Below are 230,686 nucleotides of genomic sequence, written 5' to 3'. Positions count from 1 at the left end.
TTTGGTGTTGATCCTGTTGGTTGTGACCTGGGTGCTGGGTCAGTTCTCGCCGCTGCTGTTGGAGTATCCCGACAGCCAGACAATCACCACGGGCGCGTTCTGGGATAACACCGTCGAGTATCTGAACGTCAACTATTTCGACGTTTTCGAGGCGATCAAGGTCTTCTTCCTCACGTGGTTCATGATCCCGATAAAGACGGTTCTGCTGGGCATCCCGTGGCCGTGGGCCATTGCAATGCTGACCCTGTTGGGCTGGCACGCGGGCGGCTGGCGGCTGGCGCTGCTGTGTGGAGGAATGGCCTCTCTGATCCTTGTGTCGGGCCTGTGGTCCAAGGCGATGGTGACGGTCTATCTGTGCGGAGCCTCGGTGATCCTTGCTACGCTGATCGGGGTGCCTCTCGGGGTACTGGCGGCGTTGAACAAACGCGCCGGAGCGGTGATCAACCTGCTGATCGACACGCTGCAAACCCTGCCCAGCTTTGTTTATCTGATCCCCGTTGTGATGTTGTTCCGGGTAGGAGATTTCACTGCGCTGATCGCAATCGTCCTTTATGCGCTGGCCCCAGCCGTGCGCTATGCGGCACATGGTGTGCGCTCGGTCAGTGAGGAACTGATTGAGGCCGGTTTGGTTTCCGGCTGCACCCGTACGCAATTGCTGCGCCATATCCGCCTGCCCATGGCGCTGCCTGAGATTCTGCTGGGCATCAACCAAACCATCATGTTGGCCCTGTCGATGCTGGTCATCACTGCACTCGTCGGTACGCGCGATCTGGGGCAAGAGGTCTATATCGCCCTGACCAAGGCAGATACGGGCAGGGGTCTGGTCGCGGGTTTGGCCATCGCGTTCATCGCCATCATTGCCGACCGCCTTATCAATGCAGGTGCCCGTCAAGCCCGCATCCGCTTTGGACTGGAGAGTTAAGATGAGCCAATCCGATCTGATGACCCGCATCCGCGCCCTGCCGATCTGGCAAGGTGAGATCAAGACCGCGCCTCTGACCGGCGGTATCACCAATGTGAACTACAGAGTCACCGATAGCAGCGGATCTTATGTGGTGCGTGTGGGGGACGATATCCCGCTGCATCAAGTCATGCGGTTTAACGAACTGGCCGCCAGCAAGGCCGCCCATGCGGCGGGTTTGTCGCCAGCGGTTGTACACTCGTCAGGCGATCTGACGGTGCTAGAGTTCATCGAAAGCCGCACACTGACCGAGGAAGATGTTCGCAACCCGGATATGCTGCCGCGCGTGCTGGAATTGGTTAAGGCGTGCCATACCGAGGTACCGAAGCACCTGCGCGGTCCATCGCTGGTTTTCTGGGTGTTCCACGTCATCCGCGACTATGCCGCGACACTCACTGAACGCGGCAGTGCCCATTCAGCGCTGATCCCTGACCTGATCGACGCAGGCGCTACGTTGGAACGCGAGGCCGGGCCGTATGACATGGTGTTTGGCCATAACGATCTGCTCTGTGGAAACTTTCTGAACGACGGCAATCGCCTTTGGCTGATCGACTTCGACTATGCCGGATTCAATTCGTCGCTTTTCGATTTGGGTGGGTTGGCTTCAAACAATGGTCTTTCCCCCGAACAGGAAGACTGGGTGCTTGAGACCTATTTCCACGCTCCCGTCACCGACGATCTGCGCCACCGTTATACGGCGATGAAATGCGCCTCGCTTCTGCGGGAAACCATGTGGAGCATGGTGTCCGAGATCACCTCGGACATCGAATTCGACTACGCAGCCTATACGGCCGAAAACCTCGCGCGGTTTCGCGCAGCCCTTTCCGATTTCAAAAATACCTGAGGACAGACATGACCGACCTTCCGAAAACAGCCAAAGCCGTCATTATCGGCGGCGGAATCATCGGCTGCTCGACCGCCTACCACCTGGCCAAACTGGGCTGGACCGACACGGTGTTGTTGGAGCGCAAAAAGCTCACCTCGGGCACCACCTTCCACGCGGCAGGACTGGTAGGGCAGCTGCGTTCGAACGCGAATATTACGCAGCTGCTGGGTTACTCGGTTGATCTGTATAACAAGATCGAAGAGGAAACTGGGCTTGGTACCGGCTGGAAGATGAACGGCGGACTGCGTCTGGCCTGTAACGAGGAGCGCTGGACCGAGGTGAAACGTCAGGCCACCACCGCGCATTCCTTTGGTTTGGATATGCAGTTGCTGACGCCGTCTGAGGCGCAGGAACTGTGGCCGCTGATGGACGTCTCGGACGTGATCGGCGCGGCTTATTTGCCAACCGATGGACAGGCGAATCCCTCGGATATCACTCAGGCACTGGCCAAAGGCGCACGTATGGCCGGTGCAAAGATTTTCGAGGACACAAAAGTCACCGATATCGAAATCGAAGACGGCAAGATCCGTGCGGTAATCACGGAACATGGCCGGATCGAATGCGAAAAGGTAATCTGCTGCGCCGGGCAGTGGACCCGCACTTTTGCCGGGCGCTTTGGTGTCAACGTGCCGCTGGTGCCGATGGAGCATCAGTATATGGTCACCGAACCTTTTGATGTACCGTCCCACCTGCCAACCCTGCGCGACCCGGATCGCCTGACCTACTACAAGGAAGAGGTCGGTGGCCTGGTTATGGGCGGCTATGAACCGAACCCAATCCCTTGGGCGACTAAAGGGATTCCGCAAGGGTTCCACTACACCTTGCTCGACAGTAATTTCGACCATTTCGAACAGTTGATGGAGTTAGCGCTGGGACGTGTTCCTGCGCTGGAAAACGCCGGCGTCAAGACGCTGACCAACGGGCCGGAAAGCTTCACGCCAGACGGCAACTTCATCATCGGCGAAGCGCCCGAGTTGAACAACTTCTTCGTTGGCGCAGGCTTCAATGCCTTCGGCATTGCCGCTGGTGGCGGGGCGGGCATGGCGCTGGCTGAATGGGTCCACAAGGGAGAACCCCCCTTTGATCTGTGGTCCGCCGATATCCGCCGCTTTGGCCGCCCGCATTTCGACACCGATTGGGTGCGCACCCGGACCGTCGAAGCCTATGGCAAACATTACACAATGGGCTGGCCGCATGAGGAGCACGACTCGGGTCGCCCCTGCCGCAAGTCACCGCTCTATGACACGCTGAAATCGCAGGGCGCGTGTTTTGGTGAGAAACTGGGTTGGGAACGCCCGAACTGGTACGCGGATGCGTCGCTGGGAGAGACCGCCAAAGATGAATACAGCTTTGGTCGCCAAAATTGGTTCGATGCGGTGGGCCGCGAACATAAGGCCGCGCGTGAGGCGGCGGTGCTGTTTGACCAGACCTCATTTGCCAAATTCGCGCTGAAAGGCCCCGATGCGCTGGCGGCGATGAATTGGATCTGCGCCAATGATGTCGACAAGCCTGTCGGCGCGTTGGTCTATACTCAGATGCTGAACGACAAGGGCGGGATTGAATGTGACCTGACCGTTGGTCGAGTGGCACATGATGAATTCTACATCATCACTGGCACTGGCTTTGCCACCCATGATTTCGACTGGATCAACCGCAATATCCCGGAAGGCATGAACTGCCAGCTGTTCGACATCACCTCATCGAATGCGGTGTTGTCGCTGATGGGACCAAAGGCGCGGGATATTCTGGCGGCGGTGACGCGAGATGATGTTTCGAATGACGGGTTTAAATTTGGAACGATCCGCACAATCGGCATCGCCGGTTGCCCGGTCAAGGCGCTGCGCGTCACCTATGTGGGTGAGCTGGGCTGGGAACTGCATCTGCCAGTGGAATATGCCCAAACCGTTTATGCCGCGCTGATGGAGGCGGGCGCGTCTCATGGTCTGGTGAATGCAGGATACCGCTCTATTGAATCGCTGCGGCTTGAGAAGGGCTACCGCGCATGGGGCTCGGATATCGGGCCGGATCATACACCGTTCGAAAGCGGGCTGGGCTGGGCCGTCAAGCTGCGCAAAGATGTGGACTTCAAAGGCCGTGCCGCATCCGAAAAGCAGAAAGCAGAAGGCGTCGAAAAGATGCTGGCCTGTTTCACGGTTGATCCGGATATCGTTCTGTTGGGTCGGGAAACCATCTATCGCAATGGCGAACGGGTCGGTTGGCTGACCTCGGGCGGGTATGGCTATACCATCGGGAAATCGATTGGATACGGTTATATCCGTAACCCCGAAGGCGTTGATCCAGAATATGTCACGTCCGGAGAGTATGAATTGGACGTAGCCACCAGAAGAGTACCCTGTCAGGTGACTTTGCAGCCACTTTACGACCCTAAGATGGAACGCGTGAAGGTCTGAAGCCCCGAACGTGATCCGTAATCTATGCGGTATGCAAAAGCCAGTGGCGAGGCACATTCGTGCCCCGCTTGGTGATTGGCTGACAGCGGAAAAATGGCGTGAAAACAGCCCGAAAATGACGCCCGGACCGTTTAATGTAGCTGATACTGATCGTGTCATGTTCCCCATTGCAACTGATGAAACCCGTCATCAAAAACAACGCAGAAACATCCGTCTGAAAGGATTGAAATGGTCGTCGCACATACGCTGAAGGAACATGCCATTCAGATGGCTGACATTGCGTCGTCGTCTGCGATGCGGTTTTTCCGAGGATCTCTGGGTGTCGAGTTCAAGCTGGATGAAAGCCCTGTGACGCAAGCTGACAAAGCGGTTGAAGCCGAGGTTCGGTCCTACCTGAACCAGCACTTTCCCGAGCATGGGGTCTTTGGCGAAGAACACGGGCAAGAGGCAGGTGATGGTCGGCACATGTGGGTCATTGACCCAATCGACGGAACCCGGTCATTTCTGTCCGGGCATCCTTTGTTCGGGTTCCTGTTGGCACATCTGGTTGATGGGCAGCCTCAGTTAGGCTTGGTCGGAATGCCCGCTTTGAATGAGGTGTATGTGGGTGTCATTGGTGAAGGGGCCGCTCTGAACGGTGAACCCATACGGACCTCGCAACAAAAGCGTTTGGATCAATCTATTCTATACGTAAACGAGGGGGACAAGATCCATCGCGATCACCTGGACCTATTCAACCGTTTGATGCAGGCCGGGCAGACGCGTCGGTTTGCCTATGACTGTTATCCGCATGCGTTGCTGGCCGCAGGGCATGTGGACGCTGTAGTGGATTATGACCTGCAACCCTATGACTACTTGGCGGTTGCGCCGCTTATTGCGGCAGCTGGTGGTGTGATGACCGATTGGCAGGGCAGGGCGTTGACACTGGAGTCAGATGGCGCGGTCGTATCGGCGGCAACCCCTGATCTGCATGCAGATCTTCTGAAACTTATCAACACATAGTCAGTAAAAAGAAGGCCCGGCACTGTGGCCGGGCCCTTCCGTTTTTTGCTTATTCGGCAGCGATGGCTTGTTCAGAGCCAGCGGGTTTCGCAATCGGGCTCCATTCCAGATCACCTGTGTAACGCCAAGCCAGATCACCATTTTCATCCATTGCGATCAGGTGAAGCCAGCGGTTGTCAAACAGGGCTTTGACATTCGCATGCCGTTTCAGAATGTCGTTCATGGCTTCACGCGGCGCTTCGATTACAACGGACAGGCGCAGAGGATCATGCTGGAACGCTTCGCCATCATGGACCGATTGCCAAGGCAGCCCTGGGCGTAAAGCACCTCCGTTCCCCTCGACAACACCAATCCCGCCGACCACGTTGTGCAGCAGCTTGTTGCCACCGCCAAACAAGCCCGGCGCGACGGACGACCCGTAATACTGCAGGCTGATCCAGCTTGCCACGACCACCGGGGCGGTCATGATCAACTCAAGCACGCCAAACCCATCATCTGAACGCCAGTCATAGCTATGCAGAAAGGACAGTCCGGCCAATCCGGTCCCATCGGTCCGGCTGCGTGGGGCCGCAATAAAGGCCCGGCAACCTGCCAAACCCCATTCAGGCCGAAGTTCGGCCCAATCCTTGGCACGGCGGGCGATATCGTCACCTCCGTTGGCACGAGGCAACCGCGCCGAACGCTCGGCGCGCGCCAGGCGTCCGGCTTCATTCAGCCAGGCTTTCAATTTGGCGATCTGCGGGGCCCACAATCCTGCCGGATGGTCCTGATCAAACAGGGTGACGTCATCCGTCGTCGTATTGTGCAGCGCTGGAAGGAACAGCGTGTCAGCGGGGATGTCGATCCCTTTGCCCCGCAGACCCTCGCGCACCTGGTTGTCGTTCAGGAGGCTGGCCAGAAGCCGGGCGCTGACGTCCCCTGCATGACCACCGCAGGCACCGCACTGCAACGCGCTTTCATGGGGGTTGTTGGTGACGTCCGCCCCATGTCCTGCCAGCATCACGATACGAGCAAAATTCCCCGTCAGAGACATAGCGCCCAGGATGGCCTTAGCGGTATCGATGCGCGTGTTCAGATCCATCGAAGGATCCAGCTTGGGTGCAGGATCAAACTTGGTTTCCTTGCCACTGGCTGCCAGCGAGTCCCGAAGCAATTTACCTGCGTAGATCGGCCCGGTCGCTTCGACAAAGGCAAAGGATGAAACAGCGGCCAGCTTGAAACGCCCCCAAGCACGTTTCGCGCGGGCCGTGTAGCGCCGGTCGAGATCGGACAATGTGTCTTCTGCTGCTTTAGATGTCACATTGGGGTTCAGAAGAACGGGCCCCCGCAGCTCGGTCACGTCTGATCCTGCGCATTTATGCGCGCTGGCCAACCCAAAGAACCCGGCAAAGCCTATGGTTTCAATGCCTGCATCCTGTGTTTCCAGCGCCCTGCGGAAGACCTCGGACCGGACGTCAATACAGAACGCGGCCTGAACCATGGGGCGGCCTTCGGTTTTTCTTGGCTGAGATCCGGACAAAGCCTGCCCCAACTTGCGCTGTTGTGCCCGTTCAGCGGCATCTTGCAGAATGGCGTCAATCACCATGTCACGGGACGGTGTGATCGGCGTTTCGTGCACTGCGATGGTCTCCGACCAACGTGACGTAATCTGATCGCGGTACTGGTGGAACAGCGCCTCTTCAAACACCATCCGAATGGCAAGTAGTTCAGCCGTTGTTGTGTCGGTCTGTCCCTGAAGCTCGGCCTGCCACAACAAGTAGCGCGCATATTGTGCCCAACCGCCCAACGTGATCAGCCAGCGATGAAAGGTTGTTCCGGCCGCCTCTGGCGTCACGCCCAGCGTTTCCGCGGCCCGTCCGATGGCCCGCCATTGAGAACGGTTGGTGGCCGCCACAAATGCGCCAAAGCCCTTCAACCCATTGATTTCCGGCGTAAGGTCGCGCGAGGCGAACTCCCGCCATGCGCTGAATGCACCGCCAGCGCGGCTGGGCTGCCACAGGGCCTGGCCTTCGTCGAAATGACTTGCGGCCCAAGCTCCGATACGTTCTTCGATCAGACCCGGCCAGTCGATGCCCGACACGTCGGCGGCGAGATCCGCAACTGTTGGCAACGGGGCAAGAGGTGCCGCGTCCGTGGTCAAAGCAGCCGTTACATCTTCCAGCCTTGGCGGATCAAAGCGGCTTTCGACATGAGAAATTGCCTCGACCAGATCACCGTCAACCATCTCGCCGGTCTTCAGCTTTTCGGCCATGGCTTGCCGGTCAGGTGTGATGCGTACACCGGCGACACGACCAAGGCGCGCAGCTGTCACGGCTAGGGTGTCTTCAGTCTGTCCCAGGAAGGGGTTTACGGCGACGTTGGCCGCCAGCGGAAACAGAGGAGGGATCTGACGCACAGCGTCATTTGCAATCGCGACCAGTTCCAAAAGCGGAGCAGGATAGCTTTCGTGTTTCATATACATGTCTGATCCCCTTTTCATACAGACCGCCGCGTGGACCATCCGTCCAGCAGCCGATCAAAGATTGCGTTGGCATAAAGCCCGTTGGACAGATGCACCCGGATGCCAGCCGCCGCAGGATGCGAGGCCCAAAGCGGGAAGGTTGACTGAGCCAGTGCCACTGCACCAAAGCTGATGAGCGCCAGTAAGATCAGTGCCCATTCCAATGGTCCCGCAGCGGGTGTGGGTGGCAAAGTTCCGGCGGTCAGATGCTGCGCTGCAATTTGCAGAACGAAGTAGCTGACAGATGTTGCTCCGGCATAGATGACGGTGCGGCGGGTCAGGGCTCCGGGGGCTGCATCGGCAAATCCCTGCGCCAGCAGATAAGCGACGCCGAAGATCAGGATAACGCCCAGTGCGATGGCCTGAACCGATTTCCCATCGATCCCGAATACCGAAGCCACCGCGCCGTAGATCAAAATGCCGGTTGCGAAAGCCAGCAATACGTTGCGTGCGCTTGGCACAGCCACTAGCCCCGGCCGACGGATCGCCGCAACGTTGCGCACGGCTTCGCCGGCGCTTAGGAAGGCATGCGCTTTATAAAGTGAGTGCGCCACGATGTGCAGCAGCGCCAACGGGAACAGTGCCAGCCCGCATTGCATGATCATGAACGCCATCTGAGCGATTGTGGACCATGCCAGAGACGTCTTTACCGCTGGTTGTGTCAGCATCACCAGCCCGCCAAACAGTGCAGTGAACCCGCCCAGCATGACCAGCAATGCCATGATGCCCGGTGCAACCAGCATCACATCAGCAAAGCGGATCAACAGGAACCCACCGGCATTAATCACGCCTGCGTGCAGCAGTGCTGACACCGGTGTCGGTGCTTCCATAACCTCGGTCAGCCAGCCATGAACAGGGAACTGAGCCGACGCCAGCACGGCGGCCACTGCGATCAACAGGGCCGCAACAATTGTCACCACGGTTGGCTGTGCGGATGACAGGATCGTGGCGATATCGGTTGTTCCGTAGCCGATGATCAACAGGACTACGGCCAGCGCAAGTGCGGCCTCGCTAAGCCGCGCCACAACCGCCTTTTTGCGCGCTGCACGCTGTGCCGTAGTGCGTTCCGGGTAGAACAGCAGCAGTTGATGCAGCGCCAGGCTTGTTGCGATCCAGGCTGCAAGAAGTTGAGTGAGGTTGCCGGACATGACCAGCAAAAGAACGGAAGCAAGCGCAACGGACATCCATCCGGTGAAGGCGCCCTGTTTCTGTTCCCCATCCATGTAAGTCGCTGAATAACGCAGGACGATCCAGCCAATAAAGCTGACCAGAACCAGCATCGTGGCGCTTACCGCGTCCAACCGTACTGACAGTCCGACGCCCCAGAACCCGATCAGTGCCGATGTTCCGGATCCATTCGCAATCAGCAACACTGCAGATAGCGCAGACACAGCAAAAGCTGCCAACGCAGCCCATTCTGCGATTTTAGGTAAGTTGCCCGGGCGCATCCCCGGATGACGGCTGCAATAAAAAGCCGACCCTAAAAAGATCAGCGGACTCAGGAGGGGTAGAAGCAAATAGCTCATGCGTGTGTCCCTTGACGTTCGATACTGACTCGAATTGTTCAAGGAGACATATTTCGCGTGCCATCATATGAAAAATACATTGTTTGATTAATTATGTTCGGTTAGATAGAACGATATGCCGCTTAACTATCATCATCTCCGCTATTTCTGGGCGGTTGCCCATGACGGCAATCTGACCAGGACTGCACAACGTTTGAATCTGTCACAGTCCGCCTTGTCCGTGCAGATAAAGGAATTGGAAGATCGCCTTGGCCATCCCCTGTTTGAGCGCAGAGGCCGCAAGCTGCACCTGACCGAAGCCGGACATATCGCGCTGGACCACGCAGATGCGATTTTTGCGACAGGCCAGGAACTTGTGGCAACCTTACAGGATGAAGGAAACACGCGGCAGGCGCTGAGGGTGGGGGCGCAGTCTACCCTGTCGCGGAACTTTCAGATTCGCTTTTTGCGACCCATTTTGGCGCGTGTTGATGTCGAGGTCATCTTGAGGTCTGGCAGTCCAAGTGAGTTGCTGGAAGGGCTGGAAACGTTGAATTTCGACTTGGTCCTCATGAACCACGAACCCGCGAGTGACAGCCTGACCAGCTTTGTCACTCATCATCTGGCCGAACAACCAGTGAGTATCGTTGGAACCCCGGATCGCCTTGATCCGACGCGCCCGATACGGGATCTGTTGGAAGAACAACCTTTCATCCTGCCCACAACCAACAACAGTGTTCGTACTGCGTTTGACGCTATGGCCAGCCGCATGTCGGTACGGCCTCAGGTAGCTGCCGAGGTGGACGATATGGCCATGATGCGGCTTTTGGCGCGCGAGGATATCGGCTTGGCTCTGGTGGCTCCGATCGTTGTTCAGGATGAGCTGAACTCGGGCCGTTTGGTCGAGGCAAATGAGCATCCGAAGATCAAGGAAAACTTCCACGCAATTACGTTCAAGCGCAGGTTCCCTAATCCCTTGGTGCAGGAGCTTTTGTCACACGGACCAGACACGTAGGCCAATATCTGGCGTCAATCACCGCGCGCGGATTTGAACAGATATAGGAACACAAAAAGAGACCCGATCGACGTTGTTACGATACCTACGGGCAGTTCTTGAGGGGCCAAAAGCAGGCGGGACAGAATATCCGACATCGTCAGCAGGATCGCCCCGACGATAGCTGAGGTAATCAACAGGTTTCTGTGCAGCGTGCCGGCAATGCCCCGTGCAATATGAGGGACCATTAACCCGACAAAACCAATAACGCCGGCCACGGAAACAAAGCTCGCCGTCGCCAATGCCGCGACAAAGAACATACTAAATCGCAAGCCCTGAACGGGTATGCCAAGAGAGGACGCCGTGAAATCTCCGGTTAAAAGGGCATCCAGCCAGCGACTGCGGTAAAGAGCATAACTCAGGATCAGAGCCAGTCCGGTCAGAACCAGTGGGAATGTCTCCCACCGTGCAAGGCCCAACCCGCCAAGCATCCAGAAGATGACCGAATGCGCCGCGCGATTGTCGCCGGAAAAAATCAAATAGTTTGTGATGGCCGAGAACAGAAAGGACACGGCCAAACCGGCTAGAATCAGTTTTTCCGGCGCACTTGTGCGCAGGCCCTGAACCAGTGCCAGAACAATGCCCGAAGCAATCAAGCCTCCGCAAAATGCCGCCAAGGGCAGGGTCCAAATGCCCAGTACATCACCCGTGACGGTGATCACCAACACCGCCCCGGCAGCCGCGCCCGAGGACAGGCCAAACAAGAATGGATCGGCAAGATCGTTGCGCGTGGTTGTTTGCAAAACCACACCAACAACCCCCAATCCTGCCCCGATGACCGCGGCAAACAAGGCGCGGGGAAGGCGCAAGTCGAAAACGATCCGGTGAAGCGGGGACATGTCGCCATCGATCAGGCCTGTTCCTAGACCAATCGCGGCGACCACGTCCCGCACAGGAATATTTGTTGTTCCATAAACGATGGACAGCAGCAAAAGGGCGATCAGAACGATCGCCCCCAGCAAGATCGAACGGCCCAAATGGGCCATATCAGTTGGTCTCCGGGTGCATTGCCTTGACCATCTTTTCGATGGCCTCAATGTTTGCCGGGCCGGGTGTCAGCTCTTCGTAGCGCAGGCCGATCCAGCGCTCGTTCTTGACTGCATCGGTTTGAGACATGACGGGATGATCTTTCAGGAACTGGAAGGTATCTTCTGCACCGTTTCCTGTCTGATAGTCCAGCAGAACCAGGAATTCCGGGTTTGCAGCAGCCACGGTTTCCCACGACGTACGACCCCAGCTGGTGTCCATGTCATGGGTCACATTCTCTCCGCCTGCTGCGGCGATCATCGCGTCCGGTATCGCAAACTTACCAGCGGTAAACGGCGCATCTGCCGGCCCGTCCAACAGGAAGACACGTGGTTTGGGCAGATCAGCTGTTTTGGCTTCGATAGCGGCCAGTTGGTCTTTCCAGCCCGAGACAAGCTCTTGCGCCTTGGCTTCGACGCCCATGACCTGACCCAAACGCAGAACGTCGCCAAACAGCAGGTCCATACTGGCCTCTGGGCGATCTTTGCTCAGATGTACGCAGCTTTCGGTCAGAACCATGGTCTTGATGCCAAAGGGCGAAAGGGTGTCCGGAGTAACCTCGCCACCCGGCTGCATACCGTAATACCACCCTGCAAAGAACATGTCGGGTTCTACTGCGATGAGGTTCTCAACAGTAGGGTATTTTGGTGCAAGCTCTGGGATATCACCGCGCTGTGCATCAAAATCAGGGCTCGTCTTGTACCAGCCCGTGATGCCGGTCAGGCCCACGATCTTGTCTTGCAGGCCCAATGCGAACGCCATGTCGGTCATGTTCATGTCGTGGACAACGATCCGTTCGGGCGCGGTTTCAAAAACCAGCGGTTCGCCGCAATTGTCCACTGTGATGGCTTCTGCGACCGCGCCGCTTGCCAGGCCAGTGAACAGAGCCACAGGCCAAAGTTTCTGCATCATTGTAAGCTCCTGTTATGATGACAGTTTTCGTTTTCGAATATCCAGCGCTGGGATTATGCGGCCCTCATGCTGAAAGCACAGATAATCCACACCAAAGGTGTCGCGAACACGTTCTGAGGTCAGCACGTCGCTGACGGGCCCATAACCCGTCAGGCGTGTGGATTTCATCAAGGCCACATGCGTGGCGAATTCCGGGATCATGACCAGATCATGGACGATCATGACCACCGTGACGCCCAGCTCGGCCACCAAGGACAACATGTGCCCCTTGGCGTCTGGATCCAGGTGATTGGTCGGTTCGTCCAGAAACAACAGGGATGGGTTTTGTGCCAAAGCGCGCGCGATGTGAGCGCGCTGTCGCTCGCCACCCGATAGCTGGCTCATCGGCTTGCGGGAAAGATGAGACAATCCGGTTGTTTCCAGAACTCGATCAAGATCTACCTTGTGCTCGGTTGCCGATTTATCCGCCTGAATCGGGATTTGCCCAAGCGCAACATAGTCTCGCAAACGCAACCGACCGTCTGGCATTTCTTGCTGGCCTACGACCGCGATGGTTCGGGCACGCTCATGCGCGGACAAGGTGCGCAAGCTTTTGCCTCTTATAAGCACATCACCCAGTGCAATACGTTCTATTCCGCAAAGCAACTTGAGCAGTGTTGTTTTTCCCGCGCCATTCGGACCCGCAATTGCCAGAATCGAGCCCTCCTCCAAGCCGAAGGACACGTCCTGCAAAAGGACATCGCCGTTCAAAGCGTAATATTCGAGACCCTCGACCGACAGAAAACTCATGACACCCTCTCGGTTGGCAGGGCGGGTATTCGGGACAAGGTCTTGGTGAATAACGCGGGCGGGCGTTCGGTTGCACTTGTCCAGCCATCGGAACTAAGGCGGTATTGTCCGGCGAATTCCACCACTGCGTCCAGATCCAATTCCGTGTCGATGTCTCCAAACAGATACTGCGCCTTGCCCGGTGCCTGAAGGCCAATGGTGGTTGGTCGGGAACAACCTGCCATGCAATCAACTGTTCGAATTGCAAATCCTTCGGGCAATGTTTGCGCCAGTGCGCCAGTCACTTGATCGGTGGACATGGCACCTGTGCAGGTCGCACACACAAGAATGAAATGATCAGCGATTTTCGTCATTGCATGTAGCGCTTACTGCGGGTTGGATTGATATGCAATGTTATAACGTAACGTGGCATTGAATTAACGGCACCGCGGGATGCCTCAGCGCAGTAGGTATTGAAGAAGAGCTTATTTCTGTCAGTCACCTTTAACACTGTCCGCTCCGCTTGAAACCAAGCGCGGACAGAAGGTGCTACCAATGTAAACACGCGAAAAACGTGCCATCAAAGCCTCCTTCCAGGACGCCCCGCCCCGGGTTGGTTGAACATCGGATGGCAGGTCTCCTGACTTGCGGGTCAAGGCTCGGCCCACCTTCCCAACCCTTTCGGGGTCAGTGGCGTAATGGCGTCGCTCTCCGCTTACAGTTGCGGGGGCAGTCACGGACTTGGCAAAAAAACTGTGCCGCACCGTATTCCCATTTTCATCCCTTACGGAACCATCCCGCTCAGCTAGTCTCGTGGTGCTGGACTTGTCAAGCAAGAGAATGAGTGGCGTTTGACGAAATCACTTGGGCTCAGCCCAGTTGTCTGTCGGTTATTGTCAACCCGGTTTACGTCAGTAGTCGGAAACCAATAGGAAATCTGGCGCGGCATCTTCCTCAATCTTTGAAAATCGAGGGATCGGATCTTCGAACACATTATCCGTTCGATCATCATTCACAGTCGAAACCTCGCCGATAAGGCAATCACCGTGCTCGGCCCAGAACGCGTGCCAAACTCCGGGCATCAGGGTTACGCTTTGCCCTGGTTTCAGGCGTAGATGCTCACCTGGTTGCAACGTAACAGGGCAGGCATCGCTGGGCACTGTGACAGGCGTATGCCGGTCGATGCCACCTTCTGGGTCCGATGCATAAATCTCCATCACCAGATCGCCGCCGCCACGGTTGATGATGTCCTCTGCCTTGATGATGTGGCGATGCATCGGAGACAGTTGTTTGTCTTTCGAAATCAGCAATTTTTCTGCGTAAAGCATCCCGCGCCCAGACTGCAAATCATTCACTTCGCCGTTGCGCAGCGTGAAAAGAAACAGGCCCAGTTCATCAAACCGGCCCTGAGCGTAGTCGGTGATGTCCCACCCCAACCCGCGGCTGCGGATCGTTTGCGCCACTGGGCTGCGCATCTGTTCGGGTGACCAGTCTGCAAAAGGCGGCAGTACACCGCCAAAGGACTGGATGAACGCCTGCGCTTCGGATTTGATGCGATTTATGTCAGATCGTTTCATTGTTTTTTCCAAGAATTATAGCTCATGGTCCCAAGGCGGTTCCGCCCCAGCTCGAGATACGGTTACAGCTGCAACTTCGGCGCCCAGTTCCATGGCCGCGCGCAAAGAGTTGGCAGTTAAGTTGCGTACAGCAGGTTTTGTCAGATGCCCGGCGCGGCTGAGACCAGTGAGCACACCTGCATTGAACGTGTCGCCCGCACCGATCGTATCCACGACCTGCACCGGTTTTACCGGCACCGTCACTTGCGATCCATCCGCCAGATACCCGTTTGCGCCATCGCCGCCCCGGGTCACGATCAGCGCTGATGGTCCGGCTTGCAACAGCAAGGCTGCTTTGACTGCTTCGGGTTCCGCACCGGGAATGATCCAGTCCAGATCCTCGTCCGACACTTTCACGATATCGGACTGCGCGATCATGCGGTTCAAACGCGTTCGAAAGCGGGTTTGATCCTGAATAAAACCCGGACGAATGTTGGGATCCAACATGACAGGGCGGTCGTTTCCGTGTTGAGCCAACAAAGATGCATAGGCATCTGCACATGGCTCACACGCCAAGCTTATACCCCCAAGATACAATGCCGAGATGGCAGGGAGTTGGTCTGGCATATCTTCAGGTGCCAACATACGGCCAGCCGTGTTTTCATCAACGAAACTGTAGGTTGCGTGCCCATCTTCAAGTTGTACAAACGCAAGTGTAGTGGGACGATCCGAGACAATTACATGCGAAACGTCAACGTGGCTTGCCTTTAACGCGTTGATCAGCTGTTGACCAAACATATCCGTGGAGACACCGGTCAACATTCCCACGGACTCACCCAAGCGCCCCATGGCAACAGCGGTATTCAGGATCGCGCCACCCGTATGGGGCACAAAGCCGCGTGCGCCGGACACTGTCGGCTCGGCAATCATGTCAATCAGGGCTTCCCCACAGCACAGGATCATTCCAACGTCCTCTCCCAGAGCCTCAAGCGCACAAGTCGTTCATCGCTTTAGTGCGTTTTTGCAAAAATTGTTCGCCCCGATGATGCCGAACTCGGCCTGTTCTGAGACGTAAAGGTTCAAGGATTTACGAAGCTCGCTGAACCGCCCGCCGCCATTGAATGCGTCCTTGAAATCCTGATCAAACAGCCAGCGGTTTTTCTCGGCGACCCCGCCGACAAGAAACACTCCACCAGCAGGCATAAGCGTGACAGCCATATCACCCATAAGCGCGCCCAGATGCGTTGTGAACATCTGCGCAGTTTTGACTGCGATGGGGTCCGAAGCATCGCGGGCTTCGGTCAAAATGTCTTTGGCGGAACGAAAAGACGACCGCCCGGTGCCCGCTGCCAACCCAACGGCCTGATACAGGATAGGAAGGCCAGTTCCGCTCAGAAACATCTCTGCTTCCAAAGCAAGGCTATCGCCAAAGAAACAGTCAGGAGCAATGTGACGGGCGGCTTCAAAGACGTCGACCTCGTCCCGGTGACGCGGGTACAGCCCAACATGCCCACCTTCGCCGGAAACTGTGTGATAGTGACCTTCGGAAAAAAGCAATGCTCCGACGCCAAGTCCGGTGCCGGGGCCAACCACCAAACGCGTGCCTGCTGGTGGTTTCGCCTGACCTTGCAAAACCGAAACTTCGTTCTGTGTGACGTCAGCAACTGACCATGCCGCGGCCGTAAAGTCATTGATAACAAAAGTATGTTCCGCCCCGGTCGCCTGCGCCAGTTCCAACTCGGACAAGTCCAAATTGGCGTTTGTAAGGCGGATGACGCCGTCTCTGACAGGACCAGCCCCGGCGGCAACAACCGCCTGAGGATTTGTGCCAACCTCATCGCGCAAAGCGTGAAATGCGTTCAGCAGATCATCCAGAGTTCCCGTTGGGTGCTTGCGCAGGTCTGTCAGTTCGCCGTTTGTCACAACGCCCAGACGTGTATTTGTTCCACCGATGTCCGCAACCAAATTCCAGTGCTCATGCACAGATCCGGATGGTTGCGCTAACGGCTGAGAGACGTTCTGCCCCTCTGAAAGGGCGGATGTAAGCGCCACGAACGACGCTTTGGGCGTTCTTTCCAGAGTTTCAAAATCCACGTCCACCAGTCCAAACCTTTTCTCGTATCCGAAGGCCCATTCGTAATTGTCCAGCAGAGACCAGACAAAATAGCCTTTAACCGGAACACCTTGTGCCAAAGCGTCCTGCACGGCTGCAAGGTGTGTATCAAGATATTCGATACGGTCCTCATCCCGCACGCGCTCTGCGCTCGCCATTCCGTTTTCGGTGATATAGATTGGTAGCCCGCCCGTATAGTCCTTCTGTGTGCGAACCAGGAAACGGTTTAGGGCAGAAGGGTCTATTTCCCAACCCATTTGCGTTTTTGGCAATGGTCCTGGAACATCCGTCAAGCTGGGCCATGCGGAATCGTTCGAGGCAATCAGCTTTCGCGTGTAGTAGTTCAATCCGCACCAATCGACCGGTGTGCCAATTGTCTCGAAATCATCCTGCCAGCCAGAGGGCAAGTGCGGTTCAAGGCCGTCCAGTACCAATTTAGGATACTCTTTCCTGAATACACCACCAAGAAAGAACCGATTGTAAATCGCGTCATACCGGTCCGCTGCAAGTCGCGCTTCGACGCTCTCATCGGCGGGTTCTGCCCATTCAAGGTTGAACACCGCACCAAGGTTGCTCATGCCAAGGCTGCGCATGGCTTGAATGGCGCGTCCATGAGCAAGCAAAACGTGATGCATTGCGCGGGCCGTGGCGCGAATATCGCGCAAACCGGGCGCATGATGGCCCTCGAAATGGCTGAGCCAACTGACACACCATGGCTCGTTGATTGGGGCCGCACTGAACATCCTGTCACCGATGCGGCCCATGATGATTTCGGTGAAGTCTGCGAACCATCCCGCGATGTCTCGGTTGCACCAGCCCCCCTGATCCGCAAGAGCGGAGGGCAGTTCCCAGTGATACAGCGTCACACACGGGCGGATTCCGCGGGCCAGCAGCGCGTCTGCCAGCCGGTCATAGTAATCCAGCCCGGCTTGATTGATCTGGCCGCGACCTTCCGGCATGACACGCGCCCAGCTGGTTGAGAACCGATAACAGTCAAAACCGGCCTCGCGCACCAGATCAAAATCCTGCTCGAACCGGTTCAGGTGGTCGCAGGCCAGATCGCCGTTTTCCTCACGCACCACATTGCCGGGTGAGGCCGCAAATGTATCCCAGTGCGTTCGCCCGGCACCACCCTGTGCATGCCCTTCGATTTGATAAGCCGAGGTTGCGACCCCGAAAAGGAAATCTTTTGGGAAGTCAGCGCGAGAATGTTTCATGATTACGTCCTGTTGGGCGCAGGGCCAGTCGAGCGGCCAACAACCAGTTCGGCCTCAAGTAATTTGGTATTGGGCGGACCATCTGGAGACTTTATCCGATCAATCAGCATCTCTGCGGCCATTTCCCCGGCTTGGCGGACAGATGATCGAGTCGCTGTGAAAATAGGGATGTCTTGCCCGTTCTTCAGATACGAAAGGTCATCGTCATGTGCGATGACCGAAACGTCGCGCCCCATAACTAAGCCTGCTTCGTCAATCGCGCGTCTGACCCCGATGGCGGAAATCATCGAGGATGCCAAAATAGCTGTTGGAGGGTCATCAAGCTGCAACATGCCGTGCGTTTCCCGATGCCCGAAAACCTCGGTCATCTCGGCACGGCGCATCAGGTCAGGGTCTGCGATTATACCGCCTTGCTCCAGTGCCGCCAGATACCCCGCACGTCTGCGCTGTGCAAAATCCATCTCCTCCAACCCGTTGATAAGGGCGATCCTGCGGTGTCCAAGATCAATCAAAAACCGGGTCGCCCGCAAAAACGAGCTTTTGTTGTTTACATCTATCCAGTCGTAAGGCGTATCCGCGCCCGTTGAACGCCCATGCACGATGAACGGCACTCTCATGCGTTTGAGGACAGCGATCCGAGCTTCGTTCACTTTTGGACCTTGCAGCACAATACCATCAACGGCCCCTCGCTGAAAAAGGCTGCGATAGGCTTCTTCGATCGAGGTATCGTCAGCGTTGGTGAACATCATGTCGTACCCATGTTCGGCATATTTCTTTGCTGCTCCGGCGACAAAATCTCCGAAGATCGGGTTCACCATTTCATGTTGCGACGAACTGGGGATCACATGTCCGATAACCATGGATCGACCTGTTGCCAGCCCTTTTGCTCGGCTGTTGGGACGATACCCATGTTTCTGAGCGGCGGCTTGCACACGTACACGCGTTCCCTCGCTGACCTCGGGATAGCCGTTCAGCGCACGGCTTACCGTTGTTTGCGAAAGACCCAGAATTTCTGAGAGCTGCTTCAGGTTCATTTTGCTATTCAAAGCGCCTTCAATTGTGTGCTCGCACTTGTTGTGTGGGCAATTTAAGCGTCCGTCAACTTGTTTTGCCGCAATTGCCAGATTTATTAATATTGCTGGATCGGGAAAGCGAATTATTGACAGAGAGAAAATGTTAGCGGATAACACATCGCATCCAAAGCGCTTTGAAACTGAGTCTGCAAGCGCGCGAAAACTTGGGAGGAGGATGAGATGAGACACTCGCTTTATGCAGGTGCGGCGGTGTTCGCCCTGATGGCTGGATCTGTTCAGGCGGAAGGTGAATTGATCCACGCCGTAGGTGAGGGCAGCTTTGACTGGGACGGGTTTCAGGCTTTTGCCGATGCAAACGATCTGTCCGGGGAAAGCCTGACCATTTTTGGTCCCTGGCTGGCGGGTGAAGGCAAATCCTTTGAGAACCTTGTTGCGTATTTCGACGAAGCAACAGGCGCGAATTCCAGCTATGTGGGTTCAGATTCGCTTGAGCAGCAAATCCTCATTGACGCGGCAGCAGGCTCGGCGCCGAACCTGACGGTGTTTCCACAGCCCGGTCTGGCCGCAAACCTTGCGAAGCAGGGGTATCTGACACCGCTGGCCGAAGGATCGGCTGACTGGATCAAAGATAACTTTGCCGCAGGTCAGTCCTGGGTCGATCTGGGCACCTTCGAGAACGATCAAGGTGCTGCCGAGTTCTATGGTTTCTTCTTCAACGTGAACGTGAAATCTCTGGTCTGGTACATCCCGGAGAATTTTGAAGATTTCGGGTACGACGTGCCTCAGACCATGGAAGAGTTCAAAGCGCTGATGGACCAGATGGTCGAAGATGGCGAAACTCCGCTATGCGTTGGCCTGGCATCGGGTGGCGCGACCGGTTGGCCTGCAACCGACTGGGTAGAGGACCTGATGCTGCGCACCCAGCCGCCGGAAGTCTATGACCAGTGGGTGTCGAATGAGATGAAGTTTGACGATCCTCGGGTGATCGCCGCAATTGAGGAATATGGCAGCTTTACTCGCAACGATGACTATGTTGTCGGGGATGCTGACGACACCGCCGCGATTGACTTTCGCGACAGCCCCAAGGGTTTGTTCGACAGCCCTCCGGCCTGCATGATGCACCGCCAAGCGTCGTTTATTCCGGCGTACTTCCCTGAGGGCACTGAATTGGGCGTTGATGCCGATTTCTTCTATTTCCCGGCTTATGCAGAAAAGGATCTGGGTACTCCGGTACTTGGGGCGGGCACGCTGTTTACCGTCACCAACCCGAATCCTGCCGCCGAAGCGTTCATGGAGTTCCTCAAGACACCTTTTGCGCATGAGATCATGATGTCTCAAGACGGCTTCCTGACGCCTCACCTGGGTGCTAACCCTGAAAACTATTCCAACGACACCCAGCGTGGGCAGGGTGAAATCCTGACCAATGCCACCACTTTCCGCTTTGACGGGTCTGACCTGATGCCGGGTGCCGTTGGTGCGGGAACGTTCTGGACCGGGATGGTGGATTATTCGTCGGGTGCAAAAGACGCAGCCACCGTGGCCAGCGAAATCCAGTCGTCCTGGGACGCGGCCAAGTAATCAACCGCTGGGGCGGTCTAAGGATCGCCCCACTTGCCAAACGGATGAGCGCACCATGACACCGGCACTTCAAGGCCTGCTGACGATCGCCATCGGCGTGTCGGGTTGTGTGGGCTATTTCTACCTCTCCAACCAGTTTCTGGACAAAGTCCTGTTCCCGCCGCGCGGGCCGAATGCGGGGCGCAACATCAACCGGGCCAACATGATCCGGCCATGGCTGTTTCTGTTCCCTGCGCTGGCTGCGCTGGGGCTGTATCTGGCCTATCCGGTTGTTGAAACCCTGCGCCTGTCACTCACGGAGCGTGTGCCCGGCGGCGGGTACAAGTGGGTCGGTTTGGACAATTACTCGCAAATGGCGGCTGAGCCCAAATTTTGGGAGGCCATGCGCAACAACATGTTCTGGCTGATCGTTGTGCCGGCTATGTCAACGGCCTTTGGTCTGCTTGTTGCGCAACTGACTGACCGCATCCGCTGGGGCAACTTCGCCAAATCTCTGATCTTCATGCCGATGGCGATTTCTTTTGTCGGCGCTTCAGTGATCTGGAAACTGGTCTATGATGCGCGACCTGCAGAACAAGACCAGATTGGCATCCTGAACGCGCTCTATATCTTTTTTGGCGGGGCCGAACCGCAAACCTGGCTGACGGTCCCGTTCTGGAACAGCTTTTTCCTGATGATCGTTTTGGTCTGGATTCAGACCGGTTTTGCCATGGTCATCCTTTCGGCAGCCTTGCGGGGCATCCCCGAAGAAACCATTGAAGCAGCCATTCTGGACGGCGCGAATCCGTTCCAGATCTTCTTCAAGATCAAGGTACCCCAGATCAAGACAACCATCCTTGTGGTTTGGACGACGATCACAATCACCGTGCTCAAGGTCTTTGACATCGTTTTCGCGATGACCAACGGCCAGTGGGAGACACAGGTGCTGGCAAACTACATGTACGACAAGCTTTTCCGGGCCAATGACTGGGGCGTCGGATCAGCCTCGGCCATGGTGATTATGCTGCTGGTTGCTCCGATCCTCGTCTGGAACGTGCGCAATGCCCGCAAGGAGATGGAGTAAGCCATGAGCGATATTGCAGGAACCAAACCGGCGCTCAGATGGGTTGTACACCTTTCGGTCATCTTTCTTGTGGTGTTGTGGGTCATTCCAACTTTGGGTCTGTTGGTCTCGTCCTTTCGGACAGCCGACCAAATCTCATCAAGCGGGTGGTGGCGATCGCTGTTTCCATCCGAGCAGAACCTGACCCTTCGCAGCGCCGCACCTGAAACACAGGTGTTGGAAAACGGCGTATACGTGATTGAAGGCCAATTGTTTGACGCGGGCGAGCAGGCAAAGATTTCGAGCTGGGGCATCAGTGCGCGCGAAGTCGACGCCTTTGCGCCCGGCCAAACGGCTGAACTACGCCGAGGTGGCACGATCACAGTGGACGCTGATGGTTATTACCGGATGGAAAACACCGAAGAGTTCTCCGGAAACCGCGGCGCACGTATCTTTGTGACGGCTGAGTTGCCGCCCGAGTTCACTTTGGACAACTACCAGAAAGTTCTTCTGGATCAAAGCAGTACGGACAGCATGGCCAAGGCGTTCTTCAATACGCTGACCGTGACGATCCCGGCAACAATCATCCCGATTCTGGTTGCCGCCTTTGCGGCCTATGCGCTGGCTTGGATGGATTTTCCCGGTCGGGCGTTGTTAATCGCGGCGGTTGTTGGGCTGTTGGTTGTTCCGCTTCAGCTTGCCCTGATCCCCTTGCTGAAATTCCACCTGAATATCGGCATCGGCAAGGGTTATCTGGGCGTCTGGCTGGCACATACCGGGTTCGGGATGCCTTTGGCGATTTATCTGCTTCGCAACTACATGGCCGGATTGCCGCGTGACCTGATCGAAAATGCCCGCGTCGACGGCGCCACTGAATTCCAGATCTTCACCAAACTGATCCTGCCGCTCAGCTTCCCGGCGCTGGCGTCTTTCGCGATCTTCCAGTTCCTTTGGACATGGAACGACCTTCTGGTTGCGAAGGTCTTCCTGATCGACGCGACAGGCCAGACGACCGTGATGACCAACCGCATCGTCGAGCTTTTGGGGACGCGAGGTGGCAACTGGGAAATTCTTGCGACCGCCGCTTTTGTCTCGATCTTTGTGCCGCTGGTCGTTTTCTTCGCAATGCAAAAATACCTGGTCCGGGGCCTGTTGGCCGGATCTGTAAAATAGAGGCGTCTGATGAACGTGCAGAACAACTTTGAACACAGCAAAGCAACAAAACTGTCTTCGGATTGGTGGCGAGGAGGGGTGATCTATCAGATCTACCCGCGCAGTTTTCAGGACAGCAACGGCGATGGGGTCGGTGACTTGAAAGGCATCACCGCGCGACTGGATTATATCGCGTCGCTCGGCGTTGATGCGATCTGGATCTCACCGTTTTTCAAGTCACCAATGAAAGACTTTGGATACGATGTCAGCGATTATCGCGATGTCGACCCCATGTTCGGAACGCTGGAGGACTTCAAAGAGCTTCTGGATCAGGCGCATGCCAAAGGACTGAAGATCATGATCGATCTGGTTCTGTCGCACACGTCGGACCAGCACCCTTGGTTCAGCGAAAGCCGCAGCAGCCGTGAAAACCCGAAATCCGACTGGTATGTATGGGCTGACCCCAAGCCGGATGGCACACCACCAAACAACTGGCTTTCGATCTTTGGCGGCTCGGCGTGGCAATGGGATTCTCGCCGCCTGCAGTACTATCTGCACAACTTCCTGACATCGCAGCCGGATTTGAACTTCCACTGCCCGGATGTTCAGGATGCTTTGTTGGACGTCGCACGGTTCTGGCTTGATCTTGGTGTAGACGGCTTTCGGTTGGACACAATCAATTTTTACTTCCATGACAAGGAACTGCGCAACAACCCAGCCCTGCCAATGGATCAGCGCAACGCGTCGATTGCACCAGCAGTCAACCCGTACAACCATCAGGACCACCTGTTCTCGAAAAGCCAACCCGAAAATATCGCATTCCTTGAACGGCTGCGCGCGCTGACGGACGCATACGAAGGCCGCGCGTGCCTGGGCGAGGTCGGCGATGCGCAGCGTGGGCTCGAGATCATGGGCGAATACACCTCGGGCGACAAGCGGATGCACATGTGCTATGCGTTTGAGTTTCTCGAGAAACGCGCACTGACGGCAAGTTACACCAAACATGTCTTTGACCAATTGCAGGCCAAGGCAGGGGATGCATGGCCCTGTTGGGCGTTTTCGAACCATGACGTGCAACGCCATGCCTCTCGCTGGAATTTGGATGATACCGCGGCCCGGCAACATGCGGTTCTCATGATGTGCCTACGTGGCTCGGCTTGCCTGTATCAAGGCGAAGAATTGGGCCTGCACGAAGCAGATGTGCCGTTTGAGAAGCTACAAGATCCCTATGGCATCGAGTTCTGGCCCGAATTCAAAGGCCGCGACGGTTGCCGTACGCCAATGGTTTGGCAAGCGCAGGATGAACAGTCCGGCTTCAGCACCGCAGAACCCTGGCTGCCGGTCAGCGTCCAGCAGGCTGAGCACGCGGTAGACCGGGCCGAGGCGGATCCGCAATCGATGCTGAACCACTATCGCCGCGCCATTGCACTGCGTCATGCACACCCGGCTTTGGCATCTGGACGCCTGTCTGAGATGAACGAAATAGGTCCGGTTCTGACTTTCCTGCGTGAGGATAGTTCCGAGCAAGTTTTCTGTGCGTTCAACCTCGGATCAGACACCACAGAGGTGAAGGTACCGGACGGCGATTGGCAGTCCATCGGTCTGGAATTGGGTGGCATTCAAGGCGACAATTCAATCACTTTGGCGGCTTCGCAATTCTGCCTGATGGTTCGGGGAAAGGGATAAGACATGTCTGAACTCAACCTAACGGATGTCGCCAAGTCTTATGGCCCTGTTGACGTTCTGAAGAACATCAATCTCGACATTGAGCAGGGCGAACTGATCGTTTTTGTTGGTCCTTCCGGTTGTGGGAAATCCACTCTGCTTCGGATGATTGCCGGTTTAGAAAAGATTACAGGCGGCACGCTGGAAATCGAAGGGCAGGTCATGAACGATGTGCCGCCCGCACAACGGGGCATCGCGATGGTTTTTCAAAGCTACGCCCTGTATCCCCACATGACCGTGCGCGAAAACATGGCGTTTGCCCTGAAAATCGCCAAGATGCCTACGGCCGAGATTGACGCTGCGGTAGAGCGTGCCGCCAAGATTCTGCAACTGGACCCCTTTCTGGACCGGTTGCCCAAAGCTCTATCCGGCGGTCAGCGACAACGTGTTGCGATCGGGCGCGCGATCGTGCGCGACCCGAAAGTGTATCTGTTTGATGAGCCTCTGTCGAACCTTGACGCAGCCCTCCGGGTCGCCACACGGATCGAAATCGCGCGGCTGAAAGAGGCCATGCCCGACAGCACCATGATCTACGTCACCCACGATCAGGTCGAAGCGATGACATTGGCCAGCCGAATTGTGGTTTTGGCCAACAAGGGCATTGCGCAGGTTGGCACGCCGCTTGAACTTTATGAAACGCCCGACAACGAGTTTGTGGCCCAATTCATTGGCTCGCCTTCAATGAACCTTTTGCCCGGAACGATCACCGGAACGGGGGCGACAACGACTGTCGAGCTTGCCTCGGGCGGCACCGCCGTTTCCGCGATTCCGACCGAGGACAGTGATCAGGGTAAGCAGGTCAAGATCGGGGTGCGCCCTGAAGACTTTGTCATCACAGAAAGCACCGCGATCCTGACTGGAACCGTTGATTTCACCGAGGCTTTGGGTGAAGTCACACTGTTGTACTTTGAAAAAACCGCGGACGCAGAAGCGCCAATTGCCAAACTGCCTGGTGTTCAAAGGAATATGCGCGGACAAACGGTTTCCGTGACCGCAGCCCCTGAAAAAGTACACCTGTTCCACAACGGCGTATCGATGCGAAAGTGATAGCAACTGGCGTTCAACGCGACGCTTGACAACGCGATAGTTCGTATTCCACCATAATTGAAACGTTTCAATGGTGGTGAATGAGAGTTTCAGCCCAGCTTTATACCGTCCGGCAATGTGGCGATCTGTCAGATCAGCTGCGTCTGGTTGCAGCTTGCGGTTTTACTGATGTCGAAACCACTGGCCTGCATGATCTCAGCCCGCGGCAGATGGCACGCATTGTTCATCAATCGGGTTTAAATGTTCGGTCGGCGCATTTTGACTGGGAAGAGTTCGACACCCGTTTCGACGAGGTCGTCGAAGTTCTGGGTCTTTTGGAATGCCAGGTGGCCGTCATGCCTTGGCTGGCGCCCCAGGTGCGGCCCGACACTGCCCGGGGATGGATGGCAGTGTCGGGCCAGTTGTCTGAATGGGCTGATCAGCTTAGTGAACACGGCATCCGCCTTGCCTATCACAATCATGATTTTGATTTGGTGGGAAACCCCGGTGAAACGCCTCTGGATCAAATACTGGCTCAGGGGAAAGTTTATTGGCAGCCGGATGTCGGCTGGCTGCAAGCTGCTGGCCTGAACCCTGCGGCAACACTCACTCTCCACGCGGACCGAATCCTGTCGGTCCATGCAAAAGACATCGATCCGGATGCTGGGACAGGTGACGAATGTTGGCGCGATCTGGGTGAGGGCGTTGTGGACTGGGGTGCCACATTAAATGCCCTCGCGCACAGCAACTGCACCGATCTGTTTGTAGAACATGACGAAAGTTCTAATCACAGACGCACGTTGAACACAGGGCGGATGTTCCTGACCGAACAGCTGATCGGGGCCACCTGATGGCGCGGGCGACGATCAAATCGATTGCCAAGAAGACAGGCTATTCTGTTGGCACAGTCTCGAACGCGTTGCGGGATGCCCCGTCAGTGAAACAAGAAACGCGGGAGGAGGTTCAAAAGGCCGCCGCCGCCTTAGGCTATCGCGTCAACCTGGATGGGCTCAAGCTGCGCACCAACAAATCCTATCGGATCGCGGTATTGGTGAGCGTGTCGGAAGAGTCCGCCGAGGAATGGGAAGGCGTAGAATTCACGCGTATTTTGGCCGGAATTTCAGGCGCGGTTCAGGGGTCGCGCTATCAACTCAGCGTTTTCAGCATCAGCGAAAGCGACACTGAGCTGGAGACCTTGCGCTCAATCGTGCAAGAGGGTTTGGCCGACGGCGTGATCTTCTCGGGCACCCGTGTGAACGACCCGCGCATCGCATATTTGCAGGCCAAAAGATTCCCTTTCGTCACATATGGTATGAGCGACAGTACCCGGCCGCATGCCTATGTAGACCTCGACAGTCAGGCGGCTGCCTTCGATGCGACAGCGCGATTGATCCGCCTGGGTCATCTTCGGATCGCATTGATCAACCCTCCTGATGATCTGATCTATGCGCAACAACGACTTAAGGGTTATGCAGATGCTTTGTCAGAGGCAGGGGTAGGTTTCGACCCGACACTGATAGAAACCGGGCCAACGACAGCAGAGACAGGCCAAGTTTCCTTTTCGGCACTATTGAAACTGCCGAACCCACCAAGCGCTATAATTTGCGCTAACGAGGCGATGACCCTTGGCGCCTTGTCAGCCGCAGCCAAAACAGGAGTGAGGGTAGGGCAGGACGTTGTAGTCATTTCAAACGATGACCTGAAACTCAGCCAGTACTTTGTGCCCCCGCCCAGCACCTATTACCTGCCCATTGGTGAAACGAGCCGCCTGTTGGGAGAGTTCATGCTGAAAGCCTTGGACGGCGCTGACCCGCCAGAGATTCAAAAAAAGATCAGGGCCAAACTGATCGAGCGGCAACCTGACACACCTGCGTCACAAGATGCGCAAGTAACCTAGACCAACAGAGGAGAGACCAAACATGTTCAAACACCTAATTGCCGCGGCGACGCTTGCCGCGATGACAGCGCCCGCAGCGTTTGCCGCTGATCTGGAAGGTCGCGTGCTCAAGATCGGGACGGACGCGACCTATCCGCCGATGGAAACCGTGGATGAAACAACCGGTGAGATTGTGGGCTTTGACGTTGACGTCATGAACGCCATTTGCGAGCGCGTGAACTGCGTTCCAAACTTCGTCAACACGGCGTGGGATGGCATCTTTGCAGCCCTTCAGCAAGGCGAGTTCGATCTGGTGATTTCGGGCGTCTCAATCACGCCGGAGCGGGAAGAAACAATGGATTTCTCCGAGCCATACATCGTTGTCAGCCAGGCGATCCTGCTTCAGGTCGACAACGAGGACATGACGTTGGACGATTTCAAGGCGGGTGGTCAGAAGCTTGCCGCACAAACCGGAACGACCAATGCGCAACTGGCCGAAGAATTGGTGGGCCGTGAGAATGTCAGCCTGTATGACAACTTCTCGGCGGCCATTCTAGCGCTGCAAAACGCAGACGTTCAGGGTGTGATTATCGATGGCACATCTGCATCCGCATACGAGCAGGAATTTGCTGGCGAACTGACGGTCGGGATAACCGGTCTGCAGTCCGACCCGCTGGGTATTGTTTTTCAGGAAGGCGACCCAACCGTCGACGCAATCAACACTGGCCTCGCCGCCATCAAGGAAGACGGCACGCTGGACAAGCTGATGGCCCAATACTGGGGCACCAACTGATCCTCTGAACACCTACAGCCCCGGCGGAGTTTATTCGCCGGGGTTTTGACTTAGCGGAGAACCCCATGTCGCGCCTGAGCTCGATCCGCCCGAGCAACCTTGTGTTGCTCGCTGCCGCGCCGTTCATCATTTACCTGTTTGCCACCTCATCCAAGTATTTGCGATCTCTGGTTGCCATCCTGGGGATCGGCAACAATGCGGGGCCTATCTTTGTCGGGTTTTTGCTGATCCTGACAACGGCGACCCTGGGCTATCTCTGCGCCCGCCACTCTCGTTTCCAGTTGCAGGCGCCAGCCTGGTTGCGTGTCTCAGCAATAGCGGCATTTCCGGTTGCGGTCGGGCTGTCGATCCTTTCCTTTGTTGCGCCTCAGATTCTTTTACCTTTCGCCGAGTCAGTGTTTTTTCATGCACTTAACGAAAACACTTCAACTTTGATTGACCGATCCAGCCAGACCTGGGTTCTGTTCCCCGAAGTGGTAAATCAGGTCCAGACAGGTTTACAGATTTTGCTGGCGATCTACGCGGTTGTCGTCGCGCTGTGCTTTGTGTCGGGTCGTCTGGCCAATCCATTGCGCAGTTTCGTGCAAATTGGGTTTGAGGTTCTGACCGGAGCTTCTTTGTTCTACCTGATGTTCATGGCCCATTGGCAATTCGCCACCGGGGTTGCGATCACGTTCCGCGCAGCGATCTTTGCTTATATCTTCGCCGCTATCCTTGGGCTTATCTGGGTTGGGCTACAGTCATTCAAACCCAAAGCGCGCACAACGATGGTCTATGGTGCGATAAGCTTGGGTCTTTTGGGCGTTTCGACCTTCTTCTTCATGCAGCCACAGGTGAATTATGTCCTTGTTGGCAGCACGGACGCCCGCATTGCCATTGTGCGCGGCACCCCGCAGGCGCAGGCAGACATTATCCGTTTCGGTGAATTCGAAGGTGGCGGAGAACAAAATTATCGCATTCGCAGCGCCACAGACGCAGCGGCGGCGCTTGAGCAAATAGAAACCGTTGACAGCGTGTCGGGGGCATTTGTCCCGGTTGAGGCGCATACTCAGGGTTATCCTGTGCTCTGGCAAACCAGCTTTTTGCCGGACAAGTTTCGCAATCCGGCGCTGGCTTTTGCAGTTTTTGGCTTTCTGCTTTTAACGCTGACCATAGGCGGAGCGCAGCATAAATTGCACCCGCTTGCCGTCGGGGCCGAGTTCTTTGTGGATACCATCCGGGGCATCCCGATGCTGGTGATCATTCTCTACATAGGTTTGCCGCTGGCCGGTGCGGTCAAGGACGCCACAGGGGGCGGCATAGACATGACGAATATGACACGCGGGATCATCGCCATCTCGGTGGGTTATTCCGCCTATATGGCCGAGATCTTCCGATCTGGAATCGAGGCGATCCCTAAAGGACAGTTGGAAGCGGGCAGTTCTCTGGGGCTGTCTCGGTGGCAAACTGCACGGCTGATCGTCCTGCCACAGGCATTGCGGATTGTGACACCGCCTTTGGGTAACGAATTCATTGCGATGATCAAGGACACCTCTTTGCTGTCGATCCTTTCGGTCCGGGACATGACCCAGAGAATGCGAGAGTTTCAAGCCGCCAGTTTCCTGCCGTTCGCCCCATTTAACACAGCGGCCATCCTTTACGTCGTGATTACATTGGGATGCGCCAGCTTCTTGAAGTGGATCGAGCGGCGCACCGCAAAGGACGATAGATGAGCAAGCTGGAACTGGGGGTTTGCTATTACCCCGAGCAATGGGATCCATCCCAATGGCGTGACGACGCCAAACGCATGGTCGAGATGGGGTTGGATTGGGTGCGGATCGCCGAATTCACCTGGGGTCTGATCGAACCCGCGCGCGGGCAATTCCGTTGGGATTGGTTGGATGAGGTGGTCGAAATTTTGGGGGATGCCGGGCTGAAGGTCATGATGTCGACCCCCACGGCCGCCCCGCCAAAGTGGCTGATCGACGAGCACCCCGAAATTCTGCCAGTCGGGCCGGACGGTCGGGTCAGAGGATATGGCGCGCGCAGGCATTACTGCTTTTCCAGCGAAATCTATTTGTCCGAAGCCCAACGGATCGCAACCGAATATGCCCGCAGGTATGGAACAAACCCTCAGGTCCACGCCTGGCAGATCGATAATGAATACAATGACCACGGTACGGTGCTTAGCTATTCAGAAGCGGCACGCATCGGATTTCGGCGCTGGCTGGAACAGCAATACGGAACTATCGACGCGTTGAATCAGACATGGGGAACAGTGTTTTGGGGATCGCTTTATTCTACGTTTGAGCAAATCGAGCTGCCAATCGGCTTGGTTGCTGCCCCGAACCCGACGCAAGCGCTGGACTTCATGCGGTATTCTTCAGACAGGGTACGTCTGTTCAACAAAGCGCAAGTCGACGTTCTGCGGAAATACGCTCCGGGCCGCGAGATCACGCACAACTTCATGGCCGGCAGTTTCGAGTTTGACCACCATGCCGTCGCTGCAGATTTGGATGTTGTCGGATTCGACAGCTATCCGTTGGGGAACCTGATGGGCTCAACCTTATCCGATGACGAAAAGCGTCGTTATCTGCGAACAGGTGCTCCAGATTATCAGGGCTTTCATTGCGATCTGTATCGCAGTCAGGGACGTGGCCGGATGTGGATTCTGGAGCAGCAACCGGGGCCGGTGGATTGGGCGGCTAAGAATCCTGCTCCGGCTGCGGGTATGGTGCGGCTTTGGACTTGGGCGGCTTATGCTCATGGGGCGCAAGCGGTTATGTTCTTTCGCTGGCGGCAAGCAAAACTTGCACAGGAACAATACCACACTGCCTTGCTGCGTTCAGATAACAGCCCGGATCAAGCCGCAACAGAACTGGCTCAGATCGTGAAAGATCGCAACGCGCTGCCCCCCGTTGAACGGTGCAAAGCCAAGGTGGCGATACTGCTGGACTATAGTTCGATCTGGGCGGCGGACATCCTGCCACATGATGAGGACTTTCCGAACGCGCATATTTTCCGAGAATGGTATGCGGGCTTGCGCCAGCTTGGCGCAGACGTCGATTTCCTCGGGCCGGAAGATGACTTGGATGGCTACGCGCTGATCCTTCTTCCTCAGAGCATGATTGTCAGTGCAAACCTTGCCGCCAGAATTTCTGATTCGGGTGCGAAACTGGTGATCGGGGCGCGGTCCGGCAGCAAAACGCCTTGGATGCATACCCCAGAAAACCTCGCACCCGGTGCTTTGGCCGCGCTGACCGGAGTTCGTGTGACCCGTGTCGAGTCTCTTCCACATTTGGCGCAAGAGACTGTGCAACTGGCCGACGGTCAACGGTTTGCTTTCTGTGGATGGCGCGAGATTGTCGAGACCAAGGAATACGTTCTTGCCCGCTTTGACAGCGCCTATTGCGACGGAAGCCCCGCGGTCGTTCGATCAGACCGGGCGATCTATTTGGCCATGATCCCTCGCGACAGATTGCTTTTGTCCATTTTGCGACAGGCAATGGAATGGGCTGGCATAAGCACTTTGGAATGCGATCCTGACATTCGTATGACCCGACGTGGTAACTTGCAATTTGCGTTCAATTTTGGGGACGTTCCGAAACACTTGCCCGATGGAGAGCACCGCACATTTTTGTTGGGCGCTGACCCAGTAGGCGCCAGGGATTTGGCTGTTTGGCAAGAAGATGTGACACCAAAAAGAACAATCTGAACGTGTTCTTGTAAGGAACTGGACTTAAGATTTCTAAAAACTGTCACTTTTGGACTGCCGTACTGACACGGAAAGTCCTATAAACAAAAAATAAAAACAAAACAGTCCATCAATGGGAGAATTCTAATGGCTGATAAATCGACTCTTTCCAGACGCTCGGTGCTAAAAAGCGCGGGCGCAGCTGCTTTGGCGGCACCGCTGTACAGCAAGAGCGCGCTGGCGTCTTCGGGTGAGATTAACATTCTGATGTGGTCGGACTATCTTCCACCCAGCTTTATCGAAGAGTTTCAGACCCTGACCGGCATCAAAGTTAACTACACCGGCATCGGTTCGAACGAAGAAATCATCAACAAGATGAAGGCCACCAAGGGCCAGGGCTTTGACATTGTCTCGCCCACCAACAACCGCTCTTTGCAGTGGGAACCTTTGGAGCTGCTGCAACCCTTTGACATGAACAAGGTTCCGATTGATCTGGTGAACCCGGCAATGGCCAAGATCGGTACTGACGCTTGGAACTTCGGCGGATCAGGCGCGCATTGGCTGCCGCATATCTGGGGCACAGAAGGCATCGCGTATCGCACCGATTTGTGGCTGCCGGAAGGTGATGCGCCGTCTTATGGCGATGTCTGGTCGGAAGAAAACGCGGGCAAGACAATGGGTCGCGCGCATTCGATGATGCTGGGTGCGGGTCTGTTCATGGAGCGTTCTGGCGAAATGGAGCCGGGCTCGGTCTGGGCTGCGTATGGTGACGAAGACACAATGCGCAAGGTCTGGGGTCAGATCACTGACTGGTGCATCGCGCGGAAGGATCGTATCAAATTGATCTGGAATGACGCCGATACGCAGAAGAACGGTCTGCTGAACGAAGGTGTGATCGTTGGCCAAACTTGGGACGGCCCGCCACTGGCGCTGAAGTCCGCCGGCGAGCCAGTGCACTACCAGGCGCCTGTCGAAGGTGCGATGGCCTGGGTTGACGGTATGTCGATTCCAACAGGTGCTGCGAATATCGATCAGATCTACGCATTCATTGACTTTGCCTATCAGGCGAAACCTGCTGGTGTTGCTATCGACAGCCACGGCTACAACTCGCCGGTTCTGGGTGCCGATCAATATTCGGGCGACACTTACAAGAAGAACTTTGCCGAAGCCTATCCGGGGGACTCGCTGGCCAACCTCAACCCGTGGCCGGCCGAAGCGCCTTGGTATGCTGAAACACGGACCGAGTTCGTCAACAAGTTCAAAAGCGCTTAACCGCTTAGAAAAACGGCCCTCCGCAAACCGCGGGGGGCCACAATCTGCGCGCCGTCCCGGCGTGACGGAAAGCAATGTGGTGTGACGACAATGCGCGCCTCAGGGAGATACCTAAAATGAGTGCAGGGGTCGGCGTCGATCTTGAAAACCTGTGGATCCGCTTTGGTGATTTCGTCGCTGTGCGGGACGCGAATGTGAACATCAACGGGGGCGATTTCTTTTCGTTTCTCGGGCCATCGGGCTGTGGCAAAACGACGATCCTGCGCGCCGTTTCAGGTTTTCTGGAGCCCAGTGAAGGCAAAGTGCTGATCGGCGGCAATGACATGCGTGGCATCGGCCCTAACAAGCGACCCACGGCGTTGATCTTTCAGAACCTGGCGTTGTTTCCGCTGATGAAAGTGTGGGAAAACATTACTTTTTCGATGGAAATTAAAGGCGCCAGTGCAGCCGAACGTCGTAAGCGAGCCGATGAGCTTCTGGACATGATCGCGCTGCCGGGACAGGGCGACAAACTGCCCAGCGAACTGTCCGGTGGCCAACGCCAACGTGTGGCCATTGCTCGTGCGCTCTGCGCTGAGCCTGATGTTTTGCTGTTAGATGAGCCGCTGTCGGCACTGGACCTGAAACTGCGTCAGCACATGCGGACCGAGCTGCGTGAGATTCAGCAGCGCGTGGGCATCACCTTTATCTACATCACCCACGATCAGGGTGAGGCGCTCACCATGTCGGACAACATCGCGGTCATGCGTGCAGGCGTGATTGATCAGATTGCGGATGGCAAAACTATTTACAACGACCCGAACACCGCGTTTGCCGCCTCTTTTGTTGGCGAAAACAACGTATTCCGCGGTAAAATTAAACAAGTCATGGGAAATGAGGCGCTGATTGCGACCAACCGATCGGGCGAACTGGTGGCGCGCATTTCAACAGCCAATCAGGGCAAGATGAAAGAAGGCGACGACGCAATGATGTTCGTGCGCCCAGAAGCCTTTACCATCGCTCCGGATGGCAGCACCGGGGACCATTTCGTGACCGCCCGGGTTAAGCACGAGGAGTTCGAAGGAAACGTCTTCAATATCTTCACCGAAGGCGATGGTGGCAAAGAGATCAAAGTGTCTCTGCCAAACCTCGGACAGTCCTTTGAAGACCACACCGGCCAGACTATCACGCTGGAATACGAGACCCGCAATGCGGTTCTGGTGCCAGCGGGTGAACTGGCCGCAGAGTAGGGGTGTAGCAGATGCCCCAGTTTCTAAAAGAATTCTTCAACCGCAATGGCACGGGCATGGGGTTGGCGATCTTGGGTCTGGTTCTGTTTTGGACCATCGGCCTGATTATCCTACCGCAGCTATCGATGCTGGACTTTTCGTTCCGTCCGAACCTTCCGCCGCCCGAGATCGGCGGCCCCAAGGACGTCTATACGCTTGAGAACTACAAGTATCTGATTTACGGCCCGGAAGGTGGCAGTCAGGACTACAACACAGTCGATCTGAGGGTGTTTTTCCGCACCCTTGTCGCAGCAGTTTGTGTGACGATCTTCAACCTGATTATCTGCTATCCAATCGCCTATTACCTTGGGCAATCCGAAGGCAGCCATATCCGCATCTTTGCGATCATGCTGATCATCCCCTACTGGATCAACGAAATCCTGCGGGCTTTTGCCCTGCGGATCATCTTTGGTGAAACCGGAGTGCTGAACACGTTGTTCATGGGCTTGGGAATCTGGGATACGCCGTTTGATTTTATCCGAAACGACATCGCGCTCTATGCCGGTCTGGGTTACGCCTATATCCTTCTGATGGTCTTCCCGATGTATAACGTCATAGAAAGTCTCGATAAAAACCAGATCGAGGCCGCCCGTGACCTGGGTGCGCCGTGGTGGCGGATTCACTGGCGTGTGGTCATTCCTTATGCGAAGCCGGGGATCAGTTCAGGCTGTACCATGGTTTTCATGCTCAGTGCCGGTGCGCTGGCCGCACCTCAGATTCTGGGCGGACCGTCGTCGCTTTGGTTCACGCAGCTGATTTATCAGCAGTTCAACGACAACAATGACTGGCCTCAGGGTGCCGCCTACGCCATCGTTCTGTTGGTGACGTGTATCCTGTTCGTGCTGGCAGTCATGCGCCTGTTCAAGGTGAACATGGGGGATATCGGGAAATGAACAATTCCTTCCTCCGTATAAGCGTCTGGGCATATCTGGCGATCTTCTTCCTGTATCTGCTGGGACCGCTTGTGATCATGTCGATCACCGCGTTCAACTCATCCGGTTTCCCAAGGATGAGCCCATGGGAATGCCTGACCTTCCAGTGGTTTGGTGAGTTGTTTCAGGACCAACGTATCCTGAACGGCATCAAGAACTCGGTGATTGTCGGTCTGGGGACAGTGATCCTGTCGGTAGCAATGGGACTGGCGGGCGCGTTGATGCTGACGCAGATCTGGCCCAAGCTGCGCGCGACCTACTATACTATCGTCATTGCGCCAATCCTGATCCCCGGTGTGGTTCTGGGTATCTCGACTCTGGTGTTCTGGGACCGGATCAACCGGATGCTGGGGTTGGGTGCAGATAGCTTTCTGTCGAACGGTATCTTCCTGACGGTGATCGGCCAGTCCACCTTTATCGCAAGCTATTGCATGCTGGTGCTGGTGGCGCGATTGCAGCGCTACGATATTGCCCTGACCGAAGCAGCATTGGACCTTGGGGCCAGCCACGCACAGGCGTTCCGCAAGATTTTGCTGCCGTTCATGCGCCCGGCGATTGCCTCGGCGGCGGTGCTGGCATTCCTCGCTTCGTTCGAGAACTACAACACCACCACCTTTACGTTTGGTGAATACCCGACGTTGACAATCGAGCTGGCCCAAAAAGTTCGCTATGGTATCACACCCGCGATTTCAGCGCTGGCGTTCATTATTGTGGCATTAACGGTGTTCTTTGCTTTGCTGAATGAAGCGAAACTCAAGCGTCAGGAACTGGTGGCAGCGGCGCGCAAGAACGCAACGGTTGAGGAACTGGCAGGCAAGATCAAATTGCCCAGCTTCTTTGCTGGAAACGCAGCTGCGGTTCTGGTGGTTGTTTTTGCGATTGCAACGATCACGGTTGTCGGCACCGCAACGGCCTACGACCCTGGTCAGTGCATTGCTGACGTACGCGAGCAGAAACAGCTGGAGGCCGAACAGCGCATTCAGCAACTGCGCGAGCAACGCGAAGAGCGCCGCAAGCAGCGCGAAGCCGAAGAAGCCGAACAGGGCGGGGCACAGTCCACGCCGAAGCCGTCGAACAACAGTGGCTTTGGAAACGTGTTTGCCCCCAACTCTCTGGGCGGAGACGAAAGCGACGATGGTTCGTCCGAGGCCGACCCGGCCCCATCGAACAACAGCGGGTTCGGCAACGTCTTCGACCCCAACAGCCTGCAAAACGACGACTAACTTTGCCGGTTGATAGCCAAGGCATCCGCCCGGATCAGGATCAACCCTGTCCGGGCGGATTGCGTTTCAGGATGGCGACATCGCAGCCTTGAACAGTTTGCCCATTCCAGATCACCGGGTTTGCGTTGTAGTTGATCAGAAACACATGATCAGCTGTCTCGCGCATCCTCAGGCCTTGAGGCATGGCCTGCACGCTCAACCCTGTGTGCCTTGCCGCCATCGCAATGACCCGATCCCAAAGCTGTTCGTCAGGAAACCCCGCCAGATACCAAACCCTGTTTTCCCCTTTGAGCGCGGCTGCCCCATCTTCGAAATTCAGCATGTCCGTGGCGGAACCTGACAGTCGATCAACCCAGTGCAACGCCGCGCCACCGCCGTTAACAGGTCGCTCAACCGTCGGAGGAAGCGTTTCGACCAGATCGACGTCACAGTCCAATGCACTCAATCCGGGGCGGCCATTCTCGGGAATTTGGAAATCGCCCGTTATGGCACCACTTCGGGGGCCAAGGATGGCGAGTTTACATGCCGATTGCAGACGGCTCTCCAAATCCTGACCAAGCGTCGCCAGACCCGGCGCAAGGATCAGATCGTATTTTCCTGAGAGGTCATGAGTAGATACGAAATCCACCGACATCCCCACGCGGCGCAGCGCGCGATAGGCCGAGAGGACCAATCGAAAGTAATCAAACCCGGCCCCCTGCGGCTGAGTGGCCCATGCCCAGTCCGATGCATAGTCGAACACGATAGCCACCTTGGCTTGCTCTTGCCGCACTTCACCCAATTCTGACAGTGCATCTGCGGTTTGGCGGGCTTCGGTCAAAGCAGGCGCGGGGCGGTTATTCGGCGTCAACAAGCCTGCGTGCATCTGCTCTTGCGCGAAGGGGGCTTGTCGCCAACGAAAATAGCTCACCACTTCAGCGCCATGAGCAACGGCCTCAAGAGACCACAGCCGTACCATTCCGGGAAGGGGCGCCGGGTTATAAGGCGCCCAGTTTACGGGACCGGGTTGCTGTTCCATCACCCACCAACGTCCGCGTCCGACGGCCCTGTAAAGGTCATGATGAAACGCCTGCATATCCGGATCGCCTTGCTGCAGAAAAGCGACCTTGTGCCCGTCGTCATCTTCCAGCCGATCCGACAAAAACCCAATTGGGTAACTGTCCCAGGTGGCGATATCCAAATCTGCGCCGACCTCGAAGTGATCGAAATCCAGAACGCGGCCCATGTAATTGTGCAGCAGCGGGACGTCGGTCAGCTGCCGCAAGACGTCAACCTGAGCCTTGTTGAACGCCACAACCTGATCCGAGCTGAACCGCCGGAACGCCAAAACGTGGGCCGGGTTCGGTTCGGTCACGGTTTGATTGGGCAGGTCGATCTCATCGAAGCTGGCGTATTCCATCGACCAAAACACATTGCCCCATGCAGTGTTGAGCGCTTCGATCGACCCGTATTGTTTCGCAAGCCATTGTCGGAACGCGTGCAGAGCAGGGGCACTGTAGCTGACCGTCGTGTCATGGCACCCATATTCGTTGTCGATCTGCCATGCGGCCACGTGTGGGTTGTGGCCATATCGCTCGCCCATGATACGGGCAATGCGTGAGCATTCATCGACATAGCCTTGATGGCTAAAGCAATAATGCCGCCGCGACCCAAACTTGCGTGGGTGCCCCTGTTCATCCACGGCAAGCATATCCGGGTGTTTATCCACCATCCAGCGGGGCGGTGTCGCCGTTGGCGTGCCCAGCACGACCTTCAAGCCAGCGGAACCAAGTGTTTCGATCGCACGGTCCAGCCAATCGAGTTGCAAATGTCCCGGCTGAGGTTCCATACGGCTCCATGCAAACTCACCGATCCGAACCCAGGTCAGGCCGGTGCCGATCATGCGTGCGGCGTCCTCCGCCCACATCGCCTCGGGCCAATGTTCGGGATAATAGCAAACGCCAAGTTCCGGCTTCATAAAATGACCCTGTGTTCTGCCCGACCCCGCCCGGCATTCAGCGCGGCAAAGGTCTTTCCGTTGTTTGGTTGCGCTTCGATTTCGTCAGCGCTCAACCCCTGACGTGCTGTTGTGCAGAAAAGGGTGCTCAGATCACTGCCGCCAAAAGCCGGGCAGGAAGTGTGCGCTGCGTCCATTGCCACAGCGCTTAGGAATTGTGCATCAGGAGTGTAGCACGCAACCCGGCTGGCACCCCATTGGGCAATCCAGACGTTGCCAGCGGCATCAACCACAGCACCGTCGGGGTTCAACCCTTCGGCCCGAAGGTCCAGAAAGACCGTATGATCCCCTTCAGGCCAACCGGTTTCCGCGTCCAGCTTCCAACGCCGAACCTGCCCTGTCACGGTATCGCAAAAATATGCAACCGACCGATCCGGAGCAAAACAGATTGCGTTTGAGATTGTCACATCCGCAACCAAACACCTCAACGCGCCTTTCCAGAACCGATAGATCGATCCTGCCCCGGGTTCGGCTTCCTTCCCCATCGTTCCGATCCAGAAGCCACCCCAAGGATCAGCGCGGCCATCATTTGAGCGGGTCACATGATTGTCTGCCTCCAATGGCGTGATCAGGCTGCGGTCCGTAGTGTTGAGGTCAAAACGCCAAAGCCCCGTTTCCGACGCCAGAACCAGCGTATCGCGGTCTACCCACCCGGCGGCCGAGACATGTTCATCAAATGCCCAGCTATGCGGTTCTTGCCCGTCACGGGTCATCAGGCGTTTGCCGATGATGTCAAACCAATACAACTGTTGCCGCTCGGGGTGCCACAAAGGGCCTTCGCCCAGTTCGCAGGGGCGATCATCGAAAACAGTGCTCATCCCGCCGCCTTGTCATAGGCGGCAACGATCTGGTGGGCGCGATCAGCGATCTCGGTCACGTCCATCCCAGGTTTATACAGCGCCGATCCGATCCCGAACCCATCCGCACCGGCCTTGATCCACTGATCGAAATTCTCAGGTCCCGCACCACCTACGGCAAAGACCAGCGCACCGTCAGGCAAAACCGGGCGTAATGCGGCCAGTCCGGCAGGGCCTGCCATCACTCCGGGAAACAGCTTCAATCCTGTGGCCCCGGCCTTAAGGGCCCCGAATGCTTCGGTCGGGGTGTAGATACCCGGCCAGCTTTGCAGCCCCAAGGCAACCGAACGTCCGATCACGTCAGCATCATAGTTTGGGGACACGATCAGTTTGCCCCCGGCAGCGGAAACAGCTTCAACCTGATCGACTGACATTACAGTGCCAGCGCCAATCAAAGCCTGATCCCCGAATGACCCGGCCAGAATGGCGATGCTGTCTAATGGGTTGGGCGAGTTGAGCGGTACTTCGATCCGGTCAATCCCTGCGTCAAGTATCGCGTGCCCAACGGCTTCGGCCTCTGACGGATTAAGCCCTCGAAGAATGGCGATGATGGGACGGCTCATGAATTCACCTTGTCTTTGGCCAGCGCAAGCCCTGCCAGCGTTGCCGCAGTGGCATTTTCAGTTTCGACAAACGCGCCCTGCAATTTCAGCGCAGTTGCATAAATCTGCGATACACCGTCGGCACCAATGACAGCCAATTGTTGCCCCAACCAATAGGGTCGGGTGGCGGCCAGCTCGGCACCGATCAGCAACCCCGAAAGCTGCGCGCGCGCGGTGCCTTTGTCCTGTCCTTGCAATAAGTCTGCGGCGCGTAGACCGAATAAGCGTGCTGCCAGTTGTTCGGGCTTGGACAGTGTATCTGCAACGGCGTCCACAAATGCCTTATTATCCCAACCTTCGCAAACCGAGTGCCGGAGCACCGATTGCCCTGACAACAGGTCGAACATCTCTCCCGTCATAAACGTCCGAAAGCTGACAACTTCGCCCGCGCTGACTTGAACCCATTTCGTATGGGTTCCAGGCAAGCAGATCACCCCATCCCAATTCTGACGAGTGGCAAGAAATCCTGCGATCTGCGTTTCTTCGCCCCGCATAACGTCCGGTGGTGTTACCTGTTTCAACCCTGGCACGACAAAAGCGCGGATGCGCCGATCAGTGTCTGGAACTTGAACCGGCGCACCAGGCAGAGGTTGGGTTGGAACAGCGCCATAAGGTGCTTCGACCCAGCCTTGCCGTGCTCCGACCATACCGCAGGCAATCACATCGATGCGTGTATCTGTAAGCCACGTTTCAATGAGATCCAGCAATGCCGCTTGAAATCCACCTTTGCCAACATGAGCCATACCAGCACCGGACTGCGCCTGATCCAGAACCTCAGTCCCCTGCATAGCCCAAGCCCGCAGATGAGAGGTGCCCCAATCAACAGCGATCCAATCTGCTTTCATCCCATCACCCCGTTACAACAACGCCACCGTCAATGACCATGCATTGACCGGTCATCGCGCGGCTGGCCTTAGACGCGAGAAACAAGGTGGGTGCAATCATATCGTCAGGTGTCAGATGCTCTTTCAGGCATTGCCGATCCAGATGTGCAGCCAAATCCTCGGGCGTGGCCCACATGTCCAATTGTTTCTGCGTCAGGACCCAGCCGGGGGCCAGCGCGTTGACCCGGATGTTCTGCGGCCCAAGTTCGCGCGCCAAGGAGCGTGTCATACCGGTAATTCCGGCATTTGATGTCGTGTAGATTGGATAACCTGCGTTGCCCATCATGTAGCTGATCGAGCTGAAATTTATAATCGCTCCGCCTTCTTTCATCTGCCGGGCCGCTTCCTGACAGGCGAAGTAATACGCTTTCAAGTTGACTTCGATCATCCAGTCCCAGAACTCTGGCGTTGTTTCGTCCAAGGCGTGCCGCTGATCGTTGGCCGCGTTGTTGACCAACACGTTCAAGGGTCCATGCGCCTCAGCTGCTTTTTGCATAGTAGCGTGCAGCAGTTCGGTGTCAGTCATGTCACCCTGCATGAACAGGGGGGCGCGGCCATGTTTGTCGCGCATCTCTTCGACAAACGCATTGGCATCCGAGCGACCGATGAAGGCCACGTTAGCACCCTGAGTCATGAAACCATCGGTTAGCGTCGCGCCGACGCCTGAGCCACCGCCTGTGATGTAAACGGACGCCCCGTTCAGGTCGTGAAATGTTGCTGGTTGTGGCATCAGTGGCTCTCTCTGGTCACAAGGCGTGTGTCTTTGCCCACAAGGAAATCAAGGTCGGCCCCCTGATCGGCTTGCAGAACGTGGTCGATATAAAGTTTCGCATAACCGCGGGTATAGTGAGGTTCGTCCGGTTGCCACGCGGTGCGGCGCGCGTCCAGTTCCACTGCATCAACCAGCAATTCCATCTCACCCTTGCTGGCCGAGATACGAATGCGGTCGCCGGTTTTCACCAGTGCCAATGTACCACCGGCTTGCGCCTCCGGGCTGACATGCAGAATGACGGTGCCATAGGCGGTTCCGGACATGCGCGCGTCCGAGATGCGGATCATGTCACGCACACCTTCTTTCACCAGCTTGGCCGGGATCGGCATGTTGCCAACTTCGGGCATTCCGGGATACCCTTTGGGGCCGCAGCCCTTCAGAACCAGAATAGTTTCGGGTGTGACGGGCAAGTCATCCCGGTCGATATTGGCTTTCAGGTCCTCAATATTTTCAAAAACATAAGCCTCGGCTTCCGTTTCCAGAAGTTCATCTGTCGCCGCCGAAGGCTTCACGATGGCCCCGTTGGGCGCCAAGTTGCCTCGCAAGACGCGCAGACCGGCGGCAGGTTTCACCGGATCGTTGAAAGGGCGGATGACGTCCGTGTTGAAGCACTCGGCCCCTTCGTAATGGGCTGAAATGTCCTTGTTCAACACGGTTTTTGCCGGGCGAAGGAAGGGTTTAAGCTCGTTCAACACGACGGGAACCCCGCCTGCGTAGCAGAAGTCCTCCATCAGGTATTTGCCCGAAGGCATACAGTTCACCAACAGGGGAATTTCCGATCCGATCTCAAAATCCTTGAGTGTCAGATCAACGCCTACACGGCCTGCCAGAGCCAACAGATGAACGACGGCGTTGGTAGACCCACCCACGGCGGCATTGGCCAGAATGGCGTTTTCAAAAGCTTCTTTGGTCAGAATGTCTGAGGGTTTCAGGTCTTCGTCCACCATCTCGACGATCCTTTTGCCGGTCAGATGCGCCAGCGCCATACGGCGGGCATCCACGGCAGGCAGGGCAGCATTGGTAGGCAGGGACATACCCATCGCCTCAACCAGCGATGCCATAGTGGAGGCTGTTCCCATTGTCATGCAAACGCCTGCACTGCGAGACATGCCGGATTCGGCGTTCATGAAGTCCTGCAGGGTCATTTCTCCAGCACGGACGGCTTCCGAGAATTTCCAAACATCTGTGCCCGAGCCGATATCCTGCCCGCGGTACTTGCCGTTCAGCATCGGGCCAGAGCTGACCACGATTGACGGCAAATCGACCGAGGCCGCGCCCATCAACTGCCCCGGTGTTGTCTTGTCACAACCACCCAGAAGGACAACGCCGTCGATGCCGTAAGCACGAATGCTTTCTTCGACGTCCATCGCCAACAGATTGCGGAACAGCATGGCGGTCGGCTTCATCTGTGTCTCGCCCAGTGACATAACGGGGAATTCGACCGGAAAGCCACCTGCCTCCCACACGCCACGTTTGACCCCTTCGGCCAGATCGCGCAGGCCCGAATTGCAGGGGGTCAATTCCGACCACGTGTTGCAGATTCCAATGATAGGTCGCCCGTCGAAAGCGTGATCGGGAAAGCCCTGGTTTTTCATCCAGGAGCGATGAATGAACCCGTCCTTGTCGAGCTTTCCGTACCAATGCTGTGAGCGGCGTTTTGTCATTTTTGCGTTGCTTTTCTTGGCTGTGGTTGGAATTGAGTATTTCAAAAAAAGATGAAGATCAGGCGGCCCGAGCGGGGCGGCACCAATCGGGCAGCCAGTCGGCATGGGCTGTTAGCAGGTCACTCACCAGATTGCGGATTTGGCGCAGGTCGAGTTCGGCCGCGGTATGCGGATCCATCATGGCGGCGTGATAGATGTATTCGGGGTTCTGATCTATCAGAGCCCGAACGGTCAGTTCCTGCACGTTGATCTGAGTGCGCATTAAGGCAATCAGTTGCGGCGGGATATCGGTGACGACCGAAGGCTGCACACCGTTGCTGTCGACTAGGCAGGGCGTTTCAACCGCTGCGCCCGGTGGAAGTTGGGGAATTTGGCCGGTGTTGGGCAAGTTGCCATAGGCTGTGTATGGCGTATCCGTGACGACGGCGTTCATCAAGTCGGCCGCAAATTCGTGGCTGCGGATGACTTCAATGTCACGACCGTCGGTCAATGTCTTGGCCTGTTCTTTCCAGTTGGCCACCTGTTCAACACAGCGGGTCGGGTACTCGTCCAGCGGGATCGAGAATTGCTCGATCAGGTCCTGACGTCCGTCCTTGATGAACCACGGGACGTATTCCGCCAGATGTTCCGAGCTTTCAGTGCAAAAATAGCCAAGGTGATCCATGACTTCATACCGCACTTTGTTGGGGCAGCGTGGCATCAGCAGCGGGGCCTTGGGAATTTGGCCACTGGCATAACCTTGCCGCAGCGCGGGGTAGAGGTCGCGCCCCTGATGTTCGAGTTTAAGGAAAAAGGCGACGTGATTTACACCGGCAACCTTGTAGCGGAACTCGTCTTTGGGCAGGTCAAGATCGTGGGCCAGTTCTTCGACCGTATTTTGAACCGAATGGCACAAGCCAACCTGTTTCAGCGCCGGGAATTGCTCAGCCAGCGCCCAGGTGTTGATTGCCATCGGGTTCACGTATTGCAACAGTGTTGCGTTCGGGCATAGCTGCATCATGTCACGTGCGACGTCCCACAACACCGGAACCGTGCGCAACCCACGCATGATGCCGCCGACGCCCAGTGTGTCGGCAATGGTTTGGCGCAGGCCATATTGCTTGGGGATTTCGAAATCGGTGACCGTGCAGGGCTCATACCCACCGATCTGAAAGGCAGTGATGACAAAATCCGCGCCGTCCAATGCGGCGCGTCGGTCTGTATGCGTGGTAACTGTCGCACCCGTGCCGACCGAGCGGATCATGGCGCGCGCCACAGCTTCGCTTTCGGCAAGCCGCTCGGGATCAATATCCATCAGCGCAAAGTGGCTGTTTGCCAGTGCAGGGGTCAGCAGGGTGTCACCAACGATATTCTGCATGAAAATCGTGGAACCTGCACCGATAAAGGTGATCTTTGTCATCTTACAAACTCTTGGTTTGACGTTATTTTACTGCACCGAGGGTCAGGCCCGCGATGAAGTGTTTCTGCATCAGGAAGAACATGGCAACAGGCGGCAGGGCTGCGACGATCGAGCCTGCACTCATCAATTGGTAAGCAGCTCTGAACTGGGCGTTAAAACTGGTGATCCCCGCCGTAACAGGCTGGCTTTCTGCGCCTTGGGTTAGAACAACGGCCCAGAAATAGTCGTTCCAGATAAAGGTAAAGATCAGCACGCTGAGCGCAGCGATTGCAGGCTTCATCAAGGGCAAAACGACATACCAGAAGATACGGATTTCGCTGATACCCTCGACCCGCGCAGCTTCGATCAACTCGAAGGGCAGGGCGCGAATGAAGTTCCGCATGAACAGGGTGCAGAACCCTGTCTGGAACGCGATGTGGAACAGGACAAGGCCAGTTTTGGTGTTGTAGAGACCGAGTTCAAGCGTGAGATCACGGACAGGCACCATCAGAATCTGGAAGGGTACGAAGTTGCCCGCAACGAACATGAAAAAGATCCAGAGGTTCGATTTGAACTTGTAGATCCCAAGCGCAAAGCCAGTCATGCAGCTTAGCGCGACAGCTCCGATCACCGTCGGGACGGTGATCATAAACGAGTTCAACAAATAGCGCGGCATGTCCGAGTTGAAGAACACCTGCCCATAGTTGAACGCACCTTCAAAGCTTGATGGCAATCCCCAGTAATTGGCGTTTGTGAAGTCTGCGGCGGGCTTGACCGAAAACAGGGCAACCGCCAGCAATGGACCAAGCCACAGCAACAGGGCCAGTGGCAGCATGGCCTGATAGGTGATCTGCGCCGCGCGAGGTTGTTTTTCGATGGGTTTGGGAAACATTTCAGTGCCCCTTTTCTTCGCGGTACATCGACCACAGGAAGTAGGCGATGAAGCAGAGCATGATGAGGAAGAGGATCACTGCGATCGCGGCGCCATATCCCATGCGGAAGCCGTATTCAGACAGGGCAACCTCGAACATGTAGTAGGCCAGCACCCGAGATGATCCGAAGGGCCCGCCTTGGGTCATGATCGAGATTAGGTCGAAGCTGCGCAACGCGCCGATGATTGTAACTACGAAAGCGATGAAGGTGGCGGGGCGCAATTGTGGCAGGATGATATGCCACAGCATTCTCCACCCTTTTGCGCCATCCAATCGCCCGGCCTCGATCTGTTCTGGATCCACTGCGTTCAAGCCCGTCAGATACAGGATCATGCAATATGCGGTTTGCGGCCAAAGACCGGCGAAGATGATGCCATAGGTTACGAACCGTTCGTCGCCCAGCACATTCAGCGGGCCAAGGCCGAAGAAACCAAGGAATTCGTTCAAGAGCCCGAAGGTCGGGTCATAAAACCATGTAAATACAAGGCCGACGACCACCTGAGAGATCACGAACGGGAAGAAAAACAGGGACTTGTACAGGCGGATGCCCCAAACCGTCTGGTTCAGGAATAATGCAATGAACAGGCCCGCCGGAATCGCCAGAAGATAAAGGACCAGCCAGATCAGGTTGTTTTTCAGCGAGATGAAAAAAGCATCCCGATCCACCCATTCCCAATACAGGTCTTCGTAATTCCGGAACCCGACATATTCGGCTGCGCCCAAACCGTCCCATTCGTAAAGGGACAGGTTGAAGGATTGGAATACCGGGATGATCACATAGACCATGAAGAACAGCAGGCCCGGTGCCAGAAACAACCACGGCGCAATTCGCTGCTGGTTGCGGTGAAACCAGCTTTCTTGTTCTGGGATGTCGGCGGCAACGGTCATGATGGTGTTCCGGGCGATAAGGGGTGGCGGACTGAAGCCCGTCCTATATTTCAGGGGATAGGTAGGCCGGGCAATTAGCCCGGCCCGATCCGCTTAGTTGTCGTAGATGCGCTGACGGGCGCGTTCCAGTTTCGCCAGAATACGATCAGCATTGTCCGGCTTGACCATGAATTCCTGGAAGCCTTCCATCGACACTTTGGCCATTTCAGCCGGAGCATCGCGATCCCAGAACTGAGCGACACCGCCCGGACTGTTGGATGACAACATTTGGAAGCCCTGCTGCAGGAACTTGTCGTCATCCACCGAAGACTGCGCGTTCACAGGCAGCTGACCAAGGTTTGCACCATTGTTGATCTCGGTCTGCTCGTCTGCCGAAACCACAAAGCGCAGGAACTCACGTGCGGCTTCTTTGTTGGACGCATTGGCCGGGATGTGGAACGTGTCTGTCGGAGCGTCTTCGGCCAATTCGACGTCGGGATTGATGGAAACGAACTGGTAGAAGTCCAGTTGATCATCCGTCAGCCCCGCATCACGCAACGGCGCAACGGCGAAGTTGCCCATCAGGTAAGCAGCGGCTTCGCCATTGACCATGAAGGGCAGGGCCTCTTGCCAGCTATAGGTCTGGTGGTTGTCGATGAACGCACCCATGTCGATCAGCTGTTTCCAGTTGGCGAAGGTCTGTTTGACTCGATCATCTTCCCAGCTGATTTCGCCATTGGCGAGCTGGTTGTGGAAGTCAAACCCGTTGGTGCGCATGTTCAGGTAGTCGAACCAGCCACCGGCGGTCCACAGGAACTTGGTGCCGATGGTATAGCAGGCGCGACCTGAATCGACGATCTTCTGGCAGTTGGCCAGTTCTTCTTCCCAGGTCGTCGGCTCGCTCAAGCCCAGCTCATCAAAGATGTCTTTGCGGTAATAAACACCCCACTGATAGTAGGTGTATGGCACACCCCACTGCTTGCCATCGATGGTCATCGCGCCTTTGGTCGAAGCCAGGTTCTCGGCAATTTCAGGCTCGGCCCACAGGTCTGATACGTCTTCAAACAGGCCAGCCTCAACATACGGCTTCATGCGATTGGCGGCGTACCAAGTGGCCACGTCCGGAGTGTCGGCCGTAAGGAAATTGCGGATCTGCGTTTTATAAGCTTCGCGGTCGATCACGGTGGTTTCGATTTCCAAACCTGGATGCTGTTCCGCAAACCGCTCGATCATCGCTTCCATCGTCGCACGCGGCGCCGGGTTAGACGTGTCCAGGAAAATGCGCAGCTCTCCGGTCAGTTCCGCAGCTGCTGGCGCCGCCATTGCGACGCCAAGCGCCAGCGCAGCCGTTGTGCGCTTGAAAGTGGAATACATGGTCTCCTCCCTGTTGCTCCCATGTGAGGTTCCAAATATTGAAACCAAGTTTTATATATTGAAAACTACACATCGACTCGGTTAGTCTTGTCAAGACCCATCGAGAGGAAGCGATGGAAAGCGGAGGAGAACACAGGCCCGTGTCAGGTGATGGAACCATAGGCAAAGCATGTGACGTGTTGGATCACGTCGCGGCTTTTCAACGCCCTGTGCGGTTTTCTGAACTGCTGGACAGCAGTGCCTTTCCCAAGGCAACGCTCTACCGATTCCTTCAATCCCTGACGAATCAGGGAATGTTGTCTTACGACCCGGACAGACAAACCTATGCGCCTGGAATGAGGTTGGTTCGGCTGGCCCATGCCGCATGGACACAAAGTTCTCTGGCGCCGATTGCTCGCCCGTTTCTTGATGGGCTGAGCCGGGAAACCGGGGAAACCGTGCACCTGGCACAGCTCGATTCGGGGCAAGTCCTGTATGTCGACAAACGCAATGCGGCGCAGCCCATAGAAATGTATTCGCAAGCTGGCAAAGTCGGCCCAGCTTACTGCACCGGGGTCGGCAAGGCGATGATGGCGTTTTTAGAGGAAGACGCGCTGAACAGGGTGATTTCTCAGCAAAGCTATCACCGTTTCACCGAAAAAACCCTGACTTCCGAACAAGCGCTGCGCGAAGATCTTGATAGGATAAGAACCCGGGGATTTGCGGTAGACGACGAAGAACACGAACCCGGCATCATATGTATCGCCTGCCCGGTATTGACGTCGAACAATCGAATGCTGGGCGCGATTTCCGTGACAGGCTCGACGGAACGGATGAATTTCAAACAACTCGAAGCCTGGGTGCCGCGTCTACGCCGCGTGGCTGAACAGATCGGGGCCGAAGCGCAGGCATGGCGCTTTCCCGAAACAGGTCCAAACCATAGCAATGACAGGATGCAAGTGACATGACAGGAGTAACTCTGAACCAGGCGATCAAGCGGTATGGTCAGACGCAGGTCATTCACGGGATCGACCTGCAGATCGACGATGGTGAGTTCTGCGTTTTTGTTGGCCCCTCGGGATGCGGCAAGTCCACTTTGTTGCGCATGATTGCGGGGCTTGAAGAGACCTCGGAAGGTCAGATTCACATCGGTGCGCGGGACGTCACGCATATGGACCCTGCAAAACGTGGGGTCGCGATGGTGTTTCAAACTTATGCGCTTTACCCGCACATGACGGTTGCCGAAAACATGGGGTTCGGCCTGCGTATGAACGGTGTCGCAAAACCCGAGATTGATAAGAAGGTTCAGGAAGCTTCGAACATTCTGAAACTGGATCAATACCTCAAGCGTAAACCCAAGGCTCTGTCAGGGGGTCAACGGCAGAGGGTTGCAATCGGTCGGGCCATTGTTCGCGGACCAGAGGTTTTTCTGTTTGATGAACCCTTGTCGAACCTGGACGCCGAGTTGCGGGTCGAGATGCGGGTCGAGATCGCGCGTCTACATCAGGAAATCGGCGCTACCATGATTTACGTGACACACGACCAGGTAGAAGCGATGACTATGGCCGACAAAATCGTAGTCCTGCGCGATGGTCGTATCGAGCAGGTGGGTGCCCCAATGGACCTCTACCGAGATCCCGACAACCGCTTTGTTGCCGGCTTTATTGGCTCACCCGCGATGAACTTCCTGGAATGTGAGTATGCCGATGGGCACGTTACCCATCCTGCCCTGGCTCAGCCATTGCCGATCACTGCAACGGTTCCTGCCGGACAGAGCAAAGTAACTTTGGGGATGCGCCCGGAACATATCCAGATCGACCGGTCGGCGGAGATCTGCACAGTGGATCTAACCGAGGCATTAGGGGGCGTTTCCTATTCCTATCTGCTGACACCAAATGGCGACAAACTGATTGTCGAGGAGCGGGACGATCAACGCAGCAAAACGGGTGACCGGATCGGCATTTCAATCCTGCCCGAACGCGCCATGGTGTTCGACCCCGAGACAGGGCAAAGGTTTCGGTAGCGTTTTAACGTTTGGCTGATCCGCAACGCTTGTTTGCTGCCTTCAAAGCAACTACCTATGGTAGAAACGTATTTGTTTTGAGGATACTATGCGCGTTCGCCTTGCCGCGTTGATCGTCGTTTTCTCGACATTGTTACTGGCGTTCAACGCGCCTTCGAAAGCGGAAAGGGACTACGCCAAACTGCGCGCCGCCTGTGGAATGAGCGGTGGATCAGAAATGGCTATTCCGGCCTGCACTGCGCTGCTTGACCTGAATGACGAACCGTTGGAGGCGCGTCAGGACTACAACGCCAAACGGGCGCAGGCTTTGCACTGTTACGGGCACTATCAGCGGGCAATTGAAGACGCGGATCGCGCGTTGTCCTTGAATTCTGAAGATGCGGTTACACTCATCTGGCGCGGCTATTCCAAGAACGCGCTGGAGAACAAAGCCGGTGCCCGGGCCGATTTTGAACAGGCACAAAAGATCCGACCCAATAGCACATGTGTTTTGTTCATCGTGGCAAAGCAGATGCAAGCATGGGGTGAAGTTTCTCTTGCGCTGGAAGGTTATGAAAAGGTGTTGGAGATAGATCCTGGCTATGAAGATGTCGGCGTCCGGTATTTGAATCTTCTATACGAGGCTATGCCCGCCGAGGACTTTGAGTCCCAGTTGACGAAAGCTGAAACGAAATGGCCGGATCAACCATGGGCACACGGCGTCCGCGTCACGTATGAACTTCGTCATGGCTATGATTTGGGCAAAGCCTTGTATGCGGCTGAATCAAGAATAGCGCTTACCCCGAATCCGAAAGCAGAGAACAAAATCGACTGGGGCGAAAAAGGATCGGTCCTGAGAACGATGGATCTTTTGCTTGGATACATAGTCCATGGGCAGAGTACTGAGTGGGTAACGCGAAGCCATTCCTTTGCTGCTTTGGGTGCAACAGATCTCGCTCGTGCAGAGTATCAGCAATTCTTGGCAAAAGGCGGTCCGTACTCTTTGGGGCTTCTTATGGACATTATTGAGGGCGCTGACGTCCCCGTCGACCCGCAAGCCCGACAGGGTGCAGTTGAACATATCAACAAGGCAATTGATGATCACATCCGCCGATTGGAACAGAAAGTCGGGTTCGCGTCACTTGGCCCCCAAGCCAAATGAGGGCAGGGCTGCAAGTAGTTTTCCCGACCCGTGGCAAAACGCGCGCATGTAGGCAATTGATTCCAAGTCAAACCTGATTTAAGGGAAGCCCTGTCAAAACAGAGTCACCCAGGGGCGGTATCGTGATCGCGCCCCTCCCGCGCCGCGCTATTGCGGCCCTTAACTCTTAGATCGCACGCCCCGAAAGGCTTAAAAAAGGTAAAAGAATATGGCAGATAAATCGAACTTCGACATATTGTATACCATTGTAGACGAAGCGCCCGAGCTGGCCAGCGCCTCGTTCCTGCCCATCATCCGCAAGTTCGCATCTGCTGCGGGCGTCAGCGTTGGAACCAAGGATATTTCACTGGCTGGGCGCATTCTGGCAACCTTCCCCGAGAAGTTGACAGATGCACAGCGCATCACCGACGATCTGGCCGCTTTGGGGGATCTGGTAAAAACACCCGACGCCAATGTTATCAAGCTGCCGAATATCTCGGCCTCGGTTCCGCAGTTGGTTGCCGCCATCGAAGAGCTTCAGTCGCAAGGCTATGACATTCCTGCCTACCCTGAAGAACCGGCCACAGAAGAAGAAAAAGCAATCCGAGCGCGGTATGACGCGATCAAGGGCTCGGCCGTGAACCCGGTTCTGCGAGAGGGCAACAGCGACCGTCGAGCGGCGCGTGCGGTTAAGAACTATGCCCAGAAGAACCCCCATTCGATGGGTGAATGGGCTTCGGACAGCAAAACCAAAGTGTCGTCCATGACCGGCAACGACTTTTATGCCAACGAAAAGTCAGCGACCATTAGCGCCGCTCAGGCCGGTAACGCAAAGATCGAATTCGTTGGTAAAGACGGCGGCGTAACCGTCCTGAAAGACGCCTGGCCGCTGGAAGAAGGCACTGTGGCCGACGCTACCTTCATGTCGGTCAAGGCCCTGTCTTCTTTCTTGGCCGACGCTGTCGAGGACACCAAGAAAGACGGCACCATGTTCTCGCTGCACATGAAGGCGACGATGATGAAGGTCAGCGACCCGATCATCTTCGGCTATGCCGTCAAAGCGTGGCTGGCCCCGGTGTTTGAGCAATTCGGTGCCGAATTGGACGCACTGGGTGTGAACCCGAATTCGGGCCTGGGTGACGTGTTGGATCGTGTGAAAGACAACGCCGTTATCATGGCCGCCATCGATGCGATCAAAGGTGATCGTCCGTCGATGTACATGGTTGATTCAGATCGCGGTATCACCAACCTGCACGTGCCCTCAGACGTGATCATCGACGCCTCTATGCCTGCCGTGATCCGTGCAGGCGGCAAGGGTTGGGATGAGACAGGCGCCAAGGGTGACACCAATTGTGTGATCCCTGACCGCTGCTACGCGCCGGTCTATGACGAAACCATCAAGTTCTTCAAAGCCAACGGCGCGTTAAACCCAGCGACCGCAGGTGCAGTCGCCAACGTCGGCCTGATGGCACAGAAGGCCGAAGAATATGGCTCGCACCCGACCACGTTCCAAGCCCCTGCCGATGGTACGATCCGCATCGTTCTTGCGAATGGTGAAACGTTGCATAGCCACGAGGTCGAGGCTGGCGACATCTGGCGCGCCTGCACCGTCAAGAAAGCACCGATCGAGAACTGGATCCAACTGGCGATGGACCGTCAGCGCCTGACCGGGTCCGAGGCGATTTTCTGGCTGGACGCAAACCGCGCCCATGATGCCGAACTGATCAAATACGTCAAACCGGCGCTCGAGGCCGCTGGCGTTGCCGACAAGTTCCTGATCATGGCCCCGCGCGAAGCCACCCGCCAGTCGCTGGAAACCATCACGGCGGGCAACGACTCGATTGCCATCACCGGCAACGTGCTGCGGGACTATCTGACCGATCTGTTCCCGATCCTCGAACTGGGCACTTCTGCCAAGATGCTGTCGATTGTGAAACTGATGAATGGCGGCGGATTGTTTGAAACCGGGGCAGGAGGGTCCGCTCCGAAGCACGTTCAGCAGTTGGTTGAGGAAAACCACCTGCGCTGGGACTCGATGGGAGAGTTCTGTGCTCTTGGTGAATCTCTGAACTTCCTTGCTGACAGCAAAGGCAACGCCAAGGCAGGTGTTCTGGGTGCTGCTGCCGAAGCTGCAACGCAGGGCATCTTGGACAACAACCGTTCGCCAAGCCGTAAAGTGGGTCAGCCGGACAACCGCGACAGCCACTATTGGTTCGCACGCTACTGGGCAGAAGCTTTGGCAGCCCAATCCGATGACGGCGAACTCGCAGCCGAATTCGCGCCCTTAGCAGACGAACTGGCAGGGAAGGAAGAGCAAATTCTGTCTGAACTGGCTGCTGCTCAGGGTGCTGCTGCGGATTTGGGAGGGTACTATCACACAGACCCGGCCAAGACGGCCGCTGTGATGCGCCCCAGTGCAACACTGAACGCGATTATCGGCTAATCAAAATAACAGCAGGTGCTTAGGCATTTGCCTTGTATGCCACCAGGGGCCAGCACACAGTGCGGCCCCTATTTTTTGGGCTCGGTCAGCCCAAAGTTATGGTGTCACAAAAAATTGGAGCTTTCTCTAGGTCTCGGGTGCTCGTTTGAAACTCACAGAAGTCCGAGAACACAGGTGGAATAAAATTAGCAAATCTTTTCAATACGATGGAGTGAAACTGCACTGACCTACGGGATTCCCCCAATAGCTGCGACCATCACACTACGTTAAATGTGTGGTAACAGAGAATTTCACTGGTGAGGCCTTAGGGCTATATCACTCACTCAGAAAATGACCAGCATTTGGGGTGCTGGTCATTTTGCTTTTTGAAGCCCGAGATCGTGAAAAGTCCGTAACAACCGACACGGAGATACAGAGCACGCAAACGCTGTTGGGTGGAGTAAACCAATTTTTGAAAATACGCTGCCCGTCAGGCGAATTTGCGTGACTTGGCTTTTGCAAGGGAAGTTTGCATCCGGTTCACCCCTGAGGCAGCGACACCTTCATACTGAAGGTAGGACATGCGGCGCGCCTCTCGCCGTGCGAGGGCAAGAGATTGCAGGATAAGTGCGCATACAATCGACAGCATCGAAGCAACAAACCCCGATACGGCAACGACCAGTGATGGAATCCGGTCAACCAGCCCTGTATCCAGAAACTCGCGGAAAACCGAAATAAAGACCAACAGCGAAGGTACGAAAGCCAACACGGCCAAGGACAAGAAGAACGAGATGGGTTTTTCGTCTTTGATCAGAAGGCCGATCATCTTCAAAATACGCCAACCATCCGAAAAAGTGGCCAGTTTGGAGTTCGAATCCGGCAGTCGTGAAAAGTAGCGGGTTTCTACTTCGCCAATTGGCATACGCATCTGCATCGCATGTACGGTGAGTTCGGTTTCAATCTCGAACCCGTTGGATACAGCCGGGAAGCTTTTGACAAAACGTCTGCTGAAAACCCGATAACCGGACAGCAGATCGTTGATTTTGCTTTTGAAAAAGAACTTCACGAGCCCGCTGAACAGGGCATTCCCGAATTTGTGTCCGCGACGGTAAGCGTCCGTTTGATCATTCACGCGCGCGCCATTGACCATGTCCAGGTTCTGCGAAACCAACAGGTTGATTAAGTCCGGAGCAGCCGAGCTGTCATACGTCGCATCTCCGTCCGCCATGACGTAGACATCAGCATCTACATCGGCAAACATTCTGCGCACAACGTTGCCTTTGCCCTGATAAGGCTCAGAGAAGACCAGCGCACCAGCCTCTTCCGCGATCTTGACCGAGTCGTCTGTGGAATTGTTGTCAAATACGTAAATGACTGCCTCAGGCAGGGCGGCACGAAACTGTTTTACGGTTTCACCAATGGCAATCGCTTCATTGTAGCACGGTAAGATCACGGCAATATCCAGGTCCGGCCTGTTCACAGGCGTGACCGATTTTTTCCTAAGATCCAAGGCACCTTGTATCATGCGTCACTCATGCTTTTGCGGTCCCGCAAGGGGAATGATGATTGCGCTTCAGGCTCAGAATGCTGTGCCTATGAGGCGGTTATGCAGCAGATAAACGGCCAAAATTTGTCTTCCGAAGAAATTGGACGCTTCCTGAAAGAAAAAAGGGCCGGTTCAAAGACCGGCCCGTAGTTTCAGCTGAACCGAGGGATCAGTTCGAAGCTGCGTTCAGTTTTGCATTTTGTTCACGTAGCGAGTCTGAAATAATCGCGTACCATTCGCCGGACTCGCGCATTTCGTTCAGGCCTTTGTTCATCATCGCAATATACTCACGCGCGAACGGGTTTGTACGATGCGCAAGGAAACTCATCGATGACAGCGTCGAAACATAGGGGTTTTCAATGATGTCAGACGAGGTCAAACCCATGTCGTTCATTGTGGATGCGAATAGATCAACCTCGAACGCGGCCACATCGGCCGTGCCGGTCAAAACCGCATCCAGGCATTCACGCGCGGAATTCGGCTGGACAACAGTTGTATTCTCACGGTTCAAGCCGACTTCTTCCAGGACAACCATGCTCCAACCTGCCATCCGGCAGATGGTGGATCCTTCAAAATCCTTGAAATCCGTAGCGTTAGCATACTGGCTTTCTGGCAGGGTGAAGAAGCCACCAACGATGTCGTAAACTGGAACCGAAGCAACAAACTGGGTACAGCGCGCGGTTGTTTCAGCTGACCATTCGTATGTGCGGTTCGTACAATCTGGGATAGTCCAAGCGATGGAGATGTCAAACGCACCAAGTGGCAACAGGGTATCAAGGTGCGAGCTCCAGTCATCAACGAAACTGACCGAATAATCGCGTTGGTTACCCGCGCGCTGAAGGCTGGTCGTCGCCAGACGAGTCATGATGCCGCCACCGCTAAGGTTCTCGGTTGTAAACGGCTCCCAGCCGTTACCGGCAACCATCTTGATGGGAGGCGCATAGACGTTGGAACGCTTGACACTCGCCGCGCGCTCTTCTTCTTCTGCGATGATTTCTTGAGCAGTCCGACCGTTGGGCAGGCTCCCGTCTTCACAAGGCAGCGCCAGTACCAGGCCCGGCTCCAGAGCGTTCGGGTTGATGATCTCGTTGCGGTTCGCGTTGAAGATCGGCTGATAGTTCGAGGTGCCATAGGCTGCGATTGCGATAGTCGCCATCGTGTCGCCGTCCTGAACGGTGTAGTTGGTACAAGCTTCCTGCGCTGCGGCTGCACCAGCAGTCAGTGCTGTAACGGCGGTGGCCGACAGGGCTACTTTTTTAAGGTTGAATTCAAACATGTCCACGTCCTCCAGACTTTAGTTTTGCCAGGCCAGTTGGGGCCTTATCCATTTTCCATTTGATGCCGCAGAGCGGTCGACACGATGTCGCGCCACTCTCCGGATTGCTGCATGATTGCCAGACCCTGATTAAGCGTCTCAAGGATCGCCTCCCCATCAGGATTATCTTTGTGGGTCATGACGTTAAGCGACTTAATCGCCGCTAGGTTGGGGTTTTCGATGATGCGGTGTTCGTATCCCAGGCGTTGGATTGCTTCGACCGCCAGATGGGCTTCGATTGCGACAATATCCGCGCGGCCTTCGATCACCGCATGAAAGCAATCGTCGGGCGAAACCGGACGCAACAAAGTGATGATCGGCTCGTAAAGGCTGACGGCGTCCATGTGAGAGGTCGACCAACCTTCGGGACGGCAAATCGTTGTGCCTGCAAAGTCGGCATAGCTCAGCGCCTCTTCATACCCCGAGCCTTCGAAGGCAAAGAAGGTGTCCACAACTTCGTAGAACGGGTTCGAAAAGTTGTAGGTTTCACAGCGCGAGCGATCGCTTTCCGACAGGGCTTCAGGCTCTTCGCAGTTTGGGCGCGACCAAGGGAAGGTTCCGTCAAATGCTAGTGTTGGCATCAACAGATCCAGATGAGATGACCAGTCGTTCACAAACTGGATCTTGTAGGACTGTTCCGGTGCAGCGCGCAGCATGGCCGTTTCAACAAGGTTGGTATACAACCCACGGTTTGGTAGCGCTTCGTCAGTAAAGGGGGCATAGTTCCCGCCGGTGATCAACAAAAGCTGCCGGTCCCGAATTTCCGGACGCTCTCCTGCATCGGCATTCCGGATCAACGCAGCGGCTTCTGATCGGGCGGCCTCAATTTCTTCTTTGGCTGCGGCCCGTGCTTCGACGACTGCCTCTTCACTGGCTTTCTTTGCTTCCGCTTCGGCTGCTGCCACACGGGCTTCGGCCTCAGCCACAGCTTTTGCGGCGCGTTCCTCGGCGGCTTTTACCAGTTCTGCTGCCATTTCCGCAGCAAGACGTTCTGCTTCGGTATCGGCAAGGGCCGGAGCTCGGCCGACATCTTCCAGACACGGCAACTCCAGAACATCGCCAACACGGATTATGTTTGGATTCGACCCAATGACGTCACGGTTGGCGTCGAAGATAATGCGGAAGTCTTCGGTCGAGTATACTTCAATCGCCAATTCTCTGAGGCTGTCACCACGTTGGATTTCGTAGCTGGTACAAGCCTCTTGCGCTGACGCTGCGCCGGTGGCGGCAGCAAGAGCAAGGCTGGAAATGATGAGGTGCTTTTTCATGGGTCCTGTTGCTTTGCCTGATTATGTTCTTGTGAATTTCGCGACAGCGATGGACAGATTGTCTTGATCCGGATCGTCTTTGGTCTGAACCGCCAACAGCAACGCCTCGGCGATATCCTGAGCCAGAGAGTGTTGGTGCTTGCTCAGAACCGATTGAATTTCGGCGTCGCTGAGATACTGCAGGCCATCACTGCCAAGGATCAGAATATCCGCTGGTGTCACCTGCATGGGACGTTCGGGGCAATCTACTTTGGGAATACCGCCACCCATGATCACGGATGTCAGTTGGTTACGGTCCAAATCGCGCGCGTCAGCCTCTGTGATCTCTCCCGCGCTTAGTTTCGCATCGATCACGGGCGCCATTGAGTGATCTTCATTGATCTGCGTCAACGTGTTGTCGCGGAACAGAAACAAAGGGCTGTCCCCGATGGAAATCCAGAAAACGCGCTGCCCCAGAAGCAAGACACCCAACAAGGTCGAGCCCATGTTAAAGCCCTGTCCCTGCGCCTCGTTATGATTGGCGATCGCTGCATTTGCCTGCATGGCCGCCAATGGAAGGGCATCAATCGCGGATCCTTCGTTCAGCGTTTTGGCCTCAAGTTCTGCGTCCAACGCGTCACGCCAGGCTGAAATCACCATTTCTGACGCGACTTCACCGGCGTCGTGACCGCCCATACCATCGGCAATCACGACATAGCCCGCATCTGACGCGTCGAACATGCGCGCCGCGATGGCGTCTTCCTGCGTCTCTCGCTGACCCTGGTTCAGGATCAGCGCAACATCATATGCCGGAGTTGCCAGCATCTATCAGGAATCCCGCCAATCAAAACCTTCGTCGCAGAAGGCTGTAAATCGGATGGAGGTTTCGCTGATACGGATCAAATCACCGCTGGACAAGGCCACGGTGCTCAGCACGGGCTTGCCGTTCAGACGTACAAGGTTGGCCTTGCCGCCATGACCCAGGTAACACTTTCGATCTTCAGGGTCATAGGCAATGACGGCATGGTTCGAACGAGAGATACCGGTGTCGCCAAAGTCGAGTTGGATTGCCTGGTCATCATTTCGGCCAATCTGCATCAGGCCTTCGGTCAATGTGATGCTGGCACCGCGACCGGGCCCGAACGTAACGACCAGCCAGCCAACGGGGAAGGTCTCTTGTGCGGCTTCAGTCTTGGCGACGGGTTCCGAGGTTTCGATCAACTCTTGCACGTGCGTATCTGCACGCTCAAAACCCAGGAAGGTTGTTTTGACGCGCGAACGGCGGTCTTCCGTCGGAGCGGGGGCAGCGACAGGGGGCGTAGGCTGGACTGCCTCAGCAACCGGTTCAACGGTCTGTTCCGGCTCTTGCAGCGGGGCCTCTGCAGCTTCGGTAACCACCTCCTGCGCGGCTTCCTCAGCTTCCGGTTCCACCGTTTCAACCACAGTGCTTGCTGAGGTCACTTCTACAGGGGTCATCGCCGGGTCATCGGCAATATGCAAGGTGATGATCTGTTCGTCTTCGACCGCTTCCTCTTCTTCAGCGATCTCAGCGGTCAGGATTTCTTCCGGTGCGTCATCCTCGCTTGCCGTGTGTTCGGCGAAAATGGACTCTTCGACGTTTTCAGCGACCTCGGCCTCAGCCTCGTCGAATTCGGGCATTTTCTCTTCCGGGATCAGTTCATCCGTTTCCTCGTAGGACTCGGACGTCATGTTCCCACCAGCCAGCGCCGCCCGCAGAGCGTTAAAGTCCGCAATGGGCTCTTGATTTTCGCCTTCAGCCGCAGGGGTTTCTACCGCGTCTGTGGTTTCCGAAGTATCTTCTTCTTTGGATTTGCCGGCACCTTCTAGAAGCCGGCTCAGAGGGCTTTTGTATTTGAACATGGTGTCGACACCTTTGATTTGGCGGCACGAATTTCCTGTGCCGTAGGCTGCTACTTATCCCGCACACTCAAGCGCGGAGACACTCATCGGGTACTCAAGGGAACTGGTACTCTCTGCGGCGGGCCGGTCCCCGCCGGGGTGACAAAACTGGCTGCCACCCTCAGCAAACACACACTGGCAGATCACAAACGAACCGGTCAGATCACTCCTGTGCAAGCTGCATGGTTGCAGCGGCTTCTGCACCATTGCGCAGGACGGTTAGATTAGCTTCCGGCTGACCCTCAGCGACCAGCTCTACAAGCATCGCGTCCAGGCTTTCCGATCCATCCAGGTTCATGCGGGATTGGCTTTCGCTCAGCAGGACGTCACCTCTTTGCAGGCCGCCTGCGGCGTCGGACGGAACTGATTCCACCACAGTTTTCCAGCCCTCATCATCCGAACTGCTGACGGTAAAGGTGTAACCGTTCTCGAGCCCGACCGAGCGCACCACTGGCAGGGCAAGCAGCCCATTTTGTGCCCGGGTTTGTCCAAGCGGACGATAGCGGGCGGCCACACGGGTATAGCCGTCTGGGTCGATGCTCAACTTGTCCAATACCTGAGCAGCAAAAGTGGCGTCCTCGCGGATGGGCTTTCCGTTTAATGTGAAGATCACTGCGCCGCGCTGCACCCAATCGCCAATCACACTCATGTCTTGATTTGGATTGAGGCCGGTCACAGCGATGGTAGGCCCTGTCGAACCGCGACGGCGAGACGTCTGGAAAGGAATTTCTACATCCCAATGGGCAAAAGATACCTGCTGTTCCGCTGGAGTAGCACCAGATGCAGCGACCTCTGGTTCCGCCTCTGCGACGGTAGCGACCTGAGCCTCGGTTTCCGACGTGTCAGGGGTTACGGGCGCTGTTTCTGTGACAACTGTCTCCGCAGTCTCGGCTTGTGCCTGCTCGACAGGCTCTTCTGCTAGAGGTGCAGTTTCTGGCTCTGGCTCTGGCACTGCTGCGATTTCAGCTTCGGGCTCTTCTGTTACTGTGCTGGTGACCTCACTTGCTGACGCTGCAGCTCCGGCTGTCTGCACTTCGTCGGTAGCTTGTGCAGCCGGTGCCTCAATCTGTGCTTCAGGTTTATCACCAGACATCGCAAAATAACCGCCAGCCGCCAGAGCAACTGCAACCACTGCCACACCAGCGATCAGTTTGCCGCTGCCGCCAGAACCGCTTTGAACCACAGTATCGACAGCGACAGGCGTTTCTTCTTTCACGGTGAGTTTTGCCAGATCCTCATTCTTCTTGTCGTCGTTGCCAACAACGATATCGGAGTTTCCAGCCAGCAGCGCAGTCACGACGGCTTCGGCGTTTTCACTTTCCGCCTTGATCCGCGCCTTTTCTTCTTCTTTGTCTTTCCGGTCCATGCCCACGATCACCGAGACCGGGCGATAGGCAAAGGTATCAAACATAACACCCGGGCCGCGGAACATGCGCAACCAATCCAGCGCTGTCTGCAAGCGATCTGTCGTGTGAACTTCCATCGCCTTGTCAATCGCTTCAAGGAATCCGTCGGGATACCCTTCGAAACGACCCGCAAGGGGGGTATAGGGATCGTCCTGTCCGTTGTTAAAGGCGTTCAAGCGGCTCTGACCATCGACCGGGCGTTCACCACTGATGGCATGGTACAGCGTTGCAGCCAGTACATACAGGTCGCTGCTCGGGCCCTGTTCGGCGCCCCGTACATAGAATTCGTGCGGAGAATAACCGTCTTTGATGACACGAAGGGTGAGCAAAGCCGCGGATTTGTTTGCAGCCTGCTCCCGCGCCGCGCCAAAGTCGATCAGGACCGGATCGCTGTTCTCATCGATCAGGATGTTGTCCGGTGAAATGTCGCGGTGCAACATGCCGCTTTGGTGAATGAACGAAACGGCAGACAGCATCTTCTCCGTGACTTGCACGATGAAATCGGGGCCTGCATCGTTTTCCGGGTTTTCAACATAATCCAGCAGATCGCAGCCGCGGATCAGATCCATCGCGATGTATGCGGTGTCATTGTCTTCAAACACCTGATGCACATCGACGATGTTGGGATGCACAAGGCGTGCGTGATTGCGGGCTTCCTGAATAAACAGGTCAATTATCGCGCGCAGGTCTTCTTTGTAAGAGGGGTCGTTTGGTTCGACCAGATCACCGTTGCGCCGACACAAAGCACCAGGGAAACACTCTTTGATCACCACGTCGCGCTCCAGGCTGTCGCGCGCAAGATAGGTGATCCCAAATCCCCCGTTGCTCAGAAAGCGGAGGATCTCATACTGACCGCGCAGCAATTTTGCGCCCGGTTGCAATCCTTCAATTTTTGGTTCGTCGTGCGTCGCACCGACAGCCTGGTTGTGGCTCATTTCAATCCGCCCGTTCTACTCGTTTTGCGGCTAAATCTAACAGGGCCAACAGCCCACGAACTCACAACCAAAAACAACCGCAGGACACTTAAGAACGGTTAGACGTTTCAAATTTGACTTTATTGGGGCCGCCTGATGGCTTCACTATGGATCGTTTTACGATCTATGGCATATATAGTTATTTGAGGGTCAAAATATCTATATATTGATAAATGGGGCGACGGCATTGAAAACGTACACCCCAAATTTAGCAGTTTGGTCTACGAATTCGAAACAATAAAGGGCCGATTCCTCGGCCCTTCGAATCGCTTTGTCGCGCTCAATCTTAACGGGAGATTATCAGGTTCCGGTTTTGGACTGCGCTGCGGCAACCGTGCTACCGGCCCATGCCAGGTTGTCTCCCAACTGTGCAAGTATGCTGATTGCATCCTTTAATGGCGCATCGCCGCTTTCGAACTGCAACAACAAAAGCAAGTCGGTCGCCTTTTCAAACTCAGCAGGAATCCAATCCGCATCCGGGTCAATTTCGCCCCCTTGCTCCAGCCGCTCCGCAAAGTCTTCGACAATCTCCTGACAGCTTTGCAAGAAGGCGGCAGGGTCAATATCCGAGGACTCGCGCAGATCTTCGTAAATGCTTGCAATCGCAGCTAGCCAGTCTTCAAGAATGGGGTTGTTCAAGGGGGGCAGGGCGGAGCCTAACGCGGATTGCATTGTTGCATTGTCCGAAAGAGCCGGTTCCGGTTCGGGTCCCTGTAGCTCTTGAAGATACGGCAGGAATTCATCCTGCAAGTCTTTCCGAGCGGCCTCCAGGTCGCTGCGACGCCGGTTCGAAGCTACGTCCAGAACTTGTTCGGCAAGATTCTGTCCACCGCACGTCTCCCATAGAGCGAAGTCGGGTTCCGGCTCTTGGGCCATTGCCTTCACCGCCACCGGAGTGCCAATCGGAACGACCTCGCGGAACATCCCTTCCTTTTCCTTGTTAAGTCGAGCCAAAACGCGGTCCAGTGATCCCTGTACCGGCGGCAAGTCTGCGTGCGTCACAGCAAGCAGGCTATTCGAGCGTAGTTCAGGTGGCACTTTCGACCACAAGTGGCGCTCGGTCTCTCGCCACGCGTTTGTACCGTTTGTGCACCAGATGGCGCAGTCGACAAATTTCAGCAGATCCAGCGTATTCTTATAGGTGTCATCCAAAGCACCCGAACCAGGAAGATCAAACAGGGAAATTTCCTTAAGCGCAGGCGTATTGATCCCCACCGAGATGAAATCAGGCTCGTCCGCCGCCGCTTTTTCAAGGGCGATACCGGAATATGTCTTCGGCTCTTTGTTCCACCAGCCTACAGTTGTTTCAGGCGTTTCGGCGTAAGCTACAATCACCAGCGGCAGTTTCAGATGTTGCGGACCGGTGGGCAGAATATCTGCACCGGCCAGCATGTTTGCGAGGCTCGACTTGCCCGCACCAAATTCCCCGGCAAACCCGATATTGACCGCGTTGGACAGCCGTTCAGCGTGGGCCAGAGCCCTTGCGCGCATATCCTCCAAAGTCTCGTCCGACGACAGTTTTTCAGTCGCGGTCAGAAAGCGCTCCAGCTGGTGCACTTCCTGTTCGGTTCCGGGAAATTCAATCATTCCGCAGCCTCTGCTTGTCGTTCGTCCGCATTGCCAGCTCCAAAGACGCTCTCCAGATCCGAAGCAATTCGGCGTGCTCTGTCGAATGCAGCTTGTGCTTCGGCCTGAGCATTCAATTCACCGGCACCAGAACGGTGTTCAAAATGGCCCGCCAACAGCGCGACATAGTGATCCAAAACTGTGTTCAGCCGTTCCAGCAAGTTGTCTCGTGTGGTGTCGATCAAATCGTCTCCGATCAGTTCGAACTCTTGCACAATCATTCGTTCGGCCCGCGTAACGACACTGTTGCGCGAGATCAGGCGCGACAACCAGTTTACACGCAATTCAACCGTAATTCCACGGGTGAGGGCAGTGGTGTCTGGCCTGAACCAGCGAACTGCGCTGGTGTTCATGCGATTGTCGACGGGCTCTTGCCAACCCGGCAATGCGCGTAAAGCAGCGTTGCATTGCATGTCGATCGCATAGAGTTCGCTTAGCATACGCTGGCGGACCACTTGCGATGCACCTTGCACCAGTTCCCGCATGTGTTCGCGCAACGGGGTAAAGTTCAGCTCAGTTGCACCCCCCTTGGCCAGCAGAGGTGATTGACCATTTGGTCCACGCACCACGGCCGAGACGGATTCAGCAACCGTGTCATCCATCACACCACGCAGATTGGACAGGACATCATCCATGTCACGCGTGATGTCCTGGGTCTTATCGGCAACCAACTTGCGCAATTCGCCAAGCGTCTTGTCACTGTCTTCAGTGTTGCGCGTACCCGAGCTGTTTTCGTCCTTCAACGCACGCAAATGAACCTGTGATCGCTCAAGCTCGCCCCTTGCGAAACTGTCAAGGTGTTGCCATGCCATACGAAGCTGTTCGTCAATTGGCCCGTCAGTGAGGGCTTTGGTGACGTGCCGGCGCAGATCAGGCAGACCAGAGGCGATCATTGCTGCAAAGCGCAATACAGCCTCTCGACTGATCGGACCTGGGCCTTGTTTAATTTCGGCCACGCCGTTTAGGTATTGTTTCATCTGTTCCGGATGCGCCCGCAGCCACGCCAGAACATGATCATGGTTCACACCGGTCTCATCGCCGGTCAAAGCATAGTGCGCCCATTGAGCACTGCCCATCAGCACATCGATATCAGAATTGCCGAGCGCTTTTTCCAACCCGTCCAGAACATCAAAACGGACCTTGGCCGCATCCTCGGGGCCGTCGCCCAGTTCATCAACTCGGTTGATGAACACAACAATCTGGCCAAGCTCCAAAGCCTGCATAAGACGGAATAGTTTCAGGTCTGCGCGCGACAAAGCCTGATGTGCGGACAGAACCACCACAAAGAAATCAGATTCCTTGAGGTATTGGCGCGAAATCTCTTCACGGATCAGCAGGGGGTCATTGACCCCCGGAGTATCCGTTACAGATAAGGGAAACGGGAAATGCCCGATGTCAAAATAGACTTCGGCCTTCCGGGTGATGTCACTGTAAAGTCCCCGATCACTGCCTGGGTCAACGCTGCCATCCTCAGCAGGATCATCGCCCGCGCAGACGTAACGCGCCAGGTCGTCTGAGTTCAGTTCATCCAGATCGTGGTGTTGCCCCAACAACTGCTCATAGCTGTCACCCAGACGCAGGCGCGCCCGGGTCTTCATGGCTTCGACCTGTTCTTCGATCATCTCGCGCTTATAGCTGTCCTCGTCATCGGGGAACATGTTACGCAGTTCTTCACCTTCGGCGATCAGGGATTGCCATTGGTGGTTGTCGAAGAAATGAAATTCAGCCCCATCGGTGCGACCGGATGGATGCCCGAAATGCATATCGGTGATCACGGTGGTCCATGGATTGACGTCCGATGGCAGGTACTCTGCCTGCCCCGTGAACCCGTTGATCAGACGGGATTTACCAGCCTTGATCTGACCGACAAAGGCGATTGACGGCTTCAGACTTCCCAGATCTCCGATGATACGCGAAATGAAATGACGCGTTTCATCATTGCTGGTTTCGTTCATGTCTTCTGCGATGCGGATAAGCTCGCGGCGATGTGTTTCACTCATTACTCACTACCTTGGTCACACAAAATCGGATTGAATTAATCGAAAATTTGAATGCTCGGAGGGAAGTCATTCCTTGTCCCCCTGCAAAGACGTCCACAGACTGACGACCGCCCCCAGTTTGCGCGCGTCGTGGATGGCAACGGCGATTTGCCCGGTGTCGCTGAGCGCTGCAATTCCAGCACCCTTACCTCCAGATGGGCGCATGACGATAAGGTGGGGGCCGTCAAACTCGTCCCGAGTGTCGTTATCCCAGCCTGCAAGATCCGCAGCAAAACAAGCTACAACGTTCTGGTCGGGATGCATATCTTCGGAAGGCTGACAAGAGTCCGCACAGGACAGGGCGGTTTTTTCCACACTGTCGATCAAAACACGGCCAGATGCAAAACGCCTGGCACCGTCAAAAAACTTTTGTGCCAGAAGTGTTTCTGTATCTTCCATCTGAGCTGGCAGAGGCTCGTCCTCCGTGAGCATCTCCACATCCGGCACCACCGAAACAATCGGTTCAGCAGACAGTTCGATGGCAGCGCAGGCCCCTTCGATTTCACTGTAGGTCAAGCCAACGTCGTCTGCCTCAAGATCTGAATCCGGTTTGCCGGACATCATTTCAAGCGGGGCAGGGGCGTTCGCGATGTCAGACACAAGTTGAGCCAGTTTTTCGACCAACTCACCGCGCCCTTCGGTTTCGAAGTCAGGCTTCGGTCCAGACGGCACCTGGAAAACATCTGTGACACGTGAACTGTTCACCTCGATGGCCAGACACGCACCATTAGAAGCCGTGAATTCCAGCCGACGAGGTAGAACAGTACCACGAATAGCGTGCAAAACAGCGCTACGCCTCGCTGCAGCGGACTCGCCCGCGATCGTTACCGCTGGTGACAGCCGCGCAACCGAGGACCGCCCGATGTCTTCAAGCATGTCCAGAATGTCAGTGTCCATCATACCGTGACCCCCTCTGGTCCCGTTCAAACTGCGGCCGCGACCGGCCCCAGACTGAGATGTGATTTTGTAAGCGCCAACCCGACATTTGCGCTGTTGCGGCAGATATAGCAGACCACGTGATCAGGATATTCCTTGGTCCGCAGGAAAATATTAAGGCGATCTTTTGAAAACACTGCGATTTCCCCAAACCCTGCGTTTTCCGACTCTTCGACCCCGGCCTGACGCAAAAGCGCCTCGAACGCAGCCACACCGCGTCCTTGAAACAGGTTGGCCACAGCGATTGCCAACGTATCCAGAGATTCCGTGCTGTCTGGCTCCGAAACGCAACTGCCCAGCAACATCCCGGTTTCCATATCGATATACCCGGCTGCGATGCAGTCGGGTATTGTTTCGATCGCTGTGCTCAAGGCGTCCCGAATAGACATTTAAGTCCTTGTTTTTATTAAAGTGTTTCTGTTAAATCGATTCGGCTTCCATTACAATACGTGCCACTCTGCTGCGCTGTTCTCTTTGGCTTTTGGAATGGGTTGCAATGCGTCCTTTGTCTGCTTTTCGCTGTGTTCGATCGCGATTTGGTCGAACTCTGCCAAAAACGCTTGGAACACGTTTCTGAGCCCATCTGCATCCTTGGGCAGATCCGCGCTGTTCGCAATCTCACGCCACATGTCCGATGCGCTCAGGGGTGAGCCAACCGCGACCTCTGGCAATTCCCCAAGCACTGCAATATTCGCGTCCACCTGATCCGGCAAGGCAGCTTCAATCAGCCCGCTGGTTTCGGGCTCCGGTTCATAATCGTCGGCATTGTTTCCGGGTTGGGCTGCCATCAAAGCAGCAATAGACGAAACCGAGACTTCAATCCCACGATCTTCAGGTTCTTCGACGTCTCGGATGTGATCCACCGCAGCGTCCTCATCCAACGTTTCGTGTTGCAAGGTTGTGTTCAACGAAGCCAGAACATTCTCAGATTTATCTTCCTCGTCAGCCGCAGCGCTGACGTCTTCGATGTCGGTGCTCTCGTCAAGAAGATTGTCAGTTTCATCGTCGAAATCGGTACCGCCCGACAAGTCGAATTCATCGACGGTGTCATCCAACCCGGCTACACTGGTCAGTTCCAGCGGATCATTCGATGTGTCCTTAAAAAAGGCACGTAGATCATCGCTTGTATCTGGTTCTTCCAGCGTCGGCGGCTCGGGTTCCGAGACCATTTCGGCCCGCAAACGCTCGGCCTCTTCCGCGTTGATACGCACGCGTTCGGCTTCGTCCGTGCGTCGTTCCACTCTGGCGGGGCGAACGGGAAAGCTTGTGACGACCGCAGCATCATCCTGTTCTGACTGAGCTACCGAGTCCACTGGGTTGACCAACCGCAACGGTGCGGCTTCTGACTGTACCTCTCCGTCCGATTTCCGCGCTGGCCGCACGGGTTGCACTTTCGGCGCATCCGGTTGACTCTTGTCGATCTGATACCGGGCCAGTTGGTCGGCGCGGTTTTCCATGATCTGCTCTGTGATCTCAAGGAAGCTGTCGATCATCTTTCCGCCGCCGCTACGCGACCACATTTCGGCGTCACCGGTTTTGTCGCGGGCGACGATCGCATCGCGAGCAGAAAACAGAATGGACCGATTGAACAAGTGGCCCGCTTCACGGTTCACGCGGCGCAGAACTTTTTGACGGTCTTTGATGTTCAGCGCATCCGCCCGTGTGATCAAAAGCAGCGAGTTGTGCTGTAGGCGTTCGGGCAAGGAAACCCAAGTCGCTCGCTCGGTCTCGCGCCAGGCTTGGGTCGCATGGGTGCACCACAAGACGCCATTTGCCTGGCCAACGGCGCGTTGCCAAACATCAGTTGAGATTTTTGGATCCGAGATACCGGGGGTGTCGATAAGGTCGACCGCCTCAAGAATGTCGGCTTCAAGAAACACACGTATGAATTGTGCATCGTTGACGCCAACGCTCTCAAGGTCGTCCAGCTCAATGACTTCAATGCTTCCATCGTGACGTTTGACGTAAGGAGCGCGATTGCCCCAGCTAAACCAGACCGGCGGCAATTGGGTCGCGGTGACCTGCGTCGGCAAGGTCTGCGTTCGCAGCAGAAAGTTCATCAACGTGGACTTGCCGGCGCTGAATTCGCCCATCAGGGCAAAAACCGGCTTGCGGCGGGACCAATGCTCGATACGTTCCCATGCCTTCGGCGAAACAAAGCGTGTTTGTGAATCTTTTGCCATTTTTCTACTTATGCCGCTTCGTTGCTTAGATCTTTTAGGATGTCACCCAGAATCTCATCTTTGGATTTCTGAGGCTGCAAACCCGCCATCGCCGCTGCAGTTTGGCCTGCATTTTTGTCAGCCGATGCCGAAATGCTCAGCAGTGTTTCTTTCTGCTCGCGCATGAAGTCCGTCAGAGTCGCGCGGACGTTTTCAAGCACCGCGGCAATCTGGTTTTCTTCAATGTCCTTGGTGATTGAGTTGGCTTCGGACGCGATCAGACGTGTGTAGTCTGCAGCATAAGCCTCGAACCCTTTGCGTCTTTGCCACCATCGACGCCACCAGGTGCTTTGCAAGTCCAGCGCGATGGTCCGGCCAATGCCCAGCGGAGGTGGAACACGGGGTACGATGGGTGCTTCGATGCTGAATTCACCCAGATGATTGCCCAGAATCTTGTGATACAACGCTTCGACATCCGCAGCTGCGGTGGCATATAGCGCCCCGGCGTCTTTGCGCATCGCGCGGGCAAAGCTGAAATAGGCTGCCTTTTGCAGCGTCCGCAATCCCGCAGGGTCGTATTGCCACGTACCTTGTTCGCCGTTTTTCTCAAGATGGGCGATCAAAGAGTCTGTTGCGCGTTTGACAAAGCTGGATTCAGCCGAGTTCAAACGTTCCAGCACTTTGTCGCGCAGGGCATTTGTCAGTTCTGCCGCTTTCTTTTCATATTCCGCCGACACGGTGTTGATTGCGTCTTCTGGTGACACGCCGTCCAGGTCTCTGGTAACACCTTCACCTTCGGACAGGTTTTTCGCCACTGCTGTGGCTCGGATTTGGCTTGCGATATTGCGTGCACGGTGACGCACGCGGTCCATCAGCCGTGTTCCTGCGCCTTCGGCTATACGCTCATTGATAGCCAAAAGCAGATCGGGCAGGCCGGACAGGGCCCAAATCTTGTCCAACGATGCAGCTTGATCACCGAAACCTGCGGCCAAATAGAATGTGTTCAGGGCTTCGCGCGACTCTTCGGTCAGAATGTCCGGGTTTCCGGTCAAGGCTGCCTCGGCCCACAAAGCACTGCCAAACACGACGCTTGTATTGGTGTCGATATTGTTTTGCTTCAGTGTATCCTGAATGCGATCGCGGATTTCTGGAACTTGGTTGACGGGATCAGAAAGCTCGTCAATCCGGTTGACGAACAGAACAATCTGTCGATTTTCGAACTGCGCAATAATGCGCATCAGAGCCATATCCATTGTGGTCAGCGCCTGGCTTGCAGCCAGGACGACTACACAAACCTCAGACCCGCGCAGACTGCGCAGCGTAATCTGTTCGCGCACCATGAATGTATCGTTGACACCCGGTGTGTCACACAGCTTCAGCGCGATGGGATATTGCGGAATATCCATGTAAAGCTCAGCCGATTTTGTGACGTCGGCAAATCGACCGGTTTTCGGATCAATATCCGGATCATCTTCGTCGCCCAGGCACACATAGCGTTGGATCAGTTCTTCGTCGAAGTGATCGTACTGATGGCTCTGACCCAGGATCAGGTCAAAATGCTTGCCAAGGCGTTCTTCTGATTTGGCTTTCATCTCGCCAATCTGACGGCGGATGTCATCCATTTCGTCATCTGCGCCAGCCCGGTTCGCCAGTTCGCCTAAACGACCGCCGCCGACCATCAGGTTGTCCCATTCCTCCTGCTCAAAGAATGTGAACTTGGCTTTGGTGTCGCCCGGCGGGCGTGTGTTGATGTTCAGGGTCGTGACCACAGATGTCCACGGGTTGACGTCCGACGGCAGCAGGGCAGGGCGCCCGGCCAGAATATTCACGATGGATGACTTGCCTGCTTTGACCTGTCCCACCATTGTGATGCTGGCGGTGAAATTTTCCATCCGCGTCTTGAGGGTCGCCAGACGTGCCGAGGAGCGCGCATCAGCCACCTCAGTCAGTTGATCGATCTGCGCCGTCAGCGACGTCATGGCAGAGGTCATCGGTGCCAGTGCTTCGTTGCCGACAGACAAAAGGTGATCGTTGCGCGCCATGCTTAACCTCCGGTTCCCGTAGCAGCAATCTGGGGTTCATGCGACACGCGCCCCGCAGGGATGCTTGTCAGAGTGTCGATGCGCGCGATCAAATCCAGGGCATTGCCCAGAATCTCGGCCTCGGCACGCGGGGAAATGGTTTCGTAAGCTTTGGAATCCGCCAAGACTTCGATCGAGCTGAACCGGTCACCGTTCTCAAGGCACGCGACACGACGTCCAGTGGGAAACCCATGTGACTTCGCGACAGGTAATGGCATTCTGGCATTCGCCAAAAGATAATGTTCACCCGAGTGGGTGCGCAGCGAAATGCCAAAGCCAGTATTGGGATGATCTCGGTTCAGTGTCTTGAGCTCGCCAAGAAAGCTCTCGCGAGCAAAGAAGACAGCGTCTTGCTCGGCGGCAACGGTAGGGTTTAGATCGGTCACAGCAGAAAACCTTGTACTGGAGTTGAGCAGAAAACTCGTACCGATGCCAAAGTGGCGAAAAAGACTCATTAACTCCTTTCAACCAAAAAGACCCTTCAAGGCGGTCTTATTTTGACGCGAATAAGATTTTTTGGCGGTTGAAATGTGGCGGCTTCATGGCGAGCCTCGCAAAAGAATACCTCAACCCATACGAGCATAGCAATTTTCTTCTCTTACCGTGCCTGCTGTCGGCAACTATGTAGAGCCTTTGAGTATGTTGTGTGGTGCGTAGATTGCTAAATCATTGACTAGTATACATTAATTTGGATGGAATGCTGTTCAGGAACTGTGTTGAGAGTTATTTGTCAGCCTCGCAAGAATGAATTGCGCCTCACCGCTGAAACCAAAGTAGGAAACACTCTCTTTGATCGCTCAACGTAAACGCGTCAGCGAGGATGGCGAAAAACTGCGGCTTTCGAATGGATCCCGCGAAGAATAAGCATGGAAGAAACGGCTCAAGGCGACCAGAAATTTCCGTGAACTTAGTTCATGTCGCTTTGTGGGGTTTCAAATCGACCTTGTTTACTTGTGCTCCAAGTCAGAGCGACAGGCATGGTACAATCTAGGCAACAAAGTTCACATTTAGCCCAATTTACCTCTCGCACTCGGACGCAAGCTTTGTTATCAGCGCCCCAGTCTGGCGCTACGGCGCTTGGTTGCGGGTGTGGCGAAATTGGTAGACGCACCAGATTTAGGTTCTGGCGCCGCAAGGCGTGGGGGTTCAAGTCCCTCCACCCGCACCATATTGGTTTTAAACGATAAAATCAATCTACGGTAAACCTCTTCTCCTTTGAGCATATCTCAGTTTCCCACTTTGTTTCCCAGATTCACGTTCTGGCCTTGTTCTGTTCTAAGGAGGACAGCTCTGGTTTAACCCCTAATCCTTCGGTATTGAACTGCCCGGCCCATGTGGTCGGGCTTTTTTGTTTTTAGGGTCCATATTGTTGCATCATTTTTCGAGGCCGCTTTTGTGAATCCCCAAATCAGAGCAAACGTCGCCCGGCCTGTTTGGTCGGGCGACGTTTCGCCCACTTTAGGTTCCGGAGAGAATTCCAGTGCGGATCACAACGAACGCTGCGATTGCCGCGATTGCGACTAGCGCTACTACGCCCAGGCCATTAACCACGATTGATTTATCGCCAATTGTCACCCGCAAATAGCTCATCAAAAGTACTTGGTTGATGTCTATGCGCCTTTTTGCGACATTCTCTACAGCGCGGGCGCGCTTGATATCATCTGGCATACTGCTCTCGCTTTCTTAGTTGTTGTTAAGACTAAGTATTTCCATGTCCCGGGTTGGTGAGGTTCCAATTCGATCCGTCCCGGGACTTACATCTTGAATGCGGAATAGCGGTTGAAACAGCAACTTCCGGACCTAACCCAAACAGATAATAGTCAATAATCCGCCGATCACTCGATTTTGGCCCCGCGAGAATTGGCGATTATCCGCCCAAAAAATTCTGTGAATTTTTTAGTTTTTATTATTCAAAGAGTTACGAATTTCTTCGAAAATGTCTCTTGCCTGTTGAAATTTTCATTGTTTCGACACTTCGCGGTGGCGAATCGGACTCGCTTCGTCCACAGCGACATTCAGTTACACTGATCGCTTGCCTCGATGGTATTTTTTGCATCCCGATCCCCCGCTCTGTCAGTGATGCGCGATGCGTGCCCCGGTGTCCTTTTATCAGATACTCCGACATACGAAGTGATCGTTCACAAGAAACGCTAGTGAATTGAAAAACCTAAACAATAGCTGGGCATTGGTAGCGGCCCATGATGGTTGCGCCAAGCAACAAAATAGTACCTCCATCCGCCAAAGCGCATACAGGGGCGCGCAAATCCCTCGGCAACTACTTCTCTTTGGACATCAATACGGTTTCCGCTTTCATCAACAAAATAGCAGCGCCCAACACGTCTACCGAAAGACCGTTCGTGGGTCAGATCACACACCGTGCGCTCCGAAGCTCGAAGTAAGCGCCCAACATAGTCTTTCGCATTAGCAAATGTTGGGTGACCACGCTCAGGAGCCGCAATTCCTTTTAGTCGGATTAAAGTACTACCAATAGCCAAAGTGTCTGCATCTACCACGCGAACGTTGCCGGAATTGAATTCGACAGTTTCAGCATATCGTGCAGGAGAGAAAAGCACGCTTCCTATAAGCAATGCCATGATCGCTAAGAAAACGAGATATGGTTTTCGAAAGCGAGGTATCCACATGTTTCGTTTGGCCTTCTGAGGACGAATTGAAACAACGTTCGTGCCCCTTGTGGTTTCTTGGATTTTATCGGCTCTCTTTCGTTTGGCGTAACTTAGGCCTGACCCTACAATTGACATTGCAAGGACGACCACGGCAAGCACACCGAGTACGACGATCGGTTGGTTCAACCAGTTCAATTCTGAGATCCCAGTTTCGTGGATGGTTCGGGTACAGCATTTCGACGTGCCTGTCGTGTCGAAACCTGCCAAGTCCTTTTGAGTTTCGGTCAATTCGCCATAAATGTCGAATAGGTAGCGAAAACTGGGCAACGCCAAACTGGTTGGTTCGCTTTCTAAGCAAGCCGTTTTTCGAGTATGTTCCACACCACTGATAGACCCGCGCTGCAAGCAAGCTAGAGGGGACAAGAGCAACGCGGGCCCCCCGAAGGGTGGTAGTGTGAGAGATCTAGCGTTGTGGCCTGTAGCGGCACCGTGTCGTAGCGCCGCAGTCAAGAAAAAACCCGCACTGCTGAGGGATAGGAGCAAGCGCGGGTAAAGTATTCGGGGTAATATGTGTACGCCGCTCACTGCCGGTCGGATTGATACTTTAGTAACTAGCGTACGTGTCGTTGACTCATTGATAAATACGAGCTCCGCCTGGCAAACGTTCAGGTTGCCAGTTGTGCCCATGAAAGCCATTGCGACCCGGGGCGTGACCTTCGAAGAGCCCGGCCATGAGCCGAGAACTTGCCCAACCGACGAAAGCATTCGAGATCTGCGCAAGCTTGAGCCAGTTGGCGTCAAGGTGGAAAAGAGGGAAGGCCGGGGCGCTAAGCCTGTCTGGCCGGTTCCGACCGCTCAACAGGTCGAAACCATAGTATCACTATGGCATACACCAGAAATGAAGCGCAGCGCCGTGGTTGATCGGGTGCGCGAGATAGTAGGTGCAGATGTGCCAGACCATTGGGTGCGCGATCAGGTTATAAAGGCGACCGGACCAGGTGCGCGTACGCCGAAGGAAAGTCAGGGTGATTGACTGCCAGAAACGTAGACGACAAAAAAGCGCATTTAGCGAGGAAAACGAATGAACGCACAGGACTATTTTCTGAATGTGGTAACGCCTCTGCATTCAGCTTTCACAGAAAACAATTCTATTGCCAATTTTTATGCAGCTTTGACGACGACGTATCACATGGTTGACTACATCGCGAATGATCTCCGGCCCGATACAAAAGTGAACAGAAGGCACATTGAAGCCACGAGAGATGAGATCATTCGGCTATGTCCTGATTTTCACCCGATCTATTGCGTCGCTTTAGCTCAAAAGCACGCTGAAGTTACCAACGTGCACGCTGAACCTGGGCTGAAGGCAGGGGATATACAAAAACCGAAGGCAACATTCATCACGGTTAATGACAAACCCTTGATAGTGAATGGACAGCTGCTCACTGTCACAACGGGTTTCATTGCAATGATCGGGGGAGAGAAGGTTCGCTTAGAACATTCTCTAAACGCATCTGTGGAGTTGTTCGCGTCATCGTTGGATCAATTAGCGGTTTCTGTCGAGCGGGCGTTCGTTGAACGTAATTTGTAGATCACAAAAAGGAGAAACTTAAGTGTTTAATTTACTTTACATTTTTTGGGTGGCCGCGTTTGTTAGCCTGCTCGCGCTAACATTCATCGCGTTTTTTGGTTCAGCTGTCCCTGAAGCGTACAGGTTGCCAGCAATGGGTTTGGTTGGGTGTTTGTGGGCTATGCTGCTGCGCTGGTTCTTTCAAAAAAACTAAAGGAGCAACTGAAAGTTGGGACACGACGTTCGCAACTCATTGCCGCCGGAGGGTCAGGAAATTTTCGACTCTCTGTCGGGCGGGGCTCGTGCGCTTTTCTCACTTGCGGGTGAATATGTTTTTGAAAATCTAGATGATCCTGCAGTTTCAACGCTACCAGTTTCAGACTGTAAAAAAATCCTCAAACTTAGAGAGATCTACAATAAATCAAAAAACCAACGGTCGACACAACCAACGCCACCATTTTGGCTCAGTGCTATTATTCTGACTTTCATGGCGCTTGCTTTGTATTGGTTCTTCGGTAGTTCACAATAAGGAGCAGGACGTTTGGTGATCCCGGAACTGTACCCAGACGATCTTGATGGGATGACCTTCGAGGCCGCCCGCAAAGTCGCGCGTCGCTGGTGTTATCTAGGCTTCTGGTATCGGGACGTCCCCTACTACACAGTCAACAAATAGGAGGCCGGTGAAGGCGTGTGCCTGACGGATAAGAAAATAGGAAAATCTACAGAAATTGAGGTATTATGTGAGGATTGGCTTTAGGACTTTGGGAGAAGTAAATTGAACAAATCTCACGACAATTCAGAACAGCATCCCTCAATTACGGCAGCGCGCATCGGAGTGCGGGGATCGATTTTTGTGGCCGTCATTGGTGCAATTGCATCAGTACTGGTGGTGGTGGCAGATCGTTTAGTCAGCCCTCCAATCACAACTGAAGACGTGCAGCAACAGATTGACGATAGCTTGCCTAGCTTCAAGTTCTTTCCTCAGGAACGAACAAACCAATCAAATGAAGTCGCACTGGAAGGTGAGTGGCAAATTTGCACACTAGCTACCGCTGGTACCGTGCACCATACTCAGGCTTGTACCTGCTCTGTTTCTACAGAAGATGAAGTACATTGGACATTAGAAACTATCCTAGATGACAGTGTAACTGACGGTTTCTGCCGATGTGAAGCGGCATGCTTCAACTTCGCAACTCGATCTGACTCCTGAATTTTTGATTGCGATAAAAGAGTTCACAATGGGGAGAAGTTGCGTGAACCGAACCGATGCAATTAATGCCGCGAAGCGTAAACTAGGCCGCGACGCATCAGATTTGGATATCACTTTAGAGGCACTCACTCAGATGGGTATCGACGTTGAAAAACCTGTCACGGGATACACGACATCCGAGGCAAAGGTCATTTCCGCATTCGTGTGTGATTGGTTCGAAGGGGAAAAGGGATATTCTAATACGACGCCCATGGGCTTCTTGAAATCCCATGCAGTGACAGCAAGAGAGTCCGTTGAATCACGTGGACCACACGTCACGCCATTGGGCGGCGTGCGCAGATAATCCTCGGTGGTATCAAGACAGGATCAATCAGATTGTAGACGACAGATAAGAGCGAGGTCCGGGGCATGCCCAAAGAGAAGATGGCGGTTGTTCTGTTTTCAGTTTTGTTTTTGGTTATTGGTTCCTGGGGACTGTCGTACGTTTGGCCCCCCGGATGGGGTGCCGGAGACATTATTGGTGATTTAATTGGTGACAAAATTTTGGATTCAATGACGCTAGAGGACGTCGAAAGGTTCGAACAGTTTTCTGAGATTGCTCTAATCATCCTAGGGATGTTCGTTTCTGGTATTGGACTGATCGTGACAATTCTAGTCAGTTTAGGAAAAAGCAAGCGAGAAAGAGAACGCCACAAACTTGAGATTAGGAAGTTGCGCCTTCAGATCGAGCAACTTCAAAGTTCACAATAAGGAGTGGAGTTGTGGCAGCAAGAGATAGATACACGGTTGCTCTAGAGTGCAACAATTGCGGTCAAAAGGGGGCACTGAGCGTATCAGAAAACGACTATCCGTTCATGAAGCGTCTGGATTTTTCAGTCGATGAAATCGAGGGTTGTTTCAGCGTTTCCGGCGAGATGATGAACCTTGGCACGACGTCAGTTGAGTGCGGTTTGTGCGGAACGAAAGTGCGGTAGAGAAAGTACACAAAAAGGAGTTTTGGTGTGCCTAGCGTAGAACAGATTTTTCAAGAAACCGATTTTGATCAGCCGCAAAGCGTCAGTGAAGCTCTGACAAAGATGCGAAGCGTTCCAGACTACGAGTTGCATTTGTTAACGGTAAAGCGAGACACCGTAGTTAAGGCGCTTCCAGACACTCGAAGGAAAATGGCGCTGGCCCAATTTGAGCTAGATCGCCGAGCCACGGTCGCCACCGAAAATCTTGCGAAAGCGACAACGACCCGATCCGGCATTATAGGTATAGCTGGCGTTGTCATAGGGGCTGTTATTGGCGCTGCTTTGCAGTGGTGGCTAGCAAATGGAAGTCCACAATAAGGAGGATTGGTATGGAAGTTGGTCTGCCGCTGATCCTTTTGTTGATTGGTGTTTTGCTGTTCTGTCTGATTTTTTGGGCAGTTGGAGAGATGGCCAAGGATCGGGGCCACAGCCCTTGGCCGTGGTGGATCGTATCGGTTTTCTGGTCACCGTTCGGCTCTATGGTCGTGCTGTGGCTCTTCTTTGATATTTTAGACGACAAATAGGAGAAATGATTGAATCGCTTATTGTGGGCAGGCTCGATTGCGGTGTTGCTGGTTTTTGGGCCCGGGATACTGTCATTTTTACTGTGGTCGGTTTTTGATTTTGGTGAGTGGCTATTTTACCGAAAGGCAGAAAGTTTCGAAGTTATCGACGACCCATGGACAATGTACGACTTCTTCAATTTTGTTATTCGATCAAGTGTCTATATCATTTGCTTGGCTGCCGTTGGGCTTCCGGCGCTCATCTTGGGTATCATAGAATTTTTAATCATGTCGGTTTTGGCAGGAGCCTTGAATTTGATCGGGCTGGACTGCAGTGCTGAACTTAAGACTGTTCATGAGCACGATCTATTTTCTCTAAGTTGCAGATAACAAATGGGAGTCTTTGCATGAAATTTAGACTACGGCACGCATTGCCTTGGTTGCTTACGGTTGGTTTGATCGGTTGCGCGGAACCGGCTCCAATGGTCATTGGCTTCAATGGTGACAGCGTTGAAATCCAACAGTCGACCCTTTTTGATGAACCAGATGCTAGTCTGCCAGAAATACGAAGTGAGGCAGCTCGCATCTGTGGGACAGCTGGAAAGGTGCCGGAATACGCAAGTTCGAGACCGGACTACGACAACGGCACAACGATACACTTGTTTCTTTGCCTGTAGGTAAGAAGGGAGCTGGCTGGTGGTAGAAAATCGAAGCTTACCCAACCGATCGAATTGGCCGGAAGGCGTTCGCAGCATTACCATGGACGATCTAGACTCGATCGGGCTGGACGACGACGGAAACCTGTACTGGCGCGGACGGAGGGTAGTGACCCAGCAAATTCAACGGCTGGCAGGCGTTGAACGCTTCTTCGGCATTCTCGCCGTAGGGGCTGCGGTTATTGGCGTGGCGGTGCAAGTGTGGTCCTGGGGATGTGATCTTCGATGGTCTGCGATTGGATGGTGCCCTCCAATGGAGCATCAAGTTTCTCGGGAAGCACCACTGCCGGAAACTCAACAATAAGGAGCGACCATGAATCCGTTAGCATTGGCAAATCTTGAAAGACAGGTCGCTTTGATCGAGCGCCTAAAGTTGTGCGAGCTGATGGAGGAAATACGTGCCAGTGGGCACAGGGGTTAGATTGAAATGGCAAAAAACAAGACCTATCGTTTTTGCTTCGGCTCGCCAAAAAAGCCGTTGACCCCGATTTGGCGCGTGGTGGTCAGCAGAAAAAAAGGTGATGTGATGCTAATGCCCCATAAGGAACTTGGGAACGATTTTCACATTTCTTTTCACGTCTCTGGACAGTGCCATTTTCGCGATCCCTCGGGTGAAAGGACTAATCTGAGCCCTCCAAGATTAATACAAGACAGATTCATAGCTTTCAGGTTCTTTTTCCGTAAGCTAAACAATCCCCTTCCTCCGATAGTTGAAGAGTCGCCACGAAAACTCTCCGAAATAAAGTGGATAGAAGCTCCAGCTCCAGATATGAAAACTGTCGTGGAGTTCTCCTACCGTCTTCCCGGTCAGAAACTTCACATGCCTCACCATGCTAAAATCCACTATTCGGACATACCCGCTGTTATGTTCAAGAAAAGCATGCTTTTTGCAGTAGCTTCTGCTCAAGAAAAACTAACCCCAAAGGAAAAACTTGACCTTGCGATTACAGGGCCGCTGAAACTAGGTCTCCCAAAGGACTATCCCGGAAAAGCATACTTTACTCGGATAAGTCGCACACCCGAAGACGGAGTCGGAGCGCTTCTTTACGAGGAATTCTCGTTAGGCCATTCTTAGAGTAGTCTAGTGTCACGTTGGACAACGATCAGGAGGCTTACGATGCGTTTCGCTGTACTAATGTTACCAGAGGCGGTTGCGCGCGCTTTTCCTGAGGGAGCTAGGGAGGCCGTTAAAGAGTGGCGCGAATTCCATTCGAAACACACGGATTCACTTATCTTGGAATGGATCGACCACGCGGCTCTGGATATCAATAAGGACGCCGTAACTACAAGAAATATGAAGATCTATCAGTACGACGAAGAACGTGACCATTGGTTCTCAGAAATTGAAGAGGGCTTCATATCAGTGTTGTCAGAAAACCAGTGAAAAAGACTTACAGTATGGAGGCTTGCCGCCTCGGCTTGCCTGCCTCATATCTGTGCGATGCACGTCGTCTATCTCACATGTCCGTTTTGCGACCACACAGGATTAACCCGTGATCCACGCGCTATTGAGGCGCACAAGAAAGCACGCCGGTATCCAGTGAAGTGTTCAAAATGCGGGGCAGGGGGAAGGTCAGACCAGTTCAAGCCCAGCCTGTCGTTTTACAAGGATGTGAACCCTTATCGGCAGTCAGAGGGGGTGGACGGCTAACTACCAAGACGGTCGGTCTTCGCCACCGTTAGAAGGGTCTGGGTAGCGGTCAGCCAATTCATCCGCGATGAGCCGTAATCTAGTTGCCATAGCTGGCATATATGCACTGGACTCCAATAGCGCTGCCTCGAACCTTTCAACGGCAGCGTCAAACTCTTCTGCGGGCTTTGAAATTCTATCTACTGGCAATGCTTCCATCCTGTTTACTCCTGTTTCCCAGTTTCTGGTTTTGTTCACGCTATGTCTTGGGAAATTTCCCAGCTAAGCCCCTGATTTTTAAAGATCCGCGTGAAATTTAGGTTCTGGCGCCGCAAGGCGTGGGGGTTCAAGTCCCTCCACCCGCACCAAAGAATTGAATAAATTTAATACATATTAGATACTTAGTTGAAACCAGTTGTTGTCGGCCCCACTAACAGGCCAACCTTAGTCTCGCCGTAGTCTGCGGATTGTCGGTAAAATCAGCAATGAGCCCTGGAGTGAGCTGCTCACAAGTCTTCGAGAACTCCATCAGGGTGTAACGGTAGTTGTTTGCACTTCACCGAATGGTGAAATTTGGATTAGTCACTAACTATTACTCTGGAATGGCGCATGTTGCCGCCTGCCAACGGATGTACGAGGCGCCAAAGCGGATATTAGGAAATACCAGGTTTAAGTCCTGCGTTATGGACATTCGCGGCGACCTGCTTGAACGTCTCCTTTGCGGACCAAACTGCCGTCCATCGCTTGCTCTTTTATGCTGCAAACGAGGGATGACCAAATTGCGTATTGAAGAACCTCAAGAAGTTGCCGAACTGGTTAACACTGAGGAGATCCCAGCAGCCTCAAGGTGTCGTGACTTAGCATGCGGAAACCTAAGCCACGATTTCAGACGATTCGGCCAGCGCGACACGCGCGGTTCCAGCTTCGCCTGCCTTGTCATCCCGCAGTGGTAGTGACAAGGTTCACGGCGGTACCTTCGGTGTAAGACGGCTCAGATCGCAATTAACTTGCGGGTGTGAGCGGTTGCCACAACATCAAGAGTCACTAACCATCAATAAGACGAGGGAAGATCCCAAATGCAACCTGCACTTTTTCTTCACATCCAGAAGACTGCCGGAACATCGGTTCAGGAGATGGCGCGCGCCGTGTACGGGAACGACGCGGTCTGTAGTCATGGCGACTTCCTGACAATCGGGCGTGCCGGCTGCGAGGCTTACGATTTTGTTTCCGGCCATTTTGGTGTCGCCTTCGCCAAGCCGCTTCTGGAAGGCAGGTATACCTTTACGTTTCTACGCGACCCAGTTTCGCGGATTGTGTCACTTTATTCATTCTTGTCAAAGCAGGATGCCGATAAAAGCAAGCTTGCGGAAGTTGCGAAAAGCCATGATCTGAAGGGTTTCGTTACGCGGGCGAAGGAGCCCGAATTTGCACCGCATATCTGGAACCACCAAGTCTGGCAGCTTTATCACGGCTGGGTCTCGTACGACATGGGACAGGACAAGGACGGAAAGTACATTACCAATTTCATCGATCAAGACGAAGACAGCCTGCTTGAGGGTGCGCGGGCCAATCTCGCCCTGTTCGATTATGTCGGATTCGCCGATAGTTTCGACAGCGATATCCGAAAGATCTTCAGGGACCTAGGTGCAGGCGAGATCGAGGTGCCGCATTCGAACGCCTCGTCTTCGACCGCAATGGTTCTGGACGGGGAAACGCGGGCGGCAATCGAAGAGATGACGGCATTGGACCGGCAGCTTTATGAGGGCGCTCGGGCGGTTAAGGCCTACGGTTGATTGGTGGCTCGAGGTTTCCTGCTCACTGCCCGCGAGGCCATTGAGGACAGCCGCAAACCATTCAATTCAATGGCACGAAACGTGACTTCCACAATCGCCATGAGGCAGATCATGACTGTCAAACTTGTCACAAGGAATGCGGGAGAACCGAGTCGAGACACGAAGAAATCGTGGATCATGTAAATCTGGTCGCGGAAATAGAACAGGAAGACTGGATGACAAAGATAGATACTGAAACTGCGATCGCCGAGATATCTCATTAGGCCGTTCGAAAGAAGCCAGCTGGGACGCAGATATTGCCAAGCGGTTAAAATCGCGAAAATGATGCCAAACACCAACAGGTCTGGCCGCACGATCCGCCAATCGGGAACAAAACGAAGGGCTTCGGAAACCCATAGCAGTATCGCGATCGAGATACCCGCAAAGATTGAGACGGTTCGGTGAGCAATTGTCTCTAGTTGGGTGTGCCAGTTGATAAAGAAGAACGTGACCATTCCAAGCGCAAAAAACCAAAGGTTTGACTGGAAGGAGAAATAAGCCCAAGGGGGAGAACGCCCAGTATCAAGATCGATGTTTCCAATAATGATTCGGGATACGAGGCTAACGGCCAATGCCACGATAAGTAGCAATATTGCCCGGTTAGTTCCTGTCAAGGCGATCAGCAGAAATGGAAAAACTGCATAGAATAGCATCTCAACCCCAACCGTCCATCCAGCCCAAACCATCGACGCGTGCGGAACCAACCCGAAGGTGAAAGTAATGTTGGCAAAGATTTGCCAGTCGGGTGAGATAATGCGACCAGCGCTCAGATACTGCCTTAGCAATTCCGAAGCCAGAACCGCATAGAACAGTGGGGCGATCCGGAAAAGCGTTTGATCGCATACTGAACCAGCCAATTCGGTTGCCCGATCCGCCGAACATTGGTGTAGGAAAGAGAGAACGCGCTAAGAACGAAGAAGAGAAACACACCGTGTCCGAAATGGGTTGTTACAAACCAGAGCCAGTCGGGCACGTCGATCTTGATTTGCCGGTTTATGTGAAACAGTACAACCGAAACGGCTGCCAAACCCCTTAGCCCCAGAAGCGCCGGCATTGTGCCGCCTGCCGCTGGGTTAGAAGGTGTGGGGCGGTCGTCGCCAAGCGTGTTAAAGAGGTTTATTTTTGGCAATCGACTCAAGATCTTTCTCTCTGACGGGGTCCGTGCACTAACAACCAAGAAGGCCTTGTCTAGTCAAGTTGGTTAATTGGGCAAATCGCGCGGTTGGGTACTTGGGTCGTGGCACCCATCAGGGCCAGCGGTCGCATACACCGCGCGAACAGGCCGGACACAAGACCGCTTCTGACAAATGCCAATCACCCCAAAAGTTCTTGCTTTTCAGGAGCCATCCATACGGGACAAAGCTGACGCCGACGACTTTCAAGCCTTTAGTAGCCTGCAGCCAAACACCGGCATTGGTTATTTTCGCAGTGGTTGGCTGTCGGAAGGCTACTGGGCTATAGGCATGAAAGCTGAACAAACGAACTGGGTATCCTTACAACTAGGGTTTGCAGTACATGTGCGCGACGAGACAAAGTGTTCAGTAGGGCGATGAGTATCTTGCTTGCATCAACTTCCTTGCATCCTCGACTATCACGTGATCCAAAGCCGTAATTTCTTTAATGAGCGCCAATGATTTGCTATCAACTTCATTCTCAACTGGTGGGGATGCGTTGCTATAGGGCACAGTAATATTTGGTGCACCCAGATCAGAAAAAACTGCCTGGATGTTATTTTCAAAACTTTCAACAAAACCGATGTGATTGAACTCTTTAAGGTTTTGTCGGGCTCCCTCCAGAAGATTGTCGGGATTTATTACTCTTGGATCTTTGACAATATGGTTTCCTGGATCCTAAAGCATTTCACAACTAGGCCATCCAGAATGAAGTTCCCAAGTTTGCGTATTCCACAGTCGCTGAGCAAACTCTAGATCATCAACATAATTCAAGAATTCCTTGATGTCGTGATTTCTGGCTATAGGAACGAGCTTGTTGCTCTCATCCTGTTGTCTCGAGAGAAACCGGTCCATTGAAATGATCCTGTCCACAGGGTCTCTTAGGAATGTAAAGCTGTATCTCTCCCTCATCAAAGGACGTGCAAATTGAATGCCGAAGTGGCCCGAGACGAAATTGAACTTTGCACACCCGGCATGGCCTAACGTCAAGTAATCACCATGACTACAGACATGATCATTTCCATAGTGAAGCCGCGCTATTTCCTGCACCGAAGTGCCTGACTCGCATATTGGTCCAACTTTTAGTCCCACTTCTATATCTTGTATTTAACAGAGTACTTTGGAACAAACTGGAAAGTTAAATATATATTTTTACAATGTTTTATCCCTTTTATTAAACACGCCGGAACAGCAAAGAACGTATCGGAAAAGGAATTCAAGTCCCTCCACCCGCACCATATTTAACATAATCTTGATTATACCGTTGAGTTCGTGAATTCGATCCTAATTGTTCTGAGGTCTTCGCCACGGGATTCCAACCGCGGCTCACAATCCAGACCTCACCCTTGTAAGCCGAAGCAAATCGGTAAAACGTCGTGCTACCAGTGGCTTGTCTTGGACAACGGCTCCGATGCGAAGACTAAGAGGTTTCGCACCAACCTAGGGAAATTCCTATATTCTTCGACTTTGTCGATTGCGCGATTTTAATACCAGCATTCAATCCAATGCGTGGCGGCACCTAAGTGCAAGGTTTCGCGTAACAAATCGAAAGGAGACCAAGCTTCATGGAAGCTTTTAATGTGTTATTGGTTATTGCCTTTGTATTGGGCTCAATTTTCATACTGATGAACCAAGCCAAAAAAGCCAGGGAAATCTACGGCTTCAACATGGTTTTTAATTGGACATTTGTTTTGGTTGTCCTCAGCCTTGGAACATTGTTGTTTGGCGCTTTGATGAGCAACCCGAACTCCGAAACTTATGATCCTACAAATGCATTGGTTCTGAAGATTGCTACTGTTGCGCTGGTTGCCGGGGCTGGCTTTATCAACGTTCGGCGATCAACTGTAGGCTTTGGAATTTGGTTCACATTTTTACAGTATGTCGCCGCGATTGGTATCATTGTACCGATATTCGTCATCTTTAGCCAAATCCGCTCAAAAGGCGTGTTGTCAAACATGACGCGCTAAATGCAGCCCTGCCCTGCCAAAACAGTGCAGCGCCAGGATTTTGGAACTTGCATACCGATAGTTCCCGGTTTCTAGGGCACTGCTTCAGGCAGTAGCATCAAGGAGCAACATAGTGGACAGCTATAGGAACAGGAGCCTGTGCCAAGTGTTTGGCGTTCGGACAAAAATCGGTTTCGCCGTACTCTTTTCATTCATTTTTTTGGCGGCCTGCAAGCCCAAAGAAATCTCGTTGCGCCATATTGGTTCGGTGAAAAGCAGCAGCTCTTTATTTGGTATGAGCCTCGAGAATTGCGCTGTGCGATTTGAGCTGGAAAACGGCAATTCAGAAATCATTCACCACCTGGGCTTTGAGGTCACTGTAATGGACCCTCTGGCGGCACAGGAACCTAAGTACGATATATTCAGGGATAAATGGACAGGTGGTCCGCGTAACGCCTACTCAAGATCCGACCATGTGCGCTATGTCGACCTGCCCAGCGGGAAAAGCACCTTGTTTGTGGAGTTCCCGAAACAAGCTTGCGAAGCCTCATTCGAGGTTCACTTAACGGACATAAGCTGTCGCATCGGCGAAGAAGACTGTGCAGAAGCCGTTGTTTATGAGAACTGAGACTTTGGATTTAAGAACGCTTGGACAAGCGAGGATAACTATGAAGATCGTTAGGTTTATGGCCATCCCATCTGTGGCTCTAGTGCTTGCCGGGTGTTGGGGAGACCGAGACAAGTCTGCATTTGTTGATTTTTGCCTAAAAATGGGGGCAAGCTCGAAGGGGTATTGTACATGTCAATACGAACTGGCCAAAACCGATCTTGATGAGGAAGTTTTTGCCATTGTCATGGCTGGTGCAAAAGGAGACCAGGTCGAAGCCGAAAGGCTTCGAAAAGAGGCTGGATTTGAAGGGTTTCTCGATATGGCGGCCTTATCTATGATTTTGCTGAACTTTGAAAGCAAGACAAAGAAACAGTGCGGCAGTTGACATTCTGCCAGCCTTTGAAAAATTTACGTAGTTTTGCAATCTTCGCCTTTTGTCAGCGGGTACAGCAAATCGAAGCGCCACTTGGCTGCGCATTGTTATCATTTTGCGCGAACGTGTGTGTGCAACTTCGGCGATTTCCCTTTGATCTAAATAACTTGACGGACTGATCATTTCGACGCCAAGATAAACGGCATTGGTGAGTGGTATTTGTTAAGTGCGAAATGAAAAGAATTACTTATATCGACAAAGAAAGAACAAGTAATCTTCTTGAGTTTTCTGAAAAGCTGTCAAATGCAGCAACCGTTGATCTTGCTTGGTCACACTATTCCGACACTTTGTCTCAACTCGGAGTAAAGAGCGCAGTTTATGGCTTTTTCCCAAAGACTGTTGGCCGTTCGATTGCTTCCGAGGTTGTCGCGATGTCGTCTCATGTTGAAGAGTTCAACAAGCTGTACCTTGACGAGGGCTACATTGATCACGACCCATTTGCTCAATATGCGTTGACCGAAGATTACCGACCGATCTCGTGGCGAGACCCCCGCGCAAAAAAGTACCAGACTGAAAAATCGGATTTCTTTCTGAATTCTATGAAAGAGTTTGGAATGGCCTACGGAATTACTGTTCCCGTTCGGGATGCATCGAACTGGAAACTGGGCGGGACAGGCGTGTGTTTTGACGCTGAAAACGACAAAGAAGGGGACAAGATTGTTGCGCGCGCAACGCCGCTGATTGAAAGCATCGCCATGCTGTTTCATTCCCGAGTGCAAGAGGGCGATATGATGCGGCAGTTTTTTCCGCTCTCTTCCCGCGAAAAAGAGTGTTTGCTGTGGGTTGCCGCTGGTCTGACCAACAAGGAAATCGCTTTCAAGCTGTCCGTTGCGGACAAAACAATCGAACTGCACATAAAGAATGCGGCTAAACGCTTGAATGCGCGCAACAGAGCGCATGCAGTGTCGCGCGCGTTAATCTATGGTGTCATCGAGCCGTAAGTTGAAACTAAGAACCTCGCTTCCTTTGGGCATCCCGAACAAGTGCCGCGAGACGATAGAACCCATGCGCCATTTTGGTGTATGGTGTCAGCAGGAAGAACGCCAGAACCGAACCCAGATGGATCGCGAGCAGCTGGGGCATTAGAGTCGTTGAGCCAAGGGCGTATAGAACCAATCCGCTAAATCCTACGAAGCCAAGCAGCAGGATGAAGGCGATATCGCCGCCCCATGCCGACGGGTCGCCAAGATTTCGGTCAGATTTTCGCTTGAGAAGCACCATTGCGCCACACCCGAGTGTCAGAAGAATCCCACCGGAAATCCCGAACAACTTGGGCAAAGACCAGAAACTGTAGGGTGCGTGCAGACCAAAGCCGTAATGCATGACCGTCGCCACCGAGGTCGACGCAAAGCACAGCAGGAACCCATACATGATGGCGTGGTGAATGTGCCGTCGGCCCTGGCTGAACCGGTCTTCATCCTCGAAATTGCAGCCCTCACCATGGCCTGCAGCCAAATCCTGCATCTTGCCTGCGCGTTTGAAAGCAGTTGTCAGGTCAGAGATTTGAATCGGTTTGCCGCCAACCTCGGCCCAATAGCGCCTGAGGCTGATGGCTATGCTGAACAGAGGCAGCAGGAAAGCGGGCGCAAAGATTGCGACCATCGCATTGTGGGACAGGACGGCGTAAAACCCCTCGCCTCCGCTGGACCCGATGGCGCGGATAGCCCAGAACAACAGGGCAAATCCAATCACAAGCGCCAAGGCGATAACTCCGCCTTGCGTATGGAACCGGCGCGCCAGCGGCTGCGGCCATGCAAAGCTTTCCCAACTGTCCCTCCGCACCTCGGCCAAGGCTTTGGGCAGGTTCAGGTCGAACTCGTGTGGGGCTGTGTACTGGCAGGCATAGTAGCAACCGCGGCAATTGTGGCAAAGGTTGGCAAGTTGGGTAATGTTCCCGTCCGAGAAAGCGCGTTCCGCGTGGAGTGACGGGAAGACCGAACAATACCCTTCGCAATACCGGCAAGCATTACAAATCTCGGCCTGTCTGCGGGCTTCCTGTATCAATTCAGTTTGCATAAGTGGCGGCCTCACGTCCTGCGATGCGTCCGAAAACGGTTCCGATGGTCATCCCAAACCCTGCCAGATACCCCTGCCCCAAAATCGACCCGGCCATGGTTTCCCCAGCCGCCCAAAGGTTCTTGATTTTGCCGTTCGGGGTCGAACACTGCGCTGTATCGTCGACTTTCAGCCCGAGATAGGTGAAGGTCACGCCAGTTCGCAGTGAGTAGCCATAAAACGGAGGCTCCGTGATCGGGCGCGCCCAGTTGGTCTTGGGTGGGGTCAAGCCCGAGGTCGCGACGCCGTCCAATTCGGTTGGATGGAAGCCGCTGGTGTCGCCGCAGGCTGCGTTGAACTCGGCAACTGTTGCTGTCAGCTTATCTGCCGGAAGGCTCATCTTCGCGGCTAATTCTTCCAACGTGTCCGCCTTCAGCGGCGGAAAAACGGACGGCATGAATAAGTTCAGCGATTTTGCGTCAATGATAACGAAGCCAACCTGGTCCGCTTGCGCCGCCACCAGACGACCCCAGATCGCGTACCGTTTGGGCCAAACATCCTCACCTTCATCATAAAACCGTTCGGCGTTCTTATTCACAACGATGGAAAACGGAACGCAGTCCAGACGGGTCACGATACCCCCGTCGAATTTCGGCGCACGCCCATCAATGGCGACGGCGTGGCACTGTGTGGGGTCCCCGACACTTTCAACACCTTGATCCAGAAGATCGGCCAAAACAACGCCTCGGTTATATGGGGTCCCTCTGATCAGGAAGTTCTTCGCGGGCTCTCCCCATGCGCGGGTCAGCCAATCGGTGTCGGCCTGGAATCCACCTGAGGCAACGATGACAGCCTTTGGAGTGATGCGATGAGACTGGCCTTCATAGGTATAGTCCACCCATTCGATCTGATCGCCATTCAGCTCTAAATGCGTCACAGCGGCCTCATACAGCGCATCGACGCCCAGACCCGCCACTGTCCTGTAATACGCATTCACCAAAGACTTGCCGCCGCCCATGAAAAACGCGTTTGTCCGCGCAAGCGAGAGTGTTCCTGACAAAGACGGTTGAAAGCGAACCCCCCTCTCCTCCATCCACGGCAGGCATTCCTCTGACGTTCGTATGGCCAGCCGGGCCAGATGTTCGTCGGTTTTCCCATAAGTGACCTTGAGCAGGTCCGAAAGGTATTCGTCCTCGCTGTAGGCGTCGACCAAAGGGCCCAAAGGCCCATGATGCATACAACGAAAATTACGCGTGTGGCGCGAGTTCCCCCCGCGATAAGGTTTTGGAGCCGTCTCAAGGATCAGAACACGGGCACCGGCCTCGGCCGCCGTCATTGCCGCACACAGAGCCGCGTTTCCTCCGCCAATCACGGCAATATCGTAAGCTTCGGTTTGGGTTGCCATGATCTATCTGCCTACTGATTTTCGTCGATTGAACGGTCGCGTTCCTGCAACGCACGAATCCGCATTCGCTGTGCAGCCTGAATATGTGCGCGCATTTCGGTTTCAGCCGAAGCACCATCACGGGCTTTCAGTGCGGCCATGATGCGCCGATGCTCGGTCACCGCTGCCGCTGCTCTCTCGCTGTCCAACAATTGCGAAGGCCCCAGGATCAGAAGCGCCTTTTGTAAAGACAACATTGACTTGGCCAAAAACCGATTCTTGGCGGCATCCAGAAGCGTGGCGTGAAAAACCCTGTTGATCTGAGCTGCGTCAGGACCCGTGCCCGCCTCGGCAAGCCGGTCATTCAATATGTCCAACTCATCCAGCTCTATGTCCGACGCCGAACGGGCCGCCAGTCGTGCCGCAGTGCCCTCCAGCACCGCGCGCATTTCGTACAATTCCATCACTTCGGCATAGTCCAGACTGCGCACAGTCGCGCCCTGTCGTGGGACATGCGTGACCAATCCGTCCGCCTCTAACTGTCGGATCGCCTCGCGCACGGGGGTTCGGCTGACACCCAGACGCTCGGACAGTTCAATCTCGCGCAGGCGGTCGCCGGGCAAAAGCGCTCCATCGCGAATCTCTTCCAGCAGACGTTGGTACGTGGAATTGCCTTGTGGACCGGGCTGTAAGGCGGCGTCCTGGATCGTCATCACGAGCTCTCTTGCTTCTTTGCGTGCACTTGTATACACTTGGATACATAGCGTGTCAACGACGTCGGAACCTGAATCTTGCGTATCCTGTCAAACCAACCTTCTCTCATGACCAAGCGGGCCGTGACGTTCGGCCTTGCGGTTTTGGGCACGGGATTGTTCTGGATGTTGAACCTACCCCTGCCCTTTTTGTTTGGCCCGATGAGTGCGTGTCTCATTGCAGCTCTGGCGCATGCCCCCATGGAAGGGTTTGGGCAGATTTCGGTGGCCGCAAGAACGATACTGGGTGTTGCGGTTGGGGCGTCAATTACACCCGCCTTGTTTGCACAACTGCCCAAAATGGCTTCATCGATACTACTGGTCCCATTCTTTATCTTGCTAATCGCGTTGGTTGGTGTTCCGTTTTTTCGCAAGTTTTGGGGGTTTGACGCGAAAACCGCGTTCTACGCGGCGATGCCTGGCGGGCTTCAGGACATGATCATCTTCGGCACCGAAGCTGGCGCCAACCCTCGTACGCTGTCGCTGATCCACGGAACGCGTGTCCTGATCATTGTAACCCTCGCCCCAATAATATTGACGGTGTTCTACGATGCAGATCTGACCAACCCGATCGGGCAACCCGCGCGTGACCTTCCGGTGCATGAACTAATACTCATGGTGGTCGCAGCGCTGGTCGGCTGGAAAGGTGGTGAGCGGATTGGCCTGTTCGGCGCATCGATCTTGGGGCCCATGATTTTGACGGCGGCGTTATCCTTGGGTGATTTCATTCATACCCGGCCACCACGAGAAGCCATATTAGCCGCGCAGTTCTTCATTGGCTGTGCAATCGGAGTTAAATTTGTTGGGGTCACATGGACCGAACTACGCCGTGTTGTGGCGGCGGGCGTAACTTACGTGTTCGTTCTTGCCATTCTGGCGGCAGCGTTCACAGCAATAGTCACTACGCTGGGGCTGGGGCACCCTGTCGAAGCCTTTCTGGCTTTCGCTCCGGGCGGTCAGGCCGAAATGACTGTTCTGGCAATCGTGTCAGGTGCCGATCTGGGCTTTGTTATTACCCACCACCTTACGCGGATCGTATTGGTCATCATAGGGGCACCCATTGCCGCCAATCTCATTTTGAAATGGACAAAACCCGGAGCATGACTCAGCGCAACACCCTTGAACCTTAGAATTGCGCGACTCAGGTCACTTCATTCGGTACGCCGACCTCATTACGGCACAGGGCTACTTAGCGTAAATTTCGTACAATGGCTGAAAGGTGCTGTTTTTACCCTCGCGCGTGCGGTTTCTTGCTCAAAAAAACATGTGCAAACTTGGCAAGGCTGAACTAGTTTTTTAAATGCGCGATGCTTGCTGGATTGATGGGGATCGAAAACAGTGAAATCTGAACACCGCCTATCCGCACCTCCGCGCCATGAACTGCGCAATGTGCGGAATCAAGGCGTCGCGTTTCTGGGGCTGGCGTTTCTGTTCAGCATCTTCGTTAATTTGCTGATGCTGACAGGCCCGTTGTTCATGCTACAGGTTTATGACCGGGTTTTGGGCTCGCGAGCGGTCGAGACTTTGACTGCGCTTTTCTTGCTGGTTGCCATGCTTTACGCACTTATGGCGATGCTCGATTTTGCGCGCGGCCGTATCGTCGCGCGGTTTGGTGCGCGGTTCCAATCGCAACTGGACGAGCGTGTGTTCGAAGCGACGATGCGTCGGTCCCTTGTTCCGCAGGTGCGTTCTGCCCCGGCGACGGCACTACGCGATCTGGAGTCCATTCGAAATCTATGCTCGTCGCCCGTGCTTTTGGCCGTTATGGATATTCCGTGGACGCCAGTCTTTTTGGGTGCGATCTTCCTGTTTCATCCACTGCTTGGATGGCTGGCCGTCGGCAGCGGTGTCTTGCTTGTTGTAATCGCGTTGCTCAATCAGGCGATGACCAGCCGAAAAGTGGCCGAGGCCCAATCTGCAACTGCGCGGGCCAACGCTTTTTCTGAACATGCCAGGCAAGCAGCCGAGGTTGTGCGTTCGCAAGGAATGCAAGCAGACGTCACAAAACGATGGTTGAGCCAGCGTTCAGACGCCCTGCGTCAGTCAATTTCTGCTAGCGACTGGACTGGAAGTTTTACGTCTCTTACCAAATCACTACGGCTGTTTCTCCAATCAGCCATGTTGGCTTTGGGCGCCTGGTTGGTGCTGCAGAACGAAATGACCCCAGGCGCGATGATTGCGGGTTCGATCCTTCTGGGGCGTGCCCTGGCCCCTGTTGAGCAGGCCGTTGGTCAGTGGGGGGCTGTCGAGCGTGCCCGAACAGCGTGGGTCTCATTGAACCAATTCCTTGATCATACCCCACCGGAAGAAGAACGCATTCGACTGCCGGTGCCAAAAGCGCAGCTTGAGGCCAAATCTCTGACTGTCATCCCACCGGGCGCTTCAACGCCGACATTGCGGAATGTGAACCTGAAGCTCGAGCCCGGCAAAGCCCTGGGCGTCATTGGGAAAAGCGGGTCGGGAAAGACGACATTGGCCAAGGCATTATTGGGTCTTTGGCAACCTGCCGCAGGTGAAATCCGGTTGGGCGGTGCCACATTGGATCAATATGACCCCAACGATCTAGGCAGCCACATAGGGTATTTGCCGCAGCAGGTGACCCTGTTTAACGGAACAGTTGCTGAAAACATTGCACGTATGTCGGAAAACCCGGATTCCGACGCAGTTGTGGCAGCGGCGAAGAAAGCCAACGCACATGAACTGATCCTGTCGCTGGAGAAAGGGTACGGCACCTTCCTGGAGGGCAATGACAGCCAATTATCTGGCGGTCAGAAACAACGGATCGCTCTGGCGCGCGCACTTTACGGAAACCCCGTTCTTCTCATTCTGGATGAGCCGAACTCGGCCTTGGATGCAGATGGGACCGATGCGCTGAACGCGGCGGTACGGGGTCTTAAGGCTGCGGGCAAGTCGACAATCATCATGACGCATCGGCCACAAGCCATTTCTGAATGCGATGATCTGGCGGTTGTTGAAAAAGGGCAGGTGGTCAAGTCGGGCAGCCGAGATGAAGTCCTGAGCGCGATGGTGCAGAACGCTGGCGCAATCAAACGCAAGCTCAGCCCCGTAGGTGAATGATGGCTAAAAAATCCATTAAAAATCCAGCGCAGGTCTGGAACATGAGAGTACCTGCGTTTGTCGGATTCTTGGCGCTTGCCCTGCTGGTCGGCGGTTTGGGGTATTGGGCCGTCGAGACACGTTTGGCCGGGGCCATTGTGTCTTCGGGCGTGATCGAGGTGCAAAGCAATCGTCAGGTTGTCGAGCACCCTGACGGCGGTGTCGTCGGTGAGATATTCGTGCGCGACGGTGATGTGGTTGCGTCTGGCGATATGCTGTTGCGCCTGGATGATACTTTCCTGTCTTCCGAACAAACTATCGTCGAGGCACAGCTATTCGAGCTTTTGGTCCGGCGCGCCCGGTTGGAGGCAGAGCGGGACGGTCTGACTACCGCTGAACTTGCGGCCCTGTTGAGCAAAGTTCAACATGAATACGATATTGATGCCGATCTGATTTCAGGGCAGCAAAACCTATTCGACGCCAGACTAGAGACGCTGTCCCGGCAGGACGAACAACTCCGCAAACAAGTCGTGCAAATCGAAAGCGAGATCGAAGGCACGCAAGCCCAATTGGTGTCACTGCGGCGCCAGGTTGAACTGATCGAAGATGAACTTGAAGATCAGCAAAGCCTGCTGAATCGCGGACTGACACAAACCAGCCGTGTGCTTGCCTTGCAACGTGAAGAAGCCAGCCTGAACGGCGAAATTGGCCGGTTAGAGGCCGCTGTTGCGCGACTGCGAGGACAGATCGCCTCGACCGAGATCCAGATCGTTGAACTGACCGCAACCCGGCGCGAAGAAGCGATTACCACATTGCGTGATGTGCAAGCACAGGTCGCGGAATTGTCCGAACGCAGATTGTCCTTGTCTGAGCGCCTGACCCGCCTGGACATTCGCGCCCCGGTTACCGGAAGAGTGTACGGAAGTCAGGTATTTGCGCTGCAGTCGGTCGTACAACCGGGCGAGCCAATGATGTATGTGGTACCTCAGGATACGCCTTTGCTGGTGGCCGCACGCGTGGACGCGATCCATGTGGATCAGCTCCATGTTGGCCAGCCTGTGGCGCTGCGTTTCCCTGCGTTCAATCAGCGCGAAACGCCCGAATTGGACGGGCAGGTGTACAATGTTTCGGCTGATACATTCACCGACGAACAATCAGGGTTTACGTTCTATCGCGCCGAAGTCGAACTGAACGACGGCCAGATTGATCGGTTGAATGGACAAGAACTTTTGCCCGGCATGCCGGTGGAGGCGTTGATCAAAACTGACGAGCGTACACCGTTGTCCTATCTGGTCAAACCAATGGCTGACTATTTCAATCGCGCCTTCCGCGAATAAGGAAAGCCTTGCTAATTCTGGATCACTGCGCTTTCCCACTCCGCTAGGAATCTGCGACGCTTCAACCTGTCCAGAAACGTTAGCAGCGCGGGGTCCAAGCCGATTGCTTCACGCTCGGTCTCAGTGTCATAGGGCGCCAAAGGCGGTAGTGAAGAAGCGCCGGTACCTCGGCCAGACTGGTTTTCAACAAGGTGGCGCACAAATGATGAAGCGGCTTCGATCTCTGGAGTGCTTTCCAAAACCAATGCCGTACGCATCATGATGGTTTGAAAATCTGACGGTTGGATGATCTCAAGAACATCCTTACCGCCCGCTCTGGCAGAGACGTAGCTGCCCAGTACGTTATAGGCTACGGCAATCTCTCCGCTGACAAGGTCATCAATCATGTCGGCAGAACAGCAATACAGGCGAACATCCAGCCCGCCCATAACCTCCATCAGACGCCAGTAGGTTTCTGACGCGCGCGCATCCTGCGTGGCGAACAAATAGCCCAGACCGGATTGCCGGATGTCATAGGTCCCTACCCGCCCAAAGAAATCTTCCGGTCGGGCACGCAAGATTTCGATAAGCTGCTGGCGGGTCTCGGGTAAAGGGCCATCTTCGAAAGCGGCCCGATTGATCACGATTGTTGCGGGTTCGAACGTAAAGGCAAACAGGCTTTGGTGCCATTGCGCCCATGCCGGCAACTGAATGCCTTCAATGGCCCGGCCAAATCCGTCATTTGCCAGTTTCAGCTGCAAGTCCATTGCACTGGAAATAACGATATCAAATTCATCAGGGGCCGCTCGGACAATTCGGTCAATATCAGCTGTACCTGTCACCATGTAATCGACCGAGATACTGGGGTTGTCCGCGACAAACGCGGCAATCAACGGCTCGAACAGAAAGGTATCCGTGCTCGAGATCACGCGCAGAGGTGTTTGACCCTCTTCTGCATTGAAAACCTGTCGGTCCTCCCAAGCTTGAGCCAACGCAACCGTTGGCAAGACGCACAAAATCAAAGCGATAATGTAACGCATGCGCCGCCCCCTTGCCGATTGGCCAGTTCAAGCGTGCCGCCATGTGCCGTTGCAACATCCTGCACGATGGTCAGGCCCAAGCCGGACCCAATGGTGCCGCTTGCGTTTTTGCCGCGCTCGAACCGGCGCGTCAGCGTATCGATTTCGTTTGGCGGGAATCCGGGTCCACGGTCTTTGACACATATCTGAATGTGCGGGACTGACGAAACTTCGATGCGGACTGCACTGTCAGGCGGTGCGTATTTCAGGGCATTGTCGATCATGTTTCGCGCGGCGTTCTGAATGAGGATGGGATCACCCGAGTACAAAACCTGAGGATCGCCGTCCAAGGACAGCGTCAGGTCCTTCATTTCGGCGATTGGTGTCAAACGTTGCACCAAATCGTTGATCAGGGCGACGAGGTCGATTTCTTCCCGTTCCAGATGATCGGCGCGAAATGTGATCATCGCGTGATCCAGCAACTGCCCCGCGGCCCGAGAGCTTTCGTCAATGGCGCGCACCATCGAGCGCAAAGCCTCGCGGTTCTCTTCTTTTTCCACCCTTTGTAACGTCGCATCAGCATAAGACCTGACCGTAGCCAACGGGGTCCGCACGCGATGGGCCGCCTCGGCGATGAAGTCTTCGGATTGGCTAAGGGATTGATCAAGCCGACCCATCAAAGAGTTCAGTGAAGCCACCAATGGCGCCATTTCCCGAGGCACCGGTTTCCTGAAGGGGCTAAGGTCCTGCGGCCCCCGGCGGGTGACAGAGGTCGTCAACCTGTTCAACTGACCAATGGTCGAAGACGTGGCCCAAAAGGACAAGGCGGCCGCAAGAGCGAAAAACCCAATCCCAAGGACCGCCGCATTGCGAGAGATCTGGTCCAGAGTTTCTGCCAGTGCATCCTGCGTTTGCCCCAGTACGATTTCGATTACAGTCTGATTTTCTAACCCAACTAAAGTGCGGCTAGCGCTGACCTGGCGGATGGTTTCACCGCGAATTGTACTGGATTGAAACTGCCATCGGCTTTCACGCTGCCCTGTCAACGGTGACAGGTCTTCGTATCCAGAAAGGAATTCACCGTCTTGAAATATTGCATAAAAAACTCGATCGTCCGCCGGCGTGCTGAGCATTGCAAAAGCGCCGTATGGAATATCAACCTCAAGCTCGCCTTCACGCAGGGCCGCCGTATCCAGAATAGAGGTCACCGAAGCACCCAGAATATTGTCCTGCCCTTGTTGCGCGACCTGGGCCGCATAGTTGCGGACAGCAACAAACAGCAAAAACGCAAGAAGAGCAGCACCCCCGATGAGTGTCAGAACCAATCTGTTCCGCAGTGATCCTGAGACATTTGACTCAAGTGGCATGATCCAACCTGTACCCCAGACCGCGAAGTGTCGTGATCTTCAGTTCAGATGGCTCAAGATGTTTGCGTAGACGGGCCACGTAAACCTCGATCGCGTTGTCCGACACCATGTCGTCATAAGAAAACAGTCGATCTGTCAGTTTTTGCTTGGAAAATACCTGACCCGGCGCATTGATGAACAACTCCAGCAGCCGCAGTTCACGGTTGCGCAGAGAAACCGTCTGGTCGCCGACAGTCAGGTGGCCTGCCAGCGGATCGAACACGATGCCCCCCACTTCGATCCGTGTTCTTGCGTTCCCAGATTTTCGCCGCAATACGGCCCGGCAGCGGGCTTCAAGTTCGGCATGGTCGAAGGGCTTTGTCACATAGTCATCCGCCCCCAGATCCAGCGATCCGATTCGATCCGATACCTGACTGCGGGCCGTCAGAACAATGACAGGGGTGTCCCGATTGCCCGCGCGGTGTCGTTTCAGAAAGTCACGCCCATCCCCGTCTGGCAGCATGATGTCCAGCAGGATCAGGTCATAGTCCTGGGTTTCTACAAAACCCGTCGCATCATCCAAATTTGCCGCATGATCAACAACATGTCCGTCCAACCTCATCCGAGAACAGATCGCGTTAGCAAGGTCTGGGTTGTCTTCAACAAGCAAGAATTTCATGAGGCCTTGGTACTATTTTCAGGCGTGACAGGTTGATGTCAGGTTGATGTGATTTTGTTCCATCCAATCTGAGCCGCGACGCGGCCGGTTGTCAAATGGGAGGACATCATGACGACATTCACACTGGGCCGCCGCGCCCTGATTGCAGCTGTGGCCGCAATTGGCCTGACTGGGCCGGCGTTAGCTGACGGCCATCAGGTTGTGGACAGCATCCACTTTCTGATTCCCGGTGGTGCTGGCGGCGGCTGGGATGGTACCGCACGTGGTACGGGCGAGGCCCTGACAAATGCAGGTTTGGTGGGTACGGCATCTTACGAAAACATGTCAGGTGGTGGTGGCGGCAAAGCCATCGGCTATCTGATTGAAAACGCCGACAGCAACCATGGAACGCTGATGGTGAACTCAACACCGATCGTGATCCGTTCACTGACCGGCGTGTTCCCGCATAACTTCCGCGACCTGACTCTGGTCTCGGGCACCATCGGTGACTATGCCGCAATCGTTGTGGGCAAAGACAGCCCCATCAACTCGATGGATGATCTGCTTGCCGCCTTTGACGCCGATCCGGGTGGGACTGCGATCGGTGGTGGTTCGGTGCCTGGCGGTATGGACCACTTGGTGGCCGCGATGGTGATGGAAGCCGCGGGTAAGGATGCACTCGGGGTGAAATACATCCCGTATGACGCGGGCGGCAAAGCCATGGCAGCCCTGCTTTCGGGCGAGATCGCGGCGCTGTCCACTGGTTTCTCAGAAGCCGTTGATCTGGCGAACGCAGGCGAGGTCAAAATCATCGGCGTGACGTCGGAAGAGCGCGTTGATGCCGCTCCGGATGCGATGACCATGAAGGAACAAGGCATCGACACCACCTTTGTGAACTGGCGTGGCTTCTTTGCAGCCCCCGGACTGCCCGAAGATAAGCTGGCCGCCTATCAGGCCGCGATTGCCAAGATGTATGACACCCCGGAATGGGAAGAAGTTCGCGCACGTAACGGTTGGGTGAATATCCACAACTCGGGCGACGACTTCCAGTCATTCCTGGAGCAGCAGGAACAGCAGATCGGCGATCTGATGAAAAAGCTGGGCTTCCTCTGATACCACAATTGGCAGAGCGGGCCGCCGCTCTGCCATTCCCAAAGACAAAAAAAGGGAGGGGGCCTTATGGCGCTGGACCGCTGGATCGCGCTCATTCTTCTGGGTGTGTGTTTAACATATGGCTACGCTGCCTGGTTCACGATGGATAGCAGCCTGCCCCCTTTCATGCAGAGAAACCCCATCTGGCCCAGCACCTTCCCAAAAGTGCTGTCGGTTCTGGGTATCATCACCACCACGATCATTCTGCTGGGTTTTGAAAAGGCCGAGCCCAAAGAGGCTGATATCGACTACAGAAGGTTGGGTGAGTACCACCTTGATCAAGCGCTCATGCTCCTCGCTCTGATGGTGATCTACGCGCTTTGTTTGCGCCCTGTTGGGTTTCTGATCTCGACCTCGGCTTTCCTGATCCTGGGATCGTTCATTCTGGGCGAACGTAAGTGGCACATCATGCTTCCTGTCGCTTTCATCGCGACAGGTGCCGTCTGGTATCTGGTGCAGGAAGTTCTTGGCATCTACATGCGCCCCCTGCCGGGCATTTTCGGAGGCTGACATGCTTGAAGGACTTCTGATCGGCCTGCAAACGGCATTCTCAATTCAGAACCTGCTGATGGTCATCGCAGGATGTCTGATCGGTACATTCATCGGAATGCTGCCGGGCCTGGGCCCGATGTCAATCATCGCCATCATGATCCCGGTTGCAATTTCCATGGGTGACCCTTCAGCCGCGCTGATCCTGTTGGCCGGGGTTTATTATGGCGCCATCTTTGGCGGCTCGACTTCTTCAATCCTGCTTAACGCGCCGGGGGTCGCGGGTACGGTGGCCTCCAGCTTTGACGGCTATCCAATGGCCCGACAAGGCAAAGCAGGAAAAGCCCTGACCATCGCGGCCATCGCAAGTTTCGCGGGCGGCACTTTGGGCGCGGTCCTTTTGATGGTCTTTGCCCCTGCCCTGTCATCCGTGGCCTTGCTCTTTCACTCGGCAGAGTATTTTGCCTTGATGGTGGTTGGCTTGTCAGCCATTGCCGCCTTTGCGGGCACAGGTCAGGTGGCGAAAGCTGTCATCATGACGGTTTTGGGCCTGATCATGGCCACTGTCGGCGAAGGTGCGCTGTTCAACCTGCCGCGTTTCACCATGGGCATTATGGATTTGCAATCAGGCTTTGGCTTCATCACGCTTGCTATGGCCATGTTCGCTTTGCCCGAAGCACTTTTTCTGGTCCTCAAACCAAAGGACCTGAAAGGCGACGATGGTGAAATCAAGGACCTGCGGATCACCAAGGCCGAAGCGAAAGCCATCGCGCCTGTGGTCGGCCGTCAATCTGTTCAAGGGTTCTTCATCGGCGTTCTGCCAGGTGCAGGCGCTACTATTGCCAGCTTTCTGGGTTATGCGGTCGAGCGCAACATCGCCCCGAAAGAGGAACAGGAAGAATTCGGAAAAGGATCAATCAAAGGTCTGGCCGCACCCGAAACAGCGAACAACGCCGCGTGTACCGGTTCATTCGTGCCCCTACTGACGCTGGGCATTCCCGGCTCTGGCACGACGGCGATCCTGCTTGGCGCTTTGATCGCCTTGAACGTCACGCCCGGCCCGCGTCTGATGCTGGATGAGCCGCAGATTTTCTGGGCCGTGATCATGTCGATGTTCATCGGCAACCTCGTTCTGCTGGTGCTGAACCTGCCGCTGATCCCTTACATCGCCAAGGTTCTCTCGGTTCCGCGCAACTACCTGATCCCTTTCATTTTGTTCTTCACGCTGATGGGGGCCTATATCGGGCAGAACAACGCAACCGAGCTTTTGATACTTGTTGGCTTCGGTGTTTGCGCCACGGCGTTGAAATTCGCTGATTACCCGCTTGCTCCACTGCTGATCGGTTTCATCCTTGGTGGGATGATGGAGGACAACTTTGCCCGCTCGATGCAGCTCTATGATGGCATCGCCTTTATCTGGGAACGCCCGATGACTCTGGGTTTGCTGGTCATCGCAGCACTGCTTGTGCTTCTGCCCAGCTATCGCGCGCGTCGTGCACGGGCGCGGGCGGCTGGGGTTGCAGAAGGTGACTGAACCTCTGGCAGGAATACGGGTTCTAGATCTGACAAATGTCCTTGCGGGTCCGTATTGCTGCTATCAACTGGCGCTGATGGGTGCCGAAGTGATCAAGGTCGAACGCCCCGGTGGCGGCGACCTTGCCCGCGTTCTGGGCGCTGATCCCAACAGAAACAAAGCGGGCATGGGGATCAGCTTTCTGGCGCAAAATGCTGATAAGAAATCGGTAACGCTCGATATGAAATCGGAAAAAGGCAAGGCGTTGCTGAAACGCCTTGTCCAAACCGCCGATGTTCTGGTCGAAAACTTCCGACCCGGTGTGATGGATCGGCTTGGTCTGGGTTACGACGAATTGCGTGAGGTCAATCCAAACCTGATTTACTGCGCCATCAGCGGGTTCGGTCAGGATGGCCCGCGGCGGGACGATCCGGCTTATGATCAGATCGTTCAGGGCATCAGTGGCGTGATGTCCATCACCGGGGAACCAGACACTGCACCCTACCGCGTTGGCTACCCTTTGGCAGATACGGTCGGCGGGATGACGGCCGCTTTTGCCGTGTCTGCTGCACTGAACGCGAACCCGCGAGGAACTTTTCTGGATATTGCGATGTCCGAGGCTGTTATTTCCACTATGGGTTGGGTCGTGTCGAATTTTCTGGTTGGTGGTGTTACACCCGCAGCGCATGGAAATGAAAACACAACGTCTGCCCCATCGGGTACGTTTGCGACGCTCGACAGCCCAATAAACATCGCTGCAAACCGAGATGAACAGTGGCAGGCCCTTGCAAGACATCTGGGGCGGGACGATCTGCTAAACAACCCCGACTACGCAACCCGCGAGGACCGCAAACAAAACCGTCATGCCTTACGTGAAGCGCTAGAGCAAACTCTTCGAACCAGACCGGCAACCGACTGGGTTCGAGAACTTAATGCCATCGGCGTACCAACCGGGCAGGTTCTGACCGTTCCCGAAGCTCTTGCCGATGAACAACTTTCTGGGCGTGGCCTGATTGGCTCTGTGCGGGTTCAAAGCGAAGATATGAAGCTTGCGGGAAGTCCCGTTGTCGTGGACGGCACGCGGCGCATGCCACAAAGCGCGCCACCTGAACTGGGGGCTGACAACAATGCGATCTGGTCTGAAATCGGACTGTCCAACGCAGAAATTGAAGCGTTGAACAAGGAGGGGGTCATATGAGCGATGTTTCCGATTGGTGGACGACATCCATCATCGACATGGAGCCCGGCCGGATCGATCTGCGCGGTGAACCAATCCAGAACCTGATCGGAAACGTCAGTTTCTCGGAGATGATCTGGTTCATGGTGCGCGGGGATCGTCCTTCGGACGCGCAGGCCCGATTGTTCGAGGCCGCGTTGGTCGCGGCAGTAGACCACGGCCCACAGGCCCCATCAATCGCCACGGCCCGCATGGCCGTGACCTGTGGTCTGCCCCTCAACAACGCGATGGCAAGTGCCGTAAACATGTTGGGCGACATTCACGGCGGCGCTGGTGAGCAAGCCGTTACTCTCTACCACTTCGTGGCGGAACATCCTGGTGGTTTGGAGCAGGCTCTGGACGACTGGATAAAAAGTGAAGGAAAAATACTACCGGGTTTTGGCCACCGGTTTCACACCCCAACGGATCCGCGCGCGCCGCGTTTGATGGCAATGGTGTCAAACGCGGTACAGGACCAAGCGTGTGATGGTCGGTTCATGCGGATTGGACAGGCGATCGAGGTGGAATTGGCTAAACGGAAAGGAAAGCCCGTTCCGATGAACATAGATGGCGCAACCGCTGTTATCTACGCCGAACTTGGTTTTGCGCCCCCGCTGGCGCGTGGTCTGTTCTGCCTGTCCCGATCTGTTGGAATTTTAGCCCATGCGTGGGAACAGATGCAGCAAGGAGGCCGGAACAAGGGCCCGACCCCACCCGCCTATCGCTGGACCTATAAGCCTACATGAACTGCCGCTAAGCGGTTTTCAGATGCGGGCGGCGAGCCAACAGGTCCGCTGCAGCGCGGGCAATCATCAGTTCTTCATTCGTCGGGATCGCCATGACTACAACCCGGGACAGATCGGTTGAGATGATCAGGTCGTTATCCGCATTCGCATCCGGGTTCAGCTCGATCCCCAGCCACCCCATTCCGGAACACACCCGGTCACGTACCAGGCGAGAGTTCTCTCCGATCCCTCCGGTGAACACCAAGGCATCGATACCGCCCAAAATGGCCGCCATGGCCCCAAGTTCCCGCCGAATACGGAATGTGAAATAGCTGATCGCTTGACGGCTTTCGGGCGTGTCTGCCTTTTCCAAGGTGCGCATATCATTCGATAGCCCCGAAAGGCCCAGCAACCCCGATTTCCGGAACAGAAGGTCGGAGATTTCGTCGGCGCTTAACCCTTCCTGATCCATCAGGTACAGCACCACACCGGGATCAAGCTGGCCACAACGCGAGCCCATCGGCAGCCCATCCAAAGCCGAAAACCCCATGGTCGAACCGACAGATCGGCCCCCGATCATTGCACACATAGATGCACCGTTGCCCAGATGGGCAACGACCACTCGCCCTTCATGCAAAAGTGGTGCTGTCTTTGCCATATGATCCGAGATGTACTCATAGCTCAGCCCGTGAAAGCCATAGCGACGGACGCCCTTGTCGTAGTACTCACGCGGTAGGGCAAAGACGTCATTCTCCCAAGGATGATTGCGGTGAAAAGCTGTGTCGAAACAGGCGATCTGAACGGCATCAGGAAAACGTTCCATCGCCGCCTTCGCCCCGGCCAGATTGTGCGGTTGGTGCAAGGGTGCGAACGGAGACAGCTTGTCCAGCGCTTCTATGGCAGCTTCGGTAAGAGGCAGCGGCGCATCGATATTCGGCCCACCGTGGACAACACGATGCCCAAATGCAGTCACCTCGCTGTTTGGAAATGAACGCGCCAGCAGATTCAGCACCCAATCCAGGGCCGCAGCGTGATCATGGATTTCGCCGGCAGTGCCGGTTGCAAGAACACTACCATCTGAAGATTTCGCCTTAACCAGCGGATCGCCCTCGCCAATCCGTTCAACTGCTCCGGTGCAAACCATAATCGGATCGTCATTGGTCAACTCGAACAGACCAAATTTCATCGAAGACGATCCAGCGTTCAGTGTCACGACATGCGTCATGCGTGTGCTCCGGTTTGCGACATAGTAAATGCATCGTGCAGGGCGGCTACTGCGCAGGATGCCAGCCGCGCCTTGTCGTCATCAGCCCGGCTGGTCAGAATGATGGGCGCTTTGGCCCCCATCACCACCCCTGCCCCTTCGGCATTGGCGATATAGGTCAGTTGCTTGGCCATCATGTTTCCGGCATCCAGATTGGGCACCACCAGAATATCTGTTTTGCCCGCAACGTCCGAGACTATTCCTTTAGATCGCGCAGCGGCGAGGCTGACGGCATTGTCCATGGCCAGGGGGCCATCAACCAACCCACCTGTGATCTGACCGCGTTCTGCCATTTTCGACAGCAAGGCCGCATCCACCGAGGAACGGATCGCCGGGTTGACGGTTTCGATGGCCGACAGAATTCCGGCTCTGGGATTCTCAATCCCCAGCGACCGGGCCAGATCGATAGCGTTTTGGACAATGTCAATCTTGGTTTCCAGATCCGGTTCGATGTTGATCGCCGCATCCGTCACCAAAAGCGGTCTGGGCTGTCCGGGCACGTCCATTACAAAGACATGGGTGAAACGGCGACCCGTGCGTAGGCCATTCTCGCGTCGCAGCGCAGCCTTCAGCAATTCGTCCGTATGCAAGTGCCCTTTCATCAAGGCTTTTGCGCGACCCGCAGCCACAAGATTGACTGCAGTGTTGGCCGCACTGAAATGATTGCGCTCTGGCACAATCTCAAACCCGTCCAGTGAAGCCCCGATTTCAGCGGCGGCAGCGTGAATTTTGTCCGGGTCTCCGATCAAAATGGGGGTAATGATTGTTTCATGCGCCGCCAGCAACGCCCCACCCAGGGAATTCGGCTCTTCCGGGGCTACGATGGCCGTGGGCATGGGGGGAAGCGGGCGGACCTTGTCCAGCATCTCGTCAAAGTGGCGATGGCGTTTGACCACAAGCCCGGGCAATTCCAGTTCCGCAAACACCAGCTTTTTGTCCGGCGCGACCACGACAGCCTGCCCACTGACTATTACGGCACCATCGGACGGGCGTGACACGATTGTATCAAAGACAACTTCGCGGTTTGGCCGCTTTTCAACAACCGTGACTTTCGAGACCAGTTCATCCCCAGTATGCGCCCGTTCCACAAAGTCAAAGCTCTGCGATTTGTAGAGCGTCCCGGCCCCCGGCAGTACGTTCCCCAAAACAGCCGAGATCAAAGCCCCCACGAACATGGCAGGCGCAACCGCTTCGTTGATATGGTCGCCGTTACCATCTTCACTGGCCAGATGCAGCGGATTGTGGTTGCCGGAATTGTTGGCGAAGACATAAAAATCGTCGACCGAGCAGGTGCGAACCAGCTCGGCAGTATCGCCGACCTGAAGCTTGTCATAGGGTTTGTTGTGATACTGCATGAACTTTCGTTTCTGTTTCGGCACTTGGGGCGGCGCAGTGAACTCTCTTGCTGATACTCAGTTCAGCGTTCAATGAAAACAAAGCAATATGGCCGCCCGTGTTGGTCGATACATTATGTCCGGTATGCAACGGCTTCGTGTCGTTGCGCCCGGAAACTGAGCACATTGCTGATCAGGCGCGCCTCTTTCCACCGCCACCCTGTTTTCGCATCGTCAAACCGATCCGTTTTCTGGGCACATCCACCTCAACAACCCGGACCTTTACAACCTGCCCGGTTTTAACGACCTCATGCGGGTCTTTGACAAAGCGGTCCGCCAACTGGCTGACATGAACCAGCCCGTCCTGATGTACACCCACATCCACAAAAGCGCCAAACGCGGCCACGTTTGTCACGGTGCCTTCCAATACCATTCCGGGCTTCAGGTCAGTGATCTCTTCGACGCCATCGGCAAAGGAGGCGGTGACGAAACTTGGGCGGGGATCGCGCCCGGGTTTTTCCAGCTCGGCAAAGATATCCCGAACTGTCGGCAGACCGAATTCTTCAGTCACGAACTGCTCGGCCCGCAACCCCTTCAAAGCGCCATCGTGACCCATGATGCGTCGGATATCGCGCCCACAAGCCGCGACAACGCGTCGGGCGACGTCATATGCCTCGGGATGAACCGAGGACGCATCCAGCGGTTCCGCACCGTCCCGGATACGCAGGAATCCGGCGCATTGTTCAAATGCACGCGGGCCCAGCCGTGCAACGGACAACAGATCCTTGCGAGATTGAAATGGTCCATTCAGATCACGATGGGTGACGATGGCTTCGGCCTGAGAGGCGCCAAGACCAGAAACACGCGACAACAAAGGGGCAGAGGCGGTATTCAGATCGACCCCAACCGCGTTCACCACATCTTCAATCGCGGAATCCAGTGACTGGGAAAGCCGGTGTTGATCTACGTCATGCTGATATTGCCCAACGCCGATGGATTTGGGCTCGATTTTGACCAGCTCCGCCAATGGGTCCTGCAACCGCCGCGCAATGGACACTGCCCCGCGCAGCGAAACATCCAGATCCGGAAACTCGCGCGCAGCCAGTTCCGAAGCGGAATAGACCGAAGCCCCGGCCTCGGACACCACCACCTTTGTCGGCGCATTCACCGTCTTCGGCAGCAGCGAAAGTGTGTCTGCGACCAGTCGCTCGGTCTCGCGGCTGGCGGTTCCGTTCCCGATGGCGATCAGTTCGATCTGGTGGGTCGAGATCAGGTTGAGAATGGCCGCCTGCGCCCCTCGCAGATCATTCTTTGGCTGAAACGGATAAAGCGTATCGGTGGCCACCACTTTCCCGGTTGCATCAACAACGGCTGCCTTCACACCCGTACGAATACCCGGATCAAGGCCCAAAGTCGCCTTGGCCCCCGCCGGAGCGGCAAAGAGTAAATCCTTGAGATTGCGCGAAAAGACCTGAATAGCCTCGTCCTGCGCACGACCGCGCAGATCCCCCATAAGCTCGACCATCATGGATAGCGAAAGCTTGACCCGCCATGTCCAACCGGCGACCTTGCGCAGCCATGCATCCCCCGGCCCCTTGCCGCGCGTCTGCAGATGTGCGGCGACAATTGTTTCGGCACGCGCCGCGCCGAATTCCGGTTCAGGAGCGATGTCCAACGTGACAATCCCTTCTTTTGACGCGCGCAGCATCGCCAACGCCCGATGCGACGGTACATCGGCCCAAAGCTCGGAATGGTCGAAGTAATCGCTGAATTTTGCACCTTCCTTTTCCTTGCCGTCGATAACCTTGGCACTCAGCATGGCTTCGCGCTGCATGAAGGCCCGCAGTTCCCCCAACAGGACAGCGTTTTCCGTCAATCGCTCGGTCAGAATATCCCGAGCTCCGTTCAACGCGTCGCGCTGGGTCGGCACGGCCTCGGAAAGATATGCCTCGGCAAGCATCTCGGGCTCTGCATTGCGGTCGGCCAGAATAGCATCCGCCAAAGGCTCCAGCCCGTTTTCGCGCGCAATCATCGCCTTGGTGCGCCGCTTGGGTTTGTACGGCAGGTAGATGTCTTCCAATTGCGCTTTGGTCTCGGCCCGCGCGATGGATTTGCTCAGATCCTCGGTCAGCTTCCCCTGATCTCGGATCGAGTTCAGGATGGTTTCGCGTCGCGCCTCAAGTTCGCGCAGATAGGTCAGCCGATCAGAAAGTAAGCGCAATTGCGTATCGTCCAACCCGCCGGTGGCTTCTTTCCGGTAACGGGCGACAAACGGCACGGTAGAGCCATCGTCCAGCAGTTTAATCGCGGCCCCGACCTGTTCGGAACGGGCGTTGATCTCGGTAGCAATTGTGTGGGCGATACGGTCCAAGGGGGCCTCCTGAAAGGACGGTGGAAGGGTTTCTTAACCACCCGTTTCAACAAGTGAAAGACCCCAGACCTTTCAAGATCGCAATAATTCGGGCGGTTACTCGCGTCGCAAAACCGAAGCTTCCAAAGTCGCCTTCAGCAATTGCGCGTCAATGGGTTTGTAAAGCAATGGAAGGTCAGCCCGTGCGCAGTAATCGACAATATCCGGGGACCTGTTGGCCGAGATGATGCACCCCGGTAGCGGGCCAAACGCACGGACCAAAGCGTTTACAGCATCGATTCCGGTTTCATCGTTGTTCAACTGATAGTCGGCAACAATGACATCGGGCAGAATACCTATTTCGTGCAATAGTTGGACTGCACCCTCGCCACTTTCGGCTTCCAGAACCTCAACGCCCCAGGCCTCAATGGTCATGCGCAAGGCACTGCGCAAGTTCTCGTCGTTTTCAATCAGCAAGGTGACTGTGTTGCACGGCAAACTGGGATTTGGTGTTTGACGTGCAGATGGAACGCGGGCCCCTGCCGGTTTTGTCTTTGCCAGAGGGATTTCAACCGAAAAACCGGTGCCTTTCCCAACCTCTGACCGCAAGTTGATCGGGTGGTGCAACAGACCGCAGGCCCGTTCGACGATCGCAAGACCCAAACCCATACCTTCCGCTGCGCTGGCATCTGAGTGTAAACGCCGGAACTCCTGAAAAACGGTGTCTCTGTGATCAGGCGCGATCCCAATACCGGTATCCCAAACTTCAAGAGACACAGTTTTCTTGCGCCGCCTGACACCGACCAGAACCTTTCCCGTTTCAGTATAACGGATCGCATTCGACAACAGGTTTTGCAGGATGCGTCGCAGATAGCTGGCATCGCTGGTCACAACGGCGCTTGTGTCCACAAAGCGCAAATCCAAACCTTTGGCCTGCGCAATCGGGCGAAATGCATCCTCGATTTGAGAAAACATCTGCCCTAGTGAAACCGGCGACAAATGTACACGGGCCCGTCCCGAGTCCAGTTTCGAGATGTCCAGCAAAGCCTCAAGAATGTGTTCCACGCTGTTCAAGGCGCTCTCTGCTTTTGCGGCAACCGTCTGAGCATCCACTTGGTTCAATCCACTGCCCAGTGAAGCGACGTAAAGTTTTGCAGCCGACAAAGGTTGCAGCAAATCGTGGCTGGCGGCGGCCACAAATCGCGACTTTGATGCGTTTGCTCGTTCGGCCTCGTTTAGTGCATCCGCCAGCTCCATCGTGCGCGAAGCCACGCGCTGTTCCAGCAGTTCCTTTGCCTCATAAAGCGCCTCGGCTGATTTTCGTTCCGCCGTCACGTCGGTGAATGAGATCACGAACCCTCGATCCGGCATTTCCTGAGCAAAAACAGACAGGATTTTGGAACGACCCCGATGCATTTGAAACTGCAACGGGCGTCGTGAGGTTCTTCGGCGAACCCAATTCAGCAAATCCTGTTCATTTATTCCCTTTTGAAAGGAAATATTCGCGCTAAGGCGTTGAGACAGCGTGTCAAAACGTGTTCCCATCTGAAACTGGGTCATTGGAATGGCCAGCAACTCGCTCGCACGATTGTTCCAACCGATCAGGCGGTGTTTGTTGTCAAAAATACAAACGCCCTGTTCGATGTGTTCCAAGGTTGCCCGGATTAGCCGGGCCTTGTCATCCAGAATCCGATCCCTCTCCTGCCGTTCGATGCGCATAATGTCGGTCACATCGGTTTGCAGGATCACAGTTCCACCATCCGGGGTGCGGTGTTCGGACACCTGCACCCAGCGATTGCCAACCAGCCGGACGTTGAAGACCACATGATCTTCGCTGTGCCGGTCCAGACGGGCTTGACCCCAATCATCTGGGGTTACCCCTTCCGGCAATGACAAGAATTTGGACTGGCTTAACAGCTGGACATAGTCAGCAAAACCGAGCCCCGGGTTCAGCCATTTTTGAATGTCAGGCATGTGCGACCCGAAACGGCTATTGCAAAGCACCAGTTGCTCATCCCGATTGAACAGGGCAAACCCTTCCTGCACCGTTTCGATTGCATTGGCGAGGTCGGCCCGCGCGGCTTCGGTTTCCTTGTTGGCTTGTGCCAACCTCGCGTTGGAGTCGTTCAACAGCTCAAGCGCACGCTCAAGATCATCCGTTCGGGCGCGGACCTCTTGTTCCAGAACTGCCGCACGTTGGAACTGCGCATAAGCGGCCCCAGATGCATCGGTGGACTCTTCAACGCGCCGCATCAACGCCTCGACGATTTTGCGGAGCTTCTCATTCTGACGCTCCAAGGAGTCCGTGGGATCCGTAAGATGCTCGATCATGGGTTACTCTTTCTCGGGCGGATAGATCGCAACACCTGTAAGGGTCTGGTTCACGTGGATCGAATTGTATTGTTCACCGTAGGTCGAGAACCCAAACACATGATTGCGCGCCAGAATATCCGAGATGTCCCGCGTTTTCTGTTTTTCCTGCGCCTCCAATCGGCGCAGGATACAGTCGCAGCCCAGAATCGTGTCGGGTTGTTGCCTTTCAGACAGCGCCCCGATTTCCTCCTCCAGATGTTCAACCATGTCCCGTGGCTCTGCCAGTGTCAGAACGAGACCTTCATCGATGGCCGAGAAAAACACCAAATCCCCATTACCCGCCACTTGCTGAATCGCGCGCACATGGTGCTGCCCACCGATTTGGACGACCACAGGATGGGCGGCAAATGTAAAGGTTGTCAGTTGCTCTGGGTCTTTGCCCAGTATGCGTGCATATTCGCGGGCGGCCGGCTCGGCGTTGATCTCTTGCACAATCCGCTTGCCCGGATCAGCCTTGGTCACCACCATACGCCGCTGGGCTGGTACAAGGTGATCGGTTTTGAACACCCTGATCGGACAGCGCGTACGGACCTGGGTCAGAATGGCAGCATTGCTTCGCGCGCGGCCCTTGTGCAGCACATAAGTTTGCCCAAACCGCGTGCCATCACCGGCCGAACCACCAAACAGTGGGACAGGCCCTAAACCAACGGCAAGCTCAGAAGTCAGCGCATCCTCTTTGGTCGATAATCCATCAATCATCAGGAATGTGAACTCATGTGGCCAGTCGGGCGAGGACTCCATCATGGAATGACGGTTGTTGATCATCTTGTTGATGATGTTCTCTGCATCGAAATCGTCCAGGTCGGGAACCAGGACGGTGCGGGTTTCAAAGTGGCTCTTTGGCATGGCAATTGCGACGATCTTGCCTTCACTATAGCCATCATCGGCTAGCTCTCCGGCGGTGGTGCAACCCACGACGGGTGTTGGAGCAAAAACCTCCTCAGCCTCTGATATGACGGCAGACGCATCCGCATTTGAGCTCACGAAAAGAATGACAAGCGCAAAAGGCCCGTCACCCAGGTTACGTTCAAGCGTTTTGATTGCCTGAGCGCTGTGGTATTGGACGAAAGCCGTTTTGACGATGCCTGGCGCACGGGCCGGGGCCTCTGCCCACCCGAAAGCTTGGTCCATCGTGCCTCCTCCCTCAAAGCGCGACGATGGGGCGAGACTATGACGCTTAGCCCTGCTCTTGCAAGACACTGGCAAAAGACGCTTTCTTGGAAATCAAAACCGCTTGCGTGCGGCTTTGCACACCCAGTTTCCGCATAATTGCAGTCACATGCGCCTTTACTGTGGTCTCAGCAATTGAAAGATCATAGGCGATTTGTTTGTTCAGCTTACCTTCGCAGATCAATTGCAGAATACGCGATTGCTGATTTGTCAGCGTTGCCAAACGGTTGACCGCATCGCTGTGTTCATCGTCGTCTTCCGCTTCGATCAGCACGCAACCTTCAGGTACAAAGATATTGCCGGATTGCACCGTCTCGATTGCGGTACGAAACACATCGCGTTGACTGTGCTTGGGCACATAGCCTGATGCCCCGGCCTGTATCACCTGACTGACGACGCGGCTGTCCGTCAGCGAAGATACGACAATAACCGGAACACTCGCGGCCGCTTTCAGGCGGACCAGCCCGTCCAGCCCATCCACGTCCGGCAGGTTAAGGTCCAGCATGACGGCATCCGGCTTCAACCCTTGCGCCAATAGCTCCATGGCCCCTTCCAGCCTGTCTGCTGTGTGGATGTCGCCGATCTGCGCAACAGTTTGCAACGTCATCGAAAGCGCGTCGCAGAACAGGGGATGGTCATCAACAATCAGTACGTTCTTGAAATCTGCCCGGCGGGCGGAATCGGCAAGCATGTGGTATCGCCTTTTGTAGTCGGGTTGGCTCCAGCCTAAACAATCCTAACACTCAATGAAAACCACCCCTACTGGGCGAAGGTCGTAGATGACAAATGCGTTGCCTGCGGCGCAATGGGGCGTCAGAGTGGTTAACATTGCCCTCGCGCACGGCGGTGACTACGCCCAAGGTCTTATAGGCAGGGCAGCCAACGCCGCGTAGCGTAACAGAAAATGTTCGGAGACGTTTAATGGAACTCAGTGACAGTCGCGTCATAGCCGCGCCACGATCCAAGGTCTGGGATGCGCTCTTGTCGGCAGACGTTCTGAAGGAATGTGTGCCGGGGTGTCAGGAAATGACTGGCTCGGTAGAAGAAGGTTTCGAAGCGACAGTCGTGCAGAAGGTGGGGCCTGTCAAAGCGACCTTCAAAGGGGCCGTTACCCTTTCTGATCTCGTGGCGCTTGAAAGCGTGAAGCTCTCGGGTGAAGGTAAGGGCGGAGCAGCAGGGTTCGCCAAAGGGTCTGCAGAGGTCAATCTGGCAGACGCCCCCGAAGGTACTTTGCTGACATACAACGTCGACGCGCGTGTTGGCGGAAAGCTGGCCCAGTTGGGAGGACGGGTCATCGACGGCGTTGCCAGAAAACTGGCTGATCAGTTTTTTGAGAACTTTCAGAACGCTGTCGAACCTCAACCAGAGCCCGAGGCGGAAACTTCGGATGGCGGTGAGGAAAAGGAAGAAAAGAAAGGCTGGTTCAAACGCGTATTGGGCGATTGAACCATAAGAATTCAGGGAGGAGAAATTCATGAAGATTTCAATGACCGTGAACGGCAAAGCCGTAAGCGGAGACGTCGAAGGGCGGACTTTGCTGTCCGGTTTTCTGCGCGAGCATCTGTCTTTGACAGGCACCCACGTGGGTTGCGACACCGCGCAATGCGGTGCCTGCGTGGTGCATGTGAACGGCGAGGCTGTGAAGTCTTGCAACATGCTTGCGGCTGAAGCCGACGGAGCCGACGTAGGAACGATCGAAGGTCAGGCCAATGCGGATGGGTCGTTGAACGTGATCCAGCAGGCGTTTCAGGACCATCATGGACTTCAATGCGGGTTCTGCACTCCGGGGATGGTAATGAGCGCGGCCGCGCTGTTGAAGGACAACCCGCGTCCCACCGAGGCTGAAATCCGGAAATATCTGGAAGGCAACCTGTGCCGCTGCACCGGCTACCACAACATTGTCAAAGCGATCATGGCCGCATCCGGTCAGGACGTTTCCAGCATCGCCGCCGAGTGAGGCGGGCAAGAGTTTTCGACGAAAATTCTTTTCCAGGGAGGAGAACAAGCAATGCCCAAAGACAGTGGCATCGGAGCCAGTTCCAAGCGGCGTGAGGACGTACGCTTTCTGACCGGAGCAGGTAACTATACCGACGATATCAACGTACATGGTCAGGCCTATGTACATTTTCTGCGGTCCGACATTGCGCATGGTCGGATCAAATCAATAGACACCTCTGCCGCCGCAGCCATGCCCGGTGTGGTAAAGGTATTCACCGGCAAGGATTTCGAAGGCGTGGGCGGGATGCCCTGCGGCTGGGAGGTGACCGACAAGCACGGCGCACCCATGCAAGAGCCTCCGCACCCCATTCTGGCACAAGGCAAAGTGCGCCATGTGGGCGATCCGATTGCCGCAGTTGTGGCCGACAGCCTTGAACAGGCGCGTGACGCTGCCGAAGCTATCGATCTGGACATCGAAGAACTGCCCGCTGTGATCGACATGAAGGCTGCAGCGCAGGATGGCGCAACGCTGGTTCATGACGATCTGAAGAACAACATCTGTTACGATTGGCAGTTGGGTGAAACTGACGACGCCAAGGTCGATGAAGTCTTTGCCAATGCCGCGCATGTGACAACGCTGGATCTGGTCAACAACCGTCTGGTCGCGAACCCGATGGAACCGCGCGTCGCCGTTGGTGAATACAAGCGTGGAACGGACGAATATACGCTCTATACCACGTCGCAAAACCCGCATGTGATCCGCTTGTTGATGTGCGCTTTTGTTCTGGGCCTGCCCGAGCATAAGGTGCGCGTTGTAGCCCCTGATGTAGGCGGTGGTTTTGGCACGAAGATCTTTCATTATGCGGAAGAAGCGTTTTGCACCTTTGCTGCCAAGGCCTGTGGTCGTCCGGTCAAATGGACCTCCAGCCGGTCCGAAGCGTTCATGTCAGATGCCCATGGCCGTGACCATGTCAGCACTATCGAACTGGCGCTGGATGCAGATAACAATTTCATCGGTCTGCGAACCAACACCTTTGCCAATTTGGGTGCGTATCTGTCGACCTTCTCAAGCTCGGTTCCAACCTGGCTGCATGGGACACTGATGGCGGGCAACTACAAGACGCCGGTCATTCAGGTGAATGTGAAAGCAATGTTCACCAACACAGTGCCCGTGGATGCCTATCGTGGTGCAGGTCGCCCCGAAGCGACGTTCCAGTTGGAGCGCGTAGTGGATAAGGCGGCGCGCGAGTTGGGCGTCGACCCGATAGCGCTGCGTCGTCAGAACTTTGTCACTCAGTTCCCCTATGACACACCAGTAGCGCTGACCTATGACACCGGGGACTATAACGGGACGATGGACAAGCTTGAGGCCGCTGCAGATCTGGCAGGCTTTGCCGCGCGTCGCTCGCAAAGCGAAGCCAACGGCAAACTGCGGGGCTTGGGCATCAACTGCTACATCGAAGCGTGTGGCATTGCGCCATCCAACATTGTTGGGATGCTCGGGGCCCGTGCGGGTCTTTATGATGCAGCCACTGTTCGCGTGAACGCCACCGGTTCAATCAGCGTCATGGTAGGGGCACACAGCCACGGACAAGGGCACGAGACCGCCTTCCCGCAGGTTGTGGCCGACATGATCGGCATCGATGAATCGATGGTCGAAATCGTACATGGCGATACGTCGAAGATTCCGTTTGGCATGGGCACATACGGCTCACGATCGTTGGCTGTCTGCGGCTCGGCTATGGTCAAGGCAACTGAGAAGGTGATCGAAAAAGCCAAAAAGATCGCCGCACACCTGTTGGAAGCGTCCGAGGCCGATATCGAGCTGAAAAACGGTCAATTCAGTGTGGCAGGCACCGACAAGTCAGTGGCCTGGGGTGACGTGACCCTGACAGCGTACGTCCCGCATAACTTCCCGCTGGAAGTCGAACCAGGACTAGAAGAAACTGCCTTCTATGATCCGGCCAATTTCACCTTCCCGGCTGGTGCTTATGCCTGTGAGGTTGAGGTCGATCCGGAAACCGGTCAGGTCAGCATCGAAAAGTTCACGGCAGCCGATGATTTCGGCAACATCATCAACCCGATGATTGTTGACGGTCAGGTACATGGAGGCATCGGCCAGGGTATCGGTCAGGCCCTGCTTGAGAATTGCGCCTATGATGAGAACGGCCAACTGCTCAGTGCGTCCTATATGGATTATGCGATGCCACGCGCGGATGATGTACCGTTTTATGGTGTCGACCATTCCAGCCAAACGCCCTGCACGCACAATCCACTTGGGGTGAAGGGTTGCGGTGAAGCTGGTGCAATTGGCTCGCCACCTGCGGTGGTCAATGCGGTACTGGATGCGTTGAACTCGGGCGGCAAGGCGGTGGATCACATCGATATGCCAATGAGCCCGTCTCGCGTCTGGTCGGCGATGAACAGCTGAGGTGTTGGGGAGCGAGGGGCCAGCCCCTCGCGCTCCCCGGAGTATTTCCAAAAAGATGAAGGCCAAAGAGCGCCTTTCGGAAAGGAAAACGAAATGTACAATTTCGAGTTTGAAAAACCCTCGACCATTGCCGACGCCGTGGCTGCGTTGGGGGCTGAGGACGCGCAAGCGTTGGGAGGTGGGCAGACTCTGATCCCGACGCTGAAGCAACGGCTGGCCGCACCGTCCAAGCTGGTGTCGATGAGTGGCATTGCCGAGATGCAGGGTGTCTGCGTTGAAGATGACGGGTCTGTCTCGATCGGTGGGGCAACGACACACGCCACTGTGGCGCGCGAGGCCGCGGGGACTTATCCCGCGCTTGCGGCGTTGGCCGGGCAGATCGGTGATCCTGCGGTGCGTAACCGCGGTACCGTCGGTGGGTCGGTGGCCAACAACGATCCGGCGGCCTGTTATCCGGCCGGGGTTCTTGGGTCTGCGGCAACCATTGTGACCAACACGCGTCAGATCGCGGCGGATGCGTTCTTTGAGGGCATGTTCAGCACCGCACTTGAGGAAGGTGAAATCATCACCTCGATCCGGTTCCCTGTGCCGCAGGCTGCAAGCTATCAAAAGTTCCTGCAACCTGCGTCTCGGTTTGCGCTGGTCGGCGTTTACCTCGCCCGCTTTTCGGACAGCGTTCGGGTGGCCGTCACTGGCGCAAGTGAGGATGGCGTGTTCCGTTGGTCCGAGGCCGAAGACGCTTTAGGTAAGGAATTCCGCCCGGATGCGTTGATGGATCTTAGGATCAATCCAGCCAACATGATCTCGGACTTGCATGGTAGCAAAACGTATCGCGCGCATCTTGTATCTGTGATGACTAAACGCGCCGTTGAAGCCTGCATGTAAGTCTTTACACCTAAACCCGAAAGGCCCCGGTTCTGCCGGGGCTTTTTTCATGCCAGGCTTAAAACCTATCACCTTCGTTCTTACAAACTATCAGGCCGCCCGCTTGGACGGCCTGACAAATCTCAAGAAAACTGGCGTGACTATTCAGCCGCCTGCGTGCTCACTGATCCGTGTTTGTCACGCTGGCTGTCGCGGAACAGGGCTTTACCCAATGCAAGGCACATAAGACCCATCACCATGGTAAACGGCAGCGCGCCGATGATCATGGCGTTGCGCAATGCGTCCAGCGGGTTGTTAGCACCGGCTGCCAGGATCAGTGCACCGATCACTGCAGTCAGGATCACGCCCCAGATTATCCGATGCTTTACGCCGGTTTCCTGGCTGCCACCAGACATAATGGTGTTCATCACCAAAATGCCTGAGTCAGCTGAAGTGACCAGAAAGGTCAGGATCAGGATCACGCACATCACGTTCAGCATAGACAGGAGCCCACCGTCGATCATGTAAGACAGCGTCACGAACAGTTTGTTGGTGTTCGATGCACCGATGATCGCACCTTCGGCCGCGCCAGCCAATTCAAGGTCAATTGCCGTGCCACCCAGAACAGTCATCCAGGCAAAGCAGACAAGCGCAGGGGCGAACACACAGCCTAAGATAAACTCACGCACGGACCGGCCTTTGGAGATACGCGCAAGGAACAGACCCACAAAGGGCGAGAACGCGATCCACCAGGCCCAGTAGAACGTGGTCCAACCGGCCTGCCAACCAAACTGACGCCCTTGTTCACCTGCAGCGTATGCCGCCTCAAGGGTTGCTTCGTCCAACTGCGCGGCAGCGCCTTCCAAGCCACTTTTGAAGCCGTCAAAGCTGCCCCAAGCGTTGGTCGCACCACCCATGAGGTCTTTTGCGTGAGCCTGCGCTTCGGCAGGCAAAGCTGCTGCAAAGGCTTCCGCCGATAGCGGGCCATAAGCGTTAAAGCTAAGCGACAGGAAGTGCAGGATGTAATCGACCATTGCCGACCCATAGGTGGTCATGGCGAAAACGAACGAGCCAAATACGATGAACGTACCCAGCAAGATGACCGAGAGGACAAGGTTCAGGTTTGACAGGTATTTGACGCCACGTCCAACGCCCGACACAGCAGACAGGATCGACAAGGTCATAATCACGACAAGCCCCGTGATCAGACCCACTTTGCTTGGGGTTGGCACCTCACCACTCAGGTCCATGATCCAATCCATACCAGTGATGGCATACAGACCGTCAATGAATTGGCTGACGCCGTATCCAATGGTGACGGACACACCAAGGATCGTAGCAACAACGCCCAGAACATCGACAACATGACCGAAAAAGCCGTTGACGAAACGACCGAACAGCGGGGTCAGGGCCGAGCGAATAGTCAGTGGCATATCACGGGTGTAAGCGTAATAAGCCAGCGACAAGCCGGTCACGACGTAGATTGCCCAGGCATGGAAGCCATAGTGCAGGTAAGTGAAGCGGTAGGCCGATTGCAGAGCTTCGGGCGAGTTGCCTTCAACCGCGCCGGATACCACCACCGGATTCGACCCCCATAGTCCGAGAGGTTCGGCCGTGGCAAATACCATAAGCCCCACGCCCAGACCTGCGCCAAACATCATGGAAAACCAAGAAAAGTTTGAAAACTCGGGCTTTTCACCCGGCGTTCCCATAATCCGACGCCCCGTTGCCGGAATAATTGCGACGATGGCGAGAAAAAAGAAAAACAGGCCTACAATGATAACGTAGAAACTGTTGAAAATTTCAAGCAGCTTTCCATTCAAACTGCCCAGAGTGCTGTTTGCATTGGCAGGGAAAACCAAGGCCCACAAAACCAGGCCGACCATGATCGCCTTGCTGAGCAGGGCAATCGGGACGCTGTAGTTCTCATAGAAACCGGCATTCGCCGTTTCTATTTCAACGTCCGTAAAGGGTTCAGGTATCGACATGTTGCTTGCTCCTCCTTGCATATGCCGTTTTTTTTGGTGTGCGAAACTGAACTGAGAGGCGGCGGGGCACAGAGCAAAACGCTTTGTTGCACCAACCATACCATTAACGGGCTCTGCCCACTTTGGCTTGAGCTACGGTAATTTCACCACGTCTCCCGGCATGGTGTACCGTTGGATTCCTCCCGCTTTTTTCACCACTTGCGATGCCTCCGGTTCTTTTAGGCAGACTAAAAAGCCGCCGTACCAGCACTTAAAGCTGCAAGAGATTTTGCGTGTTTCGATTGGAGGACCCTATAAACGAGGTGGGAACAGGTCATTCAAAAAACCGACGCTTACGTCGAGCGAAGCGACCAACACATTCACACACCTTAGTGTTAGCGTAACCAAATGGGATTGGAGCACACCGAGGTTCGGAACCGACTGAAGCGGCCGGTCTGTCGCCGGGGAGGACGCGTCTTGTTCAGCCTATGCTGGCCGCGGGTCAGTTAACGGTACATGGCACATTCAGCGTATCCACCCCGAAGAGTTTTCCTTGTCGGACCGTGCCGCGCTTAAGTACGACCCGAACAGCCTCAGGCGCTTGGTGACCGAGCCTCATAAGCCCTTTGCTACTTCTGTCAACGCATGGTGAACCGAGATCGCGTAGCTGCGCGGTGCATAAACAGAAAAGGCCGCCCCCGCCTGGTTGCAGCGCAGCAGGCATCCCACATGGTGAATTGCGGTTCGGGTGAACGCGCCCGCCGACATCTCTTCAACATCAAGGACGGTAAGGCGTTGAAACAGGTCGACAACACCTTGTCCGGACACATCAATCCGAACAAAAGCATCCGTCTGATCCGTGATTGACGCGATGCCTGCCAGTGCATCCGCAAGGCGACGGGCTAAAACCAACGGGCCAGAAAACGCCTCTTCACACAGATATTGATCTGCGCCAAGCCAGTGCAAACTGTTGGCTGTACCGTTTTCGCTGCATCCAGGCGCGGGGATTGCGACAGAGCACAGGCTGGCCAACTTGGCTTTCAGCGCCTCCTCCTGACCCAAACGGGCTGAGATCGACGCCAAAGCGATGTCGTCACGCTCTTGAAAGGTCAGCGCTCCAATCACGTCCTTCCGAGGTTCGGTACCGCCCAAGGCGGCCTTGGCAACAAAATCACGCACGGAGCCTGTCTCCTTCAGGGTCAACGAAGTGAGCGCTGACAAGGGTTGCTTGGATGTTCACGTTGTCCACCGGGCTCACGATCTGAACCGTCTCGCCCAGACGTTCGGCGCCGCGCTGGACAAACGCAAGGCCGATGCTGCTGGACAAGTGTGGCGAATAGCCGGCCGAAGTGACATAGCCCTGATCGTTCTGCGGCAGATGCGACGCGCCTTCCGCAAAGACATGCGACCCGGCCAACACAGTATCTGAGGTATCAACGGGTTGGATGCCGACCAAAGCCAAGCCATCAGGATCAACCAAGGCCTCTCGTGCACTGAGCGGTGCGCCGATACTGTCTTTTTTTGTCGAAACCATACGGCCCATACCCAAGTTATGAGCGCTGACAGTTCCGTTGAGCTCATTCCCTGTCACATGACCTTTCTCGATCCGCAACACACCCAGCGCTTCCATCCCGTATGGGGTGACCCCCAAGGGTTGACCAAGCTCCATCAGGTGCCGGATCAACGCATCGCCGTACCGTGTGGGCACCGCAAGTTCAAAAGCCAACTCACCCGAGAACGAGATGCGGAACAACCGCGCCGGGATGCCGCCTGCAATGGTGATTTCGGCGCACCCCATGAAGGGAAAGGCGTCGTTGCTGATGTCAAAATCTCGATCAACGACCTGCTGCAACAGCTCACGAGATTTCGGGCCGGCAACGGCAAACTGCGCCCAGGCGTCGGTGGCCGAAATCAGCTGCACGTCCATGTCCGGGAACAGGCATTGATGTACAAATTCCATATGACGATAGACGCCCACCGCGTTGGCTGTGGTTGTGGTGACCACAAAGTGATCCTCGGCCAGACGCGCTGCAGTGCCGTCATCCATGACAAGACCGTCTTCTCGCAGCATCAGCCCATAGCGGGTTTTGCCCACCGGCAGCTTGGCAAAACCGTTGCAATAGACCTTGTTCAGGAACGCGGCAGCATCGGCACCCTGAACGTCGATCTTACCCAATGTGGTGACGTCGCAGACACCCACACTGCTGCGCACGGCCAGGACCTCGCGGTCCACCGATTGACGCCAATGGGTTTCACCGGGCTGGGGGAACCATTGCGCACGCAGCCACGGGCCAACTTCGACAAACACAGCGCCCTGTTCTTCAGCCCATTGGTGGCTGGGTGTCAGACGGGTGGGTTTGAAATCTTTCCCGACCGACCGTCCTGCCCATGCGCCCATCGACACCGGCGAATACGGCGGTCTGAAGATGGTGGTGCCTGTTTCAGGTATGCTCTTGCCCGTGATCTCGGCCATAACGGCCAGCGCGCCTACGTTTGCTGTCTTGCCCTGATCGGTCGCCATACCCAGCGTGGTATAGCGTTTCAGGTGCTCGACACTTCGGAACCCTTCCTGCTCTGCCAGCTTGACATCCTTGACCGTCACATCGTTCTGAAAATCCAGCCAGGCGCGGCCCTTACCAGGCACATGCCAGAGCGGAGATATTTGGTATTCTTCGTCTTTGCTTTCCGGCAAATCGATCCGTTTGGCTTTGATCCCCAAATCTTTCAAGGCAGCAAGCGCCGCATCTTTACCGGATGCAAGCGCGCCGGAATTGGTAAGCTCGCCTGCCGCGGCCCCTGCAACACACATACCCGTTGGCAGATCTGCCGACGGCACGAAAGCTGCAAGCGTGTCTGACCATTGCGGACGACCGCGTTGGTGACACGTCAGTTGCACATTCGGGTTCCACCCACCCGAGACACCCAGCCCGCTTACCTCAATCGGTCGGGTCTGACCGTCGGACAATTTAACAGTGATCATTTTCAACCCTAGACGACCCTGCGCATCCGTGACCTGCGCGCCCGCCAGCAATTCACACTCGGCAATGCGTTGCACGTCATGACGAGGGTCGATCACAGCGACAACTTTTACCCCTGCGCGGATCAAGTCTTGCGCGGCAAAGTGGCCTTCGTCGTTGTTGGTGAAGATCGCAACGCGCTGACCCGGTGTCACCGCCCAACGGTTTGCATATTCGCGCATCGCACCTGCCAGCATGATGCCCGGTCGATCATTGTTGGCGAAGGCGATGGGCCGTTCCGTCGCCCCGGCACACAATACCGAACGCTTCGCGTAAACGCGCCACAGAATCTGCCGCGGCTTGCCCGCTTCGGGCACCGCGAGGTGATCTGACACGCGCTCGAGCGCACCAAAAATGCCATGATCGTACACGCCAAACACAGTCGTACGCGTCAGCAGGCGGACATTGTCCATCGACGCTAGCTCGCCCAACGTCTGGGCAACCCAATCGGCATTCGATACACCCTCGAACCGGTCACTGTCGGCCAACAAGCGACCGCCCATCTGGCTGTCTTCGTCCGCCAGAATGACTCGTGCCCCGGACCGGGCTGCCGTCAATGCGGCGATCAATCCCGATGGACCCGCCCCGATCACAAGCACATCGCAATGCAGGTAACCTTTGTCGTAGATGTCCGGATCGTCTTCTTGTGACAGACTGCCCAAACCCGCGGCCTTGCGGATCATTGGCTCGTACAGCTTTTCCCAGAACGCTTTGGGCCACATAAAGGTCTTGTAATAGAACCCTGCCGTCAGAAACGGCGACAACCGGTCGTTGATCGACATCGCATCAAACGCCAATGAGGGCCAGCGGTTCTGCGATTTCGCCTCAAGCCCGTCAAACAGTTCGATCGTCGTCGCGCGCGTGTTCGGTTCCTGCCTGTTGCCCGTCCGCAATTCGACAAGCGCGTTGGGTTCTTCCGAACCCGCAGCCAGAACGCCGCGCGGACGGTGATACTTGAAGGAACGGCCAACCAGCCGCACGTCATTGGCAAGAAGAGCCGAGGCCAGCGTGTCGCCCTGATAGCCTTCGTATGACTTCCCATCGAAGGTAAAACGCAGCTTTTTCGAGCGGTCGACCAAGCCCCCTTGCAAGCGATTTTTCTGAGTCATTTCCCGCGCCCCATCTTGCGGGCAACGTCCCGCGCCAGTTCCGTTGCCAGAATTTCATGCGTCAATGTATTGCGGGTAACCACCAGCCAGGACCGGTCCCCCTGTTCATGAAACCAAAGCTCGCGATGCGTGCCCGCAGGGTTGTCCCGCAGGTAGACATAGTCGTGAAATTCGTCTTGCGCCGTTTCTGACTGCCAATCTGGCCGATCGATCAACGAGGCGTCGCCCAGATAGGTGAACTCGGATGCATCACGCGGGCCAAGCAATGGGTGATTGATAATCATGTCCTGGCTTCCTCAGTGCAGATTCGGTTGCGCGCCCGCGCCTCTTTCGTCAATCATCCGACCGGTTTTGAAGCGGTCGAGGCGATATCCGGTGGCGACCTCATGCGGGCGATCAGTGGCCATCAGATGCGCAAAGCAAAAGCCCGAAGCGGGGGTCGCCTTGAAGCCGCCGTAGCACCATCCCCCATTGAAATAGAGGCCCTCGATGCCCGTGTGATCGATAAAGGGTGATCCGTCCATCGACATGTCCATCACACCGCCCCACATCCGAAGCAGGCGCGTTCGGCCAATCATCGGCATGACAGCCATGCCCCCTTCAACAACATCCTCTACCACCGGCAAATTGCCCCTTTGGGCATAGGTGTTGTAGCCGTCGATATCGCCACCAAACACCAGCCCGCCTTTGTCGGACTGGCTGATGTAAAAATGCCCGGCCCCATAGGTGATTACACCGTCCAAAACAGGCTTTAGACCTTCAGACACAAAAGCCTGCAAAACATGACTTTCGATAGGCAGACGCATTCCCGCCTGCCCCATCACGCGACCAGACGAACCTGCAACAGCAACGCCCACCTTTTTGGCTCCGATGTAACCTCGGGTGGTTTCAACACCCAGAACTTTGCCGTTTTCGATACGAAACCCGGTGACTTCACAGTTCTGAATGATGTCGACGCCCCGCTGGTCCGCCGCGCGTGCATAGCCCCAGGCCACCCCGTCATGTCGCGCCGTGCCACCACGCCGATGCAGCAAACCGCCAAGGATCGGGAACCGCGCGTTGTCAAAATTCAGGAAGGGATACATCGCGCGCACGCCCTCTGCATCCAGGAGTTCGGCGCCGGAGTCAGTGAACATCATCGCGTTGCCCCGACGACGGTAAGCGTCGCGCTGCGAATCCGTGTGACAAAGGTTAAGAATACCGCGTTGGCTGACCATAGCGTTATAGTTCAGGTCCTGTTCAAGGTTTTCCCATAGCTTGAGTGAGAGCTCATAAAACGGCTGGTTGCCGTCCAGCAGATAGTTGGCCCGGATGATCGTTGTGTTCCGACCGACGTTACCACCACCGATCCAACCTTTTTCCAGGACTGCGATTCTGGCTGCACCATGCTCTTTCGCCAAATAGTAGGCAGTTGCCAGACCGTGACCGCCACCGCCGATAACGATGAAATCATAGTCTGATTGCGGCTCGGGATCTCGCCACGCGGGGCCCCAACCCCTGTGACCATTCAGAACCTGTCGCAAAATAGCGAGAGCCGAATACCGCATCTGGATGTGTTCCTAACTGTCTGTGCACCGGCGCATATTGAGGCAGGCGAATGGCCGCGTCAGTGCTTATTCCGTCATGCACTTTAACAAGAGCGACAAATTGCAGACGAGTATGTGACTGTTCTGATGAGATGTGAATGCAAGAAGCCTTTTGTTTTTCTCAGAAGCGGGAAACTATCGAGTTGAAAATCTACCAAACCGTTCATGCCCCAGATAACGCTTAGCGGATCGTTTGCCTGACCGGCTTTACGATTCAAACTCCGGATTTCCGCACGTTTGCGGCGAAACAGTATCCGATTCCATGAACCGTCTTGATAAAAGTCGGCTGGGTCGGGTCGGGTTCGATTTTTTTGCGAAGCCGTAATACGTGGACGTCAATTGTGCGGTCGCCGACTACGGTCTCGCGCCCCCGCGCCTTGTCCAGCAACTGATCGCGTGAAAAAACCATATGCGGGCTTGTGACAAAAGCTTGCAATACGTCAAACTCAGTCGTTGTCAGGGGCGTTTGCTGTCCACTATCTTTGGAGGTCAGCGTCCGTTCATGAGGGTTCAAAACCCAATTACCGAATGTGATTAGCGCAGATTCAGACCCGTTTTCAGAGGTTGCGCTCTCTTCAGTTCGGCTTCTGCGCAGTACGGTTCTGATACGCGCCAGAACCTCACGTGCTTCAAAGGGTTTGGTGATGTAATCGTCGGCCCCGAATTCCAGGCCGACAACCCGATCAAATATGTCATCGCGGCCCGACAAAACGATAATCGGGATATTGGATTCAACGCGAAGCTCACGCGTAATGTCAAAGCCATTGCGCCCCGGCAAGCCGATATCCAGCAGGATCAGATCCACGCCCCCATGGGCCAGAACCGCATCCATTGCAGTGCCGTCCGCCGCGCATGTGACCTGGCAACCCTGTTTCTCAAGATACCTCTGCAAGAACGAGGTGATCTGTGGATCATCATCAACAACAAGAATATGTTCTTTGACCATAAGGGTTTCCGGGCGGGCGTTACTGGCTGGCGCAGACCTGTTGTAACCGCGCGCGCTTGGATCGTGCAAGCCGCGAGCGGTAACAGTTTTCAGCATAACGTGCGACATCAGAACCTTAGAAAGCCCAGCCCCTGCCCTGGGGACATTGTTTCGGTTTCGGCCGGGATGACCGCCAAGCCGTCGGCCTGCGCCAGCAACGCGACCCGCCCGCTATAGGACGGGGCCATCAGCCGCAGGCGCGGCGCGCCATCTGCCGAAAAGCCTTCGATCTGGACCGGTCGGTATTCTTGCCGGCCAGCGCGGCGTTGCAGCGGTTCCGCCAGAACCGCTTGTTCCGGCACTTGAGGTGCGCGATGCAATCCGGCTCGTCTTGCCATCATTTGCGATCCGATAATTTGCCAGGTCACATAGGCCGACACTGGATTGCCTGGCAACCCGACATAAAGAGCATCCCCGCGCCGTCCGAACATGATCGGTTTGCCGGGCTTCATCGCAACCTTCATCACTTCGGTCCGGCCGCCGATCGCCTCAAACAAGCGTGGCATGTGGTCTTCATCCCCAACCGAAACACCGCCGGTCGTGATGATCAGATCAGATGTCTCACACGCATCACGCAAAACCTGCTCCAACAAGGCCGGGTCATCTTCGACCGGGCCCTTATCGGTCAAATCGATCCAGGGCTTGTCCAACAACGCCCGTAGCATATAGCGGTTCGAGTTGTAGATCTGACCAGGCCCGAGATCGTCACCCGGCTGTTTCAACTCGCTTCCCGTTGAAAAGATCGTAACCTTCAGCTTGCGCACCACATTCACCGCACCATACCCGGCAGAGGCCAGGGCTGCGGCTTCTCGTGCAGTAATCTCGCATCCCCGACGCAGGATCGGGGCGCCTGCCTTCAGATCTTCGCCCACCCTGCGGATATGCTGCCCCGGTTTCGGCCGGCGGGCGAACCGGATGCCGTTCTCTGTGACGTCGCAATCTTCCTGCATCAACACCGCGTCGAAATCGCTTGGAACCGGCGCGCCGGTGAAGATACGCAGGGCACTGCCCAGCGGGGCCGAATGCGCACCGCTGTCTCCCGCTGCAATGCGCCCGCCAACCGGCAAATCGAACAGCGGACCGTCGCCCAGATCATGAGTCCGAACCGCATAGCCGTCCATTGCCGAATTATCGAAGGCTGGCATGTCGACCTTGCTGGTGCAGTCCTCTGCCAGCACCCGTCCGATCGCTTGGATCAACGGTAATGTTTCCGTGTCGGTCAACGGATCAGAGACGGCCAAGCCGCGATTCAGTGCCTGCTCGACGGACAGGTACATATGAGCGTGGCGGTCACAAGCGCATCCATCAGCCATTTTGGTTCTCCAATTGTTCGAACAGCGCTTCAAATCCAGCCTGCTCAGCCTCACCGAGCTTGGGCAGATAGGCGCGCGCTTCTTCCAGGTTCGAGTTGGGATCGCCAACAACCAGCAGCATCACCATTCCGTGTCGGCCATGCACGCGGCAGCGAATACCATAGACGCCCTCTTTCTCGAAGGTCAGGTCCATCTCGGGCTTGCCCCTGATCTCGAAACTACGGGCTCCGACGGGGATCATTCGGATAATCGACGTTACCGTGTGACGCCCGGTCGACCCCTTGAAACGCACGGTTGCACCGGCGGGTACACGCAACAGGTTCGGCTCAAACCGAAAGGTATGCGCCGGGGTATCGGCGTTCAAATCGATGATCTGATGCACAACGGCAACCTCGGGAACATCCTCGGCCTGCGCGACAGGAGCAAATGCCAATGCCAATATCGCTGCACATGGTTTCAGCGAAAGTGTCATCTGTCCCTCCGGGTTCAGGCCGCCCGTGAAGGTTCCCCCAACAAATCGGCCAGCGCGCTTATCATCACCGGCCATTCGGCGCGGTGGTCTTCGTCGCGCAACTCGGTCAGCAATTGGCGACCAATGGACATCACCGCAGGGGCGTCGTCTTTGACATAGGTCAGGATTCGCTGCTCGGGGTTGGCCAGAAGGAACGGCACAATGGCAGCGCCTGCCTGATCCGGTGCTGTCACCGACAAAAGACGCATCGCTGCTTGCCGTACCGGGGCCGAGATGTCATCCAGCAGGCTACGCGCCACGTCCGGGGTGCCATCCCATTGGGTTAGGACGTGCATGGCGTCGATACGAAAGGCAGTATCTCCGGTTTTTATCATCGCCCGCAACTTACCTCTCAGCGCGTCTTGCGGTGGCAGATCGGCCTTTTGCAGCAATTTCAACGCTTGCAGTGAAAGGGTGGAATCTGTGTGCGAAAGCCCCTGAGTGATCAGGTCGACCAGTTGCGCTTCGCCCAGCTCTAGCCCGTTGCGCACAATTGAAACGCCAAGCGCTGCAAAGGCGTGTTGTGCTATGTCGGTTTCGGGGTCCTTGGCAATCTGAGCAAGCATGATCTGCATCCCGCGAATTTCGCCCAACAGGCGGATGGCAGACATGCGAGTTTCCCTTTCTAACGCCTCGGCATCGTCGTCCAACGCCACGCGACGGCGTTTGGGATGACGGGTCGCCTTGGCCAACAGAGCTTGTTCGCGCGGGCTAAGCGGCTGGACGTCGTCTTCCGCGGCCTCTTGTGTCATTTCAGCAGCAATAGCATCATGACCCAAGATCGCACCGAGGCTGGATGTCGGGCCATTCTCACCGCCTTCTGACACATCAAGACCCGCGTCTTGCAACGCGGCGATGTCGGTTAGCGGAGCGTCTTTTTCTTCCTCTTCTATTGCAACCGGCATAGGCGCCAATGCGTAGGACAACAGCAACTCGCGTCCCTGTTGTTGATTTACATGCGGGCGATCCATGTCAGTAACGATCAAGGCAAGAGACGCCACAGCCTTGAGCCGAACGGACCGGAAGGGCGAGCGACATGCACGCTGCAACCATTCAGCCGCTTCGCGCAGGGGCGAAGTCGCAAGAGCATCCACGATAGCCCATTGCAGGCGCTCAGCCTTGAGGTCATCGCTTTCAACAGAAAAAAGCGCATTCAGGCGATCCGCCACCAAAGTCGGCGCCAAAGCTGACAACAGGCCCAACGCCTGCGCCGAGACCTCGGGCTGTTGACCGGTGGCAAGGAAGTCCAGCACTTGCCAGCGCAAGTCTTCCTGATCCGCGATAGGCTGGCTACGATCCAGTCGATCGATCAGCGCCATTTGAACCTTGGCGCCGGGGTCACGCATCATACGATCCAGCAGTTCGGGTTCCGACAAACCGGACTGATTGAGCGCGGCAATCCGAATTTCTTCCACAGAGTCCGTCAATGCCTGCTCGACCAGAACCGGATCGTTGGGCATCAGTGCCTCATAGGCAATCAGACGAACAGCGCCATCCTTATCATTCAAAGCCTTGCGCAGAAGACCTTCGGCTTCTTCACCACCAATCGTCGCCAGGGTACGTAGGGCGCGGTGGCGCAAGCGGCGGTTTGAAGACTGTGTGAAAACGCCCAGAGTTGGCACGGCTGGTACGCCAATCCGTCCCAAAGCCTCGCAGGCAACATCGCCCAACTCCTGCCCATCTTCGTCCATCAAGGCTACGACAATGGGTTCAATCGCGGCTGCATCCCCCATCTGGCCCAACGCCTTGATGGCTGCGATTTGGGTGTCCAGCCAGTCGTCCCACTCATCCTGATGCAGCTCGTCTTCGTCCCACGTGATCTCGTCGCCTCGTCCGGTTACGAGTGTACGCAGATAGGGCGCGGCATCCGCTGCCTTCAACTCGGCCAGAGCGGTAACGCAGGCCAGTTTGACCTCACCACACGGGTCGTGGATCAGGTTTTCAAGCAATTGCGGGGCTGCTTCTTTCACACCCAATGCCCCTAAGGCTTGGGCGGCGTCCTGTCGGACGTCCTCATCGTCGTCCAGCAGCGCTTCGATCAGGGCCAGGCTGTTGCTGGCGCCTATGGTGGTCAGGGCCTGAATCGCGCGCAGGCGAATAACGTCATATTCGGATTTTGCATATTCGGAAAACAGGCCGGTGGCCTCGTCTCTCAGGGCGGTATTGGTCTGAATGTTCATATCAAGCTGCCATGTTTGTGTTGGGAAGGTTGGGAAGTGGAAGGCAGGTTTCCCAACCGATACCTGCCTTCCAGGTGGTCCCTTCTGCAGTGGGACCGAACCAGAGGGGCGGCATGGTGTCCGCCCCCCGGTATGCTGTCATCAGGCGATGTCACGCGGTGCAAAGGACATCGTGCGGAACGACGTTTTGTAGGGGCTGGGCCCCAGTTTGCGGACTTTGGCAACACCCATCTTGTAGTTGTAGTTGCCGCTGATCCAGTCGACGATCCGGCCCTCAAGCGCGTTTGCGGGCTGCTGCATGTGCAGGAAGTCCATGTAGACCACGCTTTTCTTGATGGCGGGCGTGACCATGGCCACGGCGGTGATCGCCGCTTTGGTCAGTTCGATATGCCCGTTCTCCATCAGCTTCGAGAACTGGAAGTCATCGCCTTCCACACCCAGCAGCGTGTGTTTATTGCCCGGAACCCGTTCCGAATACACCATCACATAGTCGCCGCTTTCGATGCCGCGCTCAGCCGCATCGTCGGGATGGATTTCGACCCAGTTTTCCGGCCAGCGCTGCACGATATACGGGCGACGGCGGTCGTCAAAACCGGATTGCCAACGCTCGTTGATCCGACCGGAGGTGGCCCAAAGCTCGCCTTCTTCCTTGTTCGGGCTGAGCCATTCCCAATAGTCCGAGAACAGGTTCCAGGGCGATTTCTGGATGTTGCACTTGCCGGTCTGGCTGTTGAAATGCGTCAGCTTTTTGTTGAACACATCCGCACCTGCCGCTCCGGTATCGGGCAACGTGCGGGTTGTGTCGTGCAAGCGCTTGGTTTCAATCAGCGTGACGCCATCGGCATCCAGCATGACCGGGCATTGTACACCATCGGTGCCGAACTCACGGACCTTCTGGTGCAGGCCTTTGCCTTCTTTCTTGGCCAAACGGTAAACAGCGTGGAAGTCCTTGCGCGACCCACGGGTAAAGCGCACGGCCTCTTCCGCGACCTCGTTCGAGTTCTGCCAATCGAACCCGTCAAAGCCCATCCGCTGCGCCAGTTGCCCAACAATCCACCAGTCAGGTTTCGCTGAACCGGGCGCATCATAGAACTTTTGATACAGACGCAGACGGCGCTCGCCGTTTGCACGCAGGAAGTCCTCTTCACCCCAGGTCGCTGCGGGGAACACGATGTCGGCATAGCGGTTGCCGATCGGGTCCTGCAGATAGATGTCCTGGTTGATCACCACCATGCCACCGCTGTCGGCGCGGGCCTTCAACGTGTCGATCATCTCTTGCTTGTCGAAAGAGGCGATCTGGTGCGGGTTGCGAACGGTGAGTTCTTCGAACTTGTCTGCCAGCTGCTGGCTACCGCACATGGATTGGATCCAGGTGGTGCCGATCACGTGGGCCATACGGGTATGGCCTGCGATCAGATACCGGTCAGTATCCATGGCACGGCGACGACGACCCGGCAGTTTCTCAGGCGATTTGTTGCGCGGGTATTTCCCGCCCTTCACGCCGCCCCGCTGGTGGCCACCGGCCCGGCCAATGACCTGACCCGGACGTCCGCCACACCCACAGATGATGCCCAGGGCAGAAATTGCCTGCGTGTTGCCGGTATTGTTGGACCAATAGAACCCTTTTTCGATCATGATCGATGTTTTCGGGCGCGAACCGTCATCCTTGGGTTTAGCAAGCCATTCGGCGGCCGTGTAAATCTTCTGCACGTCGATCTCGGCCATGGCCGCAGCGGTCTCAGGCGCGAATTCGTCCTGCGACAGAAGCCACTCTTTCCAGTCTTCAAAGCCCTTGGTCTGGAACTTGCCCCAGGTTGTCCGCCACTGCCATGGCGTGTTCCGGGTGCCCTGACCAAAGCCGGATGAGCTTTCCCATTTGTTGTTGACCCATTTCTTGATCCAGTCGCTGTCTTCCCAGCCATTTTCCACGATGACACGGGCAATGGCGTTGACGACCAGCAAGTCGGTACCGGGCAGAACGTCGATATGCAGACCACCCATCTTGACCGCATGGGCCACACCAGCCGAGCTGCGCGGGATCAGATAGATCTCTTTCTGACCGTTCTGCATCCCCTTCATCATCCACTGGGTATAGAGGATAGTCTTGGTCTCATATGGATCAGTGCCGCAGACCAGCAGGGTTTCCGCATCGCGCCAGTCCTCATAGGAGGGGCCAAAGTTGTCAAAGCCCGCATCCCTGAAACCGGGGGTCGAGGTCACATCAGACGGCGTGTCGTGGAAAGTGAAGTTGGCGGTGTTGATATGGCGCAGCGCGTATTTCGAGATCGCATAGGTGTTCTCGATATACTGATAGCTGAAGGTTTTCACGCCATATGCGTTGGTGCCGTGTTTGGCGATGACGTGGTTGCCCACCTCAGCCGCCACATCCAGCGCCAGATCCCACGGAACCGGCATCAATGTGCCATAGATTCGCATCAGCGGGGTCTTCAGACGGTCCCGCGTCGGTGTCTGCGGGTTATAGCATTTCTGCGCGATACACCCGCCCCGCAAGGAACTGTCGCCGTCGGTGTTGACGTATTGCGTGTCCTTGTCAGGAATGATCACCACGTGGTGCGGCTGACCTTTGTGCAGCACGATATTGTGCTGGTTCGGCGCGACCCAGGCACCCAAGGGTGCAACCGGGAAATCTTCGCCAAATGCGTTCTCGTCCGCAGTGGGGCCACCGGGCTTGGCCGTCACGGGCCAGCGGTAGACTTTGTAACCACAGGCCACGATGCAGTAATCGCAGGCGGTCGAGATGACCTCGGCACCTTTGGGCGGCAGCGGAACGTTGGTTTCGGGTACGTAATACGGGGTTGCCATGATACCGTTTCCCCTTATGCAATCAGGTTGTCGTAGCGGCCGTAGATCAGGCCGAACATGCCAACGGCGTAGATGTCATCACCGTCCAGTTCCAAAAGAACCTGAGGCAAAGACTGGTAGGCTTGCCCCGAAACGAGGATGCCGTGCCGTGTCACGTCATAGGTGGACAGGTGCAGCGGGCATGGGCCCAGCACCTTATGTTCCGGTTTGTAGCTGTCGTACATCGACCCGCCCTGGTGGGTGCAGGTGAGGTTGAAAGCCACAACGTCCTTTTGCGGACCGATGCCACCGCCGCTTTCCACGCCGGTCTTGACCAGGATCGAGTCCGAATAATCGCCCTCATCCGGGTAGTAGAATTCGACCGGAACATCCTGTTCCAGCTCGGACAGTTTGCCGATCAGCTTGCGCGGATAGGTGGATACAAGGGCGGGAACCTGTTCGGCCTGGCCGTGACGGGTGGGCATGGCCACCATCACGGCAAAGGTCGTGGCCCCCGAGGCGAACAGGAATTGGCGGCGGTTCACGGTGCAGGCCTTTTTGGCCTCGCCCGAACAGCTGCATCCGGTTGCGTTATGATCTGTCATGACGCTTACTCCTCTGCTGCCGCTGGAAGCGGCTGGTAATCCGGCAGATCAGGTTCTTCGACCAAGATCTCGTCACCGGACAGGGATTTCAGGAAGGCCACCAGATCCGCCTTTTCCTGATCATTCAGGCCAAGGGGTTGGATCAGCTGGGTTTTGTTGGCCGAGAACTCATTCTCGCCGCCGCCCTGGTTGTAGAATTCGACCACATCCTCAAGCGTCTCTAACATGCCATTGTGCATGTAAGGTTCGGTATAGAGGGTGTAGCGCAGGCTTGGCGTGCGGAACTTGCCCTTGTCAGCCTTTTCCTTGGTGCGGAAATAGAAGCCGGGGTCGTCCTTGGTGTGGCGATACATCTCTTCGGTCGAGCCTTTGGCATACAGCTCATACCGGAAGGTGACTTGGGCCAGGCCGTCATCTTGCCAACCGTCATAGGCGGGTACGCCGGTGTTGTAGTATTTCTCATCCGACAGCAGCGCACCGTTGTGGCATTCGGAACATTGCGCCTTGCCAGTGAACAACTCCAACCCGCGCTTTTGCTCGTCCGTCAGTGCCGCATCATCCCCGCGCAGATAATTGTCGAAGGGCGTGTCGGTCTGAACAATGGTGCGCTCAAACGCGGCGATGGCGCGCCATGCGTTCGAGATACGCGGCCATTGATCGCCGAAGACATCGTTGAACCGTTCGACATATTCGGGAACGAAGGCCAAACGCGCCTCCATCATGTCCGCCTCGCCATTGCCGGCGACTGCACCGCCTGCGGCGGATTTCGCTTGGCTCTCAAGGCTCTTGGACGAACCCGCCCAGAACAGTTTCCCATAGTAAGCCGAGTTCACAACGGTCTGGCTGTTGCGCCAGTGGGTTGTGCCGGGATAGCCAAACGAGATCGGTGCCTCGACGTCCCAGCCCACTTCGGGCAGGTGACAGGCCGAACACGGGGTCGACGGGTTACCGCCCAAACGCGGGTCGAAGAACAGCATTTTGCCCAGTTCGATCTTGGCGTCGGTCTGGGGGTTGTCCAGCGGGATGGGTGGTTCACCCAGCGCTACCAGTGGCGCATCAGGGTCGGGGTCTGCCCCGCCGATACCGGCCTCAATCTCCATACTGGTTTCCGCGATGGCCTGCGACCCAAGGACGGCAAACAGGGCAGCGGTGGCTATTGTGCCTGAAAGGTAAGACTTAAGGTCTTTCATGGGTCCACTCCTCAGTTTGTTGCGTCTTGCCAGTTTTCGATCGGCGCATAGTCCGTATCGATCTCTTCGGCGACGAATTCGGGGCCAGTCAGTGGCTCGCCAGACAAAGCCTCGAGGAAGGCCACCAGCTGTGCTTGCTCGGTCTCGTTCAGGTTCAGCGGTTTGATGCGCGGATCCTTGTTTTCGTCGTCACCGCCACCGGCGTTATAGAAGGCGACCACATCCTCAAGCGTCGCGATTGAGCCGTTATGCATATACGGTGCCGTATAGGTCAGCTCGCGCAGCGTTGGGGTCATGAAGGTGCCGAACGTGTCAGCGGTGTGGGTGCGGATATACGCGCCGGGATCGTCGCGCAGATTCATGTAGTTCTCGACGCCGAGGAACTTCATCATGGTCACGAAAGTGATGTGACGTTCCGGAGTTGCCCAGATGTCAGGATTGTCGCCAACGCCGATATTGTGCGGCAGGTCATCGGTGAACCGCTCACCCGAGTGGCACGAGTTACAGCCGCTTGCGTTGAACAACTCGTACCCCGCTTTGGCCTCATCCGACATCTCACCCGAGTCGAAAGGTGCCCCGCGCGAAATCAGCGTTTTCAGGTATTCCGGGATCGCGTTGCGAACACCGCCGTTCGAAGGCTCGCCAAATCCGGCGGCTTCGAACATCTCGACGTAGACCGGGTCCTGCTTGATGCGTTCCTGCATGAGACGCATGTCCATATTCATCGAGTATGTCTCGGTGATGCTTTCGCGGGTCACGTCGTTGAGGTTGGTGCCTATGCGACCGTCGTGGAACCACGCTGCGCGCTTGGCGCTGTTGATCAGCGTCGGCACGTTGCGGAAATGCAGGCTGCCCGCATATGCGTCTGACAGCGCTTGTCCGTCGGTGAACCCGTTTTCCGGCTGGTGGCAGCTAGCACAAGACAGCTCGGTGTCGCCAGACAGTCGCGGATCAAAAAACAGTCGCTTGCCAAGGGCCGCCTTGGCTGGGTCGAACTCTATGGCTTCTACCGGGCCCGGCTCATCCGCCTGGGCCTGGTGAACCGGGAACGCGACGCCCATCGTCAGCAGCGAAACTGTCGATAGCGCCGAGAACCATGTTCTGGCTTTGGTCATCATCTAAAAGCCCCTTTTTCGCTATTCCGATCTCTCGGCGTGGCCAAGGACCGGCTAAGCAAATACTAAGGAGCAGTTGTTTCGTGAGAATTTGAGCTTTGTTAAACTATGAGAAGAGATGTTAAATTATGTTACAAGCTCAGGTCATTTGAGATCGGATGATCCGGGCAAGCGACTGAACTTCCAGTGGTTTTTGAACCATGATGGGCGAGGCTCCGGCAACCGTTACCTCGGCATCGTCGAAATAACTGCTGATCAAAATCGCAGGCAAATCAGACCGCACTGCGCGTACGGATTCGATCAGATCTGTACCCCGAAGGCCAGGCATCATCAGGTCGCTGATCAGGATGTCATAGCCGTCGGGGTTCTCGCGAAACGCATCACGCGCTTTTAGCGGATCGGAATACGCCTCGACCCGATAGCCATATCTCGTCAGCAATCGACGGGTCACGTAAAGGATGTTCTCATCATCGTCGACCAACAGGACATGTTCGTCACCGGCCACGGCCTCGACCTCGGCCTGATCTTCAAGGCTGAGCGCAGGCATCAACGGATAGTACAGGCTGAAACAAGTGCCTTTGCCAGGCTCAGAATGAAGTTCAACACGACCATGGCATTCCTCAACCGTGTTGTGCACGATGGTCAGGCCCAAGCCGGTGCCTTTGCCAACAGGCTTCGTGGAAAAGAAGGGTTGGAATACCTGCTCCTGCAGGTCCTGGGCAATCCCCGGGCCGGTGTCACTGACATCCAGACGGATCACGCCGATCGCGCCGTCTGGCAGGTCATCCAGCGCATCCTTTTCGGCCAAGCCTATGCGCAACACAACTTCGCCGGGCTGATCGCCGATAGCTTCAAACGCATTGTGGCACAGGTTCAAAAGAGTCTGGAAGAACAGGGTGCCATCAAAATCGGAAAAAGCAGTTTCGATCTCTACATCAAAGCGTGTTTGGACACTGGGTGGTGCAGACACCCGAATAAGGTCCAGTGCTTCCTGGGTGGCTTTGACCATATCGCCACGGCGCGGGTTACGTGGTCTTTGCCGGGCGAAGGTCAACATCTTGCGGACCAACGCTTGCGCGCGGCGCGCAGCGATTCGAATATGGTTGACCGAGGTCTGGATGTCGTCATTCCCTTCCGCATCCAGTTCGATCAAATCGGCATTCCCGGTGATACTCATCAACACGTTGTTGAAATCATGCGCAACCGAGCCTGCCAGAATGCCCACTGCTTCCATCTTCTGCACTTGGGCAAATTGCTCATGCGTGCGCCGGGTTTCGGTGATGTCTTCGCCAATCCCAATGTAGTGGGTAACTTTGCCGTTTTGATCGACCAAAGGAAAAATTGCGGTCGACACCCAGAAATGATTGCCGTCTTTGCTGAGGTTCCGAAATATGCCGTACCAGCTTTGCCCGCGTTGCAGTTTCTGCCTTAGGTCGGTGTAAACCCCCTGCCCTGAATGTCCTGATTGCAGCATTTTGGGGGTGCGCCCATAGATCTCGTCGGCTTCGTATCCGCTGAGATCAAAGAACTTGCGATTGGCATATTCGATCTTCAGTTCGGTGTCCGTAATTATGATCGAGGCCGGGCTTTGCTCGACTGCCCTTGCAAGTTTGCGCTCGGCCAGTTCCACCTGTTCACGCAACTCCAATTCGGCTTTCAGACGACGATTGGTACGTAGGATGTTGGCGATAAGCAACGTGGTCAGGATCGCGATCACGCCGACAACAACAATCAAGCCAATCAGCAGGACAGAAAAGCGCCGCACCAGCTGTTCCCCTTCCGAGAACGCCTGAACCATATCTGATAAGCTTTGATCCCGCTCGGTGATCCAAAGCGCCTCGAGCTGGGACAGCGCTTCTAGTGCGTCGCTGTCATCGACCCGCACCAGAGCATCTATTTCTTCGGCACGCAGGCCGTCGGCTATGCCTGCTTCGATCTTGGGAATATTCCCGATATACTCGCGCGCCACCTTTTCAATCCGCTGCAACGCATCCAGTTCGATCTGCGAAGGGGCAGCATTTCGATAGGTCTCAATCGTTGTAAGCAGGTTCTGCGACTGCGTTTGCAAGATCGGACTGTATTCGGCGTCAAGCCGCAAGACGTAGTTCTTGAAGTTGTGGATCAGCCCGCCATACCCAAAATATCCCCGGATTTCCGAAATCCAATATCCGCGCGGGGTCGTCTCGACAGAATAACCCTGCCAAACCTTTCGCATCTCGCCGATACGGTCCGTTGTTTCTCGGGACATGTACAAAAATACCGAGAGTATAAATGCTAGCGCGACACCCATCGCGATGGCCACACCAAGCGGTGCGGTCAAAGATTTTTCTGGTGGGGCACCTTTGGTTGTCGCGGGTTGGCTCTTTGTGAACACCATTGTTCCTCCGACCTGATCCTTGCCGTTTGGACTTACCCTTGGTACCCGGACGACACACTTTTTGCGAAGCGCTTTAAGCGCGGCAAATCGTGCCTTCTTTGGGATATGCGGATTTGCTCAGACAATCTTGGCTGAGTGCCAGACGTTTTTGACCGTCATGTAATTCTCAAGCCCTTCGGTTCCGCCCTCACGACCGGACCCGCTGGACTTGACCCCTCCGAAGGGTGTTTCCGGCATCGACGCTTCAAGAGTGTTGATCGACAGGTTGCCAACCTCAACCTCATCGACAAGTCGGTCGATGTAGTCTGCCCTGTTGGTAAAGGCGTATCCGGCCAGGCCATAGGGAACAGAATTTGCCTGTTCGATTGCTTCGTCCAACGACGATACAGGGTTGATGACGGCCACCGGACCAAATGGTTCTTCCTGCATGACCCGCGCAGTCTCAGGAACGTTCAACAAGACCGTAGGTTGGAAGAAGTAACCTTGGTTTCCCAAAGGCGCGCCTCCTGTGGCGACAATCGCGCCTTTGGCGCGCGCGTCTTCGACCAATTCACTCAGCGCGCGCACGCGTCGGTCGTTGGCAAGTGGGCCCATTTCGACCTCAGCATCCAAACCGTTACCAACAACGGTGTCAGCAGCCCGCTGCACAAAATCACGAGCATATGACTCAAAAATGCTTTGATGCACAAAGAAACGAGTGGGCGAGGTACAGACCTGCCCCGCGTTGCGCATCTTGCGCACCGCGCCAGAGATGGCCGCAGCTTGTACGTCGGTGTCTTCGCACACAATGACCGGTGCATGCCCGCCCAACTCCATCAGAACGCGTGTGTCACTTTGCGCTGCCAGAGCGGTCAGGTGTCGCCCAACGGTTGTAGATCCGGTAAAAGCCACAAGGCGTACCGGATCCTGAGGGATCAGATGCCCGGAAATTTCCGCCGGTTCCCCAAATACCAAATTCAGAACACCCGGCGGTAACCCGGCATCTTCAAACGCCTTGGCGATATGTAAGGCCCCTGCGGGGGTTTCTTCTGCGGCTTTCAAAATCACCGAACACCCCGAAGCCAATGCACCGGCGATTTTCCGGGCCGGTTGGCTCATGGGAAAATTCCACGGTGAAAACGCGGCGACAACGCCAATTGGCTGGTGATGTACGGCGAATTTGTGACCCCAAGCCGCCGGAATGATACGCCCATAGGTTCGCATGGCCTCGCCCGCGTCCCATTCAAAGAACTCAGCGCCTCGGATCACTTCAAGTCGGGCTTGCTTGAAGGGTTTGCCATGCTCCAGGGTCATTGAATGCGCAATCACGTCGATGCGTTCGCGCATCAGGGCCGCAGCACGCAGGATTGTATCCGCGCGTTCGCGAGGAGACGTGCGGCTCCAGACGCGGAAGCCTTTGACAGCAGCTTCCAGCGCATCGTCCAGGTCCTTGACCGACGCGCAGGGCAGCCGTCCAAGCTCTTCTTCGGTCGCCGGGTTAATCACCGGGATGTCACGCCCGGTCTTTCGCCACGCGCCATCTATGTACAGTTTGAGCTCTGGATACATGAAGCTGACACCTCTTCTTGCCTTGTTTTCAAATCGCGCGACGCCTCGTATTACATCAAGTGAATTGAACAAATACGGGTATCACTTTGGCGAATAGCTGATCGGTTTACCCTGCGCCGCCCTGTGCAATGCTGTCTTAAAGGCCCGGCCGGCGGGCGACAGATCATCGTCTGCTCGGAAAGACACACCAATCGGCCCCTGCCCGAACGGAACCGCCCAGGCCAGCTGGGCAAGGTGCCCGTTTTCGACATCCTGAGCGACGACTTCTGCGGGCATAAGGCCGATCAAGTCGCGTGATTGCAACAGCGCACGGTTCGTCAGATATGACACCGACTCGATCAAAACTGGCGGCACATATTGCTGCTGGCCAACAAAGAAATGATCGACCTGACGCCGCAACGTGGTCTCTTGCGGGGGAAGTATCCAGCTGAATGGTTTGGTTTGGGCAAATGTCACGTCGTCCCAAGCGGCCAGCGGGTGCTGCGGACCAACAATGGCCAATATTCGATCCTCAAACAGTTTTTCCTGCCGGATCTTGTCGCGATGCCGATGTGAGGGCAGACGGCCCACAACCATGTCGATCTCGCCCGACAGCAGCCGGGGCATAAGGACCTCGTTGGTGCCTTCGCTGATCTTGACCGCCACATTCGGGCGGTCTTCCAGCAGCAGTTCAATGGCCGCAGGCAAAAGACTGGTCGACGCTGCAAGCAACGTGCCAACCACAACGCGACCCGAATTCCCTTCGTTTAGGTCATCAAGTTCCTGCGCAGCGTTCGAAACCTGGGCAAAGATCAGCTTCCCATGACGGATCAGGGTCTCTCCGAAAACAGTTGGGACCACCCCACGATTGGTGCGCGTGAACAGTTTAACTTCGAAGTCCAGCTCAAGATCCTGAATCATCTTGGTGGCAGCGGGTTGAGAGATCCCCAACTCGCGCGCAGCATTCTGGATGTTTCCATGCGCACCCACCGCGACCAGCAGACGCAGTTGGCGCAGCTTCAGCCGGGTCAACGCACGATCCACGATGCGGGAATGACGCCCAACCATGGCTAGAGAACAATCGGTTTGCAAAGCTGATCCAGCTTGGACAGCACGCTCATCGCCGCAAGCGCCGAGCTTCGCGGATTGTCGGGCAGAGCTGTGCCACTGATCCGAAACTGAAAGGTGCCAAAGTCGCCTTCGGCCTCGACCTCGTGAATGTTCTTCTGAATTGTCGGATCGGCGATCAACCGAACTTGTGTTTTGTCAAATCCAACACCCGCCAATGCAACAGCAGCCGCGACATTGGCATTCTTGGGATAGGCCAGCGCTGCTTCTCGGGCGGAACCCTGAAAATGCGTTTCGGCCTTGCTGATATTGCCTAAATCAAGGGATTGCTCAGCAAGCGACCCTTTCCACCCCGCAGGTGGTTTGCGCCCCACATAGGTAACGGACTTAAGCGGACCAACTGCAGCAGCGCTGAGGCAGTCCAACCCGCCAATGGCACCACTAGCCAAATGCAAGCGGCCCCCACCTTGTCGCGCGGCCCTGTCCAACCGGTCGGCAACCTGCTGATCCGCCAGCGCCCCGACCGAGACACTGATTATATCGGTGCCCCGCGCCAGAATGTCTGGCCCCAAACCGGCCAAAGCCTCGTGCCCTGCGCAGTCGAGAACCATATCAACACCATCCGGCAGATCCTCAACCGAGCCGACGGACAGGGGCGATTTTGAATCGACACGATGCGGCCTGACCATAATGGCCGCCAACTCGTGCCCATGTTCTGGCAAGGCGTGCTGCACATATTGCGCTATTGCGCCGGTTCCGATGACTGCAATTTTCATGCCTGAACCCTAGACCAGCAATGAAAAAATCTGAATTGGTAAGTTTTTGATATAAATAATTCCGATAGCCATTTCCCTGAAATTGCTCTGGATCGACTGTCGCGTTGTGCTTTTCATATGCTCAAAGCCACTGGGACTGCGCTAAAAATGAAATACTCAAAACACGACGCCAAAGCCTACGCTCGCGAAAACATGACGGGGATCTGGGCCGCGGCGTTGAATCCATTCAACGAAGACCTGACGCTGGACGAGGATGGACTGCGCGCCAACATTCGCCATTGGATCGACGATCTGGACATTCAGGGCCTGTTCATTGCCGGAAAACAGGGCGAGTTCTTTTCGATGAGTCTTGAGGAACGCAAGCGGAACTTCGAAATTGCCGTCGAAGAATGCGCGGGCAAGGCCGGCGTGATTGTCTCGGTCTCAGATCAGAACATGAATACGGCGTTGGAGCTGGCGCATCACGCGCAGAATTGCGGAGCCGACTACATCGTGCTGCACGCGCCGGTTCTGAGCTTTGTGCAGGATCGCGGTGAGGTTTTGTATCAGTATTACAAACGCTTTTGTGACGAACTGGATATTGGCATCGCCATGTGGAGCCATCCGGACAGCGGTTATCTGATGCAGCCCGAAGAATGCGCGCGCATAGCGGATCTGCCGAACATTGTGGCCATCAAATATTCGGTCCCGCGCGAGATGTATGTGAAGCTGACCCATATGGTGGGCGACAAGATCCATGTCTCGACCTCGGCCGAGCATGAATGGCTGGATAATATCCTGGAACTCGACTGGAAACTCTATCTTTGTTCCTCCCCGCCTTATCAGTTGCAAAGCAAGGTTGATCAGCGGATGAACGAATACACGCAACTGGCCTTTGCCGGAAAGGCGGATGAAGCGCGACGTGTGTTTGACAGCCTGAACCCGGTTCGGGATGCCATGAAACGCACGCGACCTGCAGGTAAACCCACGGCATTTGGAAAGTTTTGGCAGGAGTTACTGGGTCAGGTCGGTGGCCATGTGCGTCCACCTATGCTGGAACTAACCGAGGCTGAAAAGACGATCATTCGCAAAGCCTTCGACGAATGCGGCCTGCGCGTCTAAAACGGTTACGCGCTGAGCTTTATAAAGAAATCTGATAGCTAGATGCTGATAATTTCTTTGCTGTTATGGAAAAACGCGCCAAACTTTCGGGGATAGGGAGTGGGACATGTCAAAACTGAAAGCATTCAACTTCAAAGCCTGGATCGACGAACACCGCCATCTGCTCAAGCCACCTGTAGGCAACCGACAGGTCTGGGAAGATGCCGATCTGATGGTCACGGTTGTTGGTGGGCCGAACAAGCGGACCGATTATCATGACGATCCTGTGGAAGAGTTTTTCTATCAGCTGGAAGGCGACATGGTTCTGAAAATCTTTGACGGCGAGGAATTCTATGACGTTCCGATCCGCGAAGGTGAAGTGTTCCTGCTGCCACCGCATGTGCGCCATTCTCCGCAACGCCCACAGGAAGGCTCGATTGGGCTTGTGATCGAACCAAAACGCCAGACGGGTGAGCTGGATGCAATAGAATGGTACTGCTTCGAATGCGGATCACTGGTGCATCGCGCAGAAATGCAGCTAAAGTCCATCGTTGATGACCTGCCTCCGGTTTATCAGAAGTTCTATGCCTCGGAAGAAGATCGTACTTGCCCGAACTGTCAGGCGGTGCATCCGGGCAAGGAACCGCCCGAGGGCTGGGTTACATTGTGAAATAAGATCAAAACAGGGGAAGTCATGAAACATATCGCAAAAATTGCCGCCTCTGCGGCTGTGCTGGCAATGTCATCCGTCGCCGCTCAGGCCGAAGAATTCCGGTTGGGCCTGATCACACCTCCACCGCACATTTGGACCAAAGCTGCTGAGGCGTTTGGGGCTGAATTGAATGAGGCCAGTGGCGGCGCGCATTCGGTGTCGGTTTTCCCGGCGCGCCAGCTGGGGAACGAAGCTGAAATGTTGCAGCAATTGCAAACCGGTGCGTTGGACATGGCCTTCATGACGGTGGCCGAGGTTTCTAACCGCGCGCCCGAGTTAGGGGCTTTTTACGCTCCCTATCTGGCAGATGACATTGGTCACGCGGGTCGCATCCTGCGATCCGACACGGCTAAATCCATGCTGGAACCGCTGCCAGGACAAGTTGGCGTCGTGGGCTTGGGATATGGTATGGCCGGGCTGCGCCAGATCGTCAGCCGCGGCGATGTTTCATCCGCCGAAGATCTGTCAGGCCTCAAGCTGCGGATCACGCCATTCACGCCGATCCTCGACTTCTACAACGCGGTAGGTGCCGCGCCCACGCCGATGCCCTTGCCAGCGGTCTATGATGCACTGGCCAACGGCCAGGTCGACGCCATCGACATGGATGCCGAGCTGATCTGGGTTCTGAAGTATTATGAACACGCTGACACCATCGTGCAGTCGGATCATATGATGTTCCCGATGGTTGGTCTGGTATCGGCCAAGGTCTGGGCTGGTTTGTCCGAAGAAGACCGAGCGATGATTTCTGAACTGATGGCCAAACATGTCGACAGCACCATCGACGCCTATGTCGAAAACGATTCTAAATGGCTGGAGCAGATCGAAGGCACGGGCAAAGCCTACAAGAAGGTTGACGCCGCGTTCTTTGGCGACGCGATTGAAGAGTGGAACGGGATCTGGTCCGAGAAGACCTCCTCCCTTGACGCTTTGCGGCAGACTGCGGCAGAAACAAAATAACGAAAACGGCATGACGAAAAGGGCGCAGGTCGAACCTGCGCCCTTTCTTACGGGAGAACAGCGATGCTGTATCGGCTGTCGGCTGGCTTGGCGCGGGTCGAATTGTGGTGCGCTGCCTTTCTGGCGGTCTGCATAACCGTTCTGATTTTGCTGAATGTCGTGACACGTACAGCGGGCAACGCGCTGTTCTGGGTCGATGAACTGGCAATTTATGCCATGGTTTGGATGACGTTTTTGGGGGCATCTGCAGCGTTGCATCATCGCAGTTCGGTGTCGATTTCCATCCTCACCGACAATGTGCCAGATCACGCTAAACGGGTAATCCGCAAGACGGTCGATGTGGTTGTGTTTGCCTTCTCCGTTGCGATGCTGTGGTTCTGTTGGCGCTGGTTTCTGCCGCTGGACATAGCGCGCAGCGGCTTTGACACAGTGGCTTTTCAAGGACAGACGTTCAATTTCATTTATGCCGAGCCGACACTGACCCTGGGCCTGCCAAAATACCTGTTCTGGCTTGTCATGTGGCTGTTTGCACTTGGTGCAACTTTGCATTCCACCATGCACTTGCTGAGCGCCCCTACGAAGGGAACGCAAACATGAGTCCCATCGTCTTTCTGGCCACCCTTCTACTGTCTGTTCCTGTGGCGATCGTACTGGCCATCACGGCCATCTGGTACATTTGGGAAAGCGGAAACACGATACTTTATGACAGCTTCGCGCAGAAAATGTTCGGGGGTCTTGAGAACTATGGCCTTCTGGCCATACCCCTTTTCATGCTGACAGGGGAGTTGATGAACGAAGGCGGCATGACCCGACGCCTTGTTGCGCTGGCGCGGGTGTTTGTTGGCGGATTTCGTGGCGGGTTGGCTTATATCAACCTTCTGGCCAATATGTTCATGGCGGCGATCATCGGCTCTGCCACAGCACAGATCGCGGTGATGTCGCGCGCCATGGTCCCTGCGATGGATGAAGAAGGTTATGACAAAGGCTTTGCCGCCGCGACCACAGCCGCTGGTGGCCTATTGGCCCCGGTCATTCCGCCATCGATGATGTTTGTGATCTTTGGTGTGCTGGCCCAGATCCCCATAGGTGATATGTTCATTGCGGGTATTTTGCCGGGCTTAATTCTGGCTGGTGCTTTCGCGCTGGTCATCACTTTGATTGGTTGGCAGCAACAATTTCCCAAAGGCCGCTGGATGACGCGGGCCGAGGCTATACGGTCCCTGATCAGCGCAGCTCCGGCCCTGCTGATCCCGCTTTCGATCATCGGCGGCATCCTGTTCGGGATCGCCACCCCGACAGAGTCCGCCGCGGTTGCCTCCTTGATCGCCTTTCTTGTGGGCTGGCTGGTTTATGGCGACCTGAAGCCGCAAAACCTGGCCGAGATGTTCAAACGCACCGCTGCTAATGCCTCGATGATCCTGTTCATGATTGCGGCCGCCAGTGTGTTTGGTTGGGTCATCATCTACGAAGAGATACCGCAGCATCTGGCCGGGTTGATCACATCCGTCACCTCGAACCCCTTTGTATTTCTGCTGATTGTAAATCTGGCTTTGTTGCTGGTTGGAATGGTGATTGATGGCATTGCAGCGATTATCCTGATCACGCCTATCCTGCTGCCCATTGCAACCGGGTCCTATGACATCAGCCCGTATCAATTCGGCATCGTCGCCTGCCTGAACCTTGTGCTTGGTTTGCTGACCCCGCCTGTAGGGATCGGATTGTACATCGCCTCATCCATGAGTGGCACATCACCCGGTTCAATCCTCAGATCGCTGTGGCCTTTCCTGATCGCGGTTGCTTTGGTTCTGCTTTTGCTTAGCTATTTCCCCAGCCTGTCGACGGTGTTGATCTAAGGTTGATCCCAAAAGCCCACCAACCCAAGCAAATTGACAGGAAACATCCTGTCCTCGCACCGCGCTCTTGACCCGCCCTGTCCTGTCGTTCTTGATGAGATCAAATACTCTTGTCGGCTCGCAAGCCGAGCTTAAGGGTTAAACGAAAAAGCGGAGAGCGTGGCACCGCATCGACGATGTCACGCACAAGGTCAAATGGCTGATATTGCAAACTGGCTGAGCAAACATGGCTTGTCCAAATATGCAGATGCCTTTGCCAGGCATGAGATCGAGTTGGGTGATCTCTCGGAACTCAGCGATGATGACCTTGTAACCATTGGCCTGCCCCTTGGGCCAAGACGCCGTTTCCTGAAAGCTGTTCGCCAAGGTGCTCAAGGTCGATCCGGCACAGAGGCCAATATCATTGCTGAACGCAGACAGCTGACAGTGATGTTTATTGACCTCGTGGGCTCTACACCGCTGTCGCAACAGCTAGACCCCGAAGATCTGGCCGAAGTTCTGAGATTGTTCAAAGAAACTTGCGCAGCAGCCGTCGCAGCCTATGACGGCCACATCGCCAGCTATTATGGCGATGGCATCATGGTGTTTTTTGGATTTCCGCACGCGCACGAAGATGATCCCGAACGCGCCATTCACGCAGGTCTACGAATTATTCGCGAAATCCCTGCCTTGCGAACGCATGCCCAGCTTCAGGTTCGTATTGGCATCGCAACCGGACTGGTCGTTGTGGGCGATTTGCGTGGCGAAAAGATGTTCGAGGATGGCACGGCAATGGGGGAAACTCCCAACCTTGCCGCGCGGCTGCAGTCCATGGCGGATCCGGGCACGCTTATTGTCGCGCCTACAACCCACGAACTTGCGGGTGACACGTTTGAATACGTGCGTCGTGGGACGTTTCAACTGAAAGGCTTCGCCAAGGAAGTCGAAGCTTGGCAAGTCACCGGAACGCGCCAAACCCTGAGTCGGTTCATGGCGTCCGGTGACATCGCGATGAACTCTCTTGTCGGTAGAACGCTAGAGTTCAAAACACTGCACAGCAAATGGGATTTGGCCCGCCAGGGGCATGGTCAGGTGGCGCTGGTGTCAGGTGAGGCGGGTATCGGTAAATCGCGTCTGATTGAAGAGCTGAGCCGTACGATCCCCGAAGCCTCTTTCCGGCACATCCGTTTCCAATGCTCACCTTACCATGATGCAAGTGCGTTATATCCCGTTATTCGCCAACTTGAGACCGCCGCAGAGTTGAGAGCGGACGACAGTGCGACCCAGAAATTGGACAAGCTAAAACGCGTTTTGGGCGCACAGTCCGATAGTGTGCTGAAATTGGCCGCGTCGCTTCTGTCGGTTCCGTTCGAGGATCAGTTGGGACCGCTGGATCTGACGCCTGAGCAGCTCATGAAACAGACCCTGGATATGTTGGTGGACCATCTGGTCACAATGTCCAGGAAGGCCCCGATTTTGGTGCTTTTTGAAGACGCGCATTGGGTCGACCCGACGACAAAGACGCTGCTGGATCTTTTTGTCGATCAGATCGGCGACGCATCAGTTCTTATGGTGATGAGTTATCGCACAGGTTTTGACCCGGACTGGTCATTTACCTCAAATCTCACTCATGTTGATTTGAAGCAATTGAGCTTTGCAGAGATCAAGGAGATTGTAAACGAAGTCGCCGCTGGGACAGCCGTTCCAAACGCAGCCTATGACCTGATCGCGGCGCGCTCGAATGGGGTTCCGCTTTATGTTGAAGAAGTCACCAAGGATCTGCTGGAAGCCAGTTTCCGGCCAGATAGCCCGGATGACTTTATGCCTGACCAAACCTCAGCGTCGTCATCAGTTCCGAAAACTCTTCATGACGCCTTAATGGCCCGACTCGATCGATTGAGCTCGGCCAAGGAGGTCGCCCAGATCGGAGCGGTCATTGGCCCGCAATTCTCGTACCCCTTGATCGCGCAGGTTTCGCGTTTTGATGAAACGGCCTTGCGGGCAGGTCTGGATTTGTTGGTGGACGCAGGGATCATGACGCTGTCGGGAACAGAATACGAAGAAACCTTCAGTTATCGGCACGCGCTGATCCGCGACACAGCGTACAATAGCCTTTTAAAGCGAGAGCGCCGAACGCTGCACGCCCGCGTGGTTGAAACACTGAACGAGGCGGAACACCAAGACACCGCTGTTGGACCTGAAATTCTGGCCCATCACTACACGATGGCGGAAATGCCAGAACAGGCGATCGATCACTGGTATCTGGCGGGTCAACGCGCTGTGGAACGATCAGCTGGGGTGGAAGCAGTGACACAGCTGGGCAGAGCTATCTCTTTACTGGAAAAGCTGGATGAATCCGTTGACAGGGATCGCAAAGAAACGCGGATACAAATTTTGCAGGCTGGCGTTCTTCGTTCAACCGCAGGCATAGCGGCGGATGAAACAGGGGCGGCTTACGCACGAATTCGCGACCTGTGCAACCGGCTAGGTGAAACCGAGCAGCTGTTTCCAGTACTAAATGGCCTTTACGCGTATCACCTTGTAAGAGGCGAGTACAATTTGGCCAGGGACACGGCTTCACAATTGCTGGACCTGGCACAGCTGACCAAGGAAACGCACCATATCATGATCGCCCATCGGGCCATGGGTGCGGTCTTGCTGCACATCGGGGATTTGGAACCGGCCTGCGATCACCTGAAACAGGCGCTGGAGTTATATGAACCGGAACAACACGGCCGCCTTGCTTATGTGTATGGCACCGATCACGCAGCCATCACATCGTGTTTTCTGAGCATCGCAGTCTGGATGCGCGGCCAGCCGGATCATGCGCTCGAGATTCAACAGCAGGCAGTTTCGGCGGCTCAAAAGTTGAACCATGCGCACAGCCTGGCGCAGTCTTTGACCTATCTTTGCATGCTTCACCTGCTCCGGCGCGAGCCTGAACAGGTCTTTGATGTTGTGGCGTGGTTGGAAGCTCTGGCCATAAAGCACGCTTTTCCGTTCATGACGTTGACGGCAAATGTCTGGCGCAGCTGGGCGGATGCGTTGCTTCATCCGGACCAGAAAACTTTCGGCGCATTCCGCAACGCTGCCGAAGCGTGGTGGGCCAGTGGGGCGGGAAACTACAAACCCCTGTTCCTGACTGCATTGGCCGAGGTCTCATTGAACGCAGAGGATGTAAAAACAGCGCAAGATCTTCTGGGCGAGGCACGCATGCAGCAAGATTTGACCAACGAAGGATGGGCGCAGGCTGAAACTGATCGAGTTGAGGCAATGGTGCAGTCCTCGGATCAACCGGCCGACGCCCTTTTTGCGCGCGCCCTGAAAACAGCGCGCGAACAGCAAGCCAGAATGTTGGAACTGCGAACTGCGGTGGAGTATTTGCGGACCTGCGAGCGCTGCGATTTTGCACCACAGTTTCCACCAGACGTGGACGGCATTCTAAGCACGATCACGGGGGGGGCACAGAACCGAGATATCGCAGACGCTTTGGCCGTGCTCGAACATGCGAAAACGTCGTAAGTGTATTTTCAAGCTGGAGGGTAAGTGGACCAGTTCAAAGTCTTCCAGGCTGAATTTTACCGTTCAATTTGTCTATACGTGACTTCGACTTACGACTCTCAGAGGTTACCTCTCGCTCGGGTCGCTTTCCGCGTAGTCGCGCAAAACATCGATGTCCGCGATATCGGCATGGTTTCTGTTAATTTTGACACCCACAGATTTCAAACGTGAAAACGCGCGGCTGAGGCTTTCGGGCTTCATTCCCAGACGGCCAGCAATCAACATCTTGTCGTAGGGCAGCTCTACTTCGCACGCGCCGCTTTCGATTTCACATAGATTCAGCAGGAACTCTGCAACGCGCTGCGCGCCCGTTTGCGCCTTGAGCTGCTCAAGCTGCGCAACAAGAGAATGCAGGTGCGTAAAGGTAGACGCCAGGATCGATACACCTATTTCCGCGTCTTCCCGCATTAGCGCCAACAGTACGGGGCTGGGAATGTGCATCACTTCGCAAGGTGACACTGCTTCGGCCGAGACTGGGTAAGGTACATCCCGAAGGGCCACGGCCTCACCAAAACTATCGCCTCGCGTGAAAACACTGACGACCGCTTCCGCACCCGTAGGTGTAACCCGGAACAGCTTGACCCAACCGGCCAGAACGACGTGAACGGCTTTAGCTTCTTCCTCTTGAAGAAAAATCGTCTCGCCCCGGTCATATTTTCGCCAGACGGCCTGACGCAACAAAGTATCGACATGCTGCTCGGGCAAGCTGCGCAATAGCAGTGATTGGCGTGCGATTGCCTTTTGTGCCTCATGCGACATGCAGGCATCCCCCTGTTAGTCCGTTCCGGGCCGACCCCGGGTTATCATCCCTGGGCAAAGCTATGCCAAAGCACGCTTAGTGTTGCCAGCCCTATTCTTGCGCCGAAACTTGACAATTGTCATGTCACGACCAAGTCGACTGCCTTAAATTCAGCTCAAAGCCAGTTATCCGGGGAGTACGTCAGATGGACTTCGAGCGTTTTTTTAGCCAGAGCCTCGACACTTTGAAAGATGAAGGCAATTATCGCGTTTTCATCGATTTGCAACGACGTTGTGGGGCGTTTCCGAACGCGCGGCAGACGGATGGACCGGTTCAGCGAGACGTTCGAATCTGGTGTTCGAACGATTATCTGGGCATGGGTCAACACCCCTCGGTGATCGCCGCCATGCACGATGCGCTGGATCGCTGCGGAGCTGGCGCAGGCGGAACCCGCAACATTTCAGGCACCACCCATGACCATGTGGTACTTGAGGCTGAGCTGGCTGATCTGCATGGCAAAGAAGCGGCGCTACTGTTTACCTCGGGTTATGTTTCAAATTGGGCCGCGTTGGGGACGCTGGCTGCGAAGATTCCGGGTCTGATAGTTTTCTCTGATGCGTTGAACCATGCCTCGATGATCGAAGGCATCCGCCACTCACGGGCGCAGAAGGTGATCTGGAAACACAACGACCTTGCGGATCTGGAAGCCAAACTGGCCGCTGCTGACCCCAACGCTCCCAAGATGATCGCATTCGAGTCTGTCTATTCGATGGATGGCGACATTGCTCCGATCAAAGAGATTTGCGATCTGGCCGACAAATTCGGCGCAATGACCTATCTGGACGAAGTCCACGCCGTCGGTCTTTACGGCCCACGCGGAGGCGGTATTGCCGAACGCGAAGGGCTTATGGATCGTTTGACCGTTATTGAAGGTACGCTGGGTAAGGCTTTTGGTGTGGTGGGTGGGTATATCGCTGCCTCTGTCGCACTGTGCGATTTCGTGCGCAGCTTTGCCAGCGGGTTTATCTTCACCACCGCATTACCGCCATCCATCGCGGCAGGCGCTGCGGCCTCAATCCAGCATTTGAAGCAATCGACCACGGAACGTGACTTGCAAAAACAACGGGTAGCACAGGTTCGGGCCCGGCTGGACGCCGAAGGCATTCCGCATTTGCACAACCCCAGCCACATCATCCCGGTGATGGTTGGCGATCCGGTGAAATGCAAGTTCATCTCGGACACCCTGCTGGAAGAATTCGGCATCTACATCCAGCCCATCAACTATCCCACCGTTCCCAAAGGCACCGAGCGGTTGCGGATCACGCCGTCTCCGGTTCATACCGACGAGGATATCGATCAACTCGTCGGTGCGCTGTCAGCTCTATGGCAGCGCTGTCAGATCGCGCGCATGCCAATGGCCGCACAATAGTTCAAAGCACCCCTTTGCTTGAAAAACTGCCGCCCTTCGGGGCGGCACATTTTTGTTCAGAGCAGATAGAGGACGAATACGATCAGTGCAAAGCCTGTCAGCGCAACGGAAAACCCTCGCAGCCAGGCCGGGCTGGTTGCAAGGTCGAGATACTGCGCCAGGATGATGCGGCACTTGAGAAGCGCAAGAGCCAGAATACCTGCACCAACGATTGTAGGTCCAAGCGGTAACAGGGTCAGCAGCGCCGACGTTATGCTGAGCGCCAACAGGTTGAACCACGCGCGTGTAAGTGCGTTCGGGAGCCTCCGGCGGGAGTATTTGTGAAAAGATGAAGACGCGGGCATCTTTTTATCCCAACTGGTAGATCACGGGGAACAACATGATCCAGACCAGATCGATCATGTGCCAGAAATGCGCGCCTGCCTCGATGTTGCGCGGGTCGTCGCGCCAGGCCACCAGGAGAAGGAGTCCGACCCCGGCCAAGACATGGGCGGCGTGGAAGCCAGTCAAAAGGTAATAGAACAGAAAGAAGGGATGGGTTTCATACGTGATGCCTTGTTCAGCCTTTCCAGCGTATTCCGCGCCTTTGATAACAAGGAATACAACCCCTAGCGCAGCCGCAAACACAAGTGCAAACCGTGCTTTGAACCGTTCCGCAGCGCGGCGCCAGTGCAGAGCTTGCGCGGCAAGGTAACCTGACGTAACCAGCACCGCAGTGTTGAAGGCAGCTCCGGTGCGGTAGAGATGCGATTGCGCCTCGGCAAAGCCCACAGGATCGGTCAGCCGCACGCCCATAAAGGCAATAAGGCCCGCACCGAAGACCAGCAGTTCCGAGATGATCAGAACCCACATCAGCAACTCGCCAGGAAGCTCGTCAATCAGAGAGGCGTTGCTCATGCCCCGACCAGTTGGCGGTAGATCTGTGGCAGGGCCATGGTCAGGCGGTGTGGATCGGGGATGACGGTGAAACCGCCCTGACCAAACATGCGTGGGAACCAGCTTTTGCCAGTTTTGTCGATGGTGACGCCAAAAACCGATTGCCCGGCACGGCGCGCCTCACGTACCGCCATGCAGGTGTCTTCAATACCGTGGCGACCTTCGTAATGGTCGAGGTCGTTGGGCTTGCCGTCTGTAATAACCAGCAGCAAACGGCGCTTGCGGGATTGGCTGGCCAGGTCGGCAGAGCAATGGCGGATCGCCGAGCCGAGCCGGGTGTAGTGACCGGGTCGCAGTGAGGCAATGCGTTGCTCGACCTTAGCCCCCATTGGTTCATCGAACCGCTTACAGCGCTGCACATAGACACGTTGACGTTTCAGAGAACTGAACGCGTGGATGGAGAAATCGTCGCCACAGGCGTTCAGACCCCAGGCAAGCGCGGCCAAAGCCTCGCGTTCGATGTCAATCACGGCGCGGCCTGTGACCGCGCTTTCGGTCGAGCGGCTGACATCCAACAGAATCGACACCGCCAGATCACGGGCTTCGGGGCGCGATTGCATCCAGATGCGTTCGTTTGCTTCGCCGCTCGCCTTTCGCTCGGTCTCGGCGCGTACCGCAGCCTCGATGTCCAGCTGGTCTCCGTCCAGATGGCCTCGTGTCATCACTCTACCAGGGCGCAGAGCCTCGAACTGGCGTTTCACAGCACGGATACGACGCGCTGTGGCGGGATCCTTGCCAAACTCGGCCGCGTCTTCGCGGATGTCGGCATCTGAAAGCAGGACATTGACGTGATCCGGCAGGTATTGCCCGGTGCGCACGTCCCATTCAGGATAGAGAATCCGACCTGACAAGCGCTCGCGATTGACATCCTCGGGCGCCAGGTCCAGATGCAATTTCAGTTTGGTTGGCGGCGCTTTTGAGATCTGACCCAAACCGATCTCTTCCTGATCGTCAGCGGCTTTCTTGGCGTTGTCAGGATCGTCGTCATCGACGCGGCGGTTGATATTCAGGAACTCGGCCCAACTGAGGACCGCTTCGAATTTGTGCAGGATGAAACTGTCGCTGCGCTCGGCCTGATCGGATTTTCGGCGGCGGGCCCGATGGGTTTTCTCACCAGATTCTTCAGGTTCGCCCTCAGTCTCGGGGTTTTCCACCTCGTTATGTTCTGAAAACCCAACCGCCCGCAATTCGGGCCACAGGGGAACCGGTCGGAAATGTTGATAGCCCCGCGGCGCAGCCATATCGTCATCTACCAGAGACAGAAGTTGCTCGGCTCTTGAAGACAGAGAGGCAGGATCGCCCAGCCTATGACGGACAAGCTCTTCTACTGCTGCCTCATCGGGCGGCAGGTCGGGAACGTTACGGTGATGCAGAACGCCCTTGCACAGCTCGGTATAAAGCGGACGGAGCCCGGGGGCGTTATCTAATGTTGCATCGACCATATGTTGAGCAGCGATCAGAGCGCGCAGGTCAGCGCGTAATGGGTCATCTTCGTCGATGCGGGTTCCGGCATGAGCCGCAGCCGCGGCCAGCCAGACATAAAGTGCGCCATTTGCTTCACGCGCAGGGAATACAGCCAGGCGATCCGGTAGCCGAAGCACTTCACCGTCAAACGATGCGCGGGGCATTAGTTCGGCCTCAGTCGCCAATCGGCGGCGCCAACTTAAACGGTGGCGCGAAACCTCGGGTGAGACCGGGCGTAATTCTACGCCCGGGCTACCCCCAAGTCCTCGAAAGAGGACAGCCAGCCGCCCCGCGACCTGAGACAGGTCAACCGCGGCTCCTTCATGCACCTGGGGTGCATCGAGGCGGCTGGCAAGGGTGTGCCACAGTTTCCCGATCGTTTCTTCGGGTTCCCATGGCTCAAAGTCGATCTTGACCATCGGCCGGCCTCACCCAAAGACAGCCGTGACAAGATCGAGGAGCCCGCGTTTGATGTCCTCGTCATCTGTCAGAGGTTCAACCATAGCGGTGAGGATGGCGCGGTCGGTGGACATGCCTTGCGCGATCAGCGTCGCGGCATAAACGACCAGACGGGTGGAAACGCCTTCCTCAAGGTCCTGACCCTTGAGCCCGCGCAGCTTGTTCGCCAGTCGCACCAGTGGTTTGCAGCGTTCCAGCGGCAAACCACTTTCCTGAGCGACGACTTGCGCTTCCATTTCAGGCGAAGGGAAGTCGAACTCGAGAGAGATAAACCTCTGACGGGTCGAGGGTTTCAGGGTTTTCAGGATATTCTGGTATCCGGGGTTATATGAAGCCACCAGCATGAAGCCGGGCGCGGCCTCAAGCTCTTCACCTGTGCGGTCAATCGGCAGGATGCGCCGGTCGTCGGTCAGCGGGTGTAGGACGACGGTGACGTCCTTACGGGCCTCGACCACCTCATCAAGATAGCAGATCGCGCCTTCGCGCACCGCCCGGGTCAGGGGGCCATCGACCCAGACGGTTTCGCCACCTTTCAGCAAGTAGCGCCCGATCAGGTCGGCTGCGGCCAAATCATCATGACAGGCCACGGTGTAAAGCGGGCGGCCGAGTTTAGCCGCCATGTGGGCCACAAAGCGGGTCTTTCCGCAGCCTGTCGGACCTTTCAGCAGAACCGGCAGGTCGTTGTTATACGCGGCGCAGAACACATCGCATTCATCGCCTTGGGGCAGGTAGAAGGGGGCGTTTGCCGCCCCCTCATTCAGTTTCATGGAGCCGTCCATATCCATCACTCCGCAGGGGTTTCGGCTGCGCCGGGTTCAATGACCTCTTTCCGGGGCACCCAGATCGAGTAGATGAACAGCAGTGCACCAAGAACAACAACCACACCGGAACCAAGACGCATCCAGTAGAAGACTGCGATTTGATCCTGCACATCCATGAAATAGTCACCAACCACGCGCTGCATGTGCGTTTGCACGGTACCACCGAAGGTCAGCACGAAGGTCATGAAGACCATGCCGCTGGTCATCAGCCAGAACGAGCCCATGTTCAGCACCTGGTTATACGGATCCCGGTTTTTAAGGATTGGCATCGCGTAGGTGAAGATCGCCAGGTTGAGGCAGACATAAGCACCATAGAAGGCCAGATGGCCGTGTGCGGCAGTGATCTGCGTGCCGTGGGTATAGTAGTTCACCCCGTGCAGCGTGTGCAGGAAGCCCCAGACACCGGCGCCAAAGAAGGCAAGCGTGGCACAGCCCAGCGACCACAGCAGCGCGGCCTTATTCGGGTGATCACGGCGGCCTTTCCAGACCATGACGAAGGCAAAGGCCATCATTGCAAAGAACGGGATCACCTCAAGGCTCGAGAAGATCGACCCGATCCACTGCCAGTATGCAGGCGTACCGATCCAGTAATAGTGGTGCCCTGTGCCAAGGATGCCCGAGAACAGCGCGGCGGCGACGATGACATACAGCCATTTTTCGACAATCTCACGGTCCACACCGGTCAGCTTCAGCATCAGGTAGGCCAGGATCGAAGCCATGATAAGCTCCCAGACGCCTTCCACCCACAGGTGGACAACATACCACCAGTACTGTTTGTCCAGGGACAGGTTGCCGGGGTTGTAGAAAGCAAACAGGAACAGCAAAGCCAGCCCCCAAAGGCCCAACAGAAGGATGTTGGAGATGGCCGTCTTTTTGCCCTTCAAAACGGTCATCGACACGTTGTAGAGGAACATCAGCGCGGCCACGACGATGCCCGCCTTGACCCATTTGGGTTGTTCAAGGAACTCGCGCCCCTCTTTGCCCAGAAGCCAGTTGCCTTCAAACAGGTTGAAGACATAAGTTACGACCACACCTAATGTACCGACCACAAGAATGATCAGCTGAAGGTAGGCCAGCGTTGGCGAATGGATTTCGCGCTCGGTCTCTTCCGGGATCAGGAAGTACGCCGCACCGAAGAAGCCCAGCAACAACCAGACGATCAGAGAGTTGGTGTGCAGCATCCGAACGATGTTGAATGGCAGAAGCTCACTCAGGAAGTTTGGGAATACATAGATGAAACCGGCCAGCAGGCCGCCGATCACCTGTATTGCGAACAAGGCCATGGCTACCGCAAAGTAGGCATAGGCGATTTTTTGGGATTCGTATTTCATTGCTCCGTTCCCTTTCTCAGCCTGCCTCGTTGGGCGGCCAGTCCTGAGCGTCGATATTGTCCGTCCAGATCAGGAAATTGGTCAGGTCGCGGATCTCTTCGTCGCTGAGATTGAAGTTGGGCATCTGCCGGCGACCGGGAATGCCGGTCGGTTGTGCTTCCATCCAACCCTTGAGGGATTCAAAGGCTGATTCCGGGTCATCCAGCACACCCCAGCGGGTCATCACATTGCCCACTTCGGGGGCATAGTAAGCCCCTTCCCCAAGGATCGTATGGCAGTTGATACAGGCGTGTTTTTCCCAGACATGCTTGCCGCGGATCACGCTTTCATCAAGTTTGGCGGCGTTTTCCGAATTAACGATATACAGGTGCGAATGGGCCGACAGGGCCAGAAAGATGAGGATGAAGAACAGTGACCCGCCATAGAATATGTTGCGAGCCATGCTCTTTGTCATGACTTCTCGCATCGCGCTCTCCTTTGCGCAGATTAGCTAGTGTTGTCAGCATGGCGGGCGGCGCGCATCCATGCCTTAACGAAAGTCAAGACATTGGATGTGACGCGATGATGTCTCTAAAGTTCTTTATGAGCACCCAAATCGCGCCCAGAAATTGACTTAAAATCACACGATGTTAACTGATATCGCGTGAGAGTAGCCGGAGAGTGTGCCAACACTTCGGATCAGCAGTAAAATAGTGACGGGTTAATCGATGGCGAACTATTCATATATCGGCTATGTGCCGGGGGTTATTTCACTAAACTTCACTGGGTTTAACACCGGCAATATCACGCTTTCGGGGACTTACGATGCCGCGACAGATCGACGGGTCTTTGATGTAACTGACGCGGCCGGGGGTACGCTGGTCAATGGCGCCCCCGACAATGGGACAGACTTTAACGGCGATCGGTTCAATAACGAATTTGGCGATGACCTGACCCAGACCGGTGTTGTGACCAACCTTGATGGTTCTGTCACGATCGACTCAGGTGCGATCTATCTCGAGGAATCGTACAGCCTCAGCAAGCCGGGTGGCGGCACCATAGACGTATTCCGTGTCGAGGTTGAAGGTAATCTGGTCGGATACATCACCTCAGAACCTCTGGTGGCAGGAACGACTTATTCCTTTGTCAGGTCAAACGTAACACCGACCAACGCACCTGACACAACAGACCCTACCGCAATTATCGATGTTCCCTGCTTCGTGGCCGGAACACGGATCACGACACCTGAAGGCCCTGTTTCCATAGAAGATCTGCGTGTTGGGGATTTTGTTGTAACAGCCGATAACGGGCCGCAAGAAATACGCTGGATTGGTTCGCGTGTGTTGGATGCGACCGATTTGGCCGCGCGCCCAAAACTTCTGCCCATTCGGATAGCAGCTGGAAGCCTTGGCAAAGGCCTGCCGGAACGGGACCTCTTGGTCTCGCCACAACATCGGATGATGCTTCGTTCACCCATCGCCGTTCGTATGTTCGACAGCGCAGAAGTTCTGGTCCCGGCGCACAAACTGGTTGGCGTTCCGGGCATAAATGTGGACGTGATGACGCAAGACGTCGTCTATTTTCATATTCTGTTCGACCAGCACGAGATCATCTATTCCGAAGGCGCCCCATCCGAGAGCCTGTTCACCGGTGCCCAGGCCATGGCCAGTATCCACTCGGACGCGCGCGCTGAAATCCTCGAACTATTTCCAGAGCTTGCGCAACCAAACTACATCCCACAGCCAGCAAGACAAATCCCGGATAAGGGCAGGCGCGCACGCGCTCTAGTCTCTCGGCATATCAAGAATGAGCGCCCGCTGATTTCCGAATGCTAGGTCTCGGAGAGCCAGTTGGGCTCAAAGCGCCTTTGCCACCCGAGGTCCTGTCAAAGCAGGCCACATTGCGAAGACATACAGCCCAACCGCTGCAATCCAAAGGCCGTCAGCCATCAACATGGCGGTCATATAGCCGCCTGTCAGCTCTGACCCCAACCAACGCACCAAAGCCGCAGCGGCCATCAACCCATAAGCAATCACCATCGGAGACGGTGCAACAAGCGGGCGGCCACTGTGACCCAGAGCAGCGCGGCTCATGACCGCGAGGGTCATGCCGCCCACGCAACCGATCCCTAGCAGGTGAATCGCGCCAACCTCGTTGCCAAACCCAATAGCTGCCAGCCCCCAAAGAATCAGTCCAAGAGCCAACATTCCGAGACCTAAAAACAAAGCCAGAAGGATTGGCTGGCGCATAGCCCATCGTGCTCTCCAACGGGCCATGCGCGATAGTTGCACGCAGCCCAACACCAGAGCAACAACACCTGCCACTGGACTTGTTTGCAGCGTCAGCACAAGCAAAGGCAGAAGCAGCGCCAGAAACATCGCCGCCTTGTCTAGCTGCGGCACCGAAACAGGCCAGGACGCCTCTGGCTGACCCGCGCGTTTCATTGCATTGCGGGTAAAAGCTGGTGTGATCCGGCCGCCCAGAATCGCGATCATCGAGCAAAGAGCAAGCAACCCTGCCCGGACCCCTGTGTTCAAGGTATCAGTGGTTGCTCCGATCCATTCCAGATGGACCATCAGGTTGGCGATCCAGATCAAACCCAGAAGATACACAAACACGATGTTTTGCGGCTTGGGTCGACGGATCAACTGACTCGCAACTTTTAGTGCCAGAATTGGCACAAAAATCAAATCCAAAAAGGCCACGAGCAAGGGCGACAATGAACCTGAAAACCAGACGGCCACCCGCCCGGCAATCCAGAGAAACGCGACAACAGTAATAAAGCGTGCCCGCGCCTCGGGGGCACCGGTCCAATTTGGAACAGCGGTCAGGAAAAACCCACCCAAGGCCGCTGTCGCATAGCCAAATATCATTTCATGGGCGTGCCACATAACCGGTGGCATGGCATAGCTTTGATCCCAAAATGGCAACAGACCGTCCAGCGAAGCCAACCATGCGCCCCAAGCTAACCCTGCGAACACACCATAAAGACCCGCCAAGAGGAAAAAGACACGAAATCCCTCACTGAAAACGCGTTTTATCACAGATGCCATGACCGCTCTCCATAGCCTCACCAGTGGTTACGCAAGCTCTATCGCGGCGGGTCTTACGCGGCCTTAACCGAAATCAAGCCTCGCTTAAACATGTGCGAAATTCTCAAGTTTTATTGGTGTTTCAACAGTTGAATTATTGCCTTTAAGTCTCAGTTTGCGCCCCTGCCGTTGACTTTGGTCAAGGATGACATCTCCGTGATGGCTCAGTCTCTGCCTTGCCTCACCACGCAAATGGAGAGTGATCATGTCACTTGGAATCAGCTACAACAAAACTGGCCGCGCATTGGGGGTCGGATTGGCAATGTTGTTGGGCAGCGTCGCTGCTCCAACCTTCGCCGAAGAGCCAACTCTCAGCAAGGAAGCCTTTGAATCATCCAAACAACTGTACTTTGAACGCTGCGCCGGCTGTCACGGCGTGCTGCGCAAAGGGGCGACAGGTAAAAGCCTTGAGCCATTGGTGGAAACCAAAAACGCCGACGGTACCGTAACCGAATCCGGCACCCTGAAACTGGGTCAGGAACGGCTTGAAAAGATCATCGCCTGGGGGACCGAAGGCGGGATGAACAACTTCTCGGACGTTATGTCCGAAGAAGAAATCCGCGATATGGCGACCTACATCCAGATGGAGCCGCCCCAGCCACCGGAAATGTCGCTTGAACAGATGATGGCGACACGCAAGGTCTATGTCGAACCCGAGGACTACCCGACCGAGCCACTACATGGTCGCAACTGGGAAAACTTCTTCGTGGTCATCGAGCGTGACGTGGGCAAAGTGGCTGTGATCGACGGTGACACAAAGGAAGTTCTGGCGCACATCCCGACGGGTTACGCCGTGCACGTTCTGAAAGCCTCCGAACATCATAAACTGGAAGAACCCGAAAACCCGGGCCGCTTCTGGTACACGATGGGTCGCGACGGCAAGATGACCAAGATCGACCTGTGGCAGAACCCCGAGAACATGTTGGTGGCCGAAGTGACCATTGGCTATGACGCCCGCGATGTGGCCGTTTCGGGCGACGGTAAATACGTGATCGGTGGGGCCTATTGGCCGCCGCACTTCGCCATTGTCGACGCTGAAACCATGGAGCCTAAGAAGGTTGTCTCGACCCGCGGCTACAACGTCGATGGGGACTATGTGGAAGAGGCCCGCGTGGCTGCGATCTACACCACTCCAAACGAACCCACCTGGATCGTTGCCGTGAAAGAACTGGGTCAGTTGTGGCAGGTCGATTATACCGATCTGGAAAACCTGCGGATCGACAAGATCGACAGCGCCAAGTTCCTGCATGACGGGTTCTTTGACCCGACCGGCCGTTACTTCCAGATCGCCGCAAACGCGTCGAACAAGATGGTTGTGGTCGATACCGAAACCCACAAGCTGGAAGCTCTGATCGACACCGCGCCGCTGCCGCACCCTGGCCCTGGCGCTAACTGGGATGATCCGAACTGCGGCCCTGTTGCCGGCACAACCCACCTGGGCGAAGGCACCGTGACCGTTTGGAGCAACGACCCCGAAGGCCGTCCGGATGATGCCTGGAAGGTCTGCTACGAAGTCGAAACCGACGGACCCGGTCTGTTCATCCGGACACACCCGGAATCAGACTACATCTGGGCTGACCAGACCAAGCACCCCGAGCCTGAGATCCAGCAATCGGTGCAGGTCATCGACAAGGCAACCGGTGAGATCGTGAAAACGATCCAGATCACTGAAGAGGAAGGCAACGTCGCCGTCCACTTCGAGTTCAACCAGGATGGGTCCGAGGTCTGGGTTTCCAAGTGGAACCGCTCGACCTCGAAAGAACCAAACGGTGAGATTGTGATCTTCGACGCCAAGACGCTGGAAGAGATCGGTCGCGTGAAGGGACTGTTTGCGCCCACCGGCAAGTTCAACGTCTACAACCGGTCGAACCACGTCACCTGACGGGTTTACACATGAAACAGAAAGGGCGGGCCCCTCGCCCGCCCTTTCTTCGTTTTCCCCATCAGCTAATCGCGCCGGCCTGACACGCCGCGCCAGTCAAGACAGCCAAGACGGAGCCCGGAAATGACCTCCGAACCTGATAAAAAACCACCGATCTGGCGCCGGTATTTCCTATGGGGGATGCCCGTGGCCGGCATTGCCGCAGCCTTTGCTGCCGGTATCATCTTCTGGGGCGGGTTCAACACCGCCATGGAAGCCACCAACACCAAGGAATTCTGCGTCTCGTGTCACGAGATGCGCGATTTCGTCTACGAGGAATACACCGGCACGATCCATGATGTGAACCGGTCCGGCGTAGGGGCTGTCTGTTCAGACTGCCACGTGCCCAAGGACTGGACCCACAAGATGATCCGCAAGATAAAGGCGTCCAGAGAGCTGTACGGCAAGATGGTCGGATCCATCAACACCCGCGAGAAGTTCGAGGCCAAACGCGTTCATCTGGCCATGAACGAATGGGAACGGATGAAAGCCACCGACTCGCGCGAATGCCGCAACTGTCACGATTTTGAATCGATGATGCCCGAATTCCAGAAACCCCGCGCGCGTCAGCAGCACCTGAACGCAATGACGGTCGGTCAAACCTGCATCGACTGTCACAAGGGGATTGCGCATTCGGACGCCCGTGATCGGGCTGACGAGGAATATTTGGAAGAGCTTGAAGCCCCAAACCCAGCGTTCATTCGCGAGATCCCCGCCGAGTATCTGGCAAGCCTAGAGAAGATTGAAGCCCAGGAAGCTGCAGAAGCCGAAGCAGAAAAAGCTGCCAAAAAAGTACAGCAAGAGGCCGTTCAGGCGCAGATCGCAGCCGCTGTCGACGCTGCTGTCGCAGAAGAACGAGCTAAAGCAGCTGGAGAAGAAGCCGCGACCCCTTCAGGCGGTGGTGGAGATGTCGCAACCAACATCGACTGGAACGCGGTTGCCAGTGCAGATCTGAAACTGTTCTACCCCGGTCAGGCTTCGTTTGAGTGGGTGCAGAACGGCAAGTTCCACGGTGGAGCACGGCCCCTGACCAAAGGTGGCGATCAGTGCACCACATGCCACGCCAAGGAACTGGACACGATCGGCAACAAGATCGTTGCAGGCGGCGAGCTTGAACCAACACCGATCCCCGGAAAACGCGGTGTGATCGACGCAACTGTTCAGGCGGCGCATGACGACGAAAACCTGTATATCCGCCTGCAATGGCCGGATGCGGGCCACAACCCTGCCCCGTTTGTCGACGGCGGCAAGATGGATCCCGACAACCAGATCAAGGTAGCCATGATGATCACCGGCACAGGTATCGAGTTGGGCGAACAAGTGGGCTGCTGGGCGTCTTGCCACGCGGACAACTCGTATATGCCGTTTGATCCCGGTGCCGAGGCAATCGCCGCCAATGGTGACGTAGCTGGCCGTCTAAATACGCAGGACACTGTGACCAAATACATCAGCGAAAGCCGCACGGATGTCGAAATCAAAGGTCGACGTGGCAAGGCACTGGGCGGTTGGGACAAGCTGCAGGCTGCGGAACAGATCGAGCAGTATCTGGCCGATGGCACCTATCTTGACCTGATGCGCGTCTATGCAGATGGCAGCGCCACTAACGGCTATCTGCTGGAACAGCGCGTGGTCAATGACGGTGAAATCGCCGCGTCGGCTGAATTGTCCGGCGGTATGTGGACGGTGGTCTTCACTCGCCCGCTTAACTCTGGCGCGCCCGGTGATGTACCGCTGGAAGCAGGCCAGACTTATACCGTTGGCTTTGCGATCCACGACGACTTCAGCGCTGCCCGGTTCCACCATGTGACGCTGAACACCAGTCTCGCGCTGGACGATGACAGTGCATTCATCAACGTGGTCAAACAATAACGGATTGGGGCCGGGTCATCCGGCCCCCGTCACTTTGGAAGGGAGACATGGACTATGAAACCCCAACGCCTTCTTCCCGCGCTGCTGTTTCTGGCCGCGCCCGCCTGGGCGGATGAAACCGCCGAACTGTGTGCCGAGGCGGAAGACCGTTATGTCGAGCTGTTTGGTCAGCCTTCATCCGCCGTCGAGGATGCCGAAGTGGTGCTGATGTATAAATATAATTTCTGCCCGTTTGAGCTGACCGTGAAGGCAGGCACAACTGTCCGCTGGGTGAATGTCGACAAACGCACCAGCCATTCGGTTCTTTTGAAAAACGGCAGCGAACCCGAAAGCGACCGTTTGTTCCCTGAGGAAACAGTCGACCTGACGTTTCTCACACCCGGCCCGCAGGAATATTTGTGCGGCCCGCATTGGGAAACACAGAACATGATCGGAATGATCACCGTCGAACCCTAAAGCAATAAAATACAGGCAAGAAAACAGGAGCGCGGGCGCAAATCCCGCGCTCCTTAACTTATGTCAAGGAGGTCGGTTTGCGATTGCGCCACCTTGCTCTCATGACACGCCCGGCAGGCCCAGCGACGTCCCGTTTACGCAAGGCTGATCCGGGTTTCGATGACATTCAGACCAAGCGAGTTTGCACATGAGCGGTAAGGTTTTTCTGATTGGCGCAGGCCCTGGCGATCCCGAGCTGATGACCCTGCGCGCATTGCGGATGCTGCAAGAAGCAGATGTAGTGGTCTATGATCGGCTGGTGTCTGCCGACATTCTAAATTTGCACACCGAGGGGGCACGGCTGATCCCGGTTGGCAAAGCACCTAAATGCCACACGGTTCCACAAGACCGCATCAACGAAATTCTGCTGGAAGAGGCCAGTGCGGGTCACACGGTTGCCCGTCTCAAAGGCGGCGATCCGATGATATTTGGCCGCGGCTCAGAGGAGGCCGCTTATCTGATGGCCCACGGTGTCGCTGTCGAATATGCGCCGGGCATTACGGCGGCACAGGGTGCGTCCGCTTCAACCGGCGTTCCGCTGACCCATCGCGGGTTGGCGACCTCGGTGCAGTATGTCACTGGGCACCGCCAGGCCGACAAGGTGCTGGACCTCGACTGGAAACGTCTAGCCGATCCGGACTCGACGCTGGTGGTCTATATGGGTGTCGCCAACATAGGCCAGATCGCCATGGGTCTGATGACGGAAAATCTGCCGGGGTCTACCCCGGTTCTTGCCGTCGGCAAAGCGACCACACCGGATGAAAGCCGCATGGTATCTCGGTTGGACCAATTAGCCACTGACGTGCGCGAGGCCGGGTTAAAAGCACCCACGCTCTTTATAATTGGCAAGGTCGTATCGCTTTATGCCGAACGGCCCGTGGCCGAGCTTTTGGAGCAAGCCAATGGCTAAGCTGGGACGCAGAACAGTTGCGGCAGGATGTAGCGCGCAGCGCCCTGTCGCGCGACGGCATTCGATGCCGTCGGTGTTGCTGACAACGGCTGTGCTCATCGCAACATCCGCCTTCGCCGCTGACACCCTCGACCCCAACGCCCTGAAACGCCTTGTCCATCAGGATTGCGGATCTTGCCACGGTTTGTCGCTTAAAGGCGGTCTCGGCCCCGATCTGCGCAGCGAGACGTTGAAACATTATGATGCGGACGTCCTGACCGGCGTCATCCTTGATGGCATCCCAGACACCGCGATGCCCCCATGGCGACCTCTGATCAGCGAGGAAGAGGCCGAATGGATTGCCCGCTACCTGCTGGAACAGGAGGCACAATGAAACACCTCATACTCGGCCTTGCAGCCTCATTGATGTTGACCACCGCACACGCCGAACCCACAGCGACCGGCGATCTTGGTCTTGTGATCGAACGTGCCAAGGGATCGGTCCTGTTGGTCGATCAATCGGACCGGGCAGCTCTGGCTCGTATCGAAGGTTTGGGCGATTTGTCCCATGCCTCGCTGGTCTATTCGCCCGATGAACGCTTTGCCTATGTCTTTGGCCGTGACGGCGGGCTGACCAAGGTTGACATCGTCACCCGCCAGATCGTGAACCGCGTTGTTCAAGCGGGGAACGCCATTGGTGGTGCTATCTCGGATGACGGTACACTTGTTGCCGTGTCGAACTACGAACCCGGTGGTGTGCGTGTGTTTGATGCTGACACGTTGGAAATGATTGCGGACATCCCCACCGACAGCAAAACCATCGGTCTTGTGGACGCGCCGGGACGTCGGTTTGTCTTCACAATGTGGGATACAGGCGAGACCTGGATTGCCAACTTCGCCAAGGGCGAGCCCGCGATCACCAAGATACCTGACATGGGCAAGAACCCCTATGACGCGCTGATCACCGCCAATGGCCGCACCTATATCACGGGCCTGTTTGGCGAAGACGGTCTGACCGCGCTTGATTTATGGGCCGACACTCCGGAGCCCATCCGTGTGCTGCCCAACTATGGGCGCGGGCAAGAAGAAATGCCGGTCTACAAGATGCCCCATCTGGAAGGCTGGGCGCTGACGGGGCGCGAATTCGTGCTGCCCGCGGTGGGTCATCACGAGGTGCTCTGGGTCGATGCCGACACTTTGTCCGAAACCGGGCGCACCAAAACGCACGGCCAGCCGGTTTTTGCCATGGCGCGCCCAGACGGGCGGCAGGTCTGGGTCAATTTCGCCCACCCGTTGAACGATACCATTCAAGTGATCGACAGTGTCAGCAAAGAGATCACTCACGAATTCAAGCCCGGCCCTGCGGTACTGCATATGGAATTCACACCACGCGGGCATGAAGTCTGGATCAGCGTGCGCGACGCCAACAAGGTGATGGTCTACGACACGCAAACGTTTGAGAAATTGCGCGAAATCGACGCCGACAGCCCTTCGGGCATCTTCTTCACGGCCCGCGCGCACAAAACGGGGCTTTGATGGATGCAGCATATCACCGACCCGATTGATTGCCGCCTGTTGGACGACTTTCAGCGCGATTTCCCGATCACAGAGCGCCCTTTTCAAGTGCTGGGAGACGCACTGGGGCTGGACGAAACCGAAGTACTTGACCGTCTGACCCGGATGCGTGCCACCGGCCGCATCACGCGGGTTGGCGCAACCATCACGCCCGGCGCAGTCACAGCGAGCACTTTGGCGGCTGTATCCGCACCGGAAAGTCGGTTGGAAGAAGTTGCCGCCCTGATCGATGCCGAACCCGGGGTGAACCACAATTATCAGCGTGAAGATGCCTGGAACCTCTGGTTTGTCGCAACAGGCCCGGACCGCGAACATGTCAACGAGACACTGGCCCGGATCAGCCGGACCTCGGGGTTGCGGGTGCTGGATCTGCGCCTGGTCCGACCGTTCAACGTGGACCTTGGGTTTCGCATGACTGCTGGCGCCAAGAACGTTCCTAGTGCGCGCAAAGTAGACGCATCAGCCATGCGCGATGGGGATCGTTGTTTGCTGCAGACACTCAGTTCGGGCCTTTCACTGGTCGCAGAGCCCTATGAGGCTCTGGCTCGTTCATTGAACCGGAACGTGGATGATGTGATGGCCCGGATCGTCGCCTTGCACGCCGCCGGTATCATTTCACGGTTCGGCGTTATCGTGCGCCACCGGGCACTGGGGTGGTCCGCCAACGCGATGGTTGTTTGGGACTTGCCTGCGGAACAAATTGACACTGCCGGTCCGGCGCTGGCCGCCTATCCCGGTGTCACGCTGTGCTATGAGCGCAATCCGGTTGAAGATGTTTGGCCCTATCGCCTCTATTCGATGATCCACGCCCGAACCCGGAACGAGGCTTTGGACGTGCTGGCCGGTGCAATGGAACTGACCGAACTGGCTGGCGCGCGGAATAAGGTGTTGTTTTCGACCCGCTGTTTCAAGCAGACCGGAGCGTTGATTCAAGCGCGGGAGGTTGCCGCATGACTCTGGACGACAAAGACCGCGCGATCCTGAACCGGATGCAGGACGATCTGCCGCTCACCTCTCATCCTTTTGCGGCAGTGGCCGACGAGCTTGGCCTGTCCGAAACCGAGCTGCTGGAGCGTCTGACACGGCTGAAGAAAGACCGCGTTATCACGCGCTTTGGCCCGTTTTTCGACGCAGCCGCCATGGGCGGGGCCTTCTGCTTGTGCGCCATGGCTGTACCGACTGAAAATTTCGAAACCGTCCTGACCAAAGTCAATGCGCACCCTGAGGTCGCCCATAATTATGAACGTACCCACCGGCTGAACATGTGGTTCGTGCTGGCCACCGAAACACCTGAGGGGATCGAGGCCGCCGCCGATGCCATCGAACGGGAAACTGGGATCGATGTTCTCCGTTTCCCCAAACTCCAGGAATTTTTCATTGGCTTCCGGGTGGCAGCATGATCGATGCAACCGACAGACAGATTATCGAGGCGTTGCAAGGGGGCTTACCCTTGTCGCCGACCCCGTATGCGCAGGTTGCCAAGGATCTTGGGCTACAGGAAACCGATCTGCTTGAACGGCTGACAGCCCTGAAAGCACGCGGTGTGATCCGTCGCATTGCTGCGGCCCCAAATCACTACAAACTTGGCATGACATCGAACGGCATGACCGTTTGGGATGTGGACGATGCCAGCACCACCAAGTTGGGTGCACAGATCGGCGCCCTGCCCTTTGTGACCCATTGTTATGAACGGCCCCGCGCCCTGCCCGACTGGCCCTATAACTTGTTTGCCATGGTGCATGGTGCCAACCCTGATGAGGTTGAACAAAAGCGCGCCGAAATCGCTGCAATTCTGGGCGATGCCTGCCGGGCCAAGGACATCCTCTATTCCACGCGCATCCTGAAAAAGACCGGTCTGCGCCTGAAAAAGAAAGGCTGAGACATGTTCCGCCTGACAGAATACATGCACCAACTCGTCACCCCGACTCCGGTGCGCAAACGCCGCCCCAGCCCAGTGAAACCTGTGGTGATCTGGAACCTGACGCGACGCTGCAACCTGAAATGCCGCCATTGCTATACCGTCTCGGCGGATGTGGCGTTCCCCGGTGAGCTCAGCCATGAGCAAGCCATGGTAACCCTTGAGGATCTTGGCCAGTTTCGCGTCCCGGCCTTGATCCTCTCGGGTGGGGAGCCGCTGGACCGGTTCGATTTCTTTGACATCGCCAAACGCGCCCGTGATCTGGTGCCGATGCTGGCTTTGTCGACCAACGGCACGCGGATTTACGAGGAAACCGCCGACGTGATTGCCGATGTGGGATTCAACTATGTGGGCATCTCGCTGGATGGAATTGGAGCGACGAATGACTGGTTTCGCGGTGTCGAGGGGGCTTTTGCGGACGCCCTGCGCGGCGTGCGAGAGTGTAAAAAGCGCGGCATCAAGGTCGGCCTGCGGTTCTGCCTGACCGAAGGCACGCAGCATCACTTGCCTGACTTGCTGAAGCTCTGTGATGACGAAGGGGTCGATAAGTTCTACTTGTCTCACCTCGTCTATGCCGGGCGGGGCGACAAGAACCGAGGCGAAGACGCCGAACACCAGCGCACACGCAAGGGATTGGACCTACTGTTGGAGCGCGCTTGGGGGGCCGCGTCAGGCGGGCGACCGTTGGATATCGTGACCGGCAACAATGACGCCGATGCGGGGTACTTCCTGAACTGGATCCGCGCGCATTTCGATGCCGAGAAGGCTGCCCATGTCCACGAGCATCTGGCCGCATGGGGCGGCAATTCCAGCGGTTTGGGCGTCGCCAATATCGACAATCTGGGCCGGGTTCATCCCGACACATATTGGTCCGATTACACAATCGGCAACGTGAAAACCAAACCGTTTTCTGAACTTTGGACCAGCGATGACCCGATGCTGGCCATGCTACGCACCCGTCCTCGTCTACTGAAAGGCCGATGCGGTGCATGTGAACTGAAGGACGTCTGCGGCGGCAATACGCGTATTCGCGCCTTGCAACTGACCGGCGATCCCTGGGCCGAAGATCCGGCCTGTTACCTGTCAAATGAAGAAATTGGCGTGGATGACGCAGGAGAGCGCCTGCAGGTCACACCGTTCCGGGGGAAAAGCCATGATCCGGCGCATCAGTTTTTTTGATAACCCGTCCCTGTTCCGGCAAGTAGTGCCATCTGTGAAACCTGCAGGAGCCTCCGGCGGGAGTATTTGGAAAAAGATGAAGATCGGACTGATGTGTTCCGTTCTGACGGTCGGTTCGGCATGGGCCGACGCGCCAGCGGATTACGCTGAGCACTGCGCGTCATGCCATGGCGAGAACCGCTTGGGCGGCGTTGGGCCAGCTTTGATCCCCGAGACGTTAAAGCGAATGCGGGGGCCGCGGGTTGCAGCGGTGATCGCCGAGGGCCGCACCGCGACACAGATGCCTGCGTTTTCACATGAGCTCGACGCGTTGCAGATCGAAGAACTGGCGGGGTGGCTAAAATCTCCGCTCGAGAGCGATCCGGAATGGGGTGAAGCTGACATCATGGCCAGCCGTATTCTGGACGAGGATTACACCCCGGTCGAAGCACCCGTGTGGGATAGTGACCCTATGAACATCACGCTGGCGGTAGAGACCGGCGATCATCACGTCAGCGTTCTGGATGGCGACACGTTTGAAGTGCTGGACCGGTTCGAGACCCCTTTTGCCGTTCATGGCGGGCCAAAATTCAGCCCAGATGGCCGATACGTTTTCATCATGTCCCGCGATGGCTGGGTCCAGAAGTACGATATCTGGGCATTGAAACAGGTGGGGCGCGTTCGCGCGGGCCTCAACAGTCGCAACATCGCCATGTCAGGCGACGGAAAATGGGTGGCCGTTGCAAATTACTTGCCCAACAGCCTGACCCTGCTGTCGACCGAGGATCTTTCGGTTACCACTGTCATTGAAGTCAAAAGCAAGAAGGGCGTGCCCAGCAGGGTGTCTGCCGTCTATCAGGCCCCACCGCGGGAGAGCTTTGTTTTGGCCCTGAAGGACGTGCCCGAAATTTGGGAGGTGTTCTACGGGGCCAACCCGCCACAATTTGGTATCGGGCATGATTTCCGCATTGAAGGTCAGTTCAAGAATCCCAACCCCTTCCCCGTGCGCAAGATCACCACGCCCGACTATCTGGACGATTTCTTTTTCGACCAGAGCTATGAGTTTGTCATGGGGGCGTCACGTGATGGCAAAGGCGGTCAGGTGATTGATCTGGTGATCGGTCACAAGGTGGCCGATCTTGACCTGCCGGGGATGCCGCATCTTGGGTCCGGTATTACATGGAAGCATGGCGATACGACCGTGATGGCCACCCCTCATCTGACCGATGGCACCGTATCCGTGATCGATATGGAAAGCTGGGAAACCGTCAAGCGGATCAAGACGGAAGGACCGGGGTTCTTCATGCGCAGTCATGAAAATTCACCTTATGTCTGGGCCGATGTGTTCTTTGGCCCGAACAAGGATGCGATGCATGTGATCGACAAACAAAGCCTTGAAATCGTGAAAACTTTGCGCCCCGCGCCAGGTAAAACCGTGGCTCACGTGGAATTCACAAAAGATGGCAGCCATGCGCTGGTTTCGATCTGGGAAGATGATGGCGCGGTGATCGTCTATGACGCGCAGACGCTGGAAGAGGTCCGCCGCCTGCCGATGCGCAAACCGTCTGGAAAGTACAATGTCTGGAACAAAATCACCTTCTCGGAAGGCACCAGCCACTGACGGCAAATGGCCGGTTTGGAAGCTGGCCATTCTGCTTTATCCCGCCACGGCGCTTACCGTGGCTATCAATCTGTTTTTGCTGGGTTTAATTTTACACAGCGCCGGGTTTGGAGCAATTGAACCTGTTCCCGCACTTCTGTGGTCCGTCCCTTTGGGCATTCCAGCGACATGGCTGGCTGGGCGCTGGGTACGCGGATTGATGGACGAGGCAGACGGGTAAGCAAAGAATCTGTCTGCCTAACCAAAGTCAAGTATCGGCAAGTCGGAATCCCATACGGTTCAGGAAAGACTTCCGAGTTGGATTCTCCATGTCCGCCTTACACTTTCTCCACATCCTCCCTGACCGCGTCTTGCGTGCGGCATGTGGAGTGGCGGGCATCCTTCTTCTGTTGTTGCAAATGCTTGCTCCGGCGCTGGCGAGTCCCGGACAAAGCATGTGGGTGGAGATCTGCTCGGAGGCAGGCGCGGTTTGGGTTGAGGTGGACCTTGAGGAGGAAAACACCGATCCAACCGTGCCCTGCCCGAAATGCGCCGACTGTGCGCTATGCGCTGTAACGACGGCAGGACCTGTGCCAGACACTCCGCTGCTGGTCGCGGACCGCACCCTGCAAATTGCACGCCCTGGGATTGGTGATCCGTGTATTTACTATAACTCGAAACGACTGTGGCCCGAAACCCGAGGCCCCCCGTTTGCGACCGAAGAAGAATCTGAACGCGCCCTGCGCGCGTCCATGGCGTCCACCCAAATAATCGGAGGTGCGCCGTGGTCGTAAGTCGCGCAATCCATTTTCTGCTGGCTTTCTCCCTGTCCTGCCTGATGGCGATCAGCGCCCATGCCGACAGTCTGGCCAGTTTCCTGCCCGAGATTGAACCCGCCGATCTGGCCCCCGGTGCCGATGCATTTGGTCCGGTGCACGATGACATTCCGGTCGCGCCGATCACGAAGGATGGCGAGACCATTGCCTGGGCATTCCTGACGTCTGATTTTGTGGGCACGACGGGATATTCCGGCAAACCCATCCATGTGGTTGTCGGAATCGATGAGAATGCGGTGCTGACGGGCGTGCAACTGGTCAAGCATTCGGAACCCATCGTTCTGATCGGGATCCCCAATTCCCGCATGGTCGAGTTGACCGAAGGCTATGCCGGTCTGGACCTGAAGATCGAGGCCGAAACCGGTGGCGAGGGGCATGACCTCGACATCATCTCGGGCGCGACGGTCACGATCATGGTCATCGACGACAGCCTTGTGCGCGGCGGCATTAAGGTGGCGCGCGCGCTGGGGTTGGGCGGGCTGTCTCCGCTACAAGCTGATGGGCCGAAACGCGAAGTCGATATGGCACAGGACGAGGTCTTTGACTGGACCACCCTTTCCGGGGACGGATCGGTACGGCGGTTGACGCTGGATATCGGGCAGGTCAACGCAGCGTTTGAAGCAACCGGCGATCAACGGGCGATCAAACGCCCAGAACCGGGCGAACCCGATGACACCTTCATCGACATGCATATGGCGCTGGTTTCGGTCCCATCGATCGGCAAGTCGCTGCTGGGTGCGGCAGAATACCAGAACCTTGTAAACTGGTTGGAAGAAGGCGAGCAGGCCATTCTGGTGCTGGGTCGCGGAGCTTACAGCTTCAAGGGTTCAGGCTATGTGCGGGGCGGTATATTTGACCGAATCCAGCTGATCCAGGGCGACAGCTCGGTTCGGTTCTTTGACAAGCAACAGCGCCGTTTGGGCACAGTTGCCGCGTCGGATGCGCCGAGTTTCACGGAATTGGACATCTTCAAAATCCCTGCTGATGCCGAGTTTGATCCGGCTGAGCCGTTCCGCCTTCAACTGCTGGTACAGCGCGCGATTGGTGCTGTCGAAAAGACGTTCTTAACCTTTGACCTGGGCTACAAGCTGCCGGAACAGTACCTGCTGCCGGTCGCCGCGCCCGTGGTGGTCGATGACGCCAGCGGCGAAGCTGCCGCCAAAGCTGCCCTGTGGCAGCGCATCTGGAAGGACCGCACAGTCGAGATCGCGGTTCTGGGTGCAATGCTTCTGGTGCTGACTGCGACCTTCTTCTTCCAGTTCCACGCCACTATGAACGCGCGCGTCTTCTACTGGTTCCGCATCGGATACCTGACTATGACCCTGTTCTTCATCGGCTGGTACGCCAATGCGCAGCTGAGCGTGGTGAACCTGATGGCGCTGGCGGGCAGCCTGCGCACAGGATTCTCTTGGGACGCCTTCCTACTCGACCCGCTGGTGTTCATCCAATGGTTCGCCGTGGCCGCAGCGCTGCTGTTTTGGGGGCGCGGGGCCTATTGCGGCTGGCTGTGCCCGTTCGGCGCGCTGCAGGAACTGACCAACAAGGTCGCGCGGGCGTTAAAGGTCCCGCAATGGACCCTGCCCTGGGGCCTGAACGAACGGTTGTGGCCCGCGAAATACATGATCTTCCTTGGCCTCTTTGGCCTAAGCTTTGTGTCGATCCCGCTGGCAGAAACCTATGCCGAGATTGAACCGTTCAAGACCGCGATCATTCTGAAATTCATGCGCGACTGGCCATTTGTGGTCTTTGCGCTGGCTCTGCTTGGGATCGGGCTGTTCATAGAACGGTTCTTTTGCCGCTATCTCTGCCCGCTGGGCGGAGCTCTGGCGATCCCCGCCCGTATCCGCATGTTCGACTGGCTGCGCCGCTACCCCGATTGCGGCAGCCCCTGTCAGACCTGCGCCAACGAATGCCCCGTTCAGGCAATCCACCCCACCGGTGAGATCAATCCGAACGAGTGCGTCACCTGCCTGCATTGTCAGGTGCTCTACCAGTCCGAGGACAAATGTCCCGTCGTTATCCGCCAGTTGAAACGGCGGGCCAAGACAGGGTCGGTCACACCTAAGACCCCCCTCGGGCAACCACCGGCGAACCATCCGAACGCCAAACCGCAATCCGTTTCCTAAAAGGAGGAACGATCATGTCGGAACACGATAAGAAACTGAACATCACACGCCGCGGGATGCTGGGGGCAACCGCCACCGGCGCGGTGATCGCGGGAACGGGTCTGGGTTCAACCCTGATGACTGCGCGCGAAGCCAGCGCCGCCGCTAACGCTCATCTGGAACCCGGCGAGTTGGACGAATATTACGGCTTCTGGTCCTCGGGCCAAACCGGCGAGCTGCGCATTCTGGGTGTGCCCTCGATGCGTGAGCTGATGCGGGTGCCAGTATTCAACCGCTGTTCGGCCACCGGCTGGGGTCAGACCAATGAGTCGCTGAAAATTCTGACCGAAGGCCTGCTGCCCGAAACCAAAGAGTTCCTGGCCGCGAACGGCAAGGTCACCTATGACAACGGTGACCTGCACCACCCGCACATGTCATTCACCGATGGCACCTATGACGGTCGCTATTTGTTCATGAACGACAAGGCCAACACCCGCGTAGCTCGCGTGCGCTGCGATGTAATGAAATGCGACAAGATCATCGAGATCCCGAACGCACATGACATCCATGGTCTGCGACCGCAGAAATACCCGCGCACCGGCTACATCTTCGCTAACGGTGAGCACGAGGCACCGCTGGTTAATGACGGCCAGGTTCTCGACGATCCGTCGCAATACGTGAACATCTTTACCGCCATTGACGGCGACACGATGGAGATCGCATGGCAGGTGATGGTCTCTGGTAACCTCGACAACACCGACTGCGACTATCAGGGCAAATACGCCTTCTCGACCTCGTACAACTCAGAGATGGGTATGAACTTGGCCGAGATGACCGAGAACGAGCTGGACCACGTGGTCGTGTTCAACCTCAAGGCCATTGAAGATGCGGTTGCAGCGGGCAACTATCAGGAACTGAACGGCGTCAAAGTCGTGGACGGGCGCAAAGAGGCTGGCGGCAACCTGACCCGCTATATCCCGATCCCGAACTCGCCACACGGTGTGAATGCTGCACCCGACAAGAAACACATCATGATCAACGGTAAGCTGTCGCCGACCGTTTCGGTGATTGATGTGGAAAAAGTCGATGCGCTGTTTGCCGACAACGCCGATCCGCGTTCCGCCATAGTGGCCGAACCGCAGCTGGGTCTTGGCCCGCTTCACACTGCGTTCGACGGGAAGGGCAATGCCTTTACCACCCTGTTCCTGGACAGCCAGGTGGTGAAATGGGACATCGCCAAGGCCATCGAAGCCTACGCAGGTGCGGATGTTGATCCGATCCTCGACAAGGTGGACGTGCAGTATCAGCCGGGTCACAACTCGACCTCGATGGGTGAGACCGCAGAGGCGGACGGCAAATGGCTGATTTCGATGAACAAGTTCTCGAAGGACCGTTTCCTGAACGTAGGTCCGCTGAAGCCGGAAAACGAGCAGTTGATCGACATCTCGGGTGACAAGATGAAGGTGGTCCATGACGGCCCAACCTTCGCGGAACCGCACGACTCGATCCTTGTGCACCGGTCCAAGGTGAACCCGGTCAATGTCTGGGATCGAAATGATCCGATGTGGGAAGATGCCCGCAAACAGGCCGAGGCAGATGGTGTCGATCTGGACGAAGGTGCCGAAGAACCTATCCGGGACGGCAACAAGGTTCGCGTCTATATGACCTCGACGGCGCCTGTCTTCAGCATGGAGAAGTTCACCGTCAAACAGGGTGACGAGGTTACGATCTATGTCACCAACCTGGATGATGTGGACGACGTGACTCACGGGCTGTGCCTGTCGAACTTTGGCATCGCGATGGAGATCGGGCCGCAGGCCACCGCCTCGGTCACCTTCATCGCCGACCGTCCCGGCGTGCACTGGTATTATTGCCAGTGGTTCTGCCACGCGCTGCATATGGAAATGCGCGGCCGGATGTTTGTTGAACCCCGGAGTGCATAAAATGCGTTGGTCCCTGCTCATACCGCTCCTGCTCGGCTCGCCTCTTTGGGCGGCGGATTGGGATGTGCCCAACCGGGCGGGGGCCATCAACGAGATACTGGCGCAGGCGGCGGATGGAGATACCCTCCGCCTGCGCCCCGGTGTCTACACTGAAACGCTGGTTCTGGACCGGCCCGTTACCCTTGACGGGCTGGGACAAGCCACCATTGACGGTCAAGGCGAAGGCAGCGTCATCACCGTGACCGGGCCTGGCGTGACAGTGCGCGGACTGACAGTGATCGGATCGGGCTCGAACCATGACGGGATCGACAGCGGCATCCAATTGACCAAGACAGCCCACGCGCCGGTGGTTGAAGATAATGTGCTGCTGGGCAATCTCTATGGCATCGACATCCACGGTGCGAAAGACAGCATCGTGCGGCGTAACCGGATCGAAGGACGGCAAGACCAGCGTATGAACGACCGCGGCAACGGGGTTTATGTCTGGAATGCGCCCGGTGCGCGGGTCGAAGACAATGACATCCGGTACGGTCGCGACGGGATCTTTGTGAACTCGTCCAAGAAGAACATCTTCACCGGCAACCTGTTCCGCGGTCTGCGTTTTGCAGTGCATTACATGTATGCCGACAATTCGGTGGTCAGTGACAATGTCTCGATCGGCAACGATCTGGGCTACGCGGTGATGTTCACGACCAATGTCACAGTGGCCAACAACGTCTCCATCGGGGACCGCGAACATGGTGTGATGCTAAACTATGCCAACAAGAGCGTCATCACCGGCAACGTTGTGAAAGGCGCGAAAGAGAAATGCACCTTCTTGTATAACTCGAACAAGAACGAATTCACCGACAACTGGTTCCAGGGATGCGGCATCGGCATTCATTTCACCGCTGGCAGCGAGCGCAACCGCATCGTTGGCAATTCTTTCATCGGAAACCGGACGCAGGTAAAATACGTCTCGACCAAATGGGTCGAGTGGTCTGAAGACGGACGCGGAAATTACTGGTCCGATTTCGCTGCCTATGATGTGGATGGCAACGGCATTGCCGATGCCCCTTATCGCCCCAATGACTCGATGGACCATGTGCTGTGGACCCAACCCGCAGCCAAACTGCTGCTCGGCTCCCCTGCCGTGCAGCTGGTGCGCTGGTCGCAATCAGCCTTCCCGGCACTGCTGCCGGGGGGTGTGATGGACAGCAATCCACTGATGCAAGCCCCTGAACCCCCAGCTATGAAAAAGGTGCCTCATGACGGATAAGGCCCTGACGATTGATCATGTTCTCAAGGATCGAGGGAAAACCCGCGTTCTTGACGATATCACCCTGTCTCTTGCCCCCGGACAGCGCGTTGCGCTGCTCGGCCACAACGGCGCGGGCAAGTCGACGCTGATCAAATCCATCCTCGGCCTGACGCCGATCCACGGCGGCGCCATCCGGATCGGGGACGCCACCCCCGGCAGCGCCCAAGCGCGGCGCGAGACGGCGTATCTGCCCGAGGCTGTGTCGTTTCACCCTGCCCTGACGGGCCGCGAGCAACTGACTCTGTTTGCGAAACTGTCCGGCGCAAAAGCTGATGTGCCCGGCCTTCTGGAACGCGTCGGCCTGAGCGATGCTCTGGACCGCCGGATTGGTGCTTATTCCAAGGGGATGCGGCAACGTCTGGGCCTGGCGCAGGTTCTGCTGGGCCAGCCGAAAGTGGCGCTGCTGGATGAGCCGACAAGCGGCTTGGACCCGATCTCACGACAGGATCTTTATGCCATCATTGACGAGCTGGCGGCACAAGGCACCGCCGTGTTGATCGCATCCCATGCACTGACCGAGGTCGAGGCCCGCACGGATCGCATCGCCATCATGCGCAAAGGCCGGATGGTGGTTGACGACACGCTGAACAACCTTTCGGCGCTGGCTGGTCTTCCGATCCGCCTGAAGGTTCGTGCCAGTGCCAATGCCGATGCTTTGGCCGCCGAATTGGGCGGCAACCGGATCAATGGCGCGTCGGTGGAACTGCTCTGTACCCCGGCTGACAAGATGGAAGCCCTGCGCCGCATCGCCGGCATGGGCGACGCGGTGGCGGACGTCGAGATGACTCCGCCGAAACTGGAAGACCTCTATCGTCACTACGCACAGGAGGAACTGCAATGACCCGTTTCCTCGCCATCACCCGCACCGAGATGCTGATCCTGCGCCGCAACCGCTGGCTGCTGGTCGCCACACTGATCATGGTGCTGTTCGCTTTGGCGCTGACTTTCGCAGGCAGCGCTCCAACCGGAACACTGGGCGTTGACATGCTGACCGTCTCGGTCGCGTCTATGACTACGCTGTCGGTCTATCTTGCCCCCTTGCTGGCGCTGATGATCTCGTTCGACGCCATTGCGGGCGACGTGGACCGGGGCAGCCTGTCGCTGCTTTTGTCCTACCCGGCAGGACGCGGAGAAATCCTGTTGGGTAAGTTCACAGCACATCTGGCCGCATTGTCCTTTGCCATGGCCGTAGGCTTCGGCACCGCTGGCGCCGTAGCCGCGTTTTTTGGGGGCGCTGGGCCAGACAGCCTATTGGCTCTGGCGCGTCTGATCCTCACATCCATCCTGCTGGGCGCTGTCTTTCTGGCGCTGGGATACCTGCTGTCCGCCCTGGCAAAGGGGGCCACGGCGGCGGCGGGTCTGTCGGCCGGGCTCTGGCTGGTTTTTGTCGTCCTCTATGATCTGGGCCTGTTGGGGGCTGTCGTCATGGACAAGGGCAGCAGCTTCACCCAATCCGTCTTTCCATGGGTGATGGTGGCCAACCCGGCCGACGCATTCCGGCTGTGGAACATCGCCACGACCGAAGGCGTGGCCATGGCATCCGGCATGACCGGGGCTGCGCAGGCCCTTCCCGTCTGGGCAGCACCTGCGTCACTGCTGATCTGGCCCGTGGTGGCCTTCGCCCTTGCGCGGCTTGCATTTCGGAGGGTTGAACCATGAAACACCTCGCCCTAATCGCGTTGGTCGCGCTGGCGGCTTGCAAGGAAGAGGTTGCGAAAGCCCCCAATCCGGTTGATCTGACCCCAGACGCGCTGAGCTTTTTCTGCCAGATGAATATTGCCGAGCATGGCGGTCCTAAAGGTCAGATCCATCTGGAAGGCTACCCCGCCCCACTGTTTTTTGCGCAGGTGCGTGATATGGTGGCATACCTCAAAAGCCCCGAACGTGATGCAGATATAACGGCTGTATACGTCAGCGACATGGGCGTCGCGCCAAGCTGGCGTCAGCCCGGAATTTCGAACTGGATCGCTGCAGATGGTGCGACCTTTGTTGTCGGCGCCAATGTCGCTGGCGGCATGGGTGCGCGAGAGGTGGTGCCGTTTGCCCGTCCTACAGACGCCGAATCTTTCATCACTATTTACGGCGGCGCGGCAATGAGCCTGCCAGACATCCCGGATGCCGAAGTGCTTGGTCCTGTTGATCTTGATCTACCGCTGGAGACACCCGCATGACTGCCCTGACTCGCCGCCGGTTTTTGTTCATCTCAGCTGCCTGCTCTTTGTCCGGTCCGGCGTTGGCGTCGGATGCACGGTGGAACGGAGCTGCACTTGGTGCCGCGGCAAGTCTGCGATTGGTCGGACTGTCGGATACCGACGCTGCGCCAATCATCAACGCCGTTGAATCCGAGATGGCGCGGTTAGAGGAAATCTTTAGCCTCTATCGTCCTGACTCGCAGATCTGCAAGTTAAACAGGTATGGTACACTGAGCGCACCTGCTCCTGAGTTGTTGAGGGTACTGGGCTTATGCGCAGCTTTGCATCAGGCTTCGGAAGGGGCGTTTGATCCAAGCGTACAACCTCTGTGGTCGGCAATGTCGACGCAGCCCCCTTCTGAAAATCTGGATGAAGTTCGGCAGATAATCGGTTGGGAAAAGGTCTTTTTCGACACTTCAGTAGTGCGCCTGCCTGTGCCCGGTCAATCAGCGCTGACGCTGAACGGCATTGCACAGGGCGCAATTACAGATCGGATCGCAGCACTTCTGCGTGGATTTGGTTTGCGCGATGTTTTGGTTAACATGGGAGAGGTCGCCGCTTTGGGCACGCGAAGCGATGGCACACCCTGGAACGTTGGTATCGCCGCACCGGATCAAAGAGTGTTGAAACGCATTTCGTTGCAGAACCGCGCAGTTGCCACATCGTCATCCTTAGGCTCGGAACTGGGCCCTGGGCTTGGCCACATCATCACCCCAAACGGGCCAGCGCGCGACAACCGGACGGTTTCGATTTCTGCCCCGGACGCCAGTCTGGCGGATGGTCTATCGACCGCACTTTGTGCCGCTCCATACCGGCAAGCGAACGAAATCGCGCGGCAGTTTCCAGGCGCCCGGATCGAATTAGACGCATGAAAATCACCCTTCAAGTCTCAAAGTGATCAATAAAATTTCTGAACAAATATGACTTAGGTCAAATCGCGACCACGACGGGGCGGTTATGAAAACAAACACGCGAACGAAATTATCCAACTTCGAGTCACCAGCAATGAGCCAGATGACGAGTAGACGCGCTTTCCTCAGCGCGCGCATCCTTCGGGAAGATCGCAACGCGATCCGACCGCCGGGCGCTGCCATGTCGGACTTTGCGGAACTGTGCACACGGTGTGAGGATTGCGCCGGAGCCTGCCCCGAAGACGTCATCACTTTCGACGACAGTGGTTTTCCGGTTCTGGATCTTTCCGCAGGCGGCTGCACCCTGTGTGGTGAATGCGCTGACGCATGCCCGACACCGGCGCTTTTGCCAGAGCTTGTCGCCGAGTGGCCTTGGCGCGCGCAGATTGAGGCCGCAAATTGCCTATCCATGAACGGGGTAAGCTGCCGTCTGTGCCAGGACAATTGCGAGCAAGACGCCATCCGCTTTCGCCTGCAACTGGGCGGACGTGCGGAACCCGCGCTTGATACCGAAGTCTGTATCGGTTGCGGCAGCTGTTCCGCCGCATGTCCCGCCGGGGCCATAGCGCTTCACCGTCCCACCCCACAACACCCGGAGGTGACCCAATGAACATCTGTGGCTGTCTCGTCCACATTGCCCCCGATCATACCGACGCCGCGCGCGCGGCCATGACCGGCACCCAAGGCGTCGAGGTTCATGCCGAAGCCGAAGATGGCCGGTTTGTGGTGGTTGTCGAGGATACCGCCGACCGGCTGGCCTCGGAAACCATCATGGATCTGCATCAGATTCCCGGCGTGATCTCACTGTCGCTGACCTATCACCATTTCGAAGATCTCGCGGAGGCATCTCCGCAATCCAATGCCCAAAGCCAACCGACCAGCAGGAGGCCCATGCAATGACTGTTTCTGAATCCCGCCGCACTTTCCTGAAGGCATCTGCCGCTGCCGCAACGGCATCGGCTGCCGGTATTCCCATGGCGGCCGGCCAGGCCAATGCTCAGACCGGTGCACCCGACATCCGCTGGGACAAGGCCGCCTGCCGGTTCTGTGGCACAGGCTGCTCGGTTCTGGTTGGCACCAAAGACGGTCGCGTGGTTGCCACGCAAGGGGACCCGGACGCGCCGGTGAACCGGGGTCTGAACTGTATCAAAGGATACTTCCTCTCCAAGATCATGTACGGCAAGGATCGCCTGACCACCCCACTGCTGCGCAAAACCAACGGCGAATACGACAAGAACGGTGAATTCGAGTCCGTAAGTTGGGATGAAGCCTTTGATGTCATGGCCGCCAAGTGGAAAGAGGCCCTAGCCAAGAAAGGCCCGACCAGCGTCGGCATGTTCGGCTCGGGTCAGTGGACGGTGTGGGAAGGCTATGCTGCCGCCAAGATGATGAAGGCGGGCTTCCGTTCGAACAACATCGACCCCAACGCACGTCACTGCATGGCCTCGGCCGTTGTGGGTTTCATGCGCACATTCGGCATCGACGAGCCAATGGGGTGCTATGACGATTTGGAACACGCCGATACCTTTGTGCTGTGGGGTTCGAACATGGCTGAGATGCACCCGATCCTGTGGTCGCGCCTGACGGATACGCGCCTGACCAAGCCGGGATGCGAGGTGCATGTGCTGTCGACCTTCGAACATCGCTCGTTCGAATTGGCCGACAATGGCATGGTGTTCGAACCACAGACAGACCTGGCAATCCTGAATTATATCGCCAACTACATCATTCAGAATGGCGCGGTGAACGAATACTTCGTGCGTAACCACGTCAATATCACCAAAACCGCAACGGATATCGGTTATGGCCTGCGTGAAACCAATGCGTTGCAGCAGGAAGCCGCGAACCCGAACTCGGGCAAGCTGGAAACCATCAGTTTCGAGGAATATGCCGAGGCTGTCGCGCCCTACACGCTGGAATACACTTCTGAATTGTCAGGTGTCCCTGCCGACAAGCTGGAGAAACTGGCGCAGCAATATGCAGACCCAACCCGCAAGGTCATGAGCCTGTGGACCATGGGCTTCAACCAGCACACACGCGGGTCCTGGGTGAACTCGCTAATGTACAACGTGCACCTGCTGGTGGGTAAGATATCGGAACCCGGCAATTCGCCCTTCTCGCTGACTGGTCAGCCTTCGGCTTGTGGTACCGCGCGCGAGGTCGGCACCTTTGCCCATCGCCTGCCCGCCGACATGGTCGTCGCAAATGATGAGCACCGGAAGATTTGCGAGACTGCTTGGAGCATCCCGGAAGGGACCATTCCGCCCAAGCCCGGCTTCCACGCCGTGCTGCAGCACCGCAAGCTAAAAGATGGTGAGCTGAACGCTTACTGGGTTCAGTGCAACAACAACATGCAAGCCGCACCCAACATCAACGAAGAAGGTTATCCCGGTTACCGCAACCCGGAAAACTTCATCACCGTGTCTGATCCCTATCCGACAGTTACAGCGGTGTCCGCCGACCTGATCTTGCCCACCGCGATGTGGGTCGAGAAGGAAGGCGCGTATGGCAATGCAGAACGCCGCACACAGTTCTGGCGGCAACAAGTACCAGCACCGGGTGAGGCCAAATCAGACCTGTGGCAGTTGATGGAGTTTTCGAAACGCTTCACCGTCGAAGAGGTTTGGGGCGAAGAGCTGTTGGCCAAGATGCCCGAACATCGCGGCAAGACCATGTATGACGTGCTGTTCGCCAATGGCAAGGTTGACCAATTCCCGCTGTCCGAAACCGCGGAAGGCTTCGACAACGACGATGCCGAGCATTTCGGTTACTACGTCCAGAAAGGCTTGTTCGAGGAATATGCCGATTTCGGACGTGGCCACGCGCACGATTTGGCTCCGTTCGACATGTACCATCAGGCGCGCGGCATGCGTTGGCCGGTCGTGGACGGTAAGGAAACGCTCTATCGCTTCCGCGAAGGCTATGACCCCTACGTACCCGAAGGCGCGGATGTGAAGTTCTACGGTCACAAAGACGGCAAGGCCAAGATCATCTTTGCACCGTACGAACCTGCCGCCGAAGTGCCCGATGAGGAGTACGATCTGTGGCTGTCAACGGGTCGCGTTTTGGAGCATTGGCACTCGGGCTCGATGACACGCCGGGTTCCCGAACTGCACCGCGCTTATCCGTCGGCTGTGGTGTATATGCACCCTGAAGACGCCAAGGATCGCGGTTTGCGCCGTGGGCAAGAAATTGTTCTGTCTACCCGCCGAGGCGAGGTCACCAGCCGCGTTGAAACACGGGGTCGGAACAAAGTGCCGCGTGGTCTGGTGTTCATGCCCTGGTTCGATGAACACCAGCTGACCAACAAGCTGACGCTGGACGCGACCTGCCCGCTGTCGAAAGAGACCGACTTCAAGAAGTGCGCCTGCAAGGTCGAGCGTGCGTAACCAGCAAGGATTGTACGGGTAATTCCCATGCCTCTTGTCGACACACCCCTTTCGCCGCAACGGCGCCGGTTCCTGCAGGACTCGGCCCGCGCGGCGGGCGGCTGCGTTGTCGCCGGGTCGGTGCTGGCCTATCTGGCCCGCGACGCCCGCGCGCTGCCAGCCGAGGCTTTGCGCCCGCCCGGCGCATTGCCGGAAAAGGAGTTTCTGTCGGCCTGCATCCGCTGCGGTCTGTGTGTGCGGGATTGCCCCTACGACACCCTGAAACTGGCCGAGCTTGGATCGGATGCGGTAGCAACCGGGACGCCGTTTTTCACCGCGCGGGATATTCCCTGCGAAATGTGCGACGACATTCCTTGCGTCGCCGCATGCCCAACAGGGGCATTGGACCCCGGGTTGGACAATATCGACGATGCCAAAATGGGCGTCGCGGTGCTGGTCGATCAGGAGAACTGCCTGAACTTCCTCGGCCTGCGTTGCGATGTCTGTTACCGCGTTTGTCCAGTGATTGATGAGGCGATCACGCTCGAGACCGAGCATAATACTCGATCCGGTCATCACGCGCTGTTCATTCCGACCGTCCATTCCGATCGCTGCACTGGCTGCGGCATGTGCGAAAAAAGCTGCGTTCTACCCGAAGCCGCCATAAAGGTTCTGCCTACGCGCCTGGCGCGTGGTCGTTCGGCAGAACACTACCGCAAAGGCTGGGAAGAAAAGGCTACCAAGGGCGCGCCGGTGGTCGAAGGGATCATCGATCTGCCCGACCGCTTGCCAGGACCCGGTACCGACAACTTAGTCGCTCCGGGCGGGTTTGCACCCGGCTATGATTTGCCCGGGGTCGGGCAATGAGTACCCGTACACATATGCCTGTCGGTCAGGAGGCTGTCGACAGCAAAGGCTGGATCGGCGCACATCGCTATCTGTTATTGCGCCGCGCAAGTCAGCTGTTCTTTCTGATCCTATTTCTGCTGGGCCCATGGTTTGGCATCTGGATCGTGGAAGGAAACCTGGCGGGATCACTGACGCTGGGCGTGTTACCTCTGACTGACCCATTCATCCTGTTACAAAGCTTCATTGCGAGTCATTGGCCCGAGATGACTGCGTTGATTGGCGGGCTGATCGTCCTGGCCATTTATGGGCTGATTGGTGGCAGGGTCTATTGTTCCTGGGTCTGCCCTATCAACCCTGTGACCGATGCCGCGAACTGGCTGCATCGAAAGCTGGACCTGCCCAAAGGTTGGCAGCCCAAGCGCAGCACGCGCCTGTGGATCCTTGCGACTGTCCTGCTTGTGTCGGGCCTGAGCGGTGTGATCGCGTGGGAGCTGGTAAACCCAATCACCATGCTCCATCGCGGGCTGGTTTTCGGCATGGGCTTTGTTTGGGCCATGATTGCCGCGATCTTTATCTTTGACGTGATTGTCTCACGTCATGGCTGGTGTGGTCATCTTTGCCCAGTCGGTGCGTTCTATGGCCTGATCGGGTCAAAAAGCCTGCTACGTGTCAGCGCCACCAATCGCGCCGCCTGTGACGACTGCATGGATTGCTATGCGGTCTGTCCGGAAAATCAGGTGATCTCACCGGCGCTGAAGGGCAAGCCCGGAAGTACGCCAGTAATCCTATCGCCCGACTGCACAAACTGCGGACGCTGCATCGATGTCTGCGCAGTCGACGTCTTTAACTTTACTCACCGGTTCGACGACCACCTCGTCCAACCTTCCGATCCAGTTGCCGCGCCTGAGACGCGCGCTGCCAGACCTATCTAGGGGAGTGCCAAGATGAAAAGATCAATCGTTACAGGCGGAATTGCCCTTCTACCCGTATTGTTGCTAAGCGGATGGGCCCTTGCCCAATCCGCTCAGGTCGAAACCCTGCGAGGTGCGGAAGTCGATGAGCCAATCCCGCTGGATCAAATACACAAAACTGTGGAAGGGCGCATGCAGCGCAACTATCGTCAGCAGCCGCCTTTGATTCCGCATTCGATCGAGCAATATCAGATCGATGTGCGAACCAATCAATGCCTGTCCTGCCATGACTGGTCCAAGGCGGGTGAGCGTAACGCGCCTACACTTTCGATGACCCATTATCTGGATCGCGAAGGGCGCGAATTGGATCGTATCGCCGGGACCCGTTACTTCTGCAACCAATGCCACGTCCCACAAGCTGACGCGCCACCGCTGGTCGAAAACGTGTTCCAGCCCTCCACCGGCAACTGATCCAAAGCAAGACTGAAAGGAGCACCAACATGGCAGACTCCCCTGAAAAACGCGGCATGCTGGGTCGCCTGTGGAACGCGATTTGGACACCGGCAGTTATGTTCAGCTCAGGTTTTCTGATCCTGGCCGGCTTTCTGGCCGGTATCCTGTTCTGGGGTGGATTTCACTGGACGCTGGAACTGACCAACACTGAAGAGTTCTGTGTCTCGTGCCACACGATGGAAACCAACTTGGGCGAATACCGCGAAACGATCCACTACAACAATCACTCCGGTGTGCGCGCGATCTGTTCCGATTGCCACGTTCCCGATGAGTGGAACCACAAGATCAAAGCCAAGATCATGGCCGTGAAAGACGTTTATCACGAGCTGGCTGGCACCATCAGCACGCCCGAGAAATACGAGGATCACCGTCTGGCAATGGCCTCTGCCGTGTGGAAAAAGATGAAGGCGTCCGACAGCCGCGAATGCCGGAACTGTCACAACTTCGACTATATGGACTTTACTATTCAGGAAACCCGCGCTGCATCAGAACACCAGCGTGCTATTGACACAGGCATGACCTGCATCGATTGCCATCAGGGCATCGCGCACAGCCTGCCGCCGAACTACCTGGAAACATACGAGAATGTGACCGCGGGACTTGAAGGCGAAGTTCTGGAAGAACATGCGAATGCATCGGGTGACGATATCCGCGACTTCCTGAACAACAGCTCGAATTGATGGGGGAGCGGATATGCTAGAAATACTGGGAACCATTGGCGGCAACATCTTGAGCCTGCCCGGCATTCTGGGGCTGGCCCTTGGTATGATGACCCGCAAGTTGTGGCTTGGGGCGGCATTGGGCGGTGCGGTTGGCGTGTTTGAAACGCTGGTTTTTGCTGGCTTTCAATTCGCGCACGTCGAAGCGTTGGAACTGATGATCGCTATTGTGGTCGGCCTCTGCGCAGGCAGTTTGGGCACAGCCATTCGTCTCAAGGGAGCTACGGCCTGACACAGGTCCGGTTCCGCCACCCTGGCGGGACCGACACACGCAAGGTTCAATCAGGTTTCAATGCAAAGAAGTTAAAAAGGTCGGGGAACGGAAAATCCTGCCTGTCGGTATCTGCCCCAAAAGCAAGAATGCCGGATTGGCGGTCCGCAAAAGTACCGTCTGAAAAGTAGGGCAAGCTTTTGTCGTACCTGGACAGGGTGTTTTCTGAAATGCCATGCGTTCTTTTCATGTAATGCGTCAGGCGTTTCTTCGGATAATTCTCGACCGACATCGCATTGTGTACATCTTCAAGTCCGAAATGCTTTAGAAAGGCCAAAAGGGGCAGGGTATAGATCTCTTCTATTTCGCGGGTCGTGTTAGCCCAAGGTTTGACCGGTCCCGTAAAGTGGACATAACGAGGGTTCAGTAAGGCTATGATCTTGCCCGGCAGGTATGAGTGCTGCCAATTCCACGATGGTGACAACTCCAGCCAGTTTCCGTCCACAGCAATGTTAAGCGCGCTTTGATCGGCCAAAGGCAAAGGATCAGACGCATCTGTTAACGCTTCAAGTGCATTTTCAAAGGTGTTTTCCGCGATCAAAGCCCTGCTGTTGACGAACAACATACCGGCATTGAAATACTTTTGCTGCGCGCCTGCAGGTAACACGTTGAAATCCGCGTTTTTCCAGAATCTACCCTGCGTCCAGCGTGTGTTATCGGCCACGGCCGCAATGGGCTGTTCGAAACCCTGCAACCGCATCAGATCAGCCGGCGACCCCCAGCGCTGCACAATGTCGTTGTCGAGATACAGCACAAATTCGTGCAATTGAGACAGATCGCCCAGTGCTTTCAGCCAGAGCAAAGTCGCCTTGGACACATAACCATGCGATCGGAATTTTTCGGGCGGGACAATGTCGTCCAGACAATAGACGATCTTGAAACATCTTGAAAACAGGACGTCCAACCGCGGATCTACCTGAGCCGAGACATAAAGGTAATGCTGAATCTCGTTGGTCGTGTCGAGCAAGAATGATCGCATCAACGCATAGGCCGCCTGCCAAATCTGGTTTTCGTCCGCGCACAACACCACGGCCATTTTTTTATAGCTGATCATCGGGAACAATCCCGTGGGCCACAACTTGAATGTACAATCGGGCCGGACACTACCGCAAGCGGTGGGTTATCAATCATGCTGGCCAAGAACTTTTTGCATCGCCAGGATTTTGGGAGCACCGCGTCGCTTGAACTTGTCGGGGAAGACGAACGCAAACCCAATTTCATCCGCAAGGGCGTTCAGATCGCGCTCGATCTCCTGATCCGAGTGCGCAAACCGGCGGTTGCGTTGGAAGTCATGGAACAGATCTCCCGTCTTGGGAAAATCCGGGTTCTCGAACGTGCCCGGTTGCCAGTGGGGGTCCTAGATAATGTAAACCCCACCATCCTTGAGTTTTGACCACATCTCCAATAGCGCGAATTGCTGATGATGCGAGGCGTGCGAAGCGTCGTCGATGATCACGTCAAAGGGCTGTTCAAACTGAGCGGCCGCAGCTTGGATGTTTTCACGTTTGTCCATATCGCATTGGACGAACTCAAACCTAGGACCTCTGCGCCAGGAAAAGTCCGAGATATCCAGACCCGTGATATGCGAATGTTCAAAATACTCCAGCCACATATCGACCGATGGAACGCGATCCGTTTGACGGTCCGCCTGCCTTCCACGCACCTCTGGGCCACCGCGCAACAACCCCATTTCCAAAAGCCGAATTGGTTTATCCCGAAGCGGGTGAAATAGAAGCTCGTATAGCCGTGTGTAACCATGAGCCAGATCTGTCAGCCCTTTGTCAGTACCGTGTTTTTTGGCCAGTTGGGTGAGATTGCGCATTTTGGAGCCGCGCTCCGTGAATTCAGACTTGCGATCATCCCTACCGCATTGAGCGAGGGTTATGAAATTGTCAATTGGCGAAACTGCTGGTTTTGAACGCAGTTAAGGTGGATCATCAACAGCGACGGGTAGAGTGCGCATGCAGCCTTCTTTCCGTGCAATCAGGCAGGATGAGTTCATTTCTTAATCTGAGCGCATTTAGGAAGCCACGAAGTTAAAACTGGATAGAAGAAAGTGAAATGAACCGCGAAAGATCACATTGAAACTTAAATTCAGGGTTTCTACGCAAAGCAGACCAAAGAGTATTGAAATCTCAAAAGGAATTCTTCAAACAAGGTAACACGTTAACGAATGCACCCTCGCGTAAGATGGATTCCAAAAAAATTCCTCTCTATTTTTGCCTATACAAATACAATATATACGTGTGGAGCGATGAGGGGAAAAATATGAGCAGGATCGCAGAACAATGACGCGGGTCCTTGAGGCAAAACGTATATCCAAAATACTTAATCTGGCTGGCCTGAAGGATCATCTTTCGATGTTCCGGCAAGAAGGTGTCGACGACCTGCTTCTGGACGAATTGACAGACCCGGAACTGCGCGACCTTGGGTTAAGTGTTGGGGAAAGAAAACGGTTTCGCAAAGCGCAAGCGGAACTAAGAAGCAAAGACACTTCGAATAAAGATGGTGTTCGGTCCGAGGCTGAACGCAGGCAACTGACGCTGGTGTTTTGTGATCTCGTAGGTTCCACCCAGCTGGCCCAGCGGTACGACCCCGAAGACCTGATGCAGATTATGAACCTGTATCTGGACACGGCGATCGGCACATTGAAACAGCATGGCTGTCATTTGGCCTATCGCCAGGGCGATGGAATCATGGTGTATTTTGGTTATCCGAAGGCCATGGAAGATGATGCAGAACGCGCCGTGCGTGCAGTTCTGGAGACGATCGAGGCAGTTCAGAACCTCGAGAATAAGTTCGGCGAAAAGTTAAATCTGCGCGCGGGAATCGCAACCGGCATGGTTGTTGTGGGGGTCGTATCCTCGAAAAGTCTCGGGTCAGAGGAATTCCTGGTCGGCGAGACGGCAAATCTGGCGTCCCGGCTACAAGGGTTGGCCGAACCCGGCGAGGTAATTGTATCCTCAGAAACCATGCGCCTTACGCAAGGCACATTCGAGTTCGAACCGCGTGGCAGCCACGACCTTAAAGGTTTCGAAAATCAGCGCAAAGTTTATTGCGTGTTAAAGGAAACTGTATCCACCAGCCGTTTTGACGCCCGGGCAGGGCGATCTGCTGTCAAGCTTGTAGCCCGGAACGACGATCTGTCGGCCCTGAGGCAGCTCTGGACTGAAGCACAGGACGGGTCAGGCCGAATGGCCCTTGTCGGCGGCGCAGCGGGTATAGGCAAGTCGCGGCTCATCAAGTCGTTGTCGGAAGCAATTGGGGTCAGGCCCCTGACACTGCAATGCACACCGCATCTGGCCAGCCTTCCTCTGCACCCCGTGGTCAGTGAACTAAGGCGCGTGTCTGGGGACCAGACGGACGACAATATCCGAGCTGCTATATTTGGTTTTGTTCAGTCCGCCCCTCGAGTCAACGAAACGGACTTGCCTGTCCTGCTGGATCTGGCGGGCATCGACTCGGGTGCTCCTGCCGAACCGGATCCTCTTAAAAAAGCACGCAAATCCATGGACGTGCTGCTGCGCAGCCTCGGCAGCATTTGCGACAGGCGTGGCACATTGCTGTTGGTGGTCGAGGATCTACACTGGGCCGATGCAACCACTCTGGATCTGCTGGACGCGCTTGCGAACAATCTGGTTGGCTTCCCCGTTCTAGTGGTTCTGTCACATCGACCAGAATACGAGCCGCCCGAGCATTTTCAGGACAAGGCGACAAGCGTTGATCTTTCACCGCTAGCACGCACCGAAGCGTCCGAACTGGTTCGCCGCGTGGCCGAACCCTATAGCCTGCCGGTTATTCTGATCCGTCAGATCATCGAAAAAGCGGATGGGGTGCCTCTGTATATCGAAGAAATGACCAAAGCGGTTCTAGACCAATTGCCCGCCGACGCACCTATCAATGCCGAGGTTCTGGACGCACTCAGCGTGCCATCCACCCTTCAGGATTCGTTGATGTCGCGCCTTGACCGGATGGAAAACGCCAAACCGGTTGCGCAGCTGGGTTCCGTCATCGGGCGCAGCTTTTCCGCCCATATGATCAAGGCGGTCGCGCAGGCTGACATGGATGTCGAGCGCGCCTTGCTGCAATTGATTGCGGCCGGTGTTTTGTTAGCCACCAGCGATGAAGGATCGGCCACCTATACGTTCAACCACGCTCTGGTTCAGGACACAGCCTATAACTCGTTGCTGCGGGAAGACCGGCAAAAACTGCATCTGAAAATTGCCAAGGCTCTGCTGGATGGGAACAAGGCCTTTGGCAGCCCTGCCCCTGATACCATCGCGCATCACTGCGATTTGGGAGGGCTAAAGAACGAGGCCGTCACCCACTGGTTCACGGCTGGAGAACTGGCCCTGTCCCGACTGGCAAACCTTCCTGCGATATCGGCATTTCGGGCGGCACTGCGTAATCTCGGAACAATGCCCGCAACTGCCGAACGTGATGGATTCGAATTGCGGGTTCAGATGAACATTCTACCCGCCTATATGGCGATTTATGGCTGGTCTGCGGATCAGGTCGGGGAAACAGCCGCCCGTGCGATGGAACTTGCCCAGGCTCTGGGCGATGGAGAGACGCTTTTTGCGGCTACCTTCTGTCGCTGGACCAACTTCTTTGTCGGCGGTCATATGAACCATGCCATGGAGATGGGACAAGCGCTAAATGTAATGGCCGGAATGACCGAAGATCCGGTCGCCAACGTTCTGACGGCCCGAGCCCTTAGCTTTACTCACTACTTCCGAGGTGAATTCGCAGATTGTGAACACCAGATCGACCGCGCCTTTGCCCTCATCACGCCCGAACTTGATATGGCGATGATGCCGATGACCCAGTCCTCGACCTTGGCCTCATTGCTGGCAATCCAGGGTTGCCTGTTGTGGCAGCAAGGCAAGTTCGACGACGCCGAAGCCGCACGCCTTCAGTCTATCGAGGTAAGCAAAGCGCTGAACCATGCGCCTAACCTTGTCTATATTATGGGGGCTTGTTGTATGTTCCTGCCCTATGCGGGTGAATGGGACAGAATGGACGCCACAATGAAGGAAGCCCGCAAAATCGCGGATGAAGAAGGGTTCCTGTATCTGCATGCCATGCAGGACATCTATATGGGCCTTGCACAGGCCGGAAAAGGTAACCTTGCTGGCGTTCCGGAACAAATCGAAGCGCGCATGAACCTGATCTCCAAATCGGGCGGTAACTTCACATTCCCGCAGAATCAGATCGTGCTGTCGGAAATCATGATCGACCATAGTGACATCGATAAAGCTCTGGACCGTCTTGAGGCGGTCTGCACCCCGGGCTGGGAACGCGGAGAAACACTGAACAAACCGGAATATCACCGAGTGCGAGCCAAAGCCTTTGCCGCACGCGGAGAATTAGGCGCCGCCCGGGATGAAGCAGAATTGGCGCTGAAGCTGGCCAACAGCATCGGCGCTGTTGTCCAAGAAGATCGGGCCAAGCGACTTCTGGATCGACTGAACGAAGCAAATTGAACAAAAACCAAGTGCCTCACCGATGAAGGCAGCACAACCAAGAGGGATTTGAAATGACCGACGCATTGGACTGGGGCGACGACCAGTGGAACGCTGTAAACAAAGCCGTCCATGATGAAGCGCTGCGTGCTCGGGTGGCCGCAAGTTTTCTGCCACTGTACGGGCCGTTGCCGGCTGACACGCAATCTGTCCCGCTGAATCGGCTTGAGTTGATCGACAACGAAAACGGCACCGCAAAACGTCTTGGTGTCAACGACTTTGACACCACGCGCCTGACCACAGTTTCAGTAAACGTCTACTTGAAAAGTGCGCAAATGGCCGACCCCGAATTGTCGGCAGCCATGATCATGTTCCGCCGTGCTGCCGCAATTGTGGCCCGGGTCGAAGATGACATCATTTTCAACGGTCAACCCGGTACAGGAGAAGGTCCCAAACCCGCCACTGGCGCGCCAGCCTCGTTGCCGCCGATTTACACCGTCACCGGAGGCGGCAAATATGAAGGCTTGCTGGAAGCAGGCGAGAAATCTTCTGGGTCGTCGTCTTCCAAGAAGAAAACCTGCACCGGACCTGAAGTATTCGAAGCCGTGGTTGCGGGTATCAACGAATTGGAATCGCGCGGGTATCTAGGCCCATACGCTTGTGTGATGGGCAATGGCCTGTTCCAGGCTGTTACAACGCCGATGGACAACTCGATGGTCCTGCCACGCGACAGCATTCTGCCGTTTCTGGATGGTCCATTGCTGCGTTCGGGTACATTACCCGCAAACAAAGCGGCGCTTGTGTCACTGCAAGGGGCGCCGGTTGAAATCGTTGTGCCGTCCGAAATCTCGGTCAAGTATCTGCAAACGTCGGCCGAAGGCGAGCATGTCTTCCGCGTGCAACAAAAATTCCGCCTGCGGATCAAGGAAGAACAGGCAATCCACACCCTCACCTGCTGACCGAGGATTTGGTCGTGCGCGAGTTTACAGACCGCGGTGTCACCCTGCGCTGGTCAGAAACGATCAGTGCGGCCGGAGACAAACGCGCCTTGATCGAGGCCGGACCATCCGTATCGCCTCATGACACTGTGCGGCTGATCTGTTCGCAAGCTGGCGGCCCCGAGCGGGCCATTCGCGGCTGGCCTCTGCACCGCGATCCCCAAACAGGTCTTCAGCACTTTATGGCTGCCTTGCCGACCTTGATGCACGACAAGTCGCTCAGTTGGCGTCCGGTTTTGACGTCCGGGGGCCGCGAATATGACCCGGGACCTGACACGGCTCCGAGTGCGGCACCTGCGCAACAGCCAAAGCCAGCGCAGCAGTCACCGGTTCTGGAGCATATCGCCAAATTCACTGTGCCCTTCACCGGCGACTTTCATATCTCGGGCGAGACACCAGACGGTATCTGGCTGCATTTTGCAATCAAAGAAGGCGGAACAGTCGAAGGCCCGCACCTAAAAGGGGTGATTGAACCGGTTGGAGGCGATTGGATGCGCGTGCGCCCTGACGGCGTGGGACTGCTACATGCCAGAGCGTTGATCAAGCCAACCGAAGGGGGTGCGCCGATCCTGTTTGAAGATACCGGCGTGTGTGAATTTGGTCCCGACGGTTACGCCGCAGTTTTGAAGGGTAAGCTGCCCGCCACGGCCCCTGTGCGGCTCGCGCCGCGTTACCTGACATCGAACCCGAATTATAGCTGGATTAACCGGGTGCAGGGTTTTGGCATCGGCGAAGCCAGCCTGTCGGACATCACCTTGCGCTTTGACGTCTATTCCGCGAAAGGAACATCAGATGGCTGAAAAAGTTGTCATTCTTGGCGGTGGCGTGGCCGGCATGAGCGCCGCGCACGAACTGATTGAACGCGGGTTCGAGGTTGAGATCCACGAACGTCAAATGATCCCCGGCGGCAAGGCACGCAGCATTCCGGTGATGAAGGGTGAAGGCGATCACGGCTCGAAGGCGAAGCACATCAAGGCGCTGGAAAAATGGGCCGAGATGGACGGGGCCAGCTATCCTCCCGGCGTAAAACGCCCATGGTTGCCCGGCGAGCACGGGTTCCGGTTCTTCCCAAACTTCTATCGGCACATCACCGACACGATGGCCCGCACGCCTTATTACGACAAAGGCACGTGCTTTGATAATCTGGTGCCGACCACTCAGGTTCTGGTCAGTCAGTTCGACAAGCCCGGCATCATCGTACCCGAGCGATTTCCTCGCACTCTCAAGGACGTTGCAGATGCGTTCAAGACAATTGCCTTCGCGCTCTCGCCAAGGGACCAGATCGCATATGAGGATGTCGAGCACTTCGTTGCCTGCATGTGGCGAATAGCGACATCCTGCAAAGAACGACGGTTCGACGAATACGAACGGATCGGATGGTGGGATTTCATCGGGGCGGAAGACCGCTCGGAAGCTTATCAGAAGTTTCTTGCCATTGGCCTGACCCGGTCTTTGGTAGCTGCCAAAGCCACAACTGCCAGCACCAAGACCGTGGGCGACATTGCTGTACAGTTGCAGTTGGGCATCGCCACCCCCGAACCGCAGTGCAACAGGTTGCTGAACGGGCCGACAAACCTTGTCTGGATTCAACCCTGGCTGGATTACCTCAAAAGCAGGGGTGTGGTTTACAAGTTCGACTCAAAGGTGACAGGCATCGAATGCCAAAACGGGCGGATCACCGGTGCGACGGTCGAACTGGATGGCAAAAAGCAGAAAGTCACAGGCGACTGGTTCATCAGCGCCATGCCGATCGAACGTATCGCGCCACTTCTGACGCCCGAGATGATGGCGGCCGATCCGGCGCTTGCCAAACTGCCGCTTCTTGCGAACGACGTGCAGTGGATGAACGGCATTCAGTTTTATTTGACCAAAGAGGTCACGCTGACCAACGGCCACGTCATCTTCATTGATAGCCCGTGGGCTTTGACCGCCGTGTCGCAAAAACAGTTCTGGCCGGGGATCAACTTTGACAACTGGGCTGAAGGCAAAACCAAGGGTCTGCTTTCAATTGACATTTCGGAATGGGACAAGCCGGGTCTAAACGGCAAGACCGCGCGCAATTGCACCCGGGAAGAGATTGCAAAAGAGGTTTGGGAGCAGCTCAAGCGCAGCCTCAATGTAGATGGCGAGACTGTGCTGCGGGATGAGGATATGCACTATTGGTTCCTCGACCCCGACATCGTGCAGGACCCCGAAGATCCCAAACGACAAAGCAATGTGGAACCTCTGCTGGTCAACCGAATCAACAGTTGGCGGCTGCGGCCAGATGCGGCCACATTGATCCCGAACTTCTTTCTGGCCTCCGATTATGTGCGCACCTTCACTGACCTTGCCACAATGGAAGGAGCGAATGAGGCCGCGCGCCGGGCGGTCAACGCGATCCTGCAACGCAGCGGGTCGGATGCCGAGCCCTGCCAGATCTGGGACCTGCACGAGCCTGATATCCTGAAACCGCTGCGCGCCTATGACTACGCGCGTTACCAAGCGGGTCTGCCTTGGGACAACAGGTTCGCGGTTGCGGTTGAGGCTGCACTCAAAATGGGTCAGGACACGACAGGGGTTGATCGCGGCGGCGACGGACCTTTGGCGGTCATTGGGGAACAGACTGCTGAATACTCCAAGCCCGGCGGGATCATCGAAGACCCGGCCATCGCCGAAGCGCTGCGCATGATTTGCCCGCCTAAAGAACTGTTTGATCTGATGGCCAGCTATGAGCCCACCGCTGATCTTCCGATCCCCGGAGATGAGGTGGCCGAAGATCTAGCCTATGATCTGGGACGCGACAGCGGTCAGTCTGATGTTCTGTCCAGGGCTCTGCCAATGACGGATGCCCCCTTCGCCTCCGACCGTGCGCAGAACAGCAAACCCCGCGTGATCATCACGCAGAAGAGTTAAACATTGAAACCCGGAACCGCGCATCTGGACCCTGCGGCACAGCAGGAGTTTCTGAAACAGCTGACCTCTTACGGGGATCGCGCGCGTGAAACTCTGTTGGGGCTTTTGCCAAGGGGTGAACCCCAGGCTTATCTGTATGGTCCGATACGGGATTATATCGAAACATCAGGCAAAGGACTACGGCCCGCGCTATTGCTGGCCACCTGCGAAGCCTTTGGGGGCAACACCGAGGAAGCACGGGTGTCCGCAGCTGTGCTGGAGCTTTTGCATAATGCCTTTTTGATCCACGATGACATCGAAGATCAAAGCGATTTCAGGCGTGGGCGCGCGTGCATGCACCAGCGGCTTGGAGTCCCTTTGGCCATAAATACAGGCGACGGGATGCAGGCGCTGGCCCTGCGGCTGTTGCGGCAAAATCTTGGGTCGCTTGGGCTGGAAACCGGAATGCGTGTCGTGGATGAGTTCGACCATCTGCTACAGCAATCCATTGAAGGTCAGGCGTTGGAGCTGGGTTGGATACGGGACAACCGACTGAACGTGGACGCCTCGGACTATTTGCGGATGTGTCTTAAAAAGACCTGTTGGTACAGTTTCATTCACCCCATGCGGATCGGGGCATTGATTGCGCGGCCGCAGGATGTAGCGTTGGGCGCGTTAAATCTGGATGATTTCAACGCGTTCGGCTTTTTTCTGGGCGCAGCTTTTCAAATTCAGGACGACGTTCTGAACCTTGTTGGTTCGCAGGACAAATATGGCAAGGAAATTGGCGGCGACATCTATGAGGGCAAACGCACGCTGATGTTGGGTCAGCTTAGCCTGCACGCCGATGAACCGGAACAGAAGCGATTGGCCGAGATGCTGTCAAACCCGCGTGAAAACCGGTCAAATCAGGATGTTGAATGGGTGCTTGAGCGTATGGGCCACTATGGCAGCATCCGATTTGCGCAAGATGCGGCCAACGATCTGCTTGTATCTGCCCGTCAGGAATTTGCGCAGGTATTTGCAGGCACCCAAGACGCCCCGCGTGCGTTTCTGGCGCAGTTCATGGATTACCTCGTGACCCGTCAGGTCTGAGCGCCCGCAACCTCAAACACCACAACGATCGAAGTTTGCTCGGTCCCGGTGCAGGCGATCCGGCCATGATAAGCGCCCGGTTCCGTCAAATCCGGCACGGTGACTACAATCGCTACATCTGTGGTCTCTCCGGCAGCCAGTTGGATTTGGGGTGGAACAACGTTTACGCGGTTTGCAGGCAGAATATCCCCATTCGGATTGGTCAGATCACCGGGTTCGAACTGCATTTCAACCGGCTCGTCACCATCAGCCGCAGCAAAGGACAACAAGATTGTGGCCGTACCGCCGGGATGGCAGATCTTGCGACAGGTAAAAGGCCCTTCAAGATGTTTTTGGTTGCCGCGCTCTGTCTCAAGCACGCGACGCGCGATATCCGAAATCGGTTGAGTGTCTGGCTGCGATGCAACAGAGCTAATTACGCGTGACGGGTTTTCGTAGGGTTTACGCTCGAAATAAGGCATAACTTATTGTGCACCCGCAGCGTGGATCAGTAAATGGCAAATCCACCTACTGATCGCTGGGTTTGTTTATTTCCCTTTCCAAACCGGATCGCGTTTTTCGGCAAAGGCGCGGGCACCTTCCAGTTGATCTTCACTGGCATAGAGTACGTCAACAGTGCGCAGCTGACGTTTGGTGATATGGTTCATCGCATCCTGGAATTTGGTATCCTCGGCGTCGCGCACGATCTCCTTGATTGCCGCATAAACCAAAGGCGGCCCCGAGGCCAGAAGGCGGGCAAGTTCCCAGGCACGGTCCATGAGTTGATCGGCAGCGACGATCTCATTCACCAGCCCCCAACGATTGGCTTCTTCCGCATCGAACCAACGCCCGGTCAGCAGCAGTTCCATGGCAATGTGATATGGAATGCGTTTGGGCAGCTTGACGCTGGCAGCATCTGCCACAGTGCCCGAGCGGATTTCCGGTAGGGCAAAAGTGGCGTGATCAGCGGCAAAGATCATGTCCGCTGAAAGGGCAAGCTCAAGCCCGCCCCCACAGGCGATGCCGTTCACGGCTGCGATCACGGGCTTGTTCAGGTCGCGCAGCTCTTGCAGACCTCCAAACCCGCCAACACCATAATCCCCGTCCACCGCGTCACCATCGGCGGCAGCTTTCAGGTCCCAGCCGGGGCAAAAGAATTTATCGCCCGCGCCGGTCAGAATGGCTACGCGAAGCTCTGGGTCGTCGCGAAATGCGGCAAAGACCTCGCCCATGATTCTGCTGGTGGCAAGGTCAATGGCATTGGCCTTGGGGCGGTCCAGCGTCACCTCGAGGATCGTTCCGTCGCGGCGGGTTTTGATTGGGTCCATTTTTCAGGCCTTCCTTATAAGTGCATCCACCGCAACCGCGTCGTCCCGCGTGCAGAGGAGAGGGTTAATCTCGACCTCGCCGAGCGTGTCGGCGTTTTGCAAAACATAAGCCTGAACAGCATCGACTGCGGCAATGATCGAATCCATATCAGCCCCCGGTTGGCCGCGATAGCCTGCAAGCAGAGGTGCGATTTTCAGCTGGTCAAGAGCCGTGCGGATGTCTTCGGGCACGCTGGGCACCAGCAGAGAAACTGTGTCACGCATGACTTCGGTCAGTACGCCCCCTGCCCCAATGGTCAATACAAACCCATGCGCCGGATCACGAACAACACCAACCAAAAGTTCCGCAACGGTCCCCGTGATCATCTCTTCTATCAGAATGGCTTCGGTGCCGATTTCGGCCGCTACATCGGCCACGTCTTCGGCCTGGATGCCCAGCCGAACGGCGGCGTATTCTGATTTGTGCGCAAGCCCTACGCCTTTCACCGCAAAAGGGGCGCGCATATCCTGCACCGCTTTGCTGATTTCTTCTGCGCCACTGACTGTGCGGTTTTGAGGGATGCGCAAACCGCATTCTGCCAGCGCCTGTTTGGACACCCCCTCGGTAAGGGTTCCGGACGCCTCGACGCTGCCTGGCAGCAAAACGGGCTGCAAACAGGGGGCACGGACCTGACCCGCCGCGCGCGTGGCGGCAAGCGCTTCACGGATACCCATAAAAGGCACGACGCCGCCTGTCATCAGGTCTTTCGCCACATCTTCAGGCAGTAACTCTGGCAGGGTCGCGACAATGGCAAACCGTGCCCCAGTGTCCGCACGAACTTGCAAGGCCGCCCGCGTTGCACAGGTCCAATCTGTGGCGTCGGTGGTCGGATAATCGACGATAGAAAACGTCAGGTCGATATCCTCACCCGTCATACCGGACCATGCCTGCGACATCGCGCGTTCATCGCGCCAGATATAGGTGTGATAATCCAGCGGATTGTTCAGCGCCACCATAGGACCTAGCGCATTGCGTAGATGGGTCTTTTTATCATCACTTAGCGGTGGGAAGGTCAAACCGGTGCCGACCGCCATGTCTGCAATCAGGCTCGCCTCGCCCCCCGAACAGCTGATCGAGGCTATGTTACCGCTGGGTAATGGACCGTAGCAGTGCAGCAGTTTCAACGTTTCGAGGAAATCCGGTAGCGACGAAAGACGCGGGATACCAAGCCGGTCCAACAACGCCTGCGCGCCCGCATCACTTCCTGCCAGAGACGCTGTATGAGACACCGTCGCTGCCTGCGCCTGTTCCGAAGCGCCGACCTTTAGGGCGGCCAGCGGAATGCCCTTTGCATGGGCCTTTGCGGCCAGCGCCTCCCACTCGCGGATGTCCTTGAAACCTTCGACGTGCAAACCCAGGGCTGTCACGCGCGGATCATCAAGCAAGGCCGCAGCGATCTGCGCTTGACTGGTTTGCGCCATGTTTCCGCAAGCCACCATATAGGCAATCGGCAAGCCGCGTTTCTGCATGGTCAGGTTGATCGAGATATTCGAACTTTGAGTCAGGATCGCGACGCCTTTGTCCACCGGCGTCGCCCCGTGCTGGTCCGGCCACAACAGCGCACCGTCCAGCGCGTTGATGTAGCCATAACAATTCGGGCCAAGAATGGGCATGTCACCGGCTGCGGCGATCAGCTGCGCCTGCAAGTCCCCGCCGGTGTCGTCTTCAGCGACGGCTTCGGAAAAACCCGAGGCAAAACAGACCGCCCCGCCCGCGCTCATGCTGGAAAGGACCTGAACCGCCTCAATAGTGGCGTGGCGGTTGATGCCAATGAACACCGCATCCGGGGCTTCAGGCAGGTCTTCGATCTGGCCATAAACCTTGTGTCCCGCGATTTCGTTGGCTTTGGGATGAACTGGCCAGATTTGCCCGGCATAGCCCATACGTTCGGATTGCAGAATAACCTGCTGACACCAGACACCACCGCCAATGACAGCGATAGTTTTCGGGCGCAAAAGCCGGGTCAGGTCTTTGTTCATGGTCAGGCGCCCAGTGGACGCAGAAGATCACGGCTGATGATGTGGCGCTGAATTTCACTGGTGCCGTCCCAGATGCGTTCAACGCGTGCATCGCGCCAGAAACGCTCGATCGGGAAGTCGTCCATCAGACCCATACCACCATAGATTTGCAGCGTCGCATCCGTCACTCGCGCCAACGTTTCAGAAGCATAAAGCTTGGCCGAGGCAATCTCACGGTTCGAAGGCAGGTTTTGGTCCAGACGCCAGGCGGCGGCAAGGGTCAGCCAGTCGGCGGCGTCGATCTCGGTGATCATGTCTGCGATCTGGAAGCCGACGCCCTGAAACTTGCCAATAGGCTGGCCGAACTGCTTGCGCTCGGCCGCATAGTTCAGCGCATAGTCAAAGCAGCGCCGCGCGCGCCCAACCGAGAACGCCGCAACCGTCAAGCGAGTTGCGTAGAGCCATTCGTTCATAACGGCAAAACCACCATCGACTTCGCCCAGAACCTGCGCATCCGGCAGACGGCAATTGTCGAAATAAAGGATATAATTCTTGTAGCCCTTGTGGCTGACCGAATTGTACCCTTCGCGCACTTCAAAGCCCGGGGTGCCGCGATCCACCAGGAAAGTGGTGATGCGCTTTTTGGGGCCTTTGGGGGTTTCGTCCACGCCGGTTGCGATAAAGACAATGAAGAAATCCGCGTGTTCCGCACCAGAAATGAAGTGTTTCGAGCCGTTGACTACCCAGTCACCCCCATCGCGCACTGCCTGACATTTCATGCCGCGCACGTCCGACCCGGCATCCGGTTCGGTCATCGCCAAAGCATCCATCTTTTCACCGCGTACGGAAGGCAGCAGATAACGTTCGCGTTGCTCATCATTGCAGGCCATCAGGATGTTTTGCGGGCGTCCAAAGAAATGCGTCAGCGCCATCGATCCGCGGCCAAGCTCGCGCTCAACAAGAGTGAAATCCAGATGGGACAAGCCCGCGCCACCGACCTCTTCGGGGAAGTTACAAGCATAAAATCCCAGATCGATGCATTTCTGCTTGATCTCGTTGCCCAACTCGAGCGGGACGGTACCACTGCGCTCGACCACCTCTTCATGCGGGTAGATTTCGTTTTCAACAAAGCTGCGGACCGTCGAGACGATCATTTCTTGTTCTTCGGACAAACCGAATTGCATGGCGCGTATCCCTTGGATCAGTAGTTGACCCAAAGAACGTCATCCCTCAAATTCTCGACATGCAGTTTTAGGCGTATATCATGCAGAATTCGAAATTTTTGCCACGGCGATACAACATTCTGCTCTTCAACGGGTTTTCGAACCATTGCCTAGCAAACATGGTCGAACCGCTGCGAGCGGCGAACAACATGTCACATCAATCGCTCTATGTGTGGAGGTTCTGCACACTGGACGGAACACCGGTCCAAAGCTCGAGCGGGCTGAGTGTCACCCCGGACGGAGCGATTGGGGATCAAAGGGGCGATGTCCTTGTGGTCATGCCGTCTTATGGTTTTCTGAAACTCGATACACGGGCAACCATTCGGGTCGTGCTGGCAGCGGCAAAACGGCATACGAAGATCGCAGGGTTGGATACCGGCAGTTGGCTTTTGGCGCGCGCGGGTTTGCTGGATGAGCATCGGGCAACCATTCACTGGGACGAGTTATCTCGGTTCGAAGAACAGTTTCCGGCGGTTGAAACCGTGCGTGAACGCTTTGTCATCGATGGCAATCGGCTGACCTGTTCCGGGGCGATGGCGGCGTTCGATCTCGCCTCAGCACTTATTCGGCAGGATCACGGCCCGCTATTGTCTCTGGAGGTGGCGCAATTACTGATGGGGCGAAACGGGCGCGATCCCTATTCTTTGCCATTGAAATCCGAAGACAAACTGGTCAATCGGGCGTTGGACGTGATGCAGGCAAATATTGAAACCCCGTTGTCAATCACACAGATCGCGCGGCGCATCGGATGTTCGCAAAAACGGATCGAAACCCGCATACGTGCCGAACTGAAAACCACCCCGCAGGCACTTTATCGGCGTTTGCGACTGACGCTAGCGCGTAATCTGGCAGAGGAAACAGAACAATCCATCGCCGAGATCGCTGGGCGTTGCGGGTACGAAAACGCCAGCGCGATGACCCGCGCGTTCAAAGCAGAATTCGGTCAGGCCCCGACCGCGTTTCGGTCAAGCTGACCCTGTATCCGATGGCTCACCCTCAGACCCGCGCGTCACGCTTTTCCTGTTCGATCCGGCGGCGAATATGGATGTAGTCGATGATGCCATAGACCAAAATCAAAACTGATAAAGGTAGAACAGCCATTCCAACCCAGACAAAAACCGAATCCGCATCCGCAAACTGCATTAATCCAAATCCTGCAATCGCCACCCCCAAGGCGGTTTTTACATAGGCCAGCAAGGTGCGCCGGTTGGCCAACTCGGTTCGTAGAAAGGCCAACACCGTATTGTCCAGTGCACGTCGGGACTTGAGATCGGAAGGAGGGGTTGGGTCAGCCATGCCTTATGGATGCGAAATTCGCAGCCGGACTCAAGTGAAAACCTCACCACATCGCTTGAAGGCCGAACCAGAACGCAATCCAGCACAAAGCTACACTCAGCAAAATGTTCCCTGCTGCCATCAGGATGGTACGCTCGCGGTGGAGTTGCAGGGACTGATAGGCAAAGCTGGAAAACGTGGTGAAGCCTCCGCAGAAACCAAAGACCAAACGGCGTTCCTCCTCGGGCATTAAGTGGGGTTCACCCAGATAACCCGCCCACAAACCCAGCAACAGGCAACCCACCACATTCACGATGAGTGTCGAAAGCGGCAGTTCATGCGTGATCATACGGTTGAGCATATGCCGAGCGACCGCGCCCAGACCGCCGCCCAAAGCAAATGCTGCGTGTAAATAGAGATCACTCATCCGGGTGCTCTCCTGCGTGGTACTTGCGCCCGATCGCTTCACCCAGGATGGCGGCGGCAAGACCAAAAACAATTTCAAGGGCCAGAGCTGCGACCATATAGGCGATATCTGCTTGGGACAGCCGGTCGAGCTCGGCTACGAATGAGGAAAAGGTCGACAACCCTCCGCAAAACCCAACCGCGCCTAGATGGATGACATGGGCGTGAACCCTGTGCCGCACCGCGTAGAGCCAGCCGATGAACAGACAGGCGGCAATATTGATCCCGAAGGTTGCAGTCACGAAGGGCACGCCGGGTATTTCAAGCGACAGCATTTCGCGCAGCACCGACCCAAGCGCGCCGCCGACAAAGACGGCGAGGTACATGAGTGTTCGCTGCAAGTCCTTGGCCCCCTGATCAGAATCGCATTCTTCGATCTATGTCCATACAGGCTTGGGGATTAAACGCCAATGATCGACCCTTCAGTGCGTCAGAACCGTTGGGCCGATGCACGCTCCCAATCGCTTGCAAATCCCGCAGGGACACTGTCTGACAGCAACCCACCTTCGGGAAGCCGTTCATAAAGGTCCGCATATGTGAACTCTTTTTCGTCTGTTGAGCGGCGCAGAATATCCGACGGGTGCAAGTCCGTGACCTTTTCGTAGCCCATTGCACCCAGAATTTCGCGGAAGCTTTCCAGCGTGGCATCATGATAGCGATTCACCCGCTGACGTTTTTGCGGCACATACACAGCCTTCGCGCGTTCCTGATCCTGAGTGGCGATGCCCGTGGGACAGCGGTTGGTATTACAATGCAGCGACTGGATACAGCCCACGGCAAACAGCATCGCGCGGGCCGAATTGCACATATCTGCGCCCAAGGCGAGTTTTTCGATCATGTCATAGCCTGTTGCGACCTTACCGGAACAGATGACGCGGACCTTGTCGCGCACACCGATGCCACGCAAGCAGTTATCGACAAAGATCAACCCTTCGTTCAACGGCATCCCCAACCTGTTGGAGTATTCCACGGGCGCAGCGCCGGTGCCGCCTTCGGCCCCGTCGACTGTGACAAAATCGGGCAAAATCCCGGTATCCAGCATTGCCTTGCAGATACTCATGAATTCGGACCGTTTACCGATGCACAGCTTGAAACCCACTGGCTTGCCGTCCGACATCTCACGCAGATGCTGCACAAACTCCATCAGCCCGGTGGGGGTATCGAAGGCCGAATGTGCCGGGGGTGAAATTACATCCTTATGGGGTTCAACACCGCGAATTTCTGCGATTTCCTCGTCGACTTTGACCGCAGGTAGAACCCCGCCATGGGCAGGTTTCGCACCCTGGCTCAGCTTGATCTCAATGGCTTTGACCACGTCCTTTTGGGCTTTCTCTGCAAACTTGTCCTTGTCAAACCCACCTTCGGGGGTGCGGCAGCCGAAATAGCCCGTGCCAATCTGCCAAATGAGATCACCGCCTTCCGCCAAATGATGCGGGCTAATACCACCCTCTCCTGTGTTATGGGCAAACCCACCGTCTTTGGCGCCACCATTCAACGCCCGGATCGCGGTATGGCTCAGCGCTCCGAAGCTCATCGCTGAAACGTTCAAGCGCGACGCATCGTAAGGCTTGGAACATTGCGGGCCGCCCAGCGTCGCCCGCTCTTCGCTTTTTTCCACTTCTTTCGGCGACAGAGAATGGTTGGTGCGGTGATAGCCTACCTGCGTGATGTCGTACTGGGTGCCAAACGCCTGTGTATCCTGTTGGCCTTTGGCACGAGCATAGACCAGACTGCGCGTGATCCGGTTGAAGGGCCGTCCGCTTTCGTTGGTTTCAACAAAGTACTGGCGTATTTCTGGGCTGACGAATTCCAGCATGTAACGAAAATGGCCCAGAACCGGATAGTTATTAAGCACATTGTGCTTGGTCGTCATCAGGTCATAAGCCCCGATTGCGATATAGGGCAGCACGATCACCAACAGCCACAGCGCTGGGGTCCAAAACCAGCCAAGCAGCAAAGTCAGGGGCAGGCCGAAAAAGGCCACCGCGTAGTATATGTTGCGTACAATCATGCGTCCGATCTCCGGTTTCTAAATTGGATTGGCACCCGCGTTACAGCTGCGCCTTGAGCTCTTTGACCCAATTGTCCCACTGGGCGTGGTCGCCCTTCGCCAGCAGGATTCCTTCTTTCAGTTTGGACATACCAAAGCCCCAGGCCATCTTGGTGTCCACATGTGGGGGCATCACCAGCTCACCCGGCGTGACCATGGCGTCGATGATGAACGGCTTGGTGCTGGCTTTGGCCTGCGCGATGGCATCTTTGATGTCAGCGGCATGTTCCACACGCACACCATCCCCACCACAGACCTTTGCGTATTCGGCGAAATCCGGGTTCACCAGATCCGTGGCCATCGGGTTCACGGCATAGCCCGCAACCTCCATCTCCATCTTCACAAAGCCCAGCGTTTGGTTGTTGAACACAATCACCTTGATCGGCCAGTCGTAGCGCACCGCGGTCACGAAATCCTGCATGGACATACCAAAGCCGCCGTCGCCGCAGAACGTCCAGACCTCACGCGAGGGATCGAGCGCCGCTGCTCCAAGCGCCGAAGGCAAGCCAGAGCCCAGAGAGGAATGGTTGAATGAACCCACCATTCGCCGCCCACCCTTCATTCGGGTCTGCCGCGCCACCCAGACGGTGCATTCACCAATATCCATGGCAAAAACCGCATCCTCTGCGGCCTGATTGGAAATCTCGCGGGCGAATAACTGCGGGTGCAGCGGTTCGCTGGCACGTTCGAGGCTGGCCTCTTTGTCCTGTTGCGCCAGCCACTTGTTGCAGAGTTTAACCTGGTGATCGGCGAAGTTTCGGTCTTCTTTCTCGGCTATTTGAGGCAGCAGCCGGTCCAGCGTCGCTCCGACATCCCCCAACAGGCCCGATGCGATAGGCGCACGGCGACCCAGATTTTCGACGCTGCGGTCGATCTGCACGATCTTGGCCGTCTCTGGCAGGAACCATTCATAGGGAAAGTCGGTGCCCAGCATCACAAGCACATCGCAATCGCGTACCGCGTGATAGCCGCCGGGGTTGCCGATGAGACCAGTCATGCCAACCACATTCGGGTCGTCGTAGTCGAAGATATCCTTGCCCTTCAACGTATGCGCAAGCGGAGCGTTGAGCTTTTGCGACAGGGCCAACACCTGATCCTTGGCCTCGCGGCAACCTACACCGGCAAAAAGCGCCACCTTCTTGCCTGCGTTTATGATCTGCGCAGCACGGGCAATCTCATCTTCGGGTGGGATCAGGGTAGAGGGCTGTTTCAAAAGCGGGTGGAACTGGTGCAGGCTGGGCACCTTTTGTTCGGATACATCGATGGGCAGTTCAATCCGCACCACCTCGCGGTTGATGAGCGCACGTTGCACGGCGATCTGGGCAAGACGCGGCATCTGATCCGGCGTGTGGATCACCGCCTGATAGTCGCACACATCATCAAAGGCTTTTTCCAGGTTCACTTCCTGATGATAACCGGTTCCGCGTTCCCGGTGGGCGACCTGGCCAGTGATCGCTACGACACCGGCGCCTTCGCGTTTGGCGTTGTAGAGCCCGTTAATCAGATGCAACGCTCCGGGTCCAACCGTGCCGGCACAAATCCCGATACCGCCTGTCAGATGTGACTGCGCATAAGCCGCATAAGCTGCGTTTTCTTCGTGCCGCAGCCCTTTCCACTCAAACCGGTCATCCCCGCGCATGGCTTCGAGGAAAGGGTTCAGCGCGTCGCCAACCACGCCAAAGATCTGACGACCACCTGCATCCGCCAATATGTCCAGCAGGACTTCACACACGTTTTTCGCCATGTCTCTCTTCTCTCGTTTCGAGCAAATTCAACAAGATGTAGCCAACATCGTGTCTGCCTTTAATTCAATAGCCATCCTAAAAATCAAAGTCGCTTCACCGACTTTTCAAATCACACAAGGGTCAATTGGATGTGACGGACACAAACACAGTATGGTCCTGTAGGCCCATAAAGTGCCACAAGTTCAAAGTGTTTTTGACAGTTAGCCAGGCGATGCAGGCGAAAGGTGGAACAAAGCTGCACATATATTCAAAAAAGAACGCGTTGTGGTTCTGGAATCGACACCGCAACGCGTGCTTGAAAAACTATTGGCAGTGTATAGGACTATTCCCGACCCACAGCTTGACCATCTCCATCGAAAAAATGCAGCTTGCTGGTCGGAAAATGCAAACCGATATGTGCGCCCGGTTTGAGGTCCGTGTCTCCATTCAAACGCACAGTGACGTTTTCTTCAGCACCGACATCGACAATTAGGAACGTATCGGCACCCAGGTATTCGATCACCTCGATCACGCCGTCGGTCTGGCCCTCGCCCGCCGTAACCACTTCGATGTGTTCAGGGCGCACACCCAATCGGTTGGCTTCGCCGGAAAACGCAAATTGGCCCCCTCTGCCATGTGCCAACGTATAACTGCCGCCTTGAGCGGAACAGCGCAACACGTTCATTTTTGGGCTTCCAATGAACTGGGCCACAAACAGATTGGCCGGACGTTCATAGAGCTCGCGGGGCGTACCGACCTGCGCGATCTTGCCGTATTCCAGAACCACGATCCGGTCGGCCAGCGTCATGGCTTCGACCTGATCATGGGTCACATAGATCATCGTCCGCTTGAGGCTTTGGTGCAGCTTGGCGATCTCGTACCGCATCTCGACCCGCAGGGCCGCATCGAGGTTCGAAAGCGGCTCGTCGAACAAAAAGGCGGTGGGATCACGCACAATGGATCGGCCGATGGCAACGCGCTGGCGCTGTCCACCTGACAAGTCTTTTGGCCGGCGTTCCAAAAACGGTCCAAGCTTCAAAACCTCTGCCGCTGTATTGACCTGCTCTGCGATCTCAGCCTTTGGCACTCCGGCCACTTTCAGCGAGAACCCCATGTTTTCGGCAACCGTAAGATGCGGGTAAAGCGCATAAGATTGGAACACCATCGTCAACCCGCGTTTCGAGGGCGGATGATCGGTGACGTCAGTGTCATTGATCAGAAGTGACCCACGCGAGATATCCTCGAGCCCACCAATCATGCGCAACAAGGTGGATTTGCCACAGCCTGAGGGGCCGACAAAAACAATGAATTCGCCCTCTTCGATTTTGAGGTCCACGCCTTTGATGACCTGGGCTGACCCAAACCATTTTTCGACGGACTTTAGTTCAATGCTGCCCATTAGCTTCTCCCTGCCCAGTGAAGCCAGACTGCGGCTGTCCAGGTGAACGCAGTGCCACCGGCTGGGCTTCCGGTTTTTGGATCAAAATACTCAGCAAATCCGTAGTTCGAGATCAGCTTTGCCGTTTTCTGACGCAGATCTTCTGCCTGTTGCCTGTAGCCCATGTCTTCCAGCCCAAATCCGATCATCATATTCATGATGGCCCAGGTCGGACCGCGCCAATACCGGCGCGCATCAAAGTTCGGCATCGATGTATCGTAGCTTGGAACTGGATAGGGAACGGTCTCCAAAACTGAATTCAAACGCCCCAACATCTTTTCTGAATCGATACCTGCATACCAGCACATGTACGACGCGTTTGAGATGCTGCCCGCCCACTCACCTGTATGCGCGTCACGGGAATCAAAGCTGCCCAGGTCTTCATTCCACAAAGACCGTGCACCGTTTTCGAGCCGATCGGCATCCGCACGCAATCCTTCGGCCTCAAGGTCAAGTGCTTCGCTGATCTCCAAAAGATCTCTTGCCGCGCGCAACGCCGAGAATGTCATCGTTGGGTCGGCAACCCGAAATGGGTTCTTTTCCAGCAGGATCTGCTGATCCCATTCGGCCTCACGACCAATCTGAACCAGTTTGATGTACCGGTCATAGTCAAACTTGGTAGGCCGGTCGTCGCTGTTTACATGAGTGGTGTCTCGGCGCTGATACTCACCTACATCTGAAGCGTCCATGCGCGCCATCGATTTGTCCCAGTCGGGAGCGTTATCGCGGCCGGCTTCCCATGGATGCGTCGTGCAGACCGCATCCCTATCATCCAAACGCCACTTCATTATCCATCGATGCCAGGCCAGTAACTTTGGAAACAGATCGCGCAAGCGTTGCTCGCCAGCGACGCGGTCCTGCTCCCAAATCTTGCGGACCATTGTCGCCGCAATGGGGGGTTGAATTATCCCCGACGACAAAATCGGGCCGTTGCACCCCCAAACGTCCGGGCCAGGGAAATATCCGTCATCCTGCTGGTGGAACAGGATGTGCGGCACCATGCCGTCCGTCCATTGGCCTGAGAACAGCGTTTCGACCTCGGTCCAGGCGCGGTCAATGTCGAATTCCGCAAATCCCAGGGCAGCAATCGCGCTGTCCCAGTTCCATTGATAAGGGTACAGCCCCTCGGTCGGGATCGTGTAACCACCGCGATCATTGGCAATCAGAATATTGCGCGCTTCGCGGTCCGGGTTTGTATGTTGGTTCATCTCAGTCATCCTTTGACGGACCCCGCAGTCAGGCCCTTGGTCATGAAACGTTCAAGTCCCAGAAACAACGCCATGATCGGTAAGGTGGCGATCACCGCACCAGCCATCAGATGTTGTCGGGGAATTTCCGAGGAATTCAGCATTGTAACGCCTCGGGTCAGTGTGAATTTCGACGGATCGTCCAGCAGCATGAAAGCAAGCAGGAACTCGTTCCACGCAATCATGAAAACATAGAGCGATACCGAGGCCAGCGCAGGCAGGCTGAGCGGCAGGGTGATCTTCCAAATCACAGCCAAACGCGACAGACCATCCATCAGACCAGCCTCTTCAACTTCAGTCGGAAGACCTCGAAAGTAACCCTGCAGCATGTAAAGCGCGACGGGGATCGTCGTGACCGGGTAGATCATGACAATGCCAAGGATCGAGTTCCGCAGACCAGTCAGCGAAAACGCGATATAAATCGGCAGCGCCAGAACGATCATCGGAACCATGTAGATCAGCAGGATCGACCGCGAAAACGCCTTTTGCCCTTTGAACCGGAACCGCGCCACCGCATAGGCACCGGGGACACTGAACAGCAACGTGATGAACACAGTCAGGACCGAGACATAGAAGGACGTCCAGAGATAAGTGCCGAAATTGAAGTCGCGGAACAGCTCGGTATAGCTGCGTAACAATGCAGTGCCCTGGCTCAGGTCTACTGAGAAATCCAACGGGTTCTGCAATAGAGCCTGCTGAGATTTCAGGCTGGTCATCACCATCACATAGAATGGGATGACGACAATGGCCGTGAAAAAGATATACCCGAATCCGGTGCAAAAGCGGATCACCGCCTCTTCGAATTCATGGCGTGTCAGTTCGGTGAAGGGCAGTTCCTTAAGGATCTCGGCCAATGACAGGTGCATCACAACCGCAACCGCGATGACAGTGATTAGGCTTGCCTGCAGCGTCGTATCCAGACCAATCAGGACGGGGCCCAAACCGCTTAGACAAGACAAACCCAATAGCACAGAGATCGCCAAACGCGCCGGAGCATGGCGCGCCGGAAACGCAACATAAGTAAGACCTGCCACCGCGCCCCAGATCAGGCTCAACCCCACCTGCGGGCGAAACGCTGCGCCCGTGGCGAAGGACATGGTGACGGCGACGGTGCTGGCAATGATGACCAACCAGAGTGCGCCCAGAACCGGGCTAGTGATGAAACCTTTGCGCATCACAGACCCTCCTCACGGCTGATGAAGCGGAAGAAGACAAAGCTGAAGGCGATCAGGCACAGCAGGATAACCACGGCCACCGCCGCTCCTGCCCCGATGTTTGAGATCGCAAACGCCTGCTCATAGACATTCACAGTCAGTGTGCGGGTACCCGCATTACCACCGGTCAGCAGGAAAATGTCGTCGAACTTGTTGAACGTCCAGATAAAGCGCAGAAGGAACAGTACCGACAGGATGCCCAACAATTGCGGGATGCTCAGCAACCAGAACTTCTGGAAGGGCGACGCTCCATCCATATCAGCAGCTTCATACATGCTGCTATCAATGGATTGCATCCGCGCCAGGATGAACAGGAAGGACAGCGGGAAATAGCGCCAGATTTCGAACACCGTGACCATGATCAGCGCCAAAGGGCGTTCGCCGAAGAAATTGATCGGTGCACTGGTCAGACCCATCTGGATCAAAAGCGCATTGGCAGAACCCGAAAACGGATCAAACAGCGTGACCCAGGTAAAGGCCACCGCAATGACAGGAGCGACATAGGGAAACAGGTAAAGGCCCCGGATGAACCCCTGCCCTTTGAAGCTTTTATTCAGCAAAAGCGCTGCAAACAGGCCCATGACCAAGGCGCCAATGGTTCCGAACACCGTGTAAAACAGCGTGACCCAAAGCACGCCCCAGAACTCAGCTCCGTCAAAGACGCGAGCATAGTTGTCGAGGCTGAATTCAAAGTTGGTCAGAACGTTCGGCCCGCTTCCGGTCACACGCGGTTCTGACGCTTCGACCACGTCTTCAAAGGCATCGGGGTCGCCGTCCACGTCAACGGGAATGCGGATACGCTCACGCTGGCCCCCTTCAAGAGTGCCGAAGTCACAAAACAGGTCCTGCCCGTCCAAAACGCAGGGGGCGGCAACGTCCCCCGCAACGACACCGTCGGGCAGAACGTCGCTAAGGGTGACGCCGTCGATTGCGATCTCCTGACTGGAGTTGCGCAGACGGTATTCAATCCGCAGATCGTCGCCCGATCCGCGCAGGCTTTCACGCACAACCGGTGCGGGTGGGCGCAGATCGGACAGGGTAAACGGCTTGAAGCTGATCCAGAAGATTGCCAGCAAAGGCAAGATCACCACAAGCGATACACTGATCACGGTCGGAGCCAGCAGCGTCCAGGCCAGACGCGCCTCGCGTTTGGCTAACGCCCCGGTTCCGGTCGGTGGGGTGGCCGAAGTCATGGGGTACCTCGAAGGGTTGGGTGCAGCGGCGCGCACGCCGCTGCAGTTGCCACTAGATTACTGAACCTTCGCCAGCTCTTCGTTCATGGCTGCAACCGCTGCGGCTGCGTCGATCTCGTCATCAATGTACTGGCGTACAACACGATTGATGGCCTGAGAGTTGATCATTTTCGACGCCAGCGCCAATTGACCTTCGGCTACGCCCCAGCGCTGCGCCACGTCCAGACCACCAACAATCTCGTCGATCATGGCCTGTTCATACAGCTCGCCCAGAGGGGCCTTGCGATCGACACCGACGGGCAGTTCCGCCCAGGCTTCAGAGAACGCGGTCGGATTGTCTGCATTACCACGGCGCACGGGGAACTTACCCTCAGGCGCAATAGCCAGCGTCTGGGTATAACCGTCATCCATGGCAAACTTTACGAATTCCATCGCCGCGTCGGTGTCTGCATCGTTGGTGATACCGAAATACCGCACATCACCCCAGGCCGCGCCATCGGGGTTCGACGGGCCGGACAGTTTGGTAACGATACCAGTCTTGCTGGCCAGATCGCGCGAGGTCGGGTCGTCGTTGATGGTCGGCGGGGCACTGTCGCGCAGACCAGCCAATTCGTCCAGAATAAATGGCGACCATATGATCATGGCGGCTTTACCATCAAAATACAGCTCGCGCGATTGCTTCCAGAACAGCTCACCGGGAGGCGAAGCTTTGGAAATAGCCTTGTAGAAATCCAGAACTTCGGTGGTCTTGGCCTCATCAAGCGGCTGGAACCCATCGGGGCCAACAGGGCTGACACCGTTTGCCAGGAAAACATGCTCCAGCACCTGGCTCATGAAGTTCTCGTCAACTTTGGTGGCCGAAACAAAACCATACATTTCTGGCGGGTTATGCAGCGCCTCAAGTGCGGCCTGAATATCAGCAAAACTGTCAGGCGCCTCCAAGCCGGCCTCTTCGAACAGGTCCTTGCGATAGACAACCATTTGCGTCCAGCCATCCACCGGAACCGAGGCGGTCTCACCATTGAACGCCGCCATGCCCAAGGCACCCGGAGCGAAAGTATCAGCGCCCAGTTCTTCGATCACTTCGGTCGCAGCTTCGGTGTCCAGAATGCCAGCTTCGGCCCACGGCAGGGCGTACTGCAACGGGTGGTAGACAACATCTGGCAAGTCACCTGCGGCAAAGGCTGCGGTTGCGCGGGTGCCCAAATCTGTTTCTGTGACAGGTATCACCTCGACGGTTGTTCCGGTCTCAGCCTTAAACTGGTCAGCCATTTCCTGCTGTTTCGCCAGACGCTCGGGCTGCTCTTCGGTCGTCCAGAAACGGATCGTGTCCGCCTGTACCGACATGGCCGTCAGCGCCAGTGCCAACGAAGAGCCGAGCATCAGCCTGGCTGCTTTTGGTGTAAGTTTCATGGTCGGTTTCCTCCCCGATTGTCTTCCATGGATCGTTTGATTTTTTTCGCCAACTCGTTCGAGGTCAGCAGTGGCGGCCCGTCAGAGTCGCGTTCAATCAGCACCGCCTGGCTGAGCTCGCGCAAAGTTGCGGGCTCTTCCCCTCGGGTCTGACGTATAAGCATCGTTGCAAGGCGTTCGCCTGCCCGTTTGGAGTCGACGCTGAACGTCGTCAGCCCGGGGCTGGCGTATTGGCATTCCGGGACCCCGTCATATCCAAGAACCGAGACATCGCGCCCGATCTCAAGGCCAAATTCTGCGCAGACAGAGTAGCTTCCCAGTGCAGCCTGATCCGTCGCAAATACAATCGCGGTCGGCGGGACAGGAAGACGCAATAAAGCGCGCGCTTCAGCGGCCCCTTCCTCGCGGGTGCGCGCGCCTTCTCGGATCAATTCGGGATCGACTGGCAATCCTGCAGCCCTAAGCCCGTCGACATAGCCATCCCGACGCAGGTGGCTGTAGTTGAACTTGGGATCACTGCCGACAAACCCGATACGGCTGTGACCAAAACGGACCAGACGTTCGACCGCGTCGCTCATGGCTATTTCGCCGGAAATATCAAACCACGACGTATCGTCCTGATAGCCGGTTCGGCCATATCCTGTCCGACCATAAAGGATGAAAGGCACCTGCAGGTCGCTGAGGTACCCAACTCGCGCGTCATCTACTTCGGTACGCGGCAGGATAAATCCATCGGCCTTTCGTTCTTCGACCAAACGGCCCAAAACATTTAACATGTCCTGCTTCGACTTCGCGGTCGAGATTGTCATCGTCCAGTCAGACGCACTTGCAGCTTCACAAGCCCCTGCCAGAAAGTCCTGAAAAAACGGATTGTGCCGGTCCGGTTCTTCACTGTTGATGACCATGGCAATGGCACGCACGCGCCCCGTTCGAATAGCCTGAGCATGGCTGAGCGGGCGATACCCCATCTTGCGCGCCGTCACCTCAACACGCTTTCGCGTTGATTCTGAGATGTCGGAATACCCGTTCAATGCACGCGACACGGTGCTTTTCGAAAGGCCAAGGTGATGTGCCAATTCGTCAAGCTTCACCCGCCCACCGGACGCGGCGCGCTGGGACCGGATTTGTCGCTGTTGCAATTCGGGATTCGCCATCATTCTTTCATTTAACTGTTCCGAAACCGGTTTCGGCAATCAAAAAATTAATTCCAGCAACCCGCTACGGACAATCCCCGCAATCAACGAACAGGTCACAACACCAACACTTAGACATCACCGCAGCCGATGAGTTTAAAGCGGAACACCTCCGGAATTCGCAGATGACCCTTCCAATGCCGCAATCGGGAGTTGACCGTGCTCAAGTTTTTCTGTCATCAACGCGCCATGTTCGGTTCCGGGGAGTCACCCGGAGGCAATAGGGAATGCAGTGCGGCACATTCTTGGCCAATTCTGCAACTGCCCCCGCAACTGTAAGCGGCGAGCGAGACTGATTACGCCACTGGGTCACACCCGGGAAGGCCAGTTAAGCGTTTAGACCCGCAAGTCAGGAGACCTGCCGAACATGCGCCCTCGGAAAGGGTGCTCATCATCGGCGACGGGGTGTGCGCCGGATCTGTTTGCCCGATGGGGCAAATAGTTTCGCATTCACCCATGTCAAAAACCAATGCGTGCCGGGGAAGGCGCGACGTGAGAAGGACGTATTTGTGAAACACTTTTTGTTGGCCGCGGCCGCTACTGCGGCGCTGCCCGCGCTGGCTCAGGCTCATTTCTTGCTGGAATACACCGAGGATACCATGATCGAGCGTCCGGGCGACGTTCCTGTCAAGTTGGTCTTCTGGCATCCGTTTGAAGCCGGGCACGTGATGACCCTGGAAAAGCCAGAAGAATTCTATGTGATCCACAATGGTGAAAAGACCGATCTGCTGGGTACATTGGAAGAAACCACATTCGAAGGCCCCGAAAACAGCGCCAAGGCATTTCTTGGTTCGGTCCCGGTTAAGCGGTCCGGCGACTATGTGCTGGTGACGGTACCTGCGCCTTACTACGAAGAATCCGAGGATATCTATATCCAGCAGATCACTAAGGCTTACCTGAACCGCAATGAACTGCCCACCGACTGGAATCAACCGCAAGGGCTGGCGACCGAAATTCTGCCGTTGAACAAGCCCTATAACGTCATTGCAGGTTCCACCTTCACCGGCCGTGTACTGAGCGAAGGCGAGCCGGTTGCCGGTGCTGAAATCGAAATCGAATACATGGCAGCTGAGCCCGATCTGGCGGGAAACGGTGCGAAAGATGCCACGGCATCCCCACTACCGGGCGGCGCATTGGTCGCGATTTCAGATGAGAACGGCTATTTCACCTTTGGCGTACCGAAAGCGGGTTACTGGGGTTTTGCCGCTTTGGGTGCGGGCCCAAAAACCGAACATGAAGGCAAAGAACTGAGCCAGGATGCTGTGATCTGGATCCGCGCCTGGGATCTGGAGTAACCCCTATGCACATCGTGGACGGAGCCCTTTCGAACCCAGTTGTGATCGGCGGCGCAATCGCAGCGGCTGGCGGCATTGCCATAGGGCTGAAATCGCTGGACCTGGACCGCATTCCCACGGCGGGCGTGCTGTCGGCCAGCTTTTTTGTAGCCTCGCTGATCCATGTGCCGATCGGCCCGTCCTCTGTGCATTTGATACTGAACGGTCTAGCTGGGCTTTTGCTTGGCTGGGCCGCTTTTCCTGCGCTGTTTGTTGGCTTGCTGCTTCAAGCCGTGTTTTTTGGTTTTGGCGGTTTGACTGTGCTTGGGATTAACACGGTCAACATCGCACTTCCGGCGGTGCTGACATGGATGATCTTTGGCCGTCTGATCGCACGCGGCTCTCCGCTGCAGGGCGCTGTTTGGGGCGGCATCAGCGGAGCATTTTCGATTGCAGCCACTACGGCCCTTGTCGCTGTCTCTCTGGCTCTGTCTGGTGACGAATTCCTACCAGCCGCGAAACTGGTCTTTTTTGCACATATTCCCGTTATGGCAATCGAAGCGGTACTTACCGGTTTTGCTATTCTATTGGCCCGCAAGGTCAAGCCTGAACTCTTTCTTATAGGCGCCCCCGAATGAGACATCTGATTTTTGCAGTTGCGGTATGGCTTACCCCACTTCCTGCGCTGGCCCATAAAGTTATCACAGGGGTCTTTCCCGCAGGCGACGCGATTGAAGGGGAATTGGGCTTTTCCAACGGCGACATGGCTGAAAACCAGGAAGTTGTTGTTTACGGCCCCGATGGCGCTGAACTGGGGCGAACAGTCACAAATACCGATGGATTCTTCCTCTACACCCCCACCGAACCTGTCGCGCACACGTTCAAAGCAGATCTGGGCGCTGGTCATCTAGCCGAGGTCACCATGCCCGCCGAGGAAGTGGCTGAGATTTTGGGCGTGGATGCCGAGCTTGTAAAACCTGCTACGCAGGTTGAAAACGCAAACGATGCCGCGACGACTGTTGCGTCATTAACCGACGAGGAGCGCGCGGCCATTGCCCAAGCGGTACGAGACGAAACCCGCCCTCTGCGCCGTGAGATTGCAGCCTATCGCGAACACAACGACTTGCAGACCGTTCTGGGTGGGATCGGCTACATTATCGGTCTGTTCGGCATCGGCTTTTATGTCGCTGCACGCCGGAAAATGGCCGCCTGATGGCTCACGCTCTGGAACCCCAGGCAAAGACGCTGGCCGAGGCTGATGCCAGCGCACCCTTCGGGGTGATCGGAGAGTTGGACCCTCGGATGCGGATCGTGATGGCGTGCTTTTTCGCTGTTGTAACGGTTTCGCTATCCAGCATCCCCGCGTTGATTGTGGCTCTGGCAATCTCTATCGGCCTGCTTTTGATGTCTCGCCTACCCGTGCGCCGCACACTTAAACGCATGGCCATGATGGACAGCTTTATCATCTTCATGTTGATACTTTTGCCCTTTTCCATGCCCGGTGACGCGATGTTCACCCTGTTTGGGTATCCGGCCAGTTGGCAGGGACTGTGGAAAGCCATTGAGATTGCTCTGACAGCCAACGCCGTGGTCCTGACCCTGATGGTTCTGGTCGGTACGTTGGAACCCGTCACTCTGGGTCATGCTTTGCACAAACTGCGCTGCCCAGATGCTCTTGTGCATTTGCTGATGTTCACCATCAGATATATCGAAGTCTTGCGCGAAGAATATCTGCGCCTTCGCGGGGCCATGAAAGTTCGTGGTTTCCGCCCCGGCACCAACTGGCACACTTATCGCAGCTTTGGCTATCTGGTTGGCATGATGCTGGTGCGTGCCATCGAACGGTCAGAACGCATACTTAGCGCCATGAAATGCCGCGGGTTTTCTGGGCGGCTACTTTTGCTGCAGGATTTTCATCTGACCCTGCGCGACTGCTTGTTCGCTGTGACCCTGGGTTCGATCTGCCTCGGTCTTCTTTGTCTGGATTTCCTATGACGATCCTTAAACTCGAAGATATCCATTTCGCCTATCCCGGGCAGGCATACGTGCTGGACGGTGCATCGCTTTCACTTGATCCGGGGCAACGCCTGTCAATAGCAGGGCCCAATGGCGCGGGAAAATCTACGCTGTTTCGCATTGCCCTTGGGTTGCAGAAACCAACTGCAGGACGCGTGATTGCCCTTGGCAAGGACCGACGGGCCGAAGCAGATTTCCACGAGGTACGCCGAGAGATCGGGCTGGTGTTTCAAGACCCCGACGACCAACTGTTTTGCCCCACCGTCGCAGAAGACATCGCGTTCGGACCGCTCAATCTGGGCCGCAGCAAGGCCGAAGCGCTTGCCATCGTTGACAAGGTTCTGTCCGATCTGGGCTTGATGCACCTGCGGGACCGCATCACGCATAAATTGTCCGGGGGCGAAAAACGGCTTGTAACCCTTGCCGCCGTGCTGGCAATGGAGCCGCAAGCGCTGTTATTGGACGAACCGACCAATGCGCTCGACACCAAGAACGAGGCCCGTCTGCTGGAGATCCTAAAGGATCTGCCACAGGCCATTTTGCTGGTCAGCCATGCCCCATCCTTCCGCCAGGCATTGGCGCCGGACACGCTTGAGCTGAGAAATGGAAAGCTTGTTTCGGCTGGATTTTGACCTGCAAGACACCAGTTTCAGCTGGCTAATACATTGCACCAAGATCCTGCCGATCTGCCCTATTTCCGGCCACGTTTCCTATCATTTGAAGTGGTTCGTTGGACCAGAGCTCAGGCCTGAACTGCAATATCGGCGGATGCCGTCTCAGCTTCAATGGCAGTGTCCAGCGCCTTGCGGAACAGTTTGGCCCCCTTGTCCAAGCCAAGATCGATATGAGGTGTCTTGGCGTGCTTCATGCCAAGATGCACCTCCTCCAACACCTCTTTGTCCTCAAGAAAGGCCATACGCGCGCCGTCATTCATGAACTTTGACACTTCAGCATTGTCTGGATCTGTATTGCGATGCTGGAACCAGAAATAGCGGGTGCGGTCTTCGTCAATCGGCGTCATGAAATTGTACGAGATATTGACATAGGTCTTGTCGACCGGGGGTTTGCCATAGCCGCCGGTGCCAACGGGCGTGTAAACGGACTTGTTCAGCGCGATGGCAGGCAGGCACATCTCGTAGTGCTGCAGCCGATCACAGTCGCCCTCGAACGCGACCAGATTTGCGTAGTACGGTGAAGGCGGTTTGTTTTCGATCCAGCGTGACACGATCACACCGCGATCGGTTTTCTCAACATCCAGCGGTTCTTCATCCGTGCCCGCGCCCGCAAAAGACGTGACATGGACCCAGGCCACATGGCTGGGGTCCAGTAGGTTGTCGCAGACCCACAGGTAATGGCAGTCGATATCCATCACACCACCATCGGTTTTACCCCAGCTGGGGTCATCAAAGTTCTCAATCGGAAAAATCTTGTCCGGATCCGCAAGGGCAGGATCACCCATCCAAATCCAAAGATACCTGTACCGATCCACCACCGGATAGGATTTTACGACCGCCCGGCGCGGGGTCATTCCGCGCTGGGTTGGGCTATCAGTACATTTGCCTGAGCAATCGAATTTTAAGCCGTGATAACCGCATTCGACAACATCGCCGATCAGGTTGCCCTTTGAAAGGGGTAGTTTACGGTGGGGACAAGCATCTTCTAGCGCGACCGGGGTACCGTCCAGTTGTCGATAGAGCACGATGTTTTCACCCAGAAACGTCTCGGCCTTCAGCTCGCGCCCGACGTCCTTGCTCCAGGCGGCGACATACCAACAGTTTCTCAAAAACATTCAGCTCTCCAATGTTCAAGGTGCCTTTTGCCAGTGTGAGTGGCTGAACGCTCATATACCATGCCAGAGTTTTAATGGCTTATATAAGCTTGGCTAATTTCAAAAAGATGCAGACTGCGGGATTTCGGGTTGCGTGGCAACTTCGGAGTGAATCCATGTCAGAAACTCGGACACTTTGGCGCTGTCTTTGGTTTCATGCGGTCGCACCAGCCAATAAGACAGCGGGGATTGGGTCATTTCTTTGAAGGGTCGGACCAAGCGGTCGTCGCTCATCATATCAATGACCAACGGTTCCCGCCCTAATGCCACGCCTAAACCTTCGATTGCCGCCTGCACAACCATATTGGACTGTCCCAATCGGCGTGTTCGAAGCGCGTTTGGCAGAGTCAGACCACAGCGCCGCGCCCAGAATTCCCATGTGGGGCTGGCGGCCCCGTGATGCAGGTTCTCATCCACCAGCATCGTGTGTCTGGCGAGGTCTTCAACGTTTCGCAGATCGGGCAACAGCGACGGCGCGCAGACCGGGAACAATTGCTCATTCATAAGCAAATCGACCTGATAGCCAGGGTAATCGCCCAACCCGTACCGAATTCCGATATCGGCATCCGCACCAGAAAATGGAAATTGCCCTGTGTCAGTCGCAATAGAAATCGACAGGTCCGGATGTGCCATATCAAAGCGTAAAAGGCGTGGAAACAACCAGTTGAAGGCAAAACCTGGCAGGCAAGAAATCACAATTGTCCTGTCCGAACGGGTTTTGTCCCTGAGTTGCGCGCACACATCTGAAATGCGACCTAACCCTTCTGAGATCGCAAGTGCGAGTAGCTCGCCTTCGCGGGTCGGGCGTGACTGGCGTGCACCCCGAACCAGCAACTCGCGCCCCAACCATTCCTCAAGGCTGCGCACATGCTGGCTGACTGCACTTTGGCTGACGCCCAATTCCGTCGCCGCAGGCGAAAACCCCGAGTGGCGGACAACGGCCTCGAACGCTCTTAGTGCGGAATAGGGTAAGTTCAAGATCATATTAGTAACTCTAATGTCACTCATAATCACTTTCAAATAGATAGGTGACGTCGCCGGTTGGTAATCTCTACAAACCCAAACCCTCAGGAGACGCGAATGTCGGACATTACGCCCGAGCGCGGAGCGCGAAACCTTTTGACAAACTGTGCGCACGCAACCGCAGGTGACCGGCTGCTGATCGCGTACGAGCCGCCAGAATTTGGGTATTTCGACGCGGATAGCGTGAAAATTGTTTCCGGGGTGGCCCAGTCCATGGGCTTGTTGGTGGAAACGGTTGATGTGGGCTTCAACCCTGAAAAACCGCATTTGCCCCCAGAGCTGCTGACCCGGTTCGAGACTGCTGACATCATCCTGTTTTTGGCGCGTCTTGGGGATCAGTTGCGCTTTTCGCAGATGCCAAAAGGCAAAAAGATCATTGTCAGTTTTGCCCTAAGCCGGGAACAATTCGGATCCGGTTTTTCAAATGGCCATCATGACGCCTTCATGGAGCTCAAGGCCGGGATCAATGAAGTCTTGAACACCGCGCAGGACGTACGGTTCACCTGTCCTCTGGGCACCGATGTGCGTGGAAAACCTGAAATGAACCTCGACCCGTCGGGCGATACTTCAGTCCTGCGCTTCCCTATGTCAGTTTTCACACCGGTACCGGCGCACAGCTTTTCAGGCCGTGTTGCGCTGACGTTTCTAACGGGGACGGGCTCGAAATATTATGATGACTACACTATCGAATTCACTCACCCGGTTCTCGCCCACCTCGATCAGGGTCGCCTGACGGGGTTCGAAGGGCATCCGACGGATGTGGCACGGGCCGAAGCGCATTATGATCGGGTGTCCGAACAGTTCGGCATTGAGCGAAACTTCGTTCATTCCTGGCACGCAGGCATCCATCCCGGATGCGGCTATCCTTGGGACATGCGCCAGAACTACGAACGTTGGGGCGGGGCTGCCTTCGGCAATCCCCGTATCCTGCATTTTCACACATGCGGCACCTACGCGCCGGGTGAAATCAGCTGGAACGTTATCGATCCCAGCATCGTCATCGATGGCACTACCTATTGGGAAGACGGGCGTTTCTATGCCGATCGTCTTCCGGGTGGCACCGAAATTCTAAGCCGGTATCCATGCGCTGCGGGGCTGTTTGCCCATCCGGACATGGATATCGGGCTTCGAAAAGCTGGCTAACCTGCCTGACTTAGTAGCACCATCCGAGATACGGGCACGGTGCAGCGCCGCACCAGGCTCAATCTGGTTGCTTAGCAGGCAGTGCACGTTCATAGATCGGCGGAACAATGCTCTGTCCTGCCGCAAACACAGCTCTCATGACTAAGGAAAGGGAACCGTTTCATGTCTGCCTGGATACGGATGATTTCTGACGAAGATGCCGATGCACCTCTGGAGGCGGTGCTAGACCTTGCCCGGACACCGCACGGTACCGTGGACAATGTCATGCGGGTGCACTCCCTGCGCCCCAACACCATGAAAGGGCACGTGGTGCTGTATCGCGCGTGCTTGCACGACGACAGCAACACGATCCCCATGTGGTTTCAGGAAGTTATCAGCTCTTATGTTTCGACATTGAATACGTGTCCTTACTCTTATGCCAATCATTGGGCCAATGCCCGACACCTGATCGGCGATGAGGCGCGTGCGGACAAGATCGAGGCCGCGCTGAAAGCCCACAAACCGCAGGACGCCTTCGACGGCGCGCATCTGGAGGCTTTGATCTACGCCGAGAAGTTGACAGTGGCCCCGGCCAAAATGGTCGAGTCCGACGTCGCTGCTCTTAGACAAGCAGGTTGGGACGACGGCGAGATCCTCGAAATCAACCAGATCGTCGGCTATTTCAACTACGCCAATCGATTGCTGAACGGTTTGGGCGTAACAACAGATGGCGATGTGGTTGGCTATTACACCAGTGAGTGAACCCAAGAGCTTTTCTGCCAGACCAACCTTGCGTTCTTTTGAGACCAGCCCGTGCGGTGGCAGCGCTGGATGCAACTGATGCGTGTCGCCTGTTTCTTTAAATCCTGAAACATTTTGCGGAAGTCTCGGTGCAATTCTCACTTTTACCTTTTCTGGGGCCACGGGTGTTATGCTGCCGCAGCGGCACAATCTTTGGCGCGCAAGTTGGTCTGGTCGACTGACGCTAACGTTCTAGCTCCGCGTTTATGAATGAAACGCGCCCCAAACTAATTGTCATCCTTGGTGATCAGCTGTCCACCCAGATGGCTGCGCTGCGCCAAGGTGTAACTGCGTGCGACGTCGTGCTTATGGCAGAGGTTCGGGACGAGACACGTTATGTTCCGCACCATCCGAAGAAAATTGCCTTTGTTCTGTCTGCTATGCGTCACTTTGCACAGGAGCTTGAACAGGAGGGCTGGCGCGTCCGATACGTAAAGTTGGATGATCCAGACAACACCGGCAGCCTTGTGGGTGAAGTCGACCGCGCCCGAAAAGCCTTGGGATTGAAAACGGCCGTCGTCACCGAACCCGGCGAATACCGCCTGTGCCAAGCCTTTTCCGAATGCGGCGACCTGGAAGTCTTGCCCGATGACCGTTTCATCGCTGATCATGCCGAGTTTCGCCAATGGGCCGAGGGGCGCAAACAGCTGCGGATGGAATTTTTCTATCGCGAAATGCGCCGCAAAACCGGGCTTTTGATGAACGGCGACGCGCCCGAGGGCGGCAAATGGAACTTTGATACAGAGAACCGCAAACCCGCAAAGTCAGATTTCTTCATGCCGCAGCCTGTGCAGGTCGAACCGGATGAAATCACCACCGAAGTTCTGGACCTGGTCGACGCTCGATTCAGCACCCACTTCGGGACGCTGCGCCCGTTCTGGTTTGCTGTAACTCGGGACAAAGCCCTGCAAGCGCTGGAACACTTTGTGGAAACCGCCTTACCGCATTTCGGCGACTATCAGGACGCGATGTTGACGGATGAGCCTTTCCTGTATCACTCGGTTCTCGCACAGTATTTGAACGCCGGGCTACTATTGCCGCTGGAAATCTGCCTCCGGGTCGAGCGCGCCTATTATGAAGGCCAAGCCCCCTTAAACGCAGTCGAGGGCTATATTCGCCAGATCATCGGCTGGCGCGAGTTTGTGCGCGGCATCTATTGGATGCAAATGCCGGGCTATACGCAGCAGAATTTCCTGAATGCCACACGCCCCCTTCCCGCGTTTTACTGGACTGCGGATACGGACATGGCCTGTATGAAACAGGCAATCTTGCAGACACGGGATGAAGCTTATGCCCACCACATTCAACGTCTGATGGTCACGGGCAATTTCGCCATGTTGGCCGGAATTGACCCGGCACAAGTGCATGAGTGGTATCTGGCTGTTTATGCCGACGCATATGAATGGGTTGAAGCCCCCAATGTCATCGGCATGAGCCAATTTGCCGATGGAGGGTTACTGGGGTCGAAACCTTATGCAGCCAGCGGCAACTACATCAACAAGATGTCGGATCATTGCGGCACATGCCGCTATGATGTGAAGCAAAAAACCGGCCCGAACGCTTGCCCGTTCAACCCTCTCTATTGGGATTTTCTGGTACGCAATGCGGAAAAACTGCGCGACAATCCCCGGTTAGGCCATGCCTACAGAACGTGGGGCCGAATGGCCCCTGACAAACAGCAAGACTATCTTGAAAGCGCGAAGATGATGTTGGACCAGCTTTAGCTTAACCGCACCACCTTCTATTTTTTCGAACACCTCGGTATGCTGGCTCAGTCTTAACGCAGCTCAGTCGCCTTGCCCCTGAAGATCGTGAAGGACAGATCCTTGTAACCCGCGATAATGGTAAGCACAAAGATCGATCCGAACAGGATTATGAACAGACTTTCTGGTGCGCTCGCGGCCTCGTAAATCGTCATTTGCTCAGGGACGACATAGGGATAGAAACGGTAAGCCATCCCGAAAAAGGCAAACGTGTATAAAACGATAGATGCCGCAAAGGGAAACCAGGCCCAGTTGTCATTCCGCGTTGGAAAATGGCGTAAAGCAAACCACAATAAAGCGATCAGAATGCCTGACATGAGCGGTAAGGGCAAAAGCAGGAAAAACTCGGGGAATGTGAACCATTTGTCAAAGATGCGTGGGCTGACCCAGGGGGTGGCCAGCGAAACGGCACTCAGGCCCAAAACCAGCCCCCAAATTCCACCTTTGGCCCAACGCACAGCCTTTTTCTGCAACAAGCCGTTGGTCTTCAGGATGATCCAGCAAGCGCCAATAAAGGAATACCCCACAGCCAGAAAACGGCTGTGATCATGGCAAAGACCCAGATTCCGAAACTGCGGTCCAACCCCATGATGTGTTTACCCAGCATGAAGCCCCGCGATAACCCGTCCTGCGGCAGATTGGCCTAAATCTGAGTGGCTAGGAACGCGACTTTTAGTTGCCTGACTTTGGCTCTCAAGCCATCGCGCAAGAATCGTTTCTCAGATCTCAGCGCATTCTGGGCTTGCCGCTTAGAAACTGCGTGTTTGCCGCTTTGCCTCAATCAAGTGCGTGCCCAAGAAAGCGCCCGTTCCGTACCTGCTCTGGGCGCGACTTATAGCGCTTGAAAAAGGCCCGCGACATCGCCGTTCTCGAGGAAAAGCCCGTCGCAGACGCAATCTCGACAAGCGGCATATCAGTATATTTCAACAGGCTATTTGACCTCTCCAGTCTGAGCTCCTTGTACGTGTCCAAAAGGGTCGCACCGGTTTTGCACAGAAAGCGCCTTTGAAGCTGTCGGATGGATGTCCCAAGTAAATCTGACAGATCGGAAATTCTCAGCGGATCTTCAATGTTCTCAAGCATTGTCTCAACCGCCAGAGTTACAATGCGATCTCCATTGGATTTTCGAATAAGTCGGTTTGAAAGCTGGCTTTCAGTTGTTCGCCGGGGTTCGGTCAAACCGACATAGCGCCGTAGCGTATCCGCCAAATGCTCGCCATGATCCAAGGACACAAACTCGGTCAGAAGGCGAAGGGCACTGAAGCGCGTATTGGCGCTGTGTATACGCCCGTCAACGGAAAAGTGGGTCGACGTACCGCTGTTTCTGATCCCCAATTCCATCGCCGCCGCTTCAAAACCTGAATGTACTGCAGCTGTGCTGCGTTCCGCGCCGCAGAGTTGGGCCAGCAGCATGACCGCGCCTCCGACAAGGATGGATCTGGGAGAAAGGTTCAAGACCTGACTGACCCAGGATTTTTCTGCTGCGGTTGGACACCACGCGGTTTCGAAATCGCCCCAAAGAATGGCTGTCCGTCCCGCCCAATACAGCGGTCCTCCAGCAGGATCTTCAGCGGGCACACGCAAGTTCACCACATAAGAATGTTTGTCCACCAATCTGTTCAATGCCCGGTAAAATTCCAAAACCATTTCTGCCGAGGCTTTGTCAGAGCTCCGGTACAAAATGACATCGATGCACCGCAACCGCTCAAAATCCGAGGGCGTTCCATTTACCGCATTCTCGTGAGCATTCGAGACAACATAGTGTTTCATTTGATTTACCAACCTTGTTTCGGTCAGCGCCACATCGGAACGCTTGTTTCCGATTGGCGAAAACCCCGCCATTGATTTGGCGGGGTTTTGTTTTGGGTTTACTCGGCTGCGTCGAGATATTCTTCCATTGGGGGGCATGTGCAGACGAGGTTTCTGTCGCCATATGCGTTGTCGACGCGGTTGACGGGGGACCAGTATTTGTCGACGCCCATGGAGCCCGGAGGGAAGCAGGCCTGTTCACGGGTGTAGGGGCGGTCCCAGTCGCCGACCAGATCGCGCACCGTGTGGGGGGCGTTTTTCAGCGGGTTGTTCTCCGCGTCGATCTTGCCGTCGATGATGTCCTGCGCTTCCGCCCGGATGGACAGCATGGCATCGCAGAAACGATCCAGTTCGGCCATGGGTTCCGATTCCGTGGGTTCCACCATCAGGGTGCCCGCCACCGGCCAGCTCATGGTCGGCGCGTGGAAGCCTGAATCGACCAGACGCTTGGCCACATCGTCGACGGTGACATGCGCCGCTTCGTCCAGCGGACGGGTGTCGAGGATGCATTCATGCGCCACACGCCCCGTTTCCGAGGTGTAGAGGATCGGATAGGCGTCCTTCAGGCGCGCAGCGATGTAGTTGGCGTTCAGGATCGCCACTTTGGTCGCCTGCGTCAGACCCGCGCCGCCCATCAGCAGCACATAAGCCCAGCTGACCGGCAGGATCGAGGGCGAGCCGAAGGGCGCTGCCGAGACCGGACCCACGGCGGTGCCGTATTCCGGGTGGCCCGGCAGGTGCTCTTCCAGGTGCGCCTTGACGCCGATCGGACCCATGCCGGGGCCGCCACCGCCATGCGGAATGCAGAAGGTTTTGTGCAGGTTCAGGTGGCTGACGTCACCGCCAATATCCCCCGGACGCGACAGACCCACCATGGCGTTCATGTTGGCGCCGTCGATATAGACCTGACCGCCGTGATCATGGGTGATCTGGCAGACCTCCTGCACGGTGGTCTCGAACACGCCATGGGTCGACGGGTAGGTGATCATGCAGGCGGCCAGGTTGTCCGAATGCTTTTCCGCCTTGGCGCGGAAGTCGGCCACATCGATATTGCCGTTCTCATCCGCCAGAACCGGCACAACCTGCCAGCCCACCATCTGGGCCGAAGCCGGGTTGGTGCCATGCGCCGAGGTTGGGATCAGGCAGACATTGCGCTGCCCTTCGCCGCGCGCGAAGTGGTAGTTGCGGATGGTCAGAAGGCCCGCATATTCGCCCTGCGCGCCCGAGTTGGGCTGCTGGGAGATCGCGTCATAGCCGGTGATCTGGCACAGCTTGTCGTTCAGATCGGCGATCATCTCGTGATAGCCCTGCGCCTGATCTTCGGGGCAGAACGGGTGCAGATTGCCAAACTCGGGCCAGGTGACCGGGATCATCTCGATCGTGGCGTTCAGCTTCATGGTGCACGAGCCCAGCGGGATCATCGCCCGGTCCAGCGCCAGATCGCGGTCGGCCAGACGGCGCATATAACGCGTGATCTCGGCCTCGGCCCGGTTCTTGTGGAAGATCGGGTGGGTCAGGTATTCGCTTTCCCGCAGCGCATAGTCCGGCAGGCGGTACTGCTTGTTCGAGCTGTCATCGGTGCGGTCGATGCCAAAGGCACCCCAGACGGCCTCGATGGTCTCGGGGCGGGTCTGTTCGTCCAGGCTGATGCCGACCTTGGTCTCGCCAACCTTGCGCAGGTTGACACCGCGCGCCACGGCAGCCTCCATGACGGTCTTCTGCAGGTGGCCAACCTCAACCGTGATGGTGTCGAAGAACACCTCCGGCTCAACGGCAAAGCCCGCCTCTTCCAGACCAGCGGCCAGGCGCGAGGTCTTGCGGTGCACCGATTGCGCGATGGCCTTGATGCCGTCGGGGCCATGGTACACGGCATACATCGAGGCAATGACCGCCAGCAGCGCCTGCGCGGTGCAGACGTTCGAGTTCGCCTTCTCACGGCGGATATGCTGCTCGCGGGTTTGCAGCGACAGGCGATAGGCCTTGTTGCCACGGCTGTCGATGCTGACACCGATGATCCGGCCCGGCATCGAGCGCTTCAGCTTGTCGGTGGTTGCCATATAGGCGGCGTGCGGGCCGCCATAACCCATCGGAACGCCAAAGCGCTGGGTCGAGCCGATGGCGATGTCCGCGCCCATCTCACCCGGGGACTTCAGCAGCGCCAGCGACAGGATGTCGGCGGCGACGATGGCAATGGCTTTATGTTCGTGCAGCGCGGCGATTTCCGATGTGAAGTCGCGCACGTGACCATGGGTGCCCGGGTATTGGAAGATCGCACCAAAGACCGCGCCCGCATCCAGGCCGTCGGGATCACCCACCTGCACGTCGATGCCCAGAGGCTCGGCGCGCGTCTTAATGACCGCGATGGTCTGCGGGTGGCAATTCTTGTCGACAAAGAAGGCCGCGTTGTTGGCCTTGGACCGCCCGCCACGCTTGGCCATGGCCATGGCTTCGGCAGCCGCTGTGGCTTCGTCCAGCAAGGAGGCGTTGGCCACGTCCAGCCCGGTCAGGTCAGAGACCATGGTCTGGAAGTTCAACAGCGCCTCAAGACGACCCTGGCTGATCTCGGGCTGGTACGGCGTGTAGGCGGTGTACCAGGCCGGGTTTTCCAGAATGTTGCGCAGGATCGGCGCGGGTGTGGTGGTGCCGTAATAGCCCTGACCGATCAGCGAGGTCAGAACCTTGTTCTTGCTCGCCACCTCTTTCATGTGGAACAGAGCATCACGTTCCGTCATCGCCGGACCCCAGTCCAGCGGCTCTTTCTGCCGGATCGCGGGCGGGACGGTGGCGTCGATCAGTTCGTCCAGCGTCTTGAAGCCGATCACCTTGAGCATGTCGCGCATCTCGGTTGGGCTTGGGCCAATGTGGCGGCGATTGGCGAAGTCATAGGCTTCGTAGTCGGTCAGTTTGAAGGCCATCTTTGCGCTCCTCACGGATAGGTCAGGGCCGGCGGAGACTGCGGGAGCCTCCGGCGGGAGTATTTGGAAAAAGATGAAGCGGGGGAGCCCCAAAGACGGGGCTCCGGGTTTGGGTCACCCGATGAAGGCTTTGTATCCGGCCTCGTCCATCAGGTCTTCAAGCTGCGACGCGTCCGCAATCTTGACCTTGTAGATCCAGGCTTCGCCCTCGGGGTCGTCGTTCAGCGCGCCGGGGTTGTCGGCCAGCGCTTCGTTCACTTCGACGATCTCACCATCGACCGGAGCGTAAAGTTCCGAGGCCGCCTTGACGGATTCGATCACGCCGATCTCGCCGTCTTTCTCGAACTCGTCGCCCACTTCCTGCTGCTCGACAAACACCACCTCACCCAGCTGTTCAGCCGCGTGTTTGGTGATGCCCAGCGTGGCGGTGTCGCCCTCAACGGTCAGCCATTCATGTTCTTCGGAATAATAGGTTGCCATCTTGTCTCTCTCCTGACTTCAACGCTTGTAATTCTGTGTGACGAAGGGCAGCGCCACGATCTCGGCCGGTTGCGCCTTGCCCCGGATGATCAGGTTCACCTTCTCACCGGGCGCGCCATGGCCTTTGCTCACATAACCCATCGCAACCGGGCCACCCACCGTGGGGCCAAAGCTGCCCGAGGTGATCTGACCAATCGTGTTGCCCTCAAGGCATTGCACCTCGACGCCCTGACGCGCCGGTGCGCGACCTTCGGGCTTGATGCCCACCAGCTTGCGGGCTGCGCCCTCGGCCAGTTCCTTTTGCACGCGATCCGCGCCCGGAAAGCCGCCTTCTTCCTTGCGGCGTTTCTGAATGGCCCAGCCCAAGGATGCTTCGATGGGCGAGGTGCTCTGATCAATGTCATTGCCATAGAGGCACAGCCCCGCCTCGAGCCGCAGGCTGTCGCGCGCGCCCAGACCCGCCGGTTCGCAATCTTCATGGGCCAGGAACGCCTTGCTGATCTCGATCGCCTTGTCCTCGGGGATCGAGATCTCGTAGCCATCCTCGCCGGTATAGCCCAGACGCGAGATGCGGCATTCAACGCCGTTGATATCGGCCACGGTGGTTTCCATGAACTTCAGATCGCGGGCAGCGGGGCAAAGTTCCCCCACCACATCCTCGGCCTTGGGACCCTGCACCGCCACCAGCGCGCGGTCGAAGATCTCGGTCACTTCGACGCCGTCCAGATTGGCCTGCATATGCGGAATGTCCTGATGCCGCAGCGCCGCGTTCACCACCACAAAGTAATGATCGCCCGCATTCGACACGATCAGGTCATCCATGATCCCGCCATCGGCGTTCGTAAAGAACCCGTACCGCGCCTTGCCTTCCTTCAGCGTCGCATAAGCCTGAGGGCACAAAGCTTCTAGCTTCTCACCCACATTCTCACCGCGCAAAATCACCTGACCCATGTGAGATACATCAAACAACGCCGCCTTCTCACGACACTGCTTATGCTCTCCCATAATCCCCATCGGATACTGGACAGGCATCTCCCAACCCGCAAAATCAACCATCTTACCACCCAACTCAACGTGTAAGGGGTATAGCGGGGTGCGTTTTACATCGGACATAATTCCAACCTTTCGATTAGCGGGATTGGTCGCGAACAACGGTCACCGTGCAATGTGCGTTGCGCACGACACGGGCCAGGTTCGGGCCGATCTCGTAGTTCGGGAAATCGCCTTTGGTCGAGGCCATGATGATCAGATCAAAGCCATCCTTGTAAGCGAGTTTCAGGATTTCGCGGTAAACACTGCCTTCTTCGATATGGACGTGCACGTCGGACGCATTGCCGTGATCCAGAATGGCCTGAACCGCGTTGCGAACGTGATCTTTCGCGCCAGCG

General features: G+C 56.0%; 202 protein-coding genes, 1 tRNA gene, 1 pseudogene and 2 riboswitches (2 of these 206 running past the window's edge). Of the genes and pseudogenes, 105 read left to right on the top strand and 99 right to left on the bottom strand.

Annotated features, from left to right (window positions below; all coding sequences use genetic code 11):
* The 4 genes from GS646_RS19985 to GS646_RS19970 all read left to right on the top strand — a co-directional run.
* Positions 1 to 922 carry the 3' end of a proline/glycine betaine ABC transporter permease gene (locus GS646_RS19985; RefSeq protein ID WP_171185435.1) on the top strand. Its footprint begins 1,070 nt before the window's first position, so 922 of the gene's 1,992 nt are visible here — the last part of the coding sequence; its start codon lies beyond the left edge, outside the window; the stop codon is at positions 920 to 922.
* A 1-nt stretch (position 923) separates the two neighbouring features.
* On the top strand, positions 924 to 1,805 hold the full coding sequence (locus tag GS646_RS19980; RefSeq protein WP_171185437.1) for a phosphotransferase: 882 nt from the start codon (positions 924 to 926) through the stop codon (positions 1,803 to 1,805).
* 8 nt (positions 1,806 to 1,813) lie between these two features.
* Positions 1,814 to 4,258, top strand: coding sequence for an FAD-dependent oxidoreductase (locus GS646_RS19975; RefSeq protein ID WP_171647184.1), 2,445 nt, complete (start codon positions 1,814 to 1,816; stop codon positions 4,256 to 4,258).
* Positions 4,259 to 4,486: 228 nt separating this feature from the next.
* Positions 4,487 to 5,260, top strand: coding sequence for an inositol monophosphatase family protein (locus tag GS646_RS19970; protein ID WP_171647187.1), 774 nt, complete (start codon positions 4,487 to 4,489; stop codon positions 5,258 to 5,260).
* Between the two features lie 49 nt (positions 5,261 to 5,309).
* On the opposite strand, the gene GS646_RS19965 is transcribed toward GS646_RS19970, so the two are convergent.
* Both GS646_RS19965 and GS646_RS19960 read right to left on the bottom strand, forming a co-directional pair.
* Positions 5,310 to 7,721, bottom strand: a complete 2,412-nt coding sequence (locus GS646_RS19965) for a YbcC family protein (protein WP_171647189.1) — start codon at positions 7,719 to 7,721, stop codon at positions 5,310 to 5,312.
* 14 nt (positions 7,722 to 7,735) lie between these two features.
* On the bottom strand, positions 7,736 to 9,286 hold the full coding sequence (locus tag GS646_RS19960) for a proton-conducting transporter membrane subunit (protein WP_171647191.1): 1,551 nt from the start codon (positions 9,284 to 9,286) through the stop codon (positions 7,736 to 7,738).
* Between the two features lie 115 nt (positions 9,287 to 9,401).
* Between GS646_RS19960 and GS646_RS19955 the strand changes: the two genes are divergently transcribed.
* The gene (locus GS646_RS19955) at positions 9,402 to 10,280 is read left to right on the top strand and encodes a LysR family transcriptional regulator (RefSeq protein ID WP_171185446.1); all 879 of its coding nucleotides are present in this window, start codon (positions 9,402 to 9,404) and stop codon (positions 10,278 to 10,280) included.
* A gap of 14 nt (positions 10,281 to 10,294) precedes the next feature.
* Here the strand turns inward: GS646_RS19955 and GS646_RS19950 are convergent, their stop codons facing one another.
* The 9 genes and pseudogenes from GS646_RS19950 to GS646_RS19915 all read right to left on the bottom strand — a co-directional run bounded on the left by GS646_RS19950 (position 10,295) and on the right by GS646_RS19915 (position 18,945).
* Entirely contained in the window at positions 10,295 to 11,305 is a 1,011-nt protein-coding gene (locus GS646_RS19950; protein WP_171094819.1) for an iron ABC transporter permease, read from the bottom strand.
* 1 nt (position 11,306) lies between these two features.
* Positions 11,307 to 12,257 (bottom strand): ABC transporter substrate-binding protein, encoded by a 951-nt coding sequence (locus tag GS646_RS19945; RefSeq protein ID WP_253746464.1) that lies wholly within the window; start codon positions 12,255 to 12,257, stop codon positions 11,307 to 11,309.
* Positions 12,258 to 12,269: 12 nt separating this feature from the next.
* Positions 12,270 to 13,046 (bottom strand): ABC transporter ATP-binding protein, encoded by a 777-nt coding sequence (locus GS646_RS19940; RefSeq protein ID WP_171185448.1) that lies wholly within the window; start codon positions 13,044 to 13,046, stop codon positions 12,270 to 12,272.
* Positions 13,043 to 13,399, bottom strand: coding sequence for a DUF1636 domain-containing protein (locus GS646_RS19935; RefSeq protein ID WP_171185450.1), 357 nt, complete (start codon positions 13,397 to 13,399; stop codon positions 13,043 to 13,045). The genes GS646_RS19940 and GS646_RS19935 overlap by 4 nt, the downstream gene beginning before the upstream one ends.
* A gap of 238 nt (positions 13,400 to 13,637) precedes the next feature.
* Positions 13,638 to 13,837, bottom strand: a riboswitch (cobalamin riboswitch).
* Positions 13,838 to 13,936: 99 nt separating this feature from the next.
* Positions 13,937 to 14,602, bottom strand: a complete 666-nt coding sequence (locus GS646_RS19930; protein WP_171185451.1) for a D-lyxose/D-mannose family sugar isomerase — start codon at positions 14,600 to 14,602, stop codon at positions 13,937 to 13,939.
* A 15-nt stretch (positions 14,603 to 14,617) separates the two neighbouring features.
* Entirely contained in the window at positions 14,618 to 15,544 is a 927-nt protein-coding gene (locus GS646_RS19925) for a carbohydrate kinase (RefSeq protein ID WP_171647193.1), read from the bottom strand.
* 39 nt (positions 15,545 to 15,583) lie between these two features.
* Positions 15,584 to 16,564, bottom strand: coding sequence for an ROK family protein (locus tag GS646_RS23010; protein WP_371732126.1), 981 nt, complete (start codon positions 16,562 to 16,564; stop codon positions 15,584 to 15,586).
* A gap of 45 nt (positions 16,565 to 16,609) precedes the next feature.
* Positions 16,610 to 17,911 (bottom strand): annotated as a pseudogene (locus GS646_RS23005) (GH1 family beta-glucosidase); the annotation flags it as partial.
* 2 nt (positions 17,912 to 17,913) lie between these two features.
* Positions 17,914 to 18,945, bottom strand: a complete 1,032-nt coding sequence (locus GS646_RS19915; RefSeq protein ID WP_171185457.1) for a LacI family DNA-binding transcriptional regulator — start codon at positions 18,943 to 18,945, stop codon at positions 17,914 to 17,916.
* Between the two features lie 219 nt (positions 18,946 to 19,164).
* Here GS646_RS19915 and GS646_RS19910 point away from each other — a divergent pair, with 219 nt between their 5' ends.
* From GS646_RS19910 to GS646_RS19845, 14 genes are all read left to right on the top strand, one after another.
* The gene (locus GS646_RS19910; protein WP_171185459.1) at positions 19,165 to 20,523 is read left to right on the top strand and encodes an ABC transporter substrate-binding protein; all 1,359 of its coding nucleotides are present in this window, start codon (positions 19,165 to 19,167) and stop codon (positions 20,521 to 20,523) included.
* 55 nt (positions 20,524 to 20,578) lie between these two features.
* The gene (locus GS646_RS19905; protein WP_171185461.1) at positions 20,579 to 21,586 is read left to right on the top strand and encodes a carbohydrate ABC transporter permease; all 1,008 of its coding nucleotides are present in this window, start codon (positions 20,579 to 20,581) and stop codon (positions 21,584 to 21,586) included.
* A gap of 3 nt (positions 21,587 to 21,589) precedes the next feature.
* Entirely contained in the window at positions 21,590 to 22,738 is a 1,149-nt protein-coding gene (locus GS646_RS19900; protein ID WP_171185463.1) for a carbohydrate ABC transporter permease, read from the top strand.
* A gap of 9 nt (positions 22,739 to 22,747) precedes the next feature.
* A complete protein-coding gene (locus GS646_RS19895) occupies positions 22,748 to 24,403 on the top strand; it encodes an alpha-glucosidase (protein ID WP_171185464.1) in 1,656 nt (551 codons plus the stop codon).
* 3 nt (positions 24,404 to 24,406) lie between these two features.
* Positions 24,407 to 25,489: an ABC transporter ATP-binding protein gene (locus GS646_RS19890; RefSeq protein WP_171094797.1), complete on the top strand. Its 1,083-nt coding sequence runs from the start codon at positions 24,407 to 24,409 to the stop codon at positions 25,487 to 25,489.
* An 80-nt stretch (positions 25,490 to 25,569) separates the two neighbouring features.
* Positions 25,570 to 26,319 (top strand): sugar phosphate isomerase/epimerase, encoded by a 750-nt coding sequence (locus GS646_RS19885; RefSeq protein ID WP_171185466.1) that lies wholly within the window; start codon positions 25,570 to 25,572, stop codon positions 26,317 to 26,319.
* Entirely contained in the window at positions 26,319 to 27,365 is a 1,047-nt protein-coding gene (locus GS646_RS19880; RefSeq protein ID WP_171185468.1) for a LacI family transcriptional regulator, read from the top strand. Before GS646_RS19885 ends, GS646_RS19880 begins: the two co-directional genes overlap by 1 nt.
* A 22-nt stretch (positions 27,366 to 27,387) precedes the next feature.
* Positions 27,388 to 28,137 carry a basic amino acid ABC transporter substrate-binding protein gene (locus GS646_RS19875; RefSeq protein ID WP_171185470.1) on the top strand — a complete coding sequence of 250 codons (750 nt, stop codon included), beginning with the start codon at positions 27,388 to 27,390 and terminating at the stop codon, positions 28,135 to 28,137.
* 65 nt (positions 28,138 to 28,202) lie between these two features.
* The gene (locus tag GS646_RS19870; RefSeq protein ID WP_171647195.1) at positions 28,203 to 29,849 is read left to right on the top strand and encodes an amino acid ABC transporter permease; all 1,647 of its coding nucleotides are present in this window, start codon (positions 28,203 to 28,205) and stop codon (positions 29,847 to 29,849) included.
* Positions 29,846 to 31,831 carry a beta-galactosidase gene (locus tag GS646_RS19865; protein WP_171185473.1) on the top strand — a complete coding sequence of 662 codons (1,986 nt, stop codon included), beginning with the start codon at positions 29,846 to 29,848 and terminating at the stop codon, positions 31,829 to 31,831. Before GS646_RS19870 ends, GS646_RS19865 begins: the two co-directional genes overlap by 4 nt.
* A gap of 126 nt (positions 31,832 to 31,957) precedes the next feature.
* Complete coding sequence (locus GS646_RS19860; RefSeq protein ID WP_171094786.1) at positions 31,958 to 33,082, top strand: extracellular solute-binding protein; 1,125 nt, start codon at positions 31,958 to 31,960, stop codon at positions 33,080 to 33,082.
* Positions 33,083 to 33,198: 116 nt separating this feature from the next.
* A complete protein-coding gene (locus GS646_RS19855) occupies positions 33,199 to 34,311 on the top strand; it encodes an ABC transporter ATP-binding protein (protein ID WP_171094784.1) in 1,113 nt (370 codons plus the stop codon).
* Positions 34,312 to 34,322: 11 nt separating this feature from the next.
* The gene (locus GS646_RS19850; RefSeq protein ID WP_171185474.1) at positions 34,323 to 35,243 is read left to right on the top strand and encodes an ABC transporter permease; all 921 of its coding nucleotides are present in this window, start codon (positions 34,323 to 34,325) and stop codon (positions 35,241 to 35,243) included.
* A complete protein-coding gene (locus GS646_RS19845; RefSeq protein WP_171647197.1) occupies positions 35,240 to 36,505 on the top strand; it encodes an ABC transporter permease in 1,266 nt (421 codons plus the stop codon). The genes GS646_RS19850 and GS646_RS19845 overlap by 4 nt, the downstream gene beginning before the upstream one ends.
* Positions 36,506 to 36,545: 40 nt before the next feature.
* Here GS646_RS19845 and GS646_RS19840 read toward each other — a convergent pair whose 3' ends face one another.
* From GS646_RS19840 to GS646_RS19795, 10 genes are all read right to left on the bottom strand, one after another.
* Positions 36,546 to 38,462 (bottom strand): beta-galactosidase, encoded by a 1,917-nt coding sequence (locus GS646_RS19840; protein WP_171185478.1) that lies wholly within the window; start codon positions 38,460 to 38,462, stop codon positions 36,546 to 36,548.
* Positions 38,459 to 39,319: an SMP-30/gluconolactonase/LRE family protein gene (locus GS646_RS19835; RefSeq protein WP_171185480.1), complete on the bottom strand. Its 861-nt coding sequence runs from the start codon at positions 39,317 to 39,319 to the stop codon at positions 38,459 to 38,461. The genes GS646_RS19840 and GS646_RS19835 overlap by 4 nt, the downstream gene beginning before the upstream one ends.
* Positions 39,316 to 39,921: a 2-dehydro-3-deoxy-6-phosphogalactonate aldolase gene (locus tag GS646_RS19830; RefSeq protein WP_171185482.1), complete on the bottom strand. Its 606-nt coding sequence runs from the start codon at positions 39,919 to 39,921 to the stop codon at positions 39,316 to 39,318. The genes GS646_RS19835 and GS646_RS19830 overlap by 4 nt, the downstream gene beginning before the upstream one ends.
* A complete protein-coding gene (locus tag GS646_RS19825; protein WP_171185483.1) occupies positions 39,918 to 40,805 on the bottom strand; it encodes a 2-dehydro-3-deoxygalactonokinase in 888 nt (295 codons plus the stop codon). Before GS646_RS19825 ends, GS646_RS19830 begins: the two co-directional genes overlap by 4 nt.
* Positions 40,806 to 40,809: 4 nt before the next feature.
* Entirely contained in the window at positions 40,810 to 41,574 is a 765-nt protein-coding gene (locus GS646_RS19820; RefSeq protein ID WP_171647199.1) for an SDR family NAD(P)-dependent oxidoreductase, read from the bottom strand.
* Positions 41,574 to 43,280 (bottom strand): IlvD/Edd family dehydratase, encoded by a 1,707-nt coding sequence (locus tag GS646_RS19815; protein ID WP_171647201.1) that lies wholly within the window; start codon positions 43,278 to 43,280, stop codon positions 41,574 to 41,576. The genes GS646_RS19820 and GS646_RS19815 overlap by 1 nt, the downstream gene beginning before the upstream one ends.
* Positions 43,281 to 43,338: 58 nt before the next feature.
* A complete protein-coding gene (locus GS646_RS19810) occupies positions 43,339 to 44,679 on the bottom strand; it encodes an alpha-glucosidase/alpha-galactosidase (RefSeq protein WP_171185486.1) in 1,341 nt (446 codons plus the stop codon).
* Positions 44,680 to 44,701: 22 nt separating this feature from the next.
* A complete protein-coding gene (locus tag GS646_RS19805; RefSeq protein ID WP_171094761.1) occupies positions 44,702 to 45,550 on the bottom strand; it encodes a carbohydrate ABC transporter permease in 849 nt (282 codons plus the stop codon).
* A 1-nt stretch (position 45,551) separates the two neighbouring features.
* On the bottom strand, positions 45,552 to 46,478 hold the full coding sequence (locus tag GS646_RS19800) for a carbohydrate ABC transporter permease (RefSeq protein ID WP_171094759.1): 927 nt from the start codon (positions 46,476 to 46,478) through the stop codon (positions 45,552 to 45,554).
* Positions 46,479 to 46,571: 93 nt separating this feature from the next.
* Entirely contained in the window at positions 46,572 to 47,831 is a 1,260-nt protein-coding gene (locus tag GS646_RS19795) for an ABC transporter substrate-binding protein (RefSeq protein WP_171185487.1), read from the bottom strand.
* Between the two features lie 140 nt (positions 47,832 to 47,971).
* Here GS646_RS19795 and GS646_RS19790 point away from each other — a divergent pair, with 140 nt between their 5' ends.
* The 4 genes from GS646_RS19790 (at position 47,972) to GS646_RS19775 (ending at position 53,396) form a co-directional block, all read left to right on the top strand.
* Complete coding sequence (locus tag GS646_RS19790; protein WP_171185723.1) at positions 47,972 to 48,778, top strand: IclR family transcriptional regulator; 807 nt, start codon at positions 47,972 to 47,974, stop codon at positions 48,776 to 48,778.
* The gene (locus GS646_RS19785) at positions 48,775 to 49,833 is read left to right on the top strand and encodes an ABC transporter ATP-binding protein (protein WP_171185488.1); all 1,059 of its coding nucleotides are present in this window, start codon (positions 48,775 to 48,777) and stop codon (positions 49,831 to 49,833) included. Before GS646_RS19790 ends, GS646_RS19785 begins: the two co-directional genes overlap by 4 nt.
* Positions 49,834 to 49,921: 88 nt before the next feature.
* Positions 49,922 to 50,974, top strand: coding sequence for a tetratricopeptide repeat protein (locus GS646_RS19780; RefSeq protein ID WP_171647203.1), 1,053 nt, complete (start codon positions 49,922 to 49,924; stop codon positions 50,972 to 50,974).
* Between the two features lie 208 nt (positions 50,975 to 51,182).
* Positions 51,183 to 53,396 carry an NADP-dependent isocitrate dehydrogenase gene (locus GS646_RS19775; RefSeq protein ID WP_171185490.1) on the top strand — a complete coding sequence of 738 codons (2,214 nt, stop codon included), beginning with the start codon at positions 51,183 to 51,185 and terminating at the stop codon, positions 53,394 to 53,396.
* A gap of 469 nt (positions 53,397 to 53,865) precedes the next feature.
* Here GS646_RS19775 and GS646_RS19770 read toward each other — a convergent pair whose 3' ends face one another.
* The 13 genes from GS646_RS19770 to GS646_RS19710 form a co-directional block, all read right to left on the bottom strand.
* Complete coding sequence (locus GS646_RS19770; protein ID WP_171185491.1) at positions 53,866 to 54,900, bottom strand: glycosyltransferase family 2 protein; 1,035 nt, start codon at positions 54,898 to 54,900, stop codon at positions 53,866 to 53,868.
* Positions 54,901 to 55,090: 190 nt separating this feature from the next.
* Positions 55,091 to 56,197 carry a transporter substrate-binding domain-containing protein gene (locus GS646_RS19765; protein WP_171094749.1) on the bottom strand — a complete coding sequence of 369 codons (1,107 nt, stop codon included), beginning with the start codon at positions 56,195 to 56,197 and terminating at the stop codon, positions 55,091 to 55,093.
* A gap of 44 nt (positions 56,198 to 56,241) precedes the next feature.
* Positions 56,242 to 57,504, bottom strand: coding sequence for a transporter substrate-binding domain-containing protein (locus GS646_RS19760; protein ID WP_171185492.1), 1,263 nt, complete (start codon positions 57,502 to 57,504; stop codon positions 56,242 to 56,244).
* 21 nt (positions 57,505 to 57,525) lie between these two features.
* A complete protein-coding gene (locus GS646_RS19755; RefSeq protein WP_171647205.1) occupies positions 57,526 to 58,308 on the bottom strand; it encodes a PP2C family serine/threonine-protein phosphatase in 783 nt (260 codons plus the stop codon).
* 3 nt (positions 58,309 to 58,311) lie between these two features.
* Positions 58,312 to 59,364 (bottom strand): FHA domain-containing protein, encoded by a 1,053-nt coding sequence (locus GS646_RS19750; protein ID WP_171185497.1) that lies wholly within the window; start codon positions 59,362 to 59,364, stop codon positions 58,312 to 58,314.
* Between the two features lie 202 nt (positions 59,365 to 59,566).
* A complete protein-coding gene (locus tag GS646_RS19745; protein WP_171185499.1) occupies positions 59,567 to 61,744 on the bottom strand; it encodes a serine/threonine-protein kinase in 2,178 nt (725 codons plus the stop codon).
* Between the two features lie 339 nt (positions 61,745 to 62,083).
* Positions 62,084 to 63,370, bottom strand: coding sequence for a dynamin family protein (locus GS646_RS19740; RefSeq protein WP_171647207.1), 1,287 nt, complete (start codon positions 63,368 to 63,370; stop codon positions 62,084 to 62,086).
* Positions 63,367 to 65,409: a dynamin family protein gene (locus tag GS646_RS19735; protein ID WP_171185503.1), complete on the bottom strand. Its 2,043-nt coding sequence runs from the start codon at positions 65,407 to 65,409 to the stop codon at positions 63,367 to 63,369. Before GS646_RS19735 ends, GS646_RS19740 begins: the two co-directional genes overlap by 4 nt.
* Before the next feature lie 66 nt (positions 65,410 to 65,475).
* Positions 65,476 to 66,348 carry a hypothetical protein gene (locus GS646_RS19730; RefSeq protein WP_171185505.1) on the bottom strand — a complete coding sequence of 291 codons (873 nt, stop codon included), beginning with the start codon at positions 66,346 to 66,348 and terminating at the stop codon, positions 65,476 to 65,478.
* A gap of 23 nt (positions 66,349 to 66,371) precedes the next feature.
* On the bottom strand, positions 66,372 to 66,773 hold the full coding sequence (locus tag GS646_RS19725; protein ID WP_171185507.1) for a hypothetical protein: 402 nt from the start codon (positions 66,771 to 66,773) through the stop codon (positions 66,372 to 66,374).
* A 51-nt stretch (positions 66,774 to 66,824) separates the two neighbouring features.
* Positions 66,825 to 68,567: a dynamin family protein gene (locus GS646_RS19720; RefSeq protein ID WP_171185509.1), complete on the bottom strand. Its 1,743-nt coding sequence runs from the start codon at positions 68,565 to 68,567 to the stop codon at positions 66,825 to 66,827.
* An 8-nt stretch (positions 68,568 to 68,575) separates the two neighbouring features.
* Positions 68,576 to 70,588 carry a dynamin family protein gene (locus tag GS646_RS19715; RefSeq protein WP_171094730.1) on the bottom strand — a complete coding sequence of 671 codons (2,013 nt, stop codon included), beginning with the start codon at positions 70,586 to 70,588 and terminating at the stop codon, positions 68,576 to 68,578.
* A gap of 2 nt (positions 70,589 to 70,590) precedes the next feature.
* Entirely contained in the window at positions 70,591 to 71,013 is a 423-nt protein-coding gene (locus GS646_RS19710; protein WP_171185511.1) for a hypothetical protein, read from the bottom strand.
* A gap of 697 nt (positions 71,014 to 71,710) precedes the next feature.
* On the opposite strand from GS646_RS19710, the gene GS646_RS19705 reads away from it, so the two are divergent.
* Positions 71,711 to 71,795, top strand: a tRNA-Leu gene (locus tag GS646_RS19705).
* A 290-nt stretch (positions 71,796 to 72,085) separates the two neighbouring features.
* Here the strand turns inward: GS646_RS19705 and GS646_RS19700 are convergent.
* Together GS646_RS19700 and GS646_RS19695 are read right to left on the bottom strand one after the other, a co-directional pair.
* On the bottom strand, positions 72,086 to 72,295 hold the full coding sequence (locus GS646_RS19700; protein WP_171647209.1) for a hypothetical protein: 210 nt from the start codon (positions 72,293 to 72,295) through the stop codon (positions 72,086 to 72,088).
* 482 nt (positions 72,296 to 72,777) lie between these two features.
* Positions 72,778 to 73,446 (bottom strand): thermonuclease family protein, encoded by a 669-nt coding sequence (locus GS646_RS19695; protein WP_171678537.1) that lies wholly within the window; start codon positions 73,444 to 73,446, stop codon positions 72,778 to 72,780.
* Between the two features lie 490 nt (positions 73,447 to 73,936).
* On the opposite strand from GS646_RS19695, the gene GS646_RS19690 reads away from it, so the two are divergent.
* The 14 genes from GS646_RS19690 to GS646_RS19630 all read left to right on the top strand — a co-directional run bounded on the left by GS646_RS19690 (position 73,937) and on the right by GS646_RS19630 (position 81,686).
* Entirely contained in the window at positions 73,937 to 74,284 is a 348-nt protein-coding gene (locus GS646_RS19690) for a hypothetical protein (protein ID WP_171647213.1), read from the top strand.
* A 48-nt stretch (positions 74,285 to 74,332) separates the two neighbouring features.
* Entirely contained in the window at positions 74,333 to 74,842 is a 510-nt protein-coding gene (locus GS646_RS19685) for a hypothetical protein (RefSeq protein WP_171647215.1), read from the top strand.
* 208 nt (positions 74,843 to 75,050) lie between these two features.
* On the top strand, positions 75,051 to 75,350 hold the full coding sequence (locus GS646_RS19680) for a hypothetical protein (protein ID WP_171647217.1): 300 nt from the start codon (positions 75,051 to 75,053) through the stop codon (positions 75,348 to 75,350).
* Positions 75,351 to 75,365: 15 nt separating this feature from the next.
* Complete coding sequence (locus GS646_RS23135; RefSeq protein ID WP_256368585.1) at positions 75,366 to 75,494, top strand: hypothetical protein; 129 nt, start codon at positions 75,366 to 75,368, stop codon at positions 75,492 to 75,494.
* 102 nt (positions 75,495 to 75,596) lie between these two features.
* On the top strand, positions 75,597 to 76,031 hold the full coding sequence (locus GS646_RS19675) for a hypothetical protein (RefSeq protein ID WP_171647219.1): 435 nt from the start codon (positions 75,597 to 75,599) through the stop codon (positions 76,029 to 76,031).
* A gap of 43 nt (positions 76,032 to 76,074) precedes the next feature.
* Positions 76,075 to 76,374 (top strand): hypothetical protein, encoded by a 300-nt coding sequence (locus GS646_RS19670; RefSeq protein WP_171647221.1) that lies wholly within the window; start codon positions 76,075 to 76,077, stop codon positions 76,372 to 76,374.
* Between the two features lie 65 nt (positions 76,375 to 76,439).
* The gene (locus GS646_RS19665; RefSeq protein WP_171647223.1) at positions 76,440 to 76,781 is read left to right on the top strand and encodes a LapA family protein; all 342 of its coding nucleotides are present in this window, start codon (positions 76,440 to 76,442) and stop codon (positions 76,779 to 76,781) included.
* 251 nt (positions 76,782 to 77,032) lie between these two features.
* Positions 77,033 to 77,362 carry a hypothetical protein gene (locus GS646_RS19660; RefSeq protein ID WP_171647225.1) on the top strand — a complete coding sequence of 110 codons (330 nt, stop codon included), beginning with the start codon at positions 77,033 to 77,035 and terminating at the stop codon, positions 77,360 to 77,362.
* A gap of 11 nt (positions 77,363 to 77,373) precedes the next feature.
* Positions 77,374 to 77,568 (top strand): hypothetical protein, encoded by a 195-nt coding sequence (locus GS646_RS19655; protein ID WP_171647227.1) that lies wholly within the window; start codon positions 77,374 to 77,376, stop codon positions 77,566 to 77,568.
* A 9-nt stretch (positions 77,569 to 77,577) separates the two neighbouring features.
* Positions 77,578 to 77,937 (top strand): hypothetical protein, encoded by a 360-nt coding sequence (locus tag GS646_RS19650; RefSeq protein WP_171647229.1) that lies wholly within the window; start codon positions 77,578 to 77,580, stop codon positions 77,935 to 77,937.
* 369 nt (positions 77,938 to 78,306) lie between these two features.
* Entirely contained in the window at positions 78,307 to 78,567 is a 261-nt protein-coding gene (locus GS646_RS19645; RefSeq protein ID WP_171647231.1) for a hypothetical protein, read from the top strand.
* Between the two features lie 123 nt (positions 78,568 to 78,690).
* The gene (locus GS646_RS19640) at positions 78,691 to 79,338 is read left to right on the top strand and encodes a hypothetical protein (protein ID WP_171647233.1); all 648 of its coding nucleotides are present in this window, start codon (positions 78,691 to 78,693) and stop codon (positions 79,336 to 79,338) included.
* 42 nt (positions 79,339 to 79,380) lie between these two features.
* Positions 79,381 to 79,647 (top strand): hypothetical protein, encoded by a 267-nt coding sequence (locus GS646_RS19635; protein WP_171647235.1) that lies wholly within the window; start codon positions 79,381 to 79,383, stop codon positions 79,645 to 79,647.
* 1,322 nt (positions 79,648 to 80,969) lie between these two features.
* Positions 80,970 to 81,686, top strand: coding sequence for a sulfotransferase family 2 domain-containing protein (locus tag GS646_RS19630; RefSeq protein WP_171647237.1), 717 nt, complete (start codon positions 80,970 to 80,972; stop codon positions 81,684 to 81,686).
* Here GS646_RS19630 and GS646_RS19625 read toward each other — a convergent pair.
* Positions 81,677 to 82,582 carry an acyltransferase gene (locus GS646_RS19625; protein WP_171647239.1) on the bottom strand — a complete coding sequence of 302 codons (906 nt, stop codon included), beginning with the start codon at positions 82,580 to 82,582 and terminating at the stop codon, positions 81,677 to 81,679. The two genes, GS646_RS19630 and GS646_RS19625, sit on opposite strands and share 10 nt — an antisense overlap.
* Before the next feature lie 1,880 nt (positions 82,583 to 84,462).
* On the opposite strand from GS646_RS19625, the gene GS646_RS19620 reads away from it, so the two are divergent.
* From GS646_RS19620 to GS646_RS19605, 4 genes are all read left to right on the top strand, one after another.
* Entirely contained in the window at positions 84,463 to 84,864 is a 402-nt protein-coding gene (locus tag GS646_RS19620) for a hypothetical protein (RefSeq protein WP_171094725.1), read from the top strand.
* A 112-nt stretch (positions 84,865 to 84,976) separates the two neighbouring features.
* Entirely contained in the window at positions 84,977 to 85,471 is a 495-nt protein-coding gene (locus tag GS646_RS19615) for a hypothetical protein (RefSeq protein ID WP_171675987.1), read from the top strand.
* Positions 85,472 to 85,511: 40 nt separating this feature from the next.
* The gene (locus tag GS646_RS19610; RefSeq protein ID WP_171185519.1) at positions 85,512 to 85,838 is read left to right on the top strand and encodes a hypothetical protein; all 327 of its coding nucleotides are present in this window, start codon (positions 85,512 to 85,514) and stop codon (positions 85,836 to 85,838) included.
* A gap of 221 nt (positions 85,839 to 86,059) precedes the next feature.
* Entirely contained in the window at positions 86,060 to 86,827 is a 768-nt protein-coding gene (locus tag GS646_RS19605) for a LuxR family transcriptional regulator (protein ID WP_171185521.1), read from the top strand.
* Between the two features lie 7 nt (positions 86,828 to 86,834).
* Here GS646_RS19605 and tcuB read toward each other — a convergent pair whose 3' ends face one another.
* Genes tcuB through GS646_RS19590 form a run of 3 tightly spaced genes read right to left on the bottom strand, consistent with a single transcriptional unit; the run spans position 86,835 to position 89,978 of the window.
* Positions 86,835 to 87,902: a tricarballylate utilization 4Fe-4S protein TcuB gene (gene tcuB / locus GS646_RS19600; protein WP_171647243.1), complete on the bottom strand. Its 1,068-nt coding sequence runs from the start codon at positions 87,900 to 87,902 to the stop codon at positions 86,835 to 86,837.
* A complete protein-coding gene (tcuA, locus tag GS646_RS19595; RefSeq protein WP_171647245.1) occupies positions 87,892 to 89,286 on the bottom strand; it encodes an FAD-dependent tricarballylate dehydrogenase TcuA in 1,395 nt (464 codons plus the stop codon). Before tcuA ends, tcuB begins: the two co-directional genes overlap by 11 nt.
* A gap of 11 nt (positions 89,287 to 89,297) precedes the next feature.
* Positions 89,298 to 89,978, bottom strand: coding sequence for a GntR family transcriptional regulator (locus tag GS646_RS19590; RefSeq protein ID WP_171647247.1), 681 nt, complete (start codon positions 89,976 to 89,978; stop codon positions 89,298 to 89,300).
* Positions 89,979 to 90,086: 108 nt separating this feature from the next.
* Here GS646_RS19590 and GS646_RS19585 point away from each other — a divergent pair, with 108 nt between their 5' ends.
* From GS646_RS19585 to GS646_RS19575, 3 genes are all read left to right on the top strand, one after another.
* Positions 90,087 to 91,121, top strand: coding sequence for an AbrB family transcriptional regulator (locus GS646_RS19585; protein ID WP_171185725.1), 1,035 nt, complete (start codon positions 90,087 to 90,089; stop codon positions 91,119 to 91,121).
* A gap of 234 nt (positions 91,122 to 91,355) precedes the next feature.
* Entirely contained in the window at positions 91,356 to 93,095 is a 1,740-nt protein-coding gene (locus GS646_RS19580) for a type I secretion system permease/ATPase (protein ID WP_171185528.1), read from the top strand.
* Between the two features lie 41 nt (positions 93,096 to 93,136).
* A complete protein-coding gene (locus GS646_RS19575; protein WP_253758580.1) occupies positions 93,137 to 94,411 on the top strand; it encodes an HlyD family type I secretion periplasmic adaptor subunit in 1,275 nt (424 codons plus the stop codon).
* 11 nt (positions 94,412 to 94,422) lie between these two features.
* On the opposite strand, the gene GS646_RS19570 is transcribed toward GS646_RS19575, so the two are convergent.
* Genes GS646_RS19570 through GS646_RS19560 form a run of 3 tightly spaced genes read right to left on the bottom strand, consistent with a single transcriptional unit; the run spans position 94,423 to position 97,434 of the window.
* Positions 94,423 to 95,430, bottom strand: a complete 1,008-nt coding sequence (locus tag GS646_RS19570; RefSeq protein ID WP_171185532.1) for an ABC transporter substrate-binding protein — start codon at positions 95,428 to 95,430, stop codon at positions 94,423 to 94,425.
* Entirely contained in the window at positions 95,409 to 96,776 is a 1,368-nt protein-coding gene (locus GS646_RS19565) for a sensor histidine kinase (protein ID WP_171647249.1), read from the bottom strand. Before GS646_RS19565 ends, GS646_RS19570 begins: the two co-directional genes overlap by 22 nt.
* Positions 96,766 to 97,434 (bottom strand): response regulator transcription factor, encoded by a 669-nt coding sequence (locus GS646_RS19560; protein WP_171094702.1) that lies wholly within the window; start codon positions 97,432 to 97,434, stop codon positions 96,766 to 96,768. Before GS646_RS19560 ends, GS646_RS19565 begins: the two co-directional genes overlap by 11 nt.
* 108 nt (positions 97,435 to 97,542) lie before the next feature.
* On the opposite strand from GS646_RS19560, the gene GS646_RS19555 reads away from it, so the two are divergent.
* The 5 genes from GS646_RS19555 (at position 97,543) to GS646_RS19535 (ending at position 102,529) form a co-directional block, all read left to right on the top strand.
* Complete coding sequence (locus tag GS646_RS19555) at positions 97,543 to 98,526, top strand: tripartite tricarboxylate transporter substrate binding protein (RefSeq protein ID WP_171177060.1); 984 nt, start codon at positions 97,543 to 97,545, stop codon at positions 98,524 to 98,526.
* Between the two features lie 66 nt (positions 98,527 to 98,592).
* Positions 98,593 to 99,075, top strand: a complete 483-nt coding sequence (locus GS646_RS19550) for a tripartite tricarboxylate transporter TctB family protein (protein ID WP_171185536.1) — start codon at positions 98,593 to 98,595, stop codon at positions 99,073 to 99,075.
* A gap of 1 nt (position 99,076) precedes the next feature.
* Positions 99,077 to 100,588 carry a tripartite tricarboxylate transporter permease gene (locus GS646_RS19545; protein WP_171185538.1) on the top strand — a complete coding sequence of 504 codons (1,512 nt, stop codon included), beginning with the start codon at positions 99,077 to 99,079 and terminating at the stop codon, positions 100,586 to 100,588.
* Positions 100,581 to 101,765, top strand: coding sequence for a CoA transferase (locus GS646_RS19540; RefSeq protein WP_171185540.1), 1,185 nt, complete (start codon positions 100,581 to 100,583; stop codon positions 101,763 to 101,765). The genes GS646_RS19545 and GS646_RS19540 overlap by 8 nt, the downstream gene beginning before the upstream one ends.
* On the top strand, positions 101,762 to 102,529 hold the full coding sequence (locus GS646_RS19535; RefSeq protein WP_171647251.1) for a citryl-CoA lyase: 768 nt from the start codon (positions 101,762 to 101,764) through the stop codon (positions 102,527 to 102,529). Before GS646_RS19540 ends, GS646_RS19535 begins: the two co-directional genes overlap by 4 nt.
* A gap of 7 nt (positions 102,530 to 102,536) precedes the next feature.
* Here GS646_RS19535 and GS646_RS19530 read toward each other — a convergent pair whose 3' ends face one another.
* From GS646_RS19530 to GS646_RS19505, 6 genes are all read right to left on the bottom strand, one after another.
* Positions 102,537 to 103,733, bottom strand: coding sequence for an acetate/propionate family kinase (locus tag GS646_RS19530; RefSeq protein ID WP_171094690.1), 1,197 nt, complete (start codon positions 103,731 to 103,733; stop codon positions 102,537 to 102,539).
* On the bottom strand, positions 103,730 to 105,127 hold the full coding sequence (locus tag GS646_RS19525) for a bifunctional enoyl-CoA hydratase/phosphate acetyltransferase (RefSeq protein WP_171647253.1): 1,398 nt from the start codon (positions 105,125 to 105,127) through the stop codon (positions 103,730 to 103,732). Before GS646_RS19525 ends, GS646_RS19530 begins: the two co-directional genes overlap by 4 nt.
* 172 nt (positions 105,128 to 105,299) lie before the next feature.
* Positions 105,300 to 107,477 carry a Tex family protein gene (locus tag GS646_RS19520; protein ID WP_171185546.1) on the bottom strand — a complete coding sequence of 726 codons (2,178 nt, stop codon included), beginning with the start codon at positions 107,475 to 107,477 and terminating at the stop codon, positions 105,300 to 105,302.
* Positions 107,478 to 107,573: 96 nt separating this feature from the next.
* Positions 107,574 to 109,787 (bottom strand): PAS-domain containing protein, encoded by a 2,214-nt coding sequence (locus tag GS646_RS19515; RefSeq protein WP_171185548.1) that lies wholly within the window; start codon positions 109,785 to 109,787, stop codon positions 107,574 to 107,576.
* A 3-nt stretch (positions 109,788 to 109,790) separates the two neighbouring features.
* Positions 109,791 to 110,960 (bottom strand): FIST N-terminal domain-containing protein, encoded by a 1,170-nt coding sequence (locus GS646_RS19510; protein WP_171185549.1) that lies wholly within the window; start codon positions 110,958 to 110,960, stop codon positions 109,791 to 109,793.
* Positions 110,961 to 111,006: 46 nt separating this feature from the next.
* Positions 111,007 to 111,690, bottom strand: coding sequence for a response regulator transcription factor (locus GS646_RS19505; protein WP_171185551.1), 684 nt, complete (start codon positions 111,688 to 111,690; stop codon positions 111,007 to 111,009).
* A 230-nt stretch (positions 111,691 to 111,920) separates the two neighbouring features.
* Between GS646_RS19505 and GS646_RS19500 the strand changes: the two genes are divergently transcribed.
* The 4 genes from GS646_RS19500 to GS646_RS19485 all read left to right on the top strand — a co-directional run bounded on the left by GS646_RS19500 (position 111,921) and on the right by GS646_RS19485 (position 116,253).
* On the top strand, positions 111,921 to 112,445 hold the full coding sequence (locus GS646_RS19500) for a CoxG family protein (RefSeq protein WP_171185554.1): 525 nt from the start codon (positions 111,921 to 111,923) through the stop codon (positions 112,443 to 112,445).
* Positions 112,446 to 112,473: 28 nt separating this feature from the next.
* Positions 112,474 to 112,956: a (2Fe-2S)-binding protein gene (locus tag GS646_RS19495; RefSeq protein WP_171094676.1), complete on the top strand. Its 483-nt coding sequence runs from the start codon at positions 112,474 to 112,476 to the stop codon at positions 112,954 to 112,956.
* Positions 112,957 to 113,007: 51 nt separating this feature from the next.
* Positions 113,008 to 115,368: a xanthine dehydrogenase family protein molybdopterin-binding subunit gene (locus GS646_RS19490; RefSeq protein WP_171185556.1), complete on the top strand. Its 2,361-nt coding sequence runs from the start codon at positions 113,008 to 113,010 to the stop codon at positions 115,366 to 115,368.
* A gap of 93 nt (positions 115,369 to 115,461) precedes the next feature.
* The gene (locus tag GS646_RS19485) at positions 115,462 to 116,253 is read left to right on the top strand and encodes a xanthine dehydrogenase family protein subunit M (RefSeq protein WP_171185558.1); all 792 of its coding nucleotides are present in this window, start codon (positions 115,462 to 115,464) and stop codon (positions 116,251 to 116,253) included.
* 140 nt (positions 116,254 to 116,393) lie between these two features.
* On the opposite strand, the gene GS646_RS19480 is transcribed toward GS646_RS19485, so the two are convergent.
* The 17 genes from GS646_RS19480 to GS646_RS19400 all read right to left on the bottom strand — a co-directional run bounded on the left by GS646_RS19480 (position 116,394) and on the right by GS646_RS19400 (position 140,360).
* Entirely contained in the window at positions 116,394 to 118,220 is a 1,827-nt protein-coding gene (locus GS646_RS19480) for a BCCT family transporter (protein WP_171185560.1), read from the bottom strand.
* A 594-nt stretch (positions 118,221 to 118,814) separates the two neighbouring features.
* Positions 118,815 to 119,378, bottom strand: coding sequence for a sarcosine oxidase subunit gamma (locus GS646_RS19475; protein ID WP_171647255.1), 564 nt, complete (start codon positions 119,376 to 119,378; stop codon positions 118,815 to 118,817).
* Entirely contained in the window at positions 119,371 to 122,325 is a 2,955-nt protein-coding gene (locus GS646_RS19470) for a sarcosine oxidase subunit alpha family protein (protein ID WP_171647257.1), read from the bottom strand. Before GS646_RS19470 ends, GS646_RS19475 begins: the two co-directional genes overlap by 8 nt.
* Positions 122,322 to 122,609 (bottom strand): sarcosine oxidase subunit delta, encoded by a 288-nt coding sequence (locus GS646_RS19465; protein WP_171185566.1) that lies wholly within the window; start codon positions 122,607 to 122,609, stop codon positions 122,322 to 122,324. The genes GS646_RS19470 and GS646_RS19465 overlap by 4 nt, the downstream gene beginning before the upstream one ends.
* 12 nt (positions 122,610 to 122,621) lie before the next feature.
* Positions 122,622 to 123,872, bottom strand: a complete 1,251-nt coding sequence (locus tag GS646_RS19460; protein WP_171185569.1) for a sarcosine oxidase subunit beta family protein — start codon at positions 123,870 to 123,872, stop codon at positions 122,622 to 122,624.
* Between the two features lie 253 nt (positions 123,873 to 124,125).
* Positions 124,126 to 124,953 (bottom strand): response regulator, encoded by an 828-nt coding sequence (locus GS646_RS19455; RefSeq protein ID WP_253759706.1) that lies wholly within the window; start codon positions 124,951 to 124,953, stop codon positions 124,126 to 124,128.
* A gap of 11 nt (positions 124,954 to 124,964) precedes the next feature.
* Positions 124,965 to 126,209 (bottom strand): gephyrin-like molybdotransferase Glp, encoded by a 1,245-nt coding sequence (gene glp, locus GS646_RS19450; RefSeq protein ID WP_171185571.1) that lies wholly within the window; start codon positions 126,207 to 126,209, stop codon positions 124,965 to 124,967.
* Positions 126,202 to 126,681: a plastocyanin/azurin family copper-binding protein gene (locus tag GS646_RS19445; protein ID WP_171185573.1), complete on the bottom strand. Its 480-nt coding sequence runs from the start codon at positions 126,679 to 126,681 to the stop codon at positions 126,202 to 126,204. The genes glp and GS646_RS19445 overlap by 8 nt, the downstream gene beginning before the upstream one ends.
* 14 nt (positions 126,682 to 126,695) lie before the next feature.
* A complete protein-coding gene (locus GS646_RS19440; RefSeq protein WP_171647259.1) occupies positions 126,696 to 128,900 on the bottom strand; it encodes a HEAT repeat domain-containing protein in 2,205 nt (734 codons plus the stop codon).
* Between the two features lie 141 nt (positions 128,901 to 129,041).
* Positions 129,042 to 131,723 (bottom strand): arsenate reductase (azurin) large subunit, encoded by a 2,682-nt coding sequence (locus tag GS646_RS19435; RefSeq protein WP_171185577.1) that lies wholly within the window; start codon positions 131,721 to 131,723, stop codon positions 129,042 to 129,044.
* 14 nt (positions 131,724 to 131,737) lie between these two features.
* Complete coding sequence (locus GS646_RS19430) at positions 131,738 to 132,307, bottom strand: arsenate reductase (azurin) small subunit (protein WP_170675639.1); 570 nt, start codon at positions 132,305 to 132,307, stop codon at positions 131,738 to 131,740.
* A 5-nt stretch (positions 132,308 to 132,312) separates the two neighbouring features.
* Positions 132,313 to 133,497 (bottom strand): cytochrome-c peroxidase, encoded by a 1,185-nt coding sequence (locus GS646_RS19425; RefSeq protein ID WP_171647261.1) that lies wholly within the window; start codon positions 133,495 to 133,497, stop codon positions 132,313 to 132,315.
* An 11-nt stretch (positions 133,498 to 133,508) separates the two neighbouring features.
* Positions 133,509 to 134,615, bottom strand: coding sequence for a cytochrome-c peroxidase (locus GS646_RS19420; protein WP_253758583.1), 1,107 nt, complete (start codon positions 134,613 to 134,615; stop codon positions 133,509 to 133,511).
* A 136-nt stretch (positions 134,616 to 134,751) separates the two neighbouring features.
* Complete coding sequence (locus GS646_RS19415; RefSeq protein ID WP_171185581.1) at positions 134,752 to 136,989, bottom strand: PAS domain S-box protein; 2,238 nt, start codon at positions 136,987 to 136,989, stop codon at positions 134,752 to 134,754.
* A gap of 117 nt (positions 136,990 to 137,106) precedes the next feature.
* Entirely contained in the window at positions 137,107 to 138,537 is a 1,431-nt protein-coding gene (locus GS646_RS19410; protein WP_171647263.1) for an NAD-dependent succinate-semialdehyde dehydrogenase, read from the bottom strand.
* An 81-nt stretch (positions 138,538 to 138,618) separates the two neighbouring features.
* Positions 138,619 to 139,584 carry a LysR substrate-binding domain-containing protein gene (locus tag GS646_RS19405; RefSeq protein ID WP_171647265.1) on the bottom strand — a complete coding sequence of 322 codons (966 nt, stop codon included), beginning with the start codon at positions 139,582 to 139,584 and terminating at the stop codon, positions 138,619 to 138,621.
* A gap of 2 nt (positions 139,585 to 139,586) precedes the next feature.
* Complete coding sequence (locus GS646_RS19400) at positions 139,587 to 140,360, bottom strand: aspartate dehydrogenase (RefSeq protein WP_171647268.1); 774 nt, start codon at positions 140,358 to 140,360, stop codon at positions 139,587 to 139,589.
* A 147-nt stretch (positions 140,361 to 140,507) separates the two neighbouring features.
* Here GS646_RS19400 and GS646_RS19395 point away from each other — a divergent pair, with 147 nt between their 5' ends.
* The 6 genes from GS646_RS19395 to GS646_RS19370 all read left to right on the top strand — a co-directional run bounded on the left by GS646_RS19395 (position 140,508) and on the right by GS646_RS19370 (position 148,463).
* Positions 140,508 to 141,461, top strand: a complete 954-nt coding sequence (locus tag GS646_RS19395) for a dihydrodipicolinate synthase family protein (RefSeq protein ID WP_171647270.1) — start codon at positions 140,508 to 140,510, stop codon at positions 141,459 to 141,461.
* A gap of 106 nt (positions 141,462 to 141,567) precedes the next feature.
* The gene (locus GS646_RS19390; protein ID WP_171185587.1) at positions 141,568 to 142,110 is read left to right on the top strand and encodes a 3-hydroxyanthranilate 3,4-dioxygenase; all 543 of its coding nucleotides are present in this window, start codon (positions 141,568 to 141,570) and stop codon (positions 142,108 to 142,110) included.
* A 24-nt stretch (positions 142,111 to 142,134) separates the two neighbouring features.
* The gene (locus tag GS646_RS19385) at positions 142,135 to 143,109 is read left to right on the top strand and encodes a TRAP transporter substrate-binding protein (protein ID WP_171185589.1); all 975 of its coding nucleotides are present in this window, start codon (positions 142,135 to 142,137) and stop codon (positions 143,107 to 143,109) included.
* A 63-nt stretch (positions 143,110 to 143,172) separates the two neighbouring features.
* Positions 143,173 to 143,706 (top strand): TRAP transporter small permease, encoded by a 534-nt coding sequence (locus tag GS646_RS19380; RefSeq protein ID WP_171185591.1) that lies wholly within the window; start codon positions 143,173 to 143,175, stop codon positions 143,704 to 143,706.
* The gene (locus GS646_RS19375) at positions 143,703 to 144,962 is read left to right on the top strand and encodes a TRAP transporter large permease (protein ID WP_171185593.1); all 1,260 of its coding nucleotides are present in this window, start codon (positions 143,703 to 143,705) and stop codon (positions 144,960 to 144,962) included. The genes GS646_RS19380 and GS646_RS19375 overlap by 4 nt, the downstream gene beginning before the upstream one ends.
* 195 nt (positions 144,963 to 145,157) lie before the next feature.
* Positions 145,158 to 148,463, top strand: coding sequence for an adenylate/guanylate cyclase domain-containing protein (locus GS646_RS19370; RefSeq protein ID WP_171647272.1), 3,306 nt, complete (start codon positions 145,158 to 145,160; stop codon positions 148,461 to 148,463).
* 105 nt (positions 148,464 to 148,568) lie between these two features.
* Here the strand turns inward: GS646_RS19370 and GS646_RS19365 are convergent, their stop codons facing one another.
* Positions 148,569 to 149,261 carry a Crp/Fnr family transcriptional regulator gene (locus GS646_RS19365; protein WP_171094622.1) on the bottom strand — a complete coding sequence of 231 codons (693 nt, stop codon included), beginning with the start codon at positions 149,259 to 149,261 and terminating at the stop codon, positions 148,569 to 148,571.
* A 185-nt stretch (positions 149,262 to 149,446) separates the two neighbouring features.
* Here GS646_RS19365 and hemA point away from each other — a divergent pair, with 185 nt between their 5' ends.
* A complete protein-coding gene (gene hemA, locus GS646_RS19360; RefSeq protein WP_171185597.1) occupies positions 149,447 to 150,670 on the top strand; it encodes a 5-aminolevulinate synthase in 1,224 nt (407 codons plus the stop codon).
* Positions 150,671 to 150,726: 56 nt separating this feature from the next.
* Here the strand turns inward: hemA and GS646_RS19355 are convergent, their stop codons facing one another.
* From GS646_RS19355 to GS646_RS19330, 6 genes are read right to left on the bottom strand one after another with little or no spacing between them, the layout of a single operon-like run.
* Positions 150,727 to 151,014 (bottom strand): cytochrome C oxidase subunit IV family protein, encoded by a 288-nt coding sequence (locus GS646_RS19355; RefSeq protein WP_171185599.1) that lies wholly within the window; start codon positions 151,012 to 151,014, stop codon positions 150,727 to 150,729.
* A gap of 4 nt (positions 151,015 to 151,018) precedes the next feature.
* On the bottom strand, positions 151,019 to 151,567 hold the full coding sequence (locus tag GS646_RS19350) for a cytochrome c oxidase subunit 3 (RefSeq protein ID WP_171647274.1): 549 nt from the start codon (positions 151,565 to 151,567) through the stop codon (positions 151,019 to 151,021).
* Positions 151,564 to 153,489 carry a nitric oxide reductase activation protein NorD gene (locus tag GS646_RS19345; RefSeq protein ID WP_171647276.1) on the bottom strand — a complete coding sequence of 642 codons (1,926 nt, stop codon included), beginning with the start codon at positions 153,487 to 153,489 and terminating at the stop codon, positions 151,564 to 151,566. Before GS646_RS19345 ends, GS646_RS19350 begins: the two co-directional genes overlap by 4 nt.
* Before the next feature lie 9 nt (positions 153,490 to 153,498).
* Positions 153,499 to 154,314, bottom strand: coding sequence for a CbbQ/NirQ/NorQ/GpvN family protein (locus GS646_RS19340; protein WP_171185606.1), 816 nt, complete (start codon positions 154,312 to 154,314; stop codon positions 153,499 to 153,501).
* On the bottom strand, positions 154,314 to 155,681 hold the full coding sequence (locus GS646_RS19335) for a cbb3-type cytochrome c oxidase subunit I (RefSeq protein ID WP_171094611.1): 1,368 nt from the start codon (positions 155,679 to 155,681) through the stop codon (positions 154,314 to 154,316). The genes GS646_RS19340 and GS646_RS19335 overlap by 1 nt, the downstream gene beginning before the upstream one ends.
* Positions 155,682 to 155,697: 16 nt before the next feature.
* Complete coding sequence (locus GS646_RS19330) at positions 155,698 to 156,147, bottom strand: cytochrome c (protein WP_171094608.1); 450 nt, start codon at positions 156,145 to 156,147, stop codon at positions 155,698 to 155,700.
* Positions 156,148 to 156,388: 241 nt separating this feature from the next.
* Between GS646_RS19330 and GS646_RS19325 the strand changes: the two genes are divergently transcribed.
* A complete protein-coding gene (locus GS646_RS19325; RefSeq protein ID WP_171185607.1) occupies positions 156,389 to 157,495 on the top strand; it encodes a Hint domain-containing protein in 1,107 nt (368 codons plus the stop codon).
* Positions 157,496 to 157,516: 21 nt separating this feature from the next.
* On the opposite strand, the gene GS646_RS19320 is transcribed toward GS646_RS19325, so the two are convergent.
* A complete protein-coding gene (locus GS646_RS19320; protein WP_171647278.1) occupies positions 157,517 to 158,713 on the bottom strand; it encodes an NnrS family protein in 1,197 nt (398 codons plus the stop codon).
* 244 nt (positions 158,714 to 158,957) lie between these two features.
* Here GS646_RS19320 and GS646_RS19315 point away from each other — a divergent pair, with 244 nt between their 5' ends.
* From GS646_RS19315 to GS646_RS19180, 28 genes are all read left to right on the top strand, one after another.
* Positions 158,958 to 160,634 carry a cytochrome D1 domain-containing protein gene (locus GS646_RS19315; protein ID WP_171094602.1) on the top strand — a complete coding sequence of 559 codons (1,677 nt, stop codon included), beginning with the start codon at positions 158,958 to 158,960 and terminating at the stop codon, positions 160,632 to 160,634.
* Positions 160,635 to 160,757: 123 nt separating this feature from the next.
* Positions 160,758 to 162,542, top strand: a complete 1,785-nt coding sequence (locus tag GS646_RS19310) for a NapC/NirT family cytochrome c (protein WP_171185612.1) — start codon at positions 160,758 to 160,760, stop codon at positions 162,540 to 162,542.
* Between the two features lie 54 nt (positions 162,543 to 162,596).
* Positions 162,597 to 162,998 (top strand): plastocyanin/azurin family copper-binding protein, encoded by a 402-nt coding sequence (locus GS646_RS19305; RefSeq protein WP_171185614.1) that lies wholly within the window; start codon positions 162,597 to 162,599, stop codon positions 162,996 to 162,998.
* Positions 162,999 to 163,185: 187 nt separating this feature from the next.
* Positions 163,186 to 163,947: a uroporphyrinogen-III C-methyltransferase gene (gene cobA, locus GS646_RS19300; RefSeq protein ID WP_171185616.1), complete on the top strand. Its 762-nt coding sequence runs from the start codon at positions 163,186 to 163,188 to the stop codon at positions 163,945 to 163,947.
* 64 nt (positions 163,948 to 164,011) lie between these two features.
* The gene (locus GS646_RS19295; RefSeq protein WP_171094961.1) at positions 164,012 to 164,320 is read left to right on the top strand and encodes a cytochrome c; all 309 of its coding nucleotides are present in this window, start codon (positions 164,012 to 164,014) and stop codon (positions 164,318 to 164,320) included.
* Complete coding sequence (locus GS646_RS19290) at positions 164,317 to 165,462, top strand: cytochrome D1 domain-containing protein (protein WP_171185618.1); 1,146 nt, start codon at positions 164,317 to 164,319, stop codon at positions 165,460 to 165,462. The genes GS646_RS19295 and GS646_RS19290 overlap by 4 nt, the downstream gene beginning before the upstream one ends.
* 3 nt (positions 165,463 to 165,465) lie before the next feature.
* Complete coding sequence (locus GS646_RS19285) at positions 165,466 to 166,455, top strand: AsnC family transcriptional regulator (protein WP_171185620.1); 990 nt, start codon at positions 165,466 to 165,468, stop codon at positions 166,453 to 166,455.
* Positions 166,452 to 166,901, top strand: coding sequence for an Lrp/AsnC family transcriptional regulator (locus tag GS646_RS19280; protein ID WP_171185622.1), 450 nt, complete (start codon positions 166,452 to 166,454; stop codon positions 166,899 to 166,901). Before GS646_RS19285 ends, GS646_RS19280 begins: the two co-directional genes overlap by 4 nt.
* Positions 166,898 to 167,380, top strand: a complete 483-nt coding sequence (locus tag GS646_RS19275; RefSeq protein ID WP_171185624.1) for an AsnC family transcriptional regulator — start codon at positions 166,898 to 166,900, stop codon at positions 167,378 to 167,380. The genes GS646_RS19280 and GS646_RS19275 overlap by 4 nt, the downstream gene beginning before the upstream one ends.
* 3 nt (positions 167,381 to 167,383) lie before the next feature.
* Complete coding sequence (gene nirJ / locus GS646_RS19270) at positions 167,384 to 168,598, top strand: heme d1 biosynthesis radical SAM protein NirJ (RefSeq protein ID WP_171647280.1); 1,215 nt, start codon at positions 167,384 to 167,386, stop codon at positions 168,596 to 168,598.
* A gap of 76 nt (positions 168,599 to 168,674) precedes the next feature.
* Positions 168,675 to 170,198 carry a nitrite reductase gene (locus GS646_RS19265; RefSeq protein ID WP_216600413.1) on the top strand — a complete coding sequence of 508 codons (1,524 nt, stop codon included), beginning with the start codon at positions 168,675 to 168,677 and terminating at the stop codon, positions 170,196 to 170,198.
* Positions 170,155 to 170,418, top strand: a complete 264-nt coding sequence (locus GS646_RS19260; RefSeq protein WP_171185628.1) for a hypothetical protein — start codon at positions 170,155 to 170,157, stop codon at positions 170,416 to 170,418. Before GS646_RS19265 ends, GS646_RS19260 begins: the two co-directional genes overlap by 44 nt.
* Before the next feature lie 88 nt (positions 170,419 to 170,506).
* Positions 170,507 to 170,971, top strand: coding sequence for a DUF2946 family protein (locus tag GS646_RS19255; RefSeq protein ID WP_171647282.1), 465 nt, complete (start codon positions 170,507 to 170,509; stop codon positions 170,969 to 170,971).
* 44 nt (positions 170,972 to 171,015) lie between these two features.
* A complete protein-coding gene (locus tag GS646_RS19250; RefSeq protein WP_216600421.1) occupies positions 171,016 to 173,139 on the top strand; it encodes a NosR/NirI family protein in 2,124 nt (707 codons plus the stop codon).
* A 14-nt stretch (positions 173,140 to 173,153) separates the two neighbouring features.
* Entirely contained in the window at positions 173,154 to 175,061 is a 1,908-nt protein-coding gene (gene nosZ, locus GS646_RS19245; protein ID WP_171185634.1) for a TAT-dependent nitrous-oxide reductase, read from the top strand.
* A 1-nt stretch (position 175,062) separates the two neighbouring features.
* Positions 175,063 to 176,319 carry a nitrous oxide reductase family maturation protein NosD gene (locus tag GS646_RS19240; protein ID WP_171647286.1) on the top strand — a complete coding sequence of 419 codons (1,257 nt, stop codon included), beginning with the start codon at positions 175,063 to 175,065 and terminating at the stop codon, positions 176,317 to 176,319.
* On the top strand, positions 176,309 to 177,202 hold the full coding sequence (locus tag GS646_RS19235) for an ABC transporter ATP-binding protein (protein ID WP_171185637.1): 894 nt from the start codon (positions 176,309 to 176,311) through the stop codon (positions 177,200 to 177,202). Before GS646_RS19240 ends, GS646_RS19235 begins: the two co-directional genes overlap by 11 nt.
* Positions 177,199 to 178,020, top strand: a complete 822-nt coding sequence (locus tag GS646_RS19230) for an ABC transporter permease (RefSeq protein WP_171647287.1) — start codon at positions 177,199 to 177,201, stop codon at positions 178,018 to 178,020. The genes GS646_RS19235 and GS646_RS19230 overlap by 4 nt, the downstream gene beginning before the upstream one ends.
* Complete coding sequence (locus tag GS646_RS19225) at positions 178,017 to 178,532, top strand: nitrous oxide reductase accessory protein NosL (RefSeq protein WP_171647289.1); 516 nt, start codon at positions 178,017 to 178,019, stop codon at positions 178,530 to 178,532. The genes GS646_RS19230 and GS646_RS19225 overlap by 4 nt, the downstream gene beginning before the upstream one ends.
* Entirely contained in the window at positions 178,529 to 179,425 is an 897-nt protein-coding gene (locus GS646_RS19220; RefSeq protein WP_171647290.1) for an FAD:protein FMN transferase, read from the top strand. Before GS646_RS19225 ends, GS646_RS19220 begins: the two co-directional genes overlap by 4 nt.
* A 142-nt stretch (positions 179,426 to 179,567) precedes the next feature.
* The gene (napF, locus tag GS646_RS19215) at positions 179,568 to 180,074 is read left to right on the top strand and encodes a ferredoxin-type protein NapF (protein ID WP_253759703.1); all 507 of its coding nucleotides are present in this window, start codon (positions 179,568 to 179,570) and stop codon (positions 180,072 to 180,074) included.
* The gene (locus GS646_RS19210; RefSeq protein ID WP_171094567.1) at positions 180,071 to 180,364 is read left to right on the top strand and encodes a chaperone NapD; all 294 of its coding nucleotides are present in this window, start codon (positions 180,071 to 180,073) and stop codon (positions 180,362 to 180,364) included. The genes napF and GS646_RS19210 overlap by 4 nt, the downstream gene beginning before the upstream one ends.
* Positions 180,361 to 182,853, top strand: a complete 2,493-nt coding sequence (gene napA, locus GS646_RS19205) for a nitrate reductase catalytic subunit NapA (RefSeq protein ID WP_171647294.1) — start codon at positions 180,361 to 180,363, stop codon at positions 182,851 to 182,853. Before GS646_RS19210 ends, napA begins: the two co-directional genes overlap by 4 nt.
* 27 nt (positions 182,854 to 182,880) lie before the next feature.
* On the top strand, positions 182,881 to 183,699 hold the full coding sequence (gene napG, locus GS646_RS19200) for a ferredoxin-type protein NapG (RefSeq protein ID WP_171185649.1): 819 nt from the start codon (positions 182,881 to 182,883) through the stop codon (positions 183,697 to 183,699).
* Positions 183,696 to 184,613: a quinol dehydrogenase ferredoxin subunit NapH gene (napH, locus tag GS646_RS19195; protein ID WP_171185651.1), complete on the top strand. Its 918-nt coding sequence runs from the start codon at positions 183,696 to 183,698 to the stop codon at positions 184,611 to 184,613. The genes napG and napH overlap by 4 nt, the downstream gene beginning before the upstream one ends.
* 12 nt (positions 184,614 to 184,625) lie before the next feature.
* Positions 184,626 to 185,063, top strand: a complete 438-nt coding sequence (locus tag GS646_RS19190) for a nitrate reductase cytochrome c-type subunit (protein ID WP_171094559.1) — start codon at positions 184,626 to 184,628, stop codon at positions 185,061 to 185,063.
* Positions 185,064 to 185,092: 29 nt separating this feature from the next.
* Complete coding sequence (locus GS646_RS19185; protein ID WP_171185653.1) at positions 185,093 to 185,785, top strand: NapC/NirT family cytochrome c; 693 nt, start codon at positions 185,093 to 185,095, stop codon at positions 185,783 to 185,785.
* Between the two features lie 13 nt (positions 185,786 to 185,798).
* The gene (locus tag GS646_RS19180; protein WP_171185655.1) at positions 185,799 to 186,056 is read left to right on the top strand and encodes a hypothetical protein; all 258 of its coding nucleotides are present in this window, start codon (positions 185,799 to 185,801) and stop codon (positions 186,054 to 186,056) included.
* Between the two features lie 46 nt (positions 186,057 to 186,102).
* On the opposite strand, the gene GS646_RS19175 is transcribed toward GS646_RS19180, so the two are convergent.
* Complete coding sequence (locus tag GS646_RS19175; RefSeq protein WP_171647297.1) at positions 186,103 to 187,149, bottom strand: glycosyltransferase; 1,047 nt, start codon at positions 187,147 to 187,149, stop codon at positions 186,103 to 186,105.
* 75 nt (positions 187,150 to 187,224) lie between these two features.
* On the opposite strand from GS646_RS19175, the gene GS646_RS19170 reads away from it, so the two are divergent.
* Positions 187,225 to 187,488, top strand: a complete 264-nt coding sequence (locus tag GS646_RS19170; protein WP_171185658.1) for a hypothetical protein — start codon at positions 187,225 to 187,227, stop codon at positions 187,486 to 187,488.
* Here the strand turns inward: GS646_RS19170 and GS646_RS19165 are convergent.
* Positions 187,453 to 187,917 carry a class I SAM-dependent methyltransferase gene (locus tag GS646_RS19165; protein WP_171185660.1) on the bottom strand — a complete coding sequence of 155 codons (465 nt, stop codon included), beginning with the start codon at positions 187,915 to 187,917 and terminating at the stop codon, positions 187,453 to 187,455. The two genes, GS646_RS19170 and GS646_RS19165, sit on opposite strands and share 36 nt — an antisense overlap.
* A 466-nt stretch (positions 187,918 to 188,383) precedes the next feature.
* Here GS646_RS19165 and GS646_RS19160 point away from each other — a divergent pair, with 466 nt between their 5' ends.
* From GS646_RS19160 to GS646_RS19140, 5 genes are read left to right on the top strand one after another with little or no spacing between them, the layout of a single operon-like run.
* Positions 188,384 to 191,581: an adenylate/guanylate cyclase domain-containing protein gene (locus GS646_RS19160; RefSeq protein WP_171647298.1), complete on the top strand. Its 3,198-nt coding sequence runs from the start codon at positions 188,384 to 188,386 to the stop codon at positions 191,579 to 191,581.
* A gap of 53 nt (positions 191,582 to 191,634) precedes the next feature.
* Positions 191,635 to 192,519 (top strand): encapsulin, encoded by an 885-nt coding sequence (locus GS646_RS19155; protein ID WP_171185664.1) that lies wholly within the window; start codon positions 191,635 to 191,637, stop codon positions 192,517 to 192,519.
* Between the two features lie 14 nt (positions 192,520 to 192,533).
* On the top strand, positions 192,534 to 193,358 hold the full coding sequence (locus GS646_RS19150; RefSeq protein ID WP_171647300.1) for a DUF3237 domain-containing protein: 825 nt from the start codon (positions 192,534 to 192,536) through the stop codon (positions 193,356 to 193,358).
* On the top strand, positions 193,351 to 195,453 hold the full coding sequence (locus GS646_RS19145; RefSeq protein ID WP_171647302.1) for an FAD-dependent oxidoreductase: 2,103 nt from the start codon (positions 193,351 to 193,353) through the stop codon (positions 195,451 to 195,453). Before GS646_RS19150 ends, GS646_RS19145 begins: the two co-directional genes overlap by 8 nt.
* A 3-nt stretch (positions 195,454 to 195,456) precedes the next feature.
* A complete protein-coding gene (locus GS646_RS19140; protein ID WP_216600414.1) occupies positions 195,457 to 196,527 on the top strand; it encodes a polyprenyl synthetase family protein in 1,071 nt (356 codons plus the stop codon).
* Here the strand turns inward: GS646_RS19140 and GS646_RS19135 are convergent.
* From GS646_RS19135 to GS646_RS19120, 4 genes are all read right to left on the bottom strand, one after another.
* On the bottom strand, positions 196,518 to 196,988 hold the full coding sequence (locus GS646_RS19135; RefSeq protein WP_171185668.1) for a hypothetical protein: 471 nt from the start codon (positions 196,986 to 196,988) through the stop codon (positions 196,518 to 196,520). The two genes, GS646_RS19140 and GS646_RS19135, sit on opposite strands and share 10 nt — an antisense overlap.
* Positions 196,989 to 197,054: 66 nt before the next feature.
* On the bottom strand, positions 197,055 to 197,834 hold the full coding sequence (locus GS646_RS19130; RefSeq protein ID WP_171185670.1) for a carnitinyl-CoA dehydratase: 780 nt from the start codon (positions 197,832 to 197,834) through the stop codon (positions 197,055 to 197,057).
* A gap of 3 nt (positions 197,835 to 197,837) precedes the next feature.
* Entirely contained in the window at positions 197,838 to 199,853 is a 2,016-nt protein-coding gene (locus tag GS646_RS19125) for an acetate--CoA ligase family protein (protein ID WP_171647304.1), read from the bottom strand.
* Between the two features lie 2 nt (positions 199,854 to 199,855).
* On the bottom strand, positions 199,856 to 201,016 hold the full coding sequence (locus tag GS646_RS19120; RefSeq protein ID WP_171185674.1) for an acyl-CoA dehydrogenase family protein: 1,161 nt from the start codon (positions 201,014 to 201,016) through the stop codon (positions 199,856 to 199,858).
* A gap of 80 nt (positions 201,017 to 201,096) precedes the next feature.
* Here GS646_RS19120 and GS646_RS19115 point away from each other — a divergent pair, with 80 nt between their 5' ends.
* Positions 201,097 to 202,029, top strand: a complete 933-nt coding sequence (locus GS646_RS19115; RefSeq protein ID WP_171185676.1) for a GlxA family transcriptional regulator — start codon at positions 201,097 to 201,099, stop codon at positions 202,027 to 202,029.
* Positions 202,030 to 202,051: 22 nt separating this feature from the next.
* On the opposite strand, the gene GS646_RS19110 is transcribed toward GS646_RS19115, so the two are convergent.
* The 11 genes from GS646_RS19110 to GS646_RS19060 all read right to left on the bottom strand — a co-directional run bounded on the left by GS646_RS19110 (position 202,052) and on the right by GS646_RS19060 (position 214,228).
* Positions 202,052 to 202,351 carry a DUF202 domain-containing protein gene (locus tag GS646_RS19110; RefSeq protein ID WP_171185678.1) on the bottom strand — a complete coding sequence of 100 codons (300 nt, stop codon included), beginning with the start codon at positions 202,349 to 202,351 and terminating at the stop codon, positions 202,052 to 202,054.
* 43 nt (positions 202,352 to 202,394) lie between these two features.
* On the bottom strand, positions 202,395 to 202,757 hold the full coding sequence (gene crcB / locus GS646_RS19105; RefSeq protein ID WP_171185680.1) for a fluoride efflux transporter CrcB: 363 nt from the start codon (positions 202,755 to 202,757) through the stop codon (positions 202,395 to 202,397).
* Positions 202,750 to 203,136, bottom strand: coding sequence for a CrcB family protein (locus GS646_RS19100; RefSeq protein WP_253746475.1), 387 nt, complete (start codon positions 203,134 to 203,136; stop codon positions 202,750 to 202,752). Before GS646_RS19100 ends, crcB begins: the two co-directional genes overlap by 8 nt.
* 89 nt (positions 203,137 to 203,225) lie before the next feature.
* Positions 203,226 to 204,806, bottom strand: a complete 1,581-nt coding sequence (locus GS646_RS19095; protein WP_171185682.1) for an FMN-binding glutamate synthase family protein — start codon at positions 204,804 to 204,806, stop codon at positions 203,226 to 203,228.
* A 40-nt stretch (positions 204,807 to 204,846) separates the two neighbouring features.
* Positions 204,847 to 206,589: a thiamine pyrophosphate-dependent enzyme gene (locus GS646_RS19090; RefSeq protein ID WP_171185683.1), complete on the bottom strand. Its 1,743-nt coding sequence runs from the start codon at positions 206,587 to 206,589 to the stop codon at positions 204,847 to 204,849.
* A gap of 323 nt (positions 206,590 to 206,912) precedes the next feature.
* The gene (locus GS646_RS19085) at positions 206,913 to 207,968 is read right to left on the bottom strand and encodes an ABC transporter ATP-binding protein (RefSeq protein WP_171647306.1); all 1,056 of its coding nucleotides are present in this window, start codon (positions 207,966 to 207,968) and stop codon (positions 206,913 to 206,915) included.
* On the bottom strand, positions 207,968 to 209,215 hold the full coding sequence (locus tag GS646_RS19080) for a hypothetical protein (protein WP_371732115.1): 1,248 nt from the start codon (positions 209,213 to 209,215) through the stop codon (positions 207,968 to 207,970). Before GS646_RS19080 ends, GS646_RS19085 begins: the two co-directional genes overlap by 1 nt.
* A gap of 5 nt (positions 209,216 to 209,220) precedes the next feature.
* Positions 209,221 to 210,429, bottom strand: coding sequence for a carbohydrate ABC transporter permease (locus GS646_RS19075; protein WP_171185688.1), 1,209 nt, complete (start codon positions 210,427 to 210,429; stop codon positions 209,221 to 209,223).
* Entirely contained in the window at positions 210,429 to 211,661 is a 1,233-nt protein-coding gene (locus tag GS646_RS19070; protein ID WP_171185690.1) for a carbohydrate ABC transporter permease, read from the bottom strand. The genes GS646_RS19075 and GS646_RS19070 overlap by 1 nt, the downstream gene beginning before the upstream one ends.
* Positions 211,662 to 211,718: 57 nt before the next feature.
* Entirely contained in the window at positions 211,719 to 213,074 is a 1,356-nt protein-coding gene (locus GS646_RS19065) for an ABC transporter substrate-binding protein (protein WP_171185692.1), read from the bottom strand.
* Complete coding sequence (locus GS646_RS19060) at positions 213,071 to 214,228, bottom strand: LacI family DNA-binding transcriptional regulator (RefSeq protein ID WP_171185694.1); 1,158 nt, start codon at positions 214,226 to 214,228, stop codon at positions 213,071 to 213,073. Before GS646_RS19060 ends, GS646_RS19065 begins: the two co-directional genes overlap by 4 nt.
* Before the next feature lie 216 nt (positions 214,229 to 214,444).
* Positions 214,445 to 214,648: riboswitch (cobalamin riboswitch) on the top strand.
* Positions 214,649 to 214,776: 128 nt separating this feature from the next.
* Between GS646_RS19060 and GS646_RS19055 the strand changes: the two genes are divergently transcribed.
* The 5 genes from GS646_RS19055 to GS646_RS19035 are packed head-to-tail and all read left to right on the top strand — an operon-like array spanning position 214,777 to position 218,189.
* Positions 214,777 to 215,562: a DUF4198 domain-containing protein gene (locus GS646_RS19055; RefSeq protein ID WP_171185696.1), complete on the top strand. Its 786-nt coding sequence runs from the start codon at positions 214,777 to 214,779 to the stop codon at positions 215,560 to 215,562.
* A gap of 5 nt (positions 215,563 to 215,567) precedes the next feature.
* Complete coding sequence (gene cbiM / locus GS646_RS19050; RefSeq protein ID WP_171185698.1) at positions 215,568 to 216,179, top strand: cobalt transporter CbiM; 612 nt, start codon at positions 215,568 to 215,570, stop codon at positions 216,177 to 216,179.
* Positions 216,176 to 216,754 (top strand): cobalt ABC transporter permease, encoded by a 579-nt coding sequence (locus GS646_RS19045; RefSeq protein ID WP_171185699.1) that lies wholly within the window; start codon positions 216,176 to 216,178, stop codon positions 216,752 to 216,754. The genes cbiM and GS646_RS19045 overlap by 4 nt, the downstream gene beginning before the upstream one ends.
* Positions 216,754 to 217,536, top strand: a complete 783-nt coding sequence (gene cbiQ / locus GS646_RS19040; RefSeq protein WP_171185701.1) for a cobalt ECF transporter T component CbiQ — start codon at positions 216,754 to 216,756, stop codon at positions 217,534 to 217,536. Before GS646_RS19045 ends, cbiQ begins: the two co-directional genes overlap by 1 nt.
* Positions 217,533 to 218,189, top strand: a complete 657-nt coding sequence (locus GS646_RS19035) for an energy-coupling factor ABC transporter ATP-binding protein (RefSeq protein ID WP_171185703.1) — start codon at positions 217,533 to 217,535, stop codon at positions 218,187 to 218,189. Before cbiQ ends, GS646_RS19035 begins: the two co-directional genes overlap by 4 nt.
* 110 nt (positions 218,190 to 218,299) lie before the next feature.
* Here the strand turns inward: GS646_RS19035 and GS646_RS19030 are convergent, their stop codons facing one another.
* Both GS646_RS19030 and GS646_RS19025 read right to left on the bottom strand, forming a co-directional pair.
* Positions 218,300 to 219,346 (bottom strand): aromatic ring-hydroxylating dioxygenase subunit alpha, encoded by a 1,047-nt coding sequence (locus tag GS646_RS19030; RefSeq protein ID WP_171185704.1) that lies wholly within the window; start codon positions 219,344 to 219,346, stop codon positions 218,300 to 218,302.
* 99 nt (positions 219,347 to 219,445) lie between these two features.
* On the bottom strand, positions 219,446 to 220,369 hold the full coding sequence (locus GS646_RS19025) for a LysR substrate-binding domain-containing protein (RefSeq protein WP_171185706.1): 924 nt from the start codon (positions 220,367 to 220,369) through the stop codon (positions 219,446 to 219,448).
* A gap of 96 nt (positions 220,370 to 220,465) precedes the next feature.
* On the opposite strand from GS646_RS19025, the gene GS646_RS19020 reads away from it, so the two are divergent.
* From GS646_RS19020 to GS646_RS19010, 3 genes are all read left to right on the top strand, one after another.
* The gene (locus GS646_RS19020) at positions 220,466 to 221,551 is read left to right on the top strand and encodes a hypothetical protein (RefSeq protein ID WP_171647310.1); all 1,086 of its coding nucleotides are present in this window, start codon (positions 220,466 to 220,468) and stop codon (positions 221,549 to 221,551) included.
* A gap of 162 nt (positions 221,552 to 221,713) precedes the next feature.
* A complete protein-coding gene (locus GS646_RS19015; RefSeq protein WP_171185710.1) occupies positions 221,714 to 222,292 on the top strand; it encodes a carboxymuconolactone decarboxylase family protein in 579 nt (192 codons plus the stop codon).
* A 245-nt stretch (positions 222,293 to 222,537) separates the two neighbouring features.
* Positions 222,538 to 224,055: a cryptochrome/photolyase family protein gene (locus GS646_RS19010; protein ID WP_171647312.1), complete on the top strand. Its 1,518-nt coding sequence runs from the start codon at positions 222,538 to 222,540 to the stop codon at positions 224,053 to 224,055.
* Positions 224,056 to 224,108: 53 nt separating this feature from the next.
* Here GS646_RS19010 and GS646_RS19005 read toward each other — a convergent pair whose 3' ends face one another.
* The 6 genes from GS646_RS19005 to GS646_RS18980 all read right to left on the bottom strand — a co-directional run.
* Positions 224,109 to 224,570 carry a cytochrome d ubiquinol oxidase subunit II gene (locus GS646_RS19005; RefSeq protein WP_253746478.1) on the bottom strand — a complete coding sequence of 154 codons (462 nt, stop codon included), beginning with the start codon at positions 224,568 to 224,570 and terminating at the stop codon, positions 224,109 to 224,111.
* 301 nt (positions 224,571 to 224,871) lie between these two features.
* Positions 224,872 to 225,864, bottom strand: a complete 993-nt coding sequence (locus GS646_RS19000) for a helix-turn-helix domain-containing protein (protein WP_171647314.1) — start codon at positions 225,862 to 225,864, stop codon at positions 224,872 to 224,874.
* 98 nt (positions 225,865 to 225,962) lie between these two features.
* Positions 225,963 to 228,818 carry an aminomethyl-transferring glycine dehydrogenase gene (gcvP, locus tag GS646_RS18995; RefSeq protein WP_171189202.1) on the bottom strand — a complete coding sequence of 952 codons (2,856 nt, stop codon included), beginning with the start codon at positions 228,816 to 228,818 and terminating at the stop codon, positions 225,963 to 225,965.
* Positions 228,819 to 228,932: 114 nt separating this feature from the next.
* Positions 228,933 to 229,298, bottom strand: a complete 366-nt coding sequence (gene gcvH, locus GS646_RS18990) for a glycine cleavage system protein GcvH (RefSeq protein ID WP_171096793.1) — start codon at positions 229,296 to 229,298, stop codon at positions 228,933 to 228,935.
* A gap of 18 nt (positions 229,299 to 229,316) precedes the next feature.
* The gene (gene gcvT / locus GS646_RS18985) at positions 229,317 to 230,411 is read right to left on the bottom strand and encodes a glycine cleavage system aminomethyltransferase GcvT (protein WP_171679262.1); all 1,095 of its coding nucleotides are present in this window, start codon (positions 230,409 to 230,411) and stop codon (positions 229,317 to 229,319) included.
* A 16-nt stretch (positions 230,412 to 230,427) separates the two neighbouring features.
* Positions 230,428 to 230,686 carry the 3' portion of a universal stress protein gene (locus tag GS646_RS18980; protein ID WP_171187494.1) on the bottom strand. Its footprint extends 164 nt past the window's final position, so the window shows 259 of its 423 coding nt (coding positions 165-423); the start codon falls outside the window, past its right edge; it ends in the stop codon at positions 230,428 to 230,430.

Origin of the sequence: Ruegeria sp. HKCCD4315 (genome assembly GCF_013112245.1) — a bacterium.
Classification (GTDB): domain Bacteria; phylum Pseudomonadota; class Alphaproteobacteria; order Rhodobacterales; family Rhodobacteraceae; genus Ruegeria.
Note: the sequence above shows the minus strand (reverse complement) of the source record. Positions and strands in the feature narration are given on the sequence as shown.

What these genes read in the sequence shown, in the direction of transcription:
- GS646_RS19980 (WP_171185437.1), top strand. Translation starts at nt 924, where the DNA reads ATGAGCCAATCCGATCTGATGACCCGCATCCGCGCCCTGCCGATCTGG.
- GS646_RS19975 (WP_171647184.1), top strand. Translation starts at nt 1,814, where the DNA reads ATGACCGACCTTCCGAAAACAGCCAAAGCCGTCATTATCGGCGGCGGA.
- GS646_RS19970 (WP_171647187.1), top strand. Translation starts at nt 4,487, where the DNA reads ATGGTCGTCGCACATACGCTGAAGGAACATGCCATTCAGATGGCTGAC.
- GS646_RS19965 (WP_171647189.1), bottom strand. Translation starts at nt 7,721, where the DNA reads ATGTATATGAAACACGAAAGCTATCCTGCTCCGCTTTTGGAACTGGTC.
- GS646_RS19960 (WP_171647191.1), bottom strand. Translation starts at nt 9,286, where the DNA reads ATGAGCTATTTGCTTCTACCCCTCCTGAGTCCGCTGATCTTTTTAGGG.
- GS646_RS19955 (WP_171185446.1), top strand. Translation starts at nt 9,402, where the DNA reads ATGCCGCTTAACTATCATCATCTCCGCTATTTCTGGGCGGTTGCCCAT.
- GS646_RS19950 (WP_171094819.1), bottom strand. Translation starts at nt 11,305, where the DNA reads ATGGCCCATTTGGGCCGTTCGATCTTGCTGGGGGCGATCGTTCTGATC.
- GS646_RS19945 (WP_253746464.1), bottom strand. Translation starts at nt 12,257, where the DNA reads ATGATGCAGAAACTTTGGCCTGTGGCTCTGTTCACTGGCCTGGCAAGC.
- GS646_RS19940 (WP_171185448.1), bottom strand. Translation starts at nt 13,046, where the DNA reads ATGAGTTTTCTGTCGGTCGAGGGTCTCGAATATTACGCTTTGAACGGC.
- GS646_RS19935 (WP_171185450.1), bottom strand. Translation starts at nt 13,399, where the DNA reads ATGACGAAAATCGCTGATCATTTCATTCTTGTGTGTGCGACCTGCACA.
- GS646_RS19930 (WP_171185451.1), bottom strand. Translation starts at nt 14,602, where the DNA reads ATGAAACGATCTGACATAAATCGCATCAAATCCGAAGCGCAGGCGTTC.
- GS646_RS19925 (WP_171647193.1), bottom strand. Translation starts at nt 15,544, where the DNA reads ATGATCCTGTGCTGTGGGGAAGCCCTGATTGACATGATTGCCGAGCCG.
- GS646_RS19915 (WP_171185457.1), bottom strand. Translation starts at nt 18,945, where the DNA reads ATGAACCTGAAGCAGCTCTCAGAAATTCTGGGTCTTTCGCAAACAACG.
- GS646_RS19910 (WP_171185459.1), top strand. Translation starts at nt 19,165, where the DNA reads ATGAGACACTCGCTTTATGCAGGTGCGGCGGTGTTCGCCCTGATGGCT.
- GS646_RS19905 (WP_171185461.1), top strand. Translation starts at nt 20,579, where the DNA reads ATGACACCGGCACTTCAAGGCCTGCTGACGATCGCCATCGGCGTGTCG.
- GS646_RS19900 (WP_171185463.1), top strand. Translation starts at nt 21,590, where the DNA reads ATGAGCGATATTGCAGGAACCAAACCGGCGCTCAGATGGGTTGTACAC.
- GS646_RS19895 (WP_171185464.1), top strand. Translation starts at nt 22,748, where the DNA reads ATGAACGTGCAGAACAACTTTGAACACAGCAAAGCAACAAAACTGTCT.
- GS646_RS19890 (WP_171094797.1), top strand. Translation starts at nt 24,407, where the DNA reads ATGTCTGAACTCAACCTAACGGATGTCGCCAAGTCTTATGGCCCTGTT.
- GS646_RS19885 (WP_171185466.1), top strand. Translation starts at nt 25,570, where the DNA reads ATGAGAGTTTCAGCCCAGCTTTATACCGTCCGGCAATGTGGCGATCTG.
- GS646_RS19880 (WP_171185468.1), top strand. Translation starts at nt 26,319, where the DNA reads ATGGCGCGGGCGACGATCAAATCGATTGCCAAGAAGACAGGCTATTCT.
- GS646_RS19875 (WP_171185470.1), top strand. Translation starts at nt 27,388, where the DNA reads ATGTTCAAACACCTAATTGCCGCGGCGACGCTTGCCGCGATGACAGCG.
- GS646_RS19870 (WP_171647195.1), top strand. Translation starts at nt 28,203, where the DNA reads ATGTCGCGCCTGAGCTCGATCCGCCCGAGCAACCTTGTGTTGCTCGCT.
- GS646_RS19865 (WP_171185473.1), top strand. Translation starts at nt 29,846, where the DNA reads ATGAGCAAGCTGGAACTGGGGGTTTGCTATTACCCCGAGCAATGGGAT.
- GS646_RS19860 (WP_171094786.1), top strand. Translation starts at nt 31,958, where the DNA reads ATGGCTGATAAATCGACTCTTTCCAGACGCTCGGTGCTAAAAAGCGCG.
- GS646_RS19855 (WP_171094784.1), top strand. Translation starts at nt 33,199, where the DNA reads ATGAGTGCAGGGGTCGGCGTCGATCTTGAAAACCTGTGGATCCGCTTT.
- GS646_RS19850 (WP_171185474.1), top strand. Translation starts at nt 34,323, where the DNA reads ATGCCCCAGTTTCTAAAAGAATTCTTCAACCGCAATGGCACGGGCATG.
- GS646_RS19845 (WP_171647197.1), top strand. Translation starts at nt 35,240, where the DNA reads ATGAACAATTCCTTCCTCCGTATAAGCGTCTGGGCATATCTGGCGATC.
- GS646_RS19840 (WP_171185478.1), bottom strand. Translation starts at nt 38,462, where the DNA reads ATGAAGCCGGAACTTGGCGTTTGCTATTATCCCGAACATTGGCCCGAG.
- GS646_RS19835 (WP_171185480.1), bottom strand. Translation starts at nt 39,319, where the DNA reads ATGAGCACTGTTTTCGATGATCGCCCCTGCGAACTGGGCGAAGGCCCT.
- GS646_RS19830 (WP_171185482.1), bottom strand. Translation starts at nt 39,921, where the DNA reads ATGAGCCGTCCCATCATCGCCATTCTTCGAGGGCTTAATCCGTCAGAG.
- GS646_RS19825 (WP_171185483.1), bottom strand. Translation starts at nt 40,805, where the DNA reads ATGAAAGCAGATTGGATCGCTGTTGATTGGGGCACCTCTCATCTGCGG.
- GS646_RS19820 (WP_171647199.1), bottom strand. Translation starts at nt 41,574, where the DNA reads ATGCCACAACCAGCAACATTTCACGACCTGAACGGGGCGTCCGTTTAC.
- GS646_RS19815 (WP_171647201.1), bottom strand. Translation starts at nt 43,280, where the DNA reads ATGACAAAACGCCGCTCACAGCATTGGTACGGAAAGCTCGACAAGGAC.
- GS646_RS19810 (WP_171185486.1), bottom strand. Translation starts at nt 44,679, where the DNA reads ATGACAAAGATCACCTTTATCGGTGCAGGTTCCACGATTTTCATGCAG.
- GS646_RS19805 (WP_171094761.1), bottom strand. Translation starts at nt 45,550, where the DNA reads ATGTTTCCCAAACCCATCGAAAAACAACCTCGCGCGGCGCAGATCACC.
- GS646_RS19800 (WP_171094759.1), bottom strand. Translation starts at nt 46,478, where the DNA reads ATGACCGTTGCCGCCGACATCCCAGAACAAGAAAGCTGGTTTCACCGC.
- GS646_RS19795 (WP_171185487.1), bottom strand. Translation starts at nt 47,831, where the DNA reads ATGTATTCCACTTTCAAGCGCACAACGGCTGCGCTGGCGCTTGGCGTC.
- GS646_RS19785 (WP_171185488.1), top strand. Translation starts at nt 48,775, where the DNA reads ATGACAGGAGTAACTCTGAACCAGGCGATCAAGCGGTATGGTCAGACG.
- GS646_RS19780 (WP_171647203.1), top strand. Translation starts at nt 49,922, where the DNA reads ATGCGCGTTCGCCTTGCCGCGTTGATCGTCGTTTTCTCGACATTGTTA.
- GS646_RS19775 (WP_171185490.1), top strand. Translation starts at nt 51,183, where the DNA reads ATGGCAGATAAATCGAACTTCGACATATTGTATACCATTGTAGACGAA.
- GS646_RS19770 (WP_171185491.1), bottom strand. Translation starts at nt 54,900, where the DNA reads ATGATACAAGGTGCCTTGGATCTTAGGAAAAAATCGGTCACGCCTGTG.
- GS646_RS19765 (WP_171094749.1), bottom strand. Translation starts at nt 56,197, where the DNA reads ATGTTTGAATTCAACCTTAAAAAAGTAGCCCTGTCGGCCACCGCCGTT.
- GS646_RS19760 (WP_171185492.1), bottom strand. Translation starts at nt 57,504, where the DNA reads ATGAAAAAGCACCTCATCATTTCCAGCCTTGCTCTTGCTGCCGCCACC.
- GS646_RS19755 (WP_171647205.1), bottom strand. Translation starts at nt 58,308, where the DNA reads ATGCTGGCAACTCCGGCATATGATGTTGCGCTGATCCTGAACCAGGGT.
- GS646_RS19750 (WP_171185497.1), bottom strand. Translation starts at nt 59,364, where the DNA reads ATGTTCAAATACAAAAGCCCTCTGAGCCGGCTTCTAGAAGGTGCCGGC.
- GS646_RS19745 (WP_171185499.1), bottom strand. Translation starts at nt 61,744, where the DNA reads ATGAGCCACAACCAGGCTGTCGGTGCGACGCACGACGAACCAAAAATT.
- GS646_RS19740 (WP_171647207.1), bottom strand. Translation starts at nt 63,370, where the DNA reads ATGATTGAATTTCCCGGAACCGAACAGGAAGTGCACCAGCTGGAGCGC.
- GS646_RS19735 (WP_171185503.1), bottom strand. Translation starts at nt 65,409, where the DNA reads ATGAGTGAAACACATCGCCGCGAGCTTATCCGCATCGCAGAAGACATG.
- GS646_RS19730 (WP_171185505.1), bottom strand. Translation starts at nt 66,348, where the DNA reads ATGATGGACACTGACATTCTGGACATGCTTGAAGACATCGGGCGGTCC.
- GS646_RS19725 (WP_171185507.1), bottom strand. Translation starts at nt 66,773, where the DNA reads ATGTCTATTCGGGACGCCTTGAGCACAGCGATCGAAACAATACCCGAC.
- GS646_RS19720 (WP_171185509.1), bottom strand. Translation starts at nt 68,567, where the DNA reads ATGGCAAAAGATTCACAAACACGCTTTGTTTCGCCGAAGGCATGGGAA.
- GS646_RS19715 (WP_171094730.1), bottom strand. Translation starts at nt 70,588, where the DNA reads ATGGCGCGCAACGATCACCTTTTGTCTGTCGGCAACGAAGCACTGGCA.
- GS646_RS19700 (WP_171647209.1), bottom strand. Translation starts at nt 72,295, where the DNA reads ATGCCAGATGATATCAAGCGCGCCCGCGCTGTAGAGAATGTCGCAAAA.
- GS646_RS19690 (WP_171647213.1), top strand. Translation starts at nt 73,937, where the DNA reads ATGAAAGCCATTGCGACCCGGGGCGTGACCTTCGAAGAGCCCGGCCAT.
- GS646_RS19685 (WP_171647215.1), top strand. Translation starts at nt 74,333, where the DNA reads ATGAACGCACAGGACTATTTTCTGAATGTGGTAACGCCTCTGCATTCA.
- GS646_RS19665 (WP_171647223.1), top strand. Translation starts at nt 76,440, where the DNA reads ATGCCCAAAGAGAAGATGGCGGTTGTTCTGTTTTCAGTTTTGTTTTTG.
- GS646_RS19655 (WP_171647227.1), top strand. Translation starts at nt 77,374, where the DNA reads ATGGAAGTTGGTCTGCCGCTGATCCTTTTGTTGATTGGTGTTTTGCTG.
- GS646_RS19645 (WP_171647231.1), top strand. Translation starts at nt 78,307, where the DNA reads ATGGACGATCTAGACTCGATCGGGCTGGACGACGACGGAAACCTGTAC.
- GS646_RS19640 (WP_171647233.1), top strand. Translation starts at nt 78,691, where the DNA reads ATGGCAAAAAACAAGACCTATCGTTTTTGCTTCGGCTCGCCAAAAAAG.
- GS646_RS19635 (WP_171647235.1), top strand. Translation starts at nt 79,381, where the DNA reads ATGCGTTTCGCTGTACTAATGTTACCAGAGGCGGTTGCGCGCGCTTTT.
- GS646_RS19630 (WP_171647237.1), top strand. Translation starts at nt 80,970, where the DNA reads ATGCAACCTGCACTTTTTCTTCACATCCAGAAGACTGCCGGAACATCG.
- GS646_RS19620 (WP_171094725.1), top strand. Translation starts at nt 84,463, where the DNA reads ATGGAAGCTTTTAATGTGTTATTGGTTATTGCCTTTGTATTGGGCTCA.
- GS646_RS19610 (WP_171185519.1), top strand. Translation starts at nt 85,512, where the DNA reads ATGAAGATCGTTAGGTTTATGGCCATCCCATCTGTGGCTCTAGTGCTT.
- GS646_RS19605 (WP_171185521.1), top strand. Translation starts at nt 86,060, where the DNA reads ATGAAAAGAATTACTTATATCGACAAAGAAAGAACAAGTAATCTTCTT.
- tcuB (WP_171647243.1), bottom strand. Translation starts at nt 87,902, where the DNA reads ATGCAAACTGAATTGATACAGGAAGCCCGCAGACAGGCCGAGATTTGT.
- tcuA (WP_171647245.1), bottom strand. Translation starts at nt 89,286, where the DNA reads ATGGCAACCCAAACCGAAGCTTACGATATTGCCGTGATTGGCGGAGGA.
- GS646_RS19590 (WP_171647247.1), bottom strand. Translation starts at nt 89,978, where the DNA reads ATGACGATCCAGGACGCCGCCTTACAGCCCGGTCCACAAGGCAATTCC.
- GS646_RS19585 (WP_171185725.1), top strand. Translation starts at nt 90,087, where the DNA reads ATGACCAAGCGGGCCGTGACGTTCGGCCTTGCGGTTTTGGGCACGGGA.
- GS646_RS19575 (WP_253758580.1), top strand. Translation starts at nt 93,137, where the DNA reads ATGAGAGTACCTGCGTTTGTCGGATTCTTGGCGCTTGCCCTGCTGGTC.
- GS646_RS19570 (WP_171185532.1), bottom strand. Translation starts at nt 95,430, where the DNA reads ATGCGTTACATTATCGCTTTGATTTTGTGCGTCTTGCCAACGGTTGCG.
- GS646_RS19565 (WP_171647249.1), bottom strand. Translation starts at nt 96,776, where the DNA reads ATGCCACTTGAGTCAAATGTCTCAGGATCACTGCGGAACAGATTGGTT.
- GS646_RS19560 (WP_171094702.1), bottom strand. Translation starts at nt 97,434, where the DNA reads ATGAAATTCTTGCTTGTTGAAGACAACCCAGACCTTGCTAACGCGATC.
- GS646_RS19555 (WP_171177060.1), top strand. Translation starts at nt 97,543, where the DNA reads ATGACGACATTCACACTGGGCCGCCGCGCCCTGATTGCAGCTGTGGCC.
- GS646_RS19550 (WP_171185536.1), top strand. Translation starts at nt 98,593, where the DNA reads ATGGCGCTGGACCGCTGGATCGCGCTCATTCTTCTGGGTGTGTGTTTA.
- GS646_RS19545 (WP_171185538.1), top strand. Translation starts at nt 99,077, where the DNA reads ATGCTTGAAGGACTTCTGATCGGCCTGCAAACGGCATTCTCAATTCAG.
- GS646_RS19535 (WP_171647251.1), top strand. Translation starts at nt 101,762, where the DNA reads ATGAGCGATGTTTCCGATTGGTGGACGACATCCATCATCGACATGGAG.
- GS646_RS19530 (WP_171094690.1), bottom strand. Translation starts at nt 103,733, where the DNA reads ATGACGCATGTCGTGACACTGAACGCTGGATCGTCTTCGATGAAATTT.
- GS646_RS19525 (WP_171647253.1), bottom strand. Translation starts at nt 105,127, where the DNA reads ATGCAGTATCACAACAAACCCTATGACAAGCTTCAGGTCGGCGATACT.
- GS646_RS19515 (WP_171185548.1), bottom strand. Translation starts at nt 109,787, where the DNA reads ATGATCGAGCATCTTACGGATCCCACGGACTCCTTGGAGCGTCAGAAT.
- GS646_RS19510 (WP_171185549.1), bottom strand. Translation starts at nt 110,960, where the DNA reads ATGGACCAAGCTTTCGGGTGGGCAGAGGCCCCGGCCCGTGCGCCAGGC.
- GS646_RS19505 (WP_171185551.1), bottom strand. Translation starts at nt 111,690, where the DNA reads ATGCTTGCCGATTCCGCCCGCCGGGCAGATTTCAAGAACGTACTGATT.
- GS646_RS19500 (WP_171185554.1), top strand. Translation starts at nt 111,921, where the DNA reads ATGGAACTCAGTGACAGTCGCGTCATAGCCGCGCCACGATCCAAGGTC.
- GS646_RS19495 (WP_171094676.1), top strand. Translation starts at nt 112,474, where the DNA reads ATGAAGATTTCAATGACCGTGAACGGCAAAGCCGTAAGCGGAGACGTC.
- GS646_RS19490 (WP_171185556.1), top strand. Translation starts at nt 113,008, where the DNA reads ATGCCCAAAGACAGTGGCATCGGAGCCAGTTCCAAGCGGCGTGAGGAC.
- GS646_RS19485 (WP_171185558.1), top strand. Translation starts at nt 115,462, where the DNA reads ATGTACAATTTCGAGTTTGAAAAACCCTCGACCATTGCCGACGCCGTG.
- GS646_RS19480 (WP_171185560.1), bottom strand. Translation starts at nt 118,220, where the DNA reads ATGTCGATACCTGAACCCTTTACGGACGTTGAAATAGAAACGGCGAAT.
- GS646_RS19470 (WP_171647257.1), bottom strand. Translation starts at nt 122,325, where the DNA reads ATGACTCAGAAAAATCGCTTGCAAGGGGGCTTGGTCGACCGCTCGAAA.
- GS646_RS19465 (WP_171185566.1), bottom strand. Translation starts at nt 122,609, where the DNA reads ATGATTATCAATCACCCATTGCTTGGCCCGCGTGATGCATCCGAGTTC.
- GS646_RS19460 (WP_171185569.1), bottom strand. Translation starts at nt 123,872, where the DNA reads ATGCGGTATTCGGCTCTCGCTATTTTGCGACAGGTTCTGAATGGTCAC.
- GS646_RS19455 (WP_253759706.1), bottom strand. Translation starts at nt 124,953, where the DNA reads ATGCTGAAAACTGTTACCGCTCGCGGCTTGCACGATCCAAGCGCGCGC.
- glp (WP_171185571.1), bottom strand. Translation starts at nt 126,209, where the DNA reads ATGGCTGATGGATGCGCTTGTGACCGCCACGCTCATATGTACCTGTCC.
- GS646_RS19445 (WP_171185573.1), bottom strand. Translation starts at nt 126,681, where the DNA reads ATGACACTTTCGCTGAAACCATGTGCAGCGATATTGGCATTGGCATTT.
- GS646_RS19440 (WP_171647259.1), bottom strand. Translation starts at nt 128,900, where the DNA reads ATGAACATTCAGACCAATACCGCCCTGAGAGACGAGGCCACCGGCCTG.
- GS646_RS19435 (WP_171185577.1), bottom strand. Translation starts at nt 131,723, where the DNA reads ATGGCAACCCCGTATTACGTACCCGAAACCAACGTTCCGCTGCCGCCC.
- GS646_RS19430 (WP_170675639.1), bottom strand. Translation starts at nt 132,307, where the DNA reads ATGACAGATCATAACGCAACCGGATGCAGCTGTTCGGGCGAGGCCAAA.
- GS646_RS19425 (WP_171647261.1), bottom strand. Translation starts at nt 133,497, where the DNA reads ATGAAAGACCTTAAGTCTTACCTTTCAGGCACAATAGCCACCGCTGCC.
- GS646_RS19420 (WP_253758583.1), bottom strand. Translation starts at nt 134,615, where the DNA reads ATGATGACCAAAGCCAGAACATGGTTCTCGGCGCTATCGACAGTTTCG.
- GS646_RS19415 (WP_171185581.1), bottom strand. Translation starts at nt 136,989, where the DNA reads ATGGTGTTCACAAAGAGCCAACCCGCGACAACCAAAGGTGCCCCACCA.
- GS646_RS19410 (WP_171647263.1), bottom strand. Translation starts at nt 138,537, where the DNA reads ATGTATCCAGAGCTCAAACTGTACATAGATGGCGCGTGGCGAAAGACC.
- GS646_RS19405 (WP_171647265.1), bottom strand. Translation starts at nt 139,584, where the DNA reads ATGGTTGGGCGTCATTCCCGCATCGTGGATCGTGCGTTGACCCGGCTG.
- GS646_RS19400 (WP_171647268.1), bottom strand. Translation starts at nt 140,360, where the DNA reads ATGAAAATTGCAGTCATCGGAACCGGCGCAATAGCGCAATATGTGCAG.
- GS646_RS19395 (WP_171647270.1), top strand. Translation starts at nt 140,508, where the DNA reads ATGAAATACTCAAAACACGACGCCAAAGCCTACGCTCGCGAAAACATG.
- GS646_RS19390 (WP_171185587.1), top strand. Translation starts at nt 141,568, where the DNA reads ATGTCAAAACTGAAAGCATTCAACTTCAAAGCCTGGATCGACGAACAC.
- GS646_RS19385 (WP_171185589.1), top strand. Translation starts at nt 142,135, where the DNA reads ATGAAACATATCGCAAAAATTGCCGCCTCTGCGGCTGTGCTGGCAATG.
- GS646_RS19380 (WP_171185591.1), top strand. Translation starts at nt 143,173, where the DNA reads ATGCTGTATCGGCTGTCGGCTGGCTTGGCGCGGGTCGAATTGTGGTGC.
- GS646_RS19375 (WP_171185593.1), top strand. Translation starts at nt 143,703, where the DNA reads ATGAGTCCCATCGTCTTTCTGGCCACCCTTCTACTGTCTGTTCCTGTG.
- GS646_RS19370 (WP_171647272.1), top strand. Translation starts at nt 145,158, where the DNA reads ATGGCTGATATTGCAAACTGGCTGAGCAAACATGGCTTGTCCAAATAT.
- GS646_RS19365 (WP_171094622.1), bottom strand. Translation starts at nt 149,261, where the DNA reads ATGTCGCATGAGGCACAAAAGGCAATCGCACGCCAATCACTGCTATTG.
- hemA (WP_171185597.1), top strand. Translation starts at nt 149,447, where the DNA reads ATGGACTTCGAGCGTTTTTTTAGCCAGAGCCTCGACACTTTGAAAGAT.
- GS646_RS19355 (WP_171185599.1), bottom strand. Translation starts at nt 151,014, where the DNA reads ATGCCCGCGTCTTCATCTTTTCACAAATACTCCCGCCGGAGGCTCCCG.
- GS646_RS19350 (WP_171647274.1), bottom strand. Translation starts at nt 151,567, where the DNA reads ATGAGCAACGCCTCTCTGATTGACGAGCTTCCTGGCGAGTTGCTGATG.
- GS646_RS19345 (WP_171647276.1), bottom strand. Translation starts at nt 153,489, where the DNA reads ATGGTCAAGATCGACTTTGAGCCATGGGAACCCGAAGAAACGATCGGG.
- GS646_RS19340 (WP_171185606.1), bottom strand. Translation starts at nt 154,314, where the DNA reads ATGGATATGGACGGCTCCATGAAACTGAATGAGGGGGCGGCAAACGCC.
- GS646_RS19335 (WP_171094611.1), bottom strand. Translation starts at nt 155,681, where the DNA reads ATGAAATACGAATCCCAAAAAATCGCCTATGCCTACTTTGCGGTAGCC.
- GS646_RS19330 (WP_171094608.1), bottom strand. Translation starts at nt 156,147, where the DNA reads ATGCGAGAAGTCATGACAAAGAGCATGGCTCGCAACATATTCTATGGC.
- GS646_RS19325 (WP_171185607.1), top strand. Translation starts at nt 156,389, where the DNA reads ATGGCGAACTATTCATATATCGGCTATGTGCCGGGGGTTATTTCACTA.
- GS646_RS19320 (WP_171647278.1), bottom strand. Translation starts at nt 158,713, where the DNA reads ATGGCATCTGTGATAAAACGCGTTTTCAGTGAGGGATTTCGTGTCTTT.
- GS646_RS19315 (WP_171094602.1), top strand. Translation starts at nt 158,958, where the DNA reads ATGTCACTTGGAATCAGCTACAACAAAACTGGCCGCGCATTGGGGGTC.
- GS646_RS19310 (WP_171185612.1), top strand. Translation starts at nt 160,758, where the DNA reads ATGACCTCCGAACCTGATAAAAAACCACCGATCTGGCGCCGGTATTTC.
- GS646_RS19305 (WP_171185614.1), top strand. Translation starts at nt 162,597, where the DNA reads ATGAAACCCCAACGCCTTCTTCCCGCGCTGCTGTTTCTGGCCGCGCCC.
- cobA (WP_171185616.1), top strand. Translation starts at nt 163,186, where the DNA reads ATGAGCGGTAAGGTTTTTCTGATTGGCGCAGGCCCTGGCGATCCCGAG.
- GS646_RS19295 (WP_171094961.1), top strand. Translation starts at nt 164,012, where the DNA reads ATGCCGTCGGTGTTGCTGACAACGGCTGTGCTCATCGCAACATCCGCC.
- GS646_RS19290 (WP_171185618.1), top strand. Translation starts at nt 164,317, where the DNA reads ATGAAACACCTCATACTCGGCCTTGCAGCCTCATTGATGTTGACCACC.
- GS646_RS19285 (WP_171185620.1), top strand. Translation starts at nt 165,466, where the DNA reads ATGCAGCATATCACCGACCCGATTGATTGCCGCCTGTTGGACGACTTT.
- GS646_RS19280 (WP_171185622.1), top strand. Translation starts at nt 166,452, where the DNA reads ATGACTCTGGACGACAAAGACCGCGCGATCCTGAACCGGATGCAGGAC.
- GS646_RS19275 (WP_171185624.1), top strand. Translation starts at nt 166,898, where the DNA reads ATGATCGATGCAACCGACAGACAGATTATCGAGGCGTTGCAAGGGGGC.
- nirJ (WP_171647280.1), top strand. Translation starts at nt 167,384, where the DNA reads ATGTTCCGCCTGACAGAATACATGCACCAACTCGTCACCCCGACTCCG.
- GS646_RS19265 (WP_216600413.1), top strand. Translation starts at nt 168,675, where the DNA reads ATGAAGATCGGACTGATGTGTTCCGTTCTGACGGTCGGTTCGGCATGG.
- GS646_RS19260 (WP_171185628.1), top strand. Translation starts at nt 170,155, where the DNA reads ATGTCTGGAACAAAATCACCTTCTCGGAAGGCACCAGCCACTGACGGC.
- GS646_RS19255 (WP_171647282.1), top strand. Translation starts at nt 170,507, where the DNA reads ATGTCCGCCTTACACTTTCTCCACATCCTCCCTGACCGCGTCTTGCGT.
- GS646_RS19250 (WP_216600421.1), top strand. Translation starts at nt 171,016, where the DNA reads ATGGCGATCAGCGCCCATGCCGACAGTCTGGCCAGTTTCCTGCCCGAG.
- nosZ (WP_171185634.1), top strand. Translation starts at nt 173,154, where the DNA reads ATGTCGGAACACGATAAGAAACTGAACATCACACGCCGCGGGATGCTG.
- GS646_RS19240 (WP_171647286.1), top strand. Translation starts at nt 175,063, where the DNA reads ATGCGTTGGTCCCTGCTCATACCGCTCCTGCTCGGCTCGCCTCTTTGG.
- GS646_RS19235 (WP_171185637.1), top strand. Translation starts at nt 176,309, where the DNA reads ATGACGGATAAGGCCCTGACGATTGATCATGTTCTCAAGGATCGAGGG.
- GS646_RS19230 (WP_171647287.1), top strand. Translation starts at nt 177,199, where the DNA reads ATGACCCGTTTCCTCGCCATCACCCGCACCGAGATGCTGATCCTGCGC.
- GS646_RS19225 (WP_171647289.1), top strand. Translation starts at nt 178,017, where the DNA reads ATGAAACACCTCGCCCTAATCGCGTTGGTCGCGCTGGCGGCTTGCAAG.
- GS646_RS19220 (WP_171647290.1), top strand. Translation starts at nt 178,529, where the DNA reads ATGACTGCCCTGACTCGCCGCCGGTTTTTGTTCATCTCAGCTGCCTGC.
- napF (WP_253759703.1), top strand. Translation starts at nt 179,568, where the DNA reads ATGACGAGTAGACGCGCTTTCCTCAGCGCGCGCATCCTTCGGGAAGAT.
- GS646_RS19210 (WP_171094567.1), top strand. Translation starts at nt 180,071, where the DNA reads ATGAACATCTGTGGCTGTCTCGTCCACATTGCCCCCGATCATACCGAC.
- napA (WP_171647294.1), top strand. Translation starts at nt 180,361, where the DNA reads ATGACTGTTTCTGAATCCCGCCGCACTTTCCTGAAGGCATCTGCCGCT.
- napG (WP_171185649.1), top strand. Translation starts at nt 182,881, where the DNA reads ATGCCTCTTGTCGACACACCCCTTTCGCCGCAACGGCGCCGGTTCCTG.
- napH (WP_171185651.1), top strand. Translation starts at nt 183,696, where the DNA reads ATGAGTACCCGTACACATATGCCTGTCGGTCAGGAGGCTGTCGACAGC.
- GS646_RS19190 (WP_171094559.1), top strand. Translation starts at nt 184,626, where the DNA reads ATGAAAAGATCAATCGTTACAGGCGGAATTGCCCTTCTACCCGTATTG.
- GS646_RS19185 (WP_171185653.1), top strand. Translation starts at nt 185,093, where the DNA reads ATGGCAGACTCCCCTGAAAAACGCGGCATGCTGGGTCGCCTGTGGAAC.
- GS646_RS19180 (WP_171185655.1), top strand. Translation starts at nt 185,799, where the DNA reads ATGCTAGAAATACTGGGAACCATTGGCGGCAACATCTTGAGCCTGCCC.
- GS646_RS19175 (WP_171647297.1), bottom strand. Translation starts at nt 187,149, where the DNA reads ATGATCAGCTATAAAAAAATGGCCGTGGTGTTGTGCGCGGACGAAAAC.
- GS646_RS19170 (WP_171185658.1), top strand. Translation starts at nt 187,225, where the DNA reads ATGCTGGCCAAGAACTTTTTGCATCGCCAGGATTTTGGGAGCACCGCG.
- GS646_RS19165 (WP_171185660.1), bottom strand. Translation starts at nt 187,917, where the DNA reads ATGCGCAATCTCACCCAACTGGCCAAAAAACACGGTACTGACAAAGGG.
- GS646_RS19160 (WP_171647298.1), top strand. Translation starts at nt 188,384, where the DNA reads ATGACGCGGGTCCTTGAGGCAAAACGTATATCCAAAATACTTAATCTG.
- GS646_RS19155 (WP_171185664.1), top strand. Translation starts at nt 191,635, where the DNA reads ATGACCGACGCATTGGACTGGGGCGACGACCAGTGGAACGCTGTAAAC.
- GS646_RS19145 (WP_171647302.1), top strand. Translation starts at nt 193,351, where the DNA reads ATGGCTGAAAAAGTTGTCATTCTTGGCGGTGGCGTGGCCGGCATGAGC.
- GS646_RS19135 (WP_171185668.1), bottom strand. Translation starts at nt 196,988, where the DNA reads ATGCCTTATTTCGAGCGTAAACCCTACGAAAACCCGTCACGCGTAATT.
- GS646_RS19130 (WP_171185670.1), bottom strand. Translation starts at nt 197,834, where the DNA reads ATGGACCCAATCAAAACCCGCCGCGACGGAACGATCCTCGAGGTGACG.
- GS646_RS19125 (WP_171647304.1), bottom strand. Translation starts at nt 199,853, where the DNA reads ATGAACAAAGACCTGACCCGGCTTTTGCGCCCGAAAACTATCGCTGTC.
- GS646_RS19120 (WP_171185674.1), bottom strand. Translation starts at nt 201,016, where the DNA reads ATGCAATTCGGTTTGTCCGAAGAACAAGAAATGATCGTCTCGACGGTC.
- GS646_RS19115 (WP_171185676.1), top strand. Translation starts at nt 201,097, where the DNA reads ATGCAGAATTCGAAATTTTTGCCACGGCGATACAACATTCTGCTCTTC.
- GS646_RS19110 (WP_171185678.1), bottom strand. Translation starts at nt 202,351, where the DNA reads ATGGCTGACCCAACCCCTCCTTCCGATCTCAAGTCCCGACGTGCACTG.
- crcB (WP_171185680.1), bottom strand. Translation starts at nt 202,757, where the DNA reads ATGAGTGATCTCTATTTACACGCAGCATTTGCTTTGGGCGGCGGTCTG.
- GS646_RS19095 (WP_171185682.1), bottom strand. Translation starts at nt 204,806, where the DNA reads ATGATTGTACGCAACATATACTACGCGGTGGCCTTTTTCGGCCTGCCC.
- GS646_RS19090 (WP_171185683.1), bottom strand. Translation starts at nt 206,589, where the DNA reads ATGGCGAAAAACGTGTGTGAAGTCCTGCTGGACATATTGGCGGATGCA.
- GS646_RS19085 (WP_171647306.1), bottom strand. Translation starts at nt 207,968, where the DNA reads ATGGGCAGCATTGAACTAAAGTCCGTCGAAAAATGGTTTGGGTCAGCC.
- GS646_RS19080 (WP_371732115.1), bottom strand. Translation starts at nt 209,215, where the DNA reads ATGAACCAACATACAAACCCGGACCGCGAAGCGCGCAATATTCTGATT.
- GS646_RS19075 (WP_171185688.1), bottom strand. Translation starts at nt 210,429, where the DNA reads ATGCGCAAAGGTTTCATCACTAGCCCGGTTCTGGGCGCACTCTGGTTG.
- GS646_RS19070 (WP_171185690.1), bottom strand. Translation starts at nt 211,661, where the DNA reads ATGACTTCGGCCACCCCACCGACCGGAACCGGGGCGTTAGCCAAACGC.
- GS646_RS19065 (WP_171185692.1), bottom strand. Translation starts at nt 213,074, where the DNA reads ATGAAACTTACACCAAAAGCAGCCAGGCTGATGCTCGGCTCTTCGTTG.
- GS646_RS19060 (WP_171185694.1), bottom strand. Translation starts at nt 214,228, where the DNA reads ATGGCGAATCCCGAATTGCAACAGCGACAAATCCGGTCCCAGCGCGCC.
- cbiM (WP_171185698.1), top strand. Translation starts at nt 215,568, where the DNA reads ATGCACATCGTGGACGGAGCCCTTTCGAACCCAGTTGTGATCGGCGGC.
- GS646_RS19045 (WP_171185699.1), top strand. Translation starts at nt 216,176, where the DNA reads ATGAGACATCTGATTTTTGCAGTTGCGGTATGGCTTACCCCACTTCCT.
- cbiQ (WP_171185701.1), top strand. Translation starts at nt 216,754, where the DNA reads ATGGCTCACGCTCTGGAACCCCAGGCAAAGACGCTGGCCGAGGCTGAT.
- GS646_RS19035 (WP_171185703.1), top strand. Translation starts at nt 217,533, where the DNA reads ATGACGATCCTTAAACTCGAAGATATCCATTTCGCCTATCCCGGGCAG.
- GS646_RS19030 (WP_171185704.1), bottom strand. Translation starts at nt 219,346, where the DNA reads ATGTTTTTGAGAAACTGTTGGTATGTCGCCGCCTGGAGCAAGGACGTC.
- GS646_RS19025 (WP_171185706.1), bottom strand. Translation starts at nt 220,369, where the DNA reads ATGATCTTGAACTTACCCTATTCCGCACTAAGAGCGTTCGAGGCCGTT.
- GS646_RS19020 (WP_171647310.1), top strand. Translation starts at nt 220,466, where the DNA reads ATGTCGGACATTACGCCCGAGCGCGGAGCGCGAAACCTTTTGACAAAC.
- GS646_RS19015 (WP_171185710.1), top strand. Translation starts at nt 221,714, where the DNA reads ATGTCTGCCTGGATACGGATGATTTCTGACGAAGATGCCGATGCACCT.
- GS646_RS19010 (WP_171647312.1), top strand. Translation starts at nt 222,538, where the DNA reads ATGAATGAAACGCGCCCCAAACTAATTGTCATCCTTGGTGATCAGCTG.
- GS646_RS19000 (WP_171647314.1), bottom strand. Translation starts at nt 225,864, where the DNA reads ATGAAACACTATGTTGTCTCGAATGCTCACGAGAATGCGGTAAATGGA.
- gcvP (WP_171189202.1), bottom strand. Translation starts at nt 228,818, where the DNA reads ATGGCCTTCAAACTGACCGACTACGAAGCCTATGACTTCGCCAATCGC.
- gcvH (WP_171096793.1), bottom strand. Translation starts at nt 229,298, where the DNA reads ATGGCAACCTATTATTCCGAAGAACATGAATGGCTGACCGTTGAGGGC.
- gcvT (WP_171679262.1), bottom strand. Translation starts at nt 230,411, where the DNA reads ATGTCCGATGTAAAACGCACCCCGCTATACCCCTTACACGTTGAGTTG.